We start from the raw sequence: 171,868 nt of genomic DNA on the forward strand, positions 1-171,868 counted from the left end.
TAGAACGAACTCAACCGGCTTGGCGGCGGCGGCGCGTGCGAACGCTCGTCTGCCTTCGGGCAAAACCGCCACACCGGGTCGAACCGGCCTTCTCGCACTTTCTCCGCGATTTTCCGTATCTTCCGCGCTTCGCTGGCGTCATCAAAAATCTTCCGTGCGCCGGGTGGAGTCTCGCGCACGCTTCTTACACCATGGGCTTTGTGCGAATCCCAATTCAGGCTGTCGTCTGGATCAAGCCCCATATCGACGAGATGCGCGCTCAACGCTTTGATCGAGGCCGTCACCCATTCGGCGTGCCGGTCCAGAGCCTCGCGAAATCCATCGTCATCTTCCGGCTTTGGAAACAGACCGCGATAGACACGCCAACGCGCCTCGGTGAAGTCGCAATAGGGGGCAGGTATGTAAGTGCCGCTCATGCTCGATCCGCGATGCTGATAATCTCGCCCTCCTGCCCCGCCAAAAATGAAGCCCAGGCATCCATCAGCCTGCGGCGCTTATCGAACAGGTCAGAACGGGCATACGCCGTCTCTGTGTCGTCGCCGACCTTGTGCGCCAACGCCATTTCGCAGACCTCTCGCGGAAAATTGGTTTGTTCCTGCGCCCATGTCCTGAACGACGCCCGGAACCCGTGAACGTCGCAGTCATAACCCTGCTCGCGCACTATCTTTAGCAACGTCGCATCACTCAGCGGTTTGTCGAAGTTTCGACCGGGGAAAACCAGGTCTCCCTTGTGCAGCTTGCGGGCCTGCCGCAATACCTCAATCGCACGGGTTGTGAGCGGCACCTGATGCGCAGCGGCCATTTTCATCCGGGCCGCCGGAACGGACCATAAGCGTTCATCTAGATTGACCTCGCTCCAATCAGCCTCGCGAACCTCGATTGAGCGGGCAGCTGTGTGGATTAGATATTCAACGGCCAGCTTGGTTGACGGATCTGCGCCGGAATCGCGAACACTCTGGATGCAATCCGCAACCTGCGCATAAGGCAGAGACTTGCGGTTGGTCTTTTTGGTTCTGTCCTGCTTGGGCAGCACGGCCTTGACCGCCTCTGCCGGGTTATCTGTGCGCCAGCCCTTCGCAATCGCCCACTTGAACACTGTGGCAATCCGCTGACGTACACGCCGCGCGGTATCTTGCTTGGATGTCCAGATGGGCAGCAGGGCCGTCAGAACCTGAGAGCCATCAACCTCGGCAACGCTGATGTGTCCAAAGTGCGGGAATGCGTAGGTTTCCAGGGAACTCATGTAGATTTGTGCATGCTTGGGGTTACGCCATGAGGCTTTATTGGCCTTGTGAACCTCGCGCGCCGCTTCTTCAAATGTAGGAATGGACGCTGATTCGCGTTTGTCGGCCAGAGGGTCGCCCCCTGCCCTCGCGATCCTGCGATTGTCTAGCGCCGCTTCACGGGCACTGGACAGCGAAACAAGGGATACGGCACCTATCGCAATCTCTCGGCGCTTACCCCGAATCATCAGTCGTTGAATCCAGCGGCGCGCACCGCTTTCATCCACTTTGAGATACAACCCATTGCCATCAGCATGGAGGGCTGGCCCCTTGGCTGACCGAACAAACGGTGCCGTTAGCGCGTTCTGCGGATGCCTGCCTTTTCGTTTGCCTACCATTATGCCCAACATTCTTTTCGTCATTGTACGACCACGGGTGGCAACGCACAACACAAAGGTATCTGTATTTCCTTGATACTTTTCCTTGGCTGGCAATACATGACAATCAGGGTAGGTAGCCCTACGGGCTACCAAAAGCTTTCCCCAACATATTGAAGTTAAAATTAAAAAAGAGGTACGGCGCTCTTTGTCATCCGCCATGGTATCCGCCTCTGCAAATTTTTTTGGAGGTGTTCGTTTACCCTCGACTGGGTCTTCCATAACTGGGAACCCGATCAAAGGTGCGTACCCGCGTTAGCGGGCGTCTGTGTCATCATCTTCACCCGGGTCACCAACAGTCCTCATTGGCGGCGTTCCAATCGGACCACGCGCGCGCCAGACCACAATTCGGTCAACAATATGGGCGTTCATTGCAGGACGCGACTGCCTTCTTTGCCCTCATCTTGCCCGGAATCAGGTCTTGCAGTGCAAGCCCTGCACACTGCCTGAGCAGCAGTTTTGTAGGGGTCTTGGTGGCCTTAAGGCTGTCACCTTTGCAACGGATCGGTCGCTATCCTGTGCAAAGTGGTCGCATTTCCCCAATGGTCGTTGGCCATATGACCGATGATCGAAGTAAGTTGCCGTAGGGGCATTCAATTGCTGACGTTCGGGTCCAAAGACCCCACCAGACGACTTGACCGGGTCAAGTCACAAAAAACCAGCCTTGGAAAAGGGAGGACACTTAATGGTCTTTTGTAGATCAATTGCATCCAACGGACGCCCGTTCGGATTGGCGGCGCTTATCACGGCGATGTCAATCGGTGCCGCCGGGGCGCAGGAGACTGCCGCAACAGCGCCCGTGCAGCCGGCCGCAATGCCAGAGATAACCTTCACTTCGTGGACCGGTCCCTACATGCGCAGCCAGATGCTGGGTTTCGTGCGACCCTACGAGGCCGAGAGTGGCTCGAAAGTTCACGTGGCGCATTATAATGGTGGCATTTCGGAGATTCGCGACCAGGTCGAAAGCGCCAATGTGATCTGGGATGTGATTGACCTGACCCAGGCGGATTCACTGCGGGCCTGCAAGGAAGGTCTGCTGGAGGATATCTCGGATATCGAACTGCCCGACGGTGTCGACGGCACCCCGTTCCGCGAGGACTTTGTCGAAGGCGCGCTGAACGATTGCGGCGTTGGTGTCATCGTCTGGGGCACGGCGTATGCCTATAATAACTCGCAATTCGCGGAGACGCCGCCCTCGACCATCGCCGATTTCTTCGACACTGAGACCTATCCGGGGCCGCGCGCCATTCGAAACGATCCAACGGTGATCATGGAATGGGCCCTGATGGCCGATGGCGTCCCGCGCGAAGAGGTCTATGCATCGCTGGAAACCGACGGGGGCGTCGAACGGGCACTGAAGAAGATGGAGGAGATCCGCCCGGGCCTGCAGATCTGGGAAACCGGGCGCGAACCGGTGCGCCTGCTGAATGCGGGTGAGGTCGCGATGTCGTCGATCTGGGCAACCACTGGCGCCACTGCCGCGCAGGAAGAAGGCGCGGATTTCACCGTCAACATGGACGGGCGCGTGATCGAACTGGACCTGTTCGGCATACCCAAGGGCAGCCAGAACAAGGACGCCGCAGTCGAGTTCATCCGCTTTGCCAGCAGTTCGAACGCACTGGCCGACATGGTGGGGTACCTGCCGAACGGTCCGACGCGGAAATCCTCGCTGGCGCTTTTGTCGGACGACGTGTTGCAACGCATTCCCAACGGCCCTGCCTACGAGGAAAACCTCTACATCCTGTCGGATGCCGACTGGTGGGCCAACAACCACGCGCGTCTGGAAGAAGCGTTCCAGGCTTGGGCCTCCGCCACGGCACGCAGAGGTGCCGCGGGATCAACCAGATAAGCCGGACCAACAGGGCAAAAAGGGATAAGAAATGAGTAATCAACCAACAGAGAGACCTGACAATCTTGTTGCCAAGTCAGGCTTGTTCAAAGGGATGAACACCACGATGGGCATCGCCTCGATGGTGATGATTCTTGGCTTCGTCTTTTACACGATCCGCGATGTGGAGACGTCCAGCGCGGTCTTTGCATCGGGCAAGGATTTCATCATCGGCTCGCTGGACTGGTTCTATGTGCTGGTGGTGAACGCCGCGCTGTTCTTCGTTCTGTGGCTGATGGTCAGTCGCTTTGGCCATGTCAAACTGGGCAAGGACGATGACGAGCCCGACTTTTCGACCTTTTCCTGGGTCTGCATGCTGTTCAGTGCCGGTCTGGGATCGGGGCTGATCTATTGGGGCGTGGCAGAGCCGATGTTCCACATTCAGGGCAGCCCGTTCCTGGAACGTTCGGGCCTTGAGCCCGGTTCGGTCGATGCGGCGGTCTCGGCAGTCACCATCACCATTTTCCACTGGGGTTTCCATGGCTGGGCGCTGTATGTGCTGGTCGGGCTGTGCCTGGCCTATTTCGCCTATCGCCACGGCCTGCCGCTGACCTTGCGCTCGGCACTCTATCCGGTGCTCAAGGACCGGATCTATGGCCCCTGGGGACACCTGGTGGACCTGATCGGCGTCTTCGGAACCATCTTTGGTCTGGCGACATCTCTGGGTCTGGGGGTCACCCCGATCGCAGCCGGTCTCGAAGATCTCGGCTGGATGGCCAATACTCAGACAAACCAGTTGATTCTGGTGGCGGTCATCACCTGCATGGGCACCGCCTCGGCTGCATCGGGTGTGGGCAAGGGCGTGCGGATTCTGTCCGAGACCAATGTCATGGCCAGCATCTTCCTGCTGATCCTGTTCATCATCCTCGGGCCGACCGCCTTCCTGCTGGGTATCGCAATCTCGGGCTTCGGCGATTACCTGTGGACCGTCATTCCGATGGGCTTCTGGATCAACGGCGAGCCTGACAACCAGTGGCAGAGCTGGTGGACCATCTTCTACTGGGGTTGGTGGATCGCATGGTGCCCATTTGTTGGCCTGTTCATTGCCCGCGTCTCGAAGGGCCGTACCATCAAGCAGTTCTGCTATTGCGTTCTGCTGATCCCGACCTCGGTCGTGATGTTGTGGATGGGTGTGTTTGGCGGTGCAGCGGCGGGCGTCGACCTGTTCTATGACGCAGGCGTGGTCGAAGCGGTGAACAACGATTATGCAGCTGGCGTCTTCGCTACGGTCAAGGGCTTCGGCTATACGTGGCTGACCTACCCGCTTACCGTACTGATCACGATCCTGCTGATCTCGTGGTTCGTGACCTCGTCGGACTCGGGCACATTGGTGATGTGTACGATGCTGTCGATGGGCGACGAGCATCCGCCGGTCAAGTTCCGCGTGTTCTGGGGGCTTACCGCTGGTGTGGTCGCGGGTGTCTTGATGCTGGCAGGCGGGTTGAGCGCGCTGCAGACGGCCTCGATCGTGGCTGGCCTGCCGATCGCGGTGATCCTGCTGTTCATGATCTACGGCATCGTCGTATCGCTACACGAGGAACATCCCTTGCCGGATGTTGCAGACAAGTACGATTTGGAGTTCCTCAACCGGTAACTCGCCAAACCAAAACAAAAAAAGAGAGGCAGCATTTGCTGCCTCTCTTGCGTTTTGGACCTCGGCCAGGCGGGGCGCTAGGCGATATCACCTCATCCCACCACGTTGAAATCCGGGCCATAGGGATAGCCGGTGATATTCTCGTTGCCGTCCTCGGTGATCACCAGAATGTCGTGTTCACGATAGCCTCCTGCCCCGGGCTGTCCGTCGGCGATGGTCAACATCGGTTCCATCGAGATCACCATGCCCGGTTCCAGCACGGTGCCTATATCCTCGCGCAGTTCCAGACCGGCCTCGCGACCGTAGTAATGCGACAGAACCCCGAATGAATGCCCATATCCAAAGGTCCGGTATTGCAGAAGGTCGCGCTCGGCAAAGAAGGCGTTAATCTGCTCGGTGACCTCGGCGCAGGAGGCACCGGGTTTCAGCAGCGAGATACCAAGCTCATGCGCGCCGATATTGGCCTGCCAGAGCTTCAGGCTGGCCTCGTCCACCTCGCCCACGAACAGCGTCCGTTCCAGCGCAGTATAGTAGCCCGAGATCATCGGGAAGGTGTTCAGCGACAGGATATCCCCGCGCTCAAGCCGACGACCGGTCACCGGGTTATGGGCACCATCGGTGTTGATCCCGGACTGGAACCAGACCCAGGTATCGCGGTATTCGGCATCGGGAAAGCGGCTGGCAATCTCCAGCTCCATCGCATCACGGCCCGCCATGGCTACGTCGATCTCGCGGGTGCCTTCCGTAATGGCGTCACGGATCGCGTAGCCGCCAACATCCGCCACCGCTGCGCCCGCGCGGATCAGCTCGATCTCGGCAGGTGATTTGTGCATGCGCTGGCGCATAGTCGCCTCATAGAGATCGACCGTGTTCGACGGGGCGAGAAAGCTCTGCAGTTTGCCCTGCTGCAACAGCGTCAGGTGATCGCTCTCATAGCCGATCACCTTGTCCGGCCCGGTCACCGAAGCGATCGCGCGCCAGTAATTGTCGCGCTGCCAGTCGGTATAGGTGATGTTGTCGCCATAACAGCGCCGCCAGGGCTGGCCTGCGTCGATCCCTGCCGAGATGGTCACGCACTCCGACGGCGTCACGACCAGCGCATAGGGCCGTCCGAAGGCGCAATAGGTGAAGCCCGAATAATACGATATGTTATGCATTGAGGTGAAAACGGCGGCATCTGCGCCGTGTTCGGTCAGGATTTTGCGCAGCCCGTCAATGCGCGCGGCGTACTCGCTGTCGGCGAATTGCAGAGCGGCTTTCTCGCCGTTGTGGAAACGATAGAATTCAGGACGTGCAGTCATATTGACCTCCGATCAAAGAGGTCCCGGCGTTCAGGACTGTTTGTGTAGTGGCGTGTTTCCACCCTGCGGAAACCCGGCGACGCCATCGCCAGAAGCCTGGCTGCAATCTACCGAAACCTGCGCGGCGTTGCCAGCCTCTTTGCGCCATCTCCATGTCGTTTGCGACCGCATCTACGGATTTGAACGACCTGCTTCGCGATCCGTCTTCGTGATCTATAGTCCTCGCAAGGGCCCCAAAAAATGCTGATCGGGAGGAAGAATGGCCAAAGTACTCTATGAAAAAAAACGGGCGCATCGGGCGGATCACACTGAACCGCCCCGAAGTGATGAACGCCATCGACGACGACCTGCCACGCGAACTTTTGGCAGCCGTGGCCGAAGCGGATGCCGATCGCGACGTGCATGTCATGGTGCTGTCGGGGGCGGGCAAGGCATTCTGCGCGGGCTACGATCTGGCACATTACGCCGAGGGGGATGGCCCCAACCAGGCGGTGCAGGAAATGCCTTGGGACCCAATGCAGGATTTTCAGTTCATGTGGGCCAATACGCAATCCTTCATGTCGCTGTTCCGGGCCATGTAACCGGTGATCTGCAAGGTGCATGGGTTTGCCGTGGCGGGCGGGTCGGACATTGCACTTTGCGCGGATCTGACGATCATGGGCGATGACGCGCAGATCGGTTACATGCCAGCCCGCGTCTGGGGCTGCCCCACCACCGCGATGTGGGTCCACCGTCTGGGTCCGGAAAAGGCGAAACGGATGATGTTCACCGGTGACAAGGTCACGGGGCGCGAGGCCGCCGAGATGGGTCTGGTGCTCAAATCGATGCCGGACGCGCAGTTGGATGCCGAAGTTGAAGCGATTGCCGCCCGGATGGCGACAGTGCCGATCAACCAGTTGGCGATGCAAAAAATGGTCATCAATTCGGCCATCGAATCGCAGATCAACCAGACCCAGCGCTTGGCCACAATCTTTGACGGCATTACCCGGCATTCGCCCGAGGGTCTAAACTTTAAGGCGCGGGTCGAGCAGGTTGGCTGGAAACAGGCGGTTCGAGAGCGCGACGAGGGCAACTTTGACTGGACACGGAACCATCCGATTGATCCAGGTAAGTGAACAGACGCGCCCTTGTTTGCCGTCCGGGCGATGGTCCGCGCATGCTGCTTTCCCGGTTCAATCGAACGGGCGCGACAGAATGAAGGTGCTGCATTCCTCGGTCAGCTCCGCATAACGCGACTTTTCCCGGACATAGAGAAAGACCTGCCGTTTGTCATGCAGATCCGAAATCGGTCGGAAGGCGGTTGTCTCGGGGATGAACTGCGCAACCGTCTCAGGCAGCACGGTGACCCATTTGCCGGTTCGGATCATCGTGATCAGCGAATGGGTGTTTTGGATCGTGACATCCGCAGCCTCGATGGCGGACAGGAAGCGCGGCGTCTGAATCAGCTCGCATAAGGCGTTGCGCACAAACGATCCCGTCACCACATCCGAGATCTCGGGTGGTTCGGCCCGTGTGTTCAGGGGGTGATCCGCCGCGCAGACCAGCCCGAACCGGTCTTCCAACAAGGGCAGTGCCCTCACCCCATTCAGCGGATGAAACCCCGAGGCGATCCCGATCTCGGCCTTGCCTTCGGCCAGCGCGTCCAGCACTTGCTGACTGTCGGTGTCGCGCAGCTCCATCTTCAGACCGGGAAAGCGCCGGGTCATGTGTTCGAGAACCTGCGGGAAGATCAGCGCCGCGACCGAGGGAACCGAAACGATCCGAATCAGACCATGACTGGCCTCGGCCGCGGCCTCGATTCCGTGCACCGCATCATCAAACTGACGGATCTGTTTCGAGGCCAATTCCAGCACCTGCTCGCCCAGCGGCGACAGTTTGCTTTTCCGTTCTCCTTCGAACAGCTTCTTGCCCAGGTGATCCTCCAATTGCTTCAATGTCATCGACACCGCGGACTGGGTGCGCCCGAGCCTGTCGGCGGCCTCGGCAAGGTTTCCGGTCTGGGCGGTGATACAAAAGCACCGCAGCATTTCGATCTTAATGGCCATGCTTCAACATTTCTGAAATCCGGTTCAGTTTATTGAGTTTGACTGATGTGGCAATCGAAGTCCATCCTGACCCAAATTTGATAACAGGATTTGGGGCTGACCTTGACCAAACTGAACCTGATTGCCGGCGATTGGCTGGCAGGCGAAAGCGAAATTGAAAACCGCAACCCTTCGGATCTGAGCGATCTGGTGGGGATGTTCACCCAAGCCAGTGCAGATCAGCTGGACGCTACCCTGGATCAGGCGCGCATTGCACAGGCCGAGTGGGAAGCCTGTGGCCCCGAGCGCAAGCAGACCGTGCTGATGAACATCGGTACTGAGCTGATGTCGCGCGCCGAAGAACTGGGCACGCTTCTGGCCCGCGAAGAGGGCAAGCCGCTAGCCGAGGGCAAGGGCGAGGTTTATCGCGCCGGGCAGTTCTTTACCTATTATGCCGCCGAATGCCTGCGTCAGATCGGCGAGAACGCCGACAGCGTGCGCCCCGGCGTCGAAATCGACGTACGCCGCGAAGCCGTGGGCGTGGTGGCCATCATCAGCCCGTGGAACTTCCCCACCGCGACCGCCTCGTGGAAGATCGCCCCGGCGCTGTGTTACGGCAATGCGGTGGTCTGGAAACCCGCCAACATCACCCCTGCCTCTGCCGTAGCGCTGAGTGAAGTCATCGCGCGGCAGGACATTCCCAAGGGTCTGTTCAGCCTTGTCATGGGCTCGGGCCGCTCGGTTGGTCAGCGTTTGGTCGAAAGCCCAAAGGTTAACGCGATCTCATTCACCGGGTCGGTGCCGGTGGGCAAGGGTATCGCAGCGGCAGCCATTCAGAACCTGACCAAGGTGCAGATGGAGATGGGGTCGAAAAACGCGCTGGCCGTGATGGATGACGCCGATCTCGATCTGGCGGTGACGCTGGCCCTTGGTGGGGCGTTCGGCGGCACCGGGCAGAAATGCACCGCCTCGTCACGGCTGGTGGTTCACGCGGGAATCCATGACGCATTCGTCGAGAAGCTGGTCGCGGGCGCTCAGGTGATGAAGGTCGGTCACGCGCTGGAAGACGGTGTGCAGATGGGCCCGGTGGTCAGCGCGCAGCAGTTGCAGGAAAACCTGGCCTATGTCGATCTGGGCACATCCGAAGGGGCCGAACTGGCCTGCGGCGGTCAGCGACTGGATATGCCGCATGACGGCTTCTACATGTCGCCCGGCGTGTTCCTGAACACCACCAACGAGATGCGCATCAACCGCGAAGAGATGTTTGCGCCGCTGACATCAGTCATCAAGGTCAGCAGCTATGACGAGGCGCTGAGCGTCGTCAATGACACCAATTTTGGGCTGACCTCGGGCATTGTCACTCAAAACCTGGCCCGCGCCACCCATTTCCGCCGCAATGCGCGTACCGGTGTGGTCACCGTGAACCTGCCCACCGCAGGCACCGATTACCACGTGCCCTTCGGCGGGCGCGGCGACAGCTCTTACGGTCCGCGCGAACAGGGCAAGGCGGCGGCGGAGTTCTACACGACGGTCAAAACCGCCTATATCAGCGCAGGAACCCCGGTCTGATGCGTATCGACGGGTTACAATATGCCAACTGGTCGGAAAAGATCTTCCGGCAAGTGCGCGAGGGCGGCGTGGACGCGATCCACGTCACCATCGCCTATCACGAAAACTTTCGTGAAACGGTCCTTAATTTCGAAAAATGGAACCGTTGGTTTGAGCAATATCCGGACCTGATCCTGAAAGGCCGCTGGGCAAGCGATATCGACAAAGCCCGAGAAACCGACCGGACGGCGGTATTCTTCGGCTTCCAGAACCCCTCGCCCATCGAAGACGATATCGGGCTGGTCGAAATCCTGCACGATCTTGGCGCCCGCTTCATGCAACTGACCTACAACAACCAGTCTCTGCTGGCGACCGGCTGTTACGAGGCCGAGGACACTGGCATCACCCGCATGGGCAAGCAAGTCATCAAGGAAATGAACCGCGTGGGCCTTGTCGTGGACATGAGCCATTCGGCCGATCGCTCGACCATCGAGGCGGCTGAACTGTCCGAGCGTCCCATCGCCATCACCCATGCCAATCCGCATGAATGGTCACCCGCCCTGCGCAACAAGCGAGAGGCGGTGATCCGCGCGGTGACCGAGAATGGCGGCATGATGGGCTTTTCGGTCTATCCACATCACCTGAAGGACAAATCCGCCTGCACGCTGGAAAGCTTCTGCGAAATGATCGCACGCGCAGCCGAGACGTATGGCCCCGAACATCTGGGGATCGGCACTGATCTGTGTCAGGATCAGCCCGACAGCATTGTCGAATGGATGCGAGTCGGACGCTGGACCAAGGAAATCGACTATGGCGAAGGCTCGGCCTCGGCCCCCGGTTTTCCGCCGATGCCAGGCTGGTTCACCGACAACCGCGACTTTGGCAATATCGAAGACGGGCTGCGGGCTGTTGGCATGAACGCGGATGAAGTTGCTGGCGTCATGGGCGGCAACTGGTACCGGTTCTTTGCAGAAAACTTCGGGCCACAGCAAAAATGACACTCACCAGCACGCATATCCCCCGCCGCGATCCGGCGCACGTGATGCGGCTGAAACGGCTGGGTTCGCTGCATCAGTGCCGATTGAGTTTCATGCGTATCCTGATGCGCCGCATGGCACAGGAAAACTGGCAGTTCTCCCGCCCTGTGTTCGAGATCGATGACGCGGGTGTGGGTCGGGCCGTCTATACCGTGCAGGGTCCCGAACGCGCCTATTCGCTGGTGGCCTTCGCCCATGATCTGCCCCCCGACCAACGTTCGGACCGGGTGATCGCCGAGGCCTGGGATGCCACCTTTACCCTGTTCGACGGCATCCCTACACCCGAGGACATCGACCGCCTGTCGCAAAACGTGCCCCTGCAGGAAGCCGGGCGCATCAGCGAGCGCGAATTGTCTCTATCGCGTGCCAACCGGTCGGTACGGCTGTGGTCGCATGTGGTGAGCAGGCTTGCAGAGGGCAAGCAGCCCGACCCCGAGCAGATCGACAGCGTGGGCTATCTGATGCGCACCACGGCTGTCTACGGCTCGGGCAAATTCGGCGCGGCGGACCGGGAAACCCTTGCTGCACGGCCGGAATTGCAGGCCCCGTTCCAGGCCGAGATGCTGTCGGTCTACCTGACCCGAATATTCGTGCGAGACCTTGCCGAATATATGGCCAAGATCAAAGGCGGCGACCGGGCCGCGCGGCTTGATCCCGCCATTGCCCGTCAGCTGGGCATCGGCAACTCCACCGGCTTGGGCATGGCACCGTTCATTATCAACCACCCGATATTGTTCAACAACTGGATCATGGCGCGGGAAGAGGCGATTGCCCGCGTCCGCTCTCATCAGACCGCCACGCCGGCCGAGGTCGACGTGTTTCGCGCCCTCTTCAAACGCAGCGCGATTTCGGTCGCGCGCTGGCGCTCTGCCCATCCCATTCAGATCGACAAGCTCGCCCGGCTCAGGGCCGACATGCAGGCGATTGAGGATCACGTGGGCTCAGAGAACCTGCTGCAGGACTATCCCTGGGACCGCTTGATGCGCTGGTCCGAGAGCGCGTTGAGCGAAGAAGGTCAGGAACTGGTCGCCTCGCTGATTCAGGAGCCTTACGGGGACGAAGTGGACGGATTATCCAGTTGTCTGGCTGACAGCAATGCCGATGCGTTTGTGATCGATGGCGCGATGCCGATCAAGAAGGTCCGCGAGCTGATCGAAAACCGGTTTGGCTGGGCGCTCAACCTGGATTGGAGCGCGCCGGAACACTGCGCGCGGGCGTGGTATGTCTCGGAGGAGAAACTTGAGCCACGGATGGGCGAGCGTTTCGACGAACCCATCACCGAGTATGAACAGCCGCTGGCACCGGCGCGCGACGCCGTTGCCGCCCACAAGACGCTTGCGGATTTCGATGCGGACCAGCCGGTGTCCCGGTTCCTGATGCGCCACACCGAGCATCGCCACACGATCCGCCGCGCTCAGATGAGCATGATCGCGCCCTATAGCGAAGTTCAGGACAACACGATCAGTGCCAATGTGCTGCCCATCGATATGCTGCGGGCCAAGCTGTCCTTCTTTGGCGCCACCCATTTCGACCCGCGTTCCGATCGCTGGGTTCGGATCTGCATGTATGCGGGCGCGCCCTATCCCGAGGATCTGACACAGGAAACCGCCGATCTGTGGGTCTATCCCGAGGAGGTGGAATGAGACTGTCGCTGAACGAGATGGAGGCCCTGTCCAAGCGCGCAGCGCGCGGCGGTTGCTATAGCTGGGGGCTGGCCGAGGAGGCCGCCAAGGCGACGCGCTGGCTCTGTGCGAGGGGACTGGATGGCGGGGCGGTGCTGGCGGACCTGCTGGAGCAGGGCTTTGCCACGTCGCTGCAGGAGCATGCGCCCCAAGATCTCTTGGGGCCGTGGCAGGGCAGTGCCGAGCTCTGCCCGCTGCTTGCTGGGGTCACGCTGTCTGATTGCGCCGACCACCTGACGCAGGGCCCGGTTGAAATGCGCCAAGTTGCGCAACCTGTGCTGATCCTGCCCTTTGCCGCCCATGCCGCCTGCAGGCTGGAACAACCGGTGACGGTGACAAGCGGGGGCTGGACCGCCATCACCGACGGGACCGAACTGAGCGCGCCGGATTACGCGCCGGATCACGCCGCGTTGCTGCACGTCGAGGCTGGCGGCACGCTTACTACCCCTCGCGCGCACCAAAGCCGTGCCACACCTGCCACCGGTACCCATGTGGTTCTGAACCGCTTCGCCCACCGCACCTATGCGCCCGCCACCGAGGAATCGCGGCTGCTGGGCGCGGGTGCCGGTCTGTCCGACAATGATTAAGGAGACGCCGAATTGACCCAGACCAAGACACTCTCGCTGTCCGAGATCGAGGCGCTGTCCTTTGATGCCCTGGTCGCGGCGGGCACATCCGAAGCAAACGCACGCCCGCTGGCCGTGGCCACCGCCGCCACCGAAGCGGACGGCGTGGCAAGCCACGGGCTAGCCTATATCCCGATCTATTGCGAGCATGTGCAATGCGGCAAGGTCGACGGGAAAGCGGTGCCAACCTTGTCGAAACCCCGGCCAGGCGTGGTGACGGTGGATGCGGCCACCGGTTTTGCCCATGCCGCGATCGAACTGGGATACGAGGCCCTGGTCCCCGCCGCGCGCACCCAAGGCGTGGCTGTTCTGGCGATCTCGAACAGCTATAATTGTGGTGTTCTGGGCTATCACACATATCGTCTGGCGCAGGCCGGCCTGGTGGGGATCGGCTTTACCAACGCGCCCGCCTCGATCGCACCCTCTGGCGGATCCAAGCCGGTTGTCGGCACCAACCCATTTTCGGTTGCGGTGCCCGGTAGCGACGGTCAGCCTGCCCTGCTAATCGACCAGAGCGCCAGCACCATTGCCAAGAGCGAAGTCATGAAACACGCCCGCGAGGGAAAACCGATCCCGGTGGGATGGGCGCTGGATAGTGAGGGCAACCCCACAACGGACCCCGAGATCGGCCTCAAAGGTTCGATGGCGCCCTCGGGGGGCTACAAGGGGGTCGGCATCGCCCTACTCACCGAAATCATGGCCGCCGCGCTGACAGGCGCGACGCTTGGTATCCACGCCTCGCCGTTTTCGGGTACGGCGGGCGGCCCGCCGAAGACCGGGCAGTTTTTCATCGCAATAGACCCCTCCGCGACTGCAAGTGACGTTTTTGCTACCCGCATTGCCGATCTTGTCGAAGCCATCCGCTTTCAGGAAGGCGCACATTTGCCAGGGGATGGCCGACGCGGCAAACGCCTGGCGGCCCGAGAGGACGGGGTGGCAGTCAACCTGGCCACGCTGGCAAAGATCGAAGCCATTCTGACGGACAGTTGAGCGGCAAGAAACCGGGAACCCGCTCACCACAACAGACAAACCCGGCAAATCAGGACACGTGCGAACAGGGAGGAAACACATGTCAGTGAAACAACCGTTTACCGACTTGCAGATCAAGAGGTCTGGAAGCGGATTTTATGAAGGACACAGCCTGGAGATTGCCTTGCTCAGCAAGGCGGTCATGGTCGGGCTGGTGATCTGGGCGCTGGTCTGGCCTGCGAACGCGAACGGCGTTCTGGGCAGCCTCAACTCGCGCCTGCTCGAGGATTTCAACGCTTTCTATATCGTCATTGTTGGCTTCTTTGCCTTTTTCCTGTTTGTCGTAGCAGCGCTGCCGCAAACTGGTAAACGACTCATGGGGCCGGACGGCGAGAAACCCGAATTTTCCGATTTCTCATGGTTCTCGATGATGTTCGGCGCGGGTCTTGGTGTTGGTCTGATGGTATTCGCCACCGCCGAGCCACTGGGCCTCTGGGGATCGAATCCGGTTGTCGTTGCCGACACTGTTCCGGGCAACACCGAGGAAGCGCTGCAATCTGCCTATCGCTATACCTTTCTGCATTATGGATTTCACGCTTGGTCGATTTACGTCGTAACTGGTCTGTCATTGGCCTATTACGCCTATACGCGGAACATGCCGCTGACGATCCGCACGGCGCTGACGCCCCTGTTCGGCAAGCTGATGAACGGCTTTCTGGGCCATGTGGTTGACGTGCTGGGCGTGGTCGCGACCATCTTGGGTGTGTCGGTCACGATCGGCTTTGGCGTGTCGCAGTTCATCGACGGGCTTTATGCGATTTCGGGCATGGAATGGATGATGGACCTGACCGGTGAGACACCCGAGCCCAGCACGGTTGGCCTGCTTTCGGGATTGGTCGTCATCATGGGTCTGTCGATCGTTTCTGCGGTGTCCGGTGTCGGGCGCGGCGTGAAATACCTGTCGAACCTGAATCTGGTTCTATCGCTGATCCTGCTGTTGGTCTTTGTGGTGTTCGGATCGTTCCTGTTCGCCATGACCACCTATGCAACCGCGTTCGTCGATTACGTGCTGCACTTCATCTCGCTCAGCTTCGGCGCGTTCAACCCGCAATCGGCAGCATCATTCGACGCAGCCCTGCCAAGCGAAGCGATGCCCTTTGCCGATGCGCTGCGCGGTGGTGCGACCAATCCTTGGGGCTCGTTCGACGGGTTCAAGTCCGGTCTCGAAGGCGACGCCGCAGCCCTGCCTGAATCGGTTCTGACCTCGGTCTATGCCGCAGGCGACCCGGGTCGTCAGTTCGGCTGGCAGGCCGGTTGGACCACGTTCTACTGGGCTTGGTGGATCGCATTCTCACCTTTCGTGGGTCTGTTCCTGGCCCGTATCTCCAAGGGCCGCTCGGTGCGTGAGTTCATCATCGGCTGCGTCTTCGCACCGGCAATGGTCTGTTTCGCCTGGATGACCATCCTGGGTGGTACCGCCATCGATCTTGAACTGAACGGCACTGCCGAGGGCGCCATCATCGGCGCGTCCAACACGGCCAAGCTGTTCGTGACTTTACAAGAGATGATCTCGGGCGGGTTGCTGTCGGGCATCACCGTGATGTGCGTTGTGCTGATCATGACCTTCCTGGTCACGTCAGCAGATTCCGGCATTCTGGTGATGAACACCATCATGTCGGGCGGCGATCAGAAGGTCGGCAACAAGCACAAGATCATCTGGGGCCTGATCCTGACCGCCGTGATCGGGGCGCTGATCCTGGCGGCAGGTGAGAACAACCCGATGGATGCGCTGCGCAATGCGATGATCATCGGAGCGCTGCCCTTTACCATGGTCATGGGGTTGATGTGCGTCGCCCTTGCCAAGGCACTCTATCGTGACGGGTTGCGCGAGAAGCACACCGTTATAGCCGAATAGACCAAACAAGCGGGCAGCCCTTATGAGGGCTGCCCGCATTTGCGCGGCTAGGGGCAAAACTTTGCGCCTGCCCTATCGACCCCCAAGCTGGCCCAGAACCGGCAAGGCATCGCTGACCTTGGCAAGCCGCAACATGTGCCAGGCAAGCGCCTGATTGCTGGTGATCACCGGCAGACCGGTGGCGGCCTCGATCTCGTCAATGACACCCAGACAGCGCAGGTTGGTGCAGGAGATCACGATCGCATCACACGGCGCTGCTGCCGCGACCTGCCGTGCGGCAGCTACGATCGCGCGTTCGGTGATGCGCGCCACAACCCGGTCATCGCCTTCTTCGAAAGAGCCGAAGCCGGCGATCTCGAAACCCGCCTCTTCCAGCTTCTGCCGCATTCGCCCCGAAACCTCGGGCACGTAAGGCGTGATGAAGCCCAGCCGCCCAGCCTCAAGCGCGCGCGCGGCGGCAACGACGGCAGCGAGCGGGTCGCTGACACGCGCATCGGGAAACACGGTCTGAACCGCGCGCGCCACATTGTCCGAGCCGATCACGGTCGAGGCCGACGTGCAGCCATATCCGATAACGTCGAAATCGAGCGACTGCGGAAACAGCCGCGCCGAAGCAGGCAGGTCACCTTCCATCTTCGCCAGCGTATCGGGGCGGATTTCGGGCACCATCGGGATCCGGCTGTGATAGAGCGCAACGCCCTCAAGCGCCATGATCCGCGCAAATTCCGGCTCGAGCGTTTCGTCGGTTTCAAGCACGATCACACCCAGCGTGGCGCGCGATCCGATCCCCCCGTCCGTGTCGAAATCCAGCTTCATATCACACCCTCAAATGATTGGAAGGTCCGGCGCGGCGCGCTCGGATAAGAGCTGCACGTCGGTCTTGCGCACAACGATATTCTCTTCATGCACCATGATCCGGCCATCGCCGTAGCTCAAGGACGGCTCCAGCGTCAGCACTATATTCTCGACGATTTCGGTGTTATCAAAGGCGGCATGTGAGGGCAATTCAGTCAGTTGCATGCCCAGCCCATGGCCAAGACGCCCGACATCGCCACCCTGATCGTCCAGTTCCGCGATCACGCTCTGCATCGCCTGAAACACCTGGCGGCAGGTCGTGCCGGGACGTGCAGCGGCAATTCCGGCCTCGGTTGCACGCCAGAGCACGTCATAGGCGTGCAGCGAGGCGCTGTCCGCCGCGCCAATAGCAAAGTTGCGGTCGAAATCGCAGAAATACCCATCCCAATTGGCGCCGGTATCCAGCATCAGGATGTCGCCCCGCGCCAGCAAGCGGCGCGAGGGCGGTGAGATCACATCGTGATACCCGCCCTCATCCGCCCCCCAACCAAGTAGGGAACATCATCCGCCCCCTGTGCCAGCGCCTCGCGGCGAAAGGCGCGGAACAGATCCTCGAGCGGTTGGCCCTTGTGGGCGAGGTTGGGAACGCGGGCAAAGCTGCGCGAACCGATGGCGCAGATATGGGCCAGCTTTTCGATCTCGGCCTCGGATTTCACCATGCGAAGGGACCGGATCAGCGCCGTTGCATCTGCCACCTGCAAGCCGCTTAGCCCCTGCATCAGGCGTTCGTAATCGCCAAGCGGCATGCGCAATGCGGTCTCATGGCCTTTCAAGCCGCCGATGGCAGGGGCAATAGCAGGTCGCTCAGCAGGCTGATGCCGTCATCCTCGGGCGCAGGCGCGCCCCAAGTGCGGATATCCTCGATCCAGGTGCCGCGCATCAGTTCGGCGCCGATCTCGGGGATAATCGCGATGGGCTTGCCGCTTGCGGGCACAAACAGGAACCAGGGCCGTGTCGGGCTTTGCCAGAAGAGCGAGTGAAGGCCGCTGAAATAGCGCACCTCCGCCTCGGTCATAAACAGCGGGCCCGCCATGCCGATCTGCGCCATGAATGCCTGCGCGCGTGCGGTGCGGGTGGTGAATTCGGCCTCGGGGAACCCTCGATCAGGTACAGCAATCAGGTTCGGTGCTATCGAATTGGCAGGCGGTCCCTTACCAACTGGACCCAAAACTCTGCCCCGATGGGCAGAAGATCGTCGTTGAAATCATAATCGGAGGCATGCAGCGGCTGCCCGTTTGGCCCGTCCTCACCATTGCCAAGCAACAAAAAGCAGCCCGGAACGGCGGCGCAGAATTGCGCGAAATCTTCTGAGAAGCTCATGGGCGGGCGGTTACGGATCAGATCGCGGCCTACGGCTTCGGCGGCGCGATAGACTGCCTCGGCGGGGTCGCTTGCATTGATGGTCTCGACAAATTCGGTCTTGAACGACACCGTCACCTCAACACCATGGGCTGCAGCGACACCTTCGGCGATCTGGCGCATGAACCGCTCGATCTCGGCGCGGTCCTGCGGCGCGCGGGCGCGGAAATCGCCCTTCAGCGTGGCTTTGCCGGGCAGGACATTGCGCTGCCCGTCGGCCAGAAACTCGGTGACCGAGACCACCGCCCCGGCATCGGGCGCCAGTTTGCGCGCCACAATGGTCTGCAGCGCCAGCACCAGTTCAGAACCAACCGTGATCGCATCCACCCCGGCCTGTGGCATCGAGGCATGCCCCCCCTGCCCGTGAATGGTGATCTCGAACAGCGTTTCGCTGTTGCAGATGATCCCCGCCCGGGTCGAAATCTGCCCCACCGGCACGCCGGGCAGGTTGTGAATGGCATAGACCTCGTCGATGGGAAATCGTTCCAGCACGCCGTCGTCGATCATCGCGCGCGCACCCAGCCCATGTTCCTCATTGGGTTGGAACAGCAACACCACCGTACCATCAAACCCGCCCTCTTCCGCCAACCGTTCGGCGGCCCCCAGCAGCATCGTCATGTGGCCATCATGGCCACAGGCATGCATCACGCCCGGATTTTGCGACGGATAGTCATGGGCAGAGGTCTCGGCGATCGGCAGCGCATCCATATCCGCGCGCAGCCCGATGGCGCGGTTGCCCTGCCCCATCCGCAAGACACCGACGATCCCGGCCCCCTCATGCACGTCGATCCCCAGGCGGCGCAGGGATTGCGCGACCTGCGCCTTTGTCCGCTCCTCCTGAAACCCCAGTTCGGGGTTGCGGTGAAAGTCGCGGCGCTGATCGGTCAATCGGGAGTGAAAGTCGGACATGGTGACAGGTCTTTGGGTCTGTTGGGCAAAACGGCGATGGTGGGACTGTCCGTTGGCGGGAGTTGCAGCGCAACATAGGACGAAATTGATTGCCTTTGCGGGAATTGTCGACTTCTTTCATGCCATAGACGACAAAGTCTTAACAACCTCAGAAACACACAAGGGCGGGCCTGCTGGCATGACACCTTCCGACAACATCGACTTTGCCCCGGACTTCAACCGTGCCCTGGTCTTTTTTGGGACGCAAGATGCCTACAAGACTTCGCCTCTGCTGCACTTGCAGGGGCCCAACGGTCAGCAGGTTCTGGCCAAGGACGAAACCGGCCGCTTGGGGCTAGGCGCGTTCAAGGCGCTTGGCGCGCCCTATGCCGTGGCGCGGATCCTTCAGGCCGAATGGCTGGCTCAGACCGGCGAAACCCTGACGCTTGCGCGTCTGGATGATGCGGATATCCGTGCCTTTGCCGCCACGCTCAGCTTTGTCTGCGCCAGCGCGGGCAATCATGGCATGGGCGTCGCGGCGGGTGCGCGCGCGATGGGTGCCAAGGCGCGGGTTCATCTGGCCAATAGCGTGCCCGAGAGCTTTGCCGAACGGCTGCGAGCCATGGGCGCCGAGGTGGTGCGCTCGGGCGATGTGTATGACGAGAGTGTCGCCGCCGCTATCGCCGATGCCGACACCTCCGGTGCGATCCTGTTGGCGGATGGCACCTGGCCCGGCTACACCGAGATCCCCAAGCTGGTCATGGAAGGCTATTGCGTCATCGCCGAAGAGTTGCGCCAGACTTTCGAGGCCTCCGGCACCTGGCCGACCCATGTGTATCTGCAGGCTGGCGTGGGCGGTCTGGCCGCCGCGATGGCCCATATGATCCGCCTGAACTGGGCGCAACAGCCGGAGCTGATCGTTGTCGAACCCGAGGCCGCCCGCTGCCTGAAAGCCAGCCATATCGCCGGGAAACCAACCCGCGCCGACGGGCCGGACTCGAATATGGGTCGGTTGGATTGCAAGGAACCCTCGATCGTCGCCTGGCACGTCCTGGAACGCTGCGGGGTGCGCTATGAAACGCTGACGGAAGAAGAAGGCAGCGCGGCCTCACACGCAGTGGAGGCCATGGGGGTCGCAACCACCCCGTCCGGTGCGGCAGGATATGGCGCGCTGCTCAAGCATCCCCCGCAGACCGCTGACGGTCACGCGATCAGGCCGCTAATCATCCTGTCCGAAGGTTCCGCCTGACCAGCGAGGGCGAGCAACAGCAACGTTCTTTCACCTCTGCCTATGCTACGGCTGAGGGGGCAAAACGGCATTCGGAAAAAAGTGAACTATTTGGTTCAGTCGCTCTTGAAAACTGAACTGACCTGTTTAGATCATGTGATGTGAACCGAACAGTTCAGATTGGAGAAGACGATGAAACCCCTTTTGATTGCAGCCGCACTGATCCTGACAACTGCCGCAGCGCCCGCGATGGCGGGTGGATTTCCGGTCGGCGGGGTTGCGATGACCTTCACATTTCCCGACACTCCCCAACAACCTGTGACCAAAACCGTCACCGTTCTGAAACCCTGACCCAACAACCCTCCCCCGGCCCCGCTGCGCCCCCGTCTTACCGCCGACGGGGGCGCAGTTTTTTGAAAGTTCCTTTACCCGTTCACTCTATCGGCGTTGCCGCGTAGTGATCCCGCGACACGCCCTTGAAACAAAATAGGCCCGCCAACATCTCTGCCAGCGGGCCTTGTCCAAATTTCTCGGAAATTGCCGTCGTGACCAGATTACATCCGGCTGGCGACGTTTTCCCAGTTCACCAGATTGTCGAGGAAGTTCGACAGGTAGGCGGGACGCTTGTTGCGGAAATCGATGTAATAGCTGTGTTCCCAAACATCGCAACCCAAGAGCGCGGTCTGACCAAAGCAAAGCGGGTTCACCCCGTTTTCGGTCTTGGTCACGGCCAGCGAGCCATCGGCGTTTTTGACCAGCCACGCCCAGCCCGAGCCGAACTGACCGGCACCGGCAGCGCTGAACTGCGACTTGAACTCATCGACCGAGCCGAAGCTCTCTGCCAGCGCGCTTTCCAGCTCGCCCGGCATCGCATTGCCGCCGGGGCCCATCATCTCCCAGAACTGGTTGTGGTTCCAGAGCTGGCTGATGTTATTGAAGATGCCGTTCTGTGCCACGGCGCCCGCGTCATAAGTGCCGCTGATGATCTCTTCCAGCGATTTGCCGTCCCACTCGGTGCCCGCGATCAGCTTGTTGCCGTTATCGACATAGGCCTTGTGGTGCAGATCGTGGTGATATTCCAGCGTTTCCGCCGACATGCCTTTGGCGGCCAGAGCGTCATGTGCATAAGGAAGATCAGGAAGTTCAAAAGCCATCGTGGACCCCTGTTGAAAATGAATGTTGCGGTTCCACAGGTTACATGCGGCGATGCTGCCCGCAGGTCAAGAGCAGATGGCTTTTTCAAGCACTCAGGGGCTGGGTCTTTCTGATAAAGCCACGCAAGATATGCTTCAGCGTCCGGCACCCGATTGAATGCCTATAAGGCGTAGTCAGGTTGTCAGAATCAATTTACGACGCTGCAACGCCCGTTTGCGCTCCAACCCATCCTGCCTCCGTTCATTTTCTTTGACCGGGTGACAGCTCGCATTGAACTTTTGTCGAGATAAATCGAAAATCGGAGATCGCGGAAGACAACCGATGAATAAACGGTTCCACCTCCAATCGAATCCCGCCCGTTCTCCGAATTGACGTATTCCTTTCCGATCCAGGAAAACGATACTATCGTGGAGCCGTTTCTCGTGATTGTTGCTGGGCCTGCATGGGTATCTACCTTGGGCACGACGACGTCGCTCAGATAAGCTAGGCCCCGAGCGCGATCCAACTCAAAAGTAACGTTGGTGGGGAGAACCCCTTTCCCGGGCGCTTCTTCGAATTCGCAAGCATAGGTTTTTGCGGATATCGGGCTGGCACATAGTGCCATTGCCAAAATGCAGCTGGCGGCTTGTTTGTAATTAGGCATTTTTTGACCCTAGAATATTGTTGGTTGGGCGTAGAGACCTCGACGAGTTGCAGCGGTCTCACAGAAGCGCACTGCACATACGAACCCAAATGAATCGAATTTTCTGCTCACCTGTCTCGACCGACGCTCTAGATTGTGGCATCCGGTTCTGCAGATTTCATTGACCCCGGCTGTACCGGGGTCAGGCCTTGAACCAGAGAGCGTTTCAGAAGTTCTTTTACTTGCGCTTTGAGATCTTGCAGGGCCCCTGACCGCTTGGTCGATTGTCTGCCACACCGTCAATCCGGACCCGCATCTGCGCATTTCCCGTTTTTTCAGAAACGGATACCCTGAACGTTGCCGACACATCGGTTCCGGCGCGCACACTCATCGAATCCATCTTCCATTGAACCCGAAAACGGCCGTTTCTCAGATTTTCAATAGACGCAGGAATTGGTTCTTTGTGGTAGTAGTTGATGTAGTCATCAATTACCTCTGCGTTCCTTTTCTGATCATCAACGAACAACACCATGCGTTCGGGTATCCAGCCGTATCGCTTTTGATTGTTTTTCAATTTGCAATCGTAAATCGTTTGCCCCGCGGTCGCTGCGCTGGAAAGCGCTAAGAAAGTGATCGCGGCTAAAGATAGTGTTTTCATTAAGCATCTACTCCTGTTTGCAAGACACAAATCAGGACCAAGTCAGAGATTCAACCCTGCTTGATGTTAAATTTTCACGCATTCGCGCGCCGTCATGAAAGGTTCAGAAAACGCCAACCTCGCTGCCCCGCTGCGCCGCCACCTTGAGCAGTTTGAACACATAATCGGCGACCGATCGGAAGCAGACGACACGGAAGCTACCTCCCTCTTCCATCCAGAAGGCTGCGGCCACCTGCGCCAGACGGGTGCGGCGGAAATCGCCTGCTTTGAACGCCTCTTCGCTCAGATCAACCGGTGCCAGTTTCGCCAGTACTTCGCGTGCATGTGCGCCAGAGACACGGAACACCGCGCGGGCGTCCGAGACATTGACCGCCAGTGCATGGCTGGTGCCAAGCGTTTTGGCCATAGCGGCAAGCTTGTCCTCGACCTCGGCATAAGGCACCAGAACCAGCAATTCATCCGGCGACATCCAGCACAGCCCGCTGTCGCCCTCGACACGGGCCTTGCGCTGGCCGGGCATCTGCTGGCCTGTCGCAGCCGTCGCAGCCTTGGCCAGCCCCTTGTCCTCGTGATCGCCACGCAGGGTGATCATGCCCTGCAGGCCCAGTTCTTCGATGGTGGCGATACCTTCGGCGCGAGCGCCGTTCAATGCGCTGATGGGTTCAGACATTCTGCTTCTCCCCGTCCTTGTCTAAAAAGACCGGATCAACGATCTTGGCCTTGTAGCTCTTGCCATCTGTTCCGGGGAGCTCGATCACTTCGCCCATCCGGTCGGGCCCGTGTTTCACCAGCCCCATGGCGATGCCGCGGCCCAGATTGGCCGAGTGATAGGTCGAAGTCACCCGCCCGATCATGTTGCGTTGTCCATTGGCATTGGTCCCCTCGCCCACCGCATAGGCGCCGTCGGGCAGAACCGATCCATCCACAGTCTCGAGCCCCACCAGTTTCCAGCGGTCCGGGTCGGCCATGTGGCTGCGTTGCTGTGCGCGCTTGCCCAAGTAATCCTCTTTCTTTTTGGACAGTGCCCAATGCAGGCCAAGATCCTGCGGGATCACGGTGCCATCGGTCTCGTCCCCGATCATGATGAACCCCTTTTCGGCGCGCAGGATATGCAGGCATTCGGTGCCATAGGGCATCACCCCGAACTCCTTCCCGGCCTCTGTCAGGGCATCCCAGAACGCCTGCCCCTGAGAGGCGGCAACCGCGATCTCATAGCTGAGCTCGCCAGAGAACGAGATACGGTAAGCACGACAGTCAAAACCACCGATCTGACCGTCGCGCCATTCCATGAAAGGCAGCGCCTCTCTGCTGAAATCCATGCCGCCGAGTTTTTCCAATACTTTGCGCGCATTGGGGCCGACAACCGCGACTTGAGCGTATTGCTCGGTCACGTTGGCGACATAGACTTTCCAGTCCCACCACTCGGTCTGCAGCCACTCTTCCATATGGGCGTGAATACGCTCGGCGCCCCCTGTGGTTGTGTGGCACAGCCAAGTGTCTTCGTCGATGCGTGCCACCACGCCATCGTCGATCAGGAAGCCATTTTCGGAACACATCAGCCCATAGCGGCATTTGCCGGGTTTCAGCGTGGACATCATGTTTGTGTACATCATGTCGAGGAACCGGCCCGCATCGGGGCCTTTGACGATCAGCTTGCCCAGAGTGGAAGCGTCAAGCAAACCAAGGTTTTCGCGGGTGTTCTTCACCTCGCGATTGACGGCGGCCTCAACGCTTTCACCGGGGCGCTGATAGGCATAGGGGCGACGCCAATGGCCAACCGGTTCCCAATCGGCGCCATTCCTGTCGTGCCAGTCATGCAGCGGCGTGCGGCGGATCGGCTGGAACACTTCGCCCCGCGCTTCGCCGCCAATGGCCCCCATTGAGATCGGGGTATAGGGTGGGCGGAAAGTTGTGGTGCCGACCTGCGGGATTTCGGCATTCAGCGCATCAGCAAGAATCGCCAGGCCGTTGATATTGCTCAACTTACCTTGATCCGTCGCCATGCCCAGCGTGGTATAGCGCTTTGTATGCTCAACGCTTTCATAGCCTTCGCGCGCGGCCAGTTGCACATCCGAGACCTTGACGTCGTTCTGGAAGTCCAGCCAGGACTTCATGCGCAGCGGCGTATCGGCATTGGCGGGCATCAGCCAGACCGGCTCCATCGGCAGCTCGGTAGTACTGTCACCCACGGAGGCCTTGGGCCGCTTGGCCTTGCCGCCCGCCGCCTTTGCCGCGGCCAGACCGGCCGCATTGGCATCACCAAGCGTCTCGCCCAGAGCCAATGCGCCGTTGGCAGAGCCTGCAGCGCTGACGAAACCTGCGCCATCCGCACCCAGCGGAGGGCGGTCGGGATCGGGGCGGAAATGGGCCTGCGCGTCATCCCAGATCAGTTTGCCACCGCAATGAGACCACAGATGCACCACGGGCGACCAGCCACCGGACATGGCCACCGCATCGCAGGCCACTTCGTCGCGCGCGCCCCCGATCCCCTCCTGGTTGCAGATTGAGACTTTCTTAACACGTTTACCGCCCGAGACCTTGGCGATAGCTTTGCCGGGATCGACCCGGATGCCCAGCGCCCGCGCCTCGTCGGCCAGAGTGCCGCCGCCCGAGGCGCGCGCATCCAGAATGCGCAGCACATCGACACCAGCATTTTTCAGCGTGATCGCGGTGCGGTAGGCGTCGTCGTTATTGGTGGCCACAACCACCCGTTCACCGGGGGTCACGCCCCAGTTCACCACATAGTCGCGCATGGCCGAGGCCAGCATCACACCGGGCACGTCATTGCCCGCAAAGGACAAGGGCCGCTCGATCGCACCGGTGGCGGTCACGATCTGCTTGGCACGGATGCGCCACAGCCGGTGGCGCGGGCCTGCAACCTGCGGCGCGTGGTCGGTCAGACGCTCATACGCCAGCGCGTAGCCGTGGTCATAGATCCCCGCCCCCATGCAGCGCAGGCGCATGGTGACATTGTCCATTGTCTCCAGTTCGGAAACGATTTGTTCCACGAACTTATCCACAGGCCCGCCATCAATGGTTCCGCCATCGACCGGTGCGCGGCCACCCCAATGGGCGGTTTGTTCGACCAGCAGAACCTTGACTCCGGTCAGCGCCGCAGCCTTAGCCGCCTGCAGGCCCGCCACACCGCCGCCGATGACCAGAACATCGGTAAAGGCATAGAAATGCTCATAGGTATCGGCATCGCGCGTCTCGGCATCGGGCGCTTTGCCCAGGCCTGCGGATTTGCGGATGAACGGCTCGTAGACGTGCTTCCAGAAGGGCTGTGGATGGATGAACATCTTGTAGTAGAAGCCCGCCGGCAGGAACCGCGCCAGATGCGTGTTCACCGCCCCGATATCGAAATCGAGGTTCGGCCAGTGATTCTGCGATGCGGCTTTCAGCCCGTCGAACAGTTCGGTCGTGGTGGCGCGCTGGTTCGGCTCGAACTTGCTGCCCTCACCCAAGCCTACCAGTGCATTGGGTTCTTCGGCACCGGAGGCCACGACGCCGCGGGGGCGGTGGTACTTGAACGAACGGCCCATCATCACCTGGTCATTGGCCAGAAGTGCCGAGGCCAGCGTGTCGCCCGCATAACCTCGCATGGTGGTGCCGTTGAAGCTGAAGGTGACTTGTTTGGTCCGATCGATCAGACGGCCGAGTTTCGAAAGACGGGTGCTCATTTATGCGGACCTTTCGCAGAGGGAGGTCGGAAGACGGAGGTGACGGGACATCAGGAGAACTCTCTCCAAGTCCAGCCGGGCCGCTTGGCGGTGATGGCGTCGCGGATGTCTTTTGGTGGCTCGGTGGTCTGCGCGGGATAGGTGCCGAACACCTCGAGTGTTGCCGTGCAGCGCGCCGCGTGGAACCACTTGCCGCAGCCATTGGAATGCTGCCAGCGCTCGAAATGCACGCCCTTGGGGTTTTCGCGCATGAAGAGATAGTCGTGAAACTGGTCGTCGTCAGAGCCGGGGCCAAAGCGCTTGATATGCGCCTCCCCGCCTGCGTGCAGTTCACTTTCCTCGGCATCGACGCCGCAATAGGGGCAATGAAGGATCAGCATCTCGTCATCCTTTCGGCGGTAGGCTGGCCGCGTTGGCCAGCGACATTTCGGTCAGTTTGGCGCGAAGGACTGCATCCTCGAAGCCGCCCTCGTCCAGTTCCACCATCCCGCCCATCTGGCGACCGGTGAAGCTGAGCGGCTGCGCGCCTGCGTCCAGTGCCTCCGCCTCGCGGGGTTTGCCGGGGCGGTACATGGCACCATCCTTGTTGACTCCGCAGACCATGTGGCCATGCAGCAGAAAGCAGAGCCCGCCAAACATCTTCTTCTCGGACAGCCCCGGCTCCACGCCAAGGTCGGCGCGCATGAGGTCGGCCATGACTTCGGAATAGGCCATCTAGCTGCACCGTTCATTCTGGGCGACCAAGAATTTTCGAAAATTATTGGCAATTTTCTTCGAAGAGACTTGCATCAGTGCGCCACCCCCGCCGCGACGCTTTCGTCAATGAAGCGGCCTTCCTTGAATCGGTCCAGCGAAAACGCCTCGGTCAGCGGGGAATGGCCCGTCGCCATCAGCTGCGCCATGCCCCAGCCCGAACCGGGGATCGCCTTGAACCCACCGGTGCCCCAGCCGCCATTGATAAAGCAATTCTCCAACGGTGTTTTCGACAGGATGGGTGAGCGGTCGCCGGTCATGTCGACGATCCCGCCCCATTGCCGCAGCATCTTGAGACGCGAGATCATCGGAAAAGTCTCGACCAAGGCGCGAACGGTTTCCTCGATGTGATGGAACGAGCCGCGCTGGGTGTAGTTGTTGAACCCGTCGGTGCCGCCGCCGATCACCATCTCGCCCTTGTCGGATTGCGACATGTAGCCGTGCACCGTGTTGGCCATCACCACCACGTCCATGCAGGGTTTGATCGGCTCGCTGACCAGCGCCTGCAGGGCCACCGCCTCAAGCGGAAGACGGAACCCGGCCATCTCGGCCAGTTGCCCGGAATGGCCCGCCACAACCACGCCCAGCTTTTCACAATCGATCGCGCCTTTGCTGGTGTCTACGCCCACGACCCGACCGTTTTCAGACCGCACGCCGGTCACTTCGCATTTCTGGATGATGTCCATACCCATGGCCGAGCACGCCCGCGCATAGCCCCAGGCCACCGCATCATGGCGTGCGGTGCCACCGCGCTCCTGCCAGAGCCCGCCCAGAACCGGATAGCGCGGCCCCTCCAGATTGATGATCGGCACCAGTTCCTTGACCCGCTGCGGCCCGATCCACTCGGTCGGCACGCCCTGCAGCGCGTTGGCATGGGCCGTGCGCTGATAGCCGCGCACCTCGTGATGGGTCTGCGCCAGCATGATCACGCCACGGGGGCTGAACATCAGGTTGTAGTTCAGGTCCTGGCTGAGATGTTCATAAAGGCTGCGGGATTTTTCATAGATCGCCGCCGACGGGTCCTGCAGATAGTTCGAGCGGATGATGGTGGTGTTGCGCCCGGTATTGCCACCGCCCAACCAGCCTTTTTCGATGATCGCGACATTCTGAATGCCGTAATTCTTGCCCAGGTAATAGGCGGTCGCCAGCCCGTGCCCACCTGCGCCCACGATAATCACGTCGTAACGCTTCTTGGGTTCGGGCGATCGCCAGGCCCGCTCCCAACCGGTATGAGAGCGCAAGGCTTCGCGCGCGACGGCAAAGGCAGAATAGTGTTTCATGAGCGAATCCATCCGGGTCTGCGGGATTGCGGCAGGTATGCCGCGCAGGCCAAGAATACCCACGCCGCGTTGCGTCGCAATATCGTCTTATTGCGACATGGTAACCCGTGTCGTGCTTTTTGCCTTTTTCCTTTGCGCTTGCAGAGCTAGATGAGGGCAATCCGAAGGAAGACAACATGACGTTCTGGATCCTCATCTCGCTGACCGCATTGGCCGTGGCCGCCCTGCTGGCGCTGGCGCTGTTGCGTGGCCGCAGCCGGGACGAGCCTGCGGCGGCCTATGATCTGCGAGTCTATCGCGAACAACTTGCCGGGGTGGATCGCGATCTGGCACGCGGCGTGATCGGCGAGGGTGATGCCGAGCGCATCCGCACCGAGATCTCGCGCCGTATCCTTGCCGCCGACGCGATGGTCCGCAAAGAGGCCGACGGCATGGCGCAGCCGCGCCGGGGCTCATGGGTGACGGCGCTGGTCCTGATCGCCGCGCTGATGGGTGGCGGCCTGATGCTTTACCGCTCGCTCGGGGCGCCGGGCTATGGCGACCTGCCACTCAGCCTGCGCAAGGAAATTGCCGAGGAACGACGACTCAACCGTCCCGATCAGGCCTCGGCAGAAGCCGAGCAGCCAGAGCGGCCCGTACCGGATATCGACCCGAAATATGCCGACCTGATGGAGCAGTTGCGCGCCGCGGTCGCCAGCAGGCCCGACGACCTGCAGGGCCACATCCTGCTGGCGCAGAACGAAGCCAATCTCGGCAATTTCAGCGCCTCCTACAAGGCGATGGCCGAAGCGATCAGGCTGATGGGGAGCGACGCCTCAGCGGATGATTACTCGGAGATGGCCGAAATGATGATCGCCGCGGCGGGTGGATACGTCTCGCCCGAGGCCGAGGCGGTTTTGGACCAGGCGCTGGATATCGACGCCGACAATGGGACCGCGCTCTATTACTGGGGCGTGATGATGCTGCAGATCGGCCGCCCGGATGCGGCGTTCCGAGTCTGGGAGGAAGCGCTGCGCTACAACCCGGCCCCCGCCCCCTGGGTCGACGCGATCCGGGCTCGGATCGGTGAGGTGGCGACACGCGCAGGTGTCAAATACGACCAGCCCGACGCCCCCGCCCTGCCCGGCCCCAGCGCCGAGGACATGGCCAGTTTCGAGGATATGGCGCCGGATGACCGGGCCGATATCATTCGCAACATGGTGACCGGGCTGTCCGAGCGGCTGGCGACCGAAGGCGGCACGGCCGAGGAATGGGCGCGCTTGATCCGCTCACTTGGCGTGTTGGGCGAAGGCGCACAAGCCAATCGGGTCTTCCACGAGGCGCAGCAGGTCTTTGCAGGGAACGACGCGGCACTTGCCCTGATCGTGAAGGCGGGCCAAGAGGCGGGTATCGTGCAATGATTGCTGACCCGTTCGAAGAGTTTGCCGCCGCCCTGCCCGGCCATACCGCGCTGATCGGGCTGGATTTGGGTGACAAGACCATCGGCGTGGCGGTGTCCGACCGAATGGGCACGGTCGCAACCCCGCTGGAGACCGTGCGGCGCAAGAAATTCACGCTTGATGCGGGCCGCCTGCTTGAGATCATCGCGGATCGCGACATTGGCGGCATCGTTCTGGGCCTGCCCCGCAACATGGACGGCTCAGAAGGGCCACGCTGCCAGTCGACGCGGGCTTTTGCGCGCAACCTGACCCGGCTGACCGAGTTGCCGATCGGGTTCTGGGATGAACGCCTGAGCACGGTTGCGGCGGAAAAGGCACTGCTTGAGGCGGATACGACACGAAAACGTCGCGCCGAGGTGATTGATCACGTGGCCGCAAGCTATATCTTGCAAGGAGCGCTGGACAGATTGCGCCTGTTGTAGAAAGCCTGCGGCCTAATGGACAAACCGGTCTGGAAAAGAAACGAGATCGACAGCCCCTGCGTAGAAATCTGCGTCGTCCATCCGGTCGAACGCATCTGCACCGGCTGCTACCGGACCATCGACGAGATCACCCGCTGGTCCAAGATGGAGCCCTCCGAGCGCGTCGCCATCATGGAAGAGCTCCCTGACCGCGCCCCGCGCCTTGTCAAGCGACGCGGCGGGCGCGCGGCCCGGCTGAAAAGCTGAACCCCTCGCTCAGGCCTTGAGCCAGGCTTTGGCCCCTTCGATATCCGACACATCGAAGAAATGGCTGTCGGCGTTCAGGAACCGGCTCATCAGATGTTGCGCCGCACGCTGCCAGGCGTGATCGCCCACCACGGCGACCCGTTCCGGAATGGCGGCATGTTCGCGCACAAGGCTGAAATGCGCGGCCATCGCTGAGAGCCCCTGCCAGCCGTCGAACTCGCTGAGATCCAGCAACAGACGGAAGCCATCGCGCGCCCGAATTTGCGCATCCAGATCCTTTTCGGCATTGGCGATCACTTCGGGGTCCAGCTTGCCCATCAGCTTGACTTGCAGGCACGGCCCGCCAAGATCGATCATATGTATCGAGCCCAATGACTCGCGCAGCCAGCGTCGCGCCGTTTCGGCATCGATCAGATCGAAGACCTGCACCGGGCATGGCAGGATCGGGGCCGCCAGCCGGATCGAGTTGCGCAGCCAGCCGGTATCGGTGACCACGGCAATCCGGTCAAAGCCGCTCCAATGGCTCAGGCCCAGTTTGCTGTCGGCCCAGGCGGCAGACAGATCATAGCCCTGAAATTCCTGCCCGAACGTCATCATCAGCCGGATGCGGTCATGGTTCTCCAACGCCTTTTCAACCGCCGGGATCAGGGCCGTGTCGTAATCCTGCGCCGTAATCTGCCCCGAGAGTTCCACCTCTAGCAAGGCGCCATCCATCTGTGTTTCAACGGAAATCATTCACAAGCTCCCTCATTGATCTGACGGCAGCCTAGTCGTTTTGCAACCACCGCGCGAGGCCTTCTGGAAATTCAGGCCGGAAATAGGCGATCATCCGGCCATCCCGGTCGGCAGTCGCGTTCTCTGCCCAAGGCGCAACCCCGTGCAGAAGGTGGCGGTGCAGCAGATAAGCCTCGCCCGGGCGCGCGGGCAACTCGATCCGTGGGCAGTTTTCGAACACGTCGCGGCGCGTGGCCTGATAGATATCGGTTATGTCGAGCGTTGCATGAGCCTCCAAGGGGTGCGCCGCAAACGTATCGGCAAAGGCACTGCCCAGCGGATGATGGCTGCCTTCCCACAGAACAAGCGGCGCGGCGTCGGGGGTGGCATCGGTCAGCGGGATGCCCAGGATCCAGGCATGAGGTTCCTCGACCCGGCGGCGGCGCTCCGGCCCCGAGAGTTTCAGCCCGTCCACATGCGCTGCATCCCGGCGCGCGCGATAACGGAACGCGGCATCGCCCTCGCCGCGCCTCGGCCGCGGATAGCCGGGATAGATGACCGAGACCTGCCCCTTGTGCAGCGCCTGCGCGCCCAGATGATGATGGATGAAATGCATCGCCTGCCCGGCCAGCGGCGGTGAGCCATTCACCCGCCCGTCGCTGTCATTGTCCAGCGCATCGACGCCGATGAACCACGTGCCCTCGCAGTCATGCCACTTACTATGTCTGGGATCATCGATGGCGGCGCGCGCGGCTGGCAGCGCATGAGCAACCCATTCCGCCAGAACAGGATCAAAGGGAAACCTGATCCAGCCCTTCTGCCGGAACCCCTCTACCATCCCAGCGCCTCGCGCAGCATGTTCAGCGCTACCAGCGTCAGGAACACCGCAAAGACCCGCTTCAACGGTTTCGGGTCCATGGCATGGGCCAGTTTCACGCCCCAAGGCGCAGTGATCAGTGTCATGGCGATGACAACAAAGAAAGCCACAAGATTGACCGCGCCGATCGTGTAAGGCGGGCGGTGCCCCGGATCGACATCGAGAAACAGGAACCCAAGAACAGAAGGCACGGCGATGATCACGCCGAACCCGGCTGCCGTTGCCACCGCTCGGTGAATGGGTGTGTTGTAAAGACTCATCAGCGGCACCCCGAAACTGCCGCCGCCAATGCCCATCAGCACCGAAAGGAACCCCACGGAGGGCGACAGCACCGCCCGCCTCACCCCGTGCGGCATCGCATCGCCCAGCCGCCACTCCGACCGGCCCAGTCCCAGATAAGCCCCTATCACCATCCCAAGCACGCCAAACAGCGCCTGCAACACGTCGGTATGAAGATAGGACGCCACAAGCACGCCAAGACCCGAGCCAATCGCGATCCCCAGCCCCCAGCCGCGCAGGATATCCCAATCCACCGCGCCCTTCTTGTTATGGCTCAGCACCGAGCGGATCGAGGTGACGATGATCGTCGCCAGCGAGGTCCCCAGACAGAGCTGCATCAGCTGCGGCCCGCCATATCCAAGCGTCTGGAACGCATAGAAGAACGCCGGCACCAGAACGATGCCCCCGCCAACCCCCAGCAATCCGGCCAGCACGCCGGCAAAGGCTCCGATCGCGAGCAACATCGCCAGCATCTGCAGCAACAAACCGGTTTCCGGCATGACGATCCCCCGTTTCGGCTTTTTTGTGGTTACACTCCTGCCTTCGGAATGGAAAGCCGCGCTGATGCTCCACACCACATGTGGATTTGGGTAAGAGCGATCTTGGACGCGGGCCTCCTGTGTCGATCCAATTCCCGGAAAACAATGGGATCTGGGCCTGCTGGACGGTTTTTTTCGCGCAATGTCACGGCTGCGGAGCTATCGAATGGTGGGAATGCAATGCCGATGCATTTCGCCTGGGTTGCATGGAACGTGCCGAGCAGGGAGGGTTGAGCAGCAGGATTGAATGAATCAACGTCACCTTGCTGCTGCGCGCCGCGAGGCTGCTGCTATCGGGTTGTGCCAAAGCGGCGGAATGGCATCAGAAGCTGGTGCTCTACATCTAAAAGCAAACAGGCCCGATGACCGCGTCAAGCGTGATCCGGGTGGATTTCAACCGCGCGTTGGATTGGGCGGGCGCTACGGACGGTGACCATGCCGAGCTGACCGGTGAGGCCGTGGTAGCGGATCTTGGCGAGCGCAATCTTGTTGCCTTGCTCGAAGAAGGTGCGGGCAAGGTGATCTGGCTCACCATGGACCGCAAAAAGCAAGGATGTGGGTAGGTTCAAGGAGTCCATCCGTCTCGTCGAACGGGAGACCGATCCGCTGGAGGCGCCGCAAGACCTCGGGCCCCGCATGGTCACGTTCGAAGGTATCAATAAGCCCTCATCGGTCCAACTGGTGGGCTCGGGCGACCTCGCTTCAAATTTCGGCCCCGGCTAGTCAAGACTGCCGATTTCTACGAAGTCTCTAATGATATCGATGCTGACGGACCTGCGGGCCTCGCCGGCAAAACCGTCATGTCCTATCGCGGGACAGATAGCCCTGAGATCGATATTTCCAACGGCTGGTGGGTCGGAACCGACGTGTCGCTGGATACTGCCTTCACGTTGGGACAGGAGTTCTACCGTGAAGTGATGTCCGTGGGCCTGTTTCTGGTGCGCGGTGCCAAACAGACCGCCGAGGCGCCCGACGCTCTGACATTTCCGTTTCCCGGCAAATCTCTAGTGCGTGCTGGACATTGCCGACCCACCCAATGCCCAACCGCATTACGCCGATCACGCCACCCTACACCGCCTGTCGCTCAGGCGCAGGTGCCACCAGCGCCAGCGCCGCCTCGACCAGTTCCGGTCCGGCTTCCTTGCGCGCCGCCCCTTCCGAAAGGTGCCGCCGCCAGGCCCGCGCGCCGGGCCGTCTGGCGAATAGCCCCAGCATATGCCGCGAAATCTGGTGCAGCCGCCCACCCGCGCTCAGATGCGCTTCGATATAGGGCAGCATGGCGCGCACCACGTCGACCGGATCACTCACATGATCCAGCCCGAAAATGTCACGGTCCGCCGTGCAGAGGATGTCGGTAGGCTGATGATAGGCGGCGCGCCCGATCATCACGCCGTCCAGTCCGGCCTCAAGATGGGTCTGCGCCTGCGTCAGCGAAGTGACACCGCCATTGATCGAGATATGCAGGTTCGGGAACAGCCCCTTCATCCGGTAGACCAGATCGTAATCCAGCGGCGGGATGTCCCGGTTCTCTTTCGGGCTCAGTCCCTGCAGCCAAGCCTTGCGCGCATGGATGGTCACCCGCTCGCAACCCGCCGCCACGATCCGCGCGAGAAACTCGGGCAGCACCTTTTCGGGGTCCTGATCGTCAACCCCGATACGGCATTTGACGGTGACGTCCACATCCACCACCGCCCGCATCGCGGCGACACAAGCAGCAACCCGCGCCGGGTCTTTCATCAGTACCGCGCCGAACGTCCCCGACTGCACTCGATCCGACGGGCAGCCGCAATTGAGGTTGATCTCATCATACCCCGCCGCCTGCCCCATCCGGGCCGCCTGCGCCAGTTCCCCAGGGTCCGAGCCGCCAAGTTGCAACGCGACCGGAAGCTCTTCGGGGCTGAAGTCCAGCAGATGCACCGCCCCACCCCGCACCAACGCTGGCGCAGTCACCATTTCGGTATAAAGCAACGCCTCACAGCTCAGCAGCCGGTGCAGATACCTGCAATGCCGATCAGTCCAATCCATCATCGGTGCCACGCTTAAACGCGCTGCATATTGTGCGTTATTTTTCAAAGCGCTAGATCCACATCCTAAATAGACACCGTGTAGAACGATTCCCCGGATTTCGCCGAATTTCCGGGAGTTTTCGGGGGTTTTCGATTCGAGCGTGCTACGGTGTAGCACATCCTGAGAACACGAACAGCGGCCTGTATGCAGTTGGTTTCGTTGCCGGGCAGCTCCTTCCCTTCATCTCTCGCACCTCCGGAAATCGGCTATCAAACCCCAATTTTTCACGTGTTCGAACCGAACATCACGGAGGTTGTGGGGAAGAAAGGTGCTTTCTCGTATAGAGTTCAAATCTGCAAACATATGGACGGCAAACAACACAGCCTCACCCAAACATTCCGAAACCTTATAAATGCGAAGAGATGGCGGAACCAAAAACTGCTGGACATTGAGGTGAATGGGTTGCCCGCTCAAATTGTCACAGAGACGACGGTCTCTGACATCAACAAAAACCGCTTGAAACACGGCAAAACCCTAGGACGCTCGGGCCTTCAGCTTCTAAATTACATCAAAGACGACGAATTCGGGAAAACCCAGGTTTCAACCCTGACGCAACATGAACTCTTCAAATATGCCGACCTATTGTCAGCAAGTAAAAGAACACCACAGACATTTGCAAGATGACAAGGCTATGGCCCTGTTTTTACTTATTTTATATGATTTCAGAGGGATGTTTATGGTGCGGTCGAGAAGACTCGAACTTCCACGGGTGTTACCCCACAGCGACCTCAACGCTGCGCGTCTACCAATTCCGCCACGACCGCACTGTCAGGCTTGGTAAAGCGGCGTATAGACGAGGGGTGCAGGGATGTGAAGAGGGAAATCCACACTTGAGTTTGATTTCCGCCCACCCGTGTTTTTTGTTATCGAAGTGCCTGTAACGCTGCAGGAAACCCATGCCATGAGTGATGCCCGGCTCCGCCCTGTCATCCAGATCGATATCGTCTCGGACGTGGTCTGTCCCTGGTGCATAGTGGGGTTCAGGCAGTTGGATCAGGCGCTTGCCCAGACCGGCGTTCTGGCGCAGCTCCGATGGCATCCGTTCGAGCTGAACCCCGACATGCCGCCCGAGGGGCAGAACCTGCGCGAACATATCGCCGGGAAATACGGCACCACTTCTGAACAGAGCCAGCAGATGCGCCTGCGCCTGACCGGGATTGGGCAGGAATTGGGGTTCATATTCAACTTCCAGGAGGGCAGCCGCATCGTGAACACATTTCAGGCGCATCAAGTGTTGGATTGGGCCGAGGTGCAGGGGCGGCAGCATCCGTTGAAGCTGGCTCTGTTCAAGGCGTATTTCACCGATGGTCAGGATGTCTCGGACCCCGAGGTTCTGATTGCGGCGGCGGATCAGGCCGAACTGGAGCCTGACGCCGCGCGGGCCATGCTGGCTTCGGGCACACACGCAGCCCTGGTGCGTGAGAAACAGCAATTCTGGACCAACCGGGGCATAACGGGCGTGCCCGCGATGGTCTTTGGCGGCAAGTACCTTCTGACCGGCGCACAGGGTCGCAAGACCTATGCCGAGATATTGCAACGCTGTCTTGCAGAGGCCGCCTGACCCCTTCCCTCGCCCGCTATCCGAGGGTAAGCACGGGCCATGGACTGGATCACTTCAGACGGTTTGACCGATTACGACGACGCAGTCGCCTTCATGGAGGCGCGCGCCGCGGCAATCGCGGCCGGCGAGGCCGAGGAATGCATCTGGCTGCTGGAACATCCGCCGCTTTACACCGCCGGCACTTCGGCGCGGCGCGAGGATTTGACCGATCCGGACCGGTTTCCCGTCCATGAGAGCAAGCGCGGTGGACAGTATACTTATCACGGGCCGGGTCAGCGCGTCATCTATGTGATGCTGAATCTTGGCAAACGCGGCAGGGATGTGCGGCGTTTCGTGCAGCAACTGGAGCACTGGGTGATCGCCACCTTGGACGAATTCAACCTGCGCAGCCATATCCGCGAGGGGCGCGTCGGCGTCTGGATCGTACGGGACGACAAGCCACTGACCGCGACCGGGGCCAAACCCGAGGACAAGATCGCAGCCATCGGCATCCGCCTGCGCAAATGGGTCAGCTTTCACGGCATCTCGATCAATGTCGAACCCGATCTAAGCCATTTCGACGGGATCGTTCCCTGTGGCATTGCCGAACATGGCGTGACCTCGCTGGTCGATCTCGGATTGCCGGTCACCATGGCCGATCTGGATGTCGCGCTGCGCAAGTCCTTCGACGAGGTTATCGGAGAGCTGCCCCAAGAGGCGCTGGCGCAGGGCGACTGAAACCGCCCCGGCACGTCAGGGCAGCGTGATCGCCCCCGTTACATCGTTGCGGTAGGTGCCGTCGTCGCGGGTGCCGGCCCGGAACGCCCCCCCGCCCGAGGCGCGGTCCCATTTGCCGGTCCCGCCCTCGACCGACCAGATGCCGAGCGTCAGACCGTCACGCCCGATCCCCTGCGGCACCCAGCTGATGATCGCCATGTCGCCATCATGATCGGTATAGTTGCACACGCCCCCACCCGAGACCTGCCCGGCCTTGATCATGATCGCGCCGAAACAGGGGCCCGTGGCGGTTGTAAGCGGGTTCTGCGGATCAACGGTTTCGAATTTCTCGTAGTCGGTATGAACATCGACGACAATAAGACCTTCGGAAACTTGGGTAGTAACCGAGCTTGATGTGGCGATCCCGGTGCCATGGGCGTCATAGGAATTCGCCCATGCCACCTGGGAAAACACTGTAAAAAAAGAAACCAACAACAGCTTTGAACTATGCATCCTAAACCCCTAAGAAATCATTCTGAACGCCCGTCAAATTTAAAAAAGACGGTTGCCGCAAGGGTAGCATAGTTTCAAGTTGAGATAAAATTCGCTGCAGGGGTATGCGAAAATCTTAATCTAACGCGGCGCGAATTGTCTCGGCATGCTCCGCGATCAGGTCAAAATCGCCCATTGTCCCGGGCGGGCGCAGCGATTGGCCCTCATGCCGGGGCAGCACGTGGAAATGCAGATGGAACACCTCCTGCCCGCCTGCCTCTTCGTTGAATTGCTGGATCGTAACACCGTCAACCCCAAACGCCTTCATCACGGCTTGCGACAGTTTCTGTGTGGTCGCGATCACCGCCGAGAGCTGTTCAGGCGTTGCGTCCAGCAGATTGCGGCAGGGCGTCTTCGGGATTACCAGCAGATGCCCGTCGGCGCGCGGCATGATGTCCATGAAGGCCAGTGTCTGCGCGTCCTCATAGACGCGGTTGGCCGGGATCTCGTTACGCAGGATCTTGGCGAAGATGTTTTCGGGATCGTAAGCCATGGCGCACCTGAATGAACTGCTGATGCTTCTGTTTCTGACAGCCACGGGCATGAGGTCAACCCATCATCGGGTCTCGTCGATTTCAAAGCGCTCATTTTTAAGAATCGGCAAGGCGAGCAGGCATTGAGGCTGGCACTCTGCCCAAACCCTTCTGTTGCGAGCTGCGAACGCTCGATCCCGTTCCACGTGGTGTTGCCATCGACGCGACGGCCCTCATCGTCCTGAGCCTGCTGCGTGACCGGCACAACGAGGTATGGCTTTCAGGCAACCAATCAATCGCCCGACCGAAAGGCCAAAGCACCCCCTGATTCAAGGGGGTGCGGCCATTTTACTTGATGCAGATCAAACTCTGCCATTGAAGGGGACGCCGCCACCCACTAAAACCGGCTGGAATCCGCGCGGTCCGGAGCCAACCGGCTGAGCGTCAAAGTCGCAACAGGAGGCACCTATAATGGCAGATGCAGCCATTCATGGTCACGAGCATGAAGATCAACGCGGGTTTTTTACCCGCTGGTTCATGTCAACGAACCATAAGGATATCGGGATTCTCTACCTGGTATTCTCGGCACTTGCTGGTTTCATCTCGGTCGCACTGACCGTATTCATGCGGCTCGAACTGATGGAGCCGGGGGTGCAACACATGTGCCTCGAAGGCTTCCGCCTGTTCGGCAGCGGTGCCGAGGTTTGCACCCCGAACGGCCATCTGTGGAACGTGATGATCACCTATCACGGCGTCCTGATGATGTTCTTCGTGGTGATCCCCGCCCTTTTCGGGGGTTTCGGCAACTATTTCATGCCGCTGCAGATCGGCGCGCCGGATATGGCCTTCCCGCGAATGAATAACCTCAGCTTCTGGCTCTATGTGGCCGGGACTTCGCTGGGCGTTGCCTCGATGCTGTCGCCGGGTGGCAATGACCAGCTTGGCTCTGGCGTTGGCTGGGTTCTTTATCCACCACTGTCGACGACCGAAGGCGGCATGTCGATGGATCTGGCGATCTTTGCCGTGCACGTCTCGGGCGCCTCATCGATCCTGGGCGCGATCAACATGATCACCACCTTCCTGAATATGCGCGCCCCGGGCATGACCCTGTTCAAGGTGCCACTGTTCAGTTGGTCGATCTTCATCACCTCCTGGCTGATCTTGCTATCGCTGCCGGTGCTGGCGGGCGCAATCACCATGCTGCTGATGGATCGGAACTTCGGTTTCACCTTCTTTGATCCCGCCGGTGGTGGCGATCCGATCCTGTATCAGCACATCCTGTGGTTCTTTGGCCACCCGGAAGTGTATATCGTGATCCTGCCCGGTTTCGGCATCATCAGCCACGTGATCGCCACTTTCTCGCGCAAACCTATCTTCGGCTACCTGCCGATGGTCTGGGCACTTATCGCAATCGGTGTTCTGGGCTTCGTCGTCTGGGCGCACCACATGTATACGGTTGGCATGACCGTGAACCAGCAGGCCTATTTTATGCTGGCCACAATGGTGATCGCGGTGCCCACAGGCGTGAAAGTGTTCAGCTGGATCGCCACCATGTGGGGCGGCTCGATCGAGTTCAAGACGCCGATGCTGTTTGCCTTCGGCTTCCTGTTCCTGTTCACCGTGGGCGGCGTGACCGGTGTTGTGCTGTCTCAGGCAGGCGTCGACCGGGCCTATCACGACACCTATTACGTGGTTGCCCACTTCCACTATGTGATGTCGCTTGGTGCGGTGTTCGCGATCTTTGCCGGGGTCTACTTCTATTTCGGCAAGATCACCGGACGGATGTATTCGGAGTTCTGGGGCAAGATCCACTTCTGGCTCTTCTTCATCGGTGCGAACCTGACCTTCTTCCCACAGCACTTCCTGGGCCGACAGGGCATGCCGCGCCGGTATATCGACTACCCCGAGGCCTTCGCCTACTGGAACTACATCTCAAGCTGGGGCGCGTTCATTTCCTTCGCCTCGTTCCTGCTGTTCTTCGGTGTCGTCTTCTACGCGCTCTTCCGTGGCGCCAAGGTGACCGAGAACAACTACTGGAACGAGTATGCAGATACGCTGGAATGGACCCTGCCGTCGCCGCCGCCAGAGCATACGTTCGAAATCCTGCCCAAGCAGGAAGACTGGGACAAGGGCCACGCCCACTGATCCCCGCCAATACCTGATAAAAGCCCTGCCATCGTGCGGGGCTTTTTCTTTGCCGATTGCAGATTTGACGTCCTTGCCTAAAGTAGACTCATTCCTGCCGCTGACCGGTGCGCGGGCGCGCGGCACCCAACCCCACACACTGGATGCCTGATGAGCTCTAACATCGCCTTCACCCGCTTGCCGACAATCGAGCTTGGCGAGATCATCTCTCATATGTCCGACCCGCGCGTGGCCGAGCATATGCCATTGCTTACTTTCGAGTGGGACGCGGCCACCGCAGCCGCGTTTGTGGCCCAAAAAGAGGCCTGCTGGCGCCGCGACGGGCTTGGACATTGGGCGATCCTGTCCGATGGCGCTTATGTCGGTTGGGGTGGTTTTCAGAAAGAGGGTATGGAATGGGATTTTGGCTTGGTTCTCAAGCCTGATCAATTTGGGTTGGGCGCGCGCATTTCAAAGAAAGCAATCGCTTTTGCCATAGCTGACCCGCGTATTCCCTACGTGACTTTTCTGCTGCCACCCTCCCGGAAGAATCGCGGCGCGCTTGCGCGATTCGGCGCAAAACCTGTCGGCGAAATCGAGTATGACGGCGCGGTTTTTCTCAAATACCGGTTTGAAACGACGTAATCCTCGGGCAACCAATCAGGCGATCCGCAAACAACCATCGAATTCTCCGGGATTTTGCTTTACCTTAGGCAATGCCCCAATAGTCGCCGGAGCCAAGCAATGCCCGAGATCGATTTCTGGTTCTCAATCGGCAGCACCTATTCCTTTCTTACGGTGATGCGCCTGCCCAATTGGGCGCGTGAACGGGACGTGACCCTGCGTTGGCGGCCCTTCAACGTGCGACGCGTGATGACCGAACAAAACAATATTCCCTTCGCCAACAAGCCTCAGAAATCTGCATATATGTGGCGCGATATCCAGCGGCGCGCCGCAAAATACGGGCTGCGCTGCTCCCTGCCCGCGCCCTACCCGATTTCCGACCTGCCACTGGCCAATCAGGTGGCGTTGCTGGGCCTGAAGACGGATTGGGGCATTCCCTTTGTCCGAAACTGTTACCGGCTGTGGTTCGAAGACGGGATCGAGGCCGGTTCCGAGGCCAACCTGACCGAGGCGTTGCATCGCGCCGATCAGGACCCGATGCAGGTCCTGGCGCGGGCGCAGGACCCCGAAGCCATTGCAACCCTTGCCGCCGAGACCGAGGCTGCCACTCACGCAGGCGTGTTCGGCGCGCCCAGCTTTGTGGTGCGCGACGAGGTGTTCTGGGGCGATGACCGGCTTGAGGATGCGCTGTCCTGGTCGCGTCTTGGGCATGTGGCCTGAACTAGGGACCAGAGCGTATTTCCCCTTCGACCTGCGCCACCTGCGTGCTACCCCTCGCCCATGCCTTATCGCTGGACCTCATCGTCTGAAACCACCGCAGAACTGCGCCTCTGGCCGCATAACTCGCTGCCACCCAAAGGCTTTGCGGCGACCGTTCTGGCGATCTTTGCGCTGGCCACGGTGCCGCTGATCATGTTGCTGGGGTCGGTCCTGCTCTGGGGGCTGCTGCCTTTTGTCCTGCTGGCCGTTGCCGGGATCTGGTGGGCGCTGCAGGCGAATTACCGCAGCCGTCGGATTCTCGAGATTCTGACGTTGTCGGATGCCGATGCCCGGCTGGTCCGGCACGATCCCGGCGGAAAGGTGCAGGAATGGCAATGCAACCGCCATTGGGCGCGGCCCGCACTGCATGCCGATGACGGCCCGGTGCCGAATTATGTGACGCTGAAAGGCGGCGGGCGCGAGGTCGAGATCGGCGCCTTCCTGTCCGAAGACGAGCGCAAGGCACTTTATGACGAACTGCGGGCCAGGCTCAGACCCGCGTGAAACGGATCAGCACTGGCCGTTCGACGACGCGCAAAGGTGGTCCTTGACCATCGGGCCAACCTTGCCGAAATCCATCCGGCCGGTATAGCGGGACTTCAACTCACCCATGACTTTGCCCATGTCGCGGATCGAACCCGCACCAGTAGACGTGATGGCGGTCTGGATCGCCTTGGCGACCTCGTCCTCGTCCAGCTGCTTGGGCAGGAATTCCGCAATGATCTCGACCTCTCGGGTTTCGCGCTCGGCCAGGTCCAGCCGCCCGCCCTCTTCATAGGCGCGCGCGCTTTCCTGCCGCTGTTTGGTCATTTTGCCAAGGATCGCAAGCACATCGGCCTCGTCGCAGCCGGTCGCCTCTTCGGCACCGGCGCCACGTGCGGCGATGTCCTTGTCCTTGATCGCCGCGTTGATCAGCCGGAGCGTCGACACGCGCTCGCTGTCCTTGTCCTTCATCGCTTGTTTCAGGGCCGCATTGACCCGAGACCGCAGATCCATCTGTTTGTCCATCCCCATGGAAACGCCAGACCCGACCATACCCAAAGAAAAACTCCGGCACAACCGGAAGCGGCATCATCTAACACGTTGAAATTCAACGATAGCCCAAAAAACCGGTGCTCTTGACCGGGACGCTGAACCCCCTTAGGAACAAGCCGGTTTACCCAATAGGAGAGTCGCGCCATGGCACACCCCGCCCCGTCAAAGCCCACCGCATGTCTGGCATTGGCGGATGGGACGCTGTTCTATGGCATGGGTTTCGGTGCGACCGGCCAGACCGTGGCCGAGCTGTGCTTCAACACCGCGATGACCGGCTATCAGGAAATCATGACCGACCCGTCTTATGCGGGCCAGGTCGTGACCTTCACCTTTCCCCATATCGGCAATGTGGGTGTGAACCCCGATGATGACGAAACCGCCGATCCGGTGGCCGAGGGGATGGTGGTCAAATGGGACCCGACCACGCCGTCGAACTGGCGCGCTGCGGAAGAGCTGAAAGATTGGCTGACTCGGCGCGGGCGCATCGCCATCGGTGGCGTCGACACGCGGCGCCTGACCCGCGCGATCCGCCAGCAGGGCGCGCCACATGTAGCGCTGGCCCATGACCCCGAGGGCAATTTCGACATCGCCGCCCTCGTCGCCTCCGCCCGCGCCTTTACCGGGCTCGAAGGCATGGATCTGGCCAAGGAGGTCACCTGCGCGCAATCCTATCGCTGGGACGAGATGCGCTGGGCCTGGCCCGAGGGCTATGCCCGGCAAGAAGACCCGCAGCACAAGGTGGTCGCCATCGACTACGGCGCGAAGCGCAACATTCTGCGCTGCCTTGCTTCGGCGGGCTGCGATGTCACCGTCCTGCCCGCCACAGCAAGCTCGGCCGAGGTTCTGGCCCACAAGCCCGACGGCGTGTTCCTGTCCAACGGACCCGGCGATCCGGCGGCCACTGGCGAATACGCGGTGCCGATGATCCGCGAGATCCTCGAAGGCACCGATCTGCCTGTTTTTGGCATCTGCCTTGGCCACCAGATGCTGGCGCTGGCGCTTGGCGGTGAAACGGTCAAGATGAACCACGGCCATCACGGTGCCAACCACCCTGTGAAGGACATGGAAACCGGCAAGGTTGAGATCACCTCGATGAACCACGGCTTCGCGGTGGATGCGCAAACCCTGCCCGAGGGCGTGGTCGAAACCCACCGCTCGCTCTTTGACGGCTCGAATTGTGGTATCCGCATGGCCAACAGACCGGTCTACTCGGTGCAACACCACCCCGAGGCGTCACCCGGACCGCAGGACAGCTTCTACCTCTTCGAACGATTCGCCAGCGCGATGTCCGCCCGCAAAGCGGCAAGCTGACACGCCCCAGACGTATTTAACCCTGCGTTAACCTTGGTAAGAGAGCCTGCCATCCGGGGGCTTTGCCGAGGAACGTGATGAGCGATCTGAAATTGAACTTTCAGCGGACGGCCGAGGCCGTTCTCTCCACTGCGCCGCATGTGCCACTGGGGCGTATTCTGGTCAGGAACGGCGCGATCACCCATGCACAGCTTCACGCCGCGCTTGAGCTGCAATTGCGGCTGAACGCCCCGATTGGCGAGATCATCGTCGCCGAAGGATGGGCCGGTGAGGATCAGGTGCACGCCGCCTTGGTCGAGCAACGCGGCCTCGCGATGGTCGACCTGTGCCGCGACCGGCCCGAACCGTCGCTCTGGGATCTGCAGCCGCGCGAGTTCTGGCAGCGAACGCGCAGCGCGCCCTTCAAACGGTCCGGGGCGTTCCTGCAGGTGGCAACCGGACGCCCGGACCGCTTTGCCGAGGTTGAGGCTGGATTTGCTGAAACCGGCCTGATCCCGCAGCCGGTGCTCGGCCGTGCCGCCGCAATCGACGCCGTGTTCGCTGATCACTTCGCAGCCCCTTTGGCGCATCGGGCGGAAACCCGGGTCGCGCCCGATTTCAGTTGCCGCGGCTATGGCAGAACCTACGGGCTGTTGGGCGGTGGCGCGCTAGCTGCTCTCGCCACAATCGCGTCGATTGCGCCCGCAGCGCTGGCCGTTGCCGCCTTCGCCGCCGCCTGCCTGACCTTGCTGCTTTTCTTTACCCTGCGCTGTGTCGGCTTCCTGGCCCATATCCTGGCCCCGCCCGCCAAACCCGATGGCAACCCCATCCGGGCGAAGCTGCCGAAGGTATCGGTCATCGTAGCGCTCTACAAGGAGCGCGAGATCGCAAATGCACTGATCCGGCGGCTTGGCCGCCTGACCTATCCAAAGGCGTTGCTCGATGTGATCCTTGTGCTTGAGGCCAAGGACGAGGTCACGCGCGCCGCGGTTGAAAACCTCGTCCTGCCCCACTGGATGCGGATTCTGGAGGTGCCGGATACCGGTGGCCTGACCACCAAACCGCGCGCGCTGAACTATGCGCTGGACTTCTGCGCCGGTGAAATCGTCGGCGTCTGGGATGCCGAGGACGCGCCCGAACCCGACCAGATTGAAAAGGTGGTGCAACAGTTTGACCGGGCCGGTGCCGATGTTGCCTGCCTGCAGGGCATTCTGGATTATTACAATCCGCGCACCAACTGGCGCGCGCGCTGTTTCACCATCGAATATTGCAGCTGGTTCCGCGCCGTGATGCCCGGCATCGCCCGGCTGGGGCTGGTGGTGCCGCTGGGTGGCACCACGCTGTTCATGCGCAAAACCGCGCTGGAAGAGCTTGGCGGCTGGGATGCCCACAATGTCACCGAAGATGCCGATCTGGGGGTGCGGCTGTGCCGGGCGGGCTATCGGACCGAGTTCATCCGCACCACAACTTATGAAGAGGCAAACCACCGGCTCTGGCCCTGGGTCAAGCAACGCTCGCGCTGGCTCAAAGGGTTCATGATCACCTATCTGGTGCATATGCGGGCCCCGCGCCAGCTATGGCGTGATCTGGGTATCTGGCGCTTTCTGGGGTTGCAGGCCTTTTTTCTCGGCACGCTGGGGCAGTTCCTGTTGGCACCCGTGCTCTGGACCTTCTGGCTGGGCGCGCTGGGTGCGCCGGGCCCGTGGTTCGGGCTGATCGACGCGCAAGTGCTGACCATCGCTGCGACATTGCTGTTGGCGGTCGAAGGGATCAGTTTCGCCATCGCCGCCACCGCCCTGTCCGCATCAGGCCGACGCTTTCTGCTGCCCTGGATTATGACAATGCCGCTGTATTATCCTGCGGGCGTCGTCGCCGCCTACAAAGCACTCTACGAACTAGCGGTGAAACCCTATTTCTGGGACAAGACCCAGCACGGGCAGGCGGTCGAGGGCGTTACACCTTAAGGTCGTGACCCTAAATGCGTTCGCGCTCATCCGCATCCTGCTTGAGCCGGGTGACAAAGGCGACCGAGATATGGTCCTTGAGCGCGCGGCCGGCCGCCTCTTCGTCTCGCGCGGCAATCGCTTCGACGATGGCCTTGTGTTCCGCTTGGGCGATCTCGCCCCGGCCCTGCGCGGCCAGCGAGGTGGTCGCCATCAACGCCATGGTGCGGTGCACCAGATCCAGCTGCTGCACCAGATAGCGATTGTGCGAGGCCAGGTGGATCTGCTCGTGAAACCGCCGGTTCGCGCGGCTGAGCGCGGGCGGATCATCAACCAGCGCATCGTCGGCCTCGACCATTTCGCGTAGCACCCTGATTTCCTCTTCGGTGGCATGGCGTGCGGCAAGGCTGGCAGCCAGCCCTTCCAACTCGCTGCGCACGACGTAAAGCTCGGCCATCTGGTTGTGATCCAGCGAAGCGACGATCAGCGAGCGACCGTCGCGTTCCAGCAGCGATTGCGTCTCGAGCCGTTGCAACGCCTCGCGGATCGGGGTGCGCGACACACCGAAACGTTCCGCCAGATCGCTCTCCACCAAACGGTCACCGGGTTTGTACACCCCGACATCGATCGCTTCGAGGACCAGGTGATAGGCGTCTTTCTGATTGGAATGGGTGCGGTTCATGCAAGCGGCTTTCCTTGTTCGGACCTGTCTAGCGCCCCCGGCACCCGCCAATCAAGCCAAAGCGTTGAAAAGGGGCGCCGACTGGCCTAAACCCGGCCCCATGGTCAGGCACAATTTCTCACATGTGGCGCATTGGGTGTTCGATCTGGACAACACTCTCTACCCGCCGCAGATGCAGCTCTTCGATCAGATCGAAGTGCTGATGACGCAATATGTGATGCGGGCGCTCTCGGTCAGCGAGGCCGAGGCCGACCGGCTGCGCAGCCATTACTGGCACACCTATGGCACGACGCTGGCGGGGCTGATGCGCGAGCATGATCTGGACCCGGACCCCTATCTGCACGCGGTCCACCAGATCGATACCACCCATATGGAGCCCGACACGGAACTGGCCGCACATATCAGTGGGCTGCCCGGACGGCGCATCGTCTATACCAACGGGTCTGCACCCTATGCCGAACGCGTGCTTGCCGCGCGCGGGCTGAGCGGACTGTTCGACGCGATCTACGGCGTCGAACATGCGGGCTATCGCCCCAAGCCCGAGCGCGCCGCGTTCGAGGCGATCTTTTCCCGGGACGGTGTCACCCCCGACCGCGCCGCCATGTTCGAGGATGACCCCCGCAATCTGGCAGCCCCCTATGAGATGGGCATGCGCACCGTTCATGTCGCCCCCACCCGCGCCGAGGCGCTCCACATTCATCACCATACCGACGACCTGACGGGGTTTCTGGCAAGGCTGGTCTGAAATGGACCCATAGCGACACTGTGTGCCGCGTGCAGTTGCGCGGGGTTTGCTAGTCTGTGTAAAAAGATGCATCAGAGAGGTTTCTTATGAGCACTACAACATCCCCCACCCCGCATTCCTTCTGGCGCCGCCTGGCGATGGCGCTCCCGTTTGGTGCTGGCATCGTCGGGCAGATCGACGCCGGGACGCTGGATCGCGGAGCGGTGAAGGCCTGGGGTCTGGTGATTGCGGGCGTGGCGATCTGGGGATGCTCGATTGCCCTTTTCGGCGTGCTTGGCCTCTATATCCCGGCGCTTATCATGGTGCCGGTGATCTGGGCCATCCTGCTCATTATCACCCTGGGATAAGCACCGGGACAGCTTGTCGCTTGGCCTTGACCGGCGGCGCGGATTACAGTCCGCCCGAACGGAGGCCTGCGCGATGACCCAAACCTGCGATATCCTGATTTCCGGCGGCGGCATCGCCGGCCTGACCGCTGCCGCCGCCTTTGGCGCGGCAGGCTTTGACGTGATCTGCGTCGACCCGACCCCGCCGGTGACCGAACGCGACGCTGCGGGCTCGGACCTGCGCACCACCGCGTTTCTGCAGCCGGCGCAGGCGCTGCTGGAACAATGCGGGCTCTGGGCGCGACTGACGAATCATGCCGCCCCGCTGCAAATCATGCGGATCGTCGACGCGGGCGGCGAGGTGCCGGAACCGCGCATCGTGCGCGATTTCAACGCCGCCGACATCTCCGATCAGCCTTTTGGCTGGAACCTGCCGAACTGGCTGCTGCGCCGCGAGATGATCGCCCTGCTGACCGAGTTGCCGAATGTCGATTTCAGGCCCGGCACCGGCACAACCACGCTCTTTACCCGGACCAGCGAGGCGCGGGTGGGTTTGAGCGATGGCAGCCGCCTCCGCTGCAAGCTTGTCATTGCCGCAGACGGGCGCAACTCGCCCATGCGCGAGGCCGCCGGAATTAATGTGAAAACCACGCGCTACGGGCAAAAAGCGCTGGCCTTTGCCGTCACCCACGCGACACCGCACAAAAATGTCTCGACCGAGATCCACCGCTCGGGCGGGCCGTTCACCATGGTGCCGCTGCCGGACTGGCAGGGATCGCCTTCATCCGCGATTGTCTGGATGGAGCGCGGGCCGGTGGCACAAGATCTGCTTGCGATGCCCGATACGGCCTTCGAGGCTGCAATGACCGAACGCTCCTGCGGGTTGCTCGGGCCGCTGAAACTGGCCTCGCGCCGCACGATCTGGCCGATCATCAGCCAATCCGCGACGCGGCTTGCAGGTGAACGGATCGCGCTGATGGCCGAGGCTGCCCATGTGGTGCCGCCGATCGGCGCGCAGGGGCTGAACATGTCGCTGAACGATCTGCGAATCTTGCTGGACCTGGCCGAGGCGCATCGCAACGATCTCGGCAACGCCGCCATGCTTGATGCCTATCACAAGGCGCGCATCCGAGACGTGGAATTGCGGGTCACCGGGATCGACCTGCTGAACCGCGCCTCGATGGTCGAGGCGCAGCCGTTGCGTGATGCCCGTGCCCTGGGTCTGGACACGCTCTATGCCCTGCCCGCCGTGCGCCGCACGTTGATGCAGATGGGGCTGGGTGTGCGCTGAACGGGTCTTACAGAACCTTGTCCAGCACCCGCTTCAACCGCGCAATGGTGCCGTCCACATCATAAAGCTTGTCGAGGCCGAACAGCCCCAGCCGGAAAGTGCTGAAGCCTTCGGGCTCATCACATTGCAGCGGCACGCCAGCGGCGATCTGCATGCCTTCGGCGGCGAATTTCTTGCCGCTCTTGATGTCGGGGTCACCGGTATAGCTGACCACCACCCCCGGCGCGCCGAACCCGTCGGCGGCAACCGAGGTAGCGCCCTTGTCCTTGAGCAGCGCCCTCACGCCAGTGCCCAACGCCCATTGCGCTTCGCGCAGTTTTTCAAAGCCATAATCGCGGGTCTCGACCATCGTGTCACGGAAGGCTTTCAGTGCATCTGTTGGCATGGTGGCGTGATAGGCATGACCGCCATTCTCATATGCCGCCATGATCTCGCGCCACTTCTTGAGGTCGACTGCGAAGCTGTCCGACGTGGTTTCCTGAAGGCGCTGTTCGGCACGCTCTGACAGCATCACCAGCCCAGCACAGGGCGACGCGCTCCAGCCCTTTTGCGGGGCCGAGATCAACACATCGACGCCGGTGGCTTTCATGTCGATCCAGATGCAGCCCGAGGCGATACAATCCAGCACCATCAGCGCGCCCACTTCATGGGCTGCGCTGGCCAGCGCGGTCACGTAGTCATCGGGCAGGATCACCCCGGCCGAGGTTTCCACATGCGGGGCAAAGACCACATCCGGCTTTTGCTCGCGGATCGCAGCCACAACCTCGTCGATGGGAGCCGGTGCAAAGGGCTGCGGGCTGGCATTGCCAGTCTGACGCGCCTTCATCACCGTGGCACTCGCGGTCAACTCGCCGGTTTCGATGATCTGGCTCCAGCGATAGGAAAACCAACCATTGCGCACGACCAGAATATTTGCACCGCGCGCAAACTGACGCGCGACGGCCTCCATCCCATAGGTGCCGCCACCAGGGATCACCGCTACACCATCGGCGTTATAAACCGATTTCAGCAGTTCCAAGATGTCGCGCATCACCTGCTGAAAATCAGCGGACATATGGTTGAGCGAGCGGTCAGTGAAAACAACGGAGAATTCCTCGAGCCCGTTGGGGTCGACAGTATCAAGCAGTGCAGGCACGGCAGCTATCCTTCTGATATTTTCAGCCTGTAGATACCGGCCGATTGACGCTGGGGAAACCTGCAAACGCGAATCTCGACAGAAAACTCCCCAGCTTCCCTTAGCATCGCGGCCGCATGAACGATCTAACAAAAACGTCAAAATCAACCATGGAATAGGTGCTTCCCCAAGGGCATGACGCCAATTGGGGTCAATTTAACTTTACACCATAAGATGTTTGCGAACAAATTGGCACACGCAAGGAAAGATAAGGTCGTAGCCAGTTGCAGGAACGTAAAAGAACCAGCTTCCAAGCGGTTCGCCAGTTGGTACAGAGCAGGATTGAAAAGGGTATCTGGCCGCAAGGCACATTGCTTCCCACCGAGTCAGATCTGGCCGAGGAATTCGGCTGCGCCCGTGCGACAGTGAACCGCGCTTTGCGGGAACTTGCCGATGGCGGCTTTGTGGAACGCCGCCGCAAAAGCGGAACACGGGTTACAACCGCGCCAGTCAAGCTGGCGAAGTTCGAGATCGCGCTGGTGCGCAAAATGGTCGAAGAGCAGAACGCAACCTACCGGTACACGCTGGTAAGCCATTCGATCGATCCCGCGCCGGCCTGGCTCAGTTCGCGGCTAGGCCTGCTGCCCGATCGCCGCGTCCTGCACGTGCTCTGCATGCATTATGCCAATAACCACCCCTTCCAGTTCGAGGAACGCTGGGTCAATCTGGATGTGGTCCCTGAGATCGAACAGGCCGACCTTTCTCAGGCAGGCCCGAATGAATGGCTGCTGGCCTATGTCCCCTTCACCGATGCCGAGATGATCCTGTCCTCGGTGCCAGCCGATGCCCGCATAGCCGAGTTTCTGGCGACCTCGGCAGGCACCTCCGTGATGCAGATCGAGCGGACCACCTGGAAACAGGGAGTCCCGGTCACCTTCGTGCGGATGACGCACCATTCGGGCTTTCAGGTCCGGGCGCGGTACTGACCCCGATCGGGCCGGGTAGTCGTTCTTCGCTCAGCAATACATTTGCCTCAACGTCTCCGGCACCGGGCAGTGTCATGATCCGGCGGCGCAGCACCCGTTCGAAATCAGCCAGATCGCGGGCAACAATCCGCAAGCGATAATCATAAAGCCCCAGAACATGTTCCACGGTCTGCACCTCTGGGATTGCAGAGACCGCACGTTCGAAATCCTCCAGGCTGACCTGCCCCTTACGCGCCAGCTTGACACCCAAAAAGACCGTCACGCCAAATCCCAGCGCCTCGGCATTCAGCCGCAACCGACGGCCCTTGATCGCACCGCTTTCGTGCAACCGCTTGATACGGCGCCAGGCGGCGGGCTGCGACAGGCCAAAACGCCGGCCCAGCGCGCCCGCGCTTTGGGTGGCATCCTGGGTCAGTGCGTGCAGCAGCTTGCGGTCCATCTCGTCAAACTCGATCATACCGGCAGCGCCTCGTCCCGCTTCACCCGTGCGATATGCATCAGCGCCTCGATATCGGCGATATGCGGCAGTGTCAGAATGCGGTCGCGATAGATCTGCTGGTAGTGCGACATGTCCCGCGCGATGACAGAAAGCCGCACATCGACCCGGCCGAGAAAGGTCTGGATCTCGATCACTTCGGGCACTTGACGCGCCTGTGCGGTAAACTCATCAAAGGCGCGCGCCTGCGTCTTGTCCAATGTCACCCGCAGCGAAACCTCAACCGCATAGCCCAGCGCCGTCCAGTCGATCACCGCCTCCTGCCCCTGGATGATCCCGTTCGCCTCCATCTTCTCGATCCGTCGCCAGCAGACGCCCGAGGTGATCCGGCACCGCTCGGCCAGTTCAGAAGTAGACAGGCTGGGATCGGCCTGCAGGTAGCGAAGAATGCGTCTGTCGATATCGTCAAGCATGATTTATTCATTATCATTTACTTTCGCGAATGAAAATCTCTCCTGGTGTGCAAAATAGCAGCAATCCCCCCTCCACTCCCATGGGTGTGTGACCTAAAACAGCGCCAGACATTCTAATGGAGGAACGCCGATATGCGCGTCTATTACGATCGCGACTGCGACATCAACCTGATCAAGGACCTCAAAGTGGCCATCCTGGGCTATGGCAGCCAGGGCCACGCCCACGCGCTGAACCTGCGCGACAGCGGCGCCAAAAACCTTGTTGTCGCCCTGCGGGAAGGGTCTGCCTCGGCCAAGAAAGCCGAAGGTGAAGGTCTGCAGGTCATGGGCATCGCGGAAGCGGCGGCCTGGTGCGACGTGATCATGTTCACCATGCCCGACGAATTGCAGGCCGAGACCTACAAGAAATATGTGCATGACAACATCAAGCCGGGTGCCGCCATCGCGTTCGCCCACGGCTTGAACGTGCATTTCGGCCTGATCGAGCCGAAAGAGGGTATCGATGTCATCATGATGGCCCCCAAGGGCCCCGGCCACACCGTGCGCGGCGAATATGTCAAAGGCGGCGGCGTGCCCTGTCTGGTGGCGGTCGACAAGGACTCAACCGGCAAGGCGCTGGAAATTGGCCTGTCCTACTGCTCGGCCATCGGTGGCGGCCGTTCGGGCATCATCGAGACCAACTTCCGCGAGGAATGCGAAACCGACCTGTTCGGCGAGCAGGCGGTTCTGTGCGGCGGCATCGTCGAGCTGATCCGCATGGGCTTTGAAACCCTGGTCGAGGCAGGTTACGCGCCCGAAATGGCCTATTTCGAATGCCTGCACGAAACCAAGCTGATCGTCGACCTGATCTATGAGGGCGGTATCGCCAACATGAACTACTCGATCTCGAACACCGCTGAATATGGCGAATATGTCTCGGGGCCGCGGGTACTGCCTTATGACGAAACCAAGGCGGCGATGAAGGGCATCCTGCGCGACATCCAGACCGGCAAGTTCGTACGGGACTTCATGCAGGAAAACGCAGTCGGCCAGCCCTTCTTCAAAGGCACCCGCCGTCTGAACGACGAGCACCAGATCGAGCAGGTCGGCGAGAAACTGCGCGGCATGATGCCGTGGATTTCCGCCGGCAAGCTGGTGGATCAGGAAAAGAACTGATCCGGCCTGCTGTTGTGGCATCCTGACGGGCGGGCCTTTTGGTCCGCCCTTCGTTTATCCAGAGACGCTCACAGTTCGATCCACATCGAAGCATAGCTTGTTGACCGCCTGAGCCAGCCGGTTCAAAACCGACTGCACGGCATAAGGAGCCCCAATGACGCAATCCCCCGACATCACCACAAAAAGCTGGCTGATGATAGCAACGCTGGGGTTGGTCTGGGGGGCGACGTTCATGGTGATCGAGTTGGCCCTGCGCGGGATCACCCCGTTCTGGCTTGCCACTGCGCGGATCAGCTTTGCGGCGCTGCTGACGCTTGCGATCTGGCAGATGATGGGCGGTCGCATCTGGCTTGGCGAAAGCAGCGCCTGGGGTGCGCTGGCGGTCACCGGTGTGCTAAGCACCGCCCTGCCCTTCATGCTGCTCAGTTGGGGACAGCAATATGTGACCAGCGGATTTGCCGGGGTCTCGATGGCAGCGGTGGTGCTGATGGTTCTGCCGCTGGCGCATGTCTTCGTGCCCGGAGAACGCATGACCCAGCGCCGGGTGCTGGGCTTTCTCATCGGTTTTGCCGGAGTGGTGGTGCTGATCGGCGGACAGGCCTTCGACAGCACCGGTGCACGGTTTGAGGGCTGGGGCCGCCTTGCTTGCCTGTCGGCCGCAGCCTGTTATGCGACCAGTTCGGTGATGATGCGTAAACTGCCCGCGATCGACCCTTACGCGCTGGCCGCGCTGCAATTGAGCATCGGGGTTTGCGTTGTTCTGCCGGCGGCGCTGGCTGTTGAGGGTCCGCCACCGCTGCCCTCTGGCGAAACGCTGTTTTATCTTGCACTGCTTGGCCTTGTGCCCACGGCGGCGGCCAACCTGTTGCGTGTGCTGGTGATCCGCAGCGCCGGACCCGTTTTCATGGGGTTGACGAATTACCAGGTGCCGCTCTGGTCGGTCATTTTGGGTGCCGTTTTTCTACACGAACCCCTGCCCCATAGCCTTTTGTTGGCGATGATCCTGATCCTTGGCGGCATGGGCCTGAGCCAATATGGCGCACTGAAGCGACTCTTCTTCGCAGGGCGTTAGGCCACCGGAGCAGCGAATCCAACCGCCTGTTCGACCGCGCCCACAACCGATCTGACGCTCTCTTCCAACAGCGCCTCATCCTCGCATTCGGCCATCACACGGATCAGCGGTTCGGTGCCGGATTTGCGGATCAGCAGACGGCCTTTGCCGGTCAGCGCTGCCTCGGCGTCGCTGATTGCGGCTTTGACCGCCGCCAAGTCCAGCGGCGCCTGCCCCTCGGCAAAGCGTACATTGCGCAAGAGTTGCGGCACCGGCTCGAACCGGCGCGCCAATTCCGATGCGGGTTTGCCACTGCGCACCATTTCGGACAGGAAATGCAGCCCCGCCATCAGCCCGTCGCCGGTGGTGGCAAAATCGCTCATCACGATGTGACCCGATTGCTCACCGCCCAGGTTGAAGCCACCCTCGCGCATGCGTTCAACCACATAGCGATCACCGACCGCCGTGCGTTCCAGCCTGATGCCTTGCACCACCAGATGCCGCTCCAGCCCCAGATTGGACATGACCGTCGACACAAGCGCCCCGCCCGACAGCATGCCATCGGCGTTCCAGCGCTCGGCTAACAAGGCCATGAGTTGATCACCATCGGCCACGGTCCCGGCCTCATCCACCAGAATCACTCGGTCCGCGTCACCATCCAGCGTGATCCCCACATCTGCCCCATGGGCCACAACTGTCTCGGCGGCGGCCTCGGGATGAGTTGAACCGCATCCAAGATTGATGTTCAGACCGTCGGGCGCCACACCAACCGGAATGACCTCGGCCCCTAATTCCCAAAGGATCTCTGGCGCGGCCCGGTGTGCCGCGCCGTTTGCACAATCGATCACCACCTTGAGCCCATCCAGACGCAACGCGCGCGGCAGCGAAGATTTCACCCGCTCGCCATAGCGGAACCTTGCATCGTCGACCCGGCGCGCGCGGCCGATATTATGCGCCTGCGCCGGTTGCACACCGGCCTCCAGCAACGCCTCGATCTCTTCCTCGGCCTGATCGGACAGTTTGAACCCGTCCGGGCCGAAGAACTTGATGCCATTGTCTTCGGCCGGGTTGTGACTGGCCGAGATCATCACACCCAGATCGGCGCGCATCGACCGGGTCATCAAGCCTACGGCGGGCGTGGGCACCGGGCCCAGCAACAACACGTTCATGCCGGTCGAAGTCAGTCCGGCGGTCAGCGCGTTTTCGAACATGTAGCCCGACAGCCTTGTATCCTTGCCGATGACCACGCGGTGAACGCCCTTGGCATCACGCCGGAAGTACCGACCGACAGCCGCACCAAGGCGCAACGCCAGATCGGCGGTCATCGGATGGGTGTTGGCGGTGCCCCGCACCCCATCTGTTCCAAACAGTTTCCGCATCCTGCCCCTCGCCGATAGTTCTTGTTTCGCTGCCCGAAATTAGCGGACCGCGGACCACAGGCGCAAGGCCTGAGCGGTCTCGGTCACGTCATGCACGCGAATGATCTGCACCCCCTGCGCCAGCGCGGCCAGCGCAACGGCGATCGAACCGGGTGCGCGCGCGTCAGCGCGCGGTTCCTGCGCAATGGTGCCGATGAAGCGTTTTCGCGACGCGCCCAGCAGGATCGGCACGCCCAAATCGTGAAAGAAGCCGATATTGCGCAACAGCGCCAGGTTATGGTCAAGCGTCTTGCCAAAGCCGATGCCGGGATCGGCCACGATCTGGTCACCCGGTATACCCGCGCCTGCCAGATGGACGATCCGGTTCCTCAGAAAATCGAACACATCCAGCAGGACATCGTCATAATGCGGATCGTCCTGCATCGTTTCCGGGTCGCCTTGCGCATGCATCACGCAGACCGGAACGCTGCGTGCCACGCTCAGCGGTGCGAGATCGGAGTCGAAGGTAAAGCCCGACACGTCGTTGACCATACCCGCCCCCGCATTCAGCGCGGCTGCGGCGACCTCGGATTTTCGGGTGTCGATGGAAATCAAAGTGTCACTCTCAGCAGCAATCGCCGATATGATCGGCGCGGTGCGCGCAATCTCGGTCTCGATCGGCACGAAATCAGCGCCGGGCCGGGTGGATTCGCCACCAACGTCCAGAATGCTGGCGCCATGTGCAACCATCTGCCGCGCGGAGGCGCGCGCAGCCTCGACCGTGGCATGTTGGCCGCCATCCGAGAAACTGTCCGGCGTGGCGTTCAGGATGCCCATGATATGCGGCCCACCCATGTCCAGACCGGCGATCGGTTCACGGGCACCCGACAGTCGCGCCTGCACATCCTCGGCCAGATCATGCGCCGCGACCACACGGGGACCGGCTTGCCGCGACAGGATCTCGACATGGGTAAACCAAAGCGGGCCACCTGCCAGCGGCAGCGCATTCGCCGGGCGCGCGGGACCGTGCTGGACAATCGGCCGGTGATACTCGGTCACAGGTCTGCCTGGTCTACCGGGCTGTGGCGCAGCAACACGTCGGCCTCGACCGGCAGGTCCGCCCCGATCACCAGCATCTCACCCGCCTCGAAAGTCGCGGCAAACCAGGCAGCCAGTGCAACCGCGTCCGAGGGATGCGCCGAAGGGCCATCCACGGCGTCCAGAACGATCTTTGACGGCGCCCAGACGCTGATCTGGCCGTTCTTCATCGCCCAGTCCAGCTCGGTCCGGGTCGAAACAACGACGCAGCGCGGATCGTGCGCCGCCAGCACCCAGGCGTTCTGTTCTATGGCCAGCAGATCGATCCGCCGCTGAGTCATGGCATGGCCGGTCTGCGGCGCAGCCAGATCCGAGGGCCCGACACACAGGATCAGCGGACGCGCGCGCGCCTCCATCTGGTCGATCCAGCCGGTCAGATGCGGCGAAGCGATGGCCGCGTTCGACAGGTAGACCAGACGCGGATGCGGACGGTCTTCTTCCTGCGGCTCGCTTTGCACCTTATCGCGGGCGCGCACGATCTCGACCCCCAGCGCACCGGGGCCACGGTCCAGCTTCTCGATGCGCACAAAAGCGCGCACCGCCTGCGGTTCCAGCAGGATCCGTTCGGCGACCCGTTCGGCCAGCGTTTCGAGCAGGTTCAGCCGCTCTTCCGACAATTCATGCGCAATCGCTTCGGTCACCCGGTCATAGGACAGGATCCGGTCGACATCATCGTCAATCGGCCCGGTCAGAGGCGTCACCTCGACCACAACATTGAAGCAAATGCGTTGGGTGTTGCCACGTTCGGCCTGAAACGCCCCGATCTCGACCTCGACAATGTGGTCGCGCAGGGAAATCCGGTCGAGCGGCGCACGGGGTGCCGTGGCCTCGGACCGTTCCGAGGGATGCGCAAAGGCAAGGCGGATTTCAGAACTCATGAGAGGGTCCTTCGGCTATGGGCAATCACCGGTTCGGCGGGCTATAGCAGCCCGCGCGCGGTTACGCCAGCATAGGAACCCGGCCCGACACCGGAAATCGCGATCCCGCGCCTGCGGTTCGAAACCGCCTGCCTTGACGCGTCACATCAGCAGGCCATTTCAGCCTGCTGATTTCCGAAGGTTTCAGTTGCTCGCGGTGCGATAGTTGTGGCGGTAGAACAGGTGCACGCCGATCTTCGCCGTCCGCTTGTAGACGCGCGCCCATTTCGGGTTGACCGAGGTGGTGTGATAGTGCGTTGCACCATCGGTCAGACTGCCCGACACGCCGTCAATGGCGGCACGCGCGATTTTGGACACACGCGCATAGGCCTGCTTTTCGGCGATGACTTCCTTGTGCCCGTCGCAGGTATAGGTGAACTGGCACTGGTATTTGCGACCAGTACCCTGATTGATCACGCCACAGACAGAGTCAGGAAAGCGGCTACTTTCGACGCGGTTCAGAATGACCTCGGCCACGGCAAACTGCCCTTTGACTGTCTCACCGCGCGCCTCGAAATAGAGAGCCTCGGCCAGGCATTGCCAGTTCTGGTCGCCCTCGGCCTTGGGGCGCTCGTCCACCCAGGCACGCGAATAGGTCACCTCGACCGGACGCGCCTTGGGCTGCACGTAGGTCAGGTATTTGCGAAACTGCGATCCGGGCAGCGTGTCGAGAGACGCTTGCTCATGTTCGATCAACGAGGAAAGCCCCGTATCGGACGCAGAAACATTAGGCAGCAGCACAGCCGCCGCCAGAGCGGCCGTCTTCATAAATCGGTTCATTTCTAAAACCCCACCAGGTTTATAACGCGCGCTTACCGATCCCCCCGAAAAGCAAACGCAGGCTGCCCTCTAGCCCAGAGTTCGGCGCAGGTCCAGTTCGCAAAAAATTGCAAGCGTTAAAGCAGTGGAATCTTGCCGATGGCAAAAATCCACCGATTATACGCACCCGCAATATCTTGTGGGCAGCTAGCGGCTATCACCCACCTGATGGGAAATCGCCAATTGGGCTGCGGCCAATCGTGCCACCGGCACACGGAAGGGCGAACAAGAGACATAATCGAATCCCGCCGCCCGACAAAAAGCAATTGATTCGGGGTTTCCGCCATGTTCGCCGCAGACAGACAGGGTGATTCCGGGTTGCGATTCGCGCCCTCTCTGCACCCCAAGCTGCAGCAGTTCGCCCACCCCGTCGGTGTCCAGAACGTGAAACGGATCTTCGGTGAAGACGCCCTGATTGACATAGGCCGACATGAACCGGCCCGCATCGTCGCGCGACAACCCGTAGGTCATCTGGGTCAGGTCGTTGGTGCCGAAGCTGAGGAAGGCGCAATGCGGCGCGATCTCGTCGGCCCGCAGGCAGGCGCGCGGGGTTTCAACCATCACGCCAAGCCGGTAATCGAAATCCCGACCCTGTTCAGAGGCGACCGAGGCCGCCACCGCATCGATCCGCGCCTTGACCAGTTCGACCTCGCGACAGGCCGAGACCAACGGGATCATCACTTCGGGCACCACCGGTTCGCCCTTTTTGCTGGCTTCAAGCGTGGCCTCAAAGATGGCGCGCGCCTGCATGTCGTAGATCTCGGGCACGGTTACGCCCAGCCGCACGCCGCGCAGTCCCAACATCGGGTTGTATTCGCTCATCGCCGCGACCCGGCGTTCCACATCCGAGACCGGCAGGTCCAGCGCCTCGGCCAGTTCGCGCTGGCCAGTGCGGTTGGTGGGCAGGAATTCATGCAGCGGAGGGTCGAACAGGCGGATACAGACCGGCTTGCCCCCCATGATGCGGAACAGCTGCACGAAATCCTTGCGCTGGATCGGCAAAAGCCGCTCCATCACCGCGGCGCGGCCCCTGGGGGTCTGGGCGAAGATCATCTCGCGCATCACCGTCAGGCGACCCGGCTCAAAGAACATATGTTCGGTCCGGCACAGCCCGATGCCCTGCACGTTGAAATTCTGCGCCGTCTGCGCGTCGGCGGGCGTGTCGGCATTGGCCCGGATGCCAATATCGCATTCCGCCTCGGCCCAGCTCATCAGCGTCCGGAAACTGTCATCCAGCGCCGCCTCAAGCATCTGCGGCTGGCCCGCCAGCACCTGCCCCGAGGTGCCGTCGATGGTCAGCACATCGCCGGTCTTGAACACGCGCCCGTCCTGCGTCATCAGCTGCCGCTTCTTGGTCACGAAACGCAGGCCCGAAGCGCCGACGATGCACGGCAGACCCAAGCCCCGTCCGATCACTGCAGCATGGCTGGTCATTCCGCCCTTTTCGGTCAGCACGGCGGCGGCAGCATGCATGCCGCGCACATCTTCCGGAGACGTTTCGCGCCGCACCAAAATGCAGGGCTCGCCACGCGCGGCGCTGGCCTGCGCCTCGGCGGCAGTAAAGACGATCTGACCGGTCGCAGCACCGGGGCTGGCGGCGATGCCGGTGGTCAGCACGTCGCGTTCTGAATCCGGGTGAACCTGTCGGTGCAGCAATTCGTTCAGCGCGTGCGGATCGACCCGCATCAGCGCCTCTTGCGGCGGGATGATGCCATCTTCAGCCAACCGCACCGCAATCTGCACTGCCGCGCGCGAACTGCGCGTCACCCGCACCCCGTCCAGAATATGGGCATGGCCGTTTTCGATAACGAACTCGACCTGCATCTCTTCGCGCAACTTGCGGCGCATCAGTTCGGCATGCTGCTGAAGCTCGGCATATGCTTCAGGCGCGGCCTCTTCCAGCGAGGGGCCTCGGTCGTCGCGCGCCAGATAAAGCGCGCCGGTCCCGGCCCCCAGCGCATCGCGGCCCTGACTCTGGCTCAGATACCGGCCGGTGATCTGTGGTTGGCCAGTGGTGCTGCTGACCAGTTGCATCACACCCGAGCCACATTCGCCACGGCCCAGACCGGGGATCATCTCTTGCACCACAAGGCCAAGACCGGCATCGGCAGGCGCACCCTTGGCTTGCCGCAACAACCGCGCCGTGGTGCCATCCCAGGCGCGGGCCATTGATTTCAGCACAGCCGCCAGTTGCTCGCCCGGGTCCTGCGGAAAGCGTTCGTCTGTTTCTGCCTCATAGGCGTGCAGCGTTTCGCTCAGCCCTCGTTGGCCATCCTCCATCAGATCATCGAACACATCCGGGTCCAGCCGCGCCACATGCAGCGCATAGGTCTGTACGAAACGCAGATAAATCGCCGCCGCCGCATCGCCGCCCATCTTGTCGCTCAGATCCACATAGCGGGCATCGTTCATGCCCACATTCAGAACCGCCCCCGGCCCGCCCCAGTCAGGATCCTCGGAGGACGGACGCACGCAGAGCAGCGCCGTTGGGTCGAACTGTTCGAGGATACCAGCAATATCAGGCACATGGCCATCCGCGATCCCCTGCACCGTTTCGAAGGACAGAGCCACCGTGCGCGGCACTGGCATATCCAACCGCACCAACCGCTGCAGACATTTTGCCCGTCCGCCATGGGTGACGGTCGCCACCGGCGCATCGGGCGTGATCAACGTGGTATGCGGGTTATTCTGCACTGCGGCACCTTTTTTGCTTGGCCGCAGCATAAGAAGGTTTGGGATCGACGCAAGGGAGAGGTTGGGGATGCGTAGTTCTACGCATCCCCTGCCTGCTACCCTTCGATCCGGGTCAGATCGGCCACGCTGGAGCAGATCTCGCGGATCTGGCTGAGCAGGTTGAGACGGTTGCGGCGCAGCACGTCATTGTCGGTATTGACCTGCACCTCTTCGAAGAAGGCATCAATCGGCCCGCGCAATGCGGCCATCGCCGCCATCGCCGCTGAGAAGTCCTCGGCCTTGAGGGCCGGCGCGATCTTGGCCTGCCCGGCATCAAGCGCCGCAAACAACGCTTTTTCGCTGTCCGTCTCGGCGAATTTCACATCCGCACCATAGGAGTATTCGACCCCGTCCCTCTCCTCGGCCTGCGTCAGGATGTTATTGGCGCGCTTGAAGCCCTGAACGAGGTTCTCGCCATCCTCGGTCCTGAGCACTTCGTTCAATGCGCGGGCGCGTTTGACCAGCAAGGTCAGGTCGTCATTGCCCTCCATAGCGATACAGGCGTCGATGATGTCGTGGCGAATGCCCTCGTCGCGGAGGAATACCTTCAGGCGGTCGTGGATGAAGGACAGGAGATCGTTGGAGTTGCTTTCGATACGATCAGCGATAGATTTCAGTACCGAACCTTCCCCAAGATTTGGCTCGAACGGATGTGTTTCAGAATTCTTGATATGGTCCACAACAGTTCGAAACGCCGCCCCGAAAACGCCAAACTTAGAAATCGCTTCAAGCGTACTTTCAAGTGTATAGAGGTCCTGTTCATCACCAATTTCGCGCAACCGCGTGAGTTCATATTTGAGCAGTTCACTGTCGATGTACTGATCCAAACGCAGCGCCAATGACCCGCCAAGCACCAACCGAATGACGCCCAGCGCGGCGCGGCGAAGGGCAAACGGGTCCTTCGATCCGGTGGGTTTCTCGTCAATCGCCCAGAACCCGGTCAGCGTGTCCAACTTGTCGGCCAATGCCACGGTCACGGACAAAGGCGCGGTGGGCACGTCGTCTGAGGGGCCCAGCGGCGAGTAATGCTCCTGCGCCACGGCGGCCACGGCCGCGTCCTCGCCTGCGGCTTCGATGTAATAGCGGCCCATAAGCCCCTGAAGTTCGGGGAATTCATAGACCATCTCGGAACTCAGATCAGCCTTGGCCAAACGCGCGGCTTTCGCGGCCTGATCCGGGTCTGCACCGGTGATCGGGGCCAGTTCGCGGGCCAGCGATGCGATGCGCGCGATGCGTTCGGCCTGGGTGCCCAGCTTGTTGTGGAAGGTCACGTTTTCCAGCGAGCGCGTCCATTGCACCATGTCCGATTTGGCGATGCGCAGGTCGTTCTCCCAGAAGAACTTGGCATCAGCCAGCCGCGCCGAGAGCACCTTCTGATTGCCCGCCAGAATGGTCGCGCCATTATCCGCCGTCTCGCGGTTCGCCACGGTGATGAAGCGTTCGATCCGCCCCGTTTTGGGATTGCGGACCGAAAAGAACTTTTGATGCTCTTTCATCGAGGTCTGCAGCACCTCGGGTGGCAGGTCGAGGAATTCAGCGTCGATCTGCCCCATCAGCACCACAGGCCATTCCACCAGACCGGCGACTTCGGCCAGCAGACCCTTGTCTTCGACCAGTTCCAAACCGGCGGCGAAGGCCATGTTCTGGGCGTCAGCCCAGATATGGTCAGCCCGCTCTGATGGGGACAGCACCACATGGGCGCGCTTGAGCTTCGCCTCGTAATCCTCGAAAGAGGTGACAGAAAATTTCCCCGGAGCCATGAAACGATGGCCTTCGGTGCTGTCGCCCGCGGCTATGCCCTCGACCTCCAGCGGCACTACCTGCGTGCCCGCCTCGTCGCTGAGGATGCACAGGATCGAATGCAGGGGTCGCACCCAGCGCAAGGAACCGCGGCCCCAACGCATCGACTTGGGCCAGGGGAAGTTGCGGATCGTCGCCTCGAGCACCTCGGCGATGATCTCTGCGGCCGGGCGGCCCGGCTTTTCGATACTGGCGAAATAGACCGCACCCTTGGGCGTGTCGCGCTCTTCCAACTGGTCGCGGGTCAGGCCTGCACCGCGCAGGAAGCCCTCGATGGCCTTGTCGGGCGCGCCGACCTTGGGGCCTTTGCGCTCTTCGCGGATGGTCGGGCTTTCACCCAGCAGCCCCTGTACCGTCAGCGTCAGACGGCGCGGCGTGGTTAGCGCTACAGCGCCCGCATAGGTCAGACCTGCCTCGACCAGACCATCGGTGATGCGCTTTTTCAGATCCTCACCGGCGCGGGTCTGCATGCGCGCGGGGATTTCCTCGGAAAAGAGTTCTATCAGCAGGTCGGGCATGAGATCCTCAGAAATTCACGATCGTCTGGATGACGATGGCGTTGGCGATGTCCACAAAGAAGGCGGATACAAGGGGGAGCACGATGAAGGCAATAGGCGAAGGGCCATATCGCTTGGTGACCGCGGTCATGTTGGCGATGGCGGTGGGGGTCGCGCCCAGCGCAAAGCCGCCGAACCCCGCCGCCAGCACCGCCCCGCGATAGCCCGATCCCATCACCGGAAAGAGCACGTAGATCACAAAGAGGACGGTAAAGAGCGTTTGCGCGCTCAGCACAACAAGGATGGTCATGCCCAGCTCGGCAATGGTCCAGAGCTGCAGGCTCATCAGCGACATTGCCAGAAACGCGCCCAGCGCAAAGTCCGAGACCAGCGCCAGCGCAGGTGTGCGGCTGACCGGGACTGCATCAGGTGCCAGCCAACTGCGCAGGTTGGCGATCAGGATGGCGACGATCAGGCAGGGCACGAAGAGCGGCAGTTTCAGGCCGGCTTCGGCGATTGCGATATTCGCAAAATAGCCGAAGATGATCGCCAGATGCAGGTTGAGGATCACACGCATGAAGCCGATCGGTGTGATCGCGGCATCTTCTTTCTCTTCGGCAGGGACACCGACAGTAAGTTCTTCGTCCGGGCGGTCGGGGGTCAGGTTGTTGCGTTCAACCAGGAATTTCGCCACCGGGCCGCCCACCAGCGCGGCCAGCACAAGTCCGAGCGTCGCCACTGCAACACCCAGCTCGGTCGCGCCCTCAAGCCCGGTCACCGCGCCCACTTCGGGCGCCCAGGCGATCGCAGTGCCATGCCCGCCGATCAGCGCGGCAGAGCCGAACAGCACCCCGGACTGAACTGGAAAGCCAAAGGTGATGGCACCTAGCGCGCCGATCAGGTTTTGTGCAAGGATGGTGACGACTGTCAGAATCAGAAGCAAAATCAGAGGCTTGCCGCCCTTGATCAAGTCCGACAACCGGGCATTCAACCCGATGGCGGCAAAGAACAGCACCAGCAGATAGTCTCGGGTCTCCATCTCGAACGTGAACTCGATGCCAGCGATCAGGTAAATCGCCAGCGAAAAGCTTGCCGCCACAAGGCCGCCGCTGACCGCTTCGGGAATGTTGAAGCGGCGCAGGATTTCGATGCGGGCGTTCAGTTCGACCCCCAGCAGGAACACCGCCAGCCCCAGCGTCGCAGAGATCATGTCAGGAACAAGCAGGTTCATTTCGTTACCTCCGGTCGTGGCGGGCAGGCCTCGCCCACGACGGTGCCGTCATAGGCCTTTTTCCCGCAATCGTTCAGCACATGCCAGGCATAGCCCTGTCCGTCATCGGTGATGGCTACGACCCGATCGACGCCGTAATGGATGTTCTTGGTCGCCAGATAGCTTCGCGCCGTGCCATCTTCGAGCGCCGCTGCCAGTACAAGCCCGTCAAAGCATGCGAACCAACCCGGCGCGGTGAGTGGCTCTGCCCCCTCAACAGCGCGGTAGGTCGCGCTGAGCTCATCCAGGCTCAGAACGGTGTCGAAACAGGCCCGGTACCGGATCGGAGAGCTGTCGGCGTCGATCGCCTGAAACGCGCTGTAGGAAATGGCTTCAGGGGGTCCGCCCTCGATGGGCAGCAGGGCCACGTCCTGCCCGGGCTGCGGTTCCACATCATAATAGAAGCCGTAGATCTGCATGTAATACATCAGTCCGCCGGCGGCGGCGGCGCTGACAAGAATGACGATGGCGAGCAGCTTTCCCTTCATCTGTGGTCTCTTACCTCACGCAGCCTCTATCAACGCGCCGCGAAATCGGTCAGCATACCGGCCACAGGCAGCAATCACGGGCGTTAGCGTTTCATGGACAGCACATTCGTCATCTCGTTGTTCGGAGCGCTTTTTGCGATCATGAACCCGATCACCAACCTGCCGATTTTCCTGAGCGTCACCGAAGGGGCCAGCATCGCCGATCAGAAAAAAGTCGCGGTCAAGACCGCCACTTACAGCCTGATCATGGGTGGTGTGGTGGCGGTGGCGGGCAGCCAGATGCTGAACCTGTTCGGCATCAGCGTCGACGATTTCCGCGTCGCAGGCGGGTTGGTTGTGTTGCTGATCGCGCTCAACATGCTCAACGGCAATGAAAGCAGCTCGCATCACGGCACCGAAGGGGAAAAACAGAACTACCCGGCGCCCGAGACGGTCGCCTTTTACCCACTGACCTTTCCGATCATCGTTGGCCCCGGCACTGTGGCCACGCTGATTGTCTATGCCCATCAGGTTAAATCTTTGCTTCAGGTTACTGTTTTTGCAGCCATTTTTGTCGGCATGACGGTATTTGTCGGGCTGGTATTCTGGAACGCGGCCTCGCTGGCACGGTACCTGACCGGATCGGCCCGCGTCATCATGAGCCGGCTGATGGGCATGATACTGGCCACCATCGCCGTCAGCATGATCGTGGCTGGCCTCAAGGCGCTGCTGCCCGGGCTGGCATAGGCGGCCAAGCGGCATCAGGCCGCGTGCCCCCCTGCCGTGGTCTGCACGAATGCATCGGCGCATTGCTTGGCCAGCGCCCGCACCCGGCCGATATAGGCTTGCCGTTCGGTGACCGAGATCACGCCCCGCGCATCCAGCAGGTTGAAGATGTGGCTAGCCTTGATGCATTGATCGTAAGCCGGATGCGCCATCACGATGCGCTTGCCGGTCTTGGGGTCGTCTTGGCTCTGCGCCAGGATAGTGGCACATTCGGCTTCGGCCTCTTCGAAATGGCGCAGCAGGACCTCGGTATTGGCGACGTCGAAATTCCAGCGCGCGTATTCCTCTTCGGTCTGCTTGAAGATGTCGCCATAGCTCAGCGGGCTGGGGGATTGCGGATCGTTGAATGGCATGTCCATCACATGATCGACGCCCAGCACATACATCGCCAGACGCTCAAGCCCATAGGTCAGTTCGCCCGAGACAGGCGCGCAGTCATGCCCGCCGACCTGCTGGAAATAGGTGAACTGGCTGACTTCCATCCCGTCGCACCAGACCTCCCATCCCAGACCCCAGGCGCCCAGCGTCGGGCTTTCCCAGTCATCCTCAACAAAGCGGATGTCATGCAGGTCCATATCGATGCCGATGGCCTGCAGCGACCCCAGATACAGCTCCTGCAGGTCAGGCGGGCTGGGTTTGATCAGCACCTGGAACTGGTAATAATGTTGCAGCCGGTTCGGGTTCTCGCCATAGCGCCCGTCGGTGGGGCGGCGCGAGGGCTGCACATAGGCCGCCGCCCAAGGCATCGACCCCAACGCGCGCAGCGTGGTGGCCGGGTGAAAGGTGCCCGCGCCGACCTCCATGTCATAGGGCTGCAAAACGGCGCAGCCCTTTGAGGCCCAATAGGCCTGAAGCCGCAGGATAATCTCCTGAAAAGAGCGCGGTGCGCCGGATTTGTCTCTCATGGGCCTGCTTTCGTGAACGCGGGTGGGATCAACGCTTTCCTATGCAAGCAGCCCTGACCCGTCAACGGCCCTTCTGGACGTACCCGAAGGCGCACCTACCCGCCTGTCGTGCGAAGACCACACCCGCGACGGCGCATCATCGCAGGCATGGTGTTTGGGGTGTGTTCCCGCGTATGTTGCACGAAACAGACAAGAGCTAAGGCAAGAGTTCCCCCATGATCCGGTTTTTCGTCGCATTCCTCCTTGCGGTCACCTTTGGCCTGCGCGCCGCCACGGCCCAACAATCCGGCGCCGAGGGCGTCTGGGTCCAGATCGAAGCCCACTCCGATTTCCCGGTGGCAGAGCAGCGCGCGCAGTTCTTCTCTGGCAGTCTCGCCGATGTGCAGGGCTTTGCGCTGGGTGGCGGCTGGTACGGCATCGTGCTTGGCCCCTACACCCGCGCCGATGCCGAGCAGGTGCTGCGCGTCTACCGCGCCGAGCGCCAGATCCCCAGCGACAGTTTCATCACCTTCTCGCGCTCTTTGGGGCGGCAGTTCTGGCCGCAGGACGGCGCAACCGGCATCGTGACAGCCCCCACCTTGCCGACACCGACCCCTGCCGCACAATCACCTGTCGTGGTCTCGGACGAGACACCCGCCCAGGCGCGGCGCAGCGAACGGTTGCTGAACCGCGAGGAACGCCGCGGGTTGCAGACCGCGCTAAAGGCCGAAGGGTTCTACAATTCGACCATCGACGGGGCGTTTGGTCCCGGCACCCGCCGCTCGATGGCGGATTGGCAGAGCGTCAACGGCTATGAGCCCACAGGCATCCTGACAACCAGTCAACGCATCGTTCTGATGGACCAGTATAACGCCCCCCTGCTGAGCGTCGGCATGGCACGCCGCTCAGATGAAAAGGCCGGGATTTCGGTCGATCTGCCTTTGGGAGAGGTTGCCTTCAGCCGCTATGATCCACCGTTCGCCCATTATGATGCGCAAAGCGATCTGGGCGCGCGGGTCTTGCTGATCAGCCAGCAGGGTGAGCGGGCCGACCTGTTCGGGCTGTATGATGTGATGCAGACGCTGGAAATCGTGCCGTTGGATGGTCCCCGTCAGCGTCGGAAGGACAGCTTCACCATCGAAGGGCGCGGCAACGGCATCGTGTCTTATACCGAGGCCACCCTTCGCGATGGCCAGATCAAGGGTTTCTCGCTGATCTGGCCTGAGGGCGACGAGGGCCGCCGGGCGCGCGTGCTGCAAGCCATCAAGACCAGCTTTGCGCGTACCGATGGCGCGCTCGATCCGGCCGAGGGGGCAGAAGCAGCGCAAAGCGTCGATCTGGTTTCGGGGCTTGAAATACGCAAACCGCGCATCTCGCGTTCGGGCTTTTATGTGGACAGGTCCGGCGCGGTCCTTACCGTGACCGAGGCGGTGCAGAACTGCACACGGATCACGTTGGACAACACCTATCGCGCCGATCTCGTCAGCCAGGATTCAGGGCTTGGCGTCGCCATCCTGCGCCCGACCCAGCCACTGGCCCCGATGGCAGTGGCCGAACTGCACCCGGACGAGCCCAAGTTGCAATCGCCGGTTACGCTAGCGGGTTATTCCTATGAAGGCGTGCTGGGCGCCCCGACCCTGACCTTCGGCACGCTGTCCGATGTGGCCGGGCTGCGCGGAGAGGTCGAATTGTCGCGCCTAGCCATGGCCCCGCAGAAAGGTGATGCGGGCGGGCCGGTATTCGACACCGGAGGCTCGGTTGTGGGCATGTTGCTGCCCGATCCGGCCAATGGCCAGCAATTGCCCCGCGATGTGAGCTTTGCCGCAGATGCGCAGGCGTTGCGGAACGTGCTGGAGGAGTCAGGCCTGACGGTGGAAAATGCCTCGGACGCGGCAGAGATCACGCCGGATGAGCTGAACCGCAGGGCAATCGGCATGACCGTGCTGGTAAGCTGCTGGGACTGATCCCGGAGGGCCGAGGTGCGGCGCCGCGTAAAAAGATGAAGAAGCGCAGGACATTGATGTTGAACAGACGGGGATTGATCACCGGGATCATGGCAGCAGCAGCCGCGCCGTTCGTGCGACCGGTTTCTGCCGCACCCCCGGTGGTTCCGCCGGCCGAGGCACTTCAGCGCCTGATCGATGGCAATGAGCGCTATGTGGCGAATACGCCGATCAACACTGATCATTCGGTTGGCCGCAGTGCCCGCGCGCTGGGGCAACAGCCCTTTGCAACCATCGTCAGCTGCGCCGATTCCCGCGTAGCGCCGGAGCTGATCTTCGATCAGGGGCCGGGCGAATTGTTCGTGATCCGTGCTGCGGGCAACGTCATCAGCGATTATGGGCTGGCAAGCCTGGAATACGGCGCGGCGGTGCTTGGCATCTCGACGATCCTGGTGCTTGGGCACAGTTCATGCGGGGCGGTTGAGGCGGCAATCTCGGCCATTCGGGATGATGCCATGCCGGGCGGCCATCTGCCGGGGCTGGTGGAGGCGATCCGCCCTGCCGTACAACAAGCCATGCGCGACAACCCGGCCGATCTGCTGACCGCTGCAACGGCGCGGAACGCCCAGTTGGGCGCTGAAAAGGCGCAGCGGACGGCCCCGATTCTGTCGGAGTTGAGAGGGGCCGGCGACCTGACTGCGCGCGCCGCGATTTATGACATTGCCACCGGCAAGGTGGAATTCCTTTAGGGCGACGTGTCCGGCAGCGCCTCGTCAGACAATGTCCGGTGTCAGGTAGATGAGCGTGGGACCATCGGCAGTGAAGGCAGCGCGCACGGCCTCTTGCATCTCGGAAAGGGATGCGGGCGCGGTTGAAGCCGCTCCGAACGCCTCGGCCAGCTTGCAGAAATCGGGATTGCGGGCGATCACTGCGTTGGGGGCAATCTGCGCTGCCTGCATGCTTTCCTCGATCTCTTTCAGCTTGCCATTGTCCCAGATGACGATCGGCAGCTTCAGGCCCAGTTCAACCGCCACGCCAAGTTCCTGCATCGTGTAGTGGAAGCCGTAATCACCCGCGATCACCATCGTGGGTTTGCCGCCACGCGCGACGGCACCGCCGATTCCGGCGGGTAGCGCATAGCCCAGCGTGCCGAACCCCGTTGGGTGGTGCCAGTGATGGGGATAGTGCATGTCCCAGACCTCTTTGGCGAGATAGGCGAACTGGGTCATGTCGGAATAGATCATCGCATCCTGTGGCACCGCCGCGCGCAATGCATCGATCACCGGCAAGAGACCGGGACGTTCCGCGTCCGCCTCGGCCTGCCAGCGCGTGCGGGCTTTGGCCGCCTCATCTGCCGACCAGCCGGTGGCGGGTTTGGCGCCTTCGGTGGCCACCCAGAGCGCCTTTGCAAAACTTGTGGCATCACTCTGCAACTTGACCAGCGCGCGTTGCGGGTCCGACAGCACCTGCGGGTCCAGATCTACCCGCACCAAAGTGGCGCTATGGCCCAGACGGTCGCGCCAGAGGTCAACCTCGGCCAGTTCCGTTCCCACCGCGATCACCAGATCGGCGCTGGCGATCACCTCGGCGCTGCCGGGCCGGGCCAGCGTTGCCCCGAAATCCAGCGGATAACCCGCGCCGACCAGCCCGCGCCCGGCATATGTGGTGAAGGTGGCAGCGCCCAACTGCGTCACGATCTGTCGCCACAGGTTCGACCGCGCGCCGCCGCCCAGAATGAACAGCGGACGCCGAGCCAGGTTCAGCAAGGACAGCACCGGCGCGATATCGGGGTCCTGCGCGTTGAGGCGCAGCGCTAGCTGGTTGGGAAACGGGGCCGGTTCCGCCGGTGTTTCCAGCTGCGCGATAGGCACCTGGATGTGCTTGGGCCGGGGTCGCGCCAGTTCGAACTCTTCGAAGGCGCGTTCGATCAGGCCGTAAGCCGCATCTGCAGACCCGGCAGTTTCGGACCAGTCGCAAACCGTTGCCGCCGCTGCCCGTTGGTCGCGCATCTGGTGCAGCTGCCCCTTGCGCGACGCGGTGTCGTCCAGACAAGACGAGATCGTCAGAACCGGCACGGAATCGGAATAGGCCTGCCCGAGCGGTGTCAGCGTGTTCAACAGCCCCGGCCCTGTAATCACATAGGCCACACCCGGCTTGCCAGAGGCACGCGCATAGCCGTCCGCCATGAACCCAGCTCCCTGTTCGTGACGGGCAAGGACATGACGGATACCGGCCTCTTCGATGCCGCGATACATTTCCTGATTATGCACCCCCGGTATCCCGAAGATCACATCGACACCCCGGTCGCTGAGCATATGGGAAATCTGCGCCCCAAGCGGTTTTTTCATCAAGCTCTCCAGAATTGCACAGTCAGGATCACGTAGACGGCCATCAGCTCGAGCCGGCCGATCAGCATGCCGATGGTCAGCATCCATTTCGCGGTGTCGTTGAGATTTGCGAAATTGCCCGCCGGGCCGATCTGGTCACCCAGGCCTGGCCCAATATTGGCAAGTGCTGCGGCGGCCCCGGAGACGGATGTTGTGAAATCCAGCCCGGTCAGGCCCAGACCCCAGGACAGGATGCCCATGGTCACGATGAAAAAGACGAAAAAGCTCATCACGGAGCCCAGCACGTCCTGGCTCACCGCGCGCCCGCTATAGCGTGGGATGAACACACCGCTAGGCTGCCGAATGCGTTGCAACTGCGCACGGATCGAAGCGAATAGCAGCTGGTAGCGGAAGATCTTGATCGAGCAGGCGGTTGATCCGGCGCATCCACCGATCAGACCGATAAAGAACAGCATGGTGACCGGAAAGCCGCCCCAGGCCATGTAGTCTGTGCTGGCATAACCGGTCCCGGTCATCAGCGAAACCGTGTTGAACAGCGTCTTACGGATGGCCCCCTCGCCAGCCGTAGGCGTCTGCAACAGGTTCCAGAGCGTCAGCACCGCCACCAGCACCACGGCGGTTCCGATAAAGGCCCGCACCTGGCTGTCGCGATAAAGCGGCTCGGCGGTGCCCGCGATCATCTGCACATATCGCACGAAGGGCAGCGCCGCGAGGATCATGAACAGAACCGCCACATATTCGGTCGCGGGTGGGAAAGCACCGAACGAAGCGTCGTAATTGGCGAACCCGCCGGTCGCCACCGTTGTCATGGCATGGACGGTCGCGTCAAACGCGTCCATCCCAGAAGCCGCATAGGCCAGCGCGCAGGCCATCGTCAGCGAGATATAGACGACAGAGATTCTGGACGAGATCTCGGTCGCGCGGGGCAGGATTTTACCAAAAGTATCAAAGCCTTCCGAGCGGAAGATCTGCATTCCGCCGACCCGCAGCTCGGGCAGGAACACCATCGCGACAACAATGATTCCGATGCCGCCCAGCCATTGCAGCAAGCCTCGCCACAGCAGCAACCCGCGTGGCAATTCGTCGAGCCCCGAGATCACGGTCGACCCGGTGGTGGTCAGGCCCGACATCGATTCGAACAGCGCATCGACAAAGCGCAGCTCGGTCTCGCCGAACATGAACGGGATCGCGCCGAAAATCGGCAGCGCCACCCAGACGCCGGTGGTCAGAAGAAAGGTCTGCTGGATGGTCAGGCCCTCACGTACGCCGTTGGCGCAGCTCATGGCCATCAGAACGCCCACCAAAGTGGTCAGCAGGGCACTTTGCAGAAAGACATGCCATTCGCCCCGCCCTTCGGCGAAATCCGACATCATCGGCAACAGCATGGTCAGGCCAAGAATGGCGACCAGCAGGCCGATTACATATCCGACGGGGCGAAGGTCCAACATGACGCGCAGGGTTGGCGCGCCATGGGTTCGCTGTCAAGCGCTGGTGCGGGGTCAGCTCATGGGTTTGGCCTTGGAGGCGGGCATCGCCGGCGGGGTGGACGGCGTCCGCGTGGTGCTGCGCGCCGATTCCGACTTGGTTTTGACAGTGTCCGCAGCGGGTTTTGCTGCGGCTTTGGCCGGGGCCGGTTTTGCAGCGGGCTTGGCCGGGGTTGCCTTGGCGGCGGGTGCAGCAGGTTTCGCCGCTGCAACAGGCGCTTTTGGAGCAGCCGCAGGATTGGCAGGGGCCGCTTTCACCGTAGGAGCCGCAGTTTTGGGCGCGGTTTTCGCGGCTTCGGCCTTCATCGGTGCGACCTTGGCCTTGGCAGCAGGCACGGGCTTTGCCGGGGCCGCCTTTGCAACCGGTGCTGCGGCCTTGGGCGCAGGCTTCGCGGCTTTAGCCTTGACCGGAGCGGCTTTGGCCTTGGCAGCAGGCGCGGGTTTGGCAGGGGCCGCTTTGGCCGCAGGTGTTTCGACTTTGGGCGCAGGTTTTGCCGTTTCGGCCTTAGCCGGTACGACCTTGGCCTTGGCTGCAGGCGCGGGTTTGGCAGGGGCCGCTTTGGCCGCAGGTGCTGCGGCTTTGGGCGCGGGTTTGGCAGGGGCCGCTTTGGCCGCAGGTGCTGCGGCTTTGGGCGCAGGTTTTGCCGCTTCGGCCTTGGCCGGTGCGCTTTTGGCCTTGGCAGCGGGCACGGGCTTGGCCGGAGCAGGCGCGATCGGCGTCTTTGGTGCCGCTTTGGCAGCAGGTTCCGAGGCGGGTTCCGCCGCTACAGACTGCATGGCGCTAATCTGGCAGAACGGTGCCTGCAGCGCCGATCTGCTCACAAGCTCAACGATCCTGAGCTGATTCGCGATCAACTGGCCTGTCACACGGATGGCGGCCATCTGAATGTCCAAAGGTGTCTTGATGAAGCTCATTTTTGCGCTCCCCTATGTGTAAAGGTCGGGAAAAAGTGAAGACATAGAGGAGGTTGCGATGACCTTGTGAAGGCCACCGGCCTGATTGCCCGGCTGTGAATTCATGACTCGCATTGCCGCTCTCTGCCTGTATCGGCCCGTCCGGCGAACATCCTGCTCAACGGTGCGAGACCTGATCTGACCCTGAGTATATCGACAAAGCCGAGCAGGTGCAGCAAGAAATGCTGCGTCGCAGCGTCACGAGTGGGCGGGGGATCGACAATCGGCGTCTGGCAGAGCGCTATCCGGCGTGGATCAATGTGCTGAACAGGCGCGGTTCAAGACTGTCGGAGGCAAAGGTTTTGCCATCGGTCAGGACCGATACCGCATCATGACTGTGCAGGCTCTCCTGATGGCTCGCCACCACCCGGAAATCGCCAATGCGGTGATCGGCGCGCAATTCGGCGCAGAACAGCCGTACCGCGTCTTCGACGAAGATCGGATTCGCCGCATTCAGCTCGGCGAAAGCCTGCTCATCCTCGCGCTTGACCATCACCTGAGTCTCGGTGGGCACCGCCTGACGGCAGAGCGCGATCAGGTCTTCAAACCAAAGGCAACTGGCATCGGGGTCCAGCATGACCGAGACCCGCGCCACCGAGCGTTGCGAATGCGGCGTCGCCAGTTGGCTGCGCATCACGCGGGCATGTTCCGACAGTTCCAGCGAACACGGGCAGGTCGACGAATAGACATAGTCCAGATGCATGATCTTCTTGCGCGCCCCCGCGACCTCGATCAGTTCGAGCGCGAAATCATAATACTGATACCCCTCCAGCCCCGAGCGCAGGCTTTGCACCTTCACCGGGTAGGAAAACCGCATCTGGATACGGGCATCAAAACTGTCCAGATCGGTCTTGTAGTCGTCCAGCGCGGCCTCGATGGTCTCGAAACTGAATGTTCGCTCGGCATACTTGTAGAAGGACCGCATGATCCGGGACATGTTGATGCCCTTCTTTTCGGCCTCCAGGCTCACCGTGCCAGTGACCGAGGTTTCCAGCGTCAGGTCGGACCCGCCCTTGGAGTGGAACCGGACCGGCAGGCGGAAATTTGAGATGCCCACATGCTGGATAAGCTGCTTTGACCCCCGGATCAGGCTAGAGGGCCCGTTCTGCAGGTCCGGCAGTGTGGCGCGATAGGCGTCATCCGCCTTGAATTCAGCCGGATAGTCCCGCGACAGTGCCGGGTAGTTCAGATCGGTCTGTCCGGGGATGAGCCTTGCAACCGCCGGGTCCAAAGCCGCTATCTCGGCATCGGTGGCCCCTGTCGCCCAGGCTCGCAACACGTCAAGCGCCGCTTCTGCGGCCTTGCGGTTCGGCGCCTCGTCCAGATCGCGCGGTTGGAAATTCATGGGTCCGTTCCCTGTCTTTCGCCTGTGGCATGAGGCGGTTTGCACCGTCAGCACGCTCTAATCTATCTGGTATACGGGTTCGATAGCAAACCGGATCGCAGAAAATCGCCACATTTCGACGCTTTGCGCCCTGCCAGAGCCCTGGTCGGCTCTGACAGGCCCCTTTGCGCGATGCCCGACCTGCCCGCTCAGGCCTGCGAAGCAGCCAGCGCAGCCAGCAGGTCGACGATCAAATCGTCCGTGTCCTCAAGTCCGACCGACAGGCGGATCAGGCCCGGCGTAATGCCCAGCGCGCTGCGCTGGTCCTCCGACAGCCGCTGATGGGTCGTGGTGGCCGGGTGCGTCGCGATGGATTTGGCATCCCCCAGATTGTTCGAGATCACCGGGATGGTCATAGCGTTGAGAAACGCAAACGCCGCGTCCTTGCCGCCACGGATGTCCAGCGACAGCACCGTGCCGCCATTGCCGCCCAGCTGCGTCTGGATCAACGCATTCTGGGCGTGGGCCTTGAGCCCTGGATACAGCAACCGGTCCAGCGCTGCGTTCCCGTCAAGCGCCTCGGCGATTTGCTGGGCGCTGTCGTTCTGCGCATTCACCCGCAGGGCCATGGTTTCGAGGCCTTTGAGCATGACCCAGGCGTTGAACGGACTGAGCGCGCCGCCGGTATGTTTCAGGTAAGGCTCGACCGTGCCCCGAATGAAGTCACGCGTGCCCAAGATGATGCCACCCAGCGCGCGACCCTGCCCATCAATATGTTTGGTCGCCGAATAGACCACCACATCGGCGCCCTGCTCGATCGCCCGCGAATAGACCGGGGTCGAGAACACGTTATCGACCACAACGGTTGCGCCCACGGCATGGGCAAGTTCAGAAACTGCTGCAATATCAATTACTTCAAGCGTGGGGTTCGACATTGATTCAAAGAACACTGCCTTGGTGTCGTGCCGCAGCGCCGCCTTCCACTGGTCCAGATCGGTGCCGTCGACAAAGGTGACTTCGACGCCATAGCGGGACAGGATGTTCTCGAGAATATACAGGCACGAGCCGAAGAGCGCGCGCGCCGACACCACATGGTCACCGGCTTGGAGCAACGCGGTCAGCGCGCCGTTCACCGCCGCCATGCCGCTGGCGGTGGCAAAGCCGTCCTCGGCCCCTTCCAACGCGGCAATACGCTCTTCGAACATGCGCACGGTGGGGTTGCCGTAGCGGGCATAGATGAACTCGTCATCGCCGGCCTGAATGAACCGGGCCTCGGCTTGTTCGGCATTGTCATAGACAAAGCCCTGAGTCAGGAAAATCGACTCGCTCACTTCGTTATATTGGCTGCGGCGGATACCGCCATGAACGGCCTGGGTACGCTTGTTCCAGCTCTTGCTCATCTTGTCCTCTTCCGCGCCGGTCCTGCGGCGCCAATAAAAAACCCCCAAACGCGGTCAAGCGAAAGGGGGGCTTCCATCCTGACCTTTTAGCGGTGTTGTTTAGCGTGGCCCGCAATCCGGTAACAAATCGCCACGTGTTCTGAGCGTTGGCTTTACGCCGCACCCGGCAGGGCGTCAAGACCGCAACACGCATCGTCACAGCGCTGCAATCATTTATTCATCTTCGTTTCATATGCTTCGAGCAGAAGGTATCCACAACATCTTGTGTGAGGCGGAGCATGCCGTTGATCAGGATCAATGCCCAAGGTGACCGGCCCGCGCTGCAAGGCAGCCCGCAGGCACCGTCAAATGTGCTGGCACGGGCGCAGACCGGAACAGGCCCGGTGATCGTGATGACCCATGGCTGCAAATACCAACCCGGTAACGTCCGTCATTGCCCGCACGAGAACATCTTCGCCCTGCCTCGCCCCGGAAAATCCCGGCGCGCCTGCCAATGGCCGCAAGAGCTGGGCTTTGGGCAGGGTAACGCTGACGAGGGGCTGGCCATCGCCTTTGGCTGGGACGGGCGCGGCGGGCTGTGGCAAGCGCAGCGGCGGGCGGTCGAGGCCGGGCGGGCGTTGGCCGAAATCGTCGCACATCTGCGCCAGATTGCCCCGGACAGGCCAGTTCACTTCATCGGTCATTCCATGGGAATCGAGGTCGCGCTTGAAGCGCTGCATCACCTGCCGCCTGGCGCGCTATCGCGGATAATCTCGTTGACTGGTGCCGCCTATCGCCGCCGGGCGCTTGCGGCGCTGGACACCGCTGCGGGACAGGCGGCGGCCTTCATCAATGTCACCAGCCGTGAAAACGACCTGTTCGATTTTATGTACGAATGCCTGATCGCGCCGCCCGAGCGAGGCGACCGTGCGCTGGGTTTCGGGCTGGACGCGCTCAACGCCGTCACACTGCAATTGGATTGCCGCCATACGCTGGAACATATCTCGCGCTTTGCCGGGCCAGTGGGCGGGCCGGAGCATCGCGTCTGCCACTGGTCCAGTTACCGGCGTCCCGGCGCCCTGAGATTCTACAACGCCCTGCTGCGCGCGCCCGAGGGGTTTGACCTGTCGCTGTTGCGCACGGGTATGCCGCAGGCGGTCGCACCGCGCTGGTCTCGCCTGCTGAGCCTGCCATTGCCGCAACTTTCCTTGCCGTTTCTCCAGAAAGCGTCATGATCCCCGATTGACTGCGGAGGATGACGGATGCGGCCCATCGATTTCTACTACTGGCCCACTCCAAACGGGTGGAAAGTGTCAATCGCGCTGGAGGAGATGGGGCTGCCTTATGCGCTGCACCTTGTCGACATCGGCAAGGGCGATCAGTTCAAGCCGGAATTCCTTGCGATCGCGCCCAATAACCGCATGCCCGCGATCACCGATCCGGCTGGGCCGGAGGGCAAACCGGTGTCGATCTTCGAAAGTGGCGCGATCCTGACCTATCTGGCGCGCAAGACCGGGCGATTTTTCGGAGAAACGGAACGCGACCGGATCGCAGTCGAACAATGGCTGATGTGGCAGATGGGCGGGGTCGGACCGATGGCGGGACAGGCGCATCATTTCCTGAAATACGCCCCGCTAATGGACCCGCCGCAAGACCTGCCCTATGCCAAGGATCGCTACCGCGCCGAGGTCGGTCGGCTCTATGCCGTGCTGGACCGGCAATTAGCCGAAACCGAGTTTGCGGCCGGTGATTTCTATTCCATCGCGGATATTGCGATCTGGCCGTGGGCCAGCCTGTGGGAAGGTCAGCAACAGGTCCTGCATGACAAACCCCACCTTGCACGCTGGCTAGAGACCGTCGGCAACCGGCCTGCGGTGCAGGCAGGCCAGTCCCTGAGGATCGAACTGCGCGGCGGGCATCAGGGCAAGGACGCGCAATCGGTACTGTTCAATCGATGAGGCCTATCACCACATGCGGCCCCTGGCATAATCTGCATATCCCGCGTCGTAGGCCTCTCCGTCAAAACTCTTATCCTCTTCCTTGACGAATTGCCCGGCGGTCGGCACCAGATGTCCCTCGTGTTCGCGGGTCCAGAGCCCCGATCGCATCAGGGCCTTGGCGCATTGGAAATACACTTCGCCCAGCGTGATGACGGTCACGGTTCTGGGGCGTTTGCCGGATTTCTCGAAACCGGCCAGAACCGCCGAATCCGCAGTCAACACAGCGGTGCCGTTGATCCGCACCACGTTGTTGCAGCCCGGTACCATGAACATCAGGCTGACCCGCCCGTCGCGCAGGATGTTGCGCAGCGAATCGATGCGGTTGTTGCCCATCCAGTCGGGCAGCATCAGGGTGCGGTCATCGGCGATCCGCACCACGGGACCATCCTCGCCACGGGGGCTGGCATCTGTTCCTTCCGGCCCGACGCTGGACAGAACCACAAAGCGTGCCCTGTCGATCCAGGCGCGGTAGAGCGGGGTCAGCCGGGTCCAGACTTTGGTCAGCGACCGCGGAACGGCGGCGCCATAAAGAGCTTCCAGCTCGTCGAGATTGGTGAGTGTCTGCATCGGGCGCTCCGTCTGTTCAATTGTGGAATTGGCTTGTCTCAATTAACCGATGGCGTCAACGGGGATGGCTCCGGGTACCCCTAAAGTGGCTAGCGCGGGACATCCCATCGACCCTTCGCTCGGCGATATCTTCGGCCCAAAGCGCTGGCTTTTCCGCGATGAACCGGTTCATCAGCGCGATACAATCCGGATCATTCGCGATCACCACCTCGACGCCATGCTGGCGCAGAACTTCTCGTTGCCGGCGAAATTTACCGCCTCGCCAGTTCCCACGCGCAGGATGGCGAACTGAACGATTGTGCCCGCGCACATCACGCAGGGTGACAGCGAGGTGAAGAGCGTGGTGTCGCGATAGGATTTCTGGCGTCCTGCCTTGCGCAACGCGTCCATCTCGCCATGCGCGATGGGGTCGCCACGCTGCACCCGCTGATTGCGCCCGCACGCCAGCACCTCGCCACCGCGTGCCAGCACCGATCCGATCGGGCACCCACCTTCATCGAACCCGGCTTTTGCCTCGTCATAGGCGATGCGCAGGAAGCGTCAATCCTCTTCTGTCATCATCTGAGATCCTCGTGCCCGTTCAAAGTCGACGCTGCCGATCAACGGAGGCACAGTCAAGCGCTCGCCCGCGACCCGGCCCTGCCGACCAAAGCCCTCTGCAATACTCGTCTCAAAAGAGAACAAACATGGAAAATCGACAAAGAAACCGCATTGTTGTCCCGTGGGGTCACGATTGAGGCTGGAAACGGGTCACCGGCTTGTCTAAGGACTCTGCCGAAACACCGCCGCAGGAGGGGAGCGTCCATGGCCAAGATCACCTATATCGAGCACAACGGGACCGAACATGTCGTTGAGGTCGCCAACGGACTGACCGTGATGGAAGGCGCGCGCGACAACAACATTCCCGGCATCGAAGCCGATTGCGGCGGTGCCTGCGCCTGTTCCACCTGCCATGTCTATGTCGACCCGGCCTGGGTCGAGAAAATACCCACCAAAGACGACATGGAGGAGGACATGCTGGATTTCGCCTTTGAACCCGACCCATCCCGCTCGCGCCTGACCTGCCAGATCAAGGTCACCGACGCGCTGGACGGTCTGGTCGTGCAGATGCCCGAAAAGCAAATCTGATGCACAGCACGGTGGCAGCGGCGTTCCTTGCGCTCTGCCCGCTGCTGCCCGTGCAGGCTCAGACCATCGTTGATGCGGAATATTTCGCGCCGACAGACAGTTACCCTCATGGCGTGCTCGGGGATGATCAGGAATGGGGTGCCGTTCAGATCACGGTCAAGCGGCAACGCGGTGAGCCGGGATCGCTGATCTCCGGCTATGTCAACCTGACCTACCGGATCGACGCCCTGCCCGATACCGTATTCGAAGACCTAGAACCGCGTCTCTGGGACGTTACCGGCGATGGATCGCCCGAGGTAGTGGTCGTGGAAAGCCATCAGTCTTACGGCGCACGGCTAATGGTAATCGGTCTGCAAGACGGCGAACTTCGGTACATTGCAGCAACGCCTTATATCGGCACGCGGTTTCGCTGGCTCGCACCAGTCGGGGCGGCCGATCTTGATGGGGACGGGCATGTCGAGATTGCTTTCATCGACCGACCACATCTGGCGCAGATGTTGCGCATCTGGCGGTTCAAGGATGATGCTCTGACCGAAATTGCGGCGATCCCGGGCTTTGCCAATCACCGGATTGGCGAGGATTTCATTTCCGGCGGGCTTCGGAATTGTGGGGCGGGGCCTGAGTTGATCGTGGTCAGTGGCGACTGGAGCCGGATTGCCGCCGTCGCCTTTCACAAGCGCTGGGTCGAGCGTCATGTCGGGCCATATACTGGGCCCGAAAGTCTGACCGCAGCGCTGGCCTGCTAGATCAAATCAAGGGAGAAGGACCTAATGTCCTGTCCCCAACCTGTTTCCAAGGAGGGATGGGTTTGACACGCCTTGGAGCGCGCTAGAGCGCGCGCCAGCCGATATCGCGGCGGAAATAGCCGTCCGGCCAGTTGACGCGGTCAGCCATCTCATAAGCCTGATCACGCGCCGCGCTAAGGCTGTCGCCCCGTGCGGTGACGTTGAGAACCCGTCCGCCCGATGCCAGCACCGCCCCACCCTCGGTCTTGGTTCCGGCATGGAACACGATGTTGCTGCTATCCTCGGGCAGATCGTCCAGCCCGCCGATCTCAGTGCCTTTGCTGTAGTCGCCCGGATAGCCTTGCGCCGCCATTACCACCGTCATCGCGTGGTCGTCGGCCCAGTTCACCTGCGCCTCGCCCAGTCGGCCCTCGGCGGCGGCGTGCATCAGGTCCATCGCCTGCGCACCCAGCCGCATCATCAACACCTGACATTCAGGGTCGCCGAACCGCACATTGTATTCCACCAGCCGCGGCAGACCGTGGTCGATCATCAACCCGACATAGAGCACGCCCTGAAACGGCATTCCACGCTTGGCCATCTCTGTCATTGTGGGCCGGACAATCTGGTCCATCGCCCGCGCCTCGACCTCGGCGCTCAGCACTGGCGCCGGGGAATAGGCGCCCATGCCGCCGGTATTGGGTCCGGTATCTCCCTCGCCGATGCGCTTGTGATCCTGGGCGGTGCCCACCGACAGGATATCGGTTCCATCGCAAAGTACGAACAACGAGGCTTCTTCGCCCTCCATGAACTCCTCGATCACCACCTCGGCTCCGGCACTGCCAAAGGCACCGCCCAGCATGTCGTCCACAGCCGCGAGCGCCGCATCGACCTCCATCGCCACGATCACGCCCTTGCCCGCCGCCAGACCATCAGCCTTGACCACGATCGGTGCGCCCTGCTGGCGGATATAGGCCTTGGCCGGCTCGGCCTCGGTGAAGCGCGCATAGCCCGCCGTGGGTGCATTGGCCGCATCGCAGATCTCTTTGGTAAAGCTTTTCGACGCTTCCAGCCGTGCAGCCGCCGCCGAGGGGCCAAAGACCAGCACACCCGCCTCGCGCAGCCGGTCGGCTACGCCTGCAGCCAAGGGCGCTTCGGGACCGACGATCACGAAGTCCACCGCGTTCTCCTCGCAGAACCGCGCCACCGCGCCGCCATCCATGATGTCGAGATCGGCACATTCCGCGATCTGAGCGATCCCGGCATTGCCCGGCGCCACGATCAGCTTGTCGCATTTGGGGTTCTGCATCACCGCCCAGGCCAGGCTGTGTTCCCGCCCGCCACCACCGAGGATGAGGATATTCATGAAAAGCGCTCCGATCTGCTTGGCCCTGCTGTCGCGGCGTTCTAAGCTGGCCCGAGCAGTGACACAAGACCAACAGGCGCGCACAATGTCCGACCTTCTCGACGATCCGCTTCCCGGCCAGAACATGCCCGAATTCACCGTCTCGGAAATCTCCGGCGAAGTGAAACGCACGCTTGAGGGCACGTTCGGCCGTATCCGTGTGCGCGGTGAGGTGGGGCGCGTGTTTGAGGCGCGGTCCGGGCATCTTTATTATGACGTGAAGGACGACCGCAACGTGCTGGCCTGCACCACCTGGAAAGGCCAGATTGCCGGGCTGTCGGTGGTGCCCGAAGAAGGGCTCGAGGTGGTGGTCACGGGACGCCTCACTGCCTTTGGCGCGCAATCGAAATACAACATGAATGTTGATGAAGTGTCCGTTGCGGGTCAGGGCGCGCTGATGGCACTGCTGGAGAAACGCAAGAAACAGCTGGAGGCTGAGGGGCTATTCGCGCCCGAGCGCAAGCGCCCCCTGCCCTACCTGCCTCAGATCATTGGTGTGGTGACCTCGCCTTCGGGCGCGGTGATCCGCGACATTCTGCACCGGCTGCGCGACCGGTTCCCGCGCAAAGTGCTGATCTGGCCCGTCGCCGTGCAGGGTAACGCCTGTTCGCCGGAAGTGACCCGTGCCATCGAAGGCTTCAACGCGCTCACCCCTGGCGGCGCATTGCCCCGGCCCGACCTGATCATCGTGGCGCGTGGCGGCGGGTCGATCGAGGATCTCTGGGGCTTCAACGAAGAAAGCGTGGCGCGCGCGGCGGCAGCCTCTGAAATCCCACTGATCTCGGCGGTGGGGCACGAGACCGACACAACCCTGATTGACTATGTATCGGACCAGCGTGCGCCAACCCCCACCGCGGCTGCAGAACTGGCGGTGCCTGTGCGCCTCGACCTGCTGGCCTGGACCACGGAGCAAGGCGCGCGCCTGAGCCGCGCCGCCAGCGATGCGGTGCAGCGCCGCGCGCAGCGGCTGGCCGATCTGGCCCGCGCCCTGCCGCGTCCCGACACGCTGCTGGACGGCCCGCGCCAACGGCTGGACCAAAGTACCGAACGCCTGCCCAACGCCCTGATCCGCGGCGTGCAGACCCGGCGGGTGAAACTGCTGGACATGTCCGCACATCTGCGCCCCGCCACTCTGCGCGGCCTTGTCGAGACCCGCCGCGACCGCTGGACCAACCTGTCCTCGCGCCTAAGCACACGACCTCTCCAGCGCGAGATCATCACCCGCATTGACCAGTTGCAACGGCTAACCGAGCGGTTGAACGCCGCGCAGGCCCTTCGCATCGACCGGCTTCGGCAATCGTTGGATGCCACCGACCGGCTGCGCGAAACGCTTAGCTACAAGGCCACGCTGGAGCGCGGCTATGCGGTGGTACGCGCCGAGGGCCATGTGGTCACACGCAAGGCAGAGGCCGAAAAACACGCGGCCCTCGAAATCGAGTTCGCAGATGGCGAGATAACGACCGGGGGCGGCGCGGCGCGAGCTGCGACAAAGAAACCGAAACCGGACCCGCCCTCGCAGGGCTCGCTGTTCTAGCGCCTATGCTGACGATCTGGGGCCGCAGGACATCCTCGAACGTACAGGCCCTGATGTGGTGTGTCGGTGAGTTGGACCTGCCCTATACCCGCCACGACGCGGGTCATCGATTTGGCGGTCTCGACAGCGACGACTTCGCCCTGCTCAACCCGAACCGGACCATCCCGGTGCTACAGGACGGCGATGACGACCCGATCTGGGAAACCGGCGCGATCCTGCGCTATCTGGCCAGTCGCTATGGCGGCGGGACCTTCTGGCCCGGCGCGCCGGGCCTGCGCGCGCAGGTCGACAAATGGGCCGACTGGGCAAAGTTGAACGTGGCCATGGCGTTCACCGTGCCGGTCTTCTGGCAGTTGGTCCGCACCCCGCCGGAGGCACGCGACTTGGCGGCGCTGGCAACCGCGTGTTCCGCGCTCGAAGACATGCTCGGCATCGCCGATGCCCAACTCCAACGTCACCCTTACCTGGCGGGCCACCACTTCACGCTGGCCGACATCCAGTTGGGGCACATGCTCTACCGATATTATGATATCGACATCGAGCGCCGCGCATTGCCCGCGCTTCGGTCCTATTACGAGCGACTTGCCCGGCGTCCGGCCTATCGCGCGCATGTCATGATTTCATATGACGAACTGCGCCCGGTCTGACCGCATGCGCCGTCAGACCCCCACATCCGGGCCGTAGCACAGCATCTCTTCGCCGATATCCTCAGCCTCATAGAGTTCCGTGGCCTGCGGGTCATTTTCAAACCGTGCGATCAGGCCCTGCGTGCCCTGGCTGAAGCTCCAGCATTGCGGGTCCAGCCGGTCCTCGTAGAGGAAACAGATCTGGCCGTCCTCGCGTTCATACCAGAGGCCCTGCTTGCAATCGCCGTCCAGAAACGACCAGATCACCCGGCGGTCGGGCAAATAGCGCTCAACCCCATAGGCCTGCCCGCCCTGCCCGTAGAACAGCGTCTTGCCGAGAGTATAGCGGTCAAACTCTTCCGCCGACATATCGGACTGCGCCAGAACGGGCAGACCGGCGCAACAGGCGAGAATCAGGACAAGACGCAACATGGCCCGATCTTTGCAGATCAGGACAAGGCCCGCCACTCACCCGACGCTGCGGCAGGGTTTTGCGCGACTTCCCGTTCCTTCTCGTGCGCGAGACCCTTTGCAACCCGGCGTGATCCGCATTAGGTGAAGAAAAACCAAAGCGAGGAGCCGGCCAGATGGCGCTATTCTCAAAGCTCAAGGACCGCCTGTTCAAATCCTCCTCAAAACTGGAAGAGGGGCTGGACGCGATCGTCGAGGATGGTGGCGAAGTCGACACCACACCCGCCGCAGCGCCGCCCGCGCCCGAACCGGTGCCTCAGGCCACCGCCCCGGAGGCCCCTGCGCCCGCCAAGGCCCCGCCGCCGCCGGAGCCCGCGCCGAAACCGGCCGAACCCGCCAAGCCGGGTCTGCTCAACCGACTGTTCAAGAAGGCCGATGACACCCCCGTTATCCGCCGCACCCTGGACGATGACATGCTGGTGCAGTTGGAAGAGCTGCTCATCGCCTCGGATATGGGTGTCGACACAGCACTGCGGGTGACTGCCAACATGGCCGAGGGGCGTTTCGGCAAGAAGCTGTCGACCGAAGAGATCAAGCAATCGCTGGCTCAGGAAGTGGCCCGCGTGATGGAGCCGGTTGCCCGCCCGATGCCAATCTATCCCAAACGCCCGCAGGTGGTGTTGGTGGTCGGAGTGAACGGCTCGGGCAAGACCACTACGATCGGCAAACTGGCCAGCCAGTTCCGCGCCGCCGGCAAAAAGGTGGTGATTGCGGCAGGCGATACGTTCCGTGCCGCCGCGGTCGAGCAGTTGCAGGTCTGGGGCGACCGCGCCGGTGTGCCGGTGCTGACTGCGCCCGAGGGCTCGGACCCGGCCAGCCTCGCCTTTGACGCGATGACCCGCGCACAGGAGGACGGGGCCGATCTGCTGATGATCGATACCGCCGGACGGCTGCAGAACCGCGCCGACCTGATGGAGGAGCTGGCCAAGATCGTCCGCGTCATCCGTAAGAAGGACGAAAGCGCACCGCACAACACACTGCTGGTGCTGGATGCCACCACCGGCCAGAACGCGTTGCGGCAAGTGGAGACGTTCAAGACGATCTCTGACGTCTCGGGACTTGTCATGACCAAGCTGGACGGCACCGCCAAGGGTGGCGTGCTGGTGGCGTTGGCCGACAAGTTCGGCCTGCCTATCCACGCCATCGGTGTGGGCGAACAAATCGACGACCTCGCGCCTTTCGACCCCGAAGAGTTTGCCGCCGCCCTGACCGGCCTTGGAGCGCCCTAACCCTTTCTTCATTTCGAAATTACTTTCCGGGGGTATGGAGGGGCAGACAGCCCTGATCTTCTCCACCAGCACAAAGACCTGACATTTGAGCGACTGGCTGATCTCCCTCGAAGGCACCGAAGCGGGCCACAGGCTGGCCCTGGGCCTCGCATTGATGGCGGCGCTGCTGCACGCTGTCTTTGGCGCTCTACAAAAGGGTCGCCACGACCCTTGGTTGTCGCGCGGAGCGATCGATGCCTCCTACATGCTAATGGCGGCCCCTTTCGCGCTGTTCGTCGTGCCCTGGCCCGAGCCACATATGTGGCCGATCTTCGCCATCGTCTGGGTCATCCATATAGGTTACAAACTCCTGCAGGCGCAGGCCTACACGAAAGGTTCCTACACAGTGGTCTACCCGGTGGTGCGCGGCACCGGGCCGCTCTTCACCGTGATCGGTGCCTACCTGCTGTTCGGCGAGGTTTTCACGCCGGTGCAGTGGCTCGGCGTCGGCGTGCTGCTGGCCGGGATATTTGGCCTTGCCGTCTATAACCTGCTGCACCTTAAGGCCAACCGCGAGACGTTGCCCACAGCCCTCGCGCTGGCCTTCATCACCGGGCTCTTCGTGGCGCTCTATACCACTTATGACGCCTATGGCATCCGCGCGACGGCCGACCCGTTCACCTTTCTGGCGTGGTTTTTTATGATCGATGGGACGGCGATGCCGGTCATTGCCTGGCTGCGCTGGCGCAACATGGCCGATCCGCCCACGCCCGGCCCGCTGATGCTGCGCGGATTCGCAGGCGGGATCGCGGCGTTTCTGTCCTTCGGGGCGGTCATGCTTGCGACCCGGCTGGACAAGGTAGGAGAAGCGGCGGTGCTGCGCGAAACGTCGACCGTGTTTGCCGCGCTCATTGGCTGGCTGGTGCTAAAAGAAACGGTGGGACCGCGCCGTATCGCATTGATGAGCTTGATCGCGCTGGGAGCCGTGATAGTTGAGATGGGCGGATAACAGAGCAAGGCGCGACATGACGCAGACCAAAGACATCAACCCGATCCTGAAACAGGTGCTGGAGTTGGGCCCGACCCTGGCCTTTTTCTTCATCTATCTGCGCATCAAGGATGACGTCTTTGCCATTGGCGGAACTGAATATTCCGGCTTTATCATTTCGGCGCTGATCTTTGTTCCGATCCTGCTGGTGGCGATGGGTATCTTGTGGATGCTTACCGGCAAGCTGAGCAGGTTGCAGATATTCACCGCCTTCATCGTGATCTTTTTCGGCGGACTCACGGCCTATTTCAACGACAAGCGATTCTTCATGATGAAGACCACGCTTGTCTACGGCACATTCTGCGTCTTGCTCGGCTTCGGGCTGCTGCGTGGCAAATCTTACCTGGCCTATATCCTGAACGATATGCTGCCGATGGAGCAGGAAGGCTGGATGATCCTGACCCGCCGCCTCTGCGGCTGTTTCGCGGCACTGGCAGCGGCCAACGAATATGTCTGGCGCACCATGTCTGAAGAGGCCTGGGTCAAGATCGAAACCTTCGGCTTCCCACTTGCGCTGATGGCTTTTCTGATGATGCAGTTCAGCCTGCTTCAACGTTTTCTGATCGAACCCGATGCTGATAGCGCCGGTAAATCCGAAGACTGACTGTTTCTGTCGCTCAGCACAGTTGAGTTTTGCGTGTTTGCCCCTTAGACCGGAGGGCAAGGGAGGATCTGCGCATGGTTTCACTGCCCGAAGCGGGTTTTCTGGCTCAGGCATCTGATCGCCTTAAACTCATGCTCGAAGAAGAAGCGATCGAGGCGCGGCTGGGCACTGGCGACGTGCTGTTTCAGCACGGCGATACCGGCGACGCGCTCTATGTCATTCTGCAAGGCATGATGGAGGTTTCGATCCTGTCGCAAAACGGTCGCAAACTGTCGATGGATCTGATGGGGCCTGGCTCGGTCTTTGGAGAAATTGCGCTGTTCGATCCGGGCGAGCGCACCGCGACGATCACCGCGACGCAACCATGCCGCGTGCTCAAAGTACAGAATGCCGACGTGATGCGGCAGGTCCGGCGTAATCCGGAATTGGCGGTCGACCTGACCCGGCTGGCCGGTCAGCGGATGCGCTGGATCAACATGCAACTGCACGAACAGGTTTTCCTGACTGTTCCAACCCGGCTGGCCCGCAAATTGCTACATCTGGCGCAACTCCAAAGCGAGGACAATTGCAGTGTCAGCCTCAGCCAGAGCGAACTGGCCGAATATGTCGGCGCCACGCGCGAAGCGGTATCAAAGACAATCTCGGTCTGGAAAAAACAAGGCATTATCGAAGCGTCGCGAGGTGGGCTGGAGATCCTCGATTCTGATACGATGGAAGAACTGGCCGATCCCGAGCAGATCTGAATTCTGCAAGAAAATGCACTAAAATCCGTGGATGCGTAATAGTTCACAGACCCCGACGCCATCGCCGTGTGACTCTGACCTTGGTTACCCGGCGGATCGGATACGATCCCAGTCGCTCGCTTCGTCCGGGTGCCAAACCAAAGAGCCATGCGCCCCCGCGCATGGCTCGCCTTTTTTGGGGATGGCCTGATCTAACAACCTCTCCTCCAACAAAAAAACGGCCGGACAATGCCGGCCGTTTCAAACATATTTATCTGTCTCAGCCTTCGAGGTTCAGAGCGACAAAACGCGGTTCACCGTTGCGGCGCACCAGCAGCAGCAACGATTTGCGACCTGCATCCTTGGCCTCTTCGATACGGGCATCCAGATCGGCCAGCGAGGTGACCTTCTGCTGGCCCGCTTCGGTGATCACGTCACCGGCCCGAAGGCCCTTCTCGAACGCTTCCGAGCTTTCGTCGACATTTGTCACCGCCAGACCGGTCTCGTCTTCGCCCAGCCCCAATTCCGCACGCAGAGCGTCATTGAGCACCTGAAGCGTAAGGCCCAGCACGTCCTTCTCGCTGACACTCGGGGCGCCGTCTTCGGTGGTTTCCTCTTCGGTTTCCTCTCGCTCGGCATCCTCACGTCGACCCAACGTTACCAGAACCGTCTGGGTGCCCCCATCGCGGAAGACCACAACGCGCACCGCCTTGCCGACGGTGGTTTCCCCGACCTGCCGGACCAGACCGCGCGTGTCATCCACGTCAACCCCGTCAAAGCTGAGGATCACGTCACCGGCCAGCAGCCCGGCCTCTTTGGCTGGTCCTTCCGGCACATCGGTGATCAGTGCGCCTTTGGCTTCGTCCAACCCCATCGCCTCGGCCACATCATCGGTCACGTCCTGAATACGCACACCCAGCCAGCCGCGGCGTGTTTCGCCGAACTCGCGCAGTTGGTCGACCACCTTGGTGACCACGTTCGACGCCATCGAGAAGCCGATGCCGATCGAGCCGCCATTGGGGCTGAGGATCGCGGTGTTCACGCCCACAACCTCGCCATCCATATTGAAGAGCGGGCCTCCCGAGTTGCCCCGGTTGATGGCCGCGTCGGTTTGGATATAGTCGTCGTAACTGCCGCTCAGCGCACGGTTGCGGGCCGATACGATCCCGGCAGAGACCGAAAACCCCTGCCCCAGCGGGTTGCCCATGGCAATCACCCAGTCGCCCACCTTGGCGGTGTCGCTATTGCCGAAACTCACGAATTTCAGCGGGCTGTCCGCCTCGACCTTTAGAAGCGCAATATCGGTCTTGGGATCGGTGCCCACCACAGTCGCTTTCAGCTCTTCGGGTTGACCGTCACCGGGGAAGAACTCGATCACGATCTCGTCGGCGCCTTCGATCACATGGTTGTTGGTGACGATATAGCCATCTTCGGAAATCACGAAGCCCGAGCCCAGTGCCGACGACCTGCGTGGCCGGGGCGCGCCGTTTTCGCCGTCATCGTTGCGGTCTTGAAACTCGCGGAAGAAGTCCTCGAAAGGTGAGCCTTCGGGCACGATGCCCTGCGGGCCGGTGCGCCCTTCGACCAGTGTCGAGGTGGTGATATTGACCACCGAAGGGCTGATCCGCTGGGCCAACGGCGCCAGGCTTTCAGGCCGCGCCTGCGCAATCAGCGTCTGCGCCAGCACGAACAACACGCTCAGCAGCGCCAGCCACATCAGGCGAGTCCTTGTGATCGTGCTGTTCTGTCTGAGTGAAACGGTACGGGCCTCGGCCTTCACGGGCGCTCTCCTTGTCCTCACGCGTTATCCCCCTCCGGTCGTAGAACCGGTGGCTTGGGCAGTAATGTAGTCAGTTTGCGACCGCCCGCAATGTATGATCGCGTGGTTTTCATTTGTAGCGACGAGATCAGCCAAAACCCAGCTGATAGGCACCCCAGACCAGGATCAGCCCCAGCACCATCGACAGGATGCCCACCTGCCGCCGCCCCGCCTCGGGAAGGGTGCGCAGCATTTCCAGCATCCGCTCGACCAGAGTCGGGGCAAGGGCGTAGACCAGCCCCTCAACAATCAGTACCAGCCCCAGGGCCATCAGGATCATGGTCATCCGCATACCTCATCCGCAAGAGACTGCCGCATTGTGCCGGTGATGCGCAGGGCGGCGCAATCCAAAATAAAAAGGGCCAACCCGTGGGTCGGCCCTTTGAGATTTGGTTTTGGCTGTCAGATCACTGCCCGGCGCCGTCGGGGGATTTCAGGTAGTTGAAGAAATCCGAATCCGGGCTGAGCACCATCGAGCTGTTGCCGCCCTGGATCGCCCGGCCATACGCTGTGAGCGAGCGGTAGAACTCGAAGAACTCCGGGTCCGCGCCGTAGGCTTCGGCAAAGATCAGGTTGCGTTCGGCGTCTGCCTCACCGCGGATGATCTCAGCTTCGCGCTTGGCGTCCGAGACCAGCTCGACCACGGTCCGGTCGGCCTGCGCGCGAACGCGTTGCGCCGCCTCGTTACCACGGGCGCGTTCATCGGTCGCTTCCCGCTCCCGCTCGGCACGCATCCGGTCGAAGGTGGCCTCGAGGTTCTGGGTCGGCAGATCGGTGGCCTTCAGGCGCACGTCGATCACCTCGACACCCAGTGCCCGTGCCTCGGCGATGGCAGCATTGCGGATCCGAAGCATCAGCGCGGCACGGTCGGAACTCAGGATGTCCTTGGAACTGACCGAGCCCAGCACCGCGCGGGTTTCGGCACGCAAGATGCTGTCCAGACGGTTTTCAGCAGTGGCAATGCCACCCACACCAACCGCTTGCCGGAATTGTTCAACATCAGTGATGCGGTACCGCGAGAATGCATCCACCACCAAACGGCGGTCATCGAGCGGTGTGACCTCAAGCGGCTGCACATCGATCGACAGGATGCGGTCATCATAACGCACAACTTCCTGAATGAGCGGGATTTTGAAGGCCAGACCCGGCTCTTCTTTCACCGCAGCTACGCGACCAAATTGCAGCACCAGTGCCTTTTGACGCTCGTCCACGATGAACATCGACGACAGGCCGATAACCGCTGCGATCACCAGAATCGGAATGAGAAAGGTAGTTTTACGCATCAGTTCGCCCCCTGCTCGGTCTGGTTGCGACGCAGTTCGTTGAGCGGCAGATAGGGCACGATCCCCTGTCCGCCACCAGTGCTTGAGTCGTCCAGGATGATCTTGTCGACATCGCCCAGCACCTGTTCCATCCGTTCCAGATAGAGACGCTTGCGCGTCACCTCGGGCGCTTTGGCATATTCCTGAAGAACCGCGCTAAAGCGACTGGCTTCACCTTGAGCCTCGTTGATCTGCTGCGCGCGATAGCCTTCGGCCTCTTCCAGCAACTGCGCGGCTTCACCGCGGGCCTCGGCCAGAACCCGGTTCGCATAGGCATCGGCCACGTTCTGCAGCCGGTCACGTTCCTGTGCGGCGGCCTGAACATCACGGAAGGCGTCGATCACCGAGGGCGGTGGGTCAGCCTTGTCAAAGTTTACACGAATGATGTTCACCCCGCTGCCATAGCTGTCGAGCGTCAGCTGGATCAGATCCTGCAGCTGTTCAGAAATGAGACCACGGTCCCGGTTCAGGATCGGCGCCAGATCGGACTGCGCGATGATCTCTCGCATCGCCGATTCAGACACTGCCTGGATCGTCGGGCGCGGATCGCGCAGGTTGAACAGGTATTGCGCCGGATCGTTGATGTTCCAGACCACCTGATAGTCGATATCGACCACGTTTTCGTCACCGGTCAGCATCAGGCCGTCATTGCCGCCACGGGCCCCGCCCATGTCTTCGGTCTGTTCGCGGGTAACCGGGATCACCTCTGCGGTAACAAAGGGCCAGGGAGCAAAGTTCAGGCCGGGATTGCCGATGCCCGAGAACTCGCCCAGAAACAGTTCCACCGACTGCTCTTCGGGCTTCACGGTGTAGAAACTGGCGAAAAGCCAAACGCCAATTGCGGCTAGAATACCAAGACCGATCGTGCCTTTCGAAAAGGCCGGTCCACCGGTTCCGCCCGAGCCGCCACCGCGGCGGTTGTCGCCGCGACCGCCCATCAGGACGCGCAGCTGTTCCTGGCCCTTCTTCATCAACTCGTCGATCTCAGGGATCTGCGGGCCATCGCCTTCGGGCGGTTTCTGCCCGTTGCCATTATTACCCCGGTTTCCTCCGCCGCCGGATGAGCCTCCGCCCCCCCAGGGGCCACCGCTGTTGCCCGCCATGTGTTTTCAATCCTCGTCTGTTGTGCCGCGTCGCTGCGGCGTCAGTCTTAACCTGTATGCGCGCCGGTGCAAATCAAGCGCTGCGCACAGGTGTTCGCATGGTTACCAGTTCTTCTGCCATTACGGGATGGACCGCAACCGTGCGGTCGAAATCTTCCTTGGTCGCGCCCATCTTGACCGCGATGCCGGCCATCTGGATCATCTCGCCCGCGCCCGGCGCCACGATGTGACAACCCAGAACCTTGCGGGTGGCCTTGGACACGATCAGCTTCATCATCACTCGCGCACTGCCGCCCGCAAAGGCCGATTGCATCGGCTTGAACGAGGTCGCGTAGATCTCGACCGGTTCCTGTTCGGCGGCCACTTCCTCGCTCAGGCCGATGGTGCCCATTTCTGGCTGAGTGAAGATAGCGGTCGGGATCAGTTCGTGATCCACCGGTGTGGGTTTGCCCCGGAACACCGTGTCGACAAAGGCCATCCCCTCGCGGATCGCTACCGGGGTCAGGTTAACCCGGTCGGTCACATCGCCAATGGCATAGATCGAGGGCACGCCGGTCTGGCTGTATTCATCCACGATGATCTGCCCCTTGCGGCCCAGTTCGACGCCCAGAGACTCCAGCCCTAGATCATCGGTGTTGGGCGCGCGGCCAGTGGCATACATGACCACGTCAAAGAGGCTTTCGTCGCCGTTGGTCGCTTTGACCCGGATCTGGTCGCCTTCCTTATGCATCTCCAGCACATTGGTGCCCAGATGCACGTCGATGCCGTTCTGGCACATCTCTTCGCTGACCAGCCCGCGTGCCTCGTCATCGAAACCGCGCAATATTTGCGCGCCGCGATAATACTGCGTCACATCGACGCCCAGCCCGTTCAGGATGCCGGCAAATTCGCAGGCGATATAGCCGCCGCCGACGATCAGCATCCTGCCGGGCAGTTTGGGCAGGTGAAATACCTCGTTCGAGGTGATCGCCAGTTCCGAGCCGGGGAAATCAGGCACAACGGGGCGGCCGCCGGTGGCGATCAGGATGTGCTTGGCGGTCTTGCGGGTGCCGTCGGCCAGTTCGACCGTATGCGGATCGACCAGTCGCGCGCGCTGATCGAAACTTTCGACGCCATTGTTCTTGAGGATGTTGCGATAAATGCCTTCCAAGCGGTCCAGTTCGGCGGCCAGCTTGCCATGGAACATGTCCCAGTCGAAACCGCTCTGGCTGACATCCCAGCCATAGGCGCGCGCCTCGTCGATCATCTCGGGGTATTCGCTGGCAAACACCATCAGCTTTTTTGGCACGCAGCCCCGGATCACGCAGGTGCCGCCATAGCGATCCTCTTCGGCCAGCGCCACCTTGGCCCCGGTCTCACCCGCCGCCACGCGCGCCGCCCGCACGCCGCCCGAGCCGCCGCCGATGACAAAGAGATCGTAGTCAAAGCTCATGGTCCTGCCTCATCTTTGTTCCCGCAAAGGGTGTATCTTATCCCGCGCCGCTGTCCAGCCCGTTCCAGGCATCGAGAGGTCCGCGACCCGCCAACGCCTTTGCTGCGCATGTACGTACTGGTCAGATATATATGCGCTCCGGATTTTCAAAGGCTATCGGGCATACAGCCCCATTGCGGACTGCAAGAGGGTTCCGCTTTGCGGGCTAAGGTGTGCTCGCCCCTCAATCCGCGAGATCGCTGAACAGGTTCTCGTTCTCGTCAAGCTCCAGCCGGTCATGTTCGACCGTGCCCTCGTTGATGTCGCGCAACTCTACCCGGCCATCGCCATAGCCGATCACGACAATGTCGCAGATATCGATGAACAAGCCATTTTCGACGATGCCGGGGATTTGGTTGAGGGTCAGCGCCATCTGACGCGGGTTGCCAATGCGACCCAGGTGCAGATCGAGAATGTGGTTGCCCTCATCGGTCATGTAGGGCGCGATGCCATTCATGCGCAGGCTGGACTGGCGGCCCAGAACGTCCATCGACACCAGCATCTCTTCGATCAGCGCTTGCGTGGTCTGCCAACCGAACGGGATCACCTCAACCGGCAGGGGGAAGGTGCCCAGCGCCTCGACCTCTTTGCCGACATCCGCGATCACCACCATCTGGTCCGAGGCGGTCGCCACGATCTTTTCCTGCAACAGCGCGCCGCCGCCGCCCTTGATCAGGTTCTGCTCGCCATCGAATTCGTCGGCGCCATCAATGGTCAGGTCCAGCCAGCGCGCCTCGTCCAGCGAGATCACCTCGATGCCGACCTCGCGCGCCAGTTCTGCCGTGCGGGTCGAGGTGGGCACGCCGCGAAACTTCAGCCCCTGCTCGCGCACCATCTCGCCCAGACAACGCACCAACCACACGGCGGTCGAGCCGGTGCCCAGCCCCACGCGCATTCCGTCCTCGACAAGATCGGCGGCGCGCTTGGCGGCGACGAATTTGGCCCTGTCGATGGGTGACAATTCTCCGATCATGACTGCATCCCCTGGTTGGTCCCAGGGGACTTATAGGCAAGTCCCTCACCGCTTGCGAGGGGGATTCGGCACCCCTATCACACGATCTGGTGCAACTCGCTCAACCCGTCGAGCGTGGCCCAGCCATCGCGGTCGAGATCGATCAGCATGATCCGGCGCAATTCCTCGATCCTCGCCGCGCCCATGGAGGTCACCACCTCGGCGCGGGTGACGCTGCCGTCATTGTCGAGATCGGCAAGGATCAGGCGACGGTAATGTCCGGCCCGCAGCACGAACAGCCGCACGGCGATCATCGTCTCGATGCCCGGCCTGTTGATGCGACCGTCCTGCCCTAAGCCGATGATCGCGTCGGTCAACACGAAATAGACCTTGTCGAGTTCGGTGCCGAGCAGATTCAGCAGCTCTTCCTCCAAGTGACCCTCCAGATCCTGCGCCATCACGGCCCGGGCCAGGCCACCCTAAAACAGCAGAGACATAAACAGACACCTGACCGCGCGCATCTGCGCTCCTCCAACGTTGCGAGTGCGGCCAGGATCCACAGCAAAGGTAAACCCTGTCATAAAACGCGCATTGGTCGGCGGGTCTGACCATCCTAAAAAAAAACGGTGGAAAAAATTGCGCGTTTCCTATCGGAAACGTCGGAAACGGTGTATGGGGAATCACCCGAACCCCCTAGAAGCCGATCATGACCGACAAACTACGCCTGCATTACGCCCCCGACAACGCATCGCTGGTGATCCGGCTGGTGTTGGAAGAGATGGGCCTGCCCTATGAGACGGTGCTGGTCGACCGGTCGATGCGCGAACAGGAGCGCGCCACCTATCGCGCGCTCAACCCCAACGGGCTGATCCCGGTACTGGAGACCTCGCAGGGACCGATTTTCGAGACCGCCGCGATCCTGCTCTGGCTGGCCGACACTCATGGCATGATGGCACCGGCGGCAAGCGACCTCGACCGGGGAGCCTTTCTGAAATGGCTGTTCTTCGCCTCGAACACCCTGCATGCCGACCTGCGAATCCTGTTCTACGCCGAGACTTACATCGACCCCGATCAGGCTGAGACCCTGCGCGCCGGTATCCGGCCCCGCCTGCGTCGGCATCTGCGCCTGCTAGACAACCAGGCGGCAGTCGCACCGGGCTGGCTCTGCCCTGACAACCCCTCGGCTCTGAGCTATTATCTCGCCTGCATGATGCGGTGGATGGCGATCTATCCGGCGGGCAGCGACCGGAGCTGGTTTCAACTGCCCGACACGCCCTATCTGCAACGCCTGCTGAACGCGCTCGAGACGCGCGACGCCACGCGGGCGGCCATCGCAGCCGAGGGGCTCGGGGCGACGCCCTTCACCTCACCCACCCATCCCACGCCGCCGCAAGGGAGCGCGACCTGAATGTTTCTTTCCATCTTCGACATGTTCAAAGTGGGCGTCGGCCCGTCCTCGTCCCACACAATGGGTCCAATGGTGGCCGCCGCACGGTTTCTGGACCTGATGCGCGCCTCGCCCTTCGAGTTTCAGGGCCTGCGCGGATCGCTGCACGGCTCGCTCGCCTTCACAGGGGTGGGGCATGCCACCGATCGCGCCACCATCCTGGGCCTCGCCGGGTTCAGCCCCGACAGCTATGACCATGACAAGGCCGAGGCTGAACTGACCCGGATTGACGCCGAGAAGACCGTGCAGCCCGAGGGCTTGCCCACGCTGCGGTTCGACCCGAAGCAGGACCTGGCGTTCGACTATGATCACACCCTGCCCGGCCACGCCAATGGCATGGTGCTGATGGCAACAGATGCACAGGGCGACGTGATCCTGCGGCAGATCTATTACTCGATCGGCGGCGGCTTTGTCCTGACCGAAGAGGAACTGGCCAACGGTGAAGCCACCAATGAGGGCGATCCCGTCCCCTACCCGTTCAAGTCCGCCGCCGAGATGCTGGAGATGGCGAAAACCTCGGGCAAGAGTATCGCCGAGATGAAGCGCGGCAACGAGATCGCGCGCGGCTGCGAGGTCTCGCTGAAGTCCGGCACCGGCCGGATCTGGGAAGTGATGAATGCCTGTATTGAACGCGGGTTGCACACCGATGGCATCCTGCCCGGCGGCCTCAGCGTGCGCCGCCGCGCCAAGGGCATCCATGATGCCCTGCAGGCCGAACGCGGCATGAACCTGACCGCGCCGCACACCATCAACGACTGGATGAGCGTCTATGCGATGGCGGTAAACGAGGAGAACGCCGCAGGCGGTCAGGTGGTCACCGCACCGACCAATGGCGCGGCGGGCGTTTTGCCTGCAACGCTGCGCTACTACCTGGACCATGTGCCCGGTTCGGCTCCCAGCCATGTCGAAGATTTCCTGCTGACTGCCGCCGCCATTGGCGGGCTGGTCAAGTATAACGCTTCGATCTCGGGCGCCGAGGCAGGCTGTCAGGCCGAGGTGGGCAGCGCATCGGCCATGGCCGCTGCCGGGCTCTGTGCGGTGATGGGCGGTACGCCTGAACAGGTGGAAAACGCGGCCGAGATCGCGCTGGAACATCATCTGGGTATGACCTGCGATCCAATCAAAGGGCTGGTGCAGGTGCCTTGCATCGAACGCAACGGGCTGGGGGCCATCAAAGCGGTGAGCGCCGCCTCGCTCGCCTTGCGCGGAGACGGTCAACATCTGGTGCCGTTGGATGCGGTGATCGAGACCATGCGCCAGACCGGTCAGGACATGCTTGAGAAATACAAGGAAACTTCACTGGGTGGCCTGGCCGTGAACGTGCCGAACTGCTGAGCGGGCGCCGCAATCATAGAAAGAAAGCAGTCCGAATTCTTTTCAGGATTTCCGGTCTCGCATTTCGTGGTGCGGCTAGAGCTTGTTCAGCGGTATTTTTAACGTCGGGTTGCCGTCTTCGTCGGCTGGCACGTCACCACCACGCATATTGACCTGTAGCGATGGCAGGATCAGCGCCGGCATGGCCAGTTCCGCATCGCGCTCGGTCCGGAAACGGATGAATTCATCGCGGCTTTTGCCCGCGCCCACATGGATATTGGCCGCGCGCTCGTCGCCGATCGTCGTTTCCCAGGCGATCGCCCGTCCGTTCGGGCCGTAATCGTGGCAGATGAACAATCGCATCTCGTCCGGCAGGCTGAGGATACGCTGGATCGAATCGTAAAGCTGCCCGGCATCGCCGCCGGGAAAATCCGCCCGCGCCGAGCCGCCATCTGGCATGAAGAGAGTGTCCCCGGCAAAGACCGCGTCGCCCATCACATGCACCATACAGGCAGGCGTATGGCCCGGCGTATGCAGCGCGAAACAGGCCATCTGCCCAACCTGATACGTGTCGTTGTCCGTGAACAAACGGTCGAATTGCGATCCGTCCCGCTCGAACTCGGTGCCTTCGTTGAAAATCTTGCCGAAGGTTTCCTGCACCGTAATAACATGCTCGCCAATGCCGATCCTGCCGCCAATCCGGTCCTGAAGATAAGGCGCGCCCGACAGATGGTCGGCGTGAACATGGGTTTCGATGATCCACTCGGTCGTCAGGCCATGTTCCTGGATGAACGCGATGATCTTGTTGGAGCCGTCATGGGTCAGCCGCCCGGCCGCCGCGTCAAACTCCATCACCGGGTCGATCACCGCGCAGGCCGGGCTGGCGGGGTCTTTGACCACATAGCTGATCGTGTTCGATTGCGCGTCGAAAAAGGCGGTGACCTCGGGCTTCACGGACAGATCGGGCTTGGGCTGGGTCATGACGTTCTCCTGCTGCGGGTGATGGTGACATGTGATCTTTGGCTGTCAAAGTCAAAAAACAACGGACCGAGCTGTATACAGAATGATCGGATGCGCCGCCTCCGGACAAATCCTGCGGCGGTTTCGTCTTTCCCCGCGCCGGGCGACCGGATAGCGTCGCGCCATGACACAGGATCGCCCGGTTCTCGGCATCACGCTGATGCTTGCCTTTTGCGTGATTGCCCCAATGGGCGATGCGATTGCGAAGCTGTTGTCGGACAGCCTGCCGGTCAGCCAGTTGGTCGTGGTCCGCTTTGGCATTCAATCCATCATCCTGGTGCCGCTGGTCTGGCTGACAGCGCGGCCCTGGCGCATGCGCGGGCGGTATTGGAGCCTGACAGCGCTGCGCGCCGCGCTGCATATCATCGGCATCGGTGCAATGTTCACGTCGCTAAAGTATCTGCCGCTGGCGGACGCGTTCGCCATCGCCTTCGTCATGCCCTTCATTCTTCTGATCCTGGGCCGGTTCGTGCTGAACGAAGAAGTTGGCAAACGCCGCATCATCGCCTGCACCGTTGGCTTTGCCGGAACGCTGATGGTGATCCAGCCCAGCTTTGCTGCGGTTGGCTGGAACGCGCTCTGGCCCTTGCTTGTGGCGGTGGCCTTTGCCTTTTTCATCATCGTCACGCGGCATCTGGCGAAGGACACCGACCCGGTCGCGCTGCAGGCGGTCTCGGGTCTCATGGCGACCGGGTTTCTTGTGCCCGCGCTGCTTCTGGGCGACGCAGCAGGCCTGCACGATCTGGTGATCACCCCGCCCGAGCGCTGGGAGGCGTGGCTGCTTGTGTCGATCGGCCTGATTGGCACGGTGGCGCATCTTTTGATGACGTGGTCGCTGCGCTTTGCGCCCTCGGCCACGCTGGCGCCGATGCAATATCTCGAGATTCCCATGGCCACCCTGCTGGGTTGGCTGATCTTCCGGGACCTGCCCAACGGCTTGTCAAGCCTTGGTATCGCAATCACCATCGGTGCAGGGCTTTACGTCATTCTGCGCGAGCGGGCCACCGCGCGCGATCCGGGGCTAGAAACGCCTGCCTGACCTGCCCGAATGCGGCACGCGGAACCATCACGATTATACCCGGATCATCGAAGCGCAAATGCACCGGGCCGGTGACTTCGTTCGAGGTTCCGACCGGCCCGCCGGGTGCAAATGCGATCCCGTCAATGGGCCAGCGCAACCCGCCAGAGCGTCCCATTACCGGTGCCAATGGAAACAGTGACACAGTCGCGCCCAGATCCAGCCCCAGCCGGATTTCGGGCGGGGCATGGAAGATCACTTCGTGTGTGCCGATCAGGATGCAAGGCGATGTTTTCCGCCTGACCAAAGTGTTTAGGACGACAAGTTGATGGTCCACCCGGCCGCCCAGGAACCCGGCAGCCAGAACCAGAGGGGCCGCAATATGGCGCAGCGCCTTGTCGAAATCGGTACTGTCCTGTTCACGAATCGGAAACAGGCGGTCGGCGGGGAGACGTGCCGCTGTTTCGCCGTCCAGAGAATCGAAATCACCGATCACCGCATCTGGCATATGTCCCTGATCGAGCGCTGCCCGCGCCCCGCCATCCGCCGCAACCAGCGCCGTGCTGTCTTGCAGCGCCAGATCGATATCACCCGCGTCAATCTGACCACCGCCAATCAGAGCGACCACGCCCTGGCTGGAAACAATATCTGTTTTTTTGCTCATATTGTTTCCCAAATTCGAAGTTGGCCACATTCTGGCCACGAAATGATACTTTCATTTGCACAGATTCGGGCCGAAATTGACGCTACGCCGATGGTAAACGGGTAGCCACAAGTATGTGGAGGGCGAGCAACCCATGGTACAGAATAACAAGGTCTTAACGGTCTCTTACGGGACCTTCTCGTGCACATTGGAAGGGTTTGACGACTCGTTTGACACTATGAAGGCCATCGCAGAGTATTTCCGCGATCTGGCCTCGGATGACCGTTATTTCGGTGCCGAGCCTCCTCAGCCCGATGCCGACATGCTTGCCCGTATTGCCCAGCGCGAGATTTCACGTCAGGTCGAAGCACGCACCGAACAGAAACATATCGTGCTGCGCGCAGCGGAAGCCGAAGTGGCGCCTGTCGCCCCGGCACCGCAAGCCGTACCCGCACCGCAGGCGGAAACGGCACCCGAGCCTCAGCAGCCAGAGCCCGTTGCGGCGCCGATCCCGGCGGCACCCTCTGCCGCCGCGCCTGCGCCGTCCGAGAGCGCTGCGCCCACTCCCGTCGAAAACACTGCCCCCCCGGCGCCCCCCGTCGCTGTCGAGCAGCCCATCCCAGAGGCGGAACCGGTTGCAGAACCCGAAATCGTGCCCGCTGCCGACAGCATCGCTGCCAAGCTCAAGCGCATTCGCGAGGTTGTCTCGAACGCGGATCAGGAAACTGCCGGACTGACTTATTCCGAAGACGAACATGCCGAGGACACCACGCCCAAAGCTGTGGCGGAAGAGGCGTCCGCGGATCTTTCGGAAGCCTTCGAGGAGGATGCACCGTCGGTCGAAGCCTTCATGTCGCAGAGCAGCGAGGCTGTAGAGACCGACTATGAGGAAGAGGCCGCTGAACCCGTCGCTTTGAAACCCGCCAATGTCGAATCTCTGTTTGATGATTCGGATGACGACGCCGAGGACGACAACGCGCTGTTCGGTGACCTGGATGACGAAGAAGGCGACGACATCTCCGCCGAGGACGACCTATCCAACATCCTGAGGGGCGGTGACAGCCCGGAAGAGGTCGAAACCGCCCCGGTCCATGTCCTGAGAGCCAGCCCGGAGACCCCGGCACAACAAACCGGTGCAGCGTCCCACGATCCCGACTTCTCCTCGGCTCTCTCACCCGATGACGAAGCCGACCTGCTGCGTGAACTGGCCGCGGTCGAGGCCGAGTTGAAGGAGGCTGCCGGGGAGGATACCGAAGACGGGGAAGAGACGCTTTCCGATGCGGGCGACCCGCGCGATGAGGCTCCCGAGACAGCCCAGACGCAACACGCAGTTTTGCCGCCGATGACTGAGGAAGACGGTGAGGACAACCTGTCGCGCCTGATGGCCGCCGCCGACGAGCGGCTGGACAATCCAGACGCTTCAACCAGCCGCGACACCTATTCGCATCTACGCGCCGCCGCCGCTGCCGCCGAGGCGGATCGGTCGACGGGTGACACGCCGAAAGAGGCGGAACAGCCGGAAGAAACCGATCAATATGCCGACGATCTGTCTCATGTCGTGCGCCCGCGCCGCCCGGTTGTGACCGAAAGTGCTCCGCGTTCTCGCACCGCGAACGACCGCCCCGCCCCGCTGAAACTGGTGGCCGAACAGCGCGTCGACTTGACGGCCGAGACCAACAACAGCGGCCCGGTCCTGCCTCGCCGCGTCGCCAGCGTCACCGTCGAAGAGACTGACGGCGAAAGCAGCGGTTTCGCCGAGTATGCCTCGGAGAACGGCGCCGTTTCGCTGCCCAACCTGCTTGAGGCTGCTGCTGCCTATATGTCCTTTGTCGAAGGGCGCGAGCAATTCTCGCGACCGCAGCTGATGAATAAGGTGCGCCAGCTCGACAATCAGGAGTTCAATCGCGAGGACGGTCTGCGTTCTTTCGGTCAGTTGCTGCGCGACGGCAAGATCGAAAAAACCAGCGGCGGGCGTTTCACCGCCTCGGGTGAGATCGGGTTTCGCCCGGACAACCGCGCCGCAGGCTGAGAACCCTGCAAAAACTGAAGAGAAACGGGCCGTTACGGCCCGTTTTTTTCACGCGCAACCTGTAAGTGATGCGGTTTTGCCGCGCCGGCACAATCGCTGGTTGGGCGACGCCCAGCTATCGCGGCCGCTCACGGCCGCGCGCAACCGGTGCATCCGCGAATTTTACATGCTCTGTCTCGCCAGCCACCAGAAAATACAGAATCTGGTGTGCAGGCACGAGGCCGAACTCAAGACAACGCGCTGATCCGTGCAATCCTGCATTGATCCGCGCAAGGCAAAGATTATTATTATTTGCCAATAGGTTAAAGGAGACACGTAAACCTGATCGCCCTGCAGAGTCGGGCGGGGCCGGGTCAACAACCACGTAACCATCTCCGAAAGCTGTGAAAAATTTACCGTCGAAGACGTTATTTCTTTGTGCTGTCGGGGTCTTCCTGCCCGACCCCGCGAAAGATGAACCTGAACGGCAGCGCCCAAAGCAGGCCAAGCCCTACATAGATCACGAGTTCCAGCCAGAGCGGTGGGCGGTCCAGCAGGTTCAGCACCGTCACCACCGCTACGATATAAAGCGGCAGCCCCAGCAGCAGGATCACCAGAGCCCAGCGCCGCCGCGCCTTGTAGCTCAGCGCCATCAGTCAGCAAACGGGTCGGTCACCAAAATGGTGTCCTCCCGCTCCGGGCTGGTGGACAAGAGCGCCACCGGGCAGTCGATCAGTTCCTCGACCCGGCGCACATATTTGATGGCATTGGCAGGCAGATCGGCCCAGCTGCGCGCGCCTTCGGTGGATTCACTCCAACCCGGCACCTCTTCATAGATCGGGGTGCAGCGGGCCTGTGCGTCGGCGGCAGTGGGCAGGTAATCAACACGTTCGCCATCCAGCTCATAGCCGGTGCAGATCTTCAGGGTCTCGAACCCGTCCAGAACATCCAGCTTGGTGAGAGAAATGCCGTTGACGCCGCTGGTCGCGCAGGTCTGGCGCACCAGACAGGCATCGAACCAGCCGCAGCGGCGCTTGCGGCCTGTGGTAGTGCCGAATTCATGGCCGCGTTCGCCCAGCCGCTGGCCGTCGGCATCGTCCAACTCGCTCGGGAACGGCCCCTCGCCCACGCGGGTGGTATAGGCCTTGACGATGCCCAGCACGAAATCGATCGAGCCGGGGCCGATGCCAACACCGGTCGCGGCCTGTCCGGCGATCACGTTGGAGGAAGTCACAAAAGGATAGGTACCGAAATCGATATCCAGTAGCGCGCCCTGCGCCCCTTCGAAAAGGATACGCTTACCGGCCTTTCGCTTTTCGTTCAGCACTTTCCAGACAGGTGCGGAAAAGGGCAGGATATGAGCAGCAATCTCCTTGAGTTGCGCGATCAATGCGTCACGGTCGACAGGTTCGATCCCAAGCCCTTTGCGCAGGGGATCGTGATGCTGCAGCGCCCGGTCGACCCGCGCCTCAAGCGTTGCCTCATCGGCCAGATCGGCCACCCGGACCGAGCGGCGACCCACCTTGTCCTCATAGGCCGGACCGATGCCGCGGCCGGTGGTGCCGATCTTGGTGCCCTTGCTGGCGGCCTCTTCGCGGGCGCGGTCAAGCTCTCCGTGAATGGGCAGGATCAGCGGCGTGTTCTCGGCGATCATCAGGGTGTCGGGCGTTATATCGACGCCTTGGGCGCGGATCGTCGCGATCTCTTTCATCAGATGCCAGGGGTCCAGCACGACGCCGTTGCCGATCACACTCAGCTTGCCGCCACGCACCACGCCCGAGGGCAGCGCGTGCAGCTTGTAGACCGCACCATCAATGACCAGCGTATGACCGGCATTGTGCCCGCCCTGAAAGCGCGCGATCACATCAGCGCGCTCGCTGAGCCAGTCCACTATCTTGCCTTTACCTTCGTCACCCCATTGGGCGCCGACAACCACGACATTGGCCATTGCAGGTCCTTTGCTGAGAAGAATGAAAACCCGCGCCGGTATAGCGTCGGGATCGTCCGGGCGAAACATCAAATTCGCCGCAGGGGCGCCTACAGTAGGCCCGGGCCGGGTTTTCTGGCAGAATAGGCCATGGCGGAGGACCAGCTATGAAGAAAACAGACACTGATTTCCAAAAGTTCTATTTCGAAAAGGTCGCCACGGGCGAAGGCTGCGGTTGCGCCGAACGGATCATAGATGTGCATGAATTCAATCGGCTGGCCGGGTCAAGCGTTCGCCCGCGTGCGGGATTCTCCCGGCCAAGCCGCGCCGGGTTCCGGCGTTTCCTGCAAAAGGCCGGGCTGACATCACGTCCCCAAAGGCGCGAGGAATAGACCGAGCGCCAGACTGACAACTTTTTTTGAAGCATTTTACAGGAGGCATTCATGGACACCGAAACCGTCATTCGTAAGGCCGTAGCTGCATATGCGGCGTCAGATATCGAAACCGTTCTGGGATTGTGCACCGATGATATCCACTATTGCATACAATCGACCCCTGAATGTGGCCCCTACTGCGCCGATTGCCGAGGAAAAGCGGCGTTCGTCGACGCCCTCAGCAAATATGTAGAAGACTGGACTTTCGGAGCCTTCGAACTGGACGATCTTTTCTTGTCCGGAAATCGCGCGGCGACGCGGCAGCGGGTCGACTTCATAAATCGCAGGACAGGAGCGCAACTGCAAACCTTGAACGCGTTGTTCTGGACCGTCGAAGACGGCAAGATTACCGAAATTCTGGAATTTCAGGATACCGCGACAATTGCTGCGGCACGGTCGTAAATTCGACGCCACCTAGTCCGACAGGTGAACCGGCTGACCGTGCGGCGTGGACAGATAGGCTTGTTCCCATGCTTGCCGCATCCTGACGCGTTCGCCGTCACCTGCCTCACCGCTATCGGCCAACAAAGCCTCAAGCGTTTCGAGCCACGCGTTGAAATAGTCATCGCCGCCGTTCAGTTCCCGTTCCAGCCCGTGTCGTTTCAGCGTTTCCGAAAAGCGCGCCGCCCAGTCCGGCCAGTCGAAGCGACCTGTTTCGTTCAGATGCACGGTCAGCGCGAAAAGCTGCGCGTGCCAGGGTTCTTCGAAAACCGGCTCGGGTGCAAAGGTGCTCATACCGGCTCCAGATAGCTTTGCCAGAGGTCCAGAACCACGTCGTCCTCGGGGTGTTCGGGCGCGGCCCAAAGCTCGGATGCGTGAAACACCACCGCATAAAGCGGCTCTGGCGCTTCGCCCAGACCATGCGCGTTGCTGTCTGGCAGAACATGCGTGCCATGCAGTCGGAGAATGTATCCCAACGCGCCCTGAGCATAGATGGGCAAACGGGTATGCCCCCCTTCAACCAGCCGGTTTGCGGCGGGCCGCAGGGTGCGGACCGCCTGTCCTTTGGTGAATCGCGGCGCGAGCGGGCTGGGCCGGTCGGCGGGTCCGCCGCTGGCCAGAACACCGGCAACCGCATCGGCGCGCAGGGCCTTGGCCGCCAGCGCATGCAAATCCGAGGGCCCGCCATCGCTCAGATCGGATTCGGTCAGCACGCCAGTCTTGACCAGCAAATCGGCCAGCGCGGCAATCCATTTCTCGTAATAGCTGAAACGGGCATAATCCTGAGGCGACAGGCATTCACGCGCGTGGCGCGAGATGTCTATATTCCATTTGCCCAGCGCGCCGCAGGCCAAAGTGACCGCCAGCACTCGTGCGTGCCAGTCTTCGGCAAAGACCGGCGCGCCCTCTTGATCCGGCACCACCGGGCCATCCCCGAACCGGCCGCCCATGTCATGCACGCGGGTCATGTCGGTTCCTCCGGCGATCGGGGCAGCCCCGTTCCGATCATACTGTCACGGGTGACCAGCGCGGCAAGTGACTCTGCCGACAGTCCCTCGCTGCCCTCGGGCCGCATGGGCAGGACCAGATACCGAATCTCGGCGGTCGAATCCCAGACCCGCACCGAGGTCTTGGGCGACAGGGTCACCCCGAACTCAGCCAGTACCTTGCGCGGCGCACGTACGGCGCGGGAGCGATAGGCGTCGGATTTGTACCAGCCGGGCGGAATGCCCAGCAGCGGCCACGGATAACAGCTGCACAAGGTGCAAACGACCATGTTGTGCTGCGTGGGCGTGTTTTCGACCACCACCATGTGTTCGCCCTGGCGGCCATAGAACCCCATCTCGGACACTGCAGCGGTCGCGTCCTCCAGCAGCGCGGTGCGAAAGCCGGGATCGCTCCAGGCGCGGGCCACTACCTGCGCGCCGTTTCTGGGGCCGATGCGGTTCTGGTAGGTGTCGATGATCTCGTCCAGCGCCGCCGGATCGATCAACCCCTTGCGGGTCAGGATTGTCTCAAGCGCCTTGACGCGCAGCGCCGGGTCGGGTGGCAAAAGGGCATGCGGATGGTCGGAATCGTCATGTGGCATGGGGTCAGAGTGCGACCCCCGGCCCGCCCCTGTCCAGTGTCTTTCTCGTGATGGTGCCCATCATCGGTTCTGATGCCATTCCTCCCTTGCCCCTGCCCGCAAACTTGCATACATACCGCGCGATACACGGCCCAAGCTGCTCAGGATTTCCGATGGAAAACGTCGTCCTCATCATTCACCTTCTTCTGGCCCTCGGGCTGATTGCCGTTGTGCTGATGCAGCGGTCCGAAGGGGGTGGTCTGGGCATGGGCGGCGGCGGTGGCGGCGCGATGACCGGCCGGGCCGCGGCCACGGCCCTGAGCAAGGTGACTTGGGTTCTTGCGACCGCGTTCATCATCACCTCGATCACGCTGACGATCATCGCGGCAAAGAACGCCTCGGGCAGCTCGGTTATCGACCGGCTGGGTGTGTCGGCGCCCACCACAAACGAAGAGGGCAGCACCGATCTGCCCGCAGGTCAGGACCTGCTGCCACCGGGTGTCGGTGACACTGGCCCGCTGACGCCTACCGCCGAATAATCCACAACACCTTGCCATCTGGGAAAGAACCGCAACAGCATCTTGCGGTTCCCTTGCGCAATGCGCGCGAATCCTTTATTAGTGAAGTCCCGTGATGCAGCGGTTTTTTAACGGACCGCCGGGCACTCGAATCTTGTAGTCTCACGGGGTAGACCAACACTCATGGCGCGTTTCATCTTCATCACGGGCGGGGTCGTTTCCTCGTTGGGCAAAGGTCTGGCATCGGCTGCTCTGGGCGCATTGTTGCAGGCGCGCGGCTTTTCGGTGCGGCTGCGCAAGCTCGACCCCTACCTGAATGTCGATCCCGGCACGATGTCGCCGTTTGAACATGGCGAAGTCTTCGTAACCGATGACGGGGCCGAAACCGATCTGGACCTTGGTCATTACGAGCGCTTCACCGGGGTGGCCGCCCGCAAGACGGACTCGGTCAGTTCGGGCCGCATCTATTCCAATGTGTTGGAGAAGGAGCGGCGCGGAGATTATCTGGGCAAGACCATTCAGGTCATTCCGCATGTGACCAACGAGATCAAGGATTTCATCTCGATCGGCGAGGATGAGGTCGATTTCATGCTGTGTGAGATCGGCGGCACCGTCGGCGATATCGAGGGGCTGCCGTTTTTCGAAGCCATCCGACAATTCAGCCAGGACAAGCCGCGCGGTCAGTGCATCTTCATGCATCTCACGCTGCTGCCCTATATCAAGGCCAGTGGTGAGCTGAAAACCAAACCGACCCAGCACTCGGTCAAGGAATTGCGCTCGATCGGGCTGGCGCCGGACATTCTGGTCTGCCGCTCCGAAGGGCCGATCCCGGCCAAGGAACGCGAAAAGCTGGCGCTGTTCTGCAATGTACGGCCCGACAGCGTGATCGCCGCGCAGGATCTCGGCACGATCTATGACGCACCGCTCGCCTATCATGCCGAAGGGCTGGATCAGGCGGTTCTGGACGCGTTCCAGATCAGCCCCGCCCCGAAACCCGATCTGGCCAAATGGGAGGATGTCAGCGACCGCATCCACAATGCCGAAGGTCAGGTGAAAGTGGCCATTGTCGGCAAATACACCCAGCTTGAGGACGCCTATAAGTCGATCGCCGAGGCACTGACCCATGGCGGCATGGCCAACCGGGTGCGCGTCAAGGTCGAGTGGGTCGATGCCGAAGTGTTCGACTGCGAAGACGCCGCGCCGCATCTGGAAGGCTATCACGCCATCCTCGTGCCCGGCGGCTTTGGCGAGCGCGGCACCGAAGGCAAGATCAAGGCGGCGCAATATGCCCGCGAGAACAACGTACCCTATCTGGGCATCTGTTTGGGCATGCAGATGGCGGTGATTGAGGCGGCGCGCAATGTGGCTGGGATTGCCAAGGCGGGCTCCGAAGAGTTCGACCACGAGGCGGGCCAGAAACGGTTCGAACCGGTGGTCTATCACCTCAAGGAATGGGTGCAGGGCAACCACAAGGTCGAACGCAAGGTGGGCGACGACAAGGGCGGCACCATGCGGCTGGGCGCCTATGACGCGGCCCTGAGCGATGGGTCTCTGGTGGCGTCGGTCTATGGCTCAACCGCCATCGAAGAACGCCATCGCCATCGTTACGAGGTGGATATCAAGTACCGCGACAAGCTGGAAAAGGCGGGGCTGAAGTTTTCCGGCATGTCGCCGGATGGCCGCCTGCCCGAGATCGTGGAATGGGCGGATCACCCGTGGTTCATCGGCGTACAGTTCCACCCCGAGCTGAAGTCGAAGCCATTCCAGCCGCACCCGCTTTTTGCCGATTTCGTGCGCGCCGCCAAAGAAAGCTCGCGGCTGGTCTGACGGGCCTGGTCTGACGGGCCCGGGACGCTCAGCCGCCCCAGGTATCGCGTAGCACGCGCATCCAGTTCGACCAGCATATCCGTTCGATCCGGTCGGCAGTGTAGCCATGGCGTTCCATGGCTGCGATCAGCGCGGGCAGTTTCTCGGCCCCATTCAGCCACAGCGGTGGGGTGCAGCCGTCGAAATCAGACCCAAGCACCACGCCCTCTTCACCCATCGCACCCAGCAGATGGTCGAGATGCGCCATCACTACCGCTTCGGGGATATCCGGGTTCGGCTGCCCGTCGGGACGCAGGAAGGTGCTTTCGAAGTTCAGGCCGACCACGCCGCCGCTCTGCGCCATAAACATCAGCTGCGCATCGGTCAGGTTGCGGGCATGCGGGCTGATCGCATGGGCGTTGGAATGAGTCGCAACAAGCGGAGCATTGCTGATCGCCGCCACGTCCCGCACACCCGCCATATTGAGGTGGCTGAGGTCCACCATCACGCGCATCTCGTTGCACTTCTCGACCAGCACATGACCCGCTGCCGTCAGGCCCGGCCCGGTATCACCGTCGGAGGGGTAGCGGAACGGTACGCCGTGACCGAATCGATTCGGCCGGCTCCAGACCGGGCCGAGTGAGCGTAACCCTTGCTCATACAGCCAATCCAGTTCCCGCAGGCTGTCGCTTATTGCTTCGGCCCCTTCCATATGCAGGATCGCCGCGATCTTGCCGTGCTGCCGCGCGGCCTCGATCTCGGCCACGGAGCGACATAAATTCAGCGCCCGAAGCCGCTGTAACTCCTCAAGAATATCCGCCTGTTCTCGCGCCACGCGCCACGCGTCTTCCTGAGCGATCTCGGCAGGCATTGGCAGATCATAGGCACCGTCGATACCGTCGAAATCAGTCGTACCGGGTGAAGCCACCCAGATCGCAAAGAACCCGCCTCCGAATCCACCCATTGCGGCGCGTGCGGTGTCCAGCTGCCCGGAAAGGCCAGTCCCGAATGAAGGGGCCGCCGCGACGCCGCCTGCCTCAAAAAGCTCGGTCAGAACGTCATTGTGTCCGTCAAATATCAGCATCTGTGCAGCCTGATCCAAATCCGGCAAGGGAACAAGCGGCGAGCGCAAACGGGCGCAACTTTCGGGCGAATTCACTCAGCGCGTAGTTCGCGCTTGGCGGCCCGCGTTTTCCGCGATAATTTTCGCCCATGTTGAAAAAGTTCTTCCAGGCGTTTCGCCCGACCGCGCCCGCGCCCCTGCCCGATCCCGATGCCGAACTGGCCCTCGGGGCGCTGCTGGTGCGGGTGGCGCAATCCGACCGGGACTACCAGGTCGAAGAGATCAGCCTGATCGACCGCATTCTGGCCCGGCTCTATCAGCATAACGCGATCGAGGCCGCCAAAGTGCGCGCCACCTGCGAGAAACTGCACGCCGCCGCCCCCGACACCGATACGTTTGGCAAGCTGATACGCGAGACCACCGGCCTGACCGAACGGCTCGCCGCCATCGAGGCGCTGTGGGAGGTCGTGCTGGCCGATGGCGAGCAGAAGGAAGGCGAGCTAAAGATCGTGGAAGAGGCCCGCATTGCCATGGGGTTGAGCTATAATGACAGTCAGGCCGCGCGCCGCCGCGTGATGGACCGTGTCGCACAGGCCCTTGGCTGATCTGTCTGACGCTTCTATATCTGTCTCATGTTCAAGGATTTCCTCTCCCGCCTGACCCAGGAAACGCCAGACGATCTGGCCGAACCTGACGCGCGCCTGGCGCTGACCGCGCTGCTGGTGCGGATCGCACGCTCTGACAATGACTATGCCGACGCCGAGATTCGCCGCATCGACAAGATCATCGAGGCGCGTTACGGGCTGAGCCCCTTCGAGGCGGCACATCTGCGTGGCCAGGCCGAAACGCTGGAAACCGAAGCACCCGACACGGTGCGCTTTACCCGCGCCATAAAGGAGGCGGTGCCTTACGACCACCGCAAGGCCGTGGTCGAGGTGGCCTGGTCAGTGGTTCTGGCCGACGGAGAACGCAGCAAAGAGGAAGATTCGCTGCTGCGGCTGGTCTCCAGTCTACTGGGAGTGAATGATCGGGATTCCGCCATCGCCCGCCACAAGGCCGCGCGCAGCTAACCGGTAATGGCTGCGCGCACCCCGGTTCGCACCAAGACGCTGGATTAAGCAACAAGCGCCGAATCCGCCTGTGCCGATGCTCGAATCGGTGCATTCAGGGGCGGTTTTTTGCGTTTTGCACATTGCATTACACCAATTTTTCCGACCTAGTAGCGCATTAACAGCTCACAACATACGGACCCGTCGTGTCAGACAGCCCTCCCGTCATCCAGATCAGGAACCTTCACAAAAGCTTTGGGCAGCTCGAAGTCCTCAAAGGGGTGGATGTCACGGCCCATCGGGGCGACGTTGTTTCACTGATCGGATCGTCGGGATCGGGCAAATCCACGCTTCTGCGCTGCTGCAACCTGCTGGAGCACAGCCAGGAAGGCGAGATCCTGTTCAAGGACGAGCCGGTGCGCTGGCGGGGGAATGGGCACAACCGCCACCCTGCCGATCCCAAACAAGTGCTGCGCATCCGCACCAATCTGAGCATGGTATTCCAGCAGTTCAATCTGTGGGCGCATATGACCATCCTGCAAAACGTGATGGAGGCCCCGGTGACCGTGCTGGGCCGCGACCGGCACGAGGTCGAGGACAGTGCCCGCAAATACCTGCAAAAGGTTGGTATCGGTGACAAATGCGATGTCTATCCCGCCCAGCTTTCCGGCGGCCAGCAGCAGCGCGCCGCCATCGCGCGGGGCCTGTGCATGGAGCCTGAGGCGCTTTTGTTCGACGAACCGACCTCTGCGCTCGACCCCGAGCTTGAGCAGGAAGTGATCAAGGTGATCAAGGATCTTGCCGCCGAGGGTCGCACGATGATTATCGTCACCCATGACATGAAGATGGCCGCCGATATCTCAAGCCACGTGGTTTTCCTGCATCAGGGGCTGATCGAAGAAGAAGGCGCGCCCGAAAAACTGTTCGGCGCACCCGAATCCGAACGCTTGCGGGGCTTCCTTTCCGCCACGCAGGCTGCATAAATCAAAACACGACCAAAATAAGGGGAGAAACCTATGAAGAAACTGATTCTGACCACCGCCGCTCTGGCGCTTAGCGCTGGCATGGCGATGGCCGACACCGTGCGGATGGGCACCGAGGGCGCCTATCCTCCGTATAATTTCATCAATGACGCGGGCGAGGTCGACGGATTCGAGCGCGAAGTGGGCGACGAGCTGTGCAAGCGCGCCGGTCTGACCTGCGAATGGGTCAAGAATGACTGGGATTCAATCATTCCGAATCTGGTCTCGGGCAACTACGACACCATCATCGCCGGGATGTCGATCACACCCGAGCGTGACGAAGTCATCGACTTTACCCAGGACTACTTCCCGCCCGCCGCCTCGGCCTATGTCGGTGCAAGCGCGGATGCGGATATTGCGGATGTTGTCGCAGCCCAGACCGCCACGCTGCAGGCGGGCTTCGTCGCCGATAGCGGCGCAACACTGGTCGAGTTCGCCACGCCGGAAGAAACCATCGCTGCTGTCCGCAACGGCGAAGCCTCGGCGGTATTTGCCGACAAGGACTTTCTGGTGCCGATCGTCGAGGAATCCAACGGCGAGCTGATGTTCGTTGGCGAAGATGTCGCGCTTGGCTCAGGGATCGGCGTCGGCGTGCGGGAATCGGATGGTGAGCTGAAAGGCAAGCTCGACGAGGCAATCACCTCGATGAAGGCGGATGGTTCGCTGACTGCGCTGATCAAGAAATGGTTCGGCGAAGGAGCGGTGACCTATGGCGAAGACGGTACCGTCGTCACCAACTAAGACTTTGGTCTTCGGGTTCGGCGCGGATCGCGCCGGCCCCGTTTCGGAGCTCTCCGACAGGCGCGTTCCAGGTTTTGAAAGCTGACACATGTTTTCCTTTTGCGCCGATCCTGACGCTCTTGGCACGGTCCGCTGGTTCTCCTGCTATCTGACCAACGGCGTGCACATGTCCTTCTACCTGTCCTTCGTGAAGGTGTTGGCTCTGCTGGCGATCACGGCCCCGGTGGCGCTGAGCTTCGGTTTTGCTGGCGCGATGGCAGCGCGCTCGCATGTCTTTCCGGTCAGTTGGCTGGGCAAAGGGTATATCGCGATCGTACGCGGCGTGCCCGACATCGCCTTTTTCCTGTTCTTCGTGATTGCGCTGGATCAGGGCTTCGAATGGATGCGCCATCAGATCCTGTGCCCGGACTGGGACGCGCCGATTCGGCAGGGAAATGATTTCCTTGTTTGCTCAAATGCCAAACTGCCCCTTGGGTCCGCCCCGCAATGGGTGCATCAAACCTATAGCTTCTTCCTGGCGGTCATCACCTTTTCAATCGTCTTTGGCGCCTTTGCCGCAAATGTCCTTTATGGTGGCATGCGCGCGGTGCCTCATCCGCAGCTTGAAACCGCAGAGGCCTATGGCATGTCCCGCCGCCAGACCTTCTGGCGGGTGCTCGTGCCGCAGATGTGGGTCTATGCCCTGCCCGGCCTAAGCAATCTGTGGCTGGTGCTGATCAAGGCTACGCCGCTGCTGTTCCTCCTGGGGATCGAAGACATCGTCTACTGGGCGAGAGAACTGGGTGGCACCAAGACGTCACGGTTCACGGACTATCCCCATCCCGACTGGCGCATGTGGTATTTCCTGTTCTTGCTGGTGTTCTACCTGGGCTTCACCCGCGTCTCAGAAATCGTTCTGGAAAAGCTAATGGTACGCCTGTCGCATGGTCAGGCGACCACCGGCGGTGAAGCGTTGCGCAAGCAGGTGACGGCATGAAAGACTGCATCCAGACCATTCAGGATTACGGCCTGCGATCGCTGGGCATTGGCGAGCGGCGGCTACCGACGTCGGATTTCACCTTGTGCGAGCAGTTCACGCTGATCGGCTCGGGCATGATGTGGAATATCTATTTCGGGATCATGGCGCTGACCACCGGGTTCCTGCTGGCCACCGCGCTGGCGGTCGGAAAATCCTCAAAGAACCGCTATTTCCGCAAACCGGCGCAATGGTTCATCTTTCTCTTTCGCGGCTCGCCGCTCTTCATCCAGTTCTTCTTTGCGTATTTCCTGTTCCTGTCGCTGAAGAAAACCAACCCGATGTTCGACGCCTTCACTTCGGCCTGGCTGGGGGCGTTGATTGTCTTGTTCCTGAACACCGCCGCCTATTCGGGCGAGATATTCTACGGCGCGCTGCGCTCGATCCCCAAAGGTGATGTCGAGGCCGCTGATGCCTATGGCCTAAGCGGCTGGGCGCGGTTCCGCCGGGTGATCTGGCCCACCATGCTGCGGCTGGCCTGGCCCGCCTACACAAATGAGGCGATCTTTCTGTTCCAGGCCACAACGCTGGTCTTTTTCTCGGCCTTTCCCGCCTGGCGGCAAGAGGGCGATGCGCTTTATTATGCCAGCTATTTCGCGGACAAGACCTTCAATCCGTTCATTCCCTACCCGATCCTGGCCTTCTACTTCATCCTCTTCACGCTCTTCATCGTCTGGGTGTTCGGGCGGATCAATACACGGCTGAACCGGCACCTGCCGCAGGGGCAGAAGAAAAAGCTGCGGCTGCGGCTGAATCTGGCGCGCTGAAGGGAACCCGATGAATCTGACCAAGCTGCGTAGTTTTCGCATTGCCGCCTGCGATCTGAACGGTCAGATGCGCGGTAAATGGGTGCCCGGCGCCTATGGCGCCAAGCTGGAGAGCGGAGCGTTGCGGATGCCGCTATCGGCGGCGAATGTCGATCTTTGGGGTGCCGATATCGCCGACAGTCCGCTGCTGTTCGAAACCGGCGATGCCGATGGCATCTTGCGCCCCACCGAGCGAGGCCCAGTGCCCGTGCCCTGGGCGCGTGCCGAGACCGCACTGGTGCCAATGGTGCTGCACAACGAGGATGGCACGCCCTTTGACGGCGACCCGCGCCATGCGCTGGCGCGGGTGCTGGGCGGTTTTGACGCGCGCGGCTGGACGGTTCTGGCCGCCACCGAGCTGGAATTCACGCTGGTTGATGCCAGCGGGGATACTTTGCGCCCGCCGCTCAACCCACTGACCGGCCAACGACTGGAAAGCCCTGCGGTGTTGTCCCTGGCCGAAATGGACGGGTTCGAAGGGTACTTCAACGATCTCTACGACGCCTGTGCGGTCATGGATATTCCGGCGCAGGCAGGGATATCGGAAAGCGGCATAGGCCAATTCGAAGTCAACCTGACCCATCAGGACGCGATGTGCTGCGCCGACGATACCTGGCTGTTCAAGACGCTGGCGCGCGGGTTGGCGCGCAAGCACGGTTATGCCGCCAGCTTCATGGCCAAACCGTATGCCGAGGACGCGGGCAACGGGATGCATGTGCATTTCTCGGTTCTGGATCGCGACGGGCGCAACATCTTCGACGATGGCGGCCCCGAGGGCACAGACACGTTGCGCCATGCGGTGGCGGGCTGTCTGGCGGCGGCCCCGGCCTCTAGCCTGATCTTCGCGCCGCATGGCAATTCCTATGACCGGCTGGTCCCCGGCGCACACGCGCCCACCGGCCTCTGCTGGGCCTATGAGAACCGCACTGCGGCCATCCGTATACCCGGCGGCCCACCCGCCGCGCGCCGGATCGAACATCGTGTGGCCGGGGCCGATATCAACCCCTATCTGCTGCTCTCTGCCCTGCTCGGCGCAACGCTGAGCGGAATGGAAGACCGGATGCAGCCCCCCACACCCATTTCCGGCAATGCTTATGAGATCGCCGGTCTACCGCAGCTCTGCACCTCGCTCGGGGAGGCTGTGACCCAATTCGAAAGTGACCCGATGATCGCTCGGATTTTTGCACCTGACCTGATCCGCAACCTGTGCCTGACCAAACGGCAGGAGATTGCCGGCTTTGCGGCCCGCCCGCCCGAATCCCATTGGCGCAGCTATGTGGAAAGCGTTTGATCCCTTGCCAGCAAATTGACGCTCCACTACCGTCGGGCCAATCTCAATCGGTGACTTATGAAAATCGGACTACTGCAGGCTGGGCATCTGGCGGATACGCTTGTCGAAACCTATGGCGACTATGACCGGCTCTACCCCGCGCTTCTGAAAAATCAGGGCTTTGACTTTGTCTCTTACCCCGTGGTTGATGGAGTGTTTCCAGACGATCCCGGCGCTGCCGATGGCTGGCTGATCTCGGGCTCGCGCCACGGAGCCTATGAGGATCACAATTGGATACCGCCGCTGGAGCAACTGATCCGCGACATCCATGACAGTGGCGTGCCGCTGGTTGGCATCTGTTTCGGCCACCAGATTATCGCGCAGGCGCTTGGCGGCACGGTCGAGAAATACGACGGCGGCTGGGCGATCGGCCCCACCGATTATGCCGCGGATGACGGCACTCTGACGCTGAATGCCTGGCATCAGGATCAGGTCACGCGCCGCCCCGACGGCGCGCGCCTAACGGCCAGCAACGCCTTCTGCGAAAACGCCATGCTGACATATGGCGACCGGATCTGGACCATTCAGGCGCATCCCGAGTTCGAGAACGACTTCATCCACGACCTGATGGAAGCACGCGGGCGCGGCGTCGTGCCCGACCCGATACTGGACGCGGCCGAAACGCGGCTGAGCGACCCCATCGACAACAGCACAATTGCGCAGCGTATTGGCGCATTCTTTCGCGTAGCGAGGACCTCATGAGCGACTGGACCAAAAACCTTCCCGACGCTGCGCGCGCCTATCTGGACGGGCGCAGGCTGGACGAGGTGGAGTGCATCATCTCGGACCTGCCCGGCATTGCGCGCGGCAAGGCGGTGCCCGCGTCGAAATTCGCAAAGCAAGACTATTTCCACCTGCCCGACAGCATCTTTTACCAGACCATCACGGGGGACTGGGGCGAAGCGGCGGATGAGGACGGGTTCATCGAAAAGGACATGATCCTGAAACCGGACATGTCCACCGCCACCGCCGCGCCCTGGACCGGCGACTGGACCCTACAGGTCATCCACGACGCCTATGACAGAGACGGCAACGCAATTCCCTGCAGCCCCCGTAATGTGCTCAAACGCGTGGTCGACATGTACCACAAGAAGGGCTGGAAACCGGTTGTCGCGCCGGAGATGGAGTTCTTTCTGGTCGCCCGCAACCTCGACCCCGCTCATGAGATCAAGCCGATGATGGGTCGCTCGGGCCGCCCCGCCGCCGCCCGTCAGGCCTATTCGATGACGGCGGTGGACGAATTCGGACCAGTGATCGACGACATCTATGATTTTGCCGAGGCACAGGGTTTTGAGATCGATGGAATCACCCAGGAAGGCGGTGCTGGCCAGTTGGAAATCAACCTGCGCCATGGCGACCCGGTGAAGCTGGCCGACGAGGTGTTCTACTTCAAACGCCTGATCCGCGAGGCCGCGCTGCGCCATGACTGTTTCGCAACCTTCATGGCCAAGCCGATCGCCAATGAGCCCGGCTCGGCCATGCATATCCACCACTCGCTGATCGACATGGAGACCGGCAAGAATGTCTTTTCGGGTCCGCAAGGGGGAGAGACGGACGCCTTCTATCACTTCATCGCCGGGCTGCAGAACCATCTGCCCGCCGCTCTTGCGGTGATGGCGCCTTATGTGAACTCCTACCGCCGCTACGTGAAGGATCAGGCAGCGCCGATCAATCTTGAGTGGGCGCGCGACAACCGCACCACCGGCATCCGCGTGCCGCTGTCGGGACCTGAAAGCCGGCGGGTGGAAAACCGTATCGCCGGGATGGATTGTAACCCCTATCTGGGCATTGCGGTCTCGCTGGCCTGCGGCTATCTGGGTCTGACCCAGCAAGAACGCCCCCGACGCCAGTTCTATGGCGATGCCTATGAGGGCGACGGCGATATTCCGCAGGTGATGGGACAGGCGCTGGACCTTTTTGATCAGGCCGAGGCGCTACATCAGGTGCTGGGCCCGGACTTTGCCCGGGTCTATGGCATCGTGAAACGCTCGGAATACGAAGAGTTCCTGCAGGTCATCTCGCCCTGGGAACGCGAGCACCTGCTTCTGAACGTCTGAACCGCGAACCGGCCTTCAGTGAAAGAATGGTGAATTTTCGCCACCCTGCCGCGAAGGGTCTTGGCACGTCGATCCTTTAGTTTTATGTTTTTGAAAAAGTACATTAAGTAAGGCCAAATGTGATGCAGGCTCCCAACGTCCACGAAGCTGAACCCATTCCAGCAGCAGCCCGAGACGCGATCGACGCGCTTCTGAAATCGGGCGACCTGTTTCGCTACACCGCACCGCAAGACGCGCCAGTGTCTCTGCTTGAGGCGGAATTTGCCGAATTGCTGGGATCAAAATACGCGCTGGCGGTTTCGTCCTGCTCGGCGGCGCTGTTCCTGTCGCTCAAGGCGCTGGACCTGCCGCGTGACGCGCGGGTGCTGATCCCGGGCTTTACGTTTGCCGCTGTTCCCTCTTCGGTGGTGCATGCCGACTGCATTCCGGTACTGTGTGAGGTTGGTGAGAACTACCGCATCGATCTGGCCGATTTCGAGACCAAGCTGAACAGCGTGCAGGCTGTCATCATCAGCCATATGCGGGGCCATACCTCGGACATGGACGCGATCATGACGCTCTGCGATGCGCGCGGCATTCCGGTGGTCGAGGACGCGGCCCACTCGCTGGGCACAACATGGCATGACGGCAATATCGGCACCATAGGCAAATTGGGCTGTTTCTCGTTCCAGTCCTACAAGATGATCAACGCGGGCGAAGGCGGCATCCTAATAACCGATGATGCCGATCTGGTCGCCCGCGCCGTCATCATGTCCGGCGCTTATGAGCATAACTGGCAAAAACACAAAGGCCCGCATGGCGAAAACGCGCCCGATCTGGAACAAGCCTTTGCCCGCTGGCAGAACAAGCTGCCGCTTTATAACCTGCGGATGAGCAATCTGAGCGCGGTTGTGATCCGCCCACAATTGCCGGAACTTGCGCGGCGGGTGCGCGACGGTCTGGCCAATCACGATCATGTGGCCGCGCAGTTGAATGTCTCGCCCCATATTGACGTGCCCGCGCCACTGGTGCCCGAGAAACGGGCGCCGGATTCGATTCAGTTCAATCTCGTGGGCCTGGATGATGCGCAAACCCGCGCCTTTGCCGCCGCCGCCGCCACGCGCGGGGTCAAGGTGCAGGTGTTTGGCCTGAGCGAGGACAATGCCCGTGCCTTCTGGAACTGGCAGTTCCTGCCCGAACAGGTCGAGTTGCCGCAAACCCGCGCCATGCTGATGCGCGCCTGCGATGTGCGCCTGCCGGTCCGCCTGACCCGAGACGAGCTTGACTTGATCGCGGATATCCTGCTGGCCGCGATGGAAGATGCCACCGGCCCCCTGCGCGCCTACGGCACCTGATCGCGGGCACGTTGCAGTCCACGCTCGAACATTTGGCTGCCCAGAAACACGCCGCGCGCGCCATCTGCTGTGGCACGGCCCTTCGACAAGATGCCCACCACCTCAGGTCCCACGGGGCCATCTATCAGAAGTGGTGCGCCGGAATCGCCCTGCATGATCGGGCAATCCAATAGCGCAACCTCGCGCAACTGGCGCGGTGCCTGAGGCTCGCAGGGTCCCGCTCGGCTCAGCACATGGGGTCGCAGGCCGGAATAGCCCGCTACATAGAGGGCCGCGACGGGGCGTGTGGGATCGGCGATTGGCAAGGTTCCGACCTGCTGGCCGATCGGGTCCTTCAAGATCAGCACTGCCCAATCAGCGATGGTCATCGGAGCAAAGTTGCGGCTCTGCACGTCCTGGCCCGGATCAGTCACATAGTCCGACACCTCGGACACCGCCTGCGCTGCGCCCTTCTGGTAACCGGCAACGAAACGGATGCTAGTGGGTGGTATCCAGCGTTTACGCGCGCCGTTATACAGACAATGCGCCGCCGTCAGAACCAGCCGGTCAGCGACCAGCACACCAGTGCAGTGCTGGCGGATATCGGTGCTGGCGAAATTGACCCGTCCGATCGCGCGCCAAGGCGCGCTGGCCGCGTCCAGCACCGGCCGTTCACGGATTGGCGCGCAGTCGCGCGCCAGATCGGGGCCCAGCAGGCACAGGCTTTGCGCCTCGGAACTTCCCGAGGTGACAACAAGCGCGAATGCCCCCGCAAGCAGGCGCATCACGGGCATGTCAGCTAAGTTTCGAAAGCTTTTGCTGAAGCTCGGCCAGTTGCTTCTTGATCTCGTCCAGATCTTCGCCGGGGGCCTCTTCGGCGTCCTGGTCCGGAGCGGACCAGTTGCCGGACAATCCGCCGGTCATCGCTTTGAGGAAGGCCTCCTGCTGGGCCTTGAGCGCGTCAAAGCCCGGGATCTGTGTCATCGGGTTCATGGCGTTCATGTTCTTCACGACCTTCGCCTGGCTTTCGCGCAGCATGTCGAACGAGCTTTGCAGGAATTGCGGCATCATCCCGCCACCTGGCAGCATGTAGCTGCGCACAAGATCATTCAGCACATTGACCGGCAGCACATTCTCGCCCCTGCTTTCATGCTCGGCGATGATTTGCAGGAGGTATTGCCGGGTCAGGTCGTCGCCAGATTTGAGATCGACAATCTGGACCTCGCGCCCATCGCGGATGAAGCCTGCGATATCTTCCAGCGTGACATAGTCGCTGGTTTCAGTGTTGTAGAGCCTGCGGCTGGCATACCGCTTGATCAGCAACGGTTTTTCCTGTTCGGCCACCCATATCCCTCCCCGGTATTGGTGCAATGCAGCAAAGACTATGCGAGCGCAGCAGAAAAGGAAAGTGTCCGTCTGGACACAAAAAAGGGCAGGTCTTACGACCTGCCCAAAAAATTGCACCTAAATGGGAGGAAAGGGCGCAATTTGTCGTCGGCGATTACTTCGCGCCTGCTTTCTTGGCAGCAGTGGTCACGTCGTTGGTCGCTTTTTTCACGGCGGCGGTTGCATCTTCGGTGATGTCTTTGCCAGCAGCCATCAGCAGCTCGACGGTGTCCATCTGTACTTTCTTTGCAACTTCAGCGTAGGCAGCCAGGTTTTCAGCAGCAACTTCGGCCGAGGAAGAGGCGAAGTCGGTTGCGGCTTTGGCGTAGTCTGCCGGCTCTGCCTTGGCTTTGGAATAGTCGCCCATCTTGGCCAGGGTGTCCTTGGTCCACTTGCTGGAGATCTCAGCCGACTTTTCAGCCGCTTCCAGAGCAACACCCGAGAGCTTTTCGCTCAGGTTAGTGGTGGTTTTGAAGGCGTCCTGGAAGGCAGCGGTGTCAACCGGGAAAGCACCCATTGCGTCTTTGAAGATGGTGGTGAAGTCTTGCGAATTTGCCATTGTCTCAATCCTAGTTACCGGGTACGGGCCCACCCCGTTTCCTTCGGCTTGAGACGAATATGTATGCTGCGTCGCAGCATTGCAAGAAGAATTTGCTGCGGCGCAGAATAATATTTTATTTCACATGAAAATCAGAGCTTTGCGGAGACTTTCACATAGGATCCGGGGGCCGGCCCCAGCGATTTATGCGTCGAATCGCCAGGAATTCTGGCCGGAACCTGTTTGCCAGACCGCTTTTTCAGCCACGCCTCCCACAGCGGCCACCAGGAACCCTTGTTGTATTTCGCCGCCTTCATCCAGCCCTCGTGATCGGGTTTCAGATCGGCATTGGTATAATGGCCGTATTTGTCCTTACTGGGCGGGTTGACGATACCAGCAATGTGACCCGACTCCGAAACCACGAAAGTCTTCGAGCGCGACCCCATCAACTGCACGCCACGATAGCAGTCTTTCCAGGCGGCGATGTGGTCGGTTTCGCAGGTGATCGCCATCAGCGGAACCGTCACGTCGCGCACATGTAATGTGTGACCCATCAGTTCGATCCCGGTCGTGGTGAACTCGTTGCGCTGGCAGAGGCCGCGCAGATACTCGACCGCCATCTTCGCGGGCAGGTTCGCCCCGTCCCCGTTCCAGTAGAGCAGATCAAAGGCCGGTGGCGTCTCGCCCATCATATAGTTGCGGATGGCAGGTGAATAAATCAGATCGCGCGATCGCAGATAGGAAAATGTGCGTGCCATGATGAAGGATCGCAAAACGCCCTGAGTATTCACCTCTTCTTCGATTGCATCGATGAAATCGTCCTGCAGGAACGGTGTGAACTCGCCCTGATCCGAGAAATCCGTCAGCGCGGTGAAGAAAGTTGCCGAATTGACCGAAGTGTCGCCGCGCTGCTTAAGCAGCGACAAGGTCAGGCCGAGCGTTGTGCCCGCGATACAATAGCCGACCGCGTTCACCTGCTTGACGCCACAGATTTCTTTGACGTTCTCAATTGCAGTCAGGAACCCGTCCTGAATATAATCCTCCATGCCGACATCGGACAGCGACCGGTCCGGATTGACCCAGCTGACCACAAACAGCGTATAGCCCTGCTCGGTCACCCATTTGATCAGACTGTTCTGCGCCTTGAGGTCGAGGATATAGAATTTGTTGATCCAGGGCGGAAACAGGACAATGGGCGTTTCGTGCACCGTCTCTGTGGCCGGGGCGTATTGGATCAGTTCCATCATGCGGTTGCGAAAGACCACCTCTCCTTGCGTGGTCGCGATGTTGCCACCCAGTTCGAACGCCGACTCGTCCGCCAGCCGCACCGTAAGCTCGCCGTCATTTGCCTCGAGGTCAGAGACGAGGTTCTCAAGCCCCCGGATCAGGGATTCCCCTTCGGTCTCGACTGCCTTTTCCAGCGCATCCGGGTTTGTGGCGAGAAAATTGGTCGGCGACATCAGGTCGACGATCTGCTGCGCGAAATAGTTCAGTCGCCGCCTTTGGACCACGTCGACACCCTCGGCTGTGGAGACCGCCTCTTCGATCGCCTTGGAGGTGGTCAGATACTGTTTCTTGACGAACCGGAAATAGGGGCTGGATTTCCACATCGGGTTGGAAAACCGGCGGTCGGTGGGTTCGTCGTCATCCTCTTCCGTTTCGCCTGACAGCAGAGCCTGCTGGGCTTCGGCAAAGTTCAGAACCGATTTGCTCCAGAACTCAATCTGCTGTTCCAGTATCATGGCAGGGTTCTGCAGCGCCTCGGACAAATAGGACGTTGCTGCCTTTGCAAAAACTTCTTGATTCGGGCTATCCAGACCGGGATTATGTCCAGACTTATTAGCCATAACCTCAACAAATCGCTTTGACAGATCTTCAACCTTCTCCAGGTTTTCCTTCAACTTATCAAAGCTTTCTTGCGAAATCTCCGACGGCAGGTCTTCGCTAGTTGTCATTTTAAGGAATTCCTCATAGTCTCGCTGCTGTGCAGAATAATGTTCGGCCCGGCAAGGTGCGGAGCGACGCGTTGTCTGGTGCACAAGCCATAGCACAAGAGGTATAGATCATGCGATACATGATGACCTACGATCTGGCGGAGACCGTCAGAAATACCAACCAGTGGTTGGGTGCCTCGGCGCGGTCACTGGCGTCTTATCCGATGTTCGCAATGGCTCCGAATCCCGTGTTCAGCTGGATGGCCGCATGGGGTGAGGTGACAGAACGCACCTATCAGCGCATGATCGTCAAGCCCGACTGGGGCATCCGCACTTTCACCTGCGAGGATGGCAAGGACCACCTGGTCGAGATCGAAACGGTTGTCGAGCGTCCCTTCGGCGATCTGATCCACTTCAGCGTGAACGGGCGCAAAACACAGCCGCGCAAGGTGCTGCTGGTCGCACCGATGTCGGGTCACTACGCGACATTGCTGCGCTCGACCGTAAAAAGCCTGCTGGTGAATTGCGAGGTCTATATCACCGACTGGCATAATGCGCGCGACATTCCGGTCTCCGATGGCAAGTTCGACATTGAGGACTATACGCTCTATCTGGTCGATTTCATGCGCGAGCTTGGCCCAGACACCCATGTAGTCGCCGTATGCCAGCCTGCGCCGCTGACGCTGGCCGCAACCGCGTATCTGGCCGAGCAGGATCCCAAGGCACAACCCTCTTCGCTGACCCTGATCGGCGGCCCGGTGGACCCCGATGCTACCCGCACCGATGTGACCGATTTCGGACGCAGGGTGACGATGGGACAGCTCGAAGAAACCATGATCCAGCGCGTCGGGTTCAAGTACAAGGGCGTAGGTCGCAAGGTCTATCCCGGCCTGTTGCAACTGGCCTCGTTCATGTCGATGAATTCGGATCGCCACAGTCAGGCCTTCGTTGATCAGATCCAGCGCGTCATGCGCAACGAGGCCTCCGATCACGATGCCCATAACCGGTTCTACGACGAATATCTGGCGGTGATGGACATGCCTGCCGAGTTCTACCTGTCCACCGTCGAGCGGGTCTTCAAGAACCGTGAGATTGCGCGCAACGAGTTTGTCGTGGCCGGGCACAAAGTGGATATGAGCAAGATCACCAATGTCGCGGTCAAGACCGTCGAAGGGGCAAATGACGACATTTCCGCCCCCGGCCAATGCGTCGCTGCGCTGGACCTGTGCACCGGGCTACCCGACAGCAAGAAGGCCAGCCATGTTGAACCCGGTGCGGGCCATTACGGCATTTTCGCGGGCCGTAGCTGGCGCGATAATATTCGCCCGCTGGTCATCGATTTCATGAACGCCAACAGCAAGGGCGCCGCACGCAAACCCGCCAACACAAACGCCGCCTGAGTCGCCCAGACCGGGAGCAGGAGCGACCGCAAGTAGCAGATCAATGCGGGCTTGCCAGCCAGTCCCGCAGCGCCTCTGTCACCGCGCCCGGCGCTTCGAGCGTAGGGAAGTGTCCGGTATCGTCCAGAACACGCAGCGTTGCCGTCGGGATCAGTTCCGACATGAAGACATGGCGTTTGACCGGTGTCAGCACGTCGTGCGCGCCGCACAAAACCAGCGTCGGCACTGATATCTTGCGCAAAGTCGCCTGCTGATCGGGGCGGCGCTGTAGCGCGCGCATCTGCCGGACGAACACATCGGGCCCCTGCCGGGCGCTCATGGAATGGACAAACTCCAGAATCCCGGCGCGGTTCGGCCCCGGCGCCAGTACATCCGGCAGCAGTGCCTCGCGCATCACCTCGTCCAGCCGGCCAGCTTGCGCGCCGACGATCATTGGCTCGCGGTCGGCAGCGATCTGCGGCGTATCGGCCAGACTGTCGGTCGAGATCAGGCACAGCCGCGCAACCCGGTCTGGGGCGCGGCGATATATCTCCATCGCGATGATTCCGCCCATACTGTGCCCGACCAGTGCAAAGCGATGCGGCAGTTGATCCAGCAGGTCCGAAGCGATCTCTTCGACCCGTTCGCCCATCGAAGTGGGTGCAACCGTGACCGCGCGATCCGCGGACAGATCCAGAAGCTGCGCACCGAACACGCGCGCGTCACACATCAGCCCGGTCAGAAAGACCAAAGGCTCAGCCACGGCACGCCACACCCTGTAATTCGGAGTCTTTCACGCTGCCCTCATTACCTTTGCCTGAGCGCAGGATGCGGGTTTATTCAACCGCCGACAAGCCCGCGAAAAGGCGGAAAATCGCCATAGCGTGCGCGCCGCTCCGCCTGCGGTTCACTTGGGTCCGCACCGGGGCGCAGCAGGCATCCGCGCGGGGCGACATAACTGTCGATCCGGCGCAGCGGCTGCGCGCGCCAGACCAGATTGAAAGCGCAGAGCTTGGGAAAGAACCAAATCTCGGAATAGTCCAGATGATCGTGCATCCACCAGGCCAAATCGCGCCAATCGCGGCCCTCGGCGTAGAGATCGGCAAACCACGGGACCACAATCGACGCCCCGGCCACACGGGCGTCGCCCACGCCGATATCCCAGATATGACATTCCAGCGGGTTATCATTGCGGGCACAGTTCAGCTTGTTCTCATTCCCGAACCGGTTCAGCCTGGGTGAGCGATAGCCCGAGCGGATCGCGACGCGGCCGAAGGTCTCCTCCAGCGGGTCCAGCAAGACCTCGCAAAGCGCGCGACCTGTTTCGATGGCCAGGTCCGGGTTTTCAGGGATGTTCTGGATCTGGTGGAAATTGCCAATCTCGGAATAGAGAAACTCGCGCATGTAAAAATATTTCGACAGGCGCACGCGGCCCAGCGTCTCAAGGCTCCACATGCTGCGGGGCGGGCGCATCAGCCGTAGCCGTTCCAGCGGAACTCGCCATTGGGACCCAGCGCCGAAAACGGGTTATGCGCCACCTCCCAGATCGTGCCCTCGGGCGCGCGGAAATAGCCATGATGGCCGCCCCAGAACACGTCGCTGGCGGGTTTCAGGATCGTAGCCCCCGCCGCTTCGGCTGCGGCCAGAACCTCACCCACCTGCTCTTTCGCGGCGCAATTGTAGCTTAACGTGGTGGCGCCCTGCCCTAGGTCCCCCGGTGTGCAGCCAATATCCTCGGCCAGCTTGTCCAGCGGATAGAGCCCCAACACCTGCCCGATCAAATCAAAGGCAATCACGCCATCCGGCGTCTCGACGCGCCGCCAGCCAATGGCCTCGTAGAACCGGGCCGAGCCGTTCATATCATCCGTGCCAATGGTGATCAGGCTGACACGTTGGTCCATCACTCTACTCCGTTTTATTGCAACCAGCTCAGGATCGCGGCAACTGCGCGCTCTGTCTGGCCCGGCGACATGATGTCACCCGCGATGACATGGGAATACGAATCGTCCCCGGCGCCCATAGTCATCGCCGCAATCTTAGTCGGTCCGCCCCAGCGGCCCGCCGCATCTCGCGTCAGGTCAGGGCGCACGACCAGATCATCGTCCGAGAGCAAGAACAATACGGGAACGTTAGCCTGTGAGAAATCCAGAGTCACCACTTTTTTGACCAGCGCTGCCATCGACAGAACCGGCGGCCAACCATAGGAGGTGGTCCAGTATTTTTCCTGCCCAGCGTTGCGCGGCTCGAAACTGCGACCCTCCCCCATGACCCATGGCAGCCAGAACCGCGCCGCCGGCAGCGTCAGAACCCACGCCATCGGGTCGTTGATCCCGAAATTGGGCGACACCAGCACCATTGCCACGACGTCCCGGCTCAGTTCGGGGTCGAGAGCCGCCGCAGCGGCTAGGGTCGCACCGGTGGATGTTGCCAGCACGACCACCTTGTCACCGCTGGCGCGCGCCGCAGCCAGCCCTTCGGCGACATCCTGCATCCATGCGGTCGCATCCCCCCCGGCAAAGGCAGCACTGCCACGGCCATGCCCGCGCAGGCGGGTATAGACCAGATTGGCCCCCAACGCCTCGGCAACCCGGTCCGGCACCGGTCGGATCTCTTCGGAGGTGGCGGAGAACCCATGCAGGTAGAGCACGGAATAGGGTGTCCGCTGTTCCTTGAAACCGGGTTGCCAGATCACCCGTTTCTGCGCGCCCTCGGTGATATCCTCATGCCGTGATTCCACGGATTCAAAATAGACCTGCACCCCTTCGCCGAATTTTCGCGGATCAAAGCGGGCGTTGAAATCGACTTCCTCATAAGGACCGAAGACCCAGAGCAGTCCGCCGGCCACCAGCAAGACGAAAAGGACGCGCCCCAGAAACCTTCCGAAGGCGCGCATCACCCATCCCCCAGAACATCAAGCACCGCCTGTTCGATCATCCCGAGGCAGGGCCCATCCGAGAACCGGTGATCGGCGTCCTTCACAAGCGTCAGCCGCATGTTCTCGCAAGTGGCATGTTCCAGCAGGCGCACCGCCGTTTCGGTCGAAACCGCCGTATCAGCTGTGCCCTGCAAACACCTGACACGGAACGGCAATTCCAGCGGATCGCGCAGCACCAACTGCTTACGGCCGTCTTCGATCATCCGCTTGGTGATGACGTAGGGCTCCATGTAGTCCGAGGGCAGTTCCACCTGCCCCACCTCCTCCAGCGCCTGTTTCTGCGCATCGGAGAAGGAAGCCCAGTAGCCCTCTTCGGTGAAATCCGGCGCGGCTGCGATGGTGACCATTCCGGCGATCCGCTCGGGCATCGCACGAGCCAGCAACAGCGCCTGCCAGCCCCCCATGGAGGACCCGATCACAACGACCGGCCCCTCGGTCAACGCAGCGATGGCCGCGACGGTATCCTCGTGCCAATCGCCGATGCAGCCCTCTTCGAACGTACCCGAACTTTCGCCATGTCCAGAATAATCGAATCGTAGATAGGCACGGCCCTGTGCCTGCGCCCAGGCCTCCAGATGCACGGCCTTGGTGCCTTCCATGTCCGATTTCAGACCGCCCAGAAACACGATGCAGGGTCCACGCCCCTCGGTCCGGTGATAGGCGATCCGCCGCCCCTGTGCGGTGTCCAGATATTGCGTCCCTGCCATCGCTGCCTCCTTCTTTGCCGCGATCATGCAAGCCCTGCCGCGTAGCCGCAATTGCAGATTTTACGTTACCATATTGTCACGTGACTAATTAGTAACGTATAAGTGATTCCCATGGAAGCGATCTTCAAGGCCCTTGCCGATCCGGCCCGCCTGACCCTGATGGACAGTCTGCGCCAAAAGGACGGGCAAAGCCTGAGCGAGTTGGAAGCCCAGCTCGACATGAGCCGGTTCGGGGTGATGAAACACCTCAAGCTGCTCGAGGACGCGTCCCTGATCGTCACCCGCAAGAAAGGGCGGTTCAAATATCACTATCTGAACGCCCTGCCTCTGCAGGAGGCGATCGACCGGTGGATCGACCCGTATCGCGCCAAACCAGCGGCGCGCAGCGTGCTCGATCTGAAAGCGAAACTCGAAGGAGCTGCCCCAATGAGTGAGACTCAAAAACCCGATTTCATGATGGCCACGTTCATCCGTTGTACGCAGGACGCGCTGTGGTCTGCGCTGACTGACCCGCAAGAGGTCATCCAATACCATTTCATGGCCAAATCCGCCGAAGGCACACTGGAGCAAGGCGGATCGGCCACTTACCAGGTTGACGGAGGCATGCCGATGCTGACCATCGACGTAACCGAGGCGCGGCCAAAAACCTATCTCGACATGCTGTTCCGGCCCTGCTGGGAAGGCGACGGAATGCCCACGTCGCGCTGCGTCTACCTGATCGAGCCGCAGGGCGATCACTGCAAGCTCACGGTCGAACATTATGACATCCCACCGGGACAGGAAGGTGTTGCCGATGGCTGGTACCGGATGATTGCGGGCCTCAAGACCTGGCTGGAAACCGGCGAGGCGCACCGCTTTGCCATGACTGAGGGCGGGTGACACTAAGCCAGACTGCCGCTTGCCCCGACCAAAATCCATCCCTAGGGTTCCCGCAACAATCACGGAGCCTGTGCTGCTGACATTCCTGCGACTTCTGCTGATCGCATTGATCATGATCGGCGTGGCCCTGTTCACGCTCTGGGGCAGCCTTGCCCTCTGGTTTCACTTGCCCGGCCCCGTGGTCGCCCGTGGGATCATCGCCGGGCTGTTCACCCTTCTGGGCTGCGCCACGGTTATCGCCCAGTTCTGGCCCGGCCGGGTGAAGATGCTGGTAGGCTTTGTTACAGCACTGATTGCCGTCGCCTATTGGTGGCAAACCATCACCCCCCCGCTCGACGGCGACTGGGCTGCCGATGACGCGCTACAGGTGACCGGCACCATCGAAGGCGACAGGTTGACACTGGACGGCGTGCGTAACTTCAATTGGCAGACTGAGGACACGTTCTCGCCAAATTGGGAAACCCGCAGCTATGACCTGAGCAAACTGCAAACAGCGGATATGTTCATGTCCTACTGGGCCGGTCCCTCCATCGCCCATATGATTGTCAGTTTCGGGTTCGAAGGGGGTGACTACCTCGCCTGGTCCGCCGAGGTGCGCCATTTCAAGGGCAGCGAATTCTCGCCCCTGAAAGACGCCTTCAAGACCCACACGCTGATCCTGATCGCCGGAGACGAGCGCGACCTGGTCGGCCTGCGCACCAATATCAGGGGCGAGGATGTGCAGCTATATCGTCTCAACGCCTCACCCAAGAACGCTCGCGCCTTGCTGGTAGACTATGTCGAAACCTCCAATGCGCTCGCCACCGAACCAAAATGGTACAACAGCCTGACAACCAATTGCACCACGGTGGTTATGTCAATGATCCGGCAGTTGTTTGTCACCATACCGATGGATTGGCGCATCTTCGTCAACGGATACCTGCCCGAATATGCCTACGACTTGGGCGTTCTGGACACCCGCCTCAGCTTCGACCAGTTGCATGCCCGCGCCCATATCACCGATGTCGCACGTGAGGTGGGCCTGACCCCGGACTACTCGACCGATATCCGAAAGGCCGTGCCCGACCCGTTGCAGTGATCCGCTCTTCACCGGGCTGACAAGACCCAAGCGAATTGCCCGTCGCCCGCGCTTGACAGGCAGCAAATCCCCTGCCACATCACTCCGACGCAAATAACCCGCAACCGGGCGTTCAGTGGGCGCCAAACCGACGAGGAGAGCCAGATCATGGCCCTGGATTCAAAATCCGTCTCTCTTACTTTTCCCGATGGCAATGCACGATCCTATGCCGCAGGAGTTACTCCCGCGCAGGTCGCCGCCGATATCTCGACTTCACTGGCCAAAAAGGCCATCTCGGCCACGGTGAACGGCCAGCACTGGGACCTGCAATGGCCCATCGATGCGGACGCGCAGATCGCCATCCACACCATGAAAGACGAAGATCAGGCCAACGAACTGATCCGACACGACCTGGCCCATATCATGGCCCGCGCCGTGCAGGAGATCTGGCCCGACACCAAGGTCACCATCGGCCCCGTCATCGAGAACGGCTGGTATTATGACTTCGACCGCGAAGAGCCCTTTACCCCCGAAGATCTGGGCGCGATCGAAAAGAAGATGAAAGAGATCATCAACAAGCGCGAGCCCGTCACGACCGAGGTCTGGGACCGCGCCAAGGCGGTGCAACACTACACCGACAACAACGAACCCTATAAGGTCGAACTGATCGACGCCATTCCCGGCGACGAACCGCTGCGCATGTACTGGCATGGTGATTGGCAGGATCTCTGCCGTGGCCCGCATCTGCAGCATACCGGACAGGTGCCCGGCGATGCGTTCAAGCTGATGTCCATCGCAGGCGCCTATTGGCGTGGCGACAGCAACCGCGCCATGCTGCAGCGCATCTATGGCGTGGCCTTTACCGGCAAGGAAAAGCTCAAGGCCCATCTGCACATGCTGGAAGAGGCCGCCAAGCGCGACCACCGGAAGCTGGGCCGCGAGATGAACTTGTTCCACATGCAGGAAGAGGCCCCGGGCCAGATCTTCTGGCACCCCAATGGCTGGACCATCTACACCACCCTGCAGGATTACATGCGCCGCAAACAGCGCGCGGGTGGCTATGACGAAATCAACACACCGCAGATCGTCGACCGCAAGCTGTGGGAGGCCTCGGGTCACTGGGACAAATACCAGGAGCACATGTTCATCGTCGAGGTCGAGGAAGAACATGCCAAGGAAAAGGCGGTCAACGCGCTCAAGCCGATGAACTGCCCCTGCCATGTGCAAGTGTTCAATCAGGGCCTGAAATCCTATCGCGACTTGCCGCTGCGGCTGGCCGAGTTTGGCTCGTGTTCGCGCTATGAACCTTCGGGCGCCCTGCATGGCATCATGCGGGTGCGCGGGTTCACCCAGGACGACGCTCATATCTTCTGCACCGAGGATCAGATCGAGGCGGAATGCGCCAAGTTCATCAACTTCCTCGCCGATGTCTACAACGACCTCGGCTTTGAGAAGTTCGAGATCAAGTTCGCCACCCGCCCTGAAAAACGTGTGGGCAGCGATGAAAGTTGGGATCATGTCGAAGGCGCGCTGGAAAGCGCAATCAAGGCAACGGGCCGCGATTTCACGCTGGAGCCCGGAGATGGCGCTTTTTACGGGCCAAAGCTGGATTTCTACCTGACCGACGCCATCGGTCGGGTCTGGCAATGCGGCACCTTCCAAGTTGACCCCAACCTGCCGGATCGGCTGGGGGCGAGCTATGTCGCCGCCGATGGCAGCAAGCAGCGTCCCTATATGCTGCACCGCGCCTGCCTTGGTTCGTTCGAACGGTTCGTTGGCATCATGATCGAGGAACATGCGGGCAAACTGCCCTTCTGGCTGGCCCCGCGTCAGGTTGTCGTGGCCTCGATCACCTCCGAGGCCGACGAATACGTGAACGAGGTCGTCGCCGAATTGCGCGCCGCGGGCGTCCGGGCCGAGGCCGATATCCGCAACGAAAAGATCAACTACAAGGTCCGCGAGCATTCTGTGGGCAAGGTACCGGTCATCCTTGCGGTCGGTCATCGCGAAGTCGAGGACCGCACCGTCAGCGTCCGCCGGCTGGGCGAGAAACAGACCAGCGTGCAGCCGCTCTCGGATGTAACAATCGAGCTCAAACGCGCGGCCACCCCGCCCGATCAGTTGTAACATTCGGCAAAATCCTGCCCGGAATCCGGCTCCCACGCGGGGCCGGATTTCGTTTTTGGTCGGGATTTCCTTGATTTACACGGCATTGCGCGTACCTTCGACATGACATTGTCTGACGGGACCGTGAGGCACGGGCTCGTGAGTTCAATGGTCACAGCCAAATAGCTATGTTCTAGTCGTCACCCCAGACGAGTGAAATCACCGAAAGAGGATTTAACGAGATGTCGAACTCCGCAAAAACCCTTGCAGTCGCCGGTGCGGTTGCTGCCGCCCTGACCGCCTCGGTCACCACCACCGCCAATGCGCAAGCCAAGGAAAAGTGCTATGGCGTGTCGCTGGCTGGCCAGAATGACTGCGCTGCAGGTCCGGGCACCACATGTGCCGGCACTTCGACTGTCGATTATCAGGGCAACGCCTGGACGCTGGTCGATGCAGGCACTTGCGACAAGATCGAACTGCCCAAAACCGCAGATGGTGGCGCACGCACCGGCTCGCTCGAGCCGCTGGATCGCGACCTGCCGGCATAAGCCAAATATTGAGTACCAAGGGGCGGGCGCAATTTCACCGCCCGCCCCTTATTCATTGATCGGCTATTTCATGGACAGGCGGAGGGTGCCCCGATGCTGGACAATTCGCTCAGATCGAACCGCCTGCCATTTGCGGCGGGTGTAGGGTACAAGCCCCAGCATTTTGCCCAGATCCTGAATGACGCCGCGCCGGTGGGCTGGCTTGAGATCCATGCCGAGAACTATATGGGCGATGGCGGGCGGCCCTTGGCGCAGCTGCGCCACCTATCCGAACAATTTCCGATATCGGTGCACGGCGTCGGCCTGTCGATCGGAGGCGAGGAGCCGCTGGATGCCGATCATCTGGCCCGGTTGAAACACCTTGTCGGCTGGCTGAACCCGGCCAGCTTCTCCGAACATCTGGCCTGGTCGACCCATGACAGCCACTTCCTGAACGACCTTCTGCCGCTTCCCTACACCGATACGACCCTTGCCCGCATCTGCACCCATATCGATCAGGTGCAAGAGGTTCTCGGTCGCCCCATGCTGCTGGAAAACCCGTCCAGTTATCTGGCCTTCGCCGAAAGCAACTGGTCCGAGCCCGATTTCCTGCGCGAGGTCGCCCGTCGGACCGGCTGCGGGTTGTTGCTGGATGTGAACAACGTCTTTGTCTCGGCCACCAATCTGGATTTTTCGCCACAGGGTTACATCGACGCCTACCCGCTGGAAAAGGTGGGGGAAATCCACCTGGGCGGCCATGACGAAGACGAGGATGACCATGGCCACCCGCTGCTGATCGACAGTCACGGGTGCGAGGTGGTCGATCCGGTCTGGGCACTGCTGGACTACGTGCTGGAACGGTCCGGTCCGAAACCCGTTCTGGTGGAATGGGACACCGATGTGCCCGACTGGCCCGTCCTGCAGGCCGAAGCCGCGCGCGCCCATGCGGCGCTGGAGCGTATCCCGGCATGAGCGTCAGCCAATCCGCCTTTCACACCGCGCTGCTGGACCCGGCGCAGCCGGTACCGGACGGTCTGTTCGATGCGGAAACACGCCCCGCAGGACGACGTTTCAGTGTCTACCGCAACAATGTGGCCGTCTCGCTGACCGAAGCGATGCATCAAGCTTTCCCCGTCATCACCAAGCTGCTCGGGCCACAGAATATGGATGGTCTGGCGGGGAGCTTCCTGCGCCGTCACCCGCCATCGTCGCCGCTGATGATGTTCTATGGCGAGGAATTCCCCGAATTTCTGGCAGGCATGGAGCAACTCTCGCATTTGGGCTACTTGCCGGATGTGGCGCGGCTGGAACTGGCGCTGCGCCGGTCCTATCACGCCGCTGACAGCACAGGGATTGACCCGCAAGCGCTGGCCATCGATCCAGAAAAACTGATGGCGGCGACCGTGGAATTTGCTCCGGCGATGGCGCTGCTGCGCTCGCCCTGGCCGATCCATGCAATCTGGCGATTCAACACCGAGAACGATGCCCCGAAACCGCAAGCGCAGGCCCAGAACACGCTGATCACCCGTGCCGAGTTCGACCCTTTGCCGAATCTGCTGCCCCCCGGCGGTGCACCGTGGATCGCGGCCCTGCAGGGTGGGCAAACCATCGGCGCCGCGCATGAGACCGCGCTTGCCGAACATCCCGATTTCGACCTCGGCGCCACACTCGCCCTGCTGTTGCAGGGTGGCGCGATTACCACTCTGAATACGGAAAGGCCGCTCACATGACTGCCCTGATAACGCTTTACAACGATATTTTCGACAAGTTTGACAGGGTATCGGACATATTGGTCCCAACCCTGGCGCGGCTGGTCTTTGTCGCAATCTTCATCGTCTATTACTGGAACTCGGCCATGCTCAAGATCGACGGGTCGATCTTTTCACCGTCTGCCGGAGCCTTCGGCCAGATGTTTCCGAAAGCGGCCGAGGCGGTGCTGTATGACATCAGCAAAATCACCCTTTTCCAGCGCCTCGTGATCTTTGCCGGGACCGTGGCCGAGTTTGTCCTGCCTGCCTTGCTTCTGGCCGGGCTGCTGACCCGCGCGGCGGCTCTGGGCATGATCGGCTTTGTCTGGGTACAGACCATTGTGGATGTGAACGGCCACAATATTCCCTTTGGCGGGCTATTCGACAATGCTATCACTTTGGCCGATCAGCGCGTGATTTGGACCTTCCTGTTCCTTGTCATTCTGTTCAAGGGTCCCGGCCCGCTGTCGCTCGACCGGTTGTTGGGTCTCAAATAAGCTCAGAAATGCGCCTTGGGTTCATCGGGTTTGCCCGCTGTCACCGCCAAAAGACCGGCCACCCCGGCAAAAGCGATCGGGAACATAGTGAAGGCGTTGAACCCAAAGGCGTGATACATCCCCGCTGCGGAGAGCAGCAGCAGGATCCCGCCCCAAAGCGCCCGCGCCCCCGCCATGGCCCCACCGGCAATCGCCAGAAGCGGCGCGACAATCGACATGGTCTGAATCAGTTGGGTATTGGTGACCTGGTTGAATAGCCCGTCCACCTCGCCGAAATGTTGTACCGCCTCGACATAGCCGAAGCTGAAAAAGCCGACGATCATCCCAATCACTCCGGCGATTATTCCCAATACCGATGCGGCACTGCGCATGCGTCATCTCCTGTTGCGGTTCTGAGCAGATAGGGGCGCGATCAGTCCACGCCAAGGGCTGCGCGCGTTTGGGACGTCCAGCCGAGGAACAGTTCTCCATCCCGCTCGATCAACGGTCGCTTCATCAGTGTCGGGTGGCTTTGCAGCAGTTGCATCTGCGGCAATTCACGCGTGCTCGCATCCAGCTGTCGCCATGTAGTTGAGCGCGTGTTGATCAGCGCCGCGCCGAAATCCGCCAATGCGCGGGTTAATACCGCCTCTGAAATACCGCTTTTTCGAACATCGATAAATTCCGCATCCGGAAGACATTTCAACGCCTTACGACAGGTAGCGCAGGATTTCAGACCGTAGAGTTTCATGCCATCTCCTTGTTGCAGAGTGGAAATATCCGGCATTTGGTCGCGATGCATCCCCTTTCTCTTGATTTTTGAGGGCACCGTGCAATCTTGTAGCCGGTGCAACCAAAACGCGTCACCTTCGCCACGATTTGCAAAAGCCAAGAGGGCGGGTTTGGGATTGTACAGTCGATCACCCCGCCAATTTAGGGGTCACGTACAAGTTCAGAAGGAGACACGGGACATGCCGACCGGCACCGTGAAGTGGTTCAATTCAACCAAAGGCTACGGCTTCATTGCCCCCGATGACGGGGGCAAGGATGTATTTGTTCATATCTCGGCGGTCGAGCGCTCGGGATTGACGGGCCTCGCCGACAATCAACAGATCTCGTATGAGCTAATCGACGGCCGCGACGGACGTCAGATGGCCGGAGACCTCAAGGCCACATAAGGCTCTGCGGTGCCCCGGAATTAGACGGGGTTCCGCCACCTGCAGGCTCCGGCGACAGACTTAGCTGCCCCGCACGATCGCTTCGAATTCGCGCCATTCGCGCGCCGACAGTCCCGAGTTTTCCTGCCCGACCTCTTCGCCCCGCAGCATGCGCTGCACGCAAGACACCATCTGGGCCGACAGGCTGGCCGCGCCAAGGCGGTAATCCTCGAACGCCTTGAAGGCGAAAGGCACCCAATCGGCGACGATATCGCACATGATATCAGCATACACCCGGATTTCATATTGCGCATGGGCATCCGCCCGCAGCCGCAGAAAGTGGAACAGGTTGTGGAGGTCCACTTTCCAGTACCATTGCGTATAGATATTGGCTGGCAGATTCATCCGCGCGAGCTCACGTGCCAGCCCCTGTTGGCCATCCTGCGAGATCATCGCCTCGTAATTGTCGTAGCACCGCGTGCTGTCAGCCTTGAGCATGTCCAGAACCCGCGCGGCCTCTTCGCCTTCAAGCGCGTCACCACGGCCCTGATTGTTGATCTCGGACTGGGCGGCGACATGGTCCGGCGCGGGGATGTAGAATTCACGGTCCAGGATCGAATAGCGCGCCGAATACTCGTTCACATTGGCAGTGCGGTGCCTGATCCACTGGCGGGCGACAAAAACCGGCAGTTTCACATGCAGTTTGATCTCGCACATCTCGAACGGAGTCGAATGCCAGTGCCGCATCAGATAGCGGATCAGCCCCTCGTCATTCTGTACCGATTTCGTGCCCTTGCCATAAGACACCCGCGCCGCCTGACAAATTGCGGCGTCATCGCCCATATAGTCGATAACCCGGACAAAGCCGTGATCCAGCACCGGATGCGCGGTATAAAGCCGGTTTTCAAGCCCCTCAGACACCACACGCCGGGTCGGCGCACCCTGCCCGCGCTGAGCTTCGATTTCCGCCAGTTGTTCGGTCGACAGCGACATGATTGGGTCCCCTTCCTGCGGGCGCTCAGAATCTCACTGTAGAGACTATATCTGGACAATTGCAAAGGTTGAACCGCTATATCGGGGCACTCATTAATATCACATTTCATGCCTTGGTGTTTCAATGCGATTGACATTCGCATGTGTGTGAAAGATTTTTTGGTGAGCAAAGAAAAAATCGAGGTTGAGGCGATGAAGCGGTATCTGTTGGCGGTGGCAGCACTGTCCCTTGTGTCCGCATGTGGTTCGGGCGTGTTCAGCGAAGACGATACGGACGATGGCGGCGGTGGTGGAGACGGTGGCGACACCGGCGCGACGGGGTTCCTCGCCCCCGACAACATTGCCGGACAGCTTGATTCCGTCGTCTACAACCCCGGCAATCCCGCGACAGGTGAGCCTGCAACGCTGGAGGTGACCGGCCTTCCCTTTGACGACGGGTCTCTGTCCGCCGAATATACCCGTGATGCCTCGTTGGATGTGCCTGGCTTCCAAGCCTTCACCGCGCAGGCTCGCAGTGGCTCGAGGCACTACACTGTGCTGGTACGCGAACAGGACGGCGTTCTTGTTGCGAATGCGGGCTCGGGATTTGCCGGAACCTTTTTTGGCGGCGCGAACTTTGCCCGCCAGAACACCTACTCGAAACCGAGAGACGAGGATCTCACCGGCACCGAGCCAACGGTCGGCAATGTTCTCTATACGGGATCCTATGCTGGTATTATCAACGCGAATACCGATGGCGGACCGGGTGTGAGTCGTGTCATTCGCACATCAGGCGACGTCTCGGTGACGGCTGATTTCACCGACAACACAGTTCAGGAAGGAACGGTTACAGGGCGGCAATTTGAAGACCCGGTACTCTTGCTGGATAACGACAACAACCCGATATCGTTGCCGGCAGGTACGCTGCTTGATGATATGAGATTCGAAACCACAGCGCTTGGGGCCGACGGAACATTCACCGGAACGCTTACCGACCTCAATGCGGATAATATCGGATCTTACGCGGGTACATTTGCCGGCGAGCGCGCACCGGCCGTAGGTGGTGTGATCCGGGCTGAAGGTCATATTGACGCGTTGGACGACGCGGCGGGGCCGACGATTTTTGAGGATGGCGTCTTTACGGCGACGCGGTAGTCCAATCGCTTCACGGTTCGGAAACGCCGTAAATTACATGTGCAAGCTGGGACTTTTGTTGTTCTGCTTGATGTTTGTGCAGGTCCAATCGGCGCTTGCACAGGCAGAAAGTCGGGAATTGACACTGGACCAGGGCTTTGCCCTGGCCCTTCAGGCTTTGCGCAGCGGCCAGCCGGATGTTGCGCTGCAATTGTCGGACGCGCTTTTGCAGGCGCGGCCGAAAGACCCGGTGCTGCATTATCTGAAAGCCAACGCGCATGCCGATCTCGGGCAGGTGCGCAAGGGTCGTAAGGCAGCGGCGCGATCATATCGGCTGGCGGAGAAATCCGAGGACAAGTTCCAGGCGGCGCAATTGGCCTCTCGCATGGCATTGGGGGCGCGGCAATACACGTTGTCTCAAGTCTGGCTGCGCCGCACAGCGATCCACGCGCCAGATGACGAATCCGAGCGCCTGATCGCGCGGGACTACCGGGTGCTGCGACAGTTGAACCCCTGGGCGTTCCGACTGCGTGGTGAACTCAGCCCATCCGATAACGTAAATGGCGGTGCCGACACCTCGCTGCAAATCATCGACGGTGTACCTGTGGTGGGTCAGTTAAGTGGTGGCGCGCAGGCCCTTTCGGGGCTGATCGCCTCGGTCGACCTGGCGGTGTCCTACCGGTTGCGCCAGACACAGGACAGTCGAACGACACTTGGCAGCCGGTTTTACGTGCAACGAGTCAAGCTGTCGTCCTCTTCCGAGGACAAGGCACCCGATTTCGACGAGTCCGAGCTTGATTCGACCTTTGCCGAGTTCTCGTTCCGGCATCTCTTTGCGGTTGGAAAGCCGGAACGCGGTGGCAGCGCATCGGTGGGTGTTGCCGCGGGCAGTTCTTATTGGGGCGGTGAACGGGCCTATAATTTCGCCCGGATCAGCGGCGATCGGACCTGGCGTCTGAACAATGGAGCAAAGCTGCGTTTTGGTGGATTGGGCGAGACCCGCTTTGCGGAACGGTTCGGGACCAATGACGCCAATATCCTTGGCTTGGGCGGTTATCTGACCAAACCGCTGCAAAACGGCGATACGCTGTCGCTGGATATGGCCTTTCGCGACACGAAGGCGCGCTGGGACAATGGCACTTTCTATTCCGCCTCGATCCGCGTCGCCTATGGATTCGGCAAACCGGTCGGTCCGGTGCTGATCGATACCGGGCTGGTGCTGGGATATTCCCACTACCCCCGCTTCCTGTCGGCCGGGTTCATCGAGGTGCCGGGTGGGCGCACCGACAAGTCGATTTATGGCGATGTCAGCTTTTTCTTTCATCGCTATGATTATGCGGGCTTTGCCCCGGTGCTACGGCTGCGGACCGGCAAGCGGTCGTCGAATGACAGCCGTTATGACATTTCCGAGACTTCGCTGTCGCTGGGAATTGAATCAACCTTCTGACTTGCTCTGGTCCTTTGCGGCGTTAGCGCTAAGCTAGAGCCAAACGCAAGGGAGTATGCTGATGAGTCTGACCTATCTGCACACCATGGTCCGCGTGAAGGATCTGGAAAAATCGATGACCTTCTACGAATTGCTTGGTCTGAAGGAAACGCGCCGCTACGAAAGCGAACAGGGGCGGTTCTCGTTGGTCTTCATGACCCCTCCCGGTCAGGAGGGCGCGCCGATCGAACTGACCTATAACTGGGACGGGGATGACGAACTGCCCAGCGACAGCCGCCATTTCGGGCATCTGGCCTATGGTGTCGACAATATCTACGAGACTTGCCAGCACCTGATGGACAATGGCGTGACGATCAACCGGCCCCCACGCGATGGCCATATGGCATTTGTCCGCTCACCCGACAATATCTCGGTCGAACTTCTGCAAAAGGGCGAATCGCTGCCATCGGCTGAGCCCTGGGCCAGTATGGAAAACACTGGCCATTGGTGATCCGTGCACTGGTACTGACTGCATTCTGCCTCGGTGCTGTCGGCGCCCAGGCGCAATGTCGTCAGGCGCTGGCGCTGGGGTTGGATGTCTCTGGCTCGGTCGACAGTCAGGAATATCGGATGCAGTTGGATGGGTTGGCCAATGCGCTGACCCAACCCGAGATCGTGACACTTTTGACCACGCAACCGGCGGCACCCGTCCGGATTGCTGTCTATGAATGGAGCGGTGCAAGTGACCAGCGAGTACTGGTCAATTGGCGCGACATTCGAAACCGAACGGATTTGGAACAGATCACCGCGGTTTTGCGTGCCACCAGAAGAGCGGCAGCGGATCCTGGTACTGCGGTTGGTGCGTCGATGCGGTTCGGCGCGGGTATGTTGGCGCAACAGGGTGACTGCTGGAAACGCACGCTCGATCTTTCCGGCGACGGCAAGCACAATCTCGGTCCGCATCCACGCGACGTGCAGGAGGACCTCAGTGCTCAAGGGCTGACCATCAACGGATTGCTGATCGGAACCGATCCGAGATTCGGGCAGAACCGAAGATATGGCCAAATCGGGGAGTTATCGGCCTATTACCGCGCATGGGTGATTCTTGGCCCCGGTGCCTTTGTCGAAATCGCACTGGGATTCGAGCAATATGAGCAAGCGATGGTGCGCAAACTCAGGCGGGAATTGGAAGCACCGGCGATGTCCGCGATCGGTCCCATGCATCGCCTGGCGCTTCGCCGCCCCGCACCTCAGTAGATATAGCGGATCTGGTCGGTCCAGTAGCGTTCGACCCGGCGCAGTGAGCTTGTGATATCCTCAATCCCCTCCATACCCAGCACCCCTTTGTGCTGCAGGCCCACAGCATGGCGGGCAAAGAGATCGGCCACAATATTGCGGATCTCGCGCCCGCGCTGGGTCAGGCGCACCCGGACAGAGCGACGGTCAATCTCGCAGCGCTGGTGGTGCATATAGCCCATCTCGACCAGTTTCTTGAGGTTGTAGCTGACATTGCTGCCCTGATAATAACCACGGCTTTTCAATTCACCCGCCGTGACCTCATTGTCGCCGATATTAAACAACAGCAGCGCCTGCACTGCGTTGATCTCCAGCACACCGACCCGCTCGAACTCGTCCTTGATCACATCGAGAAGCAGCCGGTGCAGCCGTTCCACAAGCGCTAGCGCCTCAAGGTAGCTGGTCATGTACCCCTTGCCGCCATCGCTGGCGATCTGTGTTTCGATACTCATCCGCTTCTCCGACTCGCTTGCTTTCGACAAGAATGACCGGAAAAACCAAACAATCGGTTAAGGGGAATTTTCGTCTATTTTTGGAAGGTTTGCGAGATATCGGTTATCAACTCGCCGTAAGGCACGGGAACGCTGGCCTGCCCTGTGACCCATTGATAAAGGTCCTGGTCGTTCTCGTGCAGCAGCCGGTCATACAGATCCAGCGCCGCTGGATCGAGCTGCGCCAGATTTGCCTCGGCATAGGCGCTGAGGATTAGGTCCATCTCTTTGATTCCGCGGCGCATCGAGCGCATCTTCAGACGCTTGAGGCGATGCGCTCGCGGCTCGCTCAAGCGCCCTGCTCCGCCAAACCGCGCAGCTTCTTTTCCAGCCGTGCCGCCCGCTCGGTCAACCCGCGCATCTCGCCGCGGATTGCGCGCAGTTCACCCACCAGCGAGGTCAGCTCACCATTGGTCTCGCCTTCCTCGGCGGGTGCATCGGTGCCTTCGCCCTCACCGGTCAGCAGCCACATGATCGAGACGTTCAGCAGCCCCGCCATCATCGACAGCTTGTTGGCACGCGGTTCGGCCAGATCATCCTCCCACCCGGCAACGGTCGCCTTCTTGACACCGATCCGGCGCGCAAGCTGGGTCTGCGTCATGCCCGCCGCTTCGCGCGCGCCGGCGACACGGTCCCCGAAGGTTGCCGCGTCGGGGCCGTACCAGTCATTAGCTTCATTGTTCATCAGCGCATGTCCTTCATCGCTTGATCGCCGGTTGGGCGCACCCTATGACAGTCGCGCCCATGATACAAACCGAGGTGGCCCATGAATTTCCTGTCAGCGACATTGTCCCGCGTAAAGCCGTCTCCGACCATTGCAATGACAGCAAAAGCGGCGGAACTGAAGACCGCAGGACGCGACGTAATTGGTCTGAGCGCCGGTGAGCCGGATTTCGACACGCCGCAGAACATCAAAGACGCGGCCGTAGCAGCCATCGCGGCGGGCAAGACCAAGTACACGGCACCCGATGGGATTCCCGAGTTGAAGCAGGCGGTCTGCGCCAAACTCAAGCGCGATAACGGGCTGGACTACACGCCAGCGCAGGTGTCGGTCGGCACCGGCGGCAAGCAGACGCTCTACAACGCGCTGATGGCCACCATGAATCCCGGCGACGAAGTCATCATCCCCGCCCCCTACTGGGTCAGCTATCCCGACATGGTGTTGCTGGCGGGCGGCACGCCGGTGGTGGTCGAGACGGCACTGGAAAACAGCTTCAAACTAACCGCAGCGCAGCTTGAGGCGGCGATCACGCCGAACACCAAATGGTTCATCTTTAATTCACCGTCGAACCCGACTGGCGCTGGCTACAGCCAGGACGAGTTGAAACCGCTGACCGATGTGTTGATGCGCCACCCGCATGTCTGGATCATGACCGACGACATGTACGAACATCTGGCCTATGACGGGTTTGAATTCTGCACGCCCGCGCAGGTCGAGCCGGGGCTTTATGAGCGCACGCTCACCTGCAATGGCGTGTCGAAGGCCTATGCGATGACCGGCTGGCGCATCGGCTATGCCGCTGGATCGGTCGAATTGATCGCCGCCATGCGCAAGATCCAGTCGCAGAGCACCTCGAATCCCTGCTCGGTAAGCCAATGGGCCGCGGTGGAGGCGCTGAACGGAACCCAGGATTTCCTGGCCCCCAATAACGAGATATTCAAACGCCGCCGCGATCTGGTCGTGTCGATGCTAGGCCAGATCGACGGGATCACCTGCCCGGTGCCCGAAGGGGCGTTTTATGTCTACCCCTCCATCGCGGGCCTGATCGGCAAAACCACCCCCGCCGGGACCGTCATAGAAAACGACGAGGCCTTTGCCACTGCCCTGCTGGAAGAGGCGGATGTGGCGGTGGTGTTCGGTGCAGCCTTCGGTCTTTCGCCCAACTTTCGGGTCAGCTACGCTACCTCGGACGAGGCACTGACCGAGGCCTGCACGCGCATCCAGCGCTTCTGCGCCGCACTCAACTAGATTAGGAGCAGGCATGTCAGCCGAATTGCCCGACTATTACTTCCGTGTCCGCGAAAATGGAGCCGTCGTGTTTCGCGTGGACACGGAGAACCGCCAGCGCCGGATCGAGATGGACCAGATCGCGGTGGTCAACATCCGCAATGGCGAGATCAAGCCGCAAGGGCAGCGGGACTTATCCGAGCAGGACCTGCAGGAGATCCGCGCCTGGATGGCGACACGGACCGCGTTGCTTGCCAGCCGTGACATCGACGACATCCACAGGGCCGTGGATCACCTGAACCTGACCACGCAATGGGCGCAGTCCAAAGCGAGCGACACGCAGCTTGAAGAGGTGAGCGACGCCCTGCTTCTTGCTATGCACGACCTGCGCTCGGTGCTGGTGCGCAAAAAGTCAGACCGGCTTTTGGGCAAAGGGCGGTCCGAGTGATCTGATGGATCTGAGGCGTGACCAATCTCACATTCTCAAGGCTTGGTCATCAATGCCCACAATTTGGACGAGGACGAAACCGCTACTGCGGCCCTGGCGTTTGCCGTTGATGTTTCGCGTCGTTCCCAACGTGGTGCATATTGCGCACTGACCCCCCTGCCTGACGATTGGTGCTTTCCAAGTCGACAATGGAGGTTGCCATGCCAAAGAAGAGAACAATGTCGCTGCGCGAGCAGATCATTGGGGATAAGCTAGGTCTTGCCCGGCCATGCCAAGCTGAGCAAGACGACACGCAAATCCAGATCGCCACCAAACCCACCCGAGCCAACGTGAGCCCGTATGAAGCGCTCAGAACCTTACAGGGCCGTTCGCTCCGACAAGGGTCCCGGCAACATTCGGGGCGGTTGTTGCGTTCCAAGCTGGAGATTGCTGACATTTCCCGAAAGTTTGTTCCTGCGTGACGGCAGGTCGGCGCATCCCAGAAAACAGCGCCTGCGGGTTCCATTTTGTCAGGGTTTTTCAAAGCCGGAGACAATCAGTACACTTTGAAGTCTTGCACTCAGATCCGCCTCGAAAACCTAAAACAAAGCGAGCTTTCGCTGTGGCTATGCCAAGACCTGCTTTCGGGTTATGTCGGCCGGACATCCTAAACTTGCTAACACGTGAACAGACGAAGTGTTTATCGATATCGCGGTGCCAAATTTCTTTGTTGCGCATTCGCGGGCTCATTCATCAGGAATATCCAGCCCTGTCAGTTCAAGGCCTTCTCTTATTCTGGAAATCAGCTCCTCGGGCATTCCACGCGCTCGGAATGGGGCAAGCGGGATTTTGATAGCTTCAGGGAACTTTTGGCTCATTTCTTCGACCAAGTCTTTGGCCTCTTCCATTTCACCATTAAGAGCAAGGGCCGCAGCCGTTGATGCCATACCCATGGGATTACGCGCACCGCCCATGCCGGCCATTACGGCCTTTGCATCTTCGTAATCACCTCGGGCGATGGCGTGCAGGTGAAAAGCGTTGCCATAACCGGGATGAAGTCTCGGATTCAAAGCGCGCGCTCGTGCGATCCAGGCCTCACCCTCCTCCCACTCACCGGAATACGCCAAGAAGACCCCTAGATCAGCCAAGATCCATGAATCGTTGGGGTTCAATTCAATGGCGCGGTTCGCGTAGTTGTAGAAGATTTCCTTGCTCTCTCCGATCATGCGGCTGTGGATCGCCAGCGCATAATACGCATCTGGATTGTCCTGGTCTGCATCGAGTGCGTTTGATGCTGCATTTAGAGCCTGATCAGACCAGTCAGGCTTCAGGTCCATTTTGCGCTTTTTGGATTCGAGGTAATTGTAGGCCAGCCGTGACCAAGCCAAGGAATAATCCGGTTCGGCTTTGACTGTCCGCAGCAAGCAGTCACGCGCGATGCGATGATCCTCAATGGCGAAGGTTTGATAAAACCAGAATGACAGAAAGACGCATTCATACGCGTCGAGACTTTCCGGCGCTTTGCTTCTGACTTCCTGCGCGATGGCCGATTTGAAGAGTGGCGCGTCGCTCGACCCGATTGCGGCTGCGACTTTTCGGGCGATTTCAAGCTGAACTTCCAGCAAGCCTTCTGCGTCAAGATCGGCATCGAACGGTCCTGGCGGTGTCAATTGTCGACAGGTTTTGGCGTCGGTGAGCGTCGTTGTGACTCGGAGCCGGTCAGCCGAGCGTTGCACCGTGCCTCGCAGGATGTAATCGGCTCCAAGCTCTTCCCGCAGATTGTCGCATCCGGCATCGTCGCGGAAAGCCGTCGTGGCTTCCGGTGCAATGACAAAGAGGTTGGAGAACTTTGCCAAAAGCGCGTTGATGTCCCGGCTCAGACCTTCGCTGAAGAACTGATCTCCAGGATCGGGGCTCAGGTTTTCGAATGGCACCAATGCAATCCGAGCTCCGGTCGGCAGCGTGGTTTGGTCCTGCGGCTTCAAACTGTACCATGCGGCACCTGCGGTCAGGGCCAAGAAGGCAGCGACCCCGGCGATCCAACGGCCATAATTTGGGAGTGGGCGCATTTTTCGTGCGGCCTCGGCCGGCCAGACAAAGACCTCCATCGGCAGCGCAATGTTCTTCAGAGCTTGCTGTCCGGCGCTGGCAAAAGCCACGTCCACCTTACCGGAAATTTGATCGATCACCTGTCGAGAGAGGCAAACGCCACCGGGCGGGGCCAAGGCTTCGAGCCGCGCGGCGATGTTTACGCCATCACCTAGCAAGTTGTCACCCTCGCTGACCACGTCGCCCAGATTGACACCGATCCGAAAACGCATCTGGCCGCCGTCAGACTGCTTCGCGTTTCGGTTGGTCAGCCGATTTTGTATGTCGAGTGCTGCGCGAACCGCAGCGACAGGGCTTTCAAATTCCGCAATTACGCTGTCACCGGCACTACCGAATACGCGACCGCCACCTGTGCGGATACACGGGTCAATTATACGTCGACAGGCAGAGAGTGCCGCTAATGTGCCCGCTTCATCGTCACGCATCATCTGCGAAAAACTGACGACATCTGCGGCGAGTATCGCCGCTAATTTGCGATCCACACGCTGCCTCCCTTAAGGCCCACTCTAGCACCTCCAAAAAATGAACGCCAGAATGCCAAATCCGAAGATCTTCAACGATGGTCGTACGGAACGGCAGAGGTCTGCTATTGTCAGCCGCCGGATCAACATGAGGCTGCTCGCGTTAATACGCATCGTCCAAAAACTGTCGTTATTGGCAAGGAGTGCATTTGGTCGCAATGGCTGAAAAAACCTGTACCACAATCACCGGGGCAGCACTTCGCTTCATACCGTCACGTTTTTGATCGTGTCAGAAAGCCGGCACTCGCCGCCCCGCGCCAGCTTGGGATGTATGGGCGCTTAGCGGACATGATCTTTCTTGCCATTGCCTGTCGGATCAAACCTCAGGCCAAGACACCGACCCGGTTGATCGTCCGCCCCCAAAACCGCGTCATCAGCAGCACTGCCGCGCAGGCAAGGCCGAGGACCAGCCCGCTCCAGACACCGACGCCGCCCCAACCCATCTGGAAGCCCAACATGTAGGAAGCCGGGATGCCGACCAGCCAGTAGCTGAGCGCCGCGATCACCATTGGGCCAGTGGTGTCCTGCACCCCCCGCAGCACGCCCAGCGCAATGACCTGAGCACCGTCCACAGTCTGAAACAGTGCCGCTACCGCCAGCAGCCCGGTGCCGATCAGCAGGATCTGCCCACGATGCGGATCGTCGGCTTCCATGAACAGTGAAATCAGCTGTTCCGGAAAGACTAGGAACAGCGTCACCGCCACCGCTGAAATCGCAAGCGACATGATCGTGACGACCAATGCACCACGCGCCAGATGCGCCCGGTCCTTACGGCCATAGGCATTGCCAGCCCGGATCGTCGCCGCGTTGCTCAGTCCTAGATGCACCATGAAGGTGGCTGAGGCCAGCTGAAGCGCGATGCCATGGGCGGCCAGCGGTATCGCCCCCAGCCAGCCCATCATCAGCGCCGAAGAAGCAAACATCGTCACCTCGCTCAGCATGGTCAAGCCGATGGGCACGCCCAGCCGGAACACCCGCGCAAACATTTCCCAATCCGGGCGCCAGAAGCGGCGGAAAAGTTCATGCTCGGGCAGGACCCGCACCGCATAGACAACAACCGCCAGCAGCGACACGATCTGGGTGAGAACCGAGGCGATTGCTGCACCGATCACGCCCAGTTCTGGCGCGCCCCAGTTGCCGAAGATCAGCGCGTAGTTTGTCACAGCATTGGTGACAGCGGCGGCTATAGTGATCCAGAACACAACCTGCGTCCGTTCCAACGCCGCCAAATAAGACTTCAAAACCATCACCAGCAACGCAGGCAGTAGGCCCCAACCCGCGACCCTTAGATAGGTGGCCGCGGTCTCGGCCACTGCGGGCTCCTGCCCCATCAACAGAAGGATCGGATAGGACCACCACAAAAGCGGCAAGGCGACGACAAAGAAAAGCATCGACAGCCACAGCCCCATGCGTGTGATGCGGCGGATGCTGGTCTCGTCCTCTTCGGCAGCGGCGGTAGCGACCATCGGCATCACCGCCATAGCAAAGCCCGCCCCCAGCAGGAACAGCACGAAGAAATAGCTTGATGCCAAGGTCACCGCGGCCAGTGCCTCGACCCCGTACCAGCCCAGCATGACGGTATCGGTCAAACCGATGGCAAACTGCGCCAGGTGCCCGCCGATCAGCGGGACCCCAAGGACGGCAATCGCGCGGACATGGCCGCCATATGTCATAGTGGGACTCATCCGACAGCCATATGGCGGGCCTTTCAGACTTGCAAGAGACAGGTTCAACCCCGCACACTCGCAACCGGAGATGACCGCAGCACAGCGAGGCCCCAATGTCAGACCCTTTCGCAACCCTCGTTCCGGATGCAACCGGTTTTCTGTCCGATCTTGCCCGGAACAACACGCGCGACTGGTTCCTGGCCCACAAGCCGACCTATGAGGACAAGCTGAAAGCGCCCGCGATGGCGCTACTTGACATCATCGCCGCTGATCTTGGCACGGGTACCGGAATCAAACTGTTCCGCCCGCATCGCGATGTGCGGTTTTCCAAGGATAAGACGCCCTATCACACGCATCTGCATATGCTGTGGAGCCTGCCATCAGAGAGCGGGCCACGCCCGGCGCTCTTCTTTGGGATCGGGCTGAACTATGTGAGTGCCGGTGCCGGGTTCATGGGATTTGACAAGACGGCCCTGCCGATCTGGCGGGCTGGCGTTGACGGCGCGCGGGGCGCAAAGATCACAGCCGAACTGGACCGCCTTGCCGCCGACGGGTTGCGTATTGGCGCGCCTGAACTCAAGCGGGTTCCCGCCCCCTATGACAAGGATCATCCTCGGGGCGCGCTGCTGCGCCGCAAGGCGCTGACGGTCTGGCACGATCTGGACAAGGCGGAGATCGCCAGCCCCGTCGCCACCATCCGCGCCACCCACCAAAGGCTCGCACCTTTGCTGGGCAGCCTGCAGGCGATCTTCTGAGGATCAGCCCACCTTGCGTGCGTCTGGATGCAGCGCGGTGCCCAGGATATGCTCGGACCCGTGGATCACATGGTTCGCATGCCCTACGATCAGCGGGTCCGGCGCGCCGACCAGATCGTGATCCTTGCCCGGATAGTCAAGCGTCGACAGGAAATGCCGCATGCAGTTCAGCCGCGCCCGTTTCTTGTCGTTCGACTTGACGATAGTCCAAGGTGCGTCGGCGGTGTCGGTGTAGAAGAACATCGCCTCTTTCGCCTCGGTATAGTCGTCCCATTTGCCAAGACTGGCCTTGTCGATGGGCGACAGCTTCCACTGTTTCAACGGGTCGGATTCGCGGCTTTTGAACCGGTTCTTCTGCTCGGGGCGCGTCACCGAGAACCAGTACTTATACAGCCGTATCCCGGACCGGACCAGCATCCGTTCCAGATCGGGCGCCTGACGCATGAATTCGAGATAGTCGTTGGGCCCGCAAAACCCCATCACCCGCTCGACCCCGGCGCGGTTGTACCAGGAGCGATCGAAGAACACCATTTCGCCAGAGGTCGGCAGCTCGCGCACATAGCGCTGGAAATACCACTGCCCGCGCTCTTCTTCGCTAGGTTTGTTCAAGGCGACGACACGGGCCGCACGCGGGTTCAGATGCTCCATGAACCGCTTGATGGTGCCGCCCTTGCCCGCCGCATCGCGGCCTTCGAAGATCAGGGCGAATTTCTGTCCGGTTTGCTGCGCCCAGAGCTGCACCTTGAGCAATTCCGCCTGCAATTTGGCTTTCTCTGCCTCGTAGCGGCGTCGGGGCAGCTTGCGGTCATAAGGATATCGGCCGCTTTCAAAGGCCCTCCGCACATCATCGGGGCTTGGCGCTTTGGGGGCGGTTCCGGGTTTTGGGGTCGTGTCAGGTTGCGTGGCTTTGGTAGTTACGGCAGCCCCATTGCTGAGTGGCGATGGCGTCTGTGTTCGGGTCTCTTGCGTCATGTAAATCCCTCCTGTCTCATTCTGGCGGCAGGGTAACGAGGTCGCGCGAACGCCGCCTTGATCGGTGTCAAAAAATCATCACATGCCGGGTGGCGACCCTACGAAACGCAACCAAAATCCGGCACACGGGTTTCCATCGATGGGAATGCCTGTTTGACTGCAGCACCAAGCGGAGCATGTGATGGACAGCCGGACAGTTACCCTCAACGGACGGGGCTTCTTTCTGCGGCAATGGGGCGACCCGGCCCTGCCAAAGCTGTTGATGCTTCACGGGTTTCCCGAATATGGCGGCGCATGGTCCGATCTTGCGCCGCATCTGAGCGACCGTTTTCATTGCATCGCCCCCGATCAGCGCGGATACGGTCAAAGCTGGGCACCGTCCGGTATCGAGCACTACGTTGCGTCGGCGCTGGTCTCGGACATGGCAACGCTCATCGAACAGAACGGCGGACCGGTTGCGGTGCTGGGGCATGACTGGGGCGCGTCAGTGGCCTATGGGCTGGCCATGTTCCGGCCCGAGCTTGTGACGCGGCTGATCATCGCAAACGGGGTGCATCCCGTGCCGTTCCAGCGGGCTCTGGCGGCGGGCGGACCGCAATGCACCGCATCGCAATATATCAACGTGCTGCGACAGCCAGAGGCGACGGCATCGCTGTCTGAAAACAACTTTGCGCGGCTGGAACGGTTTTTCCAACATGGCATGGATCACAACTGGATGACCAAGGAACGGCTGGCCGCTTATCGCACCGAATGGGCACGGCCCGGACGGCTGGACTGTATGCTCAACTGGTACCGTGCCTCGCCGCTGAAACTGGCCCGCCCCGGCCAGACGCTGACTGATCTGCCTGCCCTGCCGCTTGACCGACTGCATGTGAAATGCCCGCATCTGCTGCTCTGGGGCAACAATGACACCGCGTTGCTGCCCGAGGCCACCGAGGGTCTCGAAGACTTCGCCGCCGATTTGACCCGCATCGATTTCGCGGGAGCTGATCATTGGCTACATCACCAAATCCCAAAGGCCGTGGCAGATGCCATACGCGGCTGGCTACCACCAGAGGACCAATCCCCATGATCACACTCCACCACCTGAATCAGTCCCGCTCGCAGCGTATCCTCTGGCTGCTCGAAGAACTGGAGCTACCGTATGAGGTCATCCGCTATCAGCGCGATGAAACCACCCGCCTCGCGCCGCCGGAACTGCGCGCGATCCACCCTTTGGGGAAATCACCGGTGGTCGAGATCGAGGGTCAGAAAGTGACCGAATCCGGCGCCATCGTCGAGATCATCTGCGCCCGGCACGGCCCGCAAATGGTGCCGGAACTTGGTAGCGAGGCGCATATCCGCCATCTGGAACTGATGCATTTCGCCGAAGGTTCGATGATGACACCACTCTTGCTGAACCTCTATGTGGGTCTGCTGGGTGATGCGGGTGCTCCGCTGCACCCCCGAATCGAACAGGAATTGACCAACCATTTCAGCTATCTGGAAACACTGCTGCGCCCCTCAGGCCATTTCGTGCTGGATGAATTATCCGCCGTCGACATCATGCTGAGCTTTCCCGCCGGCGCCCTTGCCAGATTGGGCCGGGAACAAGAGTTCCCGAATGTCGCCTCGTTCTCCAAGGCGATGCGCGCGCGCCCGGCCTATCAGCGCGCATTGGTCGCCGGGGGAGAGGAGTAGGCCGCGCTAGCGTGCCTAGATGTGGCCCCAGTCGTCGGGATCCTCGGAGTTTCCCGGCGACAGGCCCAGATCATCGCCCTCGGTCGAACAACCCAGCCCCAAGACCGTCCGGTTGGCATAAGAGAAATAGGCGGTGACCTGATTGATCTCCAGTATCTGCCCATCGTCGAACCCAGCCTGACGCAAAGCCGCCACATCTGCCTCGGCCATATCCGCCGGGCTGTGCGTCAGTTTCCGCGCATAGTGCATCGCCGCGATCTGCGCGAGCTCCAACGGGGCTTGTTCTGGCGCGCGCGCCTCGATGGCGGCGCGGATAGCGTCGCCACGCGCCGCATCATCCAGCAAGCGCTGCAATCCCTGGAAGTGATGCTCGACACAATAAGCGCAGCCATTGAGCGAACTGACCCAGACCCCCAGCACCTCCAGAAACCATTTCGGCACCGTGTTTCCGGAATGGTGCAGCACATTCTTGTAGAGGACCATATGCCCCTCCATCGAATGCGGGCGCAGGGAGTGGGCCATCATGATATTGTCGACATTGTTGCCCGGCCCGGTCACCCGTTGGTAAAGCCGCTTGAGTTTGCCGGTGGCCTTGTCATAAGGGATGGTTCTGATCCAACTCATCTGTGTCTCCAGTGTTGAATGTTGATGGCTGCAGTGTTGTTTCTTGCAATACCAGCGCCCAGCCAGAACCTGATGCGCAAAGGATAGCACCAAAGCAAATCCTGCACTTCGTGAGCGAGGCATCAGTGCACGTAAAACCCTGCCAGTTCATGAAACTATCAACTGCGCCCTGGCGGATCGCAGATATCTCGAAACCTCCATGCCGAGGCTTGCCTCAATTGCAATCTGGAGGTCCGCATTTTTAGAAAACGCGGAATTCAGCGTGTCGAACTTCCAGACATATGCTGTCGTTGGCTTCGTTGTAGAAACCGTCACAGGTGCCGAAAAATTTTCGTCCTGGCTCAATAACGCGGTAGACCCAAGAAACCGGCCGGGGCCAAGCGTGTCCACGCGGGTCCCGTTGATCTCGACGTCGACCTCGCCATCGACGATGAGCATGAGGCTGTTCACGGGTTGACCCTGCTGCAGCAGTGAATCCCCGTTTGGCACGGAAGCACGCTGCCCCATTCGAAACAGATTGAAGGCGTCACGTTCCTTCAGGTTGCGGAGCGCAAGCCGGTACAAGCGCCTCTCTTCGTCGCTGAACGGCACGGGTCGGCGTTCGGCTAACAGACGGATGATCCAGAAAAGATTGATCGCAATGAAAAAGATGTTCCAGCCAAGAGCGGCCCAAAGCGGTTGAGCCTGCAGGTAGTAATAGGGCAGAAGAAGTGCACCGCCGATCACCGACAGCACGCGCAACCAGAATATGTCCCGCACCGAGTAGGAACAAAGATAGGCCACGTTTGCGATGTTTACCAAGATATCCAGCCCGTACATGCCCTTGCCTCATCTTTGCACCCCAGTTGCGATGCAGCCTAGGCAACACAGACTTTTGGTCAACGCGCACGTTGGTGCGATGCATGCCCATGCCTTGGCCAGAGACGGCTCCGCTCAACAGACCGAAACCGTCGCCCCGCGCAGTGTCCGGCGACATAGAGACGGGGCATTGAAATGCGCGCTTATCCACAACACCTCGCGTCCCTCTTCCCCCGAACCACATCACCTGCCATAATATGAAAAACCCAAGAACAAGAGCAGCCGACATGCCCGACGATCTATTGACGCCTGAAGCGACCGCCACCTATGACGCCTCTTCGATCGAGGTGCTTGAAGGGCTGGAGCCCGTGCGCAAGCGGCCGGGCATGTATATCGGCGGCACCGATGAGCGGGCCCTGCATCACCTGGTGGCCGAGGTCCTCGACAACTCGATGGACGAAGCCGTGGCGGGCCACGCCAACCGGATCGAGGTGGAACTGCATGCCGACTATGCGCTCACCGTGCGCGACAACGGGCGCGGCATCCCAATCGACCCGCATCCGAAATTCCCCGACAAATCCGCGCTTGAGGTGATCCTGTGTACCCTGCACGCGGGCGGCAAGTTCTCGGGCAAGGCCTATCAGACCTCGGGCGGGTTACATGGTGTGGGGGCCTCGGTGGTCAACGCGCTCTCCGACTCGATGGTCGTGCAAGTGGCGCGCGACAAACAGCTGTTCGAGCAACGCTTCTCGCGCGGCACGCCGCTGGGACCTGTCGAAAAGGTCGGCGCAGCGCCAAACCGGCGCGGCACCACCGTGACTTTCCATGCGGACGAAGAAATCTTTGGCCACCATCGGTTCAAACCCGCCCGACTGTTCAAATCCATCCGTTCCAAGGCCTACCTGTTCTCAGGCGTCGAGATTCGCTGGAAGTCCGCCATCGACGATGGCGAAACCCCGACCGAGGCCAGCTTCCATTTCCCGGGTGGCCTCTCGGACTATCTCAAGGATTCGATGAACGGCTCGTCCACCTATGCCGAGCAGCCATTTGCGGGCACCGTGGACTTTCTGGAGAAATTCAAGACCCCCGGCAAGGTCGAATGGGCAATCAACTGGACCCCCTCGCGCGACGGGTTCATCCAGTCCTATTGTAACACCGTCCCCACGCCCGAAGGCGGCACCCATGTGGCTGGTTTTTGGGCCGCGATCCTCAAGGGGATCAAGGCCTATGGCGAGTTGGTCAACAACAAGAAAGCCAGCCAGATCACCCGCGACGACCTGATCACCGGCGGCTGCGCGCTGGTCTCGTGCTTCATCCGCGAGCCGGAATTCGTGGGCCAGACCAAGGACCGTCTGGCCACGGTCGAGGCGCAGCGGCTGGTGGAAAACGCCGTGCGCGACCATTTCGACAACTGGCTGGCCGCCGATACCAAATCTGCCGGTGCGATCCTCGATTTCCTTGTTCTGCGGTCTGAAGAACGCCTGCGCCGCCGGCAGGAAAAGGAAACCCAACGCAAAACGGCAACCAAGAAACTGCGTCTGCCCGGCAAGCTGGTCGATTGTTCCGCCACCAACCGTGACGGCACCGAATTGTTCATTGTCGAGGGCGACTCGGCGGGCGGCTCCGCCAAAATGGCGCGCAACCGCAAGAACCAGGCGCTGCTGCCCCTGCGTGGCAAGATCCTGAACGTGCTGGGTGCGGCCAGCTCGAAACTGGGTTCGAATGCCGAGATCAGCGACCTGACGCAGGCGCTGGGTGTGGGGCTGGGCACCAAGTTCAACATCGACGATCTGCGCTATGACAAGATCATCATCATGACCGACGCTGATGTGGACGGCGCGCATATCGCCGCGCTCTTGATGACCTTCTTCTTCACCCAGATGCGCCCGATGATCGATGCAGGGCATTTGTACCTCGCCTGCCCGCCGCTCTACCGCCTGACCCAAGGCGCGAAACGGGTCTATTGTCTGGATGAGGCCGAGCGGGACGAATGGCTGGAGAAAGGTCTGGGCGGCAAAGGCAAGATCGACGTCTCCCGCTTCAAGGGTCTGGGTGAGATGGACGCCAAGGACCTCAAGGAAACCACCATGGACCCGTCCTCGCGCAAGCTGATCCGCGTCACCATCGACGAGGACGAACCCGGCGAGACCGGAGACCTCGTCGAACGCCTGATGGGCAAGAAACCCGAACTGCGCTTCCAGTACATTCAGGAAAACGCGCGGTTTGTGGAGGAGTTGGATGTCTAGGAGTCAGAATGCTTCATCAAATGCTCGCCAGGTTGGCGAGGGAGTTCGTCTTTGAACGCGCCAAACCCTTCGCCGGCAGCGAGTTCGGCAACTTTGTCCGGCATGACGTTTCTTTAGAAGCCAAGAAACGCTTAATTTTCTTACCCTACGAGTTGAAGGTCAAATCCAGTGTTGGTGCCGGCAACTGGGCGGCCGTACCATGGGTTGCGTATTTTGACCCATTAATTACCGTTAGTGCAACTAGGGGATTCTATGTTGTTTATCTTATCAATGCTCAATCCGAAGAAATCGTACTTTCTCTGAATCAAGGTACAACAGAGGTCTACCGCGAATTTGGGGAACGCACGGGCCGACAAGTATTGCGCCGAAGAGCCGTTGACTTGGCCGAACGAACACCAGAATTCGCGAAGCTCTTCGATCTTGATCCTATTGAATTGGGTTCTGTTGAATCGCTGCCTCTTGGTTACGAAGCAGGTCATTCTTTCGGGCGCACATATCCCGCGAGGGAAATCGATCCCGATGCATTTTACCAAGACCTCGAAAGAATACTATCCGCATATAATGCTCTAGTTGATCGCGGTGGTACAACTCCAACTGATACAATGATGGAGGAAGCCGGATCTACAGACATAACCGAGACACGCAAGTATTATCTTTCACGTCGAATTGAAAGAACACCCAACGTTAGGAAAATGGTTCTTCAGACAAAAGGAACTGTATGCGAAGCGTGCGGCCTGGATCCCCAGACGCACTTCGGTTTCGAAGGCCCTTTGAAGAATACCCCGCTAGATGTGCATCATGCAAAACCCATTAGCGGTTTGGCCGAAGGAGAAAGCCGCAGGTACAAAGTGCCTGACGATTTCATTGTTCTGTGCCCGACCTGCCACCGTATGATCCACAAACAAATGGACGCTTCTGATTTGGATCAATTGAGAAGCTCAGTTCGTTTTGAGTATTTGGTCAAATATTCTTAGCAAGCCGTAGGGTGGGCTTCCAACCCACCAAGCGTCTTGTTGATCCATCACACGGTTGGGTGAAACTCAACTCTACCCTGCAAATACCGCCCTCGCGCCCGGCCCGGTGGTAAGTGCGGAACGCGCCCGCGTCGTGCTTAGGATGGCTTAGGAACATCTCCAACACCCTCACACGCACTTGAAACCTTGACGACAAATGCGTGAGGCCTGTTGCGTGTGGGCGGGGCGTGCATAGACTCTCCCCCATGACATCCTTCATCGCCGAGAACCAATTGTCCTTGCTGCTGCTCTTCTTCGTGGGGGGCTGTTTCGGTACCGGGTTCCTGTTTCGCAAACCCGCCGGTCACCGGGCCTGGAAACTGGCCGATCTGGTCTGGGTTCTGCTCGGCGGGATCGGCGCGCTGACGGCGATTATCGCGGGGCTTTATGTCTCGGACAGCTCGCGCCTCGACCGCCAGATCGACGTGGCCTATGCCGCCACGCTGGCCTTTGACCGCGACGCCGCCCGCTTTCGCCTGCGCTTTTGCGATCCGGCCTATGACCCCGATACCGGGATTCTGTGCGAAAAGGTTGAATTCCTGTCCGCCTCCACCGCCAGCAATGCCGATCTGCCGCTGTTTATCGCCGTCACCGACGAGGTCGCGCCTCTGCAGGGGCTGAATTTTCTGATTGGTGGGCGCGACGACGATGACATGGACGAGATGAAGGGCATGATGGCGCAGGCCGATGCTTTTGATCTCGACCAGTTTTTGGTCTTCACCACGCTGGACGACAAAACCCAAGCCGCCGTTGACAACATGCGCCGCAAGGTGCCTGCAATTGCGGGCGATTACCTGATCCTGGCGCAGGCCTATGATGATCTGGTCACGCAGGTGGGCAAGCTCAAGGACGAGTGGGAATACCTGCAAGACAATGCCCATATCCTGATCCTGCAGGTCATCGCCCTCTGTCTGGTGAGTTTTGCCGCGCCATTCCGGCTGGGCAAATCGCTGGTGGAGTTGCGCTAGCGGTCTCTGGTCAGCGCCGGTAACGCGCGGCCAGCTTTTGTGGATCGGCCCCGGCGAAATACCGCGTCAGCGTCCAGAGGTTCCGCGCCCCGCGCCGGAGCCAACCGGCGCGATATCGACTGGCGCTGGTTGTTGCACGAACGGGCAGGCCACTCAGCCGCGGCAGGGCGCGCACCAGCGCCACGTCCTCCATCAGCGGCTGGTCGGGATAGCCGCCGACGCGCTCATAGACCGCCCGGCGCACCAGCAGACCCTGATCGCCATAGGGCAGCCCGAAAAGCCGCGACCGCAGATTGGCCCAGCCCGCGACCCAGGCCGGTGCAAATCCGCCCGCACGAAAACCTAGTCGGAAATAGGCGCCCTGCCCCGACACTTCGATATGATCGCCCACCACCTGAGACCAAGCGCGATCCAGCACCGTATCGGCATGCAGGACCAGCAACCATTCACCCTTCGCCCCGGCACAGCCGCGCCGCAGCTGCCCCCCGCGCGAGGCAGGTCCGGTCAACACATGCGCCCCGGCCTCATCCGCGATGGCGCAGGTCGCATCCTGCGACCCGCCATCGGAGACGATCAGCTCGCGGATCAGCCCGGCGGTCAGCCCTTCGAACAGGGCCTCCAGACAGGCTGGCAGGCTGTCGGCTGCGTCAAGCGTCGGGATCACGATACTGATCTTGGCCACCATGTGCTTCTCCTCTGGTGCCCGGGCGGGGTTGTCCTATATCACGGGGGCCAGACCCTAGACGAGGAACCCCAGATGTCCAGCCGCCGCATCCTGTTGATTTCCGGCTCTGACGCCACGGATTTCCTGCAAGGGTTGATCACCAACGATATCAAGGGTCTGGACCATGGTCTGGTCTATGCCGCCCTGCTGACGCCGCAGGGCAAATATATCGCCGATTTCTTTCTTGCCCGGCAGGAGGACGGCATACTGCTGGATGTGGCAGCCCCCCTAGGTGACATGCTGTTCAAACGCCTGAGCATGTACAAGCTGCGCGCCGATGTGCAGATCACCGAATGCGCCCTGAACCTGCAACGCGGCACCGGGCCTGCGCCCGAAGGCGCCCTGCCCGATCCGCGCCATGCTGACCTGGGCTGGCGGTTCTATTCCGAAGCCACTGAGAGCGATGATGGCAGCGACTGGGATACCATCCGCGTGGCCCACTGCATCCCTGAGACCGGGATCGAGTTGACACCCGACAGCTATATCCTCGAATCCGGGTTCGAAGCGCTGCAAGGTGTCGATTTCAAGAAGGGCTGCTATGTCGGTCAGGAGGTGACGGCGCGGATGAAACACAAGACCGCGCTGCGCAAGGGGCTTTGCCTGGTCGATGTCGAAGGCGACGCCGAATCGGGAACCGAGATCACCGCCGATGGCAAACCCGCCGGGACGCTCTTTACCCGGTCCGGCAACCGCGCCATCGCCTATCTGCGCTTTGATCGTGCCAAAAGCGATCTGAACGCGGGTGCCGCTCGGGTCAGGATGAACCAAGCCTGACACCATGGACCAGACCGTATTGAAGGTTTGAGTTCCGATCGGTTTCTTCGCACACTGCACCAAAGAGACCTCGGGGGACGAAGATGCTTCAACTCTATGCCGCAATCTGGCGGGTCAGTTCCGGGCGGCAGATCGTTTTGATCCTGCTGTCGCTGGCCATCGCCGCACTGGCGGCTGTGCCTCTGGATTTCCAGAAGAACATCATCAACCTGCTGACCGCAAAAACGCTGGAGAAAGAAAAGCTGTTCCTGCTGGGCGCGGGCATGTTGGCGGCAATCCTGCTGAGCCTGCTGTTGAAATGGATCATGGGCTACCGCGCCAGCACCCTGGGCGAGGACACGATCCGCCTGATCCGCACACGGCTGCTGGACAGGACCGACATTCCGGGCCGAACCAAGGGGCGCCAAGGCACGCTGGCCACTGCAATCTCGGCTGAGGCCGAAGAATTGGGAAAATTCGCCGGCAGCGCCTTTTCCGAGCCAGTGATGCAGATCGGCACATTGGTCAGCGTGATCGGCTATATCGCCTCAACTCAGCCGATGCTGGGGCTGATCGCGGTGATGATGATCGCGCCGCAGATCCTGATCGTGATCTACTCGCAAAGCCACGTGAATCGTTTCATCGCCGAGCGGGTACATGTGCTGCGCGCCTCGACCGACCACCTGACCGCCGAACAGACAGCCGAGGTCAAAGCCGCCATTCTGGCCGAATTCGACCGGATCTATGAGACCCGCCGCCGGATCTTCATCTGGAAACTGTCCAGCAAGTTCCTGCTGAGCGTCATCAACGGAGTCGGCACCGTTGCCGTGCTGATGCTAGGTGGCTGGCTGGTCCTGAACGGGCGCACGGATGTTGGCACGGTTGTTGCGGCCACAGTTGGTCTCACCCGCATACAGGCCCCCACCGCATTCCTGATCGCCTTCTACCGGCAGGTCAGCGCCAATCGGATCAAGTTCGACCTGCTGCGCGAAATCCTGCGCCCCGCGCCGCCGCCATAGCGCGGCAACGAGGCCAAACCCCCGTCGCTCCGTGAGCCCTGCCCTTCGACAACTGCATGACGTGCTCCGGGATGCCTGCGATTCGCCAAAAAAATACGCCAGCTACCCCGGCAACTGGCGCGTTTCGTCGAGATTATCTTTTGACGCTGCGTTACGCGCGCTCGGAATATTCCATGGTTTCGGTGTTCACGACGATCATCTCATCCTGCCCGACGAAGGGCGGCACCATGATCTTGACACCATTGTCGAGGATCGCCGGTTTGAAGGAATTCGCGGCCGTCTGGCCCTTGACCACCGGCTCGGTCTCGACGATTTGGCAGGTCACTTTCTGCGGCACAGTGGCATTCAGCGCTTCGGCATCATAGAACTCGACCACGATGGTCATACCGTCCTGCAGGAACGGGCGACGGTCGCCCAGCAGCTCAGCCGGGACCTCGACCTGCTCATAGGTCTGGGTGTCCATGAACACCAGCATCCCATCGTTTTCATAGAGAAATTGCTGGTCTTTCTGTTCCAGGCGGACGCGCTCGACCTTGTCGGCAGAGCGGAACCGCTCGTTCAGTTTCGAGCCGTTGCGCAGGTTGCGCAGCTCGACCTGGGCAAAAGCGCCGCCCTTGCCAGGCTTCACATGGTCGACCTTAACCGCAGCCCAAAGCCCGCCATTATGCTCCAGCACATTGCCCGGCCGGATTTCGTTTCCGTTGATCTTGGGCATGACATAAATCCTTCACTTACGGTTGATGCCTTAGTCCGCGCTCCTATATCTGGCGCGACGGACCCTGACAAGACAACGATACCTTGTGCTGCACCCGCAGCGAGCCATGCAAATTTCGCAATACTCTTATGCATCTCTGGGGTACCCGAATCGAGTTGGATCGGTCATAAGCAACGCCACGCCGAAAAATGCAAGAGCAAGAACAACAAGGAAGACGAGATGCAAGATTTCGTTGACGGCACAGCCTTTAATAACGAGCAAGGCAATCGTGCACGCAAACTTTTCGCGGCTGTTGTATTGGCCGCTTTGGACGATGCCATCGCCGATGACAAGAAATACGGCAATGGCCCCGAGCAGATCGCCCGCTGGGCGCGGTCGCGCGACGGGCGCGAGGTTCTGAGCTGTGCCGGGATCGACCCCAATGAACGGGTCGTGAACGGGCTGATGGAATTCGTGGGCCGCGGGGTTCGGACCTCTGTGGCGCTGTCCCGCGAAGAGAGCGAGCGCCGCAATGCGGCACAACAGGCTGAAGCTGCCTGAGCTCAACTCGCCTATAAGGTGAAAGCCGCGCCCTCTGGGGCGCGTTTTTCGTTTTAGCCTTTCGACTTTACTTTGAATCGCTTGTTCGCTGCCTCGCTCCGGTCGAACGCGAAAAGCGATGCAGAGTGTTTCAGCGAAACGTCGAAACGCTTTAGAAGAATAAGAACCATTGCCGCGCCGTCCAAAGCTCGGCAGCCAGCAGCAGCCCGAATCCCATCCCTCCGACCACCCCCAGACCGCCATGCCAGAGGCCCCAAAAGGCAACGCAACAGGTAACGGCCACCAGCGGCGCCACCCAAAGCGCGTGGTGGGTGCTGTCCCAATAGCTAACCGGGCTGTCAAACACCCAATCCGTGAGCGGCCAGAATTGCGGTCGCCCGTCCCCGGCATGCAGCACGAAGTCGGTTGCAAGATGCAAAAGCGCCGCCCCGGCAAATGCGATCAGAACCGCGCTGCTGCTGAGCAGCGCAACCCCCAGCACTAGCCCCCAAAGGAAAAAACTATTGTCGATGGCAAAGACGCTCTGCCATGTGGGCGAGAAATACAGCTCGTCAAACACCACCTGCGGTGGGATGCCCTGAACGTGCAATGCCCAGAGTGCCATGATGTAAAGCGATGCGTCCGGCGCCAGCGCCCCGAGCAAGGCTGCGGCCATAACCTTGCGCCCCCTGCCCCGCCCAAAGGCGGCGGCACCAATCAAAAGATGCGCGGGCGTGTTCACGGGGCTTTTCCTCTGGGCCCAAATCGGGTCATCTGCAGACCAAGTTAGGAGGCGGGCCATGGTCAAGTCCATCATGATTCAGGGAACCGGCAGCAATGTCGGGAAGTCCATGCTGGTGGCGGGGCTGGCGCGTGCTTATGCGCGACGGGGACTGCGGGTTGCACCGTTCAAACCGCAGAACATGTCGAATAATGCGGCCGTGACCGAGGATGGCGGCGAGATCGGGCGTGCGCAGGCGCTGCAGGCGCGCGCCGCTTACCGTACGCCGCATACCGACATGAACCCGATTCTGCTGAAACCCGAGACCGACACCGGCGCTCAAGTGATCGTGCAGGGCCAACGGCGTGGCACCCTGAAGGCCACCGATTATCGCAGGGACAAATCGAGCCTGCTCGCCGCCGCGCTGGCCAGCTTTGACCGGCTCTGCGGCGATGCTGATCTGGTGCTGATCGAGGGCGCCGGCAGCCCGGCCGAGACCAACCTGCGCGCAGGTGACATTGCCAATATGGGCTTTGCCTGTGCGGCGGGGGTTCCGGTGGTGCTGGTGGGCGACATCCATCGCGGCGGCGTGATCGCACAGATTGTCGGGACGCAGGCTGTGCTGGATCAGACCGACCTGGCCCGCGTAAGGGGCTTTGCGGTCAACCGGTTCAAGGGCGACATCCGCCTTTTTGACGACGGGCGCGACGACATTGCCGCCCGTACCGGATGGCCCAGCCTTGGCGTGGTGCCGTGGTTCGACGATGCATGGAAGCTGCCCGCCGAGGACATGATGGACATACGCTCACATGCGGGCGGGGCGTTCAAGGTTGTGGTGCCGCAATTAGAACGGATGGCGAATTTTGACGATCTCGACCCGCTGGCCGTCGAGTCGGACATCACCGTCGAGATCGTGCCGGGTGGCCGCGCGCTGCCCGGCGATGCCGATCTGGTGCTGCTGCCGGGCAGCAAATCCACCATCGGCGATTTGGCTTATTTCCGCGCCCAGGGTTGGGATGTCGACCTGTTGGCGCATGTCCGGCGCGGCGGCCATGTTCTGGGCCTGTGCGGCGGGTATCAGATGCTGGGACACAGCATCAACGATCCCGACGGGGTGGATGGCCGCCCCGGCAAGGTTGCCGGGCTGGGCCTGCTGGATGTGGAAACCGTGATGGCAGGTCACAAGCAGGTGACGCTGACCGACGCGGTGGCGCTGGACACAGGTGCTGCGGTCAACGGCTACGAGATTCACATGGGCCGCACCACAGGGCCGGATTGCGACCGCGCCTGGCTTTCGATCGCGGGGCGGCCAGAGGGCGCGGCCTCGGCCAATGGGCGCATTCGCGGCAGCTATCTGCACGGCATCTTTTCGTCGGATAAGTTCCGGGCCGGGTATCTGGCATCGTTGGGCCAGACATCCGACACCGCGTATGAGGACGGTGTCGAGGCAACGCTGGACACGCTGGCAGATCATCTGACGCGCTACATGGATCTGGATCAGTTATTGTCGCTGGCGGAATCCCCGGCGCGTCGGTGACGGATCACTCCAGGTCGCGGGCCATCAGGGCACGATGAATCTCGCGGCGGACAAGCTTGCGTACATTGCGCGTGATGCGCTCTCCCAAGACGCCCTGCAATTCCTGACGAACGATTTCCGCGACCATCGCACGCAGGCTTTCCTCGTCCAGAACCGCCTCATCCGATGCCAACGGGGCTTGCCTTGTCTGTGCTACGGATTGAGGCGCGCATTCGGCCTGCATCTCTTGCGGAGCGGTCCTTTCCGGTGCTGCAGGCTCTGTCCGTTCTTGCACGGATTCGGTGGGCGACGCTTCCTGCGCAATTTCATCGGCAGCCGGTTCAACCACAGAACCCGCGGCGATTTCGACCTGCGCTGCTGCATCCTTTTCCGTCGCGCGGTCCTGCCAGGCGATGCCAGATCCGACCTTTGTTCCGGAATAATCCTCATCCGTGGTGCCGTCGGGCTCCCACTGGTCAATGGTGCGCGCAATCGCCGCTTCAAGCGCCTCGATCTTCTTGCTCAAGGGCTGTGCAACTGACGCGGCGACCGCATTTGCCGTGCTCTCTTTGCCATGAAAGGCGAAATCATCCGCCGATGATTCACCGCCCTGCAGATCGTCTCGTGCCACCTCCGGGCGGATCCATGCCACTTTGTCATTCGGAACTGCATCCTCGGGCCGCAACAACATCGGACGGGGTTTCGAAGACCGCGCTTCAGTCTCTGCCGACCCGGCCGACTGCGCCGCCTCGTAGAGCGTCGTTTTCGGGTTCTTCCACGGAACGGCGGTTGCCCGTTCGGGCGGCGACCTGCGGTCCGCCTCAGCAGCGGGCTCCGTCACGCGCAAAGCCGGGGTCAAGACGAGCTTATTGGCCTTTTTGGGCCGTCGGGGTGCGGCCGGCCGGGGCTCGGGCGCGCCTTCATTGCTGACAAGTTTTTTGATCGAGGACAGAACATCCTCGATTCCCATATTGGCTGCTTGGTTGGACATTTTTTTCTACCACTCTGAACCTCACCACAAGTGTAGCGAAGCTCGGCAGTTCTGCCAACAGAGGAGTGGAGTGTTATTGTTTGCTCAACGCTTTCAGGACACGATCCAGATCCTTACTCTGCTTACTGACCTGTGCGGGTGCGTTTTTCACCAGATTGTAATAGAGCGTCGGATCATAGATCTGAACCGCAATTCCCAACCGCTCAGCCGTAAGCAGCCCCTGCGCCTGCACCACCTGATAGGCGGCCAGCGAGCGTTCAGAACGGGCAAAAATCTGTTGGGTCTGTGCATCCAACAAATCCTGCTCGGCGGTCAGCACGTCCAAAGTTGTCCGCGCACCCAGTGTCGCCTCTTCGCGAATGCCATCAAAGGCAATCTGCGCCGCCCGCACGCGTTCGTTCGACGCCGTCAGGCTGGCCCCGGCGGTCTGGAACCGCACATAGGCATCCTTAACCCCCTGGATAATGTCCCTTTGGGTGCTCAGCAGCGCGGAACGGCTGGAATCGCGGGTAGCAATTGCCCGCCGAACCTGAGCCGCCAGCGCGCCCCCTGCATAGACCGGCTGACGGAATACCACTCCGGCGGAAGACGTATTGCGGAAATCGGAATCGCCAAAATTCTCGGTGTATCCCAAGTCAGCATCCAGGGTCAGATTGGGACCTAGTTCCTTGCGCTGCTGCTGCACGATCAGTTCCGCGGCACGCACCTGATGCTGCGCCGCTAGAATCAGCGGATGTGTCTTGACCGCCACCGCAGTGGCTGCCTCAATTGATGCTGGCAGGTTGGGCAAGCTTGGCTGTCCCGCAGTTTTGCCCGGCTCATTTCCGACAGCGTTTGCGTATTCGGCCTTTGCCGTCGTGAGGCTGCCCAGCGCATCCGCTAGGTTTGCGCGCGCAGCGGCGACGCTGGCCTCGGACAGCGCCACATCCGTTCGCGTCACTTCTCCAACTTCAAACCGATCCTGCGATGCGCGCAGTTCTTCGCCCAGAACCCGAACATTGTTGCGGCGCAGCTCGACATTGTCCTCTTGCAGGATCAGGTTCATATAGGCGCTGACGGCCCGGAACAGGATGCTCTGCTCGACATTGATCAGTGTTTGCCGTGCCGACAGAACGGTTTCCTGGGCGGATTGCTTGGCAAGACGCGTAGCCCCCCCATCATAAAGCAATTGCTGGAAGGACAGACCGATAAACCCTTCAGTTTCACCATTGTTCGAACCGAAATTGTTGTTCCGCTGATCGACCATTTCCCGTTGAATCTGCATGGTCCAGTTTATGATTGGCCGCAATTGCGCCACTGCGATCGCGACATCTTCGTCCGCCGCCCGCAGCAGCGCCCGGTTCTGTTCCAGAAGACCGCTTGTATTGTAGGCCCCTACCAGCGCATCAGCGAGGTTGTCCGCGGCCGCCGGTCGAGACGCCACCGTTGCCGCCAACAGCGTAATCGATAGGGCCGTTCCTTTTAATACTGCTCTCAACATTGTTTTCCGCGCCTCTTTATGTGTCCGGCCTGTCTTCCCCGACCCAACAGGTCATAGCGAAAATTCCGGTTGTTTTGTGAACCCCGGCAGGATTTTCCCGCCAGCATTGAATGCGTATCTCCACGACAGCTTGCCGCCGGATTTGTAACCGATCCGCACGGTCCCCACACCGTCCTCGACAAAGGTGCAGGCGATGCGCCCGCCCTCCTTGAGCTGCGCCAGCAAAGCCTGCGGCACCTGTTCGGCCCCCCCCTGCACAAGGATCGCGTCGTAGGGGCCGTGCTCGTCCGCGCCCTCGGCCAGCGGCCCGTGATGCACGATCGCGTTGTCGGCCCCGGCCTCGGACAGTAGCGACTGCGCCTCGCCCGCCATGTCGGCGTCCTCCTCTACAGCGACGACCAATTGCGCCAGGCGCGCTGTGACGGCGGTGGAATAGCCAAGTGCCGCGGCCACATCCAGAACCGCTTCGTCGTCCTGAATGTTGAGCGCATCGAGCATCTTCGCAAAAGTACGTAGTTCGGGCAGCACCCGGCCATCGCCCAGATCCAACATCTCCTCCGCATAGGCGGCTTCGCGCTTTGCATCGGGGACGAAGGCTTCGCGGGGGACCGCCAACATCGCCTCGATAATCGGGAATTTGGTCACATCCGACGGGCGGATCTGCGTGTCCACCATGGTGCGGCGCCGTGCGGCAAAGTCAGGCATAATCGTGATCTTCCAACACTGTGTTATATTGGCTTGTGCCATACTGGTACTCGTGCGGCAATGTCCCATCCTCACGTAACATTTCCGCGGTTGCCGTGTTGCAACGCGCGCACTGGCCGGATTGGCTGCGCAAACGGGAGATTTTCGACCGAGACCGTCTGGACGCCACTTCGCAAAGGTGCTAGAACACCTATCGCATCACAGCAAGTGGTTGATATCACTGGAAAAGGCGAGTTGGCGGAGTGGTGACGCAGCGGATTGCAAATCCGTGTACACCGGTTCGATTCCGGTACTCGCCTCCATTTCTTTTCAAGGACTTACGAGGAATTTCCCGAACTTGGAAAGCAATTGCTCAAGGCTAAGAGCACGCCTTTGATTTTTTGGCGGTCATTTTCGGCACACTTCGCCTTCCGCGCGGTGGGCACACCTTCTTTGTTTCCCCCAGATTCTTGTCTATCGGAGGGTCTTTCGGCGGCATCGATCCCTGCCTGTCCCTGCACACGCCGCTTGGGCAACCAGCGGGGTTTTTTGACAAACCAAGTGAACAGACGATTGGCACGGCTGCTACGCAGTTTGACGATTCCCTTAGGATTATGTGTTTGTCGTTGCCGTTGATTTGGCCTGCGTCAGATTGAGGGCAGTCGGTTTTCCGGGTTGAGCCTCCCCCAATGAAGTGGTCCGCCCCTATGATTAGGCTCAGGATTCATAACCTGTATATGACGGTTGCTGCGAGTGCGATGGCTGATAGGAAGACCTTTGGGCAGCGATCACAGCGGGTCGCCACGCGCCTCCAATCCTTGAGCCTGCCAAACATGATCTCGATGCGGTTTCGCCGCTTGTATCTTCGCTTGTCGTATTTTACCGGCGTCTTGCGTTGTTTTCGGCCGGGGATGCAGGCGCGTATCCCTTTGTCTTTCAACGCATCTCGGAACCAATCGGCGTCATAGCCACGATCACCGAGCAGCCAGTCCACGTTTGGTATGCTGCTGAGCAGAGCCCGAGCACCGATGTAATCACTAACCTGGCCAGCGGTGACAAAGAGGTTCAAAGGCCGCCCTTTGCTATCACAGATGGTGTGCAATTTTGTATTCATGCCGCCCTTAGTTCTACCGATCAGGCGGCCACGCCCCCCTTTTTCGCGGCCATACTGGTCGCGGTGAGGTGTGCCTTTAGATAGGTCGCGTCAATCATGAACGTCTTCTGTTCGCCGTTCTCGGCGGCTAGACCGGCCATCATCCGCGCGAAGATGCCTTTCTCACTCCAACGCCTCCACCGGCTGTAGAGCGTCTTGTGCGGGCCGTATTCAGAAGGCGCGCCTCGCAACGCAACCTGTTGCGATTGATAAAGATAATTCCGCTCAACTCCCGTTTGTCATCAACCCGAGGCTTGCCGTGCAACTTCGGGAAAAAGGGGTGAGCTTGGCCATCTGCTCGTCGGTCAGCCAGTAAAGGTCGCTCATGTCACCACTCCGTTTTCCGAGCCGTGGATCACGTGGTGCAGCGAAAATCAATGCATCCTGACCCTAATCAGCAGGCGGCCGTCCCGGTTCGGGGCAGCCGCCAGATATCGTTTACTGAAGCTTGCCAGGCAGGCTCAGGTCACCTGAAGCAATGTCAAAAACATCCGTGACACACAGCAGTGGTGCGTGAATGCTGGCATTCACCCGAAGCGCGGATGTGACGCCGTCATAGGCTAAACTTTCCAGCTGGACGTCGCTGGCAAAGCCGGCATTCACCTTGATCTCCGGACCGTCGAACAGCGGTGTGAACCCTGGGCTGTCCAGGAAAATCGGGAACCCCGGCCAGGTCGCAGGCAGCTTTGGTGACGCTCCATCGGGGATGTCGCGCACCGCGAGGGCGCCCGGGCCACAGGCTTCGGTCGGGATTAGTACAACCCAATGGCTGTGCCATTCGATACCGTCGTTAGCCGGATCGCCATCGCCGTTTTCATCAAAAAGCGGGGTGTCGTCAAAATCCGGATGGCTGGTCGCGGCCATTGCCAGAATGCCGGTGCCGCCGTCAAAGCCCACTGCAGAGGGATCAAGAGATGTGGGCCACACGTAGGACCAGACATCAGACCCGCCCACTGCTCCGGTTGCGGCCGGAACCGATGCCCCGGCAATGCCACTGGTGGTCATGTGGAATGTAACAATGTTGCCGTTGCGGTGCGCATGCGCCGCAAGGATGTCGAAATCGGCCACCTTGCCGGCATCAGATGGGGAAATGACGGCCCCCTCCTGATGAAGGGCGTGATCGCCGTCCGCAACAGAGGACGAGGCGCCGAAAACAATGGCGGCGAGGGATATCCAGGGAAGTTTCATTTTGCATCTCCAATCTTTTGGTATCGACTCGCTACTATTTTGAAAAACACATTGCAACTTTAATTTCGACTCGCTACTTGTTGAGCATGAGAAACGACCACGGCATCCGCATCCTCATAAACCGCCTTGCCAGGATAGATTCCGCCACCGGCTGGACCGGCAACCTGAACCCGACACAAAGGGCAGCGCTGGAGTATCTGTCTGAGGCAAATCAGTTTTCCCGTTCGCCGTCACATGTTGCCGAGTATCTGGGAACAACGCGCGGAACGATGTCCCAGACGCTGAAGGCACTGGTGCGCAAGGGATACGCCGCGGAACGCCGGCAAAAGTCCGACCAGCGGTCAATTTCCTATGAACTGACCAAGGCAGGCGTGGCCGCTGTGACAGGTGCCAATCCGATTGCAGACGCCATTGGCAACCTGCCCGCCAACGTTCAGGCCGCACTCGAGGACGGCCTGCTTCAGAGCTTGAGGCTGGCTCTGGCGGCAAACGGCGGCCAGTCGTTCGGGAAATGCAAGACCTGCGCCTATCATGAAACAGGCTCGGAAAATGGCTTCTGCACTTTGTTGGGGCTCGGCCTGGAGGCCGGCGAAAGTGACAAAATCTGCATCGAACACAAAGAGGCCTGAATGACCCTTCCTGAACTATCGGCAGAAATCGGAGGCATTTTCCTGGGCAGTGTTCAGGACCGCTGGGAAGAAAAACCGCCTTCCGCCATTCAGAAAGACCGAGTGTCCGGCCGCCAGGCCATTACGCTGACCGGTTTTTTGGAAGATGCACAGGCGGACCTGACCGTTCATGGCGGCGAAGAAAAAGCCATTCACAACTATGCGTTGGATCACTATGCGGCCTGGCAGAGCGAGGGACACATGGCCGCTGGCGCAGTACCCGCTGCCTTTGGTGAAAACATCACAACAACTGGTTTGACCGAGGAAAACCTCTGCATCAGCGATATCCTGACGCTGGGCACAGCAACCGTTCAAATCAGCCAGGGTCGACAGCCCTGCTGGAAGCTGGGGCTGCATACCGGAAATGAAAAGATGCCATACCTGTTCCAGAAAACGGGCCGCACCGGCTGGTACTACCGTGTGCTGAAGACGGGCGTGGCTGACGCAGGCAACCGGATAACACTGACTGAAAGACGCAACCCGAACTGGAGTGTCCTGCGCGTAACCAGGGCCCGGCTGACACGCAGGGTTTCCCGTGAAGATGCCGAGGCCCTGGCAGATCTGGCTGATCTCACCCCCGGCTGGCGGCAGGCATTCGCACGCATGGCCGAGGGCGAAAGAAAGGAAGGAACAAGGGAAAGGCTTGTTGGTTAGCACTGGTGTCGGCCCCTACCAGCCATTCATCGAAAGCCACGCCGCCGCAGTGCAGCTTCCCAAGAGCAGACATTGATCGGATGCGCAACATCGATGCCAGAGCGGTGACAGGGTCGCGCAACAAATCTGATGTTCGACACAGCCAAACCAAAGGTCCGTTATCGTCGTGCTTGGCGAATGAAATCCGGGTAGACTTATGGGATGAAGCTAAATCATTCAGAGAATTCAATGAGAACTTTAAGACCCAGCTTTGGAAAATGACTGCAGCTGAACTTACAGATCACGTCCGCAAGAGGCGGGTATCTGCAACCGAAGTGACCGAAGCGCACTTACAGCGGCTGGCTGACGTCAATCCAAGGATCAATGCGGTTGTGCAGGAGTTTCCCGAAGAGGCAATGCAAGAAGCCCGCAGGGTCGACGGGACGATCACACGGGGCGAAGATCCCGGCCCGCCTTGCGGCGTGCCCTTCACCATCAAGGAAAACGTTGACCGGACGGGCCATGTCACCAGCAATGGTGTAAGGCTTCTAAAAGACAATCTCGCTCAAACTGACAGCCCGGTTGTAGCCAACGTGCGAAAAGCTGACGGTATCATCGTGGGCCGTACTAACACTCCTGCTTTTCTGCTGCGGTGATTTTCAAGTAACGATCTGTACGGGCAAACTCTGAATCCTCTCAACAAAGATATCACACCGGGGGGGGTCGTCCGGCGGCGCTGCCGCTGCGGTGGCATCTGGGATTTGCACAATTGGCCATGCCACCGACATCGCGGGGTCAATCAGATATCCGGCCTACGCCTGTGGGGTTCATGGCCTCCGTCCGTGCTTGGACGTGTCCCAGCTTATAACGCCTGCGCGGCGGATCGGTTCATCGGCGCTCAGATTATGGCTGTGTCCGGCCCCATTGCGCGCTGTGTCTCCGACCTCAAAATCTCGCTTGCAGCGATGGCCGCACCCGACCCGCGGGATTCTTGGTATGTTGGCATGTCCCTCAGCGGACCTGAATATCCGAAACGCGCCGCGATGACACTTGCACCCGACGAGATGCCCGTTGATGATACAATTTGCGCAGCCATTCTGGAGGCGGCAGAGAAACTGAAAGACGCCGGGTGGACCGTAGACGAGGTCGAGTACCGGCCTTGTTGCACAAGTCGTGTTGAGTTCGGGCCTTCCCTGACACTGGACGGATTTAGCCTACGGCCGCTGTCTTTGGAATGCCAAGTGTCGTGAAGGCGTTGAGGATCGCGGCGCGGATTTGGATTTCCGCGACCTGTCGATCGAA

The 171,868-nt window shown here is 60.9% G+C and carries 173 protein-coding genes, 2 tRNA genes, 5 pseudogenes and 1 riboswitch (1 of these 181 running past the window's edge); of the genes and pseudogenes, 93 read left to right on the top strand and 87 right to left on the bottom strand.

Annotation, left to right across the window (positions count from 1 at the left end; genetic code table 11):
• On the bottom strand, window positions 1-284 hold the 5' end (the start) of the coding sequence (locus AB1E33_RS03080) for a hypothetical protein (RefSeq protein ID WP_372575776.1). Its footprint begins 484 nt before the window's first position; only the first 284 of its 768 coding nucleotides appear in the window; the start codon lies at window positions 282-284; its stop codon lies beyond the left edge, outside the window.
• A 128-nt stretch (window positions 285-412) separates the two neighbouring features.
• Entirely contained in the window at window positions 413-1,822 is a 1,410-nt protein-coding gene (locus AB1E33_RS03085; RefSeq protein ID WP_372575777.1) for a tyrosine-type recombinase/integrase, read from the bottom strand.
• Window positions 1,823-2,474: 652 nt separating this feature from the next.
• Here AB1E33_RS03085 and AB1E33_RS03090 point away from each other — a divergent pair.
• Together AB1E33_RS03090 and AB1E33_RS03095 are read left to right on the top strand one after the other, a co-directional pair.
• Entirely contained in the window at window positions 2,475-3,509 is a 1,035-nt protein-coding gene (locus AB1E33_RS03090) for an extracellular solute-binding protein (protein WP_372575778.1), read from the top strand.
• Between the two features lie 31 nt (window positions 3,510-3,540).
• Window positions 3,541-5,142, top strand: coding sequence for a BCCT family transporter (locus tag AB1E33_RS03095; RefSeq protein WP_372575779.1), 1,602 nt, complete (start codon window positions 3,541-3,543; stop codon window positions 5,140-5,142).
• 92 nt (window positions 5,143-5,234) lie between these two features.
• Here AB1E33_RS03095 and AB1E33_RS03100 read toward each other — a convergent pair whose 3' ends face one another.
• Window positions 5,235-6,443, bottom strand: a complete 1,209-nt coding sequence (locus tag AB1E33_RS03100) for an aminopeptidase P family protein (protein WP_372575780.1) — start codon at window positions 6,441-6,443, stop codon at window positions 5,235-5,237.
• Window positions 6,444-6,769: 326 nt separating this feature from the next.
• Between AB1E33_RS03100 and AB1E33_RS03105 the strand changes: the two are divergent.
• A pseudogene (locus AB1E33_RS03105) lies at window positions 6,770-7,558 on the top strand (crotonase/enoyl-CoA hydratase family protein).
• A 57-nt stretch (window positions 7,559-7,615) separates the two neighbouring features.
• Here AB1E33_RS03105 and AB1E33_RS03110 read toward each other — a convergent pair.
• Window positions 7,616-8,488 carry a LysR family transcriptional regulator gene (locus tag AB1E33_RS03110; RefSeq protein WP_372575781.1) on the bottom strand — a complete coding sequence of 291 codons (873 nt, stop codon included), beginning with the start codon at window positions 8,486-8,488 and terminating at the stop codon, window positions 7,616-7,618.
• Between the two features lie 102 nt (window positions 8,489-8,590).
• Between AB1E33_RS03110 and AB1E33_RS03115 the strand changes: the two genes are divergently transcribed.
• The 6 genes from AB1E33_RS03115 (at window position 8,591) to AB1E33_RS03140 (ending at window position 16,244) form a co-directional block, all read left to right on the top strand.
• The gene (locus tag AB1E33_RS03115; RefSeq protein WP_372575782.1) at window positions 8,591-10,036 is read left to right on the top strand and encodes an aldehyde dehydrogenase family protein; all 1,446 of its coding nucleotides are present in this window, start codon (window positions 8,591-8,593) and stop codon (window positions 10,034-10,036) included.
• Window positions 10,036-11,013 (top strand): membrane dipeptidase, encoded by a 978-nt coding sequence (locus AB1E33_RS03120; RefSeq protein WP_372575783.1) that lies wholly within the window; start codon window positions 10,036-10,038, stop codon window positions 11,011-11,013. Before AB1E33_RS03115 ends, AB1E33_RS03120 begins: the two co-directional genes overlap by 1 nt.
• Window positions 11,010-12,695: a hypothetical protein gene (locus AB1E33_RS03125; protein ID WP_372575784.1), complete on the top strand. Its 1,686-nt coding sequence runs from the start codon at window positions 11,010-11,012 to the stop codon at window positions 12,693-12,695. Before AB1E33_RS03120 ends, AB1E33_RS03125 begins: the two co-directional genes overlap by 4 nt.
• Complete coding sequence (locus AB1E33_RS03130; RefSeq protein ID WP_372575785.1) at window positions 12,692-13,321, top strand: DUF3726 domain-containing protein; 630 nt, start codon at window positions 12,692-12,694, stop codon at window positions 13,319-13,321. Before AB1E33_RS03125 ends, AB1E33_RS03130 begins: the two co-directional genes overlap by 4 nt.
• A 12-nt stretch (window positions 13,322-13,333) precedes the next feature.
• Window positions 13,334-14,350 carry an Ldh family oxidoreductase gene (locus tag AB1E33_RS03135; RefSeq protein ID WP_372575786.1) on the top strand — a complete coding sequence of 339 codons (1,017 nt, stop codon included), beginning with the start codon at window positions 13,334-13,336 and terminating at the stop codon, window positions 14,348-14,350.
• Between the two features lie 79 nt (window positions 14,351-14,429).
• Window positions 14,430-16,244: a BCCT family transporter gene (locus tag AB1E33_RS03140; protein ID WP_372575787.1), complete on the top strand. Its 1,815-nt coding sequence runs from the start codon at window positions 14,430-14,432 to the stop codon at window positions 16,242-16,244.
• A gap of 72 nt (window positions 16,245-16,316) precedes the next feature.
• Here the strand turns inward: AB1E33_RS03140 and AB1E33_RS03145 are convergent, their stop codons facing one another.
• From AB1E33_RS03145 to AB1E33_RS03155, 3 genes and pseudogenes are all read right to left on the bottom strand, one after another.
• Window positions 16,317-17,060: a maleate cis-trans isomerase family protein gene (locus tag AB1E33_RS03145; protein ID WP_372575788.1), complete on the bottom strand. Its 744-nt coding sequence runs from the start codon at window positions 17,058-17,060 to the stop codon at window positions 16,317-16,319.
• Window positions 17,061-17,069: 9 nt separating this feature from the next.
• Window positions 17,070-18,147, bottom strand: a pseudogene (locus tag AB1E33_RS03150) (M24 family metallopeptidase).
• Between the two features lie 80 nt (window positions 18,148-18,227).
• Entirely contained in the window at window positions 18,228-19,367 is a 1,140-nt protein-coding gene (locus AB1E33_RS03155; RefSeq protein ID WP_372575789.1) for an amidohydrolase, read from the bottom strand.
• A gap of 178 nt (window positions 19,368-19,545) precedes the next feature.
• On the opposite strand from AB1E33_RS03155, the gene AB1E33_RS03160 reads away from it, so the two are divergent.
• Together AB1E33_RS03160 and AB1E33_RS03165 are read left to right on the top strand one after the other, a co-directional pair.
• Window positions 19,546-20,595 carry a pyridoxal-phosphate dependent enzyme gene (locus tag AB1E33_RS03160; RefSeq protein ID WP_372575790.1) on the top strand — a complete coding sequence of 350 codons (1,050 nt, stop codon included), beginning with the start codon at window positions 19,546-19,548 and terminating at the stop codon, window positions 20,593-20,595.
• A 171-nt stretch (window positions 20,596-20,766) separates the two neighbouring features.
• Window positions 20,767-20,925: a hypothetical protein gene (locus AB1E33_RS03165; RefSeq protein ID WP_372575791.1), complete on the top strand. Its 159-nt coding sequence runs from the start codon at window positions 20,767-20,769 to the stop codon at window positions 20,923-20,925.
• A 203-nt stretch (window positions 20,926-21,128) separates the two neighbouring features.
• On the opposite strand, the gene AB1E33_RS03170 is transcribed toward AB1E33_RS03165, so the two are convergent.
• The 7 genes from AB1E33_RS03170 to AB1E33_RS03200 all read right to left on the bottom strand — a co-directional run bounded on the left by AB1E33_RS03170 (window position 21,129) and on the right by AB1E33_RS03200 (window position 28,722).
• Window positions 21,129-21,728, bottom strand: a complete 600-nt coding sequence (locus tag AB1E33_RS03170) for a superoxide dismutase (RefSeq protein WP_372575792.1) — start codon at window positions 21,726-21,728, stop codon at window positions 21,129-21,131.
• A gap of 861 nt (window positions 21,729-22,589) precedes the next feature.
• Window positions 22,590-23,009: a hypothetical protein gene (locus AB1E33_RS03175; RefSeq protein ID WP_372575793.1), complete on the bottom strand. Its 420-nt coding sequence runs from the start codon at window positions 23,007-23,009 to the stop codon at window positions 22,590-22,592.
• A 103-nt stretch (window positions 23,010-23,112) separates the two neighbouring features.
• On the bottom strand, window positions 23,113-23,679 hold the full coding sequence (locus AB1E33_RS03180; protein ID WP_372575794.1) for a sarcosine oxidase subunit gamma: 567 nt from the start codon (window positions 23,677-23,679) through the stop codon (window positions 23,113-23,115).
• Window positions 23,672-26,689: a sarcosine oxidase subunit alpha family protein gene (locus AB1E33_RS03185; RefSeq protein ID WP_372575795.1), complete on the bottom strand. Its 3,018-nt coding sequence runs from the start codon at window positions 26,687-26,689 to the stop codon at window positions 23,672-23,674. The genes AB1E33_RS03180 and AB1E33_RS03185 overlap by 8 nt, the downstream gene beginning before the upstream one ends.
• Before the next feature lie 50 nt (window positions 26,690-26,739).
• Window positions 26,740-27,069: a sarcosine oxidase subunit delta gene (locus AB1E33_RS03190; RefSeq protein ID WP_372575796.1), complete on the bottom strand. Its 330-nt coding sequence runs from the start codon at window positions 27,067-27,069 to the stop codon at window positions 26,740-26,742.
• 4 nt (window positions 27,070-27,073) lie between these two features.
• Complete coding sequence (locus tag AB1E33_RS03195; protein ID WP_372575797.1) at window positions 27,074-27,403, bottom strand: TfoX/Sxy family protein; 330 nt, start codon at window positions 27,401-27,403, stop codon at window positions 27,074-27,076.
• Between the two features lie 74 nt (window positions 27,404-27,477).
• A complete protein-coding gene (locus AB1E33_RS03200; RefSeq protein ID WP_372575798.1) occupies window positions 27,478-28,722 on the bottom strand; it encodes a sarcosine oxidase subunit beta family protein in 1,245 nt (414 codons plus the stop codon).
• 176 nt (window positions 28,723-28,898) lie between these two features.
• On the opposite strand from AB1E33_RS03200, the gene ccmI reads away from it, so the two are divergent.
• From ccmI to AB1E33_RS03215, 3 genes are read left to right on the top strand one after another with little or no spacing between them, the layout of a single operon-like run.
• Window positions 28,899-30,122 carry a c-type cytochrome biogenesis protein CcmI gene (gene ccmI / locus AB1E33_RS03205; RefSeq protein WP_372575799.1) on the top strand — a complete coding sequence of 408 codons (1,224 nt, stop codon included), beginning with the start codon at window positions 28,899-28,901 and terminating at the stop codon, window positions 30,120-30,122.
• On the top strand, window positions 30,119-30,583 hold the full coding sequence (ruvX, locus tag AB1E33_RS03210; protein ID WP_372575800.1) for a Holliday junction resolvase RuvX: 465 nt from the start codon (window positions 30,119-30,121) through the stop codon (window positions 30,581-30,583). The genes ccmI and ruvX overlap by 4 nt, the downstream gene beginning before the upstream one ends.
• 15 nt (window positions 30,584-30,598) lie before the next feature.
• Window positions 30,599-30,829, top strand: coding sequence for a DUF1289 domain-containing protein (locus AB1E33_RS03215; protein WP_372575801.1), 231 nt, complete (start codon window positions 30,599-30,601; stop codon window positions 30,827-30,829).
• 9 nt (window positions 30,830-30,838) lie between these two features.
• Here AB1E33_RS03215 and AB1E33_RS03220 read toward each other — a convergent pair whose 3' ends face one another.
• The 3 genes from AB1E33_RS03220 to AB1E33_RS03230 are packed head-to-tail and all read right to left on the bottom strand — an operon-like array spanning window position 30,839 to window position 33,199.
• Complete coding sequence (locus AB1E33_RS03220) at window positions 30,839-31,564, bottom strand: SpoIIAA family protein (protein ID WP_372575802.1); 726 nt, start codon at window positions 31,562-31,564, stop codon at window positions 30,839-30,841.
• A gap of 31 nt (window positions 31,565-31,595) precedes the next feature.
• The gene (locus AB1E33_RS03225) at window positions 31,596-32,381 is read right to left on the bottom strand and encodes a phytanoyl-CoA dioxygenase family protein (RefSeq protein WP_372575803.1); all 786 of its coding nucleotides are present in this window, start codon (window positions 32,379-32,381) and stop codon (window positions 31,596-31,598) included.
• A complete protein-coding gene (locus AB1E33_RS03230) occupies window positions 32,375-33,199 on the bottom strand; it encodes a sulfite exporter TauE/SafE family protein (RefSeq protein ID WP_372575804.1) in 825 nt (274 codons plus the stop codon). The genes AB1E33_RS03225 and AB1E33_RS03230 overlap by 7 nt, the downstream gene beginning before the upstream one ends.
• A gap of 401 nt (window positions 33,200-33,600) precedes the next feature.
• Here AB1E33_RS03230 and AB1E33_RS03235 point away from each other — a divergent pair, with 401 nt between their 5' ends.
• Complete coding sequence (locus AB1E33_RS03235) at window positions 33,601-33,801, top strand: hypothetical protein (RefSeq protein ID WP_372575805.1); 201 nt, start codon at window positions 33,601-33,603, stop codon at window positions 33,799-33,801.
• A 505-nt stretch (window positions 33,802-34,306) separates the two neighbouring features.
• Here AB1E33_RS03235 and dusA read toward each other — a convergent pair.
• Window positions 34,307-35,311, bottom strand: a complete 1,005-nt coding sequence (gene dusA / locus AB1E33_RS03240) for a tRNA dihydrouridine(20/20a) synthase DusA (RefSeq protein ID WP_372575806.1) — start codon at window positions 35,309-35,311, stop codon at window positions 34,307-34,309.
• 138 nt (window positions 35,312-35,449) lie between these two features.
• On the opposite strand from dusA, the gene AB1E33_RS03245 reads away from it, so the two are divergent.
• Complete coding sequence (locus AB1E33_RS03245) at window positions 35,450-35,929, top strand: hypothetical protein (protein WP_372575807.1); 480 nt, start codon at window positions 35,450-35,452, stop codon at window positions 35,927-35,929.
• 53 nt (window positions 35,930-35,982) lie between these two features.
• Here AB1E33_RS03245 and AB1E33_RS03250 read toward each other — a convergent pair.
• A tRNA-Leu gene (locus tag AB1E33_RS03250) sits at window positions 35,983-36,069 on the bottom strand.
• A gap of 137 nt (window positions 36,070-36,206) precedes the next feature.
• Between AB1E33_RS03250 and AB1E33_RS03255 the strand changes: the two genes are divergently transcribed.
• Together AB1E33_RS03255 and lipB are read left to right on the top strand one after the other, a co-directional pair.
• On the top strand, window positions 36,207-36,866 hold the full coding sequence (locus tag AB1E33_RS03255; RefSeq protein WP_372575808.1) for a DsbA family oxidoreductase: 660 nt from the start codon (window positions 36,207-36,209) through the stop codon (window positions 36,864-36,866).
• A 39-nt stretch (window positions 36,867-36,905) separates the two neighbouring features.
• Window positions 36,906-37,583 carry a lipoyl(octanoyl) transferase LipB gene (gene lipB, locus AB1E33_RS03260; RefSeq protein WP_372575809.1) on the top strand — a complete coding sequence of 226 codons (678 nt, stop codon included), beginning with the start codon at window positions 36,906-36,908 and terminating at the stop codon, window positions 37,581-37,583.
• A gap of 15 nt (window positions 37,584-37,598) precedes the next feature.
• Here lipB and AB1E33_RS03265 read toward each other — a convergent pair whose 3' ends face one another.
• Window positions 37,599-38,075 carry a hypothetical protein gene (locus tag AB1E33_RS03265; protein WP_372575810.1) on the bottom strand — a complete coding sequence of 159 codons (477 nt, stop codon included), beginning with the start codon at window positions 38,073-38,075 and terminating at the stop codon, window positions 37,599-37,601.
• 115 nt (window positions 38,076-38,190) lie between these two features.
• On the bottom strand, window positions 38,191-38,607 hold the full coding sequence (locus tag AB1E33_RS03270) for an HIT family protein (RefSeq protein ID WP_372575811.1): 417 nt from the start codon (window positions 38,605-38,607) through the stop codon (window positions 38,191-38,193).
• A 451-nt stretch (window positions 38,608-39,058) separates the two neighbouring features.
• Here AB1E33_RS03270 and ctaD point away from each other — a divergent pair, with 451 nt between their 5' ends.
• The 4 genes from ctaD to AB1E33_RS03290 all read left to right on the top strand — a co-directional run bounded on the left by ctaD (window position 39,059) and on the right by AB1E33_RS03290 (window position 42,598).
• On the top strand, window positions 39,059-40,732 hold the full coding sequence (gene ctaD, locus AB1E33_RS03275) for a cytochrome c oxidase subunit I (protein ID WP_372575812.1): 1,674 nt from the start codon (window positions 39,059-39,061) through the stop codon (window positions 40,730-40,732).
• 150 nt (window positions 40,733-40,882) lie between these two features.
• Window positions 40,883-41,356 carry a GNAT family N-acetyltransferase gene (locus AB1E33_RS03280; protein ID WP_372575813.1) on the top strand — a complete coding sequence of 158 codons (474 nt, stop codon included), beginning with the start codon at window positions 40,883-40,885 and terminating at the stop codon, window positions 41,354-41,356.
• A gap of 99 nt (window positions 41,357-41,455) precedes the next feature.
• Complete coding sequence (locus AB1E33_RS03285; RefSeq protein ID WP_372575814.1) at window positions 41,456-42,055, top strand: 2-hydroxychromene-2-carboxylate isomerase; 600 nt, start codon at window positions 41,456-41,458, stop codon at window positions 42,053-42,055.
• A 60-nt stretch (window positions 42,056-42,115) separates the two neighbouring features.
• Entirely contained in the window at window positions 42,116-42,598 is a 483-nt protein-coding gene (locus AB1E33_RS03290) for a DUF2244 domain-containing protein (RefSeq protein WP_372575815.1), read from the top strand.
• A gap of 6 nt (window positions 42,599-42,604) precedes the next feature.
• Here AB1E33_RS03290 and AB1E33_RS03295 read toward each other — a convergent pair whose 3' ends face one another.
• Window positions 42,605-43,090 carry a GatB/YqeY domain-containing protein gene (locus AB1E33_RS03295; RefSeq protein ID WP_372575816.1) on the bottom strand — a complete coding sequence of 162 codons (486 nt, stop codon included), beginning with the start codon at window positions 43,088-43,090 and terminating at the stop codon, window positions 42,605-42,607.
• 183 nt (window positions 43,091-43,273) lie between these two features.
• Between AB1E33_RS03295 and carA the strand changes: the two genes are divergently transcribed.
• Window positions 43,274-44,440: a glutamine-hydrolyzing carbamoyl-phosphate synthase small subunit gene (gene carA / locus AB1E33_RS03300; protein ID WP_372575817.1), complete on the top strand. Its 1,167-nt coding sequence runs from the start codon at window positions 43,274-43,276 to the stop codon at window positions 44,438-44,440.
• A 77-nt stretch (window positions 44,441-44,517) separates the two neighbouring features.
• The gene (locus tag AB1E33_RS03305; protein ID WP_372575818.1) at window positions 44,518-46,383 is read left to right on the top strand and encodes a glycosyltransferase; all 1,866 of its coding nucleotides are present in this window, start codon (window positions 44,518-44,520) and stop codon (window positions 46,381-46,383) included.
• A gap of 10 nt (window positions 46,384-46,393) precedes the next feature.
• On the opposite strand, the gene AB1E33_RS03310 is transcribed toward AB1E33_RS03305, so the two are convergent.
• Complete coding sequence (locus AB1E33_RS03310) at window positions 46,394-47,044, bottom strand: GntR family transcriptional regulator (RefSeq protein WP_372575819.1); 651 nt, start codon at window positions 47,042-47,044, stop codon at window positions 46,394-46,396.
• Window positions 47,045-47,144: 100 nt separating this feature from the next.
• On the opposite strand from AB1E33_RS03310, the gene AB1E33_RS03315 reads away from it, so the two are divergent.
• The 3 genes from AB1E33_RS03315 to AB1E33_RS03325 all read left to right on the top strand — a co-directional run bounded on the left by AB1E33_RS03315 (window position 47,145) and on the right by AB1E33_RS03325 (window position 49,406).
• Window positions 47,145-47,789 (top strand): pyrimidine 5'-nucleotidase, encoded by a 645-nt coding sequence (locus AB1E33_RS03315; protein ID WP_372575820.1) that lies wholly within the window; start codon window positions 47,145-47,147, stop codon window positions 47,787-47,789.
• A gap of 86 nt (window positions 47,790-47,875) precedes the next feature.
• Window positions 47,876-48,136, top strand: coding sequence for a hypothetical protein (locus AB1E33_RS03320; RefSeq protein WP_372575821.1), 261 nt, complete (start codon window positions 47,876-47,878; stop codon window positions 48,134-48,136).
• 73 nt (window positions 48,137-48,209) lie between these two features.
• A complete protein-coding gene (locus AB1E33_RS03325; protein WP_372575822.1) occupies window positions 48,210-49,406 on the top strand; it encodes a UbiH/UbiF family hydroxylase in 1,197 nt (398 codons plus the stop codon).
• 7 nt (window positions 49,407-49,413) lie between these two features.
• Here AB1E33_RS03325 and AB1E33_RS03330 read toward each other — a convergent pair whose 3' ends face one another.
• Window positions 49,414-50,541 (bottom strand): aminotransferase class V-fold PLP-dependent enzyme, encoded by a 1,128-nt coding sequence (locus AB1E33_RS03330; RefSeq protein WP_372575823.1) that lies wholly within the window; start codon window positions 50,539-50,541, stop codon window positions 49,414-49,416.
• 305 nt (window positions 50,542-50,846) lie between these two features.
• On the opposite strand from AB1E33_RS03330, the gene hutC reads away from it, so the two are divergent.
• Window positions 50,847-51,506, top strand: coding sequence for a histidine utilization transcriptional repressor HutC (gene hutC / locus AB1E33_RS03335; RefSeq protein ID WP_372575824.1), 660 nt, complete (start codon window positions 50,847-50,849; stop codon window positions 51,504-51,506).
• Here hutC and AB1E33_RS03340 read toward each other — a convergent pair.
• Window positions 51,451-51,963 (bottom strand): Lrp/AsnC family transcriptional regulator, encoded by a 513-nt coding sequence (locus AB1E33_RS03340; protein WP_372575825.1) that lies wholly within the window; start codon window positions 51,961-51,963, stop codon window positions 51,451-51,453. The two genes, hutC and AB1E33_RS03340, sit on opposite strands and share 56 nt — an antisense overlap.
• Entirely contained in the window at window positions 51,960-52,415 is a 456-nt protein-coding gene (locus tag AB1E33_RS03345) for an Lrp/AsnC family transcriptional regulator (protein ID WP_372575826.1), read from the bottom strand. Before AB1E33_RS03345 ends, AB1E33_RS03340 begins: the two co-directional genes overlap by 4 nt.
• A gap of 132 nt (window positions 52,416-52,547) precedes the next feature.
• On the opposite strand from AB1E33_RS03345, the gene ilvC reads away from it, so the two are divergent.
• Window positions 52,548-53,570, top strand: a complete 1,023-nt coding sequence (gene ilvC / locus AB1E33_RS03350; protein ID WP_372575827.1) for a ketol-acid reductoisomerase — start codon at window positions 52,548-52,550, stop codon at window positions 53,568-53,570.
• Between the two features lie 154 nt (window positions 53,571-53,724).
• Window positions 53,725-54,642 (top strand): DMT family transporter, encoded by a 918-nt coding sequence (locus AB1E33_RS03355; protein ID WP_372575828.1) that lies wholly within the window; start codon window positions 53,725-53,727, stop codon window positions 54,640-54,642.
• Here the strand turns inward: AB1E33_RS03355 and glmM are convergent.
• From glmM to AB1E33_RS03395, 8 genes are all read right to left on the bottom strand, one after another.
• Window positions 54,639-56,000 carry a phosphoglucosamine mutase gene (gene glmM / locus AB1E33_RS03360; RefSeq protein ID WP_372575829.1) on the bottom strand — a complete coding sequence of 454 codons (1,362 nt, stop codon included), beginning with the start codon at window positions 55,998-56,000 and terminating at the stop codon, window positions 54,639-54,641. The genes AB1E33_RS03355 and glmM overlap by 4 nt on opposite strands.
• Window positions 56,001-56,039: 39 nt before the next feature.
• Window positions 56,040-57,038, bottom strand: a complete 999-nt coding sequence (gene folP, locus AB1E33_RS03365) for a dihydropteroate synthase (RefSeq protein WP_372575830.1) — start codon at window positions 57,036-57,038, stop codon at window positions 56,040-56,042.
• A complete protein-coding gene (locus AB1E33_RS03370; RefSeq protein WP_372575831.1) occupies window positions 57,035-57,955 on the bottom strand; it encodes a dihydroneopterin aldolase in 921 nt (306 codons plus the stop codon). Before AB1E33_RS03370 ends, folP begins: the two co-directional genes overlap by 4 nt.
• 183 nt (window positions 57,956-58,138) lie before the next feature.
• Window positions 58,139-58,762: a cell wall hydrolase gene (locus AB1E33_RS03375; RefSeq protein ID WP_372575832.1), complete on the bottom strand. Its 624-nt coding sequence runs from the start codon at window positions 58,760-58,762 to the stop codon at window positions 58,139-58,141.
• Between the two features lie 198 nt (window positions 58,763-58,960).
• Complete coding sequence (locus tag AB1E33_RS03380; RefSeq protein ID WP_372575833.1) at window positions 58,961-61,537, bottom strand: putative PEP-binding protein; 2,577 nt, start codon at window positions 61,535-61,537, stop codon at window positions 58,961-58,963.
• A 65-nt stretch (window positions 61,538-61,602) separates the two neighbouring features.
• On the bottom strand, window positions 61,603-63,864 hold the full coding sequence (gene glyS, locus AB1E33_RS03385) for a glycine--tRNA ligase subunit beta (RefSeq protein WP_372575834.1): 2,262 nt from the start codon (window positions 63,862-63,864) through the stop codon (window positions 61,603-61,605).
• Between the two features lie 7 nt (window positions 63,865-63,871).
• On the bottom strand, window positions 63,872-65,074 hold the full coding sequence (gene gltS / locus AB1E33_RS03390) for a sodium/glutamate symporter (RefSeq protein WP_372575835.1): 1,203 nt from the start codon (window positions 65,072-65,074) through the stop codon (window positions 63,872-63,874).
• The gene (locus AB1E33_RS03395; RefSeq protein ID WP_372575836.1) at window positions 65,071-65,601 is read right to left on the bottom strand and encodes a DUF6446 family protein; all 531 of its coding nucleotides are present in this window, start codon (window positions 65,599-65,601) and stop codon (window positions 65,071-65,073) included. The genes gltS and AB1E33_RS03395 overlap by 4 nt, the downstream gene beginning before the upstream one ends.
• 93 nt (window positions 65,602-65,694) lie before the next feature.
• On the opposite strand from AB1E33_RS03395, the gene AB1E33_RS03400 reads away from it, so the two are divergent.
• On the top strand, window positions 65,695-66,327 hold the full coding sequence (locus AB1E33_RS03400; protein ID WP_372575837.1) for a MarC family protein: 633 nt from the start codon (window positions 65,695-65,697) through the stop codon (window positions 66,325-66,327).
• A 14-nt stretch (window positions 66,328-66,341) separates the two neighbouring features.
• Here AB1E33_RS03400 and AB1E33_RS03405 read toward each other — a convergent pair whose 3' ends face one another.
• Window positions 66,342-67,271, bottom strand: coding sequence for a glycine--tRNA ligase subunit alpha (locus tag AB1E33_RS03405; RefSeq protein ID WP_372575838.1), 930 nt, complete (start codon window positions 67,269-67,271; stop codon window positions 66,342-66,344).
• A 215-nt stretch (window positions 67,272-67,486) separates the two neighbouring features.
• On the opposite strand from AB1E33_RS03405, the gene AB1E33_RS03410 reads away from it, so the two are divergent.
• The gene (locus AB1E33_RS03410; protein ID WP_372575839.1) at window positions 67,487-69,214 is read left to right on the top strand and encodes a serine protease; all 1,728 of its coding nucleotides are present in this window, start codon (window positions 67,487-67,489) and stop codon (window positions 69,212-69,214) included.
• Between the two features lie 56 nt (window positions 69,215-69,270).
• The gene (locus AB1E33_RS03415; RefSeq protein ID WP_372575840.1) at window positions 69,271-69,942 is read left to right on the top strand and encodes a carbonic anhydrase; all 672 of its coding nucleotides are present in this window, start codon (window positions 69,271-69,273) and stop codon (window positions 69,940-69,942) included.
• A gap of 24 nt (window positions 69,943-69,966) precedes the next feature.
• Here AB1E33_RS03415 and AB1E33_RS03420 read toward each other — a convergent pair whose 3' ends face one another.
• Window positions 69,967-71,541 carry a 5-guanidino-2-oxopentanoate decarboxylase gene (locus AB1E33_RS03420; RefSeq protein WP_372575841.1) on the bottom strand — a complete coding sequence of 525 codons (1,575 nt, stop codon included), beginning with the start codon at window positions 71,539-71,541 and terminating at the stop codon, window positions 69,967-69,969.
• Window positions 71,541-72,989 (bottom strand): TrkH family potassium uptake protein, encoded by a 1,449-nt coding sequence (locus AB1E33_RS03425; protein ID WP_372575842.1) that lies wholly within the window; start codon window positions 72,987-72,989, stop codon window positions 71,541-71,543. The genes AB1E33_RS03420 and AB1E33_RS03425 overlap by 1 nt, the downstream gene beginning before the upstream one ends.
• On the opposite strand from AB1E33_RS03425, the gene AB1E33_RS03430 reads away from it, so the two are divergent.
• Entirely contained in the window at window positions 72,988-73,869 is an 882-nt protein-coding gene (locus tag AB1E33_RS03430; RefSeq protein WP_372575843.1) for a hypothetical protein, read from the top strand. The genes AB1E33_RS03425 and AB1E33_RS03430 overlap by 2 nt on opposite strands.
• A 351-nt stretch (window positions 73,870-74,220) precedes the next feature.
• Here AB1E33_RS03430 and folE2 read toward each other — a convergent pair whose 3' ends face one another.
• Entirely contained in the window at window positions 74,221-75,324 is a 1,104-nt protein-coding gene (gene folE2, locus AB1E33_RS03435) for a GTP cyclohydrolase FolE2 (protein WP_372575844.1), read from the bottom strand.
• Window positions 75,325-75,512: 188 nt separating this feature from the next.
• The gene (metZ, locus tag AB1E33_RS03440; RefSeq protein ID WP_372575845.1) at window positions 75,513-76,703 is read right to left on the bottom strand and encodes an O-succinylhomoserine sulfhydrylase; all 1,191 of its coding nucleotides are present in this window, start codon (window positions 76,701-76,703) and stop codon (window positions 75,513-75,515) included.
• A 66-nt stretch (window positions 76,704-76,769) separates the two neighbouring features.
• A riboswitch (SAM riboswitch) is annotated at window positions 76,770-76,847 on the bottom strand.
• A gap of 134 nt (window positions 76,848-76,981) precedes the next feature.
• Between metZ and AB1E33_RS03445 the strand changes: the two genes are divergently transcribed.
• A complete protein-coding gene (locus AB1E33_RS03445) occupies window positions 76,982-77,917 on the top strand; it encodes a hypothetical protein (protein WP_372575846.1) in 936 nt (311 codons plus the stop codon).
• 27 nt (window positions 77,918-77,944) lie between these two features.
• The gene (locus tag AB1E33_RS03450) at window positions 77,945-78,640 is read left to right on the top strand and encodes a glutathione S-transferase N-terminal domain-containing protein (protein ID WP_372575847.1); all 696 of its coding nucleotides are present in this window, start codon (window positions 77,945-77,947) and stop codon (window positions 78,638-78,640) included.
• A gap of 6 nt (window positions 78,641-78,646) precedes the next feature.
• Here AB1E33_RS03450 and AB1E33_RS03455 read toward each other — a convergent pair whose 3' ends face one another.
• Window positions 78,647-79,249, bottom strand: a complete 603-nt coding sequence (locus tag AB1E33_RS03455) for a pyridoxamine 5'-phosphate oxidase family protein (protein ID WP_372575848.1) — start codon at window positions 79,247-79,249, stop codon at window positions 78,647-78,649.
• 201 nt (window positions 79,250-79,450) lie between these two features.
• Window positions 79,451-79,783: a nucleoside deaminase gene (locus tag AB1E33_RS03460; protein ID WP_372575962.1), complete on the bottom strand. Its 333-nt coding sequence runs from the start codon at window positions 79,781-79,783 to the stop codon at window positions 79,451-79,453.
• A 270-nt stretch (window positions 79,784-80,053) separates the two neighbouring features.
• Between AB1E33_RS03460 and AB1E33_RS03465 the strand changes: the two genes are divergently transcribed.
• On the top strand, window positions 80,054-80,377 hold the full coding sequence (locus tag AB1E33_RS03465; RefSeq protein WP_372575849.1) for a 2Fe-2S iron-sulfur cluster-binding protein: 324 nt from the start codon (window positions 80,054-80,056) through the stop codon (window positions 80,375-80,377).
• Window positions 80,377-81,123: an FG-GAP repeat domain-containing protein gene (locus AB1E33_RS03470; RefSeq protein WP_372575850.1), complete on the top strand. Its 747-nt coding sequence runs from the start codon at window positions 80,377-80,379 to the stop codon at window positions 81,121-81,123. The genes AB1E33_RS03465 and AB1E33_RS03470 overlap by 1 nt, the downstream gene beginning before the upstream one ends.
• A gap of 82 nt (window positions 81,124-81,205) precedes the next feature.
• Here the strand turns inward: AB1E33_RS03470 and purD are convergent, their stop codons facing one another.
• A complete protein-coding gene (gene purD, locus AB1E33_RS03475; protein ID WP_372575851.1) occupies window positions 81,206-82,468 on the bottom strand; it encodes a phosphoribosylamine--glycine ligase in 1,263 nt (420 codons plus the stop codon).
• Between the two features lie 85 nt (window positions 82,469-82,553).
• Here purD and xseA point away from each other — a divergent pair, with 85 nt between their 5' ends.
• Together xseA and AB1E33_RS03485 are read left to right on the top strand one after the other, a co-directional pair.
• Entirely contained in the window at window positions 82,554-84,041 is a 1,488-nt protein-coding gene (gene xseA, locus AB1E33_RS03480) for an exodeoxyribonuclease VII large subunit (RefSeq protein ID WP_372575852.1), read from the top strand.
• A 5-nt stretch (window positions 84,042-84,046) separates the two neighbouring features.
• A complete protein-coding gene (locus AB1E33_RS03485; RefSeq protein ID WP_372575853.1) occupies window positions 84,047-84,688 on the top strand; it encodes a glutathione S-transferase family protein in 642 nt (213 codons plus the stop codon).
• Window positions 84,689-84,700: 12 nt separating this feature from the next.
• Here AB1E33_RS03485 and AB1E33_RS03490 read toward each other — a convergent pair whose 3' ends face one another.
• Complete coding sequence (locus AB1E33_RS03490; protein WP_372575854.1) at window positions 84,701-85,099, bottom strand: hypothetical protein; 399 nt, start codon at window positions 85,097-85,099, stop codon at window positions 84,701-84,703.
• A gap of 155 nt (window positions 85,100-85,254) precedes the next feature.
• Between AB1E33_RS03490 and ftsY the strand changes: the two genes are divergently transcribed.
• The 4 genes from ftsY (at window position 85,255) to AB1E33_RS03510 (ending at window position 88,741) form a co-directional block, all read left to right on the top strand.
• Window positions 85,255-86,367, top strand: coding sequence for a signal recognition particle-docking protein FtsY (gene ftsY / locus AB1E33_RS03495; protein WP_372575855.1), 1,113 nt, complete (start codon window positions 85,255-85,257; stop codon window positions 86,365-86,367).
• Between the two features lie 85 nt (window positions 86,368-86,452).
• Window positions 86,453-87,355, top strand: a complete 903-nt coding sequence (locus tag AB1E33_RS03500) for an EamA family transporter (RefSeq protein WP_372575856.1) — start codon at window positions 86,453-86,455, stop codon at window positions 87,353-87,355.
• A 16-nt stretch (window positions 87,356-87,371) separates the two neighbouring features.
• Window positions 87,372-87,998, top strand: coding sequence for an inner membrane-spanning protein YciB (locus tag AB1E33_RS03505; protein WP_372575857.1), 627 nt, complete (start codon window positions 87,372-87,374; stop codon window positions 87,996-87,998).
• 74 nt (window positions 87,999-88,072) lie between these two features.
• Window positions 88,073-88,741, top strand: coding sequence for a Crp/Fnr family transcriptional regulator (locus tag AB1E33_RS03510; RefSeq protein WP_372575858.1), 669 nt, complete (start codon window positions 88,073-88,075; stop codon window positions 88,739-88,741).
• Between the two features lie 259 nt (window positions 88,742-89,000).
• Here the strand turns inward: AB1E33_RS03510 and AB1E33_RS03515 are convergent, their stop codons facing one another.
• The 7 genes from AB1E33_RS03515 to AB1E33_RS03545 form a co-directional block, all read right to left on the bottom strand.
• Window positions 89,001-90,437 carry a Do family serine endopeptidase gene (locus tag AB1E33_RS03515; protein ID WP_372575963.1) on the bottom strand — a complete coding sequence of 479 codons (1,437 nt, stop codon included), beginning with the start codon at window positions 90,435-90,437 and terminating at the stop codon, window positions 89,001-89,003.
• Window positions 90,438-90,627: 190 nt separating this feature from the next.
• Window positions 90,628-90,825 carry a DUF2065 domain-containing protein gene (locus AB1E33_RS03520; protein ID WP_372575859.1) on the bottom strand — a complete coding sequence of 66 codons (198 nt, stop codon included), beginning with the start codon at window positions 90,823-90,825 and terminating at the stop codon, window positions 90,628-90,630.
• 121 nt (window positions 90,826-90,946) lie between these two features.
• Window positions 90,947-91,822 carry a protease modulator HflC gene (gene hflC, locus AB1E33_RS03525; RefSeq protein ID WP_372575860.1) on the bottom strand — a complete coding sequence of 292 codons (876 nt, stop codon included), beginning with the start codon at window positions 91,820-91,822 and terminating at the stop codon, window positions 90,947-90,949.
• On the bottom strand, window positions 91,822-92,964 hold the full coding sequence (gene hflK / locus AB1E33_RS03530; protein ID WP_372575861.1) for an FtsH protease activity modulator HflK: 1,143 nt from the start codon (window positions 92,962-92,964) through the stop codon (window positions 91,822-91,824). The genes hflC and hflK overlap by 1 nt, the downstream gene beginning before the upstream one ends.
• A 73-nt stretch (window positions 92,965-93,037) precedes the next feature.
• On the bottom strand, window positions 93,038-94,396 hold the full coding sequence (gor, locus tag AB1E33_RS03535) for a glutathione-disulfide reductase (RefSeq protein WP_372575862.1): 1,359 nt from the start codon (window positions 94,394-94,396) through the stop codon (window positions 93,038-93,040).
• 223 nt (window positions 94,397-94,619) lie between these two features.
• Window positions 94,620-95,408 (bottom strand): ribose-5-phosphate isomerase RpiA, encoded by a 789-nt coding sequence (gene rpiA / locus AB1E33_RS03540; protein WP_372575863.1) that lies wholly within the window; start codon window positions 95,406-95,408, stop codon window positions 94,620-94,622.
• 77 nt (window positions 95,409-95,485) lie between these two features.
• Window positions 95,486-95,821, bottom strand: a complete 336-nt coding sequence (locus AB1E33_RS03545) for an EF-hand domain-containing protein (RefSeq protein ID WP_372575864.1) — start codon at window positions 95,819-95,821, stop codon at window positions 95,486-95,488.
• Window positions 95,822-96,093: 272 nt separating this feature from the next.
• Here AB1E33_RS03545 and AB1E33_RS03550 point away from each other — a divergent pair, with 272 nt between their 5' ends.
• Both AB1E33_RS03550 and AB1E33_RS03555 read left to right on the top strand, forming a co-directional pair.
• Window positions 96,094-96,795, top strand: coding sequence for a glutathione S-transferase family protein (locus tag AB1E33_RS03550; protein WP_372575865.1), 702 nt, complete (start codon window positions 96,094-96,096; stop codon window positions 96,793-96,795).
• A complete protein-coding gene (locus tag AB1E33_RS03555; protein WP_372575866.1) occupies window positions 96,796-98,169 on the top strand; it encodes an L-serine ammonia-lyase in 1,374 nt (457 codons plus the stop codon).
• A 75-nt stretch (window positions 98,170-98,244) separates the two neighbouring features.
• Here AB1E33_RS03555 and AB1E33_RS03560 read toward each other — a convergent pair whose 3' ends face one another.
• Entirely contained in the window at window positions 98,245-99,129 is an 885-nt protein-coding gene (locus AB1E33_RS03560; protein WP_372575867.1) for an MBL fold metallo-hydrolase, read from the bottom strand.
• A 163-nt stretch (window positions 99,130-99,292) separates the two neighbouring features.
• Between AB1E33_RS03560 and AB1E33_RS03565 the strand changes: the two genes are divergently transcribed.
• Window positions 99,293-100,207: a DMT family transporter gene (locus AB1E33_RS03565; RefSeq protein ID WP_372575868.1), complete on the top strand. Its 915-nt coding sequence runs from the start codon at window positions 99,293-99,295 to the stop codon at window positions 100,205-100,207.
• Here the strand turns inward: AB1E33_RS03565 and AB1E33_RS03570 are convergent.
• Window positions 100,152-100,850: a thiamine diphosphokinase gene (locus tag AB1E33_RS03570; protein ID WP_372575869.1), complete on the bottom strand. Its 699-nt coding sequence runs from the start codon at window positions 100,848-100,850 to the stop codon at window positions 100,152-100,154. The genes AB1E33_RS03565 and AB1E33_RS03570 overlap by 56 nt on opposite strands.
• Window positions 100,851-100,983: 133 nt before the next feature.
• Between AB1E33_RS03570 and AB1E33_RS03575 the strand changes: the two genes are divergently transcribed.
• Window positions 100,984-102,858 (top strand): hypothetical protein, encoded by a 1,875-nt coding sequence (locus AB1E33_RS03575; RefSeq protein ID WP_372575870.1) that lies wholly within the window; start codon window positions 100,984-100,986, stop codon window positions 102,856-102,858.
• Window positions 102,859-103,265: 407 nt separating this feature from the next.
• On the opposite strand, the gene AB1E33_RS03580 is transcribed toward AB1E33_RS03575, so the two are convergent.
• Window positions 103,266-103,490, bottom strand: coding sequence for a DUF2842 domain-containing protein (locus tag AB1E33_RS03580; RefSeq protein ID WP_372575871.1), 225 nt, complete (start codon window positions 103,488-103,490; stop codon window positions 103,266-103,268).
• Window positions 103,490-104,785: an adenylosuccinate synthase gene (locus tag AB1E33_RS03585; protein WP_372575964.1), complete on the bottom strand. Its 1,296-nt coding sequence runs from the start codon at window positions 104,783-104,785 to the stop codon at window positions 103,490-103,492. The genes AB1E33_RS03580 and AB1E33_RS03585 overlap by 1 nt, the downstream gene beginning before the upstream one ends.
• Before the next feature lie 146 nt (window positions 104,786-104,931).
• Here AB1E33_RS03585 and AB1E33_RS03590 point away from each other — a divergent pair, with 146 nt between their 5' ends.
• Complete coding sequence (locus AB1E33_RS03590) at window positions 104,932-105,156, top strand: hypothetical protein (protein ID WP_372575872.1); 225 nt, start codon at window positions 104,932-104,934, stop codon at window positions 105,154-105,156.
• A 51-nt stretch (window positions 105,157-105,207) separates the two neighbouring features.
• Complete coding sequence (locus tag AB1E33_RS03595) at window positions 105,208-105,600, top strand: nuclear transport factor 2 family protein (RefSeq protein ID WP_372575873.1); 393 nt, start codon at window positions 105,208-105,210, stop codon at window positions 105,598-105,600.
• Window positions 105,601-105,612: 12 nt separating this feature from the next.
• Here AB1E33_RS03595 and AB1E33_RS03600 read toward each other — a convergent pair whose 3' ends face one another.
• From AB1E33_RS03600 to nthA, 3 genes are read right to left on the bottom strand one after another with little or no spacing between them, the layout of a single operon-like run.
• Window positions 105,613-105,933, bottom strand: coding sequence for a nitrile hydratase accessory protein (locus tag AB1E33_RS03600; protein WP_372575874.1), 321 nt, complete (start codon window positions 105,931-105,933; stop codon window positions 105,613-105,615).
• Complete coding sequence (gene nthB / locus AB1E33_RS03605) at window positions 105,930-106,607, bottom strand: nitrile hydratase subunit beta (RefSeq protein ID WP_372575875.1); 678 nt, start codon at window positions 106,605-106,607, stop codon at window positions 105,930-105,932. Before nthB ends, AB1E33_RS03600 begins: the two co-directional genes overlap by 4 nt.
• Window positions 106,604-107,227 (bottom strand): nitrile hydratase subunit alpha, encoded by a 624-nt coding sequence (nthA, locus tag AB1E33_RS03610; protein ID WP_372575876.1) that lies wholly within the window; start codon window positions 107,225-107,227, stop codon window positions 106,604-106,606. Before nthA ends, nthB begins: the two co-directional genes overlap by 4 nt.
• Window positions 107,228-107,379: 152 nt before the next feature.
• Here nthA and secG point away from each other — a divergent pair, with 152 nt between their 5' ends.
• Window positions 107,380-107,745 carry a preprotein translocase subunit SecG gene (gene secG / locus AB1E33_RS03615; RefSeq protein ID WP_372575877.1) on the top strand — a complete coding sequence of 122 codons (366 nt, stop codon included), beginning with the start codon at window positions 107,380-107,382 and terminating at the stop codon, window positions 107,743-107,745.
• 162 nt (window positions 107,746-107,907) lie between these two features.
• On the top strand, window positions 107,908-109,551 hold the full coding sequence (gene pyrG / locus AB1E33_RS03620) for a CTP synthase (RefSeq protein ID WP_372575878.1): 1,644 nt from the start codon (window positions 107,908-107,910) through the stop codon (window positions 109,549-109,551).
• A gap of 28 nt (window positions 109,552-109,579) precedes the next feature.
• On the opposite strand, the gene AB1E33_RS03625 is transcribed toward pyrG, so the two are convergent.
• On the bottom strand, window positions 109,580-110,614 hold the full coding sequence (locus AB1E33_RS03625; protein WP_372575879.1) for a dipeptidase: 1,035 nt from the start codon (window positions 110,612-110,614) through the stop codon (window positions 109,580-109,582).
• Between the two features lie 128 nt (window positions 110,615-110,742).
• On the opposite strand from AB1E33_RS03625, the gene AB1E33_RS03630 reads away from it, so the two are divergent.
• From AB1E33_RS03630 to AB1E33_RS03675, 10 genes are all read left to right on the top strand, one after another.
• Window positions 110,743-111,198 (top strand): tellurite resistance TerB family protein, encoded by a 456-nt coding sequence (locus AB1E33_RS03630; protein WP_372575880.1) that lies wholly within the window; start codon window positions 110,743-110,745, stop codon window positions 111,196-111,198.
• Window positions 111,199-111,225: 27 nt separating this feature from the next.
• Window positions 111,226-111,663 (top strand): tellurite resistance TerB family protein, encoded by a 438-nt coding sequence (locus tag AB1E33_RS03635; protein ID WP_372575881.1) that lies wholly within the window; start codon window positions 111,226-111,228, stop codon window positions 111,661-111,663.
• Between the two features lie 185 nt (window positions 111,664-111,848).
• Window positions 111,849-112,625 (top strand): ABC transporter ATP-binding protein, encoded by a 777-nt coding sequence (locus tag AB1E33_RS03640; protein WP_372575882.1) that lies wholly within the window; start codon window positions 111,849-111,851, stop codon window positions 112,623-112,625.
• Between the two features lie 33 nt (window positions 112,626-112,658).
• Complete coding sequence (locus tag AB1E33_RS03645) at window positions 112,659-113,405, top strand: transporter substrate-binding domain-containing protein (RefSeq protein ID WP_372575883.1); 747 nt, start codon at window positions 112,659-112,661, stop codon at window positions 113,403-113,405.
• Window positions 113,406-113,493: 88 nt separating this feature from the next.
• Window positions 113,494-114,381: an ABC transporter permease gene (locus tag AB1E33_RS03650; RefSeq protein WP_372575884.1), complete on the top strand. Its 888-nt coding sequence runs from the start codon at window positions 113,494-113,496 to the stop codon at window positions 114,379-114,381.
• The gene (locus tag AB1E33_RS03655; protein ID WP_372575885.1) at window positions 114,378-115,187 is read left to right on the top strand and encodes an ABC transporter permease; all 810 of its coding nucleotides are present in this window, start codon (window positions 114,378-114,380) and stop codon (window positions 115,185-115,187) included. The genes AB1E33_RS03650 and AB1E33_RS03655 overlap by 4 nt, the downstream gene beginning before the upstream one ends.
• A gap of 10 nt (window positions 115,188-115,197) precedes the next feature.
• A complete protein-coding gene (locus AB1E33_RS03660) occupies window positions 115,198-116,517 on the top strand; it encodes a glutamine synthetase family protein (RefSeq protein WP_372575886.1) in 1,320 nt (439 codons plus the stop codon).
• 57 nt (window positions 116,518-116,574) lie between these two features.
• Window positions 116,575-117,258, top strand: coding sequence for a type 1 glutamine amidotransferase (locus AB1E33_RS03665; protein ID WP_372575887.1), 684 nt, complete (start codon window positions 116,575-116,577; stop codon window positions 117,256-117,258).
• Window positions 117,255-118,613 carry a glutamine synthetase family protein gene (locus AB1E33_RS03670; RefSeq protein ID WP_372575888.1) on the top strand — a complete coding sequence of 453 codons (1,359 nt, stop codon included), beginning with the start codon at window positions 117,255-117,257 and terminating at the stop codon, window positions 118,611-118,613. The genes AB1E33_RS03665 and AB1E33_RS03670 overlap by 4 nt, the downstream gene beginning before the upstream one ends.
• A 119-nt stretch (window positions 118,614-118,732) precedes the next feature.
• The gene (locus AB1E33_RS03675; RefSeq protein ID WP_372575889.1) at window positions 118,733-119,947 is read left to right on the top strand and encodes a DegT/DnrJ/EryC1/StrS family aminotransferase; all 1,215 of its coding nucleotides are present in this window, start codon (window positions 118,733-118,735) and stop codon (window positions 119,945-119,947) included.
• Here the strand turns inward: AB1E33_RS03675 and AB1E33_RS03680 are convergent.
• The 4 genes from AB1E33_RS03680 to phaC form a co-directional block, all read right to left on the bottom strand.
• On the bottom strand, window positions 119,935-120,711 hold the full coding sequence (locus AB1E33_RS03680) for a trypsin-like serine peptidase (RefSeq protein WP_372575965.1): 777 nt from the start codon (window positions 120,709-120,711) through the stop codon (window positions 119,935-119,937). The genes AB1E33_RS03675 and AB1E33_RS03680 overlap by 13 nt on opposite strands.
• A 10-nt stretch (window positions 120,712-120,721) precedes the next feature.
• Window positions 120,722-121,270, bottom strand: a complete 549-nt coding sequence (phaR, locus tag AB1E33_RS03685; RefSeq protein ID WP_372575890.1) for a polyhydroxyalkanoate synthesis repressor PhaR — start codon at window positions 121,268-121,270, stop codon at window positions 120,722-120,724.
• 157 nt (window positions 121,271-121,427) lie between these two features.
• The gene (locus AB1E33_RS03690; protein WP_372575891.1) at window positions 121,428-121,871 is read right to left on the bottom strand and encodes a phasin, PhaP; all 444 of its coding nucleotides are present in this window, start codon (window positions 121,869-121,871) and stop codon (window positions 121,428-121,430) included.
• A gap of 131 nt (window positions 121,872-122,002) precedes the next feature.
• The gene (gene phaC / locus AB1E33_RS03695) at window positions 122,003-123,805 is read right to left on the bottom strand and encodes a class I poly(R)-hydroxyalkanoic acid synthase (RefSeq protein ID WP_372575892.1); all 1,803 of its coding nucleotides are present in this window, start codon (window positions 123,803-123,805) and stop codon (window positions 122,003-122,005) included.
• 110 nt (window positions 123,806-123,915) lie between these two features.
• Here phaC and phaZ point away from each other — a divergent pair, with 110 nt between their 5' ends.
• On the top strand, window positions 123,916-125,184 hold the full coding sequence (gene phaZ, locus AB1E33_RS03700; protein WP_372575893.1) for a polyhydroxyalkanoate depolymerase: 1,269 nt from the start codon (window positions 123,916-123,918) through the stop codon (window positions 125,182-125,184).
• A gap of 40 nt (window positions 125,185-125,224) precedes the next feature.
• Here phaZ and AB1E33_RS03705 read toward each other — a convergent pair whose 3' ends face one another.
• The 5 genes from AB1E33_RS03705 to AB1E33_RS03725 form a co-directional block, all read right to left on the bottom strand.
• The gene (locus tag AB1E33_RS03705) at window positions 125,225-125,926 is read right to left on the bottom strand and encodes an alpha/beta fold hydrolase (RefSeq protein WP_372575894.1); all 702 of its coding nucleotides are present in this window, start codon (window positions 125,924-125,926) and stop codon (window positions 125,225-125,227) included.
• 77 nt (window positions 125,927-126,003) lie between these two features.
• A complete protein-coding gene (locus AB1E33_RS03710; RefSeq protein WP_372575966.1) occupies window positions 126,004-126,618 on the bottom strand; it encodes a hypothetical protein in 615 nt (204 codons plus the stop codon).
• A 17-nt stretch (window positions 126,619-126,635) separates the two neighbouring features.
• Entirely contained in the window at window positions 126,636-127,064 is a 429-nt protein-coding gene (locus AB1E33_RS03715) for a VOC family protein (protein ID WP_372575895.1), read from the bottom strand.
• Between the two features lie 14 nt (window positions 127,065-127,078).
• Window positions 127,079-128,056 (bottom strand): alpha/beta hydrolase, encoded by a 978-nt coding sequence (locus tag AB1E33_RS03720; protein WP_372575896.1) that lies wholly within the window; start codon window positions 128,054-128,056, stop codon window positions 127,079-127,081.
• Window positions 128,056-128,805: an alpha/beta hydrolase gene (locus AB1E33_RS03725; RefSeq protein ID WP_372575897.1), complete on the bottom strand. Its 750-nt coding sequence runs from the start codon at window positions 128,803-128,805 to the stop codon at window positions 128,056-128,058. Before AB1E33_RS03725 ends, AB1E33_RS03720 begins: the two co-directional genes overlap by 1 nt.
• 111 nt (window positions 128,806-128,916) lie before the next feature.
• Between AB1E33_RS03725 and AB1E33_RS03730 the strand changes: the two genes are divergently transcribed.
• The 7 genes from AB1E33_RS03730 (at window position 128,917) to AB1E33_RS03760 (ending at window position 135,619) form a co-directional block, all read left to right on the top strand.
• On the top strand, window positions 128,917-129,684 hold the full coding sequence (locus tag AB1E33_RS03730; RefSeq protein ID WP_372575898.1) for an ArsR/SmtB family transcription factor: 768 nt from the start codon (window positions 128,917-128,919) through the stop codon (window positions 129,682-129,684).
• A 70-nt stretch (window positions 129,685-129,754) separates the two neighbouring features.
• Window positions 129,755-130,762 (top strand): Lnb N-terminal periplasmic domain-containing protein, encoded by a 1,008-nt coding sequence (locus AB1E33_RS03735; protein ID WP_372575899.1) that lies wholly within the window; start codon window positions 129,755-129,757, stop codon window positions 130,760-130,762.
• Between the two features lie 147 nt (window positions 130,763-130,909).
• Window positions 130,910-132,868, top strand: coding sequence for a threonine--tRNA ligase (gene thrS / locus AB1E33_RS03740; protein WP_372575900.1), 1,959 nt, complete (start codon window positions 130,910-130,912; stop codon window positions 132,866-132,868).
• Between the two features lie 221 nt (window positions 132,869-133,089).
• Window positions 133,090-133,395 (top strand): BufA1 family periplasmic bufferin-type metallophore, encoded by a 306-nt coding sequence (locus AB1E33_RS03745; RefSeq protein ID WP_372575901.1) that lies wholly within the window; start codon window positions 133,090-133,092, stop codon window positions 133,393-133,395.
• Between the two features lie 93 nt (window positions 133,396-133,488).
• Complete coding sequence (bufB, locus tag AB1E33_RS03750; RefSeq protein ID WP_372575902.1) at window positions 133,489-134,346, top strand: MNIO family bufferin maturase; 858 nt, start codon at window positions 133,489-133,491, stop codon at window positions 134,344-134,346.
• Window positions 134,343-135,104: an HvfC/BufC N-terminal domain-containing protein gene (locus AB1E33_RS03755; RefSeq protein WP_372575903.1), complete on the top strand. Its 762-nt coding sequence runs from the start codon at window positions 134,343-134,345 to the stop codon at window positions 135,102-135,104. The genes bufB and AB1E33_RS03755 overlap by 4 nt, the downstream gene beginning before the upstream one ends.
• Entirely contained in the window at window positions 135,101-135,619 is a 519-nt protein-coding gene (locus AB1E33_RS03760; RefSeq protein WP_372575904.1) for a hypothetical protein, read from the top strand. Before AB1E33_RS03755 ends, AB1E33_RS03760 begins: the two co-directional genes overlap by 4 nt.
• A gap of 2 nt (window positions 135,620-135,621) precedes the next feature.
• Here AB1E33_RS03760 and AB1E33_RS03765 read toward each other — a convergent pair whose 3' ends face one another.
• Together AB1E33_RS03765 and AB1E33_RS03770 are read right to left on the bottom strand one after the other, a co-directional pair.
• Entirely contained in the window at window positions 135,622-135,990 is a 369-nt protein-coding gene (locus AB1E33_RS03765) for a hypothetical protein (RefSeq protein ID WP_372575905.1), read from the bottom strand.
• Window positions 135,991-136,031: 41 nt separating this feature from the next.
• Window positions 136,032-136,349 (bottom strand): arsenate reductase family protein, encoded by a 318-nt coding sequence (locus AB1E33_RS03770; RefSeq protein WP_372575967.1) that lies wholly within the window; start codon window positions 136,347-136,349, stop codon window positions 136,032-136,034.
• 220 nt (window positions 136,350-136,569) lie between these two features.
• Between AB1E33_RS03770 and AB1E33_RS03775 the strand changes: the two genes are divergently transcribed.
• Window positions 136,570-136,776: a cold-shock protein gene (locus AB1E33_RS03775; RefSeq protein WP_372575906.1), complete on the top strand. Its 207-nt coding sequence runs from the start codon at window positions 136,570-136,572 to the stop codon at window positions 136,774-136,776.
• A 60-nt stretch (window positions 136,777-136,836) separates the two neighbouring features.
• Here AB1E33_RS03775 and thyX read toward each other — a convergent pair whose 3' ends face one another.
• A complete protein-coding gene (gene thyX / locus AB1E33_RS03780; protein WP_372575907.1) occupies window positions 136,837-137,748 on the bottom strand; it encodes an FAD-dependent thymidylate synthase in 912 nt (303 codons plus the stop codon).
• A 162-nt stretch (window positions 137,749-137,910) separates the two neighbouring features.
• On the opposite strand from thyX, the gene AB1E33_RS03785 reads away from it, so the two are divergent.
• From AB1E33_RS03785 to AB1E33_RS03800, 4 genes are all read left to right on the top strand, one after another.
• Window positions 137,911-138,882, top strand: coding sequence for a hypothetical protein (locus AB1E33_RS03785; RefSeq protein ID WP_372575908.1), 972 nt, complete (start codon window positions 137,911-137,913; stop codon window positions 138,880-138,882).
• Window positions 138,883-139,000: 118 nt separating this feature from the next.
• Window positions 139,001-140,308, top strand: a complete 1,308-nt coding sequence (locus AB1E33_RS03790) for a hypothetical protein (RefSeq protein ID WP_372575909.1) — start codon at window positions 139,001-139,003, stop codon at window positions 140,306-140,308.
• A 61-nt stretch (window positions 140,309-140,369) separates the two neighbouring features.
• Window positions 140,370-140,798: a VOC family protein gene (locus tag AB1E33_RS03795; RefSeq protein WP_372575910.1), complete on the top strand. Its 429-nt coding sequence runs from the start codon at window positions 140,370-140,372 to the stop codon at window positions 140,796-140,798.
• Window positions 140,795-141,544 carry a DUF1194 domain-containing protein gene (locus tag AB1E33_RS03800; protein ID WP_372575911.1) on the top strand — a complete coding sequence of 250 codons (750 nt, stop codon included), beginning with the start codon at window positions 140,795-140,797 and terminating at the stop codon, window positions 141,542-141,544. The genes AB1E33_RS03795 and AB1E33_RS03800 overlap by 4 nt, the downstream gene beginning before the upstream one ends.
• Here AB1E33_RS03800 and AB1E33_RS03805 read toward each other — a convergent pair.
• The 3 genes from AB1E33_RS03805 to AB1E33_RS03815 form a co-directional block, all read right to left on the bottom strand.
• The gene (locus AB1E33_RS03805) at window positions 141,538-142,035 is read right to left on the bottom strand and encodes a MarR family winged helix-turn-helix transcriptional regulator (protein WP_372575912.1); all 498 of its coding nucleotides are present in this window, start codon (window positions 142,033-142,035) and stop codon (window positions 141,538-141,540) included. The two genes, AB1E33_RS03800 and AB1E33_RS03805, sit on opposite strands and share 7 nt — an antisense overlap.
• A 74-nt stretch (window positions 142,036-142,109) precedes the next feature.
• Window positions 142,110-142,367: an FAD assembly factor SdhE gene (locus AB1E33_RS03810; protein WP_372575913.1), complete on the bottom strand. Its 258-nt coding sequence runs from the start codon at window positions 142,365-142,367 to the stop codon at window positions 142,110-142,112.
• Window positions 142,364-142,759, bottom strand: a complete 396-nt coding sequence (locus tag AB1E33_RS03815) for a helix-turn-helix domain-containing protein (protein ID WP_372575914.1) — start codon at window positions 142,757-142,759, stop codon at window positions 142,364-142,366. Before AB1E33_RS03815 ends, AB1E33_RS03810 begins: the two co-directional genes overlap by 4 nt.
• Before the next feature lie 81 nt (window positions 142,760-142,840).
• Here AB1E33_RS03815 and AB1E33_RS03820 point away from each other — a divergent pair, with 81 nt between their 5' ends.
• From AB1E33_RS03820 to AB1E33_RS03830, 3 genes are all read left to right on the top strand, one after another.
• Window positions 142,841-144,043, top strand: a complete 1,203-nt coding sequence (locus tag AB1E33_RS03820) for a pyridoxal phosphate-dependent aminotransferase (protein WP_372575915.1) — start codon at window positions 142,841-142,843, stop codon at window positions 144,041-144,043.
• A gap of 13 nt (window positions 144,044-144,056) precedes the next feature.
• Entirely contained in the window at window positions 144,057-144,470 is a 414-nt protein-coding gene (locus tag AB1E33_RS03825) for a hypothetical protein (RefSeq protein WP_372575916.1), read from the top strand.
• Window positions 144,471-144,670: 200 nt separating this feature from the next.
• Entirely contained in the window at window positions 144,671-144,931 is a 261-nt protein-coding gene (locus tag AB1E33_RS03830) for a hypothetical protein (protein ID WP_372575917.1), read from the top strand.
• Window positions 144,932-145,195: 264 nt separating this feature from the next.
• Here AB1E33_RS03830 and AB1E33_RS03835 read toward each other — a convergent pair whose 3' ends face one another.
• The 3 genes and pseudogenes from AB1E33_RS03835 to AB1E33_RS03845 form a co-directional block, all read right to left on the bottom strand.
• Window positions 145,196-146,467 (bottom strand): hypothetical protein, encoded by a 1,272-nt coding sequence (locus tag AB1E33_RS03835; protein WP_372575968.1) that lies wholly within the window; start codon window positions 146,465-146,467, stop codon window positions 145,196-145,198.
• A gap of 117 nt (window positions 146,468-146,584) precedes the next feature.
• A pseudogene (locus AB1E33_RS03840) lies at window positions 146,585-147,040 on the bottom strand (adenylate/guanylate cyclase domain-containing protein); the annotation flags it as partial.
• A 362-nt stretch (window positions 147,041-147,402) separates the two neighbouring features.
• Window positions 147,403-148,752 carry an MATE family efflux transporter gene (locus tag AB1E33_RS03845; protein ID WP_372575918.1) on the bottom strand — a complete coding sequence of 450 codons (1,350 nt, stop codon included), beginning with the start codon at window positions 148,750-148,752 and terminating at the stop codon, window positions 147,403-147,405.
• A gap of 107 nt (window positions 148,753-148,859) precedes the next feature.
• Between AB1E33_RS03845 and AB1E33_RS03850 the strand changes: the two genes are divergently transcribed.
• Window positions 148,860-149,501, top strand: coding sequence for a TIGR02453 family protein (locus AB1E33_RS03850; RefSeq protein WP_372575919.1), 642 nt, complete (start codon window positions 148,860-148,862; stop codon window positions 149,499-149,501).
• 3 nt (window positions 149,502-149,504) lie between these two features.
• Here AB1E33_RS03850 and ppk2 read toward each other — a convergent pair whose 3' ends face one another.
• Window positions 149,505-150,473 carry a polyphosphate kinase 2 gene (ppk2, locus tag AB1E33_RS03855; protein WP_372575920.1) on the bottom strand — a complete coding sequence of 323 codons (969 nt, stop codon included), beginning with the start codon at window positions 150,471-150,473 and terminating at the stop codon, window positions 149,505-149,507.
• 181 nt (window positions 150,474-150,654) lie between these two features.
• Between ppk2 and AB1E33_RS03860 the strand changes: the two genes are divergently transcribed.
• Both AB1E33_RS03860 and AB1E33_RS03865 read left to right on the top strand, forming a co-directional pair.
• Window positions 150,655-151,545, top strand: a complete 891-nt coding sequence (locus AB1E33_RS03860) for an alpha/beta fold hydrolase (RefSeq protein ID WP_372575921.1) — start codon at window positions 150,655-150,657, stop codon at window positions 151,543-151,545.
• Window positions 151,542-152,153: a glutathione S-transferase family protein gene (locus AB1E33_RS03865; protein ID WP_372575922.1), complete on the top strand. Its 612-nt coding sequence runs from the start codon at window positions 151,542-151,544 to the stop codon at window positions 152,151-152,153. Before AB1E33_RS03860 ends, AB1E33_RS03865 begins: the two co-directional genes overlap by 4 nt.
• 15 nt (window positions 152,154-152,168) lie before the next feature.
• On the opposite strand, the gene AB1E33_RS03870 is transcribed toward AB1E33_RS03865, so the two are convergent.
• Window positions 152,169-152,777 carry a carboxymuconolactone decarboxylase family protein gene (locus AB1E33_RS03870; RefSeq protein WP_372575923.1) on the bottom strand — a complete coding sequence of 203 codons (609 nt, stop codon included), beginning with the start codon at window positions 152,775-152,777 and terminating at the stop codon, window positions 152,169-152,171.
• A gap of 147 nt (window positions 152,778-152,924) precedes the next feature.
• Window positions 152,925-153,596, bottom strand: a complete 672-nt coding sequence (locus AB1E33_RS03875; protein WP_372575924.1) for a cyclic nucleotide-binding domain-containing protein — start codon at window positions 153,594-153,596, stop codon at window positions 152,925-152,927.
• Window positions 153,597-153,862: 266 nt separating this feature from the next.
• Here AB1E33_RS03875 and parE point away from each other — a divergent pair, with 266 nt between their 5' ends.
• From parE to AB1E33_RS03890, 3 genes are all read left to right on the top strand, one after another.
• Window positions 153,863-155,821 (top strand): DNA topoisomerase IV subunit B, encoded by a 1,959-nt coding sequence (gene parE / locus AB1E33_RS03880; RefSeq protein WP_372575925.1) that lies wholly within the window; start codon window positions 153,863-153,865, stop codon window positions 155,819-155,821.
• Window positions 155,822-155,829: 8 nt separating this feature from the next.
• Window positions 155,830-156,795 carry an MrcB family domain-containing protein gene (locus AB1E33_RS03885; RefSeq protein WP_372575926.1) on the top strand — a complete coding sequence of 322 codons (966 nt, stop codon included), beginning with the start codon at window positions 155,830-155,832 and terminating at the stop codon, window positions 156,793-156,795.
• Window positions 156,796-157,040: 245 nt separating this feature from the next.
• Complete coding sequence (locus AB1E33_RS03890; RefSeq protein WP_372575927.1) at window positions 157,041-157,802, top strand: hypothetical protein; 762 nt, start codon at window positions 157,041-157,043, stop codon at window positions 157,800-157,802.
• A 10-nt stretch (window positions 157,803-157,812) separates the two neighbouring features.
• Here AB1E33_RS03890 and AB1E33_RS03895 read toward each other — a convergent pair whose 3' ends face one another.
• Window positions 157,813-158,487, bottom strand: coding sequence for a TIGR04283 family arsenosugar biosynthesis glycosyltransferase (locus tag AB1E33_RS03895; protein ID WP_372575928.1), 675 nt, complete (start codon window positions 158,485-158,487; stop codon window positions 157,813-157,815).
• Window positions 158,488-158,559: 72 nt separating this feature from the next.
• On the opposite strand from AB1E33_RS03895, the gene ygfZ reads away from it, so the two are divergent.
• Window positions 158,560-159,300: a CAF17-like 4Fe-4S cluster assembly/insertion protein YgfZ gene (gene ygfZ / locus AB1E33_RS03900; RefSeq protein WP_372575929.1), complete on the top strand. Its 741-nt coding sequence runs from the start codon at window positions 158,560-158,562 to the stop codon at window positions 159,298-159,300.
• Window positions 159,301-159,383: 83 nt separating this feature from the next.
• A complete protein-coding gene (locus AB1E33_RS03905) occupies window positions 159,384-160,298 on the top strand; it encodes an ABC transporter transmembrane domain-containing protein (protein WP_372575930.1) in 915 nt (304 codons plus the stop codon).
• Between the two features lie 151 nt (window positions 160,299-160,449).
• Here AB1E33_RS03905 and efp read toward each other — a convergent pair whose 3' ends face one another.
• Entirely contained in the window at window positions 160,450-161,013 is a 564-nt protein-coding gene (gene efp, locus AB1E33_RS03910; RefSeq protein ID WP_372575931.1) for an elongation factor P, read from the bottom strand.
• Window positions 161,014-161,232: 219 nt separating this feature from the next.
• Between efp and AB1E33_RS03915 the strand changes: the two genes are divergently transcribed.
• On the top strand, window positions 161,233-161,553 hold the full coding sequence (locus AB1E33_RS03915) for a DUF6280 family protein (RefSeq protein ID WP_249710108.1): 321 nt from the start codon (window positions 161,233-161,235) through the stop codon (window positions 161,551-161,553).
• 151 nt (window positions 161,554-161,704) lie between these two features.
• Here AB1E33_RS03915 and AB1E33_RS03920 read toward each other — a convergent pair whose 3' ends face one another.
• Entirely contained in the window at window positions 161,705-162,274 is a 570-nt protein-coding gene (locus tag AB1E33_RS03920) for a cobalamin biosynthesis protein CobQ (protein ID WP_372575932.1), read from the bottom strand.
• Between the two features lie 58 nt (window positions 162,275-162,332).
• On the opposite strand from AB1E33_RS03920, the gene AB1E33_RS03925 reads away from it, so the two are divergent.
• Window positions 162,333-163,790: a cobyric acid synthase gene (locus tag AB1E33_RS03925; protein ID WP_372575933.1), complete on the top strand. Its 1,458-nt coding sequence runs from the start codon at window positions 162,333-162,335 to the stop codon at window positions 163,788-163,790.
• Window positions 163,791-163,794: 4 nt separating this feature from the next.
• Here the strand turns inward: AB1E33_RS03925 and AB1E33_RS03930 are convergent, their stop codons facing one another.
• The 3 genes from AB1E33_RS03930 to AB1E33_RS03940 all read right to left on the bottom strand — a co-directional run bounded on the left by AB1E33_RS03930 (window position 163,795) and on the right by AB1E33_RS03940 (window position 166,945).
• Window positions 163,795-164,760, bottom strand: coding sequence for a hypothetical protein (locus tag AB1E33_RS03930; protein ID WP_372575934.1), 966 nt, complete (start codon window positions 164,758-164,760; stop codon window positions 163,795-163,797).
• Between the two features lie 73 nt (window positions 164,761-164,833).
• The gene (locus AB1E33_RS03935) at window positions 164,834-166,240 is read right to left on the bottom strand and encodes a TolC family outer membrane protein (protein ID WP_372575935.1); all 1,407 of its coding nucleotides are present in this window, start codon (window positions 166,238-166,240) and stop codon (window positions 164,834-164,836) included.
• Between the two features lie 51 nt (window positions 166,241-166,291).
• Window positions 166,292-166,945, bottom strand: a complete 654-nt coding sequence (locus tag AB1E33_RS03940; protein ID WP_372575936.1) for a protein-L-isoaspartate O-methyltransferase family protein — start codon at window positions 166,943-166,945, stop codon at window positions 166,292-166,294.
• 228 nt (window positions 166,946-167,173) lie between these two features.
• Between AB1E33_RS03940 and AB1E33_RS03945 the strand changes: the two genes are divergently transcribed.
• Window positions 167,174-167,247: transfer RNA gene (locus AB1E33_RS03945), tRNA-Cys, on the top strand.
• Window positions 167,248-167,648: 401 nt separating this feature from the next.
• Here the strand turns inward: AB1E33_RS03945 and AB1E33_RS03950 are convergent.
• Window positions 167,649-168,086 (bottom strand): annotated as a pseudogene (locus tag AB1E33_RS03950) (IS5 family transposase); the annotation flags it as partial.
• 429 nt (window positions 168,087-168,515) lie between these two features.
• Complete coding sequence (locus tag AB1E33_RS03955) at window positions 168,516-169,265, bottom strand: hypothetical protein (protein WP_372575937.1); 750 nt, start codon at window positions 169,263-169,265, stop codon at window positions 168,516-168,518.
• 17 nt (window positions 169,266-169,282) lie between these two features.
• Here AB1E33_RS03955 and AB1E33_RS03960 point away from each other — a divergent pair, with 17 nt between their 5' ends.
• From AB1E33_RS03960 to AB1E33_RS03975, 4 genes and pseudogenes are all read left to right on the top strand, one after another.
• Window positions 169,283-169,894, top strand: a complete 612-nt coding sequence (locus AB1E33_RS03960; RefSeq protein WP_372575938.1) for a MarR family winged helix-turn-helix transcriptional regulator — start codon at window positions 169,283-169,285, stop codon at window positions 169,892-169,894.
• Window positions 169,895-170,587: an MOSC domain-containing protein gene (locus tag AB1E33_RS03965; RefSeq protein ID WP_372575939.1), complete on the top strand. Its 693-nt coding sequence runs from the start codon at window positions 169,895-169,897 to the stop codon at window positions 170,585-170,587. It abuts the gene before it with no gap.
• 80 nt (window positions 170,588-170,667) lie between these two features.
• Complete coding sequence (locus AB1E33_RS03970) at window positions 170,668-171,222, top strand: amidase family protein (protein ID WP_372575940.1); 555 nt, start codon at window positions 170,668-170,670, stop codon at window positions 171,220-171,222.
• 49 nt (window positions 171,223-171,271) lie between these two features.
• Window positions 171,272-171,816, top strand: a pseudogene (locus tag AB1E33_RS03975) (amidase family protein).
• The last annotated feature ends 52 nt before the right edge of the window (window positions 171,817-171,868 follow it).

The organism is Ruegeria hyattellae (genome assembly GCF_041537925.1).
Lineage (GTDB): Bacteria > Pseudomonadota > Alphaproteobacteria > Rhodobacterales > Rhodobacteraceae > Ruegeria_C.

Excerpts from the sequence above, each read along its gene's own strand:
- AB1E33_RS03085 (WP_372575777.1), bottom strand. The coding sequence starts at position 1,822 with ATGGCGGATGACAAAGAGCGCCGTACCTCTTTTTTAATTTTAACTTCA.
- AB1E33_RS03090 (WP_372575778.1), top strand. The coding sequence starts at position 2,475 with ATGCCAGAGATAACCTTCACTTCGTGGACCGGTCCCTACATGCGCAGC.
- AB1E33_RS03095 (WP_372575779.1), top strand. The coding sequence starts at position 3,541 with ATGAGTAATCAACCAACAGAGAGACCTGACAATCTTGTTGCCAAGTCA.
- AB1E33_RS03100 (WP_372575780.1), bottom strand. The coding sequence starts at position 6,443 with ATGACTGCACGTCCTGAATTCTATCGTTTCCACAACGGCGAGAAAGCC.
- AB1E33_RS03110 (WP_372575781.1), bottom strand. The coding sequence starts at position 8,488 with ATGGCCATTAAGATCGAAATGCTGCGGTGCTTTTGTATCACCGCCCAG.
- AB1E33_RS03120 (WP_372575783.1), top strand. The coding sequence starts at position 10,036 with ATGCGTATCGACGGGTTACAATATGCCAACTGGTCGGAAAAGATCTTC.
- AB1E33_RS03125 (WP_372575784.1), top strand. The coding sequence starts at position 11,010 with ATGACACTCACCAGCACGCATATCCCCCGCCGCGATCCGGCGCACGTG.
- AB1E33_RS03130 (WP_372575785.1), top strand. The coding sequence starts at position 12,692 with ATGAGACTGTCGCTGAACGAGATGGAGGCCCTGTCCAAGCGCGCAGCG.
- AB1E33_RS03140 (WP_372575787.1), top strand. The coding sequence starts at position 14,430 with ATGTCAGTGAAACAACCGTTTACCGACTTGCAGATCAAGAGGTCTGGA.
- AB1E33_RS03145 (WP_372575788.1), bottom strand. The coding sequence starts at position 17,060 with ATGAAGCTGGATTTCGACACGGACGGGGGGATCGGATCGCGCGCCACG.
- AB1E33_RS03155 (WP_372575789.1), bottom strand. The coding sequence starts at position 19,367 with ATGTCCGACTTTCACTCCCGATTGACCGATCAGCGCCGCGACTTTCAC.
- AB1E33_RS03160 (WP_372575790.1), top strand. The coding sequence starts at position 19,546 with ATGACACCTTCCGACAACATCGACTTTGCCCCGGACTTCAACCGTGCC.
- AB1E33_RS03165 (WP_372575791.1), top strand. The coding sequence starts at position 20,767 with ATGAAACCCCTTTTGATTGCAGCCGCACTGATCCTGACAACTGCCGCA.
- AB1E33_RS03170 (WP_372575792.1), bottom strand. The coding sequence starts at position 21,728 with ATGGCTTTTGAACTTCCTGATCTTCCTTATGCACATGACGCTCTGGCC.
- AB1E33_RS03175 (WP_372575793.1), bottom strand. The coding sequence starts at position 23,009 with ATGAAAACACTATCTTTAGCCGCGATCACTTTCTTAGCGCTTTCCAGC.
- AB1E33_RS03180 (WP_372575794.1), bottom strand. The coding sequence starts at position 23,679 with ATGTCTGAACCCATCAGCGCATTGAACGGCGCTCGCGCCGAAGGTATC.
- AB1E33_RS03185 (WP_372575795.1), bottom strand. The coding sequence starts at position 26,689 with ATGAGCACCCGTCTTTCGAAACTCGGCCGTCTGATCGATCGGACCAAA.
- AB1E33_RS03190 (WP_372575796.1), bottom strand. The coding sequence starts at position 27,069 with ATGCTGATCCTTCATTGCCCCTATTGCGGCGTCGATGCCGAGGAAAGT.
- AB1E33_RS03195 (WP_372575797.1), bottom strand. The coding sequence starts at position 27,403 with ATGGCCTATTCCGAAGTCATGGCCGACCTCATGCGCGCCGACCTTGGC.
- AB1E33_RS03200 (WP_372575798.1), bottom strand. The coding sequence starts at position 28,722 with ATGAAACACTATTCTGCCTTTGCCGTCGCGCGCGAAGCCTTGCGCTCT.
- ccmI (WP_372575799.1), top strand. The coding sequence starts at position 28,899 with ATGACGTTCTGGATCCTCATCTCGCTGACCGCATTGGCCGTGGCCGCC.
- ruvX (WP_372575800.1), top strand. The coding sequence starts at position 30,119 with ATGATTGCTGACCCGTTCGAAGAGTTTGCCGCCGCCCTGCCCGGCCAT.
- AB1E33_RS03215 (WP_372575801.1), top strand. The coding sequence starts at position 30,599 with ATGGACAAACCGGTCTGGAAAAGAAACGAGATCGACAGCCCCTGCGTA.
- AB1E33_RS03220 (WP_372575802.1), bottom strand. The coding sequence starts at position 31,564 with ATGATTTCCGTTGAAACACAGATGGATGGCGCCTTGCTAGAGGTGGAA.
- AB1E33_RS03225 (WP_372575803.1), bottom strand. The coding sequence starts at position 32,381 with ATGGTAGAGGGGTTCCGGCAGAAGGGCTGGATCAGGTTTCCCTTTGAT.
- AB1E33_RS03230 (WP_372575804.1), bottom strand. The coding sequence starts at position 33,199 with ATGCCGGAAACCGGTTTGTTGCTGCAGATGCTGGCGATGTTGCTCGCG.
- AB1E33_RS03235 (WP_372575805.1), top strand. The coding sequence starts at position 33,601 with ATGACCGCGTCAAGCGTGATCCGGGTGGATTTCAACCGCGCGTTGGAT.
- AB1E33_RS03245 (WP_372575807.1), top strand. The coding sequence starts at position 35,450 with ATGCAGTTGGTTTCGTTGCCGGGCAGCTCCTTCCCTTCATCTCTCGCA.
- AB1E33_RS03255 (WP_372575808.1), top strand. The coding sequence starts at position 36,207 with ATGAGTGATGCCCGGCTCCGCCCTGTCATCCAGATCGATATCGTCTCG.
- lipB (WP_372575809.1), top strand. The coding sequence starts at position 36,906 with ATGGACTGGATCACTTCAGACGGTTTGACCGATTACGACGACGCAGTC.
- AB1E33_RS03265 (WP_372575810.1), bottom strand. The coding sequence starts at position 38,075 with ATGCATAGTTCAAAGCTGTTGTTGGTTTCTTTTTTTACAGTGTTTTCC.
- AB1E33_RS03270 (WP_372575811.1), bottom strand. The coding sequence starts at position 38,607 with ATGGCTTACGATCCCGAAAACATCTTCGCCAAGATCCTGCGTAACGAG.
- ctaD (WP_372575812.1), top strand. The coding sequence starts at position 39,059 with ATGGCAGATGCAGCCATTCATGGTCACGAGCATGAAGATCAACGCGGG.
- AB1E33_RS03280 (WP_372575813.1), top strand. The coding sequence starts at position 40,883 with ATGAGCTCTAACATCGCCTTCACCCGCTTGCCGACAATCGAGCTTGGC.
- AB1E33_RS03285 (WP_372575814.1), top strand. The coding sequence starts at position 41,456 with ATGCCCGAGATCGATTTCTGGTTCTCAATCGGCAGCACCTATTCCTTT.
- AB1E33_RS03290 (WP_372575815.1), top strand. The coding sequence starts at position 42,116 with ATGCCTTATCGCTGGACCTCATCGTCTGAAACCACCGCAGAACTGCGC.
- AB1E33_RS03295 (WP_372575816.1), bottom strand. The coding sequence starts at position 43,090 with ATGGATCTGCGGTCTCGGGTCAATGCGGCCCTGAAACAAGCGATGAAG.
- carA (WP_372575817.1), top strand. The coding sequence starts at position 43,274 with ATGGCACACCCCGCCCCGTCAAAGCCCACCGCATGTCTGGCATTGGCG.
- AB1E33_RS03305 (WP_372575818.1), top strand. The coding sequence starts at position 44,518 with ATGAGCGATCTGAAATTGAACTTTCAGCGGACGGCCGAGGCCGTTCTC.
- AB1E33_RS03310 (WP_372575819.1), bottom strand. The coding sequence starts at position 47,044 with ATGAACCGCACCCATTCCAATCAGAAAGACGCCTATCACCTGGTCCTC.
- AB1E33_RS03315 (WP_372575820.1), top strand. The coding sequence starts at position 47,145 with ATGGTCAGGCACAATTTCTCACATGTGGCGCATTGGGTGTTCGATCTG.
- AB1E33_RS03320 (WP_372575821.1), top strand. The coding sequence starts at position 47,876 with ATGAGCACTACAACATCCCCCACCCCGCATTCCTTCTGGCGCCGCCTG.
- AB1E33_RS03325 (WP_372575822.1), top strand. The coding sequence starts at position 48,210 with ATGACCCAAACCTGCGATATCCTGATTTCCGGCGGCGGCATCGCCGGC.
- AB1E33_RS03340 (WP_372575825.1), bottom strand. The coding sequence starts at position 51,963 with ATGATCGAGTTTGACGAGATGGACCGCAAGCTGCTGCACGCACTGACC.
- AB1E33_RS03345 (WP_372575826.1), bottom strand. The coding sequence starts at position 52,415 with ATGCTTGACGATATCGACAGACGCATTCTTCGCTACCTGCAGGCCGAT.
- ilvC (WP_372575827.1), top strand. The coding sequence starts at position 52,548 with ATGCGCGTCTATTACGATCGCGACTGCGACATCAACCTGATCAAGGAC.
- AB1E33_RS03355 (WP_372575828.1), top strand. The coding sequence starts at position 53,725 with ATGACGCAATCCCCCGACATCACCACAAAAAGCTGGCTGATGATAGCA.
- glmM (WP_372575829.1), bottom strand. The coding sequence starts at position 56,000 with ATGCGGAAACTGTTTGGAACAGATGGGGTGCGGGGCACCGCCAACACC.
- AB1E33_RS03370 (WP_372575831.1), bottom strand. The coding sequence starts at position 57,955 with ATGAGTTCTGAAATCCGCCTTGCCTTTGCGCATCCCTCGGAACGGTCC.
- AB1E33_RS03375 (WP_372575832.1), bottom strand. The coding sequence starts at position 58,762 with ATGAAGACGGCCGCTCTGGCGGCGGCTGTGCTGCTGCCTAATGTTTCT.
- AB1E33_RS03380 (WP_372575833.1), bottom strand. The coding sequence starts at position 61,537 with ATGCTGCGGCCAAGCAAAAAAGGTGCCGCAGTGCAGAATAACCCGCAT.
- glyS (WP_372575834.1), bottom strand. The coding sequence starts at position 63,864 with ATGCCCGACCTGCTGATAGAACTCTTTTCCGAGGAAATCCCCGCGCGC.
- gltS (WP_372575835.1), bottom strand. The coding sequence starts at position 65,074 with ATGAACCTGCTTGTTCCTGACATGATCTCTGCGACGCTGGGGCTGGCG.
- AB1E33_RS03395 (WP_372575836.1), bottom strand. The coding sequence starts at position 65,601 with ATGAAGGGAAAGCTGCTCGCCATCGTCATTCTTGTCAGCGCCGCCGCC.
- AB1E33_RS03400 (WP_372575837.1), top strand. The coding sequence starts at position 65,695 with ATGGACAGCACATTCGTCATCTCGTTGTTCGGAGCGCTTTTTGCGATC.
- AB1E33_RS03405 (WP_372575838.1), bottom strand. The coding sequence starts at position 67,271 with ATGAGAGACAAATCCGGCGCACCGCGCTCTTTTCAGGAGATTATCCTG.
- AB1E33_RS03410 (WP_372575839.1), top strand. The coding sequence starts at position 67,487 with ATGATCCGGTTTTTCGTCGCATTCCTCCTTGCGGTCACCTTTGGCCTG.
- AB1E33_RS03415 (WP_372575840.1), top strand. The coding sequence starts at position 69,271 with ATGTTGAACAGACGGGGATTGATCACCGGGATCATGGCAGCAGCAGCC.
- AB1E33_RS03420 (WP_372575841.1), bottom strand. The coding sequence starts at position 71,541 with ATGAAAAAACCGCTTGGGGCGCAGATTTCCCATATGCTCAGCGACCGG.
- AB1E33_RS03430 (WP_372575843.1), top strand. The coding sequence starts at position 72,988 with ATGACGCGCAGGGTTGGCGCGCCATGGGTTCGCTGTCAAGCGCTGGTG.
- AB1E33_RS03425 (WP_372575842.1), bottom strand. The coding sequence starts at position 72,989 with ATGTTGGACCTTCGCCCCGTCGGATATGTAATCGGCCTGCTGGTCGCC.
- folE2 (WP_372575844.1), bottom strand. The coding sequence starts at position 75,324 with ATGAATTTCCAACCGCGCGATCTGGACGAGGCGCCGAACCGCAAGGCC.
- metZ (WP_372575845.1), bottom strand. The coding sequence starts at position 76,703 with ATGAGCAAGAGCTGGAACAAGCGTACCCAGGCCGTTCATGGCGGTATC.
- AB1E33_RS03445 (WP_372575846.1), top strand. The coding sequence starts at position 76,982 with ATGCCGTTGATCAGGATCAATGCCCAAGGTGACCGGCCCGCGCTGCAA.
- AB1E33_RS03450 (WP_372575847.1), top strand. The coding sequence starts at position 77,945 with ATGCGGCCCATCGATTTCTACTACTGGCCCACTCCAAACGGGTGGAAA.
- AB1E33_RS03455 (WP_372575848.1), bottom strand. The coding sequence starts at position 79,249 with ATGCAGACACTCACCAATCTCGACGAGCTGGAAGCTCTTTATGGCGCC.
- AB1E33_RS03465 (WP_372575849.1), top strand. The coding sequence starts at position 80,054 with ATGGCCAAGATCACCTATATCGAGCACAACGGGACCGAACATGTCGTT.
- AB1E33_RS03470 (WP_372575850.1), top strand. The coding sequence starts at position 80,377 with ATGCACAGCACGGTGGCAGCGGCGTTCCTTGCGCTCTGCCCGCTGCTG.
- purD (WP_372575851.1), bottom strand. The coding sequence starts at position 82,468 with ATGAATATCCTCATCCTCGGTGGTGGCGGGCGGGAACACAGCCTGGCC.
- xseA (WP_372575852.1), top strand. The coding sequence starts at position 82,554 with ATGTCCGACCTTCTCGACGATCCGCTTCCCGGCCAGAACATGCCCGAA.
- AB1E33_RS03485 (WP_372575853.1), top strand. The coding sequence starts at position 84,047 with ATGCTGACGATCTGGGGCCGCAGGACATCCTCGAACGTACAGGCCCTG.
- AB1E33_RS03490 (WP_372575854.1), bottom strand. The coding sequence starts at position 85,099 with ATGTTGCGTCTTGTCCTGATTCTCGCCTGTTGCGCCGGTCTGCCCGTT.
- ftsY (WP_372575855.1), top strand. The coding sequence starts at position 85,255 with ATGGCGCTATTCTCAAAGCTCAAGGACCGCCTGTTCAAATCCTCCTCA.
- AB1E33_RS03505 (WP_372575857.1), top strand. The coding sequence starts at position 87,372 with ATGACGCAGACCAAAGACATCAACCCGATCCTGAAACAGGTGCTGGAG.
- AB1E33_RS03510 (WP_372575858.1), top strand. The coding sequence starts at position 88,073 with ATGGTTTCACTGCCCGAAGCGGGTTTTCTGGCTCAGGCATCTGATCGC.
- AB1E33_RS03515 (WP_372575963.1), bottom strand. The coding sequence starts at position 90,437 with ATGTGGCTGGCGCTGCTGAGCGTGTTGTTCGTGCTGGCGCAGACGCTG.
- AB1E33_RS03520 (WP_372575859.1), bottom strand. The coding sequence starts at position 90,825 with ATGACCATGATCCTGATGGCCCTGGGGCTGGTACTGATTGTTGAGGGG.
- hflC (WP_372575860.1), bottom strand. The coding sequence starts at position 91,822 with ATGCGTAAAACTACCTTTCTCATTCCGATTCTGGTGATCGCAGCGGTT.
- hflK (WP_372575861.1), bottom strand. The coding sequence starts at position 92,964 with ATGGCGGGCAACAGCGGTGGCCCCTGGGGGGGCGGAGGCTCATCCGGC.
- gor (WP_372575862.1), bottom strand. The coding sequence starts at position 94,396 with ATGAGCTTTGACTACGATCTCTTTGTCATCGGCGGCGGCTCGGGCGGC.
- rpiA (WP_372575863.1), bottom strand. The coding sequence starts at position 95,408 with ATGATCGGAGAATTGTCACCCATCGACAGGGCCAAATTCGTCGCCGCC.
- AB1E33_RS03550 (WP_372575865.1), top strand. The coding sequence starts at position 96,094 with ATGACCGACAAACTACGCCTGCATTACGCCCCCGACAACGCATCGCTG.
- AB1E33_RS03555 (WP_372575866.1), top strand. The coding sequence starts at position 96,796 with ATGTTTCTTTCCATCTTCGACATGTTCAAAGTGGGCGTCGGCCCGTCC.
- AB1E33_RS03560 (WP_372575867.1), bottom strand. The coding sequence starts at position 99,129 with ATGACCCAGCCCAAGCCCGATCTGTCCGTGAAGCCCGAGGTCACCGCC.
- AB1E33_RS03565 (WP_372575868.1), top strand. The coding sequence starts at position 99,293 with ATGACACAGGATCGCCCGGTTCTCGGCATCACGCTGATGCTTGCCTTT.
- AB1E33_RS03570 (WP_372575869.1), bottom strand. The coding sequence starts at position 100,850 with ATGAGCAAAAAAACAGATATTGTTTCCAGCCAGGGCGTGGTCGCTCTG.
- AB1E33_RS03575 (WP_372575870.1), top strand. The coding sequence starts at position 100,984 with ATGGTACAGAATAACAAGGTCTTAACGGTCTCTTACGGGACCTTCTCG.
- AB1E33_RS03580 (WP_372575871.1), bottom strand. The coding sequence starts at position 103,490 with ATGGCGCTGAGCTACAAGGCGCGGCGGCGCTGGGCTCTGGTGATCCTG.
- AB1E33_RS03585 (WP_372575964.1), bottom strand. The coding sequence starts at position 104,785 with ATGGCCAATGTCGTGGTTGTCGGCGCCCAATGGGGTGACGAAGGTAAA.
- AB1E33_RS03590 (WP_372575872.1), top strand. The coding sequence starts at position 104,932 with ATGAAGAAAACAGACACTGATTTCCAAAAGTTCTATTTCGAAAAGGTC.
- AB1E33_RS03595 (WP_372575873.1), top strand. The coding sequence starts at position 105,208 with ATGGACACCGAAACCGTCATTCGTAAGGCCGTAGCTGCATATGCGGCG.
- AB1E33_RS03600 (WP_372575874.1), bottom strand. The coding sequence starts at position 105,933 with ATGAGCACCTTTGCACCCGAGCCGGTTTTCGAAGAACCCTGGCACGCG.
- nthB (WP_372575875.1), bottom strand. The coding sequence starts at position 106,607 with ATGACCCGCGTGCATGACATGGGCGGCCGGTTCGGGGATGGCCCGGTG.
- nthA (WP_372575876.1), bottom strand. The coding sequence starts at position 107,227 with ATGCCACATGACGATTCCGACCATCCGCATGCCCTTTTGCCACCCGAC.
- secG (WP_372575877.1), top strand. The coding sequence starts at position 107,380 with ATGGAAAACGTCGTCCTCATCATTCACCTTCTTCTGGCCCTCGGGCTG.
- pyrG (WP_372575878.1), top strand. The coding sequence starts at position 107,908 with ATGGCGCGTTTCATCTTCATCACGGGCGGGGTCGTTTCCTCGTTGGGC.
- AB1E33_RS03625 (WP_372575879.1), bottom strand. The coding sequence starts at position 110,614 with ATGCTGATATTTGACGGACACAATGACGTTCTGACCGAGCTTTTTGAG.
- AB1E33_RS03630 (WP_372575880.1), top strand. The coding sequence starts at position 110,743 with ATGTTGAAAAAGTTCTTCCAGGCGTTTCGCCCGACCGCGCCCGCGCCC.
- AB1E33_RS03635 (WP_372575881.1), top strand. The coding sequence starts at position 111,226 with ATGTTCAAGGATTTCCTCTCCCGCCTGACCCAGGAAACGCCAGACGAT.
- AB1E33_RS03645 (WP_372575883.1), top strand. The coding sequence starts at position 112,659 with ATGAAGAAACTGATTCTGACCACCGCCGCTCTGGCGCTTAGCGCTGGC.
- AB1E33_RS03650 (WP_372575884.1), top strand. The coding sequence starts at position 113,494 with ATGTTTTCCTTTTGCGCCGATCCTGACGCTCTTGGCACGGTCCGCTGG.
- AB1E33_RS03655 (WP_372575885.1), top strand. The coding sequence starts at position 114,378 with ATGAAAGACTGCATCCAGACCATTCAGGATTACGGCCTGCGATCGCTG.
- AB1E33_RS03660 (WP_372575886.1), top strand. The coding sequence starts at position 115,198 with ATGAATCTGACCAAGCTGCGTAGTTTTCGCATTGCCGCCTGCGATCTG.
- AB1E33_RS03665 (WP_372575887.1), top strand. The coding sequence starts at position 116,575 with ATGAAAATCGGACTACTGCAGGCTGGGCATCTGGCGGATACGCTTGTC.
- AB1E33_RS03670 (WP_372575888.1), top strand. The coding sequence starts at position 117,255 with ATGAGCGACTGGACCAAAAACCTTCCCGACGCTGCGCGCGCCTATCTG.
- AB1E33_RS03680 (WP_372575965.1), bottom strand. The coding sequence starts at position 120,711 with ATGCGCCTGCTTGCGGGGGCATTCGCGCTTGTTGTCACCTCGGGAAGT.
- AB1E33_RS03690 (WP_372575891.1), bottom strand. The coding sequence starts at position 121,871 with ATGGCAAATTCGCAAGACTTCACCACCATCTTCAAAGACGCAATGGGT.
- phaC (WP_372575892.1), bottom strand. The coding sequence starts at position 123,805 with ATGACAACTAGCGAAGACCTGCCGTCGGAGATTTCGCAAGAAAGCTTT.
- phaZ (WP_372575893.1), top strand. The coding sequence starts at position 123,916 with ATGCGATACATGATGACCTACGATCTGGCGGAGACCGTCAGAAATACC.
- AB1E33_RS03710 (WP_372575966.1), bottom strand. The coding sequence starts at position 126,618 with ATGTGGAGCCTTGAGACGCTGGGCCGCGTGCGCCTGTCGAAATATTTT.
- AB1E33_RS03715 (WP_372575895.1), bottom strand. The coding sequence starts at position 127,064 with ATGGACCAACGTGTCAGCCTGATCACCATTGGCACGGATGATATGAAC.
- AB1E33_RS03720 (WP_372575896.1), bottom strand. The coding sequence starts at position 128,056 with ATGCGCGCCTTCGGAAGGTTTCTGGGGCGCGTCCTTTTCGTCTTGCTG.
- AB1E33_RS03725 (WP_372575897.1), bottom strand. The coding sequence starts at position 128,805 with ATGGCAGGGACGCAATATCTGGACACCGCACAGGGGCGGCGGATCGCC.
- AB1E33_RS03730 (WP_372575898.1), top strand. The coding sequence starts at position 128,917 with ATGGAAGCGATCTTCAAGGCCCTTGCCGATCCGGCCCGCCTGACCCTG.
- thrS (WP_372575900.1), top strand. The coding sequence starts at position 130,910 with ATGGCCCTGGATTCAAAATCCGTCTCTCTTACTTTTCCCGATGGCAAT.
- AB1E33_RS03745 (WP_372575901.1), top strand. The coding sequence starts at position 133,090 with ATGTCGAACTCCGCAAAAACCCTTGCAGTCGCCGGTGCGGTTGCTGCC.
- bufB (WP_372575902.1), top strand. The coding sequence starts at position 133,489 with ATGCTGGACAATTCGCTCAGATCGAACCGCCTGCCATTTGCGGCGGGT.
- AB1E33_RS03755 (WP_372575903.1), top strand. The coding sequence starts at position 134,343 with ATGAGCGTCAGCCAATCCGCCTTTCACACCGCGCTGCTGGACCCGGCG.
- AB1E33_RS03760 (WP_372575904.1), top strand. The coding sequence starts at position 135,101 with ATGACTGCCCTGATAACGCTTTACAACGATATTTTCGACAAGTTTGAC.
- AB1E33_RS03765 (WP_372575905.1), bottom strand. The coding sequence starts at position 135,990 with ATGCGCAGTGCCGCATCGGTATTGGGAATAATCGCCGGAGTGATTGGG.
- AB1E33_RS03770 (WP_372575967.1), bottom strand. The coding sequence starts at position 136,349 with ATGAAACTCTACGGTCTGAAATCCTGCGCTACCTGTCGTAAGGCGTTG.
- AB1E33_RS03775 (WP_372575906.1), top strand. The coding sequence starts at position 136,570 with ATGCCGACCGGCACCGTGAAGTGGTTCAATTCAACCAAAGGCTACGGC.
- thyX (WP_372575907.1), bottom strand. The coding sequence starts at position 137,748 with ATGTCGCTGTCGACCGAACAACTGGCGGAAATCGAAGCTCAGCGCGGG.
- AB1E33_RS03795 (WP_372575910.1), top strand. The coding sequence starts at position 140,370 with ATGAGTCTGACCTATCTGCACACCATGGTCCGCGTGAAGGATCTGGAA.
- AB1E33_RS03805 (WP_372575912.1), bottom strand. The coding sequence starts at position 142,035 with ATGAGTATCGAAACACAGATCGCCAGCGATGGCGGCAAGGGGTACATG.
- AB1E33_RS03815 (WP_372575914.1), bottom strand. The coding sequence starts at position 142,759 with ATGAACAATGAAGCTAATGACTGGTACGGCCCCGACGCGGCAACCTTC.
- AB1E33_RS03820 (WP_372575915.1), top strand. The coding sequence starts at position 142,841 with ATGAATTTCCTGTCAGCGACATTGTCCCGCGTAAAGCCGTCTCCGACC.
- AB1E33_RS03825 (WP_372575916.1), top strand. The coding sequence starts at position 144,057 with ATGTCAGCCGAATTGCCCGACTATTACTTCCGTGTCCGCGAAAATGGA.
- AB1E33_RS03830 (WP_372575917.1), top strand. The coding sequence starts at position 144,671 with ATGCCAAAGAAGAGAACAATGTCGCTGCGCGAGCAGATCATTGGGGAT.
- AB1E33_RS03845 (WP_372575918.1), bottom strand. The coding sequence starts at position 148,752 with ATGACATATGGCGGCCATGTCCGCGCGATTGCCGTCCTTGGGGTCCCG.
- AB1E33_RS03850 (WP_372575919.1), top strand. The coding sequence starts at position 148,860 with ATGTCAGACCCTTTCGCAACCCTCGTTCCGGATGCAACCGGTTTTCTG.
- ppk2 (WP_372575920.1), bottom strand. The coding sequence starts at position 150,473 with ATGACGCAAGAGACCCGAACACAGACGCCATCGCCACTCAGCAATGGG.
- AB1E33_RS03860 (WP_372575921.1), top strand. The coding sequence starts at position 150,655 with ATGGACAGCCGGACAGTTACCCTCAACGGACGGGGCTTCTTTCTGCGG.
- AB1E33_RS03865 (WP_372575922.1), top strand. The coding sequence starts at position 151,542 with ATGATCACACTCCACCACCTGAATCAGTCCCGCTCGCAGCGTATCCTC.
- AB1E33_RS03870 (WP_372575923.1), bottom strand. The coding sequence starts at position 152,777 with ATGAGTTGGATCAGAACCATCCCTTATGACAAGGCCACCGGCAAACTC.
- AB1E33_RS03875 (WP_372575924.1), bottom strand. The coding sequence starts at position 153,596 with ATGTACGGGCTGGATATCTTGGTAAACATCGCAAACGTGGCCTATCTT.
- parE (WP_372575925.1), top strand. The coding sequence starts at position 153,863 with ATGCCCGACGATCTATTGACGCCTGAAGCGACCGCCACCTATGACGCC.
- AB1E33_RS03885 (WP_372575926.1), top strand. The coding sequence starts at position 155,830 with ATGCTTCATCAAATGCTCGCCAGGTTGGCGAGGGAGTTCGTCTTTGAA.
- AB1E33_RS03890 (WP_372575927.1), top strand. The coding sequence starts at position 157,041 with ATGACATCCTTCATCGCCGAGAACCAATTGTCCTTGCTGCTGCTCTTC.
- AB1E33_RS03895 (WP_372575928.1), bottom strand. The coding sequence starts at position 158,487 with ATGGTGGCCAAGATCAGTATCGTGATCCCGACGCTTGACGCAGCCGAC.
- ygfZ (WP_372575929.1), top strand. The coding sequence starts at position 158,560 with ATGTCCAGCCGCCGCATCCTGTTGATTTCCGGCTCTGACGCCACGGAT.
- AB1E33_RS03905 (WP_372575930.1), top strand. The coding sequence starts at position 159,384 with ATGCTTCAACTCTATGCCGCAATCTGGCGGGTCAGTTCCGGGCGGCAG.
- efp (WP_372575931.1), bottom strand. The coding sequence starts at position 161,013 with ATGCCCAAGATCAACGGAAACGAAATCCGGCCGGGCAATGTGCTGGAG.
- AB1E33_RS03915 (WP_249710108.1), top strand. The coding sequence starts at position 161,233 with ATGCAAGATTTCGTTGACGGCACAGCCTTTAATAACGAGCAAGGCAAT.
- AB1E33_RS03925 (WP_372575933.1), top strand. The coding sequence starts at position 162,333 with ATGGTCAAGTCCATCATGATTCAGGGAACCGGCAGCAATGTCGGGAAG.
- AB1E33_RS03930 (WP_372575934.1), bottom strand. The coding sequence starts at position 164,760 with ATGTCCAACCAAGCAGCCAATATGGGAATCGAGGATGTTCTGTCCTCG.
- AB1E33_RS03935 (WP_372575935.1), bottom strand. The coding sequence starts at position 166,240 with ATGTTGAGAGCAGTATTAAAAGGAACGGCCCTATCGATTACGCTGTTG.
- AB1E33_RS03940 (WP_372575936.1), bottom strand. The coding sequence starts at position 166,945 with ATGCCTGACTTTGCCGCACGGCGCCGCACCATGGTGGACACGCAGATC.
- AB1E33_RS03955 (WP_372575937.1), bottom strand. The coding sequence starts at position 169,265 with ATGAAACTTCCCTGGATATCCCTCGCCGCCATTGTTTTCGGCGCCTCG.
- AB1E33_RS03965 (WP_372575939.1), top strand. The coding sequence starts at position 169,895 with ATGACCCTTCCTGAACTATCGGCAGAAATCGGAGGCATTTTCCTGGGC.
- AB1E33_RS03970 (WP_372575940.1), top strand. The coding sequence starts at position 170,668 with ATGCGCAACATCGATGCCAGAGCGGTGACAGGGTCGCGCAACAAATCT.